The sequence below is a fragment of the Hyalangium ruber genome, from assembly GCF_034259325.1.
Lineage (GTDB): Bacteria > Myxococcota > Myxococcia > Myxococcales > Myxococcaceae > Hyalangium_A > Hyalangium_A rubrum.
The window spans coordinates 228,188-422,951 of sequence record NZ_JAXIVS010000009.1 but is presented as its reverse complement, the minus strand read 5'-3'; the positions used below and the strand labels follow the sequence as shown (position 1 = coordinate 422,951).

166 protein-coding genes, 1 tRNA gene and 1 pseudogene (1 of these 168 only partly in view) are annotated in these 194,764 nt (G+C 67.5%); 78 read left to right on the top strand and 90 right to left on the bottom strand.

Going from position 1 to position 194,764, the window contains the following annotated elements; translation table 11 throughout:
* Window positions 1-586 precede the first annotated feature (586 nt).
* The gene (gene gmk / locus SYV04_RS26610) at window positions 587-1,234 is read right to left on the bottom strand and encodes a guanylate kinase (protein WP_321548709.1); all 648 of its coding nucleotides are present in this window, start codon (window positions 1,232-1,234) and stop codon (window positions 587-589) included.
* Window positions 1,231-2,109 (bottom strand): YicC/YloC family endoribonuclease, encoded by an 879-nt coding sequence (locus tag SYV04_RS26605; protein WP_321548708.1) that lies wholly within the window; start codon window positions 2,107-2,109, stop codon window positions 1,231-1,233. The genes gmk and SYV04_RS26605 overlap by 4 nt, the downstream gene beginning before the upstream one ends.
* Window positions 2,110-2,185: 76 nt before the next feature.
* On the opposite strand from SYV04_RS26605, the gene SYV04_RS26600 reads away from it, so the two are divergent.
* Complete coding sequence (locus SYV04_RS26600) at window positions 2,186-3,298, top strand: glycosyltransferase family 9 protein (protein WP_321548707.1); 1,113 nt, start codon at window positions 2,186-2,188, stop codon at window positions 3,296-3,298.
* On the opposite strand, the gene SYV04_RS43655 is transcribed toward SYV04_RS26600, so the two are convergent.
* Genes SYV04_RS43655 through SYV04_RS26555 form a run of 10 tightly spaced genes read right to left on the bottom strand, consistent with a single transcriptional unit; the run spans window position 3,278 to window position 14,251 of the window.
* Window positions 3,278-3,433 (bottom strand): Trm112 family protein, encoded by a 156-nt coding sequence (locus SYV04_RS43655; protein WP_340371385.1) that lies wholly within the window; start codon window positions 3,431-3,433, stop codon window positions 3,278-3,280. The genes SYV04_RS26600 and SYV04_RS43655 overlap by 21 nt on opposite strands.
* Window positions 3,434-3,453: 20 nt before the next feature.
* Window positions 3,454-3,945, bottom strand: a complete 492-nt coding sequence (locus SYV04_RS26595; protein WP_321548706.1) for an adenylyltransferase/cytidyltransferase family protein — start codon at window positions 3,943-3,945, stop codon at window positions 3,454-3,456.
* Complete coding sequence (locus SYV04_RS26590; protein ID WP_321548705.1) at window positions 3,942-4,955, bottom strand: bifunctional heptose 7-phosphate kinase/heptose 1-phosphate adenyltransferase; 1,014 nt, start codon at window positions 4,953-4,955, stop codon at window positions 3,942-3,944. Before SYV04_RS26590 ends, SYV04_RS26595 begins: the two co-directional genes overlap by 4 nt.
* 57 nt (window positions 4,956-5,012) lie before the next feature.
* On the bottom strand, window positions 5,013-6,092 hold the full coding sequence (gene lpxK / locus SYV04_RS26585) for a tetraacyldisaccharide 4'-kinase (protein ID WP_321548704.1): 1,080 nt from the start codon (window positions 6,090-6,092) through the stop codon (window positions 5,013-5,015).
* Window positions 6,089-7,111 (bottom strand): glycosyltransferase, encoded by a 1,023-nt coding sequence (locus SYV04_RS26580; protein ID WP_321548703.1) that lies wholly within the window; start codon window positions 7,109-7,111, stop codon window positions 6,089-6,091. The genes lpxK and SYV04_RS26580 overlap by 4 nt, the downstream gene beginning before the upstream one ends.
* A gap of 30 nt (window positions 7,112-7,141) precedes the next feature.
* Window positions 7,142-8,143 (bottom strand): glycosyltransferase family 4 protein, encoded by a 1,002-nt coding sequence (locus SYV04_RS26575; protein WP_321548702.1) that lies wholly within the window; start codon window positions 8,141-8,143, stop codon window positions 7,142-7,144.
* Complete coding sequence (locus SYV04_RS26570) at window positions 8,140-9,408, bottom strand: 3-deoxy-D-manno-octulosonic acid transferase (RefSeq protein ID WP_321548701.1); 1,269 nt, start codon at window positions 9,406-9,408, stop codon at window positions 8,140-8,142. The genes SYV04_RS26575 and SYV04_RS26570 overlap by 4 nt, the downstream gene beginning before the upstream one ends.
* A gap of 21 nt (window positions 9,409-9,429) precedes the next feature.
* On the bottom strand, window positions 9,430-10,584 hold the full coding sequence (locus SYV04_RS26565) for a PHP domain-containing protein (RefSeq protein WP_321548700.1): 1,155 nt from the start codon (window positions 10,582-10,584) through the stop codon (window positions 9,430-9,432).
* Entirely contained in the window at window positions 10,581-12,368 is a 1,788-nt protein-coding gene (locus tag SYV04_RS26560; protein ID WP_321548699.1) for an ABC transporter ATP-binding protein, read from the bottom strand. Before SYV04_RS26560 ends, SYV04_RS26565 begins: the two co-directional genes overlap by 4 nt.
* Entirely contained in the window at window positions 12,368-14,251 is a 1,884-nt protein-coding gene (locus SYV04_RS26555; protein WP_321548698.1) for a DUF4388 domain-containing protein, read from the bottom strand. The genes SYV04_RS26560 and SYV04_RS26555 overlap by 1 nt, the downstream gene beginning before the upstream one ends.
* Before the next feature lie 57 nt (window positions 14,252-14,308).
* Between SYV04_RS26555 and lpxB the strand changes: the two genes are divergently transcribed.
* The 5 genes from lpxB to SYV04_RS26530 all read left to right on the top strand — a co-directional run bounded on the left by lpxB (window position 14,309) and on the right by SYV04_RS26530 (window position 20,580).
* On the top strand, window positions 14,309-15,463 hold the full coding sequence (gene lpxB, locus SYV04_RS26550) for a lipid-A-disaccharide synthase (RefSeq protein ID WP_321548697.1): 1,155 nt from the start codon (window positions 14,309-14,311) through the stop codon (window positions 15,461-15,463).
* A 39-nt stretch (window positions 15,464-15,502) separates the two neighbouring features.
* Entirely contained in the window at window positions 15,503-16,207 is a 705-nt protein-coding gene (locus tag SYV04_RS26545; RefSeq protein ID WP_321548696.1) for a polyprenol monophosphomannose synthase, read from the top strand.
* 5 nt (window positions 16,208-16,212) lie between these two features.
* Window positions 16,213-16,842, top strand: coding sequence for a MarC family protein (locus tag SYV04_RS26540; RefSeq protein WP_321548695.1), 630 nt, complete (start codon window positions 16,213-16,215; stop codon window positions 16,840-16,842).
* A gap of 18 nt (window positions 16,843-16,860) precedes the next feature.
* Window positions 16,861-17,346 (top strand): putative toxin-antitoxin system toxin component, PIN family, encoded by a 486-nt coding sequence (locus SYV04_RS26535; protein WP_321548694.1) that lies wholly within the window; start codon window positions 16,861-16,863, stop codon window positions 17,344-17,346.
* 84 nt (window positions 17,347-17,430) lie between these two features.
* Window positions 17,431-20,580, top strand: a complete 3,150-nt coding sequence (locus tag SYV04_RS26530) for a hybrid sensor histidine kinase/response regulator (protein ID WP_321548693.1) — start codon at window positions 17,431-17,433, stop codon at window positions 20,578-20,580.
* A gap of 28 nt (window positions 20,581-20,608) precedes the next feature.
* Here the strand turns inward: SYV04_RS26530 and SYV04_RS26525 are convergent, their stop codons facing one another.
* The 20 genes from SYV04_RS26525 to SYV04_RS26430 form a co-directional block, all read right to left on the bottom strand.
* Entirely contained in the window at window positions 20,609-21,064 is a 456-nt protein-coding gene (locus SYV04_RS26525; RefSeq protein ID WP_321548692.1) for a hypothetical protein, read from the bottom strand.
* Between the two features lie 23 nt (window positions 21,065-21,087).
* Window positions 21,088-22,038 (bottom strand): OmpA family protein, encoded by a 951-nt coding sequence (locus SYV04_RS26520; protein WP_321548691.1) that lies wholly within the window; start codon window positions 22,036-22,038, stop codon window positions 21,088-21,090.
* A 218-nt stretch (window positions 22,039-22,256) separates the two neighbouring features.
* Window positions 22,257-23,060, bottom strand: a complete 804-nt coding sequence (locus tag SYV04_RS26515) for an LpxI family protein (protein WP_321548690.1) — start codon at window positions 23,058-23,060, stop codon at window positions 22,257-22,259.
* A gap of 9 nt (window positions 23,061-23,069) precedes the next feature.
* A complete protein-coding gene (gene lpxA, locus SYV04_RS26510) occupies window positions 23,070-23,846 on the bottom strand; it encodes an acyl-ACP--UDP-N-acetylglucosamine O-acyltransferase (RefSeq protein WP_321548689.1) in 777 nt (258 codons plus the stop codon).
* A gap of 26 nt (window positions 23,847-23,872) precedes the next feature.
* Complete coding sequence (gene fabZ / locus SYV04_RS26505) at window positions 23,873-24,334, bottom strand: 3-hydroxyacyl-ACP dehydratase FabZ (protein ID WP_321548719.1); 462 nt, start codon at window positions 24,332-24,334, stop codon at window positions 23,873-23,875.
* The gene (gene lpxD / locus SYV04_RS26500) at window positions 24,334-25,398 is read right to left on the bottom strand and encodes a UDP-3-O-(3-hydroxymyristoyl)glucosamine N-acyltransferase (RefSeq protein ID WP_321548688.1); all 1,065 of its coding nucleotides are present in this window, start codon (window positions 25,396-25,398) and stop codon (window positions 24,334-24,336) included. The genes fabZ and lpxD overlap by 1 nt, the downstream gene beginning before the upstream one ends.
* A gap of 15 nt (window positions 25,399-25,413) precedes the next feature.
* Window positions 25,414-25,995: an OmpH/Skp family outer membrane protein gene (locus tag SYV04_RS26495; RefSeq protein WP_321548687.1), complete on the bottom strand. Its 582-nt coding sequence runs from the start codon at window positions 25,993-25,995 to the stop codon at window positions 25,414-25,416.
* Window positions 25,996-26,107: 112 nt separating this feature from the next.
* A complete protein-coding gene (gene bamA / locus SYV04_RS26490; protein WP_321548686.1) occupies window positions 26,108-28,534 on the bottom strand; it encodes an outer membrane protein assembly factor BamA in 2,427 nt (808 codons plus the stop codon).
* Between the two features lie 79 nt (window positions 28,535-28,613).
* The gene (locus SYV04_RS26485; protein ID WP_321548685.1) at window positions 28,614-29,288 is read right to left on the bottom strand and encodes an ABC transporter ATP-binding protein; all 675 of its coding nucleotides are present in this window, start codon (window positions 29,286-29,288) and stop codon (window positions 28,614-28,616) included.
* 3 nt (window positions 29,289-29,291) lie between these two features.
* On the bottom strand, window positions 29,292-31,718 hold the full coding sequence (locus SYV04_RS26480) for an ABC transporter permease (protein ID WP_321548684.1): 2,427 nt from the start codon (window positions 31,716-31,718) through the stop codon (window positions 29,292-29,294).
* A gap of 12 nt (window positions 31,719-31,730) precedes the next feature.
* Window positions 31,731-33,284 (bottom strand): lysine--tRNA ligase, encoded by a 1,554-nt coding sequence (gene lysS, locus SYV04_RS26475; protein ID WP_321548683.1) that lies wholly within the window; start codon window positions 33,282-33,284, stop codon window positions 31,731-31,733.
* A gap of 82 nt (window positions 33,285-33,366) precedes the next feature.
* Window positions 33,367-33,726, bottom strand: coding sequence for an anti-sigma factor family protein (locus SYV04_RS26470; protein ID WP_321548682.1), 360 nt, complete (start codon window positions 33,724-33,726; stop codon window positions 33,367-33,369).
* Between the two features lie 20 nt (window positions 33,727-33,746).
* Window positions 33,747-34,373, bottom strand: a complete 627-nt coding sequence (locus SYV04_RS26465; RefSeq protein WP_321548681.1) for an RNA polymerase sigma factor — start codon at window positions 34,371-34,373, stop codon at window positions 33,747-33,749.
* 115 nt (window positions 34,374-34,488) lie between these two features.
* Window positions 34,489-35,611, bottom strand: a protein-coding gene (prfB, locus tag SYV04_RS26460; protein WP_321548680.1) for a peptide chain release factor 2 whose coding sequence is annotated in 2 segments (ribosomal slippage) — window positions 34,489-35,541 and window positions 35,543-35,611 — 1,122 coding nt in all. Because the reading frame shifts where the segments join, the coding sequence is not laid out codon by codon here.
* Between the two features lie 113 nt (window positions 35,612-35,724).
* Window positions 35,725-37,035: an Lnb N-terminal periplasmic domain-containing protein gene (locus tag SYV04_RS26455; RefSeq protein ID WP_321548679.1), complete on the bottom strand. Its 1,311-nt coding sequence runs from the start codon at window positions 37,033-37,035 to the stop codon at window positions 35,725-35,727.
* 78 nt (window positions 37,036-37,113) lie between these two features.
* On the bottom strand, window positions 37,114-37,959 hold the full coding sequence (gene ybeY / locus SYV04_RS26450) for an rRNA maturation RNase YbeY (RefSeq protein ID WP_321548678.1): 846 nt from the start codon (window positions 37,957-37,959) through the stop codon (window positions 37,114-37,116).
* Between the two features lie 25 nt (window positions 37,960-37,984).
* Window positions 37,985-40,474, bottom strand: coding sequence for an HD family phosphohydrolase (locus SYV04_RS26445; protein WP_321548677.1), 2,490 nt, complete (start codon window positions 40,472-40,474; stop codon window positions 37,985-37,987).
* A gap of 108 nt (window positions 40,475-40,582) precedes the next feature.
* Window positions 40,583-41,665, bottom strand: coding sequence for a PhoH family protein (locus tag SYV04_RS26440; RefSeq protein ID WP_321548676.1), 1,083 nt, complete (start codon window positions 41,663-41,665; stop codon window positions 40,583-40,585).
* Between the two features lie 82 nt (window positions 41,666-41,747).
* A complete protein-coding gene (locus SYV04_RS26435; protein WP_321548675.1) occupies window positions 41,748-42,926 on the bottom strand; it encodes a DUF4388 domain-containing protein in 1,179 nt (392 codons plus the stop codon).
* Between the two features lie 11 nt (window positions 42,927-42,937).
* A complete protein-coding gene (locus SYV04_RS26430) occupies window positions 42,938-45,154 on the bottom strand; it encodes a tetratricopeptide repeat protein (RefSeq protein WP_321548674.1) in 2,217 nt (738 codons plus the stop codon).
* A gap of 148 nt (window positions 45,155-45,302) precedes the next feature.
* Between SYV04_RS26430 and mazG the strand changes: the two genes are divergently transcribed.
* Window positions 45,303-46,469 carry a nucleoside triphosphate pyrophosphohydrolase gene (gene mazG / locus SYV04_RS26425; RefSeq protein ID WP_321548673.1) on the top strand — a complete coding sequence of 389 codons (1,167 nt, stop codon included), beginning with the start codon at window positions 45,303-45,305 and terminating at the stop codon, window positions 46,467-46,469.
* A 79-nt stretch (window positions 46,470-46,548) separates the two neighbouring features.
* On the top strand, window positions 46,549-46,818 hold the full coding sequence (gene rpsT / locus SYV04_RS26420) for a 30S ribosomal protein S20 (protein ID WP_321548672.1): 270 nt from the start codon (window positions 46,549-46,551) through the stop codon (window positions 46,816-46,818).
* A 30-nt stretch (window positions 46,819-46,848) separates the two neighbouring features.
* Here the strand turns inward: rpsT and lptE are convergent, their stop codons facing one another.
* From lptE to leuS, 3 genes are read right to left on the bottom strand one after another with little or no spacing between them, the layout of a single operon-like run.
* Window positions 46,849-47,382: an LPS assembly lipoprotein LptE gene (lptE, locus tag SYV04_RS26415; protein WP_321548671.1), complete on the bottom strand. Its 534-nt coding sequence runs from the start codon at window positions 47,380-47,382 to the stop codon at window positions 46,849-46,851.
* Window positions 47,383-47,413: 31 nt separating this feature from the next.
* Window positions 47,414-47,986: a hypothetical protein gene (locus SYV04_RS26410; RefSeq protein WP_321548670.1), complete on the bottom strand. Its 573-nt coding sequence runs from the start codon at window positions 47,984-47,986 to the stop codon at window positions 47,414-47,416.
* A gap of 13 nt (window positions 47,987-47,999) precedes the next feature.
* The gene (gene leuS / locus SYV04_RS26405) at window positions 48,000-50,498 is read right to left on the bottom strand and encodes a leucine--tRNA ligase (RefSeq protein WP_321548669.1); all 2,499 of its coding nucleotides are present in this window, start codon (window positions 50,496-50,498) and stop codon (window positions 48,000-48,002) included.
* 244 nt (window positions 50,499-50,742) lie between these two features.
* Between leuS and SYV04_RS26400 the strand changes: the two genes are divergently transcribed.
* Together SYV04_RS26400 and SYV04_RS26395 are read left to right on the top strand one after the other, a co-directional pair.
* On the top strand, window positions 50,743-51,141 hold the full coding sequence (locus tag SYV04_RS26400; RefSeq protein WP_321548668.1) for a hypothetical protein: 399 nt from the start codon (window positions 50,743-50,745) through the stop codon (window positions 51,139-51,141).
* Window positions 51,142-51,179: 38 nt separating this feature from the next.
* On the top strand, window positions 51,180-51,647 hold the full coding sequence (locus SYV04_RS26395; RefSeq protein WP_321548667.1) for a hypothetical protein: 468 nt from the start codon (window positions 51,180-51,182) through the stop codon (window positions 51,645-51,647).
* 1 nt (window position 51,648) lies between these two features.
* Here the strand turns inward: SYV04_RS26395 and SYV04_RS26390 are convergent, their stop codons facing one another.
* The 27 genes from SYV04_RS26390 to SYV04_RS26260 form a co-directional block, all read right to left on the bottom strand.
* On the bottom strand, window positions 51,649-53,361 hold the full coding sequence (locus SYV04_RS26390; RefSeq protein ID WP_321548666.1) for a putative ABC exporter domain-containing protein: 1,713 nt from the start codon (window positions 53,359-53,361) through the stop codon (window positions 51,649-51,651).
* Window positions 53,358-54,167 carry an ABC transporter ATP-binding protein gene (locus SYV04_RS26385; RefSeq protein ID WP_321548665.1) on the bottom strand — a complete coding sequence of 270 codons (810 nt, stop codon included), beginning with the start codon at window positions 54,165-54,167 and terminating at the stop codon, window positions 53,358-53,360. The genes SYV04_RS26390 and SYV04_RS26385 overlap by 4 nt, the downstream gene beginning before the upstream one ends.
* A 27-nt stretch (window positions 54,168-54,194) precedes the next feature.
* Entirely contained in the window at window positions 54,195-54,572 is a 378-nt protein-coding gene (locus SYV04_RS26380) for a response regulator (protein WP_321548664.1), read from the bottom strand.
* 53 nt (window positions 54,573-54,625) lie between these two features.
* A complete protein-coding gene (locus tag SYV04_RS26375) occupies window positions 54,626-55,669 on the bottom strand; it encodes a protein-glutamate methylesterase/protein-glutamine glutaminase (protein WP_321548663.1) in 1,044 nt (347 codons plus the stop codon).
* The gene (locus SYV04_RS26370) at window positions 55,666-56,508 is read right to left on the bottom strand and encodes a CheR family methyltransferase (protein WP_321548718.1); all 843 of its coding nucleotides are present in this window, start codon (window positions 56,506-56,508) and stop codon (window positions 55,666-55,668) included. Before SYV04_RS26370 ends, SYV04_RS26375 begins: the two co-directional genes overlap by 4 nt.
* Before the next feature lie 54 nt (window positions 56,509-56,562).
* Entirely contained in the window at window positions 56,563-58,539 is a 1,977-nt protein-coding gene (locus SYV04_RS26365; protein WP_321548662.1) for a HEAT repeat domain-containing protein, read from the bottom strand.
* The gene (locus SYV04_RS26360) at window positions 58,536-59,057 is read right to left on the bottom strand and encodes a chemotaxis protein CheW (protein ID WP_422723974.1); all 522 of its coding nucleotides are present in this window, start codon (window positions 59,055-59,057) and stop codon (window positions 58,536-58,538) included. The genes SYV04_RS26365 and SYV04_RS26360 overlap by 4 nt, the downstream gene beginning before the upstream one ends.
* Window positions 59,054-59,614 (bottom strand): chemotaxis protein CheW, encoded by a 561-nt coding sequence (locus SYV04_RS26355; protein ID WP_321548660.1) that lies wholly within the window; start codon window positions 59,612-59,614, stop codon window positions 59,054-59,056. Before SYV04_RS26355 ends, SYV04_RS26360 begins: the two co-directional genes overlap by 4 nt.
* 36 nt (window positions 59,615-59,650) lie before the next feature.
* Window positions 59,651-61,906, bottom strand: coding sequence for a chemotaxis protein CheA (locus SYV04_RS26350; protein WP_321548659.1), 2,256 nt, complete (start codon window positions 61,904-61,906; stop codon window positions 59,651-59,653).
* A 19-nt stretch (window positions 61,907-61,925) separates the two neighbouring features.
* Window positions 61,926-62,300 (bottom strand): response regulator, encoded by a 375-nt coding sequence (locus SYV04_RS26345; RefSeq protein ID WP_321548658.1) that lies wholly within the window; start codon window positions 62,298-62,300, stop codon window positions 61,926-61,928.
* 70 nt (window positions 62,301-62,370) lie between these two features.
* Window positions 62,371-62,859, bottom strand: a complete 489-nt coding sequence (locus SYV04_RS26340) for a M17 family peptidase N-terminal domain-containing protein (protein ID WP_321548657.1) — start codon at window positions 62,857-62,859, stop codon at window positions 62,371-62,373.
* Window positions 62,856-63,281 carry a transcription antitermination factor NusB gene (gene nusB, locus SYV04_RS26335; RefSeq protein ID WP_321548656.1) on the bottom strand — a complete coding sequence of 142 codons (426 nt, stop codon included), beginning with the start codon at window positions 63,279-63,281 and terminating at the stop codon, window positions 62,856-62,858. The genes SYV04_RS26340 and nusB overlap by 4 nt, the downstream gene beginning before the upstream one ends.
* Before the next feature lie 2 nt (window positions 63,282-63,283).
* Window positions 63,284-63,781 (bottom strand): 6,7-dimethyl-8-ribityllumazine synthase, encoded by a 498-nt coding sequence (ribH, locus tag SYV04_RS26330; protein ID WP_321548655.1) that lies wholly within the window; start codon window positions 63,779-63,781, stop codon window positions 63,284-63,286.
* 35 nt (window positions 63,782-63,816) lie between these two features.
* Window positions 63,817-65,007 carry a 3,4-dihydroxy-2-butanone-4-phosphate synthase gene (gene ribB, locus SYV04_RS26325; protein WP_321548654.1) on the bottom strand — a complete coding sequence of 397 codons (1,191 nt, stop codon included), beginning with the start codon at window positions 65,005-65,007 and terminating at the stop codon, window positions 63,817-63,819.
* Between the two features lie 10 nt (window positions 65,008-65,017).
* A complete protein-coding gene (locus tag SYV04_RS26320; RefSeq protein WP_321548653.1) occupies window positions 65,018-65,668 on the bottom strand; it encodes a riboflavin synthase in 651 nt (216 codons plus the stop codon).
* A 20-nt stretch (window positions 65,669-65,688) separates the two neighbouring features.
* A complete protein-coding gene (gene ribD / locus SYV04_RS26315; RefSeq protein WP_321548652.1) occupies window positions 65,689-66,855 on the bottom strand; it encodes a bifunctional diaminohydroxyphosphoribosylaminopyrimidine deaminase/5-amino-6-(5-phosphoribosylamino)uracil reductase RibD in 1,167 nt (388 codons plus the stop codon).
* Entirely contained in the window at window positions 66,852-67,355 is a 504-nt protein-coding gene (gene nrdR, locus SYV04_RS26310) for a transcriptional regulator NrdR (RefSeq protein ID WP_321548651.1), read from the bottom strand. The genes ribD and nrdR overlap by 4 nt, the downstream gene beginning before the upstream one ends.
* A 23-nt stretch (window positions 67,356-67,378) precedes the next feature.
* Window positions 67,379-68,635: a serine hydroxymethyltransferase gene (locus SYV04_RS26305; protein ID WP_321548650.1), complete on the bottom strand. Its 1,257-nt coding sequence runs from the start codon at window positions 68,633-68,635 to the stop codon at window positions 67,379-67,381.
* Window positions 68,636-68,722: 87 nt separating this feature from the next.
* On the bottom strand, window positions 68,723-69,166 hold the full coding sequence (gene rpiB / locus SYV04_RS26300) for a ribose 5-phosphate isomerase B (protein WP_321548649.1): 444 nt from the start codon (window positions 69,164-69,166) through the stop codon (window positions 68,723-68,725).
* Between the two features lie 72 nt (window positions 69,167-69,238).
* Window positions 69,239-70,495 carry a beta-ketoacyl-ACP synthase II gene (gene fabF, locus SYV04_RS26295; protein WP_321548648.1) on the bottom strand — a complete coding sequence of 419 codons (1,257 nt, stop codon included), beginning with the start codon at window positions 70,493-70,495 and terminating at the stop codon, window positions 69,239-69,241.
* Window positions 70,496-70,590: 95 nt separating this feature from the next.
* A complete protein-coding gene (gene acpP / locus SYV04_RS26290; RefSeq protein ID WP_321548647.1) occupies window positions 70,591-70,833 on the bottom strand; it encodes an acyl carrier protein in 243 nt (80 codons plus the stop codon).
* A 105-nt stretch (window positions 70,834-70,938) separates the two neighbouring features.
* A complete protein-coding gene (fabG, locus tag SYV04_RS26285) occupies window positions 70,939-71,688 on the bottom strand; it encodes a 3-oxoacyl-[acyl-carrier-protein] reductase (RefSeq protein ID WP_321548646.1) in 750 nt (249 codons plus the stop codon).
* A complete protein-coding gene (gene fabD, locus SYV04_RS26280) occupies window positions 71,685-72,623 on the bottom strand; it encodes an ACP S-malonyltransferase (RefSeq protein WP_321548645.1) in 939 nt (312 codons plus the stop codon). The genes fabG and fabD overlap by 4 nt, the downstream gene beginning before the upstream one ends.
* 32 nt (window positions 72,624-72,655) lie before the next feature.
* A complete protein-coding gene (locus tag SYV04_RS26275) occupies window positions 72,656-73,639 on the bottom strand; it encodes a beta-ketoacyl-ACP synthase III (RefSeq protein ID WP_321548644.1) in 984 nt (327 codons plus the stop codon).
* A 50-nt stretch (window positions 73,640-73,689) separates the two neighbouring features.
* Entirely contained in the window at window positions 73,690-74,748 is a 1,059-nt protein-coding gene (gene plsX / locus SYV04_RS26270) for a phosphate acyltransferase PlsX (RefSeq protein ID WP_321548643.1), read from the bottom strand.
* Window positions 74,749-74,764: 16 nt separating this feature from the next.
* Window positions 74,765-74,947 (bottom strand): 50S ribosomal protein L32, encoded by a 183-nt coding sequence (gene rpmF, locus SYV04_RS26265; RefSeq protein ID WP_321548642.1) that lies wholly within the window; start codon window positions 74,945-74,947, stop codon window positions 74,765-74,767.
* Window positions 74,948-74,956: 9 nt separating this feature from the next.
* On the bottom strand, window positions 74,957-75,541 hold the full coding sequence (locus SYV04_RS26260) for a YceD family protein (protein WP_321548641.1): 585 nt from the start codon (window positions 75,539-75,541) through the stop codon (window positions 74,957-74,959).
* A gap of 177 nt (window positions 75,542-75,718) precedes the next feature.
* On the opposite strand from SYV04_RS26260, the gene SYV04_RS26255 reads away from it, so the two are divergent.
* The 16 genes from SYV04_RS26255 to SYV04_RS26180 all read left to right on the top strand — a co-directional run bounded on the left by SYV04_RS26255 (window position 75,719) and on the right by SYV04_RS26180 (window position 90,082).
* Entirely contained in the window at window positions 75,719-76,624 is a 906-nt protein-coding gene (locus tag SYV04_RS26255) for a tetratricopeptide repeat protein (protein ID WP_321548640.1), read from the top strand.
* Window positions 76,625-76,722: 98 nt separating this feature from the next.
* The gene (locus SYV04_RS26250) at window positions 76,723-77,124 is read left to right on the top strand and encodes a hypothetical protein (protein ID WP_321548639.1); all 402 of its coding nucleotides are present in this window, start codon (window positions 76,723-76,725) and stop codon (window positions 77,122-77,124) included.
* 140 nt (window positions 77,125-77,264) lie between these two features.
* On the top strand, window positions 77,265-77,945 hold the full coding sequence (locus SYV04_RS26245; protein WP_321548638.1) for a winged helix-turn-helix domain-containing protein: 681 nt from the start codon (window positions 77,265-77,267) through the stop codon (window positions 77,943-77,945).
* A gap of 13 nt (window positions 77,946-77,958) precedes the next feature.
* Window positions 77,959-79,314: a sensor histidine kinase gene (locus tag SYV04_RS26240; protein WP_321548637.1), complete on the top strand. Its 1,356-nt coding sequence runs from the start codon at window positions 77,959-77,961 to the stop codon at window positions 79,312-79,314.
* A 12-nt stretch (window positions 79,315-79,326) separates the two neighbouring features.
* Complete coding sequence (locus tag SYV04_RS26235) at window positions 79,327-80,334, top strand: metallophosphoesterase family protein (protein WP_321548636.1); 1,008 nt, start codon at window positions 79,327-79,329, stop codon at window positions 80,332-80,334.
* A gap of 129 nt (window positions 80,335-80,463) precedes the next feature.
* On the top strand, window positions 80,464-81,153 hold the full coding sequence (locus tag SYV04_RS26230; protein WP_321548635.1) for a response regulator transcription factor: 690 nt from the start codon (window positions 80,464-80,466) through the stop codon (window positions 81,151-81,153).
* Window positions 81,154-81,245: 92 nt separating this feature from the next.
* Complete coding sequence (locus tag SYV04_RS26225; protein ID WP_321548634.1) at window positions 81,246-82,538, top strand: porin; 1,293 nt, start codon at window positions 81,246-81,248, stop codon at window positions 82,536-82,538.
* Window positions 82,539-82,571: 33 nt separating this feature from the next.
* Window positions 82,572-83,393 (top strand): phosphate ABC transporter substrate-binding protein, encoded by an 822-nt coding sequence (locus SYV04_RS26220; protein ID WP_321548633.1) that lies wholly within the window; start codon window positions 82,572-82,574, stop codon window positions 83,391-83,393.
* Between the two features lie 56 nt (window positions 83,394-83,449).
* Window positions 83,450-84,445 carry a phosphate ABC transporter permease subunit PstC gene (pstC, locus tag SYV04_RS26215; protein WP_321548632.1) on the top strand — a complete coding sequence of 332 codons (996 nt, stop codon included), beginning with the start codon at window positions 83,450-83,452 and terminating at the stop codon, window positions 84,443-84,445.
* On the top strand, window positions 84,442-85,353 hold the full coding sequence (pstA, locus tag SYV04_RS26210; protein ID WP_321548631.1) for a phosphate ABC transporter permease PstA: 912 nt from the start codon (window positions 84,442-84,444) through the stop codon (window positions 85,351-85,353). The genes pstC and pstA overlap by 4 nt, the downstream gene beginning before the upstream one ends.
* A gap of 43 nt (window positions 85,354-85,396) precedes the next feature.
* Entirely contained in the window at window positions 85,397-86,140 is a 744-nt protein-coding gene (gene pstB, locus SYV04_RS26205) for a phosphate ABC transporter ATP-binding protein PstB (protein WP_321548717.1), read from the top strand.
* A gap of 15 nt (window positions 86,141-86,155) precedes the next feature.
* Window positions 86,156-86,845 (top strand): phosphate signaling complex protein PhoU, encoded by a 690-nt coding sequence (gene phoU, locus SYV04_RS26200; RefSeq protein WP_321548630.1) that lies wholly within the window; start codon window positions 86,156-86,158, stop codon window positions 86,843-86,845.
* Between the two features lie 137 nt (window positions 86,846-86,982).
* Window positions 86,983-88,194 carry a ceramide glucosyltransferase gene (locus SYV04_RS26195; protein ID WP_321548629.1) on the top strand — a complete coding sequence of 404 codons (1,212 nt, stop codon included), beginning with the start codon at window positions 86,983-86,985 and terminating at the stop codon, window positions 88,192-88,194.
* Window positions 88,195-88,305: 111 nt separating this feature from the next.
* On the top strand, window positions 88,306-88,719 hold the full coding sequence (locus tag SYV04_RS26190) for a response regulator (protein ID WP_422723973.1): 414 nt from the start codon (window positions 88,306-88,308) through the stop codon (window positions 88,717-88,719).
* An 83-nt stretch (window positions 88,720-88,802) separates the two neighbouring features.
* Window positions 88,803-88,876, top strand: a tRNA-Arg gene (locus tag SYV04_RS26185).
* A 645-nt stretch (window positions 88,877-89,521) separates the two neighbouring features.
* Complete coding sequence (locus SYV04_RS26180) at window positions 89,522-90,082, top strand: sce7726 family protein (RefSeq protein WP_321548627.1); 561 nt, start codon at window positions 89,522-89,524, stop codon at window positions 90,080-90,082.
* On the opposite strand, the gene SYV04_RS26175 is transcribed toward SYV04_RS26180, so the two are convergent.
* Complete coding sequence (locus SYV04_RS26175) at window positions 90,060-91,181, bottom strand: beta family protein (protein WP_321548626.1); 1,122 nt, start codon at window positions 91,179-91,181, stop codon at window positions 90,060-90,062. The two genes, SYV04_RS26180 and SYV04_RS26175, sit on opposite strands and share 23 nt — an antisense overlap.
* Window positions 91,182-91,356: 175 nt before the next feature.
* Here SYV04_RS26175 and SYV04_RS26170 point away from each other — a divergent pair, with 175 nt between their 5' ends.
* From SYV04_RS26170 to SYV04_RS26150, 5 genes are all read left to right on the top strand, one after another.
* Window positions 91,357-92,253: an SMODS domain-containing nucleotidyltransferase gene (locus SYV04_RS26170; protein WP_321548625.1), complete on the top strand. Its 897-nt coding sequence runs from the start codon at window positions 91,357-91,359 to the stop codon at window positions 92,251-92,253.
* 10 nt (window positions 92,254-92,263) lie between these two features.
* Complete coding sequence (locus tag SYV04_RS26165; protein ID WP_321548624.1) at window positions 92,264-93,160, top strand: S-4TM family putative pore-forming effector; 897 nt, start codon at window positions 92,264-92,266, stop codon at window positions 93,158-93,160.
* Window positions 93,161-93,347: 187 nt separating this feature from the next.
* Window positions 93,348-94,505 carry a dsDNA nuclease domain-containing protein gene (locus tag SYV04_RS26160; protein WP_321548623.1) on the top strand — a complete coding sequence of 386 codons (1,158 nt, stop codon included), beginning with the start codon at window positions 93,348-93,350 and terminating at the stop codon, window positions 94,503-94,505.
* A complete protein-coding gene (locus tag SYV04_RS26155) occupies window positions 94,505-95,074 on the top strand; it encodes a hypothetical protein (protein WP_321548622.1) in 570 nt (189 codons plus the stop codon). The genes SYV04_RS26160 and SYV04_RS26155 overlap by 1 nt, the downstream gene beginning before the upstream one ends.
* Window positions 95,071-96,984, top strand: a complete 1,914-nt coding sequence (locus SYV04_RS26150; RefSeq protein WP_321548621.1) for a hypothetical protein — start codon at window positions 95,071-95,073, stop codon at window positions 96,982-96,984. The genes SYV04_RS26155 and SYV04_RS26150 overlap by 4 nt, the downstream gene beginning before the upstream one ends.
* A gap of 136 nt (window positions 96,985-97,120) precedes the next feature.
* On the opposite strand, the gene SYV04_RS43795 is transcribed toward SYV04_RS26150, so the two are convergent.
* From SYV04_RS43795 to SYV04_RS26130, 5 genes are all read right to left on the bottom strand, one after another.
* Window positions 97,121-97,414, bottom strand: coding sequence for a DUF3892 domain-containing protein (locus SYV04_RS43795; protein ID WP_422723972.1), 294 nt, complete (start codon window positions 97,412-97,414; stop codon window positions 97,121-97,123).
* A 688-nt stretch (window positions 97,415-98,102) separates the two neighbouring features.
* Entirely contained in the window at window positions 98,103-99,482 is a 1,380-nt protein-coding gene (locus SYV04_RS26145; RefSeq protein ID WP_321548620.1) for a hypothetical protein, read from the bottom strand.
* Entirely contained in the window at window positions 99,479-105,286 is a 5,808-nt protein-coding gene (locus SYV04_RS26140) for a protein kinase domain-containing protein (RefSeq protein WP_321548619.1), read from the bottom strand. The genes SYV04_RS26145 and SYV04_RS26140 overlap by 4 nt, the downstream gene beginning before the upstream one ends.
* A 443-nt stretch (window positions 105,287-105,729) precedes the next feature.
* The gene (locus SYV04_RS26135; RefSeq protein WP_321548618.1) at window positions 105,730-106,386 is read right to left on the bottom strand and encodes a 4Fe-4S single cluster domain-containing protein; all 657 of its coding nucleotides are present in this window, start codon (window positions 106,384-106,386) and stop codon (window positions 105,730-105,732) included.
* Complete coding sequence (locus SYV04_RS26130) at window positions 106,383-108,248, bottom strand: AAA family ATPase (protein WP_321548617.1); 1,866 nt, start codon at window positions 108,246-108,248, stop codon at window positions 106,383-106,385. Before SYV04_RS26130 ends, SYV04_RS26135 begins: the two co-directional genes overlap by 4 nt.
* 858 nt (window positions 108,249-109,106) lie before the next feature.
* On the opposite strand from SYV04_RS26130, the gene SYV04_RS26125 reads away from it, so the two are divergent.
* Window positions 109,107-109,487, top strand: a complete 381-nt coding sequence (locus SYV04_RS26125; RefSeq protein WP_321548616.1) for a hypothetical protein — start codon at window positions 109,107-109,109, stop codon at window positions 109,485-109,487.
* Between the two features lie 12 nt (window positions 109,488-109,499).
* On the opposite strand, the gene SYV04_RS26120 is transcribed toward SYV04_RS26125, so the two are convergent.
* From SYV04_RS26120 to SYV04_RS26110, 3 genes are read right to left on the bottom strand one after another with little or no spacing between them, the layout of a single operon-like run.
* Window positions 109,500-111,035: an E2 ligase fold family C protein gene (locus SYV04_RS26120; RefSeq protein ID WP_321548615.1), complete on the bottom strand. Its 1,536-nt coding sequence runs from the start codon at window positions 111,033-111,035 to the stop codon at window positions 109,500-109,502.
* A 6-nt stretch (window positions 111,036-111,041) separates the two neighbouring features.
* Window positions 111,042-111,689 (bottom strand): putative metal-binding protein, encoded by a 648-nt coding sequence (locus SYV04_RS26115; RefSeq protein ID WP_321548614.1) that lies wholly within the window; start codon window positions 111,687-111,689, stop codon window positions 111,042-111,044.
* A 1-nt stretch (window position 111,690) separates the two neighbouring features.
* On the bottom strand, window positions 111,691-111,954 hold the full coding sequence (locus SYV04_RS26110; RefSeq protein WP_321548613.1) for a DUF2604 domain-containing protein: 264 nt from the start codon (window positions 111,952-111,954) through the stop codon (window positions 111,691-111,693).
* Between the two features lie 1,212 nt (window positions 111,955-113,166).
* Between SYV04_RS26110 and SYV04_RS26105 the strand changes: the two genes are divergently transcribed.
* The 7 genes from SYV04_RS26105 to SYV04_RS26075 all read left to right on the top strand — a co-directional run bounded on the left by SYV04_RS26105 (window position 113,167) and on the right by SYV04_RS26075 (window position 121,657).
* Window positions 113,167-114,234: a TolC family protein gene (locus tag SYV04_RS26105; RefSeq protein WP_479691449.1), complete on the top strand. Its 1,068-nt coding sequence runs from the start codon at window positions 113,167-113,169 to the stop codon at window positions 114,232-114,234.
* Between the two features lie 92 nt (window positions 114,235-114,326).
* Complete coding sequence (locus tag SYV04_RS26100; protein ID WP_321548611.1) at window positions 114,327-115,997, top strand: efflux RND transporter periplasmic adaptor subunit; 1,671 nt, start codon at window positions 114,327-114,329, stop codon at window positions 115,995-115,997.
* The gene (locus SYV04_RS26095; protein ID WP_321548610.1) at window positions 115,984-119,187 is read left to right on the top strand and encodes an efflux RND transporter permease subunit; all 3,204 of its coding nucleotides are present in this window, start codon (window positions 115,984-115,986) and stop codon (window positions 119,185-119,187) included. The genes SYV04_RS26100 and SYV04_RS26095 overlap by 14 nt, the downstream gene beginning before the upstream one ends.
* Window positions 119,188-119,487: 300 nt before the next feature.
* Window positions 119,488-120,024, top strand: a complete 537-nt coding sequence (locus SYV04_RS26090) for an OB-fold protein (RefSeq protein WP_321548609.1) — start codon at window positions 119,488-119,490, stop codon at window positions 120,022-120,024.
* Window positions 120,025-120,126: 102 nt separating this feature from the next.
* On the top strand, window positions 120,127-120,492 hold the full coding sequence (locus SYV04_RS26085; protein WP_321548608.1) for an ArsR/SmtB family transcription factor: 366 nt from the start codon (window positions 120,127-120,129) through the stop codon (window positions 120,490-120,492).
* A 14-nt stretch (window positions 120,493-120,506) separates the two neighbouring features.
* The gene (locus SYV04_RS26080; RefSeq protein WP_321548607.1) at window positions 120,507-121,226 is read left to right on the top strand and encodes an MIP/aquaporin family protein; all 720 of its coding nucleotides are present in this window, start codon (window positions 120,507-120,509) and stop codon (window positions 121,224-121,226) included.
* A gap of 29 nt (window positions 121,227-121,255) precedes the next feature.
* Complete coding sequence (locus SYV04_RS26075; RefSeq protein ID WP_321548606.1) at window positions 121,256-121,657, top strand: arsenate reductase ArsC; 402 nt, start codon at window positions 121,256-121,258, stop codon at window positions 121,655-121,657.
* A gap of 473 nt (window positions 121,658-122,130) precedes the next feature.
* Here the strand turns inward: SYV04_RS26075 and SYV04_RS26070 are convergent, their stop codons facing one another.
* Both SYV04_RS26070 and SYV04_RS26065 read right to left on the bottom strand, forming a co-directional pair.
* On the bottom strand, window positions 122,131-122,703 hold the full coding sequence (locus SYV04_RS26070; RefSeq protein WP_321548605.1) for an RNA polymerase sigma factor: 573 nt from the start codon (window positions 122,701-122,703) through the stop codon (window positions 122,131-122,133).
* Window positions 122,704-123,716: 1,013 nt separating this feature from the next.
* Window positions 123,717-124,409 carry a D-alanyl-D-alanine carboxypeptidase family protein gene (locus tag SYV04_RS26065; RefSeq protein ID WP_321548604.1) on the bottom strand — a complete coding sequence of 231 codons (693 nt, stop codon included), beginning with the start codon at window positions 124,407-124,409 and terminating at the stop codon, window positions 123,717-123,719.
* 130 nt (window positions 124,410-124,539) lie between these two features.
* Here SYV04_RS26065 and SYV04_RS26060 point away from each other — a divergent pair, with 130 nt between their 5' ends.
* The 8 genes from SYV04_RS26060 (at window position 124,540) to SYV04_RS26025 (ending at window position 133,804) form a co-directional block, all read left to right on the top strand.
* Window positions 124,540-125,022: a TlpA family protein disulfide reductase gene (locus SYV04_RS26060; RefSeq protein WP_321548603.1), complete on the top strand. Its 483-nt coding sequence runs from the start codon at window positions 124,540-124,542 to the stop codon at window positions 125,020-125,022.
* 34 nt (window positions 125,023-125,056) lie between these two features.
* Window positions 125,057-125,356 (top strand): hypothetical protein, encoded by a 300-nt coding sequence (locus SYV04_RS26055; protein WP_321548602.1) that lies wholly within the window; start codon window positions 125,057-125,059, stop codon window positions 125,354-125,356.
* A gap of 164 nt (window positions 125,357-125,520) precedes the next feature.
* Entirely contained in the window at window positions 125,521-125,802 is a 282-nt protein-coding gene (locus SYV04_RS26050; protein WP_321548601.1) for a hypothetical protein, read from the top strand.
* Window positions 125,802-127,361: an efflux RND transporter periplasmic adaptor subunit gene (locus SYV04_RS26045; RefSeq protein WP_321548600.1), complete on the top strand. Its 1,560-nt coding sequence runs from the start codon at window positions 125,802-125,804 to the stop codon at window positions 127,359-127,361. The genes SYV04_RS26050 and SYV04_RS26045 overlap by 1 nt, the downstream gene beginning before the upstream one ends.
* A 3-nt stretch (window positions 127,362-127,364) precedes the next feature.
* A complete protein-coding gene (locus tag SYV04_RS26040) occupies window positions 127,365-130,511 on the top strand; it encodes an efflux RND transporter permease subunit (protein WP_321548599.1) in 3,147 nt (1,048 codons plus the stop codon).
* A 45-nt stretch (window positions 130,512-130,556) separates the two neighbouring features.
* Complete coding sequence (locus tag SYV04_RS26035) at window positions 130,557-131,222, top strand: cation efflux transmembrane domain-containing protein (protein WP_321548598.1); 666 nt, start codon at window positions 130,557-130,559, stop codon at window positions 131,220-131,222.
* A 43-nt stretch (window positions 131,223-131,265) separates the two neighbouring features.
* The gene (locus tag SYV04_RS26030) at window positions 131,266-133,392 is read left to right on the top strand and encodes a heavy metal translocating P-type ATPase (protein WP_321548597.1); all 2,127 of its coding nucleotides are present in this window, start codon (window positions 131,266-131,268) and stop codon (window positions 133,390-133,392) included.
* Window positions 133,393-133,441: 49 nt separating this feature from the next.
* Window positions 133,442-133,804, top strand: coding sequence for a DUF3703 domain-containing protein (locus SYV04_RS26025; protein ID WP_321548596.1), 363 nt, complete (start codon window positions 133,442-133,444; stop codon window positions 133,802-133,804).
* Here SYV04_RS26025 and SYV04_RS26020 read toward each other — a convergent pair.
* Entirely contained in the window at window positions 133,801-134,508 is a 708-nt protein-coding gene (locus SYV04_RS26020; RefSeq protein ID WP_321548595.1) for a peptidoglycan-binding protein, read from the bottom strand. The genes SYV04_RS26025 and SYV04_RS26020 overlap by 4 nt on opposite strands.
* Window positions 134,509-134,680: 172 nt before the next feature.
* Between SYV04_RS26020 and SYV04_RS26015 the strand changes: the two genes are divergently transcribed.
* The 7 genes from SYV04_RS26015 to SYV04_RS25985 all read left to right on the top strand — a co-directional run bounded on the left by SYV04_RS26015 (window position 134,681) and on the right by SYV04_RS25985 (window position 146,412).
* Window positions 134,681-136,165 (top strand): endonuclease/exonuclease/phosphatase family protein, encoded by a 1,485-nt coding sequence (locus SYV04_RS26015; protein ID WP_321548594.1) that lies wholly within the window; start codon window positions 134,681-134,683, stop codon window positions 136,163-136,165.
* A 123-nt stretch (window positions 136,166-136,288) separates the two neighbouring features.
* A complete protein-coding gene (locus tag SYV04_RS26010) occupies window positions 136,289-137,128 on the top strand; it encodes a peptidoglycan recognition protein family protein (RefSeq protein ID WP_321548593.1) in 840 nt (279 codons plus the stop codon).
* An 807-nt stretch (window positions 137,129-137,935) separates the two neighbouring features.
* Window positions 137,936-139,177, top strand: a complete 1,242-nt coding sequence (locus tag SYV04_RS26005; protein ID WP_321548592.1) for a TolC family protein — start codon at window positions 137,936-137,938, stop codon at window positions 139,175-139,177.
* Complete coding sequence (locus tag SYV04_RS26000) at window positions 139,174-140,475, top strand: efflux RND transporter periplasmic adaptor subunit (RefSeq protein ID WP_321548591.1); 1,302 nt, start codon at window positions 139,174-139,176, stop codon at window positions 140,473-140,475. The genes SYV04_RS26005 and SYV04_RS26000 overlap by 4 nt, the downstream gene beginning before the upstream one ends.
* 11 nt (window positions 140,476-140,486) lie before the next feature.
* Window positions 140,487-143,648 (top strand): efflux RND transporter permease subunit, encoded by a 3,162-nt coding sequence (locus tag SYV04_RS25995; protein ID WP_321548590.1) that lies wholly within the window; start codon window positions 140,487-140,489, stop codon window positions 143,646-143,648.
* Entirely contained in the window at window positions 143,645-143,986 is a 342-nt protein-coding gene (locus SYV04_RS25990; RefSeq protein WP_321548589.1) for a P-II family nitrogen regulator, read from the top strand. The genes SYV04_RS25995 and SYV04_RS25990 overlap by 4 nt, the downstream gene beginning before the upstream one ends.
* Window positions 143,983-146,412, top strand: coding sequence for a heavy metal translocating P-type ATPase (locus SYV04_RS25985; RefSeq protein ID WP_321548588.1), 2,430 nt, complete (start codon window positions 143,983-143,985; stop codon window positions 146,410-146,412). The genes SYV04_RS25990 and SYV04_RS25985 overlap by 4 nt, the downstream gene beginning before the upstream one ends.
* Here SYV04_RS25985 and SYV04_RS25980 read toward each other — a convergent pair.
* Window positions 146,368-148,038 (bottom strand): metallophosphoesterase family protein, encoded by a 1,671-nt coding sequence (locus SYV04_RS25980; protein WP_321548587.1) that lies wholly within the window; start codon window positions 148,036-148,038, stop codon window positions 146,368-146,370. The genes SYV04_RS25985 and SYV04_RS25980 overlap by 45 nt on opposite strands.
* Window positions 148,039-148,140: 102 nt before the next feature.
* On the opposite strand from SYV04_RS25980, the gene SYV04_RS25975 reads away from it, so the two are divergent.
* Window positions 148,141-149,073 (top strand): phospholipase A, encoded by a 933-nt coding sequence (locus SYV04_RS25975; protein ID WP_321548586.1) that lies wholly within the window; start codon window positions 148,141-148,143, stop codon window positions 149,071-149,073.
* A 31-nt stretch (window positions 149,074-149,104) separates the two neighbouring features.
* Here SYV04_RS25975 and SYV04_RS25970 read toward each other — a convergent pair whose 3' ends face one another.
* The 5 genes from SYV04_RS25970 to SYV04_RS25950 form a co-directional block, all read right to left on the bottom strand.
* Complete coding sequence (locus SYV04_RS25970) at window positions 149,105-149,803, bottom strand: c-type cytochrome (protein ID WP_321548585.1); 699 nt, start codon at window positions 149,801-149,803, stop codon at window positions 149,105-149,107.
* A complete protein-coding gene (locus SYV04_RS25965) occupies window positions 149,800-151,044 on the bottom strand; it encodes a beta-propeller fold lactonase family protein (RefSeq protein WP_321548584.1) in 1,245 nt (414 codons plus the stop codon). The genes SYV04_RS25970 and SYV04_RS25965 overlap by 4 nt, the downstream gene beginning before the upstream one ends.
* A complete protein-coding gene (locus SYV04_RS25960) occupies window positions 151,041-151,670 on the bottom strand; it encodes a hypothetical protein (protein ID WP_321548583.1) in 630 nt (209 codons plus the stop codon). The genes SYV04_RS25965 and SYV04_RS25960 overlap by 4 nt, the downstream gene beginning before the upstream one ends.
* 2 nt (window positions 151,671-151,672) lie before the next feature.
* Entirely contained in the window at window positions 151,673-152,962 is a 1,290-nt protein-coding gene (locus SYV04_RS25955; protein WP_321548582.1) for a WD40/YVTN/BNR-like repeat-containing protein, read from the bottom strand.
* 125 nt (window positions 152,963-153,087) lie between these two features.
* Window positions 153,088-155,319, bottom strand: coding sequence for a N,N-dimethylformamidase beta subunit family domain-containing protein (locus SYV04_RS25950; protein WP_321548716.1), 2,232 nt, complete (start codon window positions 155,317-155,319; stop codon window positions 153,088-153,090).
* A gap of 638 nt (window positions 155,320-155,957) precedes the next feature.
* Here SYV04_RS25950 and SYV04_RS25945 point away from each other — a divergent pair.
* Window positions 155,958-156,290 carry a YnfA family protein gene (locus SYV04_RS25945; protein WP_321548581.1) on the top strand — a complete coding sequence of 111 codons (333 nt, stop codon included), beginning with the start codon at window positions 155,958-155,960 and terminating at the stop codon, window positions 156,288-156,290.
* A gap of 12 nt (window positions 156,291-156,302) precedes the next feature.
* Window positions 156,303-156,727: pseudogene (locus SYV04_RS25940) on the top strand (efflux RND transporter permease subunit); the annotation flags it as partial.
* Window positions 156,728-156,776: 49 nt separating this feature from the next.
* Here SYV04_RS25940 and SYV04_RS25935 read toward each other — a convergent pair.
* Window positions 156,777-158,201 (bottom strand): transposase, encoded by a 1,425-nt coding sequence (locus SYV04_RS25935; RefSeq protein ID WP_321548579.1) that lies wholly within the window; start codon window positions 158,199-158,201, stop codon window positions 156,777-156,779.
* A 912-nt stretch (window positions 158,202-159,113) separates the two neighbouring features.
* Between SYV04_RS25935 and SYV04_RS25930 the strand changes: the two genes are divergently transcribed.
* The 14 genes from SYV04_RS25930 to SYV04_RS25865 all read left to right on the top strand — a co-directional run bounded on the left by SYV04_RS25930 (window position 159,114) and on the right by SYV04_RS25865 (window position 178,548).
* Window positions 159,114-160,538, top strand: a complete 1,425-nt coding sequence (locus SYV04_RS25930; protein ID WP_321548578.1) for a sensor histidine kinase — start codon at window positions 159,114-159,116, stop codon at window positions 160,536-160,538.
* Window positions 160,539-161,936, top strand: a complete 1,398-nt coding sequence (locus tag SYV04_RS25925; protein ID WP_321548577.1) for a sigma-54-dependent transcriptional regulator — start codon at window positions 160,539-160,541, stop codon at window positions 161,934-161,936.
* Between the two features lie 167 nt (window positions 161,937-162,103).
* Window positions 162,104-163,354 carry a TolC family protein gene (locus SYV04_RS25920; protein WP_321548576.1) on the top strand — a complete coding sequence of 417 codons (1,251 nt, stop codon included), beginning with the start codon at window positions 162,104-162,106 and terminating at the stop codon, window positions 163,352-163,354.
* A 158-nt stretch (window positions 163,355-163,512) separates the two neighbouring features.
* Window positions 163,513-163,944 carry a FixH family protein gene (locus SYV04_RS25915; RefSeq protein WP_321548575.1) on the top strand — a complete coding sequence of 144 codons (432 nt, stop codon included), beginning with the start codon at window positions 163,513-163,515 and terminating at the stop codon, window positions 163,942-163,944.
* Window positions 163,937-165,109 carry an efflux RND transporter periplasmic adaptor subunit gene (locus SYV04_RS25910; protein ID WP_321548574.1) on the top strand — a complete coding sequence of 391 codons (1,173 nt, stop codon included), beginning with the start codon at window positions 163,937-163,939 and terminating at the stop codon, window positions 165,107-165,109. Before SYV04_RS25915 ends, SYV04_RS25910 begins: the two co-directional genes overlap by 8 nt.
* A gap of 4 nt (window positions 165,110-165,113) precedes the next feature.
* Window positions 165,114-168,290 carry an efflux RND transporter permease subunit gene (locus SYV04_RS25905; protein ID WP_321548573.1) on the top strand — a complete coding sequence of 1,059 codons (3,177 nt, stop codon included), beginning with the start codon at window positions 165,114-165,116 and terminating at the stop codon, window positions 168,288-168,290.
* Window positions 168,291-168,320: 30 nt separating this feature from the next.
* Window positions 168,321-169,361, top strand: coding sequence for a YncE family protein (locus SYV04_RS25900; protein WP_321548572.1), 1,041 nt, complete (start codon window positions 168,321-168,323; stop codon window positions 169,359-169,361).
* A gap of 255 nt (window positions 169,362-169,616) precedes the next feature.
* The gene (locus SYV04_RS25895; protein ID WP_321548571.1) at window positions 169,617-171,041 is read left to right on the top strand and encodes a cupredoxin domain-containing protein; all 1,425 of its coding nucleotides are present in this window, start codon (window positions 169,617-169,619) and stop codon (window positions 171,039-171,041) included.
* A 10-nt stretch (window positions 171,042-171,051) separates the two neighbouring features.
* On the top strand, window positions 171,052-172,452 hold the full coding sequence (locus SYV04_RS25890) for a cupredoxin domain-containing protein (RefSeq protein WP_321548570.1): 1,401 nt from the start codon (window positions 171,052-171,054) through the stop codon (window positions 172,450-172,452).
* Between the two features lie 261 nt (window positions 172,453-172,713).
* Window positions 172,714-173,799, top strand: a complete 1,086-nt coding sequence (locus SYV04_RS25885; RefSeq protein ID WP_321548569.1) for a hypothetical protein — start codon at window positions 172,714-172,716, stop codon at window positions 173,797-173,799.
* Between the two features lie 269 nt (window positions 173,800-174,068).
* On the top strand, window positions 174,069-174,629 hold the full coding sequence (locus tag SYV04_RS25880) for a DUF305 domain-containing protein (RefSeq protein ID WP_321548568.1): 561 nt from the start codon (window positions 174,069-174,071) through the stop codon (window positions 174,627-174,629).
* A 238-nt stretch (window positions 174,630-174,867) separates the two neighbouring features.
* Window positions 174,868-175,305: a hypothetical protein gene (locus SYV04_RS25875; RefSeq protein ID WP_321548567.1), complete on the top strand. Its 438-nt coding sequence runs from the start codon at window positions 174,868-174,870 to the stop codon at window positions 175,303-175,305.
* Between the two features lie 90 nt (window positions 175,306-175,395).
* On the top strand, window positions 175,396-175,902 hold the full coding sequence (locus SYV04_RS25870; protein ID WP_321548566.1) for a YybH family protein: 507 nt from the start codon (window positions 175,396-175,398) through the stop codon (window positions 175,900-175,902).
* A 174-nt stretch (window positions 175,903-176,076) separates the two neighbouring features.
* On the top strand, window positions 176,077-178,548 hold the full coding sequence (locus SYV04_RS25865; RefSeq protein WP_321548565.1) for a heavy metal translocating P-type ATPase: 2,472 nt from the start codon (window positions 176,077-176,079) through the stop codon (window positions 178,546-178,548).
* Window positions 178,549-178,616: 68 nt separating this feature from the next.
* Here SYV04_RS25865 and SYV04_RS25860 read toward each other — a convergent pair whose 3' ends face one another.
* Entirely contained in the window at window positions 178,617-180,281 is a 1,665-nt protein-coding gene (locus tag SYV04_RS25860; protein WP_321548564.1) for a hypothetical protein, read from the bottom strand.
* 336 nt (window positions 180,282-180,617) lie between these two features.
* Here SYV04_RS25860 and SYV04_RS25855 point away from each other — a divergent pair, with 336 nt between their 5' ends.
* On the top strand, window positions 180,618-180,797 hold the full coding sequence (locus SYV04_RS25855; RefSeq protein ID WP_321548563.1) for a hypothetical protein: 180 nt from the start codon (window positions 180,618-180,620) through the stop codon (window positions 180,795-180,797).
* Complete coding sequence (locus SYV04_RS25850) at window positions 180,794-181,321, top strand: hypothetical protein (protein WP_321548562.1); 528 nt, start codon at window positions 180,794-180,796, stop codon at window positions 181,319-181,321. Before SYV04_RS25855 ends, SYV04_RS25850 begins: the two co-directional genes overlap by 4 nt.
* Window positions 181,322-181,392: 71 nt before the next feature.
* Here SYV04_RS25850 and SYV04_RS25845 read toward each other — a convergent pair whose 3' ends face one another.
* The 6 genes from SYV04_RS25845 to SYV04_RS25820 all read right to left on the bottom strand — a co-directional run bounded on the left by SYV04_RS25845 (window position 181,393) and on the right by SYV04_RS25820 (window position 188,543).
* Window positions 181,393-182,544 (bottom strand): hypothetical protein, encoded by a 1,152-nt coding sequence (locus tag SYV04_RS25845; protein WP_321548561.1) that lies wholly within the window; start codon window positions 182,542-182,544, stop codon window positions 181,393-181,395.
* A gap of 191 nt (window positions 182,545-182,735) precedes the next feature.
* A complete protein-coding gene (locus tag SYV04_RS25840) occupies window positions 182,736-182,954 on the bottom strand; it encodes a helix-turn-helix domain-containing protein (protein ID WP_479691448.1) in 219 nt (72 codons plus the stop codon).
* 212 nt (window positions 182,955-183,166) lie between these two features.
* Window positions 183,167-183,889 carry an immunity 52 family protein gene (locus SYV04_RS25835; protein WP_321548559.1) on the bottom strand — a complete coding sequence of 241 codons (723 nt, stop codon included), beginning with the start codon at window positions 183,887-183,889 and terminating at the stop codon, window positions 183,167-183,169.
* A 14-nt stretch (window positions 183,890-183,903) separates the two neighbouring features.
* Window positions 183,904-185,340, bottom strand: a complete 1,437-nt coding sequence (gene sitA5, locus SYV04_RS25830) for a SitA5 family polymorphic toxin (protein ID WP_321548558.1) — start codon at window positions 185,338-185,340, stop codon at window positions 183,904-183,906.
* Window positions 185,341-185,434: 94 nt separating this feature from the next.
* On the bottom strand, window positions 185,435-186,370 hold the full coding sequence (locus SYV04_RS25825; protein ID WP_321548557.1) for a DUF2381 family protein: 936 nt from the start codon (window positions 186,368-186,370) through the stop codon (window positions 185,435-185,437).
* A gap of 112 nt (window positions 186,371-186,482) precedes the next feature.
* A complete protein-coding gene (locus SYV04_RS25820) occupies window positions 186,483-188,543 on the bottom strand; it encodes a serine/threonine protein kinase (RefSeq protein WP_321548556.1) in 2,061 nt (686 codons plus the stop codon).
* 303 nt (window positions 188,544-188,846) lie between these two features.
* Between SYV04_RS25820 and SYV04_RS25815 the strand changes: the two genes are divergently transcribed.
* Window positions 188,847-189,074: a helix-turn-helix transcriptional regulator gene (locus SYV04_RS25815; protein WP_321548555.1), complete on the top strand. Its 228-nt coding sequence runs from the start codon at window positions 188,847-188,849 to the stop codon at window positions 189,072-189,074.
* 84 nt (window positions 189,075-189,158) lie between these two features.
* Window positions 189,159-189,509: a helix-turn-helix domain-containing protein gene (locus SYV04_RS25810; RefSeq protein ID WP_321548554.1), complete on the top strand. Its 351-nt coding sequence runs from the start codon at window positions 189,159-189,161 to the stop codon at window positions 189,507-189,509.
* Window positions 189,510-189,574: 65 nt separating this feature from the next.
* Here SYV04_RS25810 and SYV04_RS25805 read toward each other — a convergent pair whose 3' ends face one another.
* Together SYV04_RS25805 and SYV04_RS25800 are read right to left on the bottom strand one after the other, a co-directional pair.
* Window positions 189,575-190,849, bottom strand: a complete 1,275-nt coding sequence (locus SYV04_RS25805; RefSeq protein WP_321548553.1) for a serine/threonine protein kinase — start codon at window positions 190,847-190,849, stop codon at window positions 189,575-189,577.
* Window positions 190,850-190,889: 40 nt separating this feature from the next.
* The gene (locus SYV04_RS25800) at window positions 190,890-191,549 is read right to left on the bottom strand and encodes a hypothetical protein (protein WP_321548552.1); all 660 of its coding nucleotides are present in this window, start codon (window positions 191,547-191,549) and stop codon (window positions 190,890-190,892) included.
* 549 nt (window positions 191,550-192,098) lie between these two features.
* Here SYV04_RS25800 and SYV04_RS25795 point away from each other — a divergent pair.
* The 3 genes from SYV04_RS25795 to SYV04_RS25785 all read left to right on the top strand — a co-directional run.
* Window positions 192,099-192,548: a hypothetical protein gene (locus SYV04_RS25795; protein ID WP_321548551.1), complete on the top strand. Its 450-nt coding sequence runs from the start codon at window positions 192,099-192,101 to the stop codon at window positions 192,546-192,548.
* Window positions 192,549-192,640: 92 nt separating this feature from the next.
* Window positions 192,641-193,738, top strand: a complete 1,098-nt coding sequence (locus SYV04_RS25790; RefSeq protein ID WP_321548550.1) for an IS5 family transposase — start codon at window positions 192,641-192,643, stop codon at window positions 193,736-193,738.
* Window positions 193,739-194,211: 473 nt separating this feature from the next.
* On the top strand, window positions 194,212-194,764 hold the 5' end (the start) of the coding sequence (locus SYV04_RS25785; RefSeq protein WP_321548549.1) for an AAA family ATPase. The gene runs 1,547 nt beyond the window's last position; 553 of the gene's 2,100 nt are visible here — the first part of the coding sequence; the start codon lies at window positions 194,212-194,214; its stop codon lies beyond the right edge, outside the window.

Here is a 194,764-nt window from a genome sequence, read left to right as displayed (position 1 = left end):
CCAGTGGCTTCGTTCTTCCCTTTCGAGGCGGGGCGCGGCTTCTACCTCTTCGCCTCGCTCCCTGTCAACCGGTTTCGGCTTTCCTTCCGGCTTCTGTTCAGCGGCGAACCGCTTCCCGTCTTCCTTCCGGAGGGGCGCGGCTTCTACCTCTTTGCCGCGTCCGCCGTCAACTGCTTCCCGGTGACTTATTCTTTCTGTCAGGCCCTTCGATTCATTTCCGAACCCCGTCCTGCGGATCCGTTCGAAGGGGCGCGGCTTCTACCTCTCTGCCGCGTTCGGTGTCAACAACCTCTGACCCGACTTCATTCCGTCCACCGGGCTCACTCTGGCTCTGCTTCCCACGAAGCAGAATCGCCCACCTGCACCATCAACGCCCGCCAGCTACCACTCCACAACCCTGTGTCGAGTCTTCCGGGGCCTGATCGGCGGAGCCGCTCAAAGCCGCGAAGGAGTTGGCTTATCTACCAACTTCGCGATCAACGCAAGTACACCTTCGGGCTGATCGCGTTTCCCAGGAGGCCTACAGCATCGTCCGCCCTGGTATTGGTGCAAACCGCCGGTCGGCGGACATCCATTCCCGCCGATTTTAGCGCCCCGGCTCCGAGGACCCGGGCTTCTCCAGCTTCAGCTTCGAGAGGTCCACCCTCCCCCGGCGGCAGCGCTCCGCCACTACCACCGAGCGGAGCTCCTGGAAGGCTCGCTCGAAGTCGTCGTTCATCACGATGTAGTCGTAGGAGGCGACCCCTCGCTCGATCTCCGAGCGAGCAGCCAGCATCCGGCGGCGAATCGTCTCGTCCGAGTCCGTCTTCCGGTCTCGCAGGCGCCGCTCCAACTCCTCCATGGAGGGAGGCAGCACGAAGATGAGCACCGCATCAGGGTGCTTGCGCTTGATCGCCTGCCCGCCTTGCACGTCGATGTCGAAGACCGCGACGCCTCGGCGGGCCCGGGCCTCGTCCACCACCGACTGAGGGCTTCCATAGAAGTGGCCGTGGACCTCGGCCCACTCGACGAACTCGCTGCGCTCGATCTTCTCCTGGAAGTGGGCGACGTCGACGAAGTGGTAGTCGACCCCCTCCTGCTCCTTCCCGCGAGGACGTCGCGTGGTGAAGCTCACCGAGAAGATGGTGCCTGGCACTTCCTTCAGCACGCGATGCGCCAACGTGGTCTTCCCCGCCCCGGAAGGCGCGGAGAGGACGAGCAACAGACCCGGGTGGAGCGGTATGGAATCGTTCATTCGACGTTCTGCACTTGTTCGCGGATGCGCTCGACTTCGGCCTTCATCGAGACCACGCGCGCGGAGATCTCCGCGTGCTGGCTCTTGGAGCCTGTCGTGTTCACCTCGCGGTGCATCTCCTGGACAAGGAAATCCATGCGGCGGCCAGCGGGCTCGCTGCTCGCCATGAGGGCGCGGAATTGCTCGAGGTGGCTCGTCAGGCGCGTCACCTCCTCGGCGATGTCCGTCCGCTCGGCGAACATCGCCACTTCCTGAGCCAGGCGCTGGGGGTCCACCGCGACGCCACGTGCGAGCTCGGCCACACGCTCGGACAAGCGCTGCTGGTAGTCCTCCACCGCCCGAGGCGCCAGCGCCGCGATCTCCCGGCTCCAGCCCTCGATGAGCTTCAGGCGAGCGTCCAGGTCGGAGTGGATGGCTTCGCCCTCGACCTGGCGCATCTGCTCCAGCGCCTTGAGCGCCTGCTCCAACGCCCCATGGACCGCCTGGGTGGCCGACTCCTGGTCGATGCCCTTCTCCTCGAGCTTCATCACCCCTGGCTGCGTGGCAACCTGGGCCCAGGAAATGTCCGCCGGGGTGCCGAGCGCCTCCGCCAGCTCCCGGAAGGCCCGCGCGTACTCTCGGGCCAGAGCCACGTCCACCACTGGGACCGTTCCCGAGGCGGTGGCCGTCTGCCGCTTCACGAAGAGGTCCACCGCGCCGCGGGCCAGTCGGTCCTTCACCTGCTTCACCACGACCGGCTCGAGCGTGGACAGCTCCCTCGGAAGCCGAGCCTTCACTTCGCAGAATTTGTGGTTGAGCGAGCGCAGCTCGACGGAGAACTCCTCGTCCCCTACCCGTGCGCGTCCCGCTCCAAACCCGGTCATGCTCTTGAGCATTGAGCGGTTGCTAGGGGCTTTTCGCCATCAGGTCAAGCCGCCTGCACGCTTCCGCTCTGGTAAGGTCCGCCACCCCATGCCCTGGTACAAGCGGCTCGAGTTATGGGCCAAGCTCGCGCTGGCACTCGTGGCCTCCGTCCTCCTCTGGCGTCCCGGCCGTCGGCGCCCGCCCGGCTCGACGCTCCCCCCTCCTCGAAAAATGCTCCTCGTCCGTCCCGACAATCGGGTGGGGGAGGCGCTGCTGACGACCCCACTGCTCCGAACCCTCAAGGGGATGCCCGGCCCCTCCCCCGAGGTTCACGTCCTCGTGCATTCCAAGGTGGCTCGCGCGCTGTCGGGCCACCCGGATGCGGATGCCGTCATTGCCTTCGACCGCCGGCGGCTGTGGCTCGGAGCGCTCGCCCCTGGCATCCGGGCCCTGCGCCGGGAGCGCTATGACACCGTGGTGGACTGCGCCAACTGGAATGCGCCATCCGTCACGTCGGCCCTCGTCTCCCGCCTCGTGGGGCCGCGCGCCGTGGTCATCGGTCCCCAGGTGTGGCCCGTGTCCCTGCTCCACTCCCTCTCCGTCCCCGCCCGTCCCGACACCTCTCGTGAGGCGTCCCAGCGCGCCCATCTGCTCTCTCCCCTGGTGCGTGGCCCCATCACCGAGACCCTGTCGTTCCGCGAACCGAACGTCAGCGACAGCTTCCGCGAATACCTGCGGCAGGAGGCTCAGCGCCCCTGCGCGGTCGTGAATCCGGGAGGGCGCCTCGGTTGGCGCCGCATTCCTCCGGAGGCCTTTGCCGCCGCGGCACGGGCCCTGCTCGCCGCCGGGCGCACGCCCATCGTTACCTGGGGCCCAGGCGAAGAGGCGCTCGCCCAGAGCGTGATTCAAGGTGCGCCTGGTGCTCACCTGGCGCCTCCTACCAATCTGGATGAACTCGCCGCCCTCATGCGCGCCGCCGGATTGACCGTGACCAACAACACTGGGCCTATGCACCTCTCGGTGGCTGTGGGTGCGCCAACGCTGGGGCTCTTTCTCCGCATCGACATGGCGCGCTGGGGGCACCCCTTCTTGCCGCACCGGATGGTGGACCTCACACCCGTGGTCGAAGCAGGCGCAGGCCTGGAGGAGCGTGTCTTCGAGGAGGTTCGCGTGTTCGCCGCCAGCCTCTCGGCTGTCGGCTCAGCGCCCCAGCGGACGTGAACTCCCCGGAGCCAGGTCCAGGACACCCTCTCGGATCGGCCAGACGAGGCGACACCGCAGGCACCTGGCCTCGTTCCGGTCCTCGTGGAACTCCAGCGCCCCTTTGCAGTCGGGACAGGCCAGCACCGACTTCATGTCCTCGGGCAGCGCCACTCCTAGCCTTTCCCGCCCTCGCGCCCCATGCGTCGGGCGATCTCGGTGGTGCTGTGATCCTTCGGATCTCCCGCCACCGCCGTCCGCCCACCGTACGCGCGTACCTCGTCCGCCTCGGGGATGGAGTCCGGCGTGTAGTCCGTGCCCTTCACATGCACATCCGGCTTGAGCGCTCGGATGACACTCCGCACGTTCGGCTCGTCAAAGACGATGACCCGGTCCGTACACGAAAGCGCCGCGACCAACTCCGCTCGCTCGGCCTCCGGAATGTAGGGCCGCCCGGGTCCTTTATAGGCCCGCGTGGAGGCATCCGAATTCACCGCCACCACCAGCACGTCCGCCAGCTCCCTGGCGCCCTGCAGGTAGCGCACGTGGCCAACGTGCAGCAGATCGAAGATGCCGTTGGCCAAGGCCACCGTACGCCCCTCCGCACGCCAGCGCTCACGCTCCTCGGCCACCTGGGCCAGGGTCCCTATCTTGTCCACTGTGCTCATCGCGCGCTCCGCAATTCCGTGAGCAGCTCACTCCGGGACACCGTGGCAGTGCCCTGCTTCTGCACCACCAGTGCCCCCGCTACGTTCGCCAGCCGGGCCGCCGCTCCCATCGAAGCCCCCGCGGCCAGCGCCAGCGAGAGGGTCGCGATCACCGTGTCCCCTGCTCCCGTGACGTCCACCGCTTCCTTCGCGCCATGCACCGGAATGAGGTCTACCCCGCCATCCGTATCGAAGAGCACCATCCCGTGCCGGCCTCGGGTGACCAGCAGCGCTCGGCAGCCCAACCGCTTCACCGCCGCGTGCCCCGCCTCCATCAAATCCGCCTCCGTCCGCAGGGGCCGCCCCGTCAGCTGCTCCAGCTCGGGCTCGTTGGGCTTGCACACCGTCACTCCCGAGAAGGCCGCCAGCGCGTAGCGGCTGTCCACGCACACCGGGAGCCCTTCTCCCGCCAGTCTCCGCAGCACCGTGCGAACCTCGTCGCCTACGACTCCTGCTCCGTAGTCGGACACCACCACCGCGTCCGCGTCTCTCGCGGCCTCATCGACAAGCCGTGCAAGGGCGCGTCTGAGCCGAGGCGGCAACGGGCCTCTCTGCCCCCGGTCCACCCGGAGCATCTGCTGGCGCGTGGTGTTCATCCCTCCCGCGAGGATGCGCGTCTTGGTCTCCGTCTCGATGCCCTTCGCGCTCGCCGCGCTCAGGCGGATCCCCGCTTCATCGAACAGTCGGCGCAGCGCTCGCCCCCCATCATCCGCCCCCAGCACCCCCACCGCCGTCACCTGTCCCGAGAGCGCTCGAACATTCGCCGCGACGTTCGCACCGCCCCCGAGCTTCACCTCCGAGGACTCGTAGCGGACGATGAGCACCGGCGCCTCCCGGCTCACCCGATCCGTCTGGCCGTAGATGTACCGGTCCGCGACGAGATCCCCGACCAGCAGCACCCTCCTGCGCGCGAAGCTCAAGGGAAGCTGGGTGAGGGCGGGGATTGCGCGAGCGGTCGAACCTGCGGCCATGGGGAGCGCGTTGTCCCACAGCCTCCCTCGCCCCTCAAGTCGACACGGGCAGGGAGTTCAGCTCAGCCCCAGGGCTCGGCGGAGCAGGGCCTCTCCCTCCAGGACCTCCACCCCAAGGCGAACCTTCCAGGCCGCGAAGGCCGGCGGCAGACGCACCGCGTCCTTTTCCGTCGTTACCACCCGGGCTCCCTGTCCCGCCGCGCGGGTCTCTACCTCTCGGAGTTCTTGGGGGGTGAAGCGATGGTGATCCGGGAAGAGCGCCGAGTCTCGAACGTCCGCTCCCAGTTGCCGCAACGTCCTCAGAAAGCTTCCCGGGCGGGCGAGCCCCGCCAGTGCCAGCACCGGCGCTCCCGCCAGGGCCTGCGGTGGATGCTGCGTGCCGGCGGGATCCACCCAGGCCGTCGGCTGATAGCGCGTCCGGACCTGCGGCCCCGGAAGTGGGGGAATGTGTGGCGCGGGGGTTGTCGCGGCACGGACCCAGAACAACGTGGCCCTGCGCAGCGCGGAGAGCGGCTCGCGCAACGGACCTCGCGGCAGCAGTTGGCCATTTCCGAAGCCCACTGCCTCGTCCACCACCACCACGTCCTCGTCCCTCGCCAGCCTCCGGTGCTGGAAGCCGTCATCCAGCAGCACCACGTCGAGGCCGAATTCATCCCGTGCCCGTCGTGCCAGTGCCCGCCGGTCCGAGCCCACCAGCAACCGCGCCTGGGGACACCGACGCGCGAGCAACAAGGGCTCATCCCCCGCCTCTTCGACGGAGGGTAGAGCGTCCGTCCCTATAAAGGTGAGCGGCTCCTTGCTCTGACGCCCGTAGCCTCTCGTGAGGATGCCCACCTTCTTGCCTGCGCCGATCAGCATCTCCGCCAGGTGCAGCACTGCTGGCGTCTTGCCCGTCCCGCCAACGTTCACGTTTCCCACCGAGACGATTCGCAGGCCTTCCACCCGCTCCGCGCTCAGCAGGTTCGCGTCGTAGAGCGACCCTCTGATCTGGACGCCCAGCCTGTAACCCCATGCCAACGCCGTCACAGGCGAGAGGAGCAGACGCCGATCCCAGGACTCGGGAGCCTGCGGATAGAAGAGCCTCTCGACCGCCGTGGGTGTGTCCGGCGCCTTTGCCTGGGCCAGTTCGGAGCTCACCTCGCGCTCCGCGCTCGCTCGTAGAGGGCGAGCACGTCCTCGGCGATGCGTTGGTTGGTGGGGTGCCGCATGGGGGCTCGCTCCGAGGACAACGCGGCGGCAACCACCGCTTCGGGCGTGGGGTGCTCTACCTTCACGTCCGCCAACGAAGGCAATGCGCCTTCCTCCACCGCCACGACCCGCGCTCCGCAGGCTCGGGCCTGTGCCCCAGCACGTCCGCTCCAGTCGTTTCCCAGCCCCAGGATCCACACCTCGTCGAGCGCTTGCAGCCATCTCACGAAGGCGTCTCCTTGCTGGTAACCCGCGAAGGTGACCCGCTCTTCGAGAGCAAGTTCCCGCACCTGTTGGCGAACAGGCTCCACCAGCGCCCCGTCCCCCACCAGAACCAACCGTGCTTCGGGCGATGCCTGGCGGAGTTGTGCGAAGGCCAAGACTCCCAGCGCATGCCTGCGCGAGGGCTGGAACGTCGACACCATTCCGATGAGCGGCGAACCCTTCAGCCCCAGTTCCTGGCGCAGCGCCTCCCGGTTCTCGGCAGGGCAGAAGTGGGGATCCACCAACGGCGGCAACACCTGCACCCTTCTCCCCATCAGCCGAGGGACTTCCGTGGCCGCAGGCACCGTGTATGCGTCCGCACGGGGCAGCGTGGAACGGATCGAGCGTGGGGCATGCACGGAGCGAATCAGCACTGCTCCCGAGGGCCGTGCCCACCTCGCGATGAGGTGGTCGTGACTGAAGTGCGCATGCACCACATCGAGGCTCCGCCTCCGCAGTTTGCGCATGTCCCGCCAGACGGACCAGGGCGGCGACTTCACCGAGAGCTCCAGTTCTCCCGGGTCCAGCAGGCCGAGCGCCTCGAATCTCGGCACCGCGGGCTCTTCCGCATCTACCTTCGTCCGCCGTCTGTCGACCGCTACCGTCACCTCGTGGCCGGCCTCACGCTGCGCGAGGGCCAGCAAGGCCACGTTCTCCGCAGGCCCGCTCCAGAATGGGCTCGCCAGCAGGTGCAGGATTCTCATCGGCTGGAGCCTCCCACCGTGTCTGCTCCTTCAGCGCTCGAGGAGGGAGGTGTAGAGGTCGCGCAGCGCGTGGGCCTCGTGTTCGATGCCACAGCGGCTCCGGGCGTGCTCGGCCGCGTTCTGCCCTACTTCCCGCACACGCTCCGGGTTCCGCATCAGCATGTCGAGCAGGTCCCTCAGCCCTTTCACGTCTCCTGGCTCGAAGAAGAAGCCTGTTCGGCCGTGCTCGATCAACGTGTCCAGGTACTTCAGATGGCTCGCCACCACGCAACAGCCCGACGCCATCGCTTCCACATGCACCAGCGAATACCCCTCCACGTACGAGGGGTGTACCAGGATGCTCAGCCCCTGGTACCAGGGTTGGATCACCGACTGCTCCCCCGCGAGCACCAGTTGCTCCTCGAGCCCCGCCCTCAGCGACTCCACCCACTGCTGCTCCGCCCCCTTCACCAGCCCCACCAGCACTGCCTTCCACTCCGGATTCGCGGGCAGCAGGGGCCGGAGTGCCTCGATGAAGTCCCCCTGCCCCTTCTCCTTGCGGATCCGCCCCACCACTCCGACTCCGTACCTGCCCCCGAGCCCCAGCTTGCGCCAGGCTTCCTCGCGGTCCGTCGGCGGATGGAAGCGCTTCAGGTCGATGCCGTGCCCCACGATCGTCGAGGGCATCGCCATTGCCTCCTCCACCTCACCCGTGAGCGCCACCAGCGCGTCCGCGCTTCGCGCCAGCCAGCGCGTGTACCTGCTCGGCTCCCTGGACGTGTGCCGCGTGAAGACCAGCTTCATCCGCACCCCCAGCAGCCGCAGCAGCATCCCCACCAACAGCTCGTTGTTACGGTGCGCGTGCCAGACCACGGGTTCGCGACGCAGCCGCCCGAGCAGTTCGCCCCAGCGGATCCGTGGCAGCGACGGCCCGAGATGGGAGCCGATGGTCCGCGTCTCCAGCTCTCGCGCCAGCTCCGGCACCACGCTCTCCACGTGGCGCGTGATGCCCGTGTAACGCCGGTGGAAGTGCGGGTGGATGACCAGGGTCATGGGTTCTTCTCGAAGAGCCCGGCCATGTGCTCCACGTTCCTGCGGCTCGCCCCGGAGATCTGCCCCACCGTCGCTCGTGCCTGCGCTCCCAGCGCGGTCAACCTGTCCGGCTGGGCCAGCAGCTCAGACACCCGGGCGAAGAGCTCCTCCGCGTCCTTCACCTGGATGCCTCCTCGCCCCTCCAACACCTGCACGCTGTCGCGGAAGTTGTCCATGTGTGGACCGAAAAGCACCGGCTTGCCCTGCCCCGCTGGCTCCAGGATGTTCTGTCCTCCTCGCTTCGTGAACGAGCCTCCCACGAACACCAACGTCGCCAACCGGTAGGCCCTCCCCAGCTCTCCGATCGTGTCGAGCACCACCACCTGTCCGCCCTCTCGGTTCTCCTGCGAGCGCAGCCCTACCGTCAGCCCTGCCTCCCGGGCCAGGGCCTGGATGCGACTCGCCCGGTCGATATAGCGCGGTGCGATCACCAATCTCAGCTCTGGGTGGGCCGGGAGCAGGCGCTGGTACACCGACAGCAGGTGCTCCTCCTCCCCCTCGTGCGTGCTGCCCGCCATCAGCACCCGCGCTCCCTCGGCCAGTCCCAGCGCACGCCGCAGCGCTTCGTCCTCCTTCGCCGGCCCCGCCGCGAGCGCGTCGAACTTCGTGTTGCCCGTCACCCAGACCCGCTCCGCGGGCGCTCCCAGGCTCCTCGCTCGCTCGGCTTCCTCCTCCAGCCGCATCAGGAACAGGTCCATGTCCCTCAGCGGATTGCCGATCAGCGCGAAGAACCACCGGTACTTCCCCTCGTTCTTCGGCGAGAAGCGCCCGTTCGTCAGCGCCACGCGTGCCCCGCTCCGCTTCGCCGCCCGGATGAGGTTGGGCCAGATCTCCGTGTACTCCAGCACCAGCATGTTCGGCCGGATCGCTCGCACCGCCCGGCGCGTGGCTCCCCAGAGATCGTAGGGCGCGTACACCACCCCATCGACCTGTTTCGCCAGCCGATCCTTCGCCATCAAGTAGCCCGTGTTCGTCGTCGTCGAGAGCAGGATCCGACAGCCTGGGAAGCGCTCCCGCAACGGGCCAAACATGGGCGAGAGCGCCAGCAGGTCTCCCGCGCTCGCCCCGTGCAACCAGAGCAACGGCCCAGGGCCCTCCGGGAGCGTCCCCGGCGCGTAGAAGCCCAGTCGCTGTCCCAGCCCATGGCGCGTCTTCCGGTACACCGAGAGCACCGGGAACAGGACCGCGAAGAGCACGTAGCTGGCGAGGATGTACAGGAGGCGCATGGACGGCCGCCGCGTCCTCTATCAGATGCCCGAGCCTCGCGGCAGCACGCGCACCGGGCTCGGGACGATCCAGGGCTTCCACTCCGAGCCGAAGAGCCTCCCCGGCGCGAGGACCCACACCTCGACCTGCACCGCTCCTTCCTCCACCAACTCGACCGTAATGCCATCCGGCCGGAGCCGGCCCGCGCCCCAGACCTCCACCCGGACACTCCCCGGTGGGTGCGGCGGTAGCCGGACCGTAAGGATGTCTCCTACCCGGGCTTCCCGTTGCTCCGTGAGTGGGCCTTCCAGGGCAAAGCCGGTCGGCTCCCCCAGTGCCCGGAAGACACAGAGCGCCTGCCCACCCGACAACGCCCGGTGTACCTGGGCGGCCGCGGCCCGTGGCTCCTGGGCCAGGGGTTCTGGCAGCGCATTCGGTGGCAGGTACAGCGCGAGCGAGCGGAAGACGTCCTCGTAGCGTGGGTAGCCGTGCGCATCATGGGCGCAGAACGCCAACCGTGGCCGCTCACGGGTGAGTTCCAGCAGTCGCTTCGTGCTGGCGGGCTGCGGACTCACCATCGTCATCACGCCATGCAATGGATTGCCGAAGTAGGCCCCCACCGCCGGCAACAGCCGCGAGAAGGGGCTCCGGACCGTGTCCCTCCAGAACGTGTCCGCTGAGTACAGCTCGAAGCCCTGGGCCCGCCGCGCTCCTTCTGGATCCCTCCAAGGGTTCTTCTTCTGGATCGGGTGCGCGAGCACGCTGATGCCGCCCGCAGCCTCCACCGCGCTCACGCCCTCCTGCCTCGCGCGAGGGCCGTCCAGCGGTGTCTGTATCCCGAACGCCACGAGGTGACCGTGCGGTGTGGAGATCTCCACGCCTTGCACCATCAGCACGCCCTGAACGAAGACAGGCTCGCGGGGGGCGAAGTCGTTGTGGTCCGTGAGCAGCACGAATTGAAGCCCCGCTGCCCTCGCCGCCGACGCGACCTCCTCCACCGTGCCCTGGCCGTCGGAGCGCGTGGTGTGTACGTGGAAGGCTCCACGCGGCCAAGCCGGTGCTCCCTCCTGCGGGGGCAGCACAGGGTACTCGGCAAACGTGGATGCGCAGGTGAAGAAGCCCGTGAACCCCAGCAGCAGCAACACCAGCCCCGCCAGAGCCCGGAGCAGCTTGCCCACCAGTGCCAGCGGCTTCATGCCGCGCCCCGCTCGGCTCCCGACGTCTGGAGGGTCCACAGCCCCGCGTAGCGCCCGCCCGCTCGCAGCAGCTCCTCGTGGCTGCCACTCTCGAGGATCCGTCCCGCCTCCACGACGTGGATGATGTCCGCCGCGGTCACCGTCGAGAGCCGGTGCGCGATGACCAGCGCCGTCCGTCCCGGCAGCACCGCCGCCAGCGCCGCCTGCACTTCCCGCTCACTCTCGGGATCGAGGCTGCTCGTGGCCTCGTCCAGAACCAACACCGGAGCCCGGGAGAGCACCGCTCGCGCGATGCACAGCCGCTGGCGCTGGCCGCCACTCAGGGTGACTCCCCGCTCTCCGATGAGCGTCTCGTACCCCTGCGGCAGCGCCCGGATGAACCCGTCCGCGTGGGCCACCCGTGCCGCCGCCTCTACCTCCTCAAGCGTCGCATCCGGCCGGCCGAAGCGGAGGTTGTCCAGCACGCTTCCCGAGAAGAGCAGCGGCTCCTGTGTCACCAGCGCGAACCGTGACCGGACGCTCGCCGCCTCGTAGCGATCCGCGTCCACGCCGTCGAGCAGCAGCCGGCCCGACTGAGGCTTCTCGAAGCGCAGCAGCAACGAGGTCACCGTGCTCTTGCCGCCGCCACTCGGCCCCACCAGCGCCGTCACCTTGCCCACCGGCAGCTCCAGCGTCAGGCCCTCCAGCGCCCGGCGCGGGCCATAGGAGAAATGCACGTCCTCCAGCCGCAGGCCCTGCTGGAGCGGCGGCGCGGGGACGACTCCTGGGGGATCCTCCACCGGGTGGCGCAGATCCAGCAGCGCGAAGAGGCGCTCTCCCGCGGCTCCCGCCTGCATCGCGAACTGGGTGACTCGGCCCAGGTCCTTCACCGGCTGGTAGACGAGGATGACGGCCGTCAGCAGCGACAGCAGCGCCGCCGGTTCCATCGCCCGGGTCGCCGCCGCGTAGGCCAGCGCCCCCGCGAGCGCGGCGGCCGCGAGCACCTCCATCATTCCAGGCACCGCGCCTCGCGCCCAGGCGGCGCCGACGACCGCCTTTTCATGTGCCTGCGTGTGCGCCGAGAACCGCGCCAGCTCCGCCGCCTGCCCGTTGAAGGCCTGGATCGTCCGGATGCCGCCCAGCCCCTCGTGGAGCTGCCCCGCGAGCTGGCCAAGCTGCGACTGCCCCTCCCGCGTCCCCTTCAGCGCCTTGCGCGTGAGCCGTGACGCCGGCAGCGCCGCCAGCGGGATGACCGCCAGCATCAATCCGCCCAGCAGCGGGCTCATCGCCAGCGCCACGCTCGCCAGCACCAACACCTGGAGCGTGTCTCGCAAGTACGAGCCCACCGTGTACATCGCCGCCCACTCCACCGCCGTCATGTCCGAGGAGAACCGACTGAGCAGATCCCCCACCCGCTCCTTCGAGAGCTGCGAGGGCGACAGCGCCGTGAGCCGCAGGAAGAGGTCCCGCCGCAGGTCCTTCACCACCCGCTGCGCGAACAGGCCCATGAAGTAGAACTGCCCCAGGTAGCCCACTCCCTTCACCACGCCCACCAGCACCACCACGAGCGGAAAGCCCCACAGTGCCGCCTCGCGCGGCAGCTTCGAGAGCCAGGGCACCGCGTGCTCCCCGCCGAAGCCCTCGGTGCCTCCCGACAGCAGGAAGCGCAGCGCCGGGCCCATCAGGTACGCGTAGGCCCCCGTGCCCACGCCCAGCACCGCCATGCAGGCGAACGCCGACACGAGCACCCCGACGTGCGGCCGCCCATACCGCAGCAGCCGCAACAGCGCCTCCCGTGTACCCATCAACGGCCCACCTTGCGCAACGCGGCCTTGGCGAGCTGGGAGTTGGGGTTGAGCTCGAGCACCTTCAACAGCTTCTTCCGCGCCGACGTCGCGTCCTCCAGATCATTGTCGATGATGGCCGAGATGATCTGCGCCCGCTCCAGGTAGGCGTTGAGGGAGAGAGCGCGCTTGAGCACCTTCTGGGCGGCCTTCGCCCGCTCCTTCAGCGGCCCCGGCGCCGCGTGGTAGGTGGCCCACGCCAGGTACGAGAAATACTCGGGCTCCCGGGGGTTGAGCGCCACGGCCTCCTCGAAGAGCTGGAGCGCCATCCGGTAGTCCTTGCGCTTGAGGTACGTCTCCCCGCGCCGGATGAGGATCTCCGCCTCCACGTTGATGGCGTTGGCTCGCCCTCCCACGTCCAGCTTCGAGAGCAGGTATTGGAGGTACGCCTTGCGCTTGTCCTCCACCGAGAGCACCCGGTAGGAGGCCGACAGTTTCTCCTGCACCGAGTCGAGCAAGTCCCTCAGCTCCGAGGTGTCGTACTCGGCATAGGTGTCCGGGTGAAACTTCATCGCCGTCTCGTGGTAGGCGCGCTCCACCGCCTCCATGTCCGCCGCGATGTCCAACCCCAGGCTGTGGAAGTAGCTGCTGGTGATGATCTTCACCGCCCCCTCGCGCAGGGTCGCCGCCGTCTCCGCCGGGATCGGCTTGCGCTTGCGCGGGGCGATGACGTCCTCTCCGCCGGAGAGCACCACGCCCTCCGTCGCCACCGGCGTGGCCGAGAACGTCACCCCGCCCGTGAGCTGGAGGAACCACAGCAGCGAGTACCCACGCCGCAGGTCTCCCCGCCCGTGCGCCAGCAGATCCCTCAGCACCAGCCGCCCGCTGATCTGCATGGCGATCTTCAAGTCATCCGTGTCGAGCCCCAGCGCCGGCAGATCCTTGCCGAACTCCGACGAGCGCACCGGGTAGTCGTTCAGGTGCTTGCGCAGAGGGGCCGCCAGCACCTTGAGCGGAATGGACCGCCGCGCCCCATCCAGCACCGGCGCCAGGGCGGGGATCTCCACCGTGGCCACCTCCTCCTGGAACTCGGTCCCTTCGTAGAAGGCGAAGCGCCCGTCGCGCATGCCGACCATCTGGGCCAGTCGATCCCGCGTGTAGTCGCGGAGGATTTGCAGCAGCTCCTCGCCGGCCGCCTCCACTCCCGCATCCGCCAGCGCCGCGCCAATGCGCAGCCCCGAGCCCAGCGCCTGCACCACGCGCTCCGACTGGGCCTCGGTGACGATCTTCCGCTCCAGCAGGAAGCCCGGCAGCCCGTCCTGGCGCGCCGTGGAGTCGTAGTTCACCGCCACGCCCCGCGCGAAGAAGACGCGCCGGGCCAGCTCCCGGTACGCCACCACCAGCACCCCATCCCGCCGCTGCCTATAAAGGAGATGCACCACCTCCGGCAGCGGATAGCCCTTCAGGTCCCGGGCCGTCACCGCCGGGCGGGCGAGCATCGCCTGGATGCCCGTGGCGGGCACCACCGCCTGCGCCGCGCTCACCAGCGCGTCCACCTTGGCCGCCAGCTCGCCCGGCTTGAGCGGGTCCGGGATGTAGGCGCTCACCCCCAGGTCCAGGATCGAGGCCACGCCCTTCGCCTTGCCCAGGTGCCCCTTGTCGATGGCGATGATGGGCACCCGCGCGCCCTGCCGGTGGTTGCGGATGAGCTGCCCCACGTGCGAGCCCGACAGCCGGGGCAGGTCCACAGCCACCACCACCGCGACGGGGTTGTCCGCCACGAAGTGCTCCATGGCGGCGGCGGGCTCGGACACCGCGCGTACGGTGTACCCCGCCTGGGCCAGCAGGCCGGTGAGGTGCTCGAGCGTAGGCGGATGGCTCTCGGCGAGCAGAAGCGTCTTCAAGGGGGCCCGGAGTGTACACATTTGTCCGGCCCGCTTCAGTTACGATGCGCGCCCCTGATGACCGCTGCTCCACAGATTCTCGTCGTCACCGGTGAGGCCTCCGGCGACGCCCACGCCTCCGAGCTCGTCGCCGCCCTCCAGGCGCGGCGCCCGGACCTGCGCTTCTTCGGCATGGGAGGCTCGCGCCTGGCCGCCCGGGGGGTCGAGCTGCTCTTCAGCGCCCAGGAAGTATCCGTGATGGGCATCACCGAGGTGCTGCCCAAGATTCCCCGCATCCTCCAGGTCATGCGCGGACTGGCCGACGCCGCCCAGGAGCGCCGCCCCGTGTGCGCCATCCTGGTGGACATCCCGGACTTCAACCTGCGCCTGGCCGCCAAGCTGAAAGCCCTGGGAATCCCGGTCGCCTACTACGTGTCGCCGATGATCTGGGCCTGGCGCCAGGGCCGGGTGAAGACCATTCGCCAGCGCGTGGACCGGATGCTGTGCATCCTCCCCTTCGAGGAGGCCTTCTATCGGGACTCCGGAGTGGACGCCCGGTACGTGGGCAGCCCCGTGGTGGAGCAGGTCCCCGCCCCCGCCAGCGCCGCCGCCTTCCGCCAGCAGCTCGGCCTCTCGGTGGATGCGCCCACACTCGCCCTGCTGCCGGGCAGTCGCATGAGTGAGATTCGCCGCCTGTTGCCCTCCATGGTGGGCGCGGCGAAACAGCTCGCAGCCGAGCGCCCCGGGCTGCAGATCGTCGTCCCCGTGGCCCCCACCATCCCCCGCGAGGAGGTCGTCTCCCGCTTCGAGGGCAGCGGCCTGTCGCCCCGGCTCGTGGAGGGCCGCGCCCCCGAGGTGGTGGGCGCGAGCGACGCGGCCATCGTCGCCTCGGGGACGGCGGTGCTGGAGGCCGGGCTGATGCAACGCCCGCTGGTGGTCGTCTACCGCGTCTCGCTCGTCACCTACCTCGTGGGCCGGCTCATGCTGAAGGTCGCCCACGTGGCGCTGGTGAACCTGCTCGCCGGGCGCCGGCTCGTACCCGAGCTGCTCCAGGGCGACATGACGCCCGAGCGCATCGCCTCGGAGGTCCGCCGCGTGTGGGATCCGGGCCCACCTCGGGAGGAGATGCTTCGAGGGCTGGAGGAAGTCCGAGGCCGGCTGGGAGGCCCAGGCGCCGCCGAGCGGGCTGCGGAGGCCGTGCTGGAGTTGCTGCCCGCCCCCGTCAAAGTTTGAGGGTGAGCGGGGCCGGGCTCTGCTATGTCCCGCCGCGCCATGAACCGAGCGCTGGTCTGCATCCCCACCTATAACGAGGCGGAGAACATCGAGCCCATCACCCAGGCGGTGCTCAAGGCCGAGCCCCGCGTGGACATCCTCGTCGTGGATGACAACTCGCCGGATGGGACCGGGCGGATCGCCGACGCGCTGGCCGCCAAGGAGCCGCGCATCCGGGTGTTCCACCGCGAGAAGAAGGAGGGCCTGGGCCGCGCGTACCTGGCCGCCTTCCGCTGGGCGCTGGAGCAGGGGTACACGTACATCATCGAGATGGACGCGGACTTCAGCCACGATCCGCGCCACCTGCCCACCATCCTGGACACCGCCGAGGCGGGCGCGGACCTGGTGCTGGGCTCGCGCTACGTCACCGGCGGTGGCACGGTGAACTGGGGCATCGGGCGGCAGGTCATCAGCCAGGGCGGCTCGCTCTACGCGCGCACCATCCTCGGGGTGGACGTGCGCGACCTGACCGGTGGCTTCAAGTGCTTCCACCGCCGCGTGCTGGAGTCCATCGGCCTCGATGAGGTGAAGAGCACCGGGTACGCCTTCCAGATCGAACTCACCTACCGGACGCTCAAGAAGGGCTTCACCGTGCGCGAGGTGCCCATCGTCTTCGAGGACCGGCGCGTCGGGCACTCGAAGATGAGCCGGAAGATCTTCCTCGAGGCGCTCACCATGGTCTGGAAGCTGCGCCTCACGGTGTAACGGGGATGGGCGCCTACCTCACCCACTTCCTCGTCTCGCTCTCCGCCGTCTTCTTCGTGGTGGACCCGATCGGCGTGGTGCCCATCTTCCTGGCCATCACCGCGGGCGACTCGGCGGAGAAGATGCGCCGCACGGCGCTGCGGGCCTGTCTGGTGGCCGGCGGGCTGCTGCTCTTCTTCGCCCTCTTCGGCGGCGTCATCTTCCAGATCTTCGGCGTCTCGCTGGCCGCCTTCCGCGTCGCCGGCGGCATCCTGCTGCTCATCACCGCGCTGGACATGCTCCGCGCCCGGCCCTCGGAGACGCGCACCAGCCACAGCGAGCAGCAGGAGGGCGCGCACAAGGAGGACGTGGCGCTGGTGCCTCTGGCCATGCCGCTGCTCGCGGGCCCGGGCGCCATCGCCTCCGCCATGGTGCTCATGTCCAAGGGCGAGACGTGGTCGATGGCGGTGCCGGTGCTCGCCGCCATCGTGCTCACGTTCGTGGCCAGCTACTACATCCTGCGCGCCTCCCACCTGGTGCAGCGCGTGCTCAAGCAGTCGGGCGTGGCCATCCTCGAGCGCGTGATGGGGCTCATCCTCGCCGCCATCGCCGTGCAGTTCATGGCCGATGGCGCCAAGGACCTGCTGGGACGCTGACCCACCACCGGGAGCGATATGGCCCAACCCGTTCCCACCTCTCCTTCCCAGCCCCAGAGCGTGGTCCTCGACACCAATGTGATCCTGGACCTGCTGGTGTTCGATGACCCGATCGCACGCCCCCTCGGCCATGCCCTGACGGCGGGCCAGCTCACCGCGTGGGCGGATCGACAGACGCTCCAGGAGTTGGAGTGGGTGCTCCCCATGCCCTCCTTCAAGTTGGACGAGGCCGCCAGGCAAGCCGTCCTCTCCCGCTACCGGGGGCTCGTGCAGATGGCCCCCGATGGAGACCTCTCGCCGCTCCCCACCCTGCCCCGCTGCCGCGACCGGGATGATCAGAAGTTCCTCATCCTCGCGGCCCGGATTGGCTCCGCCTGGCTGGTGAGCAAGGACAAGCGGGTGCTCTCGCTCGCGGATCGCCGCGACCTGCCGTTCGTGATCTTCACGCCCAAACAGGCGGTGCAGGCCCTCGCGCGAATCACCGGGGCCGCTCCCTCTCCGTAAGGGTGGCTTCACTCCGCGTCAGGCGGCGGGGCGCTGGCACCCGCAGCGGTAAATCCCCGATACTGCAGGCTTTCCGCCGCCTCCGTGCCCTTGCCCACCACCCCTCCCCCACCCGACCAAGTCACGGGCTCCCGGCTGAGTCTAAAGCTGCGGCTCGCGCTCTGTTTTGGTGGGGTCAGCCTCGTCCTGTCGCTGTCGCTCGCCCTCGTCGCGGGAGAGATGGCCCGCCGGCACATCGAACGGGACTCGGCCCTGGCGCTCCGCCAGACCGCCCGACAGATGGCCGAGGCCCTGGGACGTGGCATGTACGAGCGCTACCGCGATGTCCAGGTGGCCGCCAGCCTCAGTGAGATCCGTGACCCGGCCGTCCCCGTCTCCCGGAAGCGCGAGTTCCTGGAGAAGCTCCAGTCCACCTACCCCGACTATGCCTTCATCGGCCTGACCGACGCCCAGGGTGTTCTCATCGCGAGCGCCCAGGGACTCCTCGAAGGTGTGCAGGTCTCCCAGCGGCCCTGGTGGATGGGCGCACGCTCCGGCACCTACGCGGGAGACCTGCACGAGGCGGTCCTGCTCGCGAAGCTCCTGCCCAATCCGTCGGGAGAGCCCCTGCGCTTCGTCGACGTGGCAGCCCCCGTGTTTGCTCCCGATGAGCGCTTCGCGGGCGTGCTCGGAGCGCACCTCAACTGGGAGTGGGCGGAGAAGCTCGAGCGCGACATGCTCGCCACGACCGGAGGCCAGACGGGCCTGGAGCTGCTCATCGTGAGCACCGCGGGGCGGGTCCTGCTCGGCCCGGAGAGCCTGCGTGACTCGATCCTGGATCCCGCCCTGCTCCAAGCGGCCCAGAGTGACGAGGGCGCCATCCTGACCTTCCCCGATGGCCACCAGTACCTCGCCGCCTCGGCCGTGGACACCGGTCATGCGGAGTACAAGGGCCTGGGCTGGACGGTCCTCCTGCGGCGCGACGCCACGGTGGCCTTCGCCCTGGCGCGCCAGCTTCGGTGGACCATCATCGGCTCCGGCGCGCTGTTCGGCCTCGCGTTCATCGCCCTGGGCTGGTTCCTCGCCGACCGCATGACGCGCCCGCTGCTGGCCATCGCCGCCGCCGCTGACCGCATCCGCCGCCGCGAGCACCCGGCGCGCATCCCCGCCGTCACCGGCGGTGACGAGGTGGCCCGCCTCGCCCACTCCCTCACGGGACTCGTCGATTCGCTCGCCGCTCAGGAGCAGGCCCTGCTCGAGATGAACGCCTCGCTGGAGAAGCGCGTCGCCGAGCGCACGGCCGAGCTCTCCGAGGCAAAGCAATTGGCGGAGCGCGCCGCCGCGGCCAAGAGCGAGTTCCTGGCGAACATGAGCCATGAGATCCGCACGCCGATGAACGCGGTCATCGGCATGGCGGGGCTCCTGCTCGACACCCCGCTCAGCCCCGAGCAGCGCGAGTTCGCAGAGACGATCCGCAACTCCGGGGACGCGCTGCTCACCATCATCAACGAGATCCTCGACTTCTCGAAGATCGAGTCGGGCAAGCTCGACATCGAGCGCCATCCGTTCGACGTGCGCGAGTGCGTCGAGGAGGCGCTGGACCTGCTCGCGCCGACGGCCGCGCAGAAGGGGCTCGAGCTGGCGTGCGCGGTGGACGAGGGCGTACCCCAGGTGGTCACCAGCGACGTGACGCGCCTGCGGCAGGTGCTCGTCAACCTCGTGTCCAATGCCCTCAAGTTCACCCAGGCCGGGGAGGTCGTCGTCACTGTCACCTCGCGACCGCTGGACGCGGGGCGCCATGAACTCCGGTTCACGGTCCGGGACACGGGCATCGGAATCCCGGAGGAGCGGCTCGATCGGCTCTTCCGCTCGTTCAGCCAGGTCGATGCCTCGACGACCCGGCAGTACGGCGGCACCGGGCTGGGGCTCGCCATCAGCAAGCGCCTCGTCGAGATGATGAACGGAGCGATCTCGGTCGAGAGCCGCGTGGGCGAGGGTTCGCGGTTCTCGTTCACTCTTGAGGTCGGCGAGGCCACCGAGGCGGTGCTGCCGTCACGTGGGCAGGTTCCACCCCGGCTCACGGGCCGGCGTCTGCTCATCGTCGATGACAACGCGACCAACCGGGAGATCCTCTCCCGGCAGGTGGGTTCGTGGGGCGCCGAAGCCACGCGGGCCGCTTCGGGACGCGAGGCGCTTGCCCTGTTCGAAGCGAGCAGCCGGTTCGACGCCGCGATCCTCGACCTGCACATGCCCGACATGGATGGAATCGATCTGGCGCTCGCCCTGCGCAAGCTTCCCGATGGAGAGCGCCTGCCGCTCATCCTCCTGTCGTCGGGGACACGCGGGACCGCCGAGCGCCTCGCGGCGGTGGGCTTCGCCGCGGTCCTGTCGAAGCCGGCCAAGAGCCTCCACCTGCACACGGTCATCGCCCAGGCGCTCGGGGCCAAGATGGCACCGAGGCCTCCCACGGCGCCGCCCCTCCTCGACCGGCGGCTCGCCGAGAGCCACCCGCTGCGCATCCTGCTGGCGGAGGACTACGTGGTGAACCAGAAGGTCGCGCTGCGGATCCTCGAGAAGATGGGCTACCGAGCGGAGGTGGCGGCCAATGGGCTCGAGGTGCTGGAGGCTCTCCAGCGGCAGCGCTTCGACGTGGTGCTGATGGATGTGCAGATGCCGGAGATGGACGGGCTCGAGGCGACCCGGCGCATTCGCGCGGACCTGCCACCCGCGCGGCAGCCGCGCATCATCGCCATGACGGCCAGCGCGATGCAGGGCGACCGGGAGCGGTGCCTCCAGGCCGGTGTGGATGACTATGTCGCCAAGCCCGTGCGCATCGAGGAGTTACAAGCAGCGCTCCTGCGCGCCAGCGGCGAGGTGGCCGTGGCCCCCACGGAGCACGAGCAGCCCCCGCCCCTCTCGGAAGACGGGTTCGATCCCTCGAAGCTCGACTCGCTGCGGGCGCTCGGAGAGGACGCCCTCACGGAGGTCGTGGGGCTTTTCCTGGCGAACACGCCGGGGCGCCTCCAGGCCATGCGCGAGGCCCTCGCCACCGGGGACCTGGAGACGCTCGAACGGTCGGCGCACTCGCTCAAGAGCAGCAGCGCGATGCTGGGCGCCATGAGGCTGGCGAGCGTCTGCGCCCAGGTGGAGACCGCCGCCAGCAGTGGAGCCGGAGTGGGCCCGCTCCTCGAGGTGCTCGGGCGCGAGTTCGAGCACGCACGCGAGGCCCTGGGACTGGCCCTGGGCCCACGCTGAGCGCTGACCACCCTTCCCGGAGGGAGCCTCAGTCCGTCGCGGTCGCCCAGCCGCCCTGGCCGTTGCGGCGAACCACGCCCTGCGGCTCGCCGCCCATCGACAGCGCCTCCGGGCCCGCGCGCCGCGCGTCGTACGCGTAGCCTTCCGGAGTCTCCTGCAGGTACAGCACCAGCCCTTCCCGCGTCAGCTCGCGCACCACCCGGAACTGGGCGTCCCCGCACGTGGCCGCGTCGTTGTCGAAGAGCCGCTCGAGCAGCCCCTGCTCCGGGTCGCGCAAGAAGACCGCCACCGGCAAGGGCAGCTCCCGCCCCTCGGTGGCCATCTCCATGAGGCGCTGCGAGACGATCGGCTCGCGCATCAGCGTGTGGACCAGCTCACACCGCGCCGCTTCCGTCTGGAGGGGCTGTTGCGTGGGCGACGTCACGGAATGCGCGCAGCCCGCGACAGCGAGTCCGAGCACGGCGGCGAGGGAGAGGCGGTTCATCCGTCGGTTCCTCCAGGAAGGCATCACAGCTTGCGCCACTGCGGGTTGAAAGGAGCTTGGGTCAGCGCCGGATCCTCCACGGCGATGATGTACTCGGCACGGCGGTTGGAGGCCTCGGCGGTCTCGTCCGGAGTCGACACCCGAAGCGACTGCTCACCGAAGCCCTCGTAGAAGATGGGCAGCTTCACGCCGCGCTTGCGGAAGTAGGCGGCGATGCTGCGCGCGCGCTGGAGCGACAGCTCCCGGTTGGCGTCCGTGGCCCCCACGGTGTCCGTGTGGCCGAGCACGTAGAGCCGCAGCGCCGCGAAGCGCCCGTAGCGCGTCACCGCCTCCGCCACGAGCTTCTGGCTGTGGTCCAGCTTGCCCCGCTCGGCCGCGAGGATCTCCGCGCTGCCCGAGGGAAAGTTCACCTCTTCATGCGGGATGTCCACCTGCCACGGGTACAGGTCCACGCCCGTGTAGAACTCGGAGGTGTCGTAGGCCTGGAGCGAGATGCGAAGCACCCGCCCCTCCTCCGCCGGCCAGCTCACCTCCAGCGGCGTCCCCGCGGGCTGGCCCTTGAAGGGGACCTCTTCGTCCATGGCCTTCTTGCCGGTGTCCATCCACACCGTCACCTTCGCCTTGCCGGCGGGCCGGGACAGCGTGAAGCGCAGCTTGCGCGCCGCGAGGTCCAGGTCCTCCCGGGCCACCGCCAGCTTCAGCGGCCCCAGCAGCTCCGCGTCGAAGGACAGGGGCATCGTCCCCGGGTCCGCGTCCGTGAAGCGCACCGTCAACTCGCCCTCGTAGTGGAAGCGACCCTCGGGCTGCTCCAGGGGGAAGGCCTTCGTCGTGCCTGGTCGCCCGCTCCCCTTCTGCTCGAGCGTCTGGCCGTCCGAGCGCTTGAGCTTCAGCTCGAGGCCCGCGATGGGCTCCAGGATGTGGACCTTTAGCGCCGGCATCCCCTGGCCCAGCGCCGCACGTCCTTCGAGAGTCACGCGGATGGCTTCCCCTCCAAGGGCGGGTACAGCGGTCAGGGCGAGGCAGAGCAAGAGCAGGCGAGCGGTCATCGAGCGGCTACCTCGGGTGGGCCGGTTGCGGACAAACAGGGTCCCGGCGCGCGGGATTCCCTAAGGGGGAGGACGGTAGGACGCTCTGTGAATTCAGGGAACGGGGCCAGCGAGGTACGACATCCGACAGATGTCGGACACCGCGCCTAGGGCACCGCCACCACGGAGACACCGTTCGTCTCGGCGGCCTGGAAGAGCTGGGGTGCGTCCAACAGCACCGTTTTCCCTGCCTCCACCGCCAACACCGTCGCCCCCACCTCCCGCATGACCTCCAGCGTGCGAGGGCCCACCGCCGGCAGATCGAAGCGCAGGTCCTGCCCTGGCTTGCAGCGCTTCACCACCACCGCGCCCTTGCCGCCCAGCTTCCCACCCCGGCGGATGGTCTCGTCCGTCCCCTCCACCGCCTCCAGGGCCAGCACGTGCCCGTTGCGCACCACCACCGTCTGCCCCACGTCCGCCTGGCCCAGCAACGCGGCCACCTCTACTCCCAGCGCCACGTCCTTCTCTTGCGCTGGGTGCAGCCTCGGGCCCGCCAGGTGTCCCGCCGGGGAGAGCACCTGGGCCAGGTAGTCCGTGGGCGCCACGATGGTGACGCCGCTCGCCTCGAAGTAGTCCGCGATGGCGCGAAGCAGCGTGTCATCCCGGAAGCTGCGCAGGCGCGAGATGATGCGCACCGCGCCCAGGTCCGGCCAGGCCTCGGTGAGCGCCCGCACCCGGCCGATGCCACCCGCCATCGCCGCGCGCTTCACCTCCGCCTTCTGGAAGGCGCGCACGATGCGGTCCACCTGCCCGAGCCGCACCCACGTGAAGGCGGAGACCTCCGCCTCCAGCGCCGGATCCGTCTCGCCGCGGTGCGCCACCGCGATGACCTCCAGCCCCCGCGAGCGGGCCTCGCGGGCGAAGAGGAAGGGCAACTGGCCGTTGCCGGCGATGAGGCCGATCCGCTCCACCGCGCGGGCCTAGCGCGTCAGCCCGCGCTTGCTCTTGCTGACGAAGTCGATCAGGTGATCGATCTCCGGGTGGCCGCCCAGCTCCGCCTTCAGCTTCGCCAGGGCCTCGGTGACGCCCAGCTTGGAGCGGAAGAGGATCTTGTACGCCTCCTTGATGCGGGCGATCCGCTCCTCGTTGAAGCCGTGCCGCTCCAGGCCCACGGTGTTCAGCCCCACCAGCTCGGCCCGGTCTCCCTGGGCCATGCAGTATGGGGGAACGTCCATGACGACCATGGCGCCGCCAGCGATGAAGGAGTGCCTGCCCAGCCGGGTGAACTGGTGAATGGCCGTCAGCCCCGAGAGGATGACGTGGTCCTCCACCTGCACGTGCCCGCCCAGCGCGGCGCTGTTGGCCAGGATGCAGCCATTGCCCACCACGCAGTCATGGGCCACATGGCTGTTGGCCATGAAGAGGTTGCGGTTGCCGATCCGCGTCGCCCCGCCGCCGCCCTCCGTGCCGATGTGCAGCGTGGTGAACTCACGAATCTGGTTCTCGTCACCGATGATCAGCTCGGTGTCCTCGCCCCCATACTTGAGGTCCTGGGGCGCGGCGCCCAGCGAGGAGAACTGGAACACGTGGTTGCGTGCGCCCAGCGTCGTGCGGCCCTCGATGACGGCGTGAGGCCCCACGCGCGTTCCTTCGCCAATCCGCACTTTCGGACCGATCACCGCTAAGGGGCCAACCTCCACCGTCTCGTGGAGCTGGGCATCCGGGTGAACGACCGCCGTGGGGTGAACCTGAGCCATGACTTCTCTCCTTCCGTCCCGCCCGCTCAGGGCGCCGGCTCCTCGGCGGCCTTCGCGTCCTTGTCCACCACCGTGGCCAGGAACTCACCCTCGGCCACCTTCACACCGTCGACCGTGGCGGTCCCCTTCGTCTTCCAGATCACACCCTTGTGCCGCAGCACCTCGATGCCCAACTGCAGCCTGTCTCCAGGCAGCACCGGCTTGCGGAACTTCGCGTTGTCCACGCCCATCAGGTAGGTGACCTTCGACTCGGGGTCCATGTTCTCGCTCTTGTAAGCGAGGATGGCCGAGGCCTGCGCCAGCGCCTCCAGGATGAGCACGCCCGGCATCACCGGGTGTCCTGGAAAGTGGCCGTTGAAGAAGGGCTCGTTGATGGTGACGTTCTTGTACGCCGTCAGCTTCTGCCCCGGGATGATCTCCACGACCCGATCCACCAACAGGAACGGGTAGCGGTGGGGCAGCAACCGCTGGATTTCTCCGATATCCATCATCCGCCCTTCTCCTTCTCGAGCAACTCCACCCTGCGACGCAGGGTTCGTACTTCCTTGACCAGGTCCCCCAGCAGGTTCAGCGCCGCCGAGTTCCTCAGCCACTCCTTGTGCGGCACCGCTGGGCTGCCGGAGACCACCTGTCCGTCTGGCACATCGTGCGCCACGCCGGACTGGGCACCCACCTTGGCCAGGTCCCCGACCCGGATGTGGCCCACCACCCCCACCTGCCCCGCCAGCACCACGCCCGTGCCCAATTCCGCCGAGCCGGACACTCCGGCCTGCGCGCAGATCAGCGACAGCGGGCCCACCTTCACGTTGTGGGCGATCTGCACTAGGTTGTCGATCTTCGTCCCGCGACCAATCACCGTCTCGCCAATGGTGGCCCGGTCGATACAGGTGCAGGCCCCCACCTCGACGTCATCCTCGATGCGGACGATGCCCGTCTGGGGGATCTTGAAGTGCGAGGGCCCGTTCTCGCCCTCGGCGTCGAACGCGAAGCCGAAGCCATCCGCGCCCACCACGCTCGAGGCGTGGAGGATGACACGTGAGCCGACCTCGCAGCGCTCGCGCACGGTGACGTTCGGGTAGAGCAGGCAGTCCTCGCCGATGCGGGCGGCCGGTCCCACGTAGGCGCCCGGATAGAGCACGGTGCGCGCGCCCACCGAGGCACCCTGCTCCACCGTGGCTCCCGCCATCACCGTGGCCTCGGGATGGACCGTGGCCTCGGGGTGGACATGGGCCTGGGGGCTCACGCCCGCTGCGGGCCGCTGCGAGGGCTGGAAGAGCGTCAGCAGCCGGGCGAATGCCAGGTGCGGGTTGGCCACGCGAATGAGGGACAGGCCCTCTCGCACCGGCGCGTCCGAGCCCACCAGCACGGCCGAGGCCCGGGTGCTCTCATACTGCCGGCGGTACTTCGTGTTGCCATAGAAGGACACGTCCCCCGGGCCCGCCTCGGCGAGCCCGTTGAGGCCGTGAATCAGCAGGCCAGCATCCCCGAGCAGCTCGCCGCCCACATGGGTGGCGAGCTCTCCGAGCTGGCGCGGCGTGGACGCGCGTTGCACGACGGTCAGTGCCCCTTACTTCTTCGGAGCGTCCTTGGGAGCCGGGGCCGGAGCCGGGGCCTTGGTGGTCGCCGTCTTCGGCAGCGCGTTGTAGGCGCGGATCACTTCGTTGGACAGATCGTACTGCGTCTGGGCGTAGATGAGGCCTGAGTCCCGGCGCTCGAAGACGAAGGAGAGCCCGTCACGCTCGGCCAGCTTGGCGATCACCTGGTCCATCTTGGAGACGATGGGCTCCATCTCCTGACGCTCCTTGGTGGCGGCCTCGGCGCGGTAGCGGTCCCACTTCTGCGCCAGCTCGAGGATCTTCTTCTGGAGATCGGTGGCCTTCTGGATGCGCGTCTCCTCGCTCATCGCGCTGGCCTGCTTGTCCAGGAGCTCCTTCTCCTTGCGGAGCGCCTCCTGCTCCTTGTCGATCTCCTTCTGGCGGTCATCCAGCCACTTCTGGAGGCGAGCCTTGGCGGTCTTGCCATCCTCCACCTCGAGGAGGACCCGCTGGTAGTCCACGTAGCCCATCTTGAGGTTCTGCGCCGAGGAGGCGAGCGGGAGGGCGAGCGTCACGACGGCGGCAAGGGCCGCCAGGGTGCTTCGAAGCGACATGTCAAAGGCTCCTAGGGGGTGTTGCAGGCTCCGACGTCCAGACCCCGGCGGTTCTTCAACACCCCCTCAGGTAGGGGGCGCCCGGAGCGACGGGGGGACGCCTTATCAGAAATCAGAAGAAGTTGCCGATGGTGAACTCAAAGAGGATGGGCTCGTCTTCCGCACGCCGGGTGAGCGGGATGCCCCACTCGAAGCGCAGAGGGCCTATCGGCGAGAACCAGCGGAACCCGAAGCCCACGGAGTGGAAGAGGCCGAGCGGCACGTCGTCCTGCAGGTCCCTGAACAGGCTCTCGTTGCGCGCGTAGGCATTGCCCGCATCATAGAAGAGCACGCCGCGGATGCCGGCCTTCTCGAAGACGGGGAATTCCAGTTCCAGGTTGAGGACCAACTGTTTGTCACCGCCGGTGGGGAACTCGATGACGGTGGCATCGGGCGAGTCCGAGCGGGGCACCAGCAATGTGGGGCTGATGCTGCGCAGGAAGTAGCCGCGAACGGTGTTGATGCCGCCCAGGTAGTAGAGCTCGGAGATGGGCAGCGGCTTGGTGGAGTCGAGCTGCTGGATGTAGCCCACGGTGGCGTTCGTCTTGAAGACGAAGCCCAGCGGCAGCGGGAAGTAGAGGCGCGAGTAGGCCGAGTAGCGGGTGAAGAGGAAGGTGCCGCCCAGGAACGAGGGTGCGAACTCCACCGAGCCGTAGTGGATGAAGCCCTTCGAGGGGAACAGGCGGTTGTCGCGGCGATCGAAGGACAGGGACAGGCGCGCGGCGCTCGTCACTCCGCTGAGGAACTGGTTGGCCAGCAGCACCGAGCCCAGGTTCTGGCCCGCCTCCACGTCCACGTACTCCCGCGTGTAGCCCACCGTGCCCAGCAGGTCGTCGACGAACTGGTAGCCCAGCGAGACGCTGCCGCCCGTGGAGCGACGCACGAAGCCCTCGTAGTCGGCGTCCACCCGGAAGAAGTCCGCGGACAGCAGGTACTGCGTGTCCAGGAAGTATGGGTCGTAGAACGAGAGCTGGATGAGCGAGCGCAGGCCGGAGATCTGCGCCGAGGCCGACACCGTCTGGCCCCACCCCAGGAAGTTGTTCTGGGACACCTGCGCCGTGAAGATGAAGTTCTCCACGTTGGAGAAGCCCAGGCCCACCTGGAAGGTGCCCGTGGCCTTCTCCTTCACCTCGACCTGGAGCACGAGCCGGTCATCGGTGCTGCCCGGCTTCTGGGTGATGTCCACCGTCTCGAAGAAGCCCAGCGCGTTGACGCGATCCTTGCTGCGGCGCACGCCCGTGCCGTTGAACAGCTCGCCCTCGTAGACGCGCATCTCGCGGCGGATGACCTTGTCGCGCGTCTTGCTGTTTCCAATGATGTCGATGCGCTCGATGGTGACCTGCGGACCCTTCTGGATGTCGAAGGTCAGGTCCACCGTCTTCGCGTCCGCGTTCACCGCCGTGACGGGGTTGATGTTCGCGTAGGCGTAGCCCTGGTCGTAGTAGACGTCCGTGAGGTTCTGGATGTCCGTGCCCAGCTTGGAGCGGTTGAAGCGCTCGCCCCGCACCGTCGTCATCCGCGCCGCCAGCAGCTCCTTGGGGACGATGAGATCGCCGTCGTAGTCGATGCCGCCGATGTCGTACGGCTCGCCCTCCACCAGCTTGATGTTGATGAAGATGTCGCGCTTGTCCGCCGACAGGGAGATGGTGGGCTTGTCGATCCGGACGTTGATGTAGCCCCGGTCGTAGTAGGTGGCCTGGATGATGGCCAGGTCGCGCTGGAAGGCCTCCTCGCGGTAGGTGCCCTCACCGGTGAGGAAGGACAGGTAGCCGCCCTCGCGGGTGACCATCACCGCCTTGAGCTCCTCGGGCTTCACCTGCTCGGTACCGATGAAGGAGATCTCCTTCACCATCACCTTCGAGTGCTCATCGACGACGAACACCACGTCGACGCTTCCCGCGCTGCCCTCGGAGGGCTCGATGCGGTGGGTCACCTCGGCCAGGAAGTAGCCCTTCTCGACGTACTTCTCCTGGATCTTCTTCGCCGAGGAGCGCACCAGATCCATGTCCAGGATGGTGGCGGGCTTGACCTCGATCTGCTCCTTGAGGTCCTCCTGGTCCAGCTCCTCGTTGCCGGACAGGCGCACGGCGCGCACGGTGGGGCGCTCCTCCACCCGCACCACGTAGGCGATGCCCGCGGGCAGCCGCTGCACCAACAGCTGAACGTCCGTGAAGTACCCCAGCGCCCAGACGGCCCGCAGGTCCTCGGCGGTCTGGGAGGGCTCGAACGTAGCGCCCTGCTTGGTGCGCAGGGTGCGGCGGATGGCCTCGGCCTCGACGCGGCGGTTGCCCTCGATGCGGACCTCGATGACACGCTCACCCTGCTCGGGCGTGTCCTCGTCCAACGGGGCGTCCGCGACGGGCGCGGCCGGAGAGGTCTCAGCGGCGGGCGCTGGCGGCGCACCCGTCTCCGCCTGCGCCAAAGCGCGGCAGGGAAGGAGCGCCCACAGGGTCACCGCGAGCAACAGGAGGAACTTGTGCGACAGAACGGGAGACCTCAAGGGGCAGTCGGCCTGTAAGGGGCGGGGCAATCTACGGGATAGGTTCGGCGTCCCTCAATCCAAAAGCGCGGCCGGGGGTTCAAGCGTCCGTCACCTGCCCGCCTGCAAGGCGCAGGCGGCGCGGCATGGAGCGGGCGAGCGTCTCATTGTGGGTCACCACCACGGCGGTGATGCCCAGCTCCCGGTTCACGTCTCTGAGCAGCTGGTGGATGCCCTCGCCCGTGGCCGGGTCCAGGTTACCGGTCGGCTCGTCCGCCAGCAGGATGGCCGGCTGCAGCACCAGGGCGCGCGCCAGGGCCACGCGCTGGGCCTCACCGCCCGACAGCTCGCCGGGCCGGTGGTCCACCCGGGCTCCCAGCCCTACCCGCTCCAGAAGCTTCCGGGCTTCCGCGTATGTCTTGGCTCGGTCCCGCCGCTGGATGAGGGCCGGCATGGCCACGTTCTCCAGGGCGGTGAACTCGGGCAGCAGGTAGTGGCTCTGGAAGACGAAGCCGATGGTGCGGTTGCGGAACTCGGCGATCTCCGCGTCGTTCATGGCGAAGACGGAGCGCCCCTCGAAGAGCACCTCGCCGGCGGCCGGCGCGTCGAGGGTCCCCAGCACGTGCAGGAAGGTGCTCTTGCCCGCGCCGGAGGGGCCAATGAGGCTCACCAGCTCGCCGCGCTCGATGTCCAGCGACACGTCGCGCAGCACGTCGATGCGCTTGCCGTGCAGGAAGTAGCTCTTGAAGACCTTGCGGATGGAGAGGAATGACATCGCCTACTCCGCCTTGAGACCTTCCACCGGCTCCACGCTGCTGGCCTTGAGCGCGGGGTAGATGGATGCCAGATAGGTGACGAGCACCGCGATGACCACGGCCAGCAGCGTCTGCACTGGCTCGATGCGCACCGGGAGCGCGGGGATGTAATAGACCTCCGGGTCCAGCTTGATACCCACCTTCTCGATGAAGAGGCACCAGGCCAGGCCCGACATCAGCCCCAGGAGGCCGCCGGCCACGCCGATCTGCAGGCCCTCGGCGAGGAAGATCTTCACGATGCCGCCGTCGGGCACGCCCAGCGCCTTGAGGACGGAGATCTCCTTGCGCTTCTCCAGCACCAACATGATGACCGTGGCGACGATGAGGCCCGCGGCGACGATGATGATGATGGAGAGGATGATGCCCATCACCAGCTTCTCCAGGCGCAGGGCGGAGAAGAGGTTCTTGTTCATCTCGCCCCAGTCGCGCGCCCGGTACGGGTAGCCGCCGAGCTGGCGCACCACCTGGGCGGCGATGCTGCGAGCGTCGTCGATGTCGGCCACCTTCAGCTCGATGCCAGAGGCGCCCTTCACCTCGAAGAACCGCTGGGCCTCGTCCAGGAAGATGTAGACGAACTTCGAGTCGTACTCGTACATGCCCGAGTAGAAGACGCCCGCCACCCGGAAGGCGCGGTTCTTCGGCACCGGCCCGGACGGGCCCAGCTCGGTGCCCAGCGGCGAGACGATGTTCACCCGGTCGCCCACCACCACGCGCAGCGCGGCGGCCAGCTCGCGTCCGAGGATGATGCCCGGCAGCACCGTCTCCTTCGCGGGCCCCTTCGGCTTGCCGATGATGGGGTCCTCCTCCTCCTCCTCGGGTGCCGCCTCACCGCCCGCCGGCTTCTCGTCGGCGGGCTTGTCGTCCAGCATGGGCGTGCCCGCGCCGCCCGGAGAGCGCCGCGAGAGGATGCGCTCGGGGTGCTCCAGGTTCTCCAGCGAGCCACCCGGCAGCATGTACTGCGGCAGGTCCGTCACCGCGCCCACCGTGGCCGGGTCGATGCCCTTGATGACGACGCCGTCCACGTTGCCCTCGGAGGCGATCATCACCTGATTGACGATGAACGGGGACTGGCCGACGACGCCGCGCACCTTGGCGATCTGCTCCATCAACTTCGGGTACTCGGGCAGGTCTCCGGCGTACTTGGACACCACCGCGTGCGCGTGGGTGCCGAGGATCTTCTTCTGCAGGTCCAGCTCGAAGCCGCTCATCACCGACAGCACGATGATGAGCGCCATCACGCCCACGCCCACGCCGCCCACCGAGAGCGCCGTCATCATCATGGTGGGCGACTGCTGGCGCAGCTTGAGCTGGTTGAGCGCGGCGGCGGCGGCGATGGGATCCGCCAGACCGAGGGCGCGGATGCGGGTGCGCTCCACCGCGGCCTCCACCGCCCGGACGATGCCGTAGATGAGCAGCGGCGGGATGATGCCCAACATGAGCACCCCCAGGGTGCCCAGCAGCAGCGAGGGGCGGAACACCTCCACGTGGCGCCGGGCGACGAACAGCTCGAAGCCGAGCCGCAGGTCCAGCCGGCCGCTGCCCGCGGCGATGAAACCGGAGTTGATGCCCAGCACCAGCACCAGCACCAGCAGCCCGAAGACGAGCCAGTAGGCCAGCTCCGGCCGGCCGAGCAGCCCCGCCACGTACGACACCTCGCGCAGCTTGTAGCTGAGCGACTGCAGCGCGGCGGTGCGCTCCATCATCGACAACACGATGGGCACGGGCAAGCCCAGGTAGAAGACGCCGATGGTGGCCTCGGGCAGCGACAGCCGCCGCGCGCGCGCCGCGCCGATGGAGCCCGAGATGAAGGCGATGCCGCACGCCACCAGCAGTGAGATGGCGAAGGCCCACGGAGGCGCGAGCTGGAAGCCCGAGCTGCCCGCCGCCGCTCCCGTCTCGGCGAACTGCACCCCGCTGGACAGCAGCGTCTGCAGCAGGATGAGGACCAGCTCGGCCAGCAGGATGCCGCCGCCGTAGGCGCCCAGGGTGCTCCAATAGAAGTCCCGGTAGCCCGCGAGCCGGGGGTACAGCGTCGCTCCGGCCGCGGGGCTCAGGCCCTCCCCCGCGGCGACCGGGGAGCGCCGGATGCCCGCCGCAATCAGCCCCCACCCCGCCAGCCACACCAACGCGCCTACGACAAGGAACCGCGTGCCGCTGAAGGGAAAGGTCTGCTCGAGCCCCAGCTCCGCAGGGCTGAGCGATGCGGCGTTGAGCGTCTGCAGCAGGCTGCCCCACCCCAGGAGCCCCAAGCCGAACGCACTGGATACCTCGGCCCAGGCCTGGGAGCGGGAGACGGCCACTCCGAGCAGCACGGCCCCCACGGCGGCGACGGTGACGCCGCTCCAGACGAAGCCCCAGCGATAGACGGTCTGCCGTTCGGCGCTTTGCACGAGGACCCTTGGCTACTTGGAGAGCGGCTTGAGGAGCGGGAAGAGGATCACGTCTCGAATCGAGGCGGCGTCCGTGAACAACATGGCGAGCCGATCAATCCCGATGCCCTCTCCGGCCGTGGGCGGCATGCCGTGCTCGAGGGCGCGGATGTAGTCCTCGTCGTAGTCCATCGTCTCCTGCTGGCCGCGCTGCTTCGCATCCAGCTGCGCCTGGAAGCGCCCCTTCTGGTCGATCGGATCGTTCAGCTCCGAGAAGGCGTTGGCGATCTCCCGGCCCGCCACGAAGAGCTCGAACCGGTCCGTAATCTCCGGGTTCTGGTCGTTGCGACGCGCCAGCGGGCTCACCGAGGTAGGGAAATGGGTGATGAACGTGGGGTGGATGAGGGTGTGCTCGACGTGGTGCTCGAACAGGGCGCCCACCAGCTCGCCGTGGTTCATCGTCTCGATGGCGCGGCGCTCGGCCTCGGCGTGCGTCGTCTTGAGCAGCTCGTGGCGCAGCCGGTCCGGGTCGGCCATGTCCTTGTCGGTCAGCCCGCTGCCCGCGGCCTCGCGGATGGCCTCCGTCATGGGGATGCGCTTCCAGCCCTTGCCGAAGTCCAGGGTGTGCCCCTGGTAGGGCACCTTCGTGTTGCCCGTCACCGCCTGGGCCGCCTCGGAGATCATCGCCTCGGTCAGGTCCATCAGGTCCTCGTACGTGGCGTACGCCTGATAGAACTCGAGCATCGTGAACTCGGGGTTGTGCCGAGTGCTGATGCCCTCGTTGCGGAAGTTGCGGTTGATCTCGTAGACGCGCTCGAGGCCGCCCACCACCAGCCGCTTGAGGTACAGCTCGGGGGCGATGCGCATGTACAGCTCGATGTCGAGCGCGTTGTGGTGCGTCTTGAAGGGACGCGCCGCCGCGCCGGACACCAGCGGGTGCATCATCGGGGTCTCCACCTCGATGAAGTCACGCGCGTCCAGGAACTCGCGGATGAAGCGCACCAGCTTCGTGCGCTTGAGGAAGGTCTGCTTCACCTCGGTGTTGGAGACCAGGTCCAGGTAGCGCTGGCGGTAGCGGATCTCCGTGTCGGTGAGCCCGTGCCACTTCTCAGGCATGGGACGCAGGGCCTTGGTCAGCGGGGCGAACTTCGTGGCCGCCAGCGTCAGCTCGTTCGTCTTGGTGCGGAAGACGGTACCGGTGACACCCAGGAAGTCGCCCAGGTCGCACAGCTTGAAGACCTCGTAGGAGTCTCCGAGCGCGTCCTTCTTCAGGTGGATCTGAATCTCACCCGAGCGGTCCCGGAGCTTGATGAAGGCGGCCTTGCCGAAACCGCTGCGGGAGACGATGCGGCCAGCCACCGTGTACGTGGTGGGAGGGCCCTTCTCGAGGTCCTCGGCGGACTGGGCGCTGTGCTTCGCGTGGATCTCCGCGGCCTGGTGCTCGGGGCGGAAGCCGTTGCCGTACGGATTGAAGCCGGCCTCCTTCCACTTGCCCGCCTTGTCCAGGCGCTGCTGGTAGATCTCTTGTTCCTTGGACCCGTGGTCCGCTTCCGCCGTCTTGTCGGTCTTGTTCTCAGTCTCAGCCATGGCGCCTTCCGAGGGCGCGGCACCGTAGCCAAGCCCACCCCGGGACGCAACGCATCATGTCCGCCAGTACGAACCAGGGCGGTTACGAAGCCGACATCACCAGGAATGCGGCCACCGCCGCCGCCAACAGCAGCGGGATGAGGATCTCCACCGGGACGCGGTGGTGATTCTGGGCCCAGTGCAGCTTGCGCAGGCCGAAGCGCCGCTCGCGCTTGACCCGGTTGAGCACCAGCGAGGCCATCGCCGGAGGCGCCTTCTCCCGCTCCACCGTGCGCACCCGCTGAACGGTCCGCGCGTAGCGATCCCACCCAGCACGGCACTCGTCACAACCATCCAGGTGCGAACGGACCGCCTGCGCCTGCGGCGCGGGCAGCTCCTCGTCAGCGAGCGCGAAGAACAGGGACTTCGCTTCCCGGTGGCTCAGTTGTGGTTCCACGTCCATCAGTCTCCGCTGAAAGCCCCTCACTCCTCAAGCTGCCCCAACAGGTCGGCCAGCTTCTCGCGCGCCCGGTGGAGCCGACTCTTCACCGTGCCCTCCGGCAGCTCGGTGATTTCGATGATTTCCTCGTAGCTCAAGCCCTCGATGTCTCGCAGCGCCACCAACATGCGCGCGTCCGGCTCCAGCTGCGAGATGGCCCACTGCACCCGCGCCCGCTCCCGCGACGACTCCAACGCCGCATCCGGCGTGGGAGGTGCGCCTATGGCGCCTGAGAGCACATCTTCCCCTACTTCGCCATACTCATCCGAGCGACCACGCCCCCGGCGTTTCAGGTACTTGAGGCGGTTGATGCACTGGTTCTTGCTGATGCGGAAGATCCAGGTGGAGAGCTTCGCGTCCTCGCGGAACTTGCCGAGGTTCTGGTGGATGCTGACGAAGATCTCCTGGACGAGGTCGTGCGCCTCCTCGCGGTCTCCGAGCATGCGGACGCAGAAGTCGTAGACCCGGTCCTGATGCTCGCGCACGAGCACCTCGAAGGCATCCGGGTCTCCCCGGCGCAGCCGTGACAGGAGCACCCGCTCGGAGGGCGCGTCCGCGGCCGCGCCCCCTGCGCCCTCCCGTTCGATGTCGAGCACCCCGCTCGAAGACACCTGCGACCTCCCGCGGCCCGATGCTCGGGCGCCCCTACAGCCTAGCGCGTTACCGGCTCACCTGCTCCGTGGCCCCTTGGACACCGAGGCCACGAGCAGGTTCCCGGCTTTCGCGTCAGTCCGCGGCGGCGTTGCGGTTGGGGTTCTTCACCCCCAGGAGCTGTGCGGTGATGAACTGTTCCACATCCCCGTCCAACACCGCGTCCACGTTGCCCGTCTCCACGCCGGTGCGCAGGTCCTTCACCATCCGGTAGGGGGCCAGCACGTAGCTGCGGATCTGGCTGCCGAAGCTGATGTCCTTCTTCTGGGCCTCGGCCGCGTCGCGCTCGGCCTCGCGCTTCTTGACCTCCAGCTCGTAGAGGCGCGCGCGGAGGATCTTGAAGGCCATGTCCTTGTTGGCCGACTGCGAGCGCTCCGTCTGGCAGGTGATGAGGATGCCGGTGGGCAGGTGGCGCAGCTGCGCCGTGGACGAGGTCTTGTTCACCTTCTGGCCGCCCGCGCCGCCGCCCCGGATGAACTTCAGCTCGTAGTCCTTCTCGGGGATGTCGATGCGGATGGAGTCATCCACCTCGGGGTACACGTCCACCGAGGCGAAGGCGGTCTGCCGCCGCGCGTTCGCGTCGAAGGGGCTGATGCGCACCAGGCGGTGAACGCCGATCTCGGCCTTGAGGAAGCCGTAGGCGAACTCGCCCTTGATGTGCAGGGAGACGTTCTTGAAGCCCGCCTCCTCGCCCGCGACCATGTCGTTGACCTCGACCTGCCAGCCGCGCGCCTCACAGAAGCGGGTGTACATGCGCATGAGCATGGCGGCCCAGTCCATGCTGTCGGTGCCGCCCGCTCCGGCGTTGATGTCCATGAAGCAGTTGCTGCGGTCATTCTCGCCGGAGAGCATCCGCGCCAGCTCGAGCTTGGCGACCTCTGCCTCCAGGCCGGCCAGCATCCCTTCGGCTTCCTGGGCGCTGGCCTCGTCGCTCATCTCCTTGGCCAGCTCCAGCAGCGTCTGGGCGTCGTCCAGGCCCCGGAGTGTCTTGTCGAAGGAGCCGACGCTGGCCTCGAGGGTGGCCTTCTCCTTGAGGAGCGCCTGGGCCTTGGTGTTGTCGTCCCAGAAGTTGGGGACGGTGGAATCGCGTTCGATCAGGGCAATGCGTGACCGCTTGCGGTCGAGGTCAAAGATGCCCCCGGAGCGCCAGGAGGCGCTCGCGCAGGCCACTGATCTTCTCCAACGTGTCGTTCGCCATTTCGAGAATCCTCGGCGGCGCGCTGCCCGCGCGCCCAGCCATGAAGGGACAGCCTCCCACGGGGTAGCGCGAAGTGCGCGCAGCCGCAAGCACCCAGAGATAGGAGGTGTAGCTCAGGGTGCTTTCAGTGAAGACGACAGCGGCTCTCCCGGCGCGCGGCCCGAGGCGGACGCCCGTGCCAGCAGCCGGTCCAGGTAGAACGCTCCCGCGAAACCCACCGAGATGGGCAGGATGAACGCGATGAGCCGCCAGTTGTCCTGGTTGAACAGCGGGAGCACCTTCAGCACCAGTCCCAGTCCGCCGCTCACCGCCAACATCAACCAGAGCACCCGCAGGTACTCCCGCGCCTTCGCCGAGCCCCACGCGAACATGACGCCCAGCGGCACCGCCAACAGCGTCATCGGATTGGCCAGGAAGAGGTTCTCGTTGCCGAACGTCACCGTGTGATCGGTGACCGTCCACATCACCAACAGCACCGTCCCTGGAATCCCCAGCACCAGCCCCAGCACCACGTTCGCAAGTCCCAGCAACACCCGTGGCAGTCGCCCACCCTTGCGACCCCAGTACCCAAGACCCATCGCGCTCGCGCCCACCCCAAGCCCCAGGGCCAGCATCCACGGGCCATAGTTGGGAGGCTCGGCCGGCGGCGCGGGCCGGTCCGACTTGAAGTACGTCCAGCTCTTCGCCGCCAGCGGCACCTTCTGCCCGTCCGCCCCCACCACCTGGACCTCGCCCACCTGCCGCTCCAGCTCGTCCGGAAGGAACGCCTCCTCCCAGCGGGTGATGGGCCGGTCGATCTCGTCGTTCATCAGGAAGTCGAGCAGCACGCTCATCGGCGGGCTCACCGCCGTGTAGCGGCGCGTGTGCTCCCGCAGCGTCATCCGCCCGGGGGCGCTGGCGGCCTGCCGGAACTGGCCTCCTACTGCCCGGTCGACCATGTCCCGGAGCCGCGTGACGCAGTTGTCGTTGTAGTGGTGGTACAGGTACTCGCGGTTCTGCGGCAGCACGTTCTCCGCCAGCAGCCGAGCCACCTCCAGGCTTTGCGCGGGCGTCAGGTTTAGTTGCTGCACGCGCACGTCGCGGTTCAGCCGCTGGTAGGCCCGAAAGGTCAGCGCCGCGCTCGCGTCGTCCACCCAGAACTCGAGCCGGCCCATGGCGTAGCGGCCCAGCATGGTGCTGTCGAACGAGAACATCCCGTAGTTGTAGAGGCGCTGCTCACCCAGCCTCCGGTCCTCCACCACCAGCGAGCCGTGCCCCCACCAGGAGGCCACGTCGTCACCCGGGCTGAACGTCACCAGCGAGATGACCAGGTCCTCTCCTCGGCTCTGCCCCGTGCCCCACGAGGGCAACGAGTCCGCGCGGGCCGGAGCCGCGGCGAGCAACAGGCCGAGCAGGCAGAGGAGCAATGGGGCAGAGCGGGGCATGTTCCGTCCAACACACGACAGGGTGTGTCGTACCTATCACGCGCCGGGTGCGACACAACCCCGCGCCTCGGCCGATCGTCACACGAGCCGGCGGGCTCGCCCCGCGCGCACGGCGTCCGAGACCATGCCGCTGCCACCCAGCAACTTCTCCTCCAGCGCGGCCATCTTCCGGGCGTCCTGCGGGCGCTCATGGTCATGCCCCAGCAGGTGCAGCAGCCCGTGCGCGAGGTAGCGCGCCACCTCCGCCTCCAGCGTGCGGCCGTACTCCTTCGCTTGCCGCTTCGCCGTATCCAGCGAGATGACCACGTCCCCCAGCTGCCTGGGCCCCGGAGTGCCCTTGGGGAGGTCGCCCGCCGGGAAGCTCAGCACGTCCGTGGCCTTGTCCTTCTTGCGCCACGTCCGGTTGAGCCGGCGGATGGCTCGGTCTCCCACCAGCGACAGGGACAGCTCACACCCGCTCAGGCCCAGCCGCTCCAGGTACGCGCGCCCCAGCGACTCCAGGGACTTCTCCATCGCCTCGCCCTGGGCGTGCGCCACCTGCACCGTGACGTGGTTGGCCTGCGGCTCCGACTCGGCCGCCTCGACGTGCGCCAATTCGGGCCGGAACGCCGGCGCGCAGATGGACCAGTAGTCACACGCCCCCTGCCCGTCATTGCGGTACAGGACACGCCGGCCTCGCGGCACCCACCCCACCTCGCCCGGGCCGATGCGCTCGCGCTTGCCGTCGATGACGATCGTCAGCTCGCCGAGCAGCACGAGCACCACCTCGTCGAACTCGGGCTTCTGCGCCGGCTCGGACCAGCCCGGCGGCGCCAGCATCCGCGCCACTGACGCGGAGGCGCTCCCCGTGGTGGCCGCGCCGATGAACTCCTCGATGCGCTTGCCGTCCTCTCGGGGGATCAGCTTTCCCTTGCGCAGCCTCACACGTCGCCTCCTGGGGGCGAATGACTCAGGCCGTCTTCGCCTTGCTGTCCGACTTGGGCGGAGGGGCCACCACCAGCGCCGCCCCCTTCTGGCCTCCCACCAGTGCGCCCGCCGGGTACTGCGGGCGCGCGTGGTAGATGCCCTCGAGCGTGTGCAGGAAGGAGCTGGCGATGAGGTTGAGATCCTTCAGCGTCAAGTCACACTCATCCAGCTGCCCCTCGGAGAAGATGAGGTTGATCATCTTCTGCACCTGCGCCTGCAGCTTCGGCGTCGTCGGCTCGGGCATGGCCCGCGTGGAGGCCTCCACCGCGTCGGCGATCATCACCAGCGCTGCCTCGCGGAACTGGGGCTTGGGGCCGGGGTACCGATAGATGCTCTCATCGATCGGCTGAGCGCCTTCCTTGCCCTCCTGCTCCTTGACCGCCTTGTGGAAGAAGTAGCCCACCAGCCGCGTGCCGTGGTGCTGCGGAATCGCATCCGCCACCAGCTTGGGCAGCCGGTACTGCCGCGCCATCTCCAGGCCTTCCGTCACGTGGCGCTTGATGATGACCGCGCTCATCGCCGGTGCCAGCGAGTCGTGCCGGTTATCGCCCTTCTGGTTCTCCCCGAAGTAGAGCGGGTTCCGGCCCTTTCCGATGTCATGGTAGTAGGCGCACGAGCGCGCCAGCAGCGGGTTGGCGCCGATGGCCTCCGCCGCGTTCTCCACCAGCGTGCCGATGATGATCGAGTGGTGGTAGGTGCCCGGCGCCTGGACGATGAGCTCCTTGAGCGCCGGGTGGTTGAGGTTGGCCAGCTCCAGCAGCTTGATGTCCGAGGCGTAGCCGAACGTCGCCTCGATGAGCGGCGTAAGCGCCATCACCATCACCGGCACCGCCAGTGCCGCGCCCAGGCAGGCGAACACCGCCGTCAGCAGCGTGTCCCCGTTGAGCCCCTTGCCCTCTCCCAGGAAGAGGCAGAGCACGGCCACCAGGTTCACCAGGCCGGTAATCAAGCCCGCCTTGAAGATGCCCACCCGGTCCCGCGCCCGGGTGATGCGATCGGCCGCCACCAGCGCGCCTATCAGCGCGAAGATGCCGAAGGACAGCGAGTTGCCCAGCATGACGCCCGTCAGGCTCGCCAGCACGATGGCGAAGAAGAGCGACAGCTCCTCGGAGAGGATGAAGCGCACCAGCATGGCGCCCGCCGCCACCGGGAAGGCGTAGTACAGCGCCTCGATGGGCAGCGCCGTGTACCGGTCCTGCACCGCGTCCGCGATGGACACCCACAGCTGCAGCAGCCCCAGCATCGCCACCAGCAACAGCCCCAGCAGCACCCCATCCTTGCGCGTGGGCCGGAAGCGCCGGAACGCCGTGCGGCAGAAGACGAAGGAGGCGGCGACCAGCAGCGCCACCAGGCCCGTGCCGCCCACCTGCAATTGCAGCAGATCCAACCGGTCCGTCTGCGCCCGCATCCCCTGGAGGATGACCAGGTGCGTCTCGTTGACCAGCTCCCCGTCACCGATGACGCGCTGGCCCTTCTTCAAGGAGATGACCGCGTCCTTCACCGCCTCGACCGCCTTGAGCCGGCGAGAGTTCGTCTCCGCGATGTTGATGGTCAGGTCCGGCCGAACCAGCCGCTTGGCCAGCCGCAGCACCGCCCGGCGCTGCACGCCCGGCGCGTCCGGCAGCAGGTTGCCCGGGATGGAGGCGAAGCGGTCCAGCTCCGAGTGGGCCTCGCGCACATCCATCACGCCCGGCGCGGTCCCCGGCAGCGTCTGCTCCCCGCTGTGGCGGACATCGCGCACGGTGATGCCCTGCGGCCCCTCGCGCGCCAGCTCCTCACGAGAGCTGGCGATGAAGACCTTCCCTCGCTCCGAGCCATAGGCCCGCTCCAACAGCGCCAGCGTCGCCGCCTCGGCCTCCGCCGAGAACCCGTTGGACACCAGCGCCTGGAAGTCCTCCGTCTCCAGCGCCGAGTCGCGCTGGCCGAAGAGCAGCTCCTGCAGGTCCCCCTGCATCAGCTCGCGCTCCTTGCGCACGCGCTCCAGCTCCTCGGCGGTGGGCGGCACGGGCTTGCGGGGCTTGCGCACCTCCGCCTCCCCTTCCCCACCGTTGTCGCTCTCCTCGGCGGCTTTCGTGGCCAGCCGCGAGCGCATCTCGGAGAAGGCGCCCTTCACGGTGGTGCGGACCTTCTCCACCACCTCCGGGTTCAGGTCGTACACCGGGCGCACGGCGCCGCGGGCCTCCTGGCGCCGCTGCTCCGTCATCGCGTCATAGCGGATGTCGTAGTCCCGCCCGGTCTTGAAGCCCGCCGGCGAGTTGGCCCGGAAGGGCTTGCCGACGTGCTCCTGGGTGAGGGCGGGGATCTGCTGGCTGTAGAGCCCGGGGGAGATGACGAAGCCCGCCGCCACCGAGACCACCAGCAGCAGCAACAGCAACGTCACACGCCGACCCCAGACCCTACCGTCCAGCCCGAGCCGGTGGGTCAGCGTGTCCAGGGGACTGGGCCTGGGAGTGGATGATTCCGGTTCAGCCATAAGACCCCCGACCCTACGAGAGCCTGGATGGCCGCATCAAGGAGGCAGGCTGCCAGAGCGACTCCGGACGCTCGCCCGGAGTCCCTCCAGTCAGCCAAGTCCGCGAAATCACGTGGCGATGGGCTCCTCGACTTCGGGAGTCTCAGCCTCGGAAGGGTCCTGCGCCTCCTGGGCCGCCTGCTCCTTGGCCGCTTCGGCCTTGGCCGACTCGGCCTTGTCGTAGGCGCGAATGACTTCCTGCACCAGGGGGTGGCGTACCACATCCACCTCCGTGAACTCGGAGAAGTTGATGCCGTCGATGTTCTTCAGGATGGCGCGCGCGTGGTTCAGGCCGGACATCTTCCCGATGGGCAGGTCCACCTGCGTCACGTCGCCCGTCACCACCGCCTTGCTGTTGTAGCCCAGGCGGGTGAGGAACATCTTCATCTGCTCGACGGTGGTGTTCTGCGCCTCGTCGAGGATGACGAACGCATCATTGAGCGTACGGCCACGCATGAAGGCCAGCGGAGCCACTTCGATGACGCCCTGCTCCACCAGCTGCGCGGCGCGCTCGCCCGCCATCATGTCGTGCAGCGCGTCATAGAGCGGTCTCAGGTACGGGTTCACCTTCTCCGCCAGGTCTCCGGGCAGGAAGCCGAGCTTCTCACCGGCTTCCACGGCGGGGCGCGCCAGGATGATGCGCTTGACCTTGCGCTCCTGGAGGAAGGCCACCGCCATGGCCATGGCGAGGTAGGTCTTTCCCGTACCCGCGGGGCCGATACCGAAGACGATGTCGTGGGCGCGAATGGCCTCGACGTAGCGCTTCTGGGCCAGGCTCTTGGGAGCGATCTGCCGGTTCCCGGAGCTCTTGAGCACGGGGCCGAGCATGACCTCCTGCAGCGACTCGGCACCGCCCCGCCCCAGCACCTTGATGCCCTGCTCCACATCCTCGCGGTACACGGTGCGGCCGGCGCGAATCATCCCCTCGAGGTTCTCCACGAGGCGTACCGCGAAGGCCACCGCATCGGCGGGACCGGACAGATGAAGCTCGGTGCCACGCTGGCCGACTCGCACGCCCAGCCGGCGCTCCATGAGCTTCAGGTTCTCGTTCTGATTGCCGCACAGGGCCAGGGCCGTCTCGTTATCGCGGACATCGACCTTGGCAGAGGTTGGGCGAACAGCAGGCGCTTCCAACGTGGCGGGGTTTCTCAATGAGGTACGTTCCTCCATTCAACCGTCCCGGACTTAACCTAACGCCGCCCCCTGACCAGGGGAAGGAGGCGGGCGTAGCTGGCTAGTACACGGGTGGCAGCAGGACGAACTCTCGAGCAGCCAGGCGCCTGTAATGGTACGGCTCCCTCCACGGGTAGCTCAGCTCTGTTGGCTGTAACAACCCCGCTTGGACGAGGCTTTCCAAATTAGGGGGTACCTCGCCCTTCTCCAAGCGGTACACCTCCAGGGCGGCCTCAATCCGCTTGATCTGCGCCCGGGAGATGAAGCGCTGGGCCGCGGGGTCGGCGAACGAGGAGGCAGGCGAGCTGGCCAGGGACAGGCTCCCGGACAGCTGCATCACCAGGAAGAGGATGGCGCCCAGCGTGGCCATGCTGGCGCCCAGCCGCCCCAGGCTCCCGCCGATCTTCGCCAGGATGCTTTCGCGGTCGGAGGCCGCAGCCTGGCCACCCGCGGTGAGGGGGCGGATGTAGTCCAGGTTGATGAGGTTGAGCAGCGCCTTGCAGGTCTCGAACTCGCCCAGGCAGGAGACGTCGATGAGCTTGCGCACGTCCCGGCCCGGCACCCGCGCGATCTCCTCGTAGACGCGCCGCTCCGAGTCACCCACCGACTTGAACTCGCCCTTGTTCTCGTCCTTCTTCTTCTCGGCGAAGGCGTCATCGAAGGCGGCGTCGAGATCCTCCTCCTTGTGGACGGGAGGCGGCAGTTCCCGGGTGCATTCGAACAGCATGTCCAGGCGGTTGATCTTCCTCCGGATGACGGGCCACTCGTCGACCATCCGGAAGCCTTCCATCAGCACCGACTCGGCGCGCAGCGGCGTGATGGCTTCGGAGTCCGACTCGACGGGCTCGGCCTTGAACTCGTAGGTACCCGCATCCCAGCTGAAGAGCCGATAGAGCGTCTCGGTGGCCTGCAGCTGCATCATCTTCTTGAAGCGGTCGGCCGTGAGCGCCCCACTGGAGACGAGCACGTCGCCCAGGCGCTTGAGGGTGCGGCGCTGCGTCTCCAGCGACTCGTCGAGCTGGGTCTCGGTGATGACCTCGGCGCGCACCAGCATGTTGCCGATGAGGTCCTTCTTCTTCCGGGTGACGCTCTCCACGCGGACGATGTTGCCGTCCTTGAAGAAGACGTTGACCTCCTGCTCCTTGTTGGCCAGGCACAACTGCCCTGTCTTCTGCTGCTGGCCAATGAGCTGCAGGATGTCGGCGATCCCGAAGTCCTTGAGTGTTCCCTGAAGGGCCATGGTCTAGGGGCCTACTGCGCCTGACGCTTGCGCAGCCCGCGCAGCGACAGGAGATAGAGGGGAAGGAGGAGGAGCGCCACCGGCAACAGCTTGAGGTACACCGGCGCATCGCCGTACGGGGCCTTGAGCAGCCCGTCGCGCAGCACCACGACGGACACGGCCAGCAGGAAGAGGAAGGTGTAGATGGCGCCGCGGATCGGCAGCCCCGCGAAGACGTGGCCGGCCCCGGACACCAGGGCCCCCATCGCCAGCGCGGCCCGCCCCATCCACGTCTGATGGCGCTGCACCTCCGCCTGCTTGCGCGCCCGGAGCGGCTCGGGCACCACACCCTTGCGGGCGAACACGTTGGTGCATTGGCTGCACATGAAGGCGCCCGCGCCCAGGTCCGGATCGCACCGCCGGCACACCGGGCGCCCGCACTTGTCGCAGGACTTCGAGGCCCGCAGCCGGTCGCGCGCCGAGCCCCAGAGGAACAGGAGCACCACCAGCACCGCCGGGTAGAGCCGCGCCGTCATGCCCGAGGCGCCCAGCAGCACGCGATCGAGCTGCGACTCGACGCGACGCCCCGCCACGGAGCCGTCGGCCAGGAACATCATCTCGGAGCGCGGAAGCGTGGGCGACAGCAGCAGCTGGTTCACCAGCATCCGGTCATCCGGCGGCACATCGCGCCCCACCAAGGTGGAGTCCAGCCGCTGCGCCACCGTCATCGTCTCCGCGGCGCGCTCGAGCTCGGCTCCCACCTCGTTGTCGGGCACGGCCCGGGCACGGCGCCGGTAGATCTGCGCCAGGTTGTAGGAGGGCGCCGCCAGCGTGCCATCCGCCTGGGAGGCCTCCTGGTAGAGTCGGGCCGCGGCCTCGGCGTCTCCCGAGGCCAGCAGCACGTTGGCGTAGTTGGTGAGCAACATCGCGTTGCGCCGGCCGAGCACGTCCGAGGCCGCCTTGTAGGCCGTCACGGCCTCCTCAAGCTGCCCACGACGGCCCTGGTAGCGCCCCACGGCGAAGAGCTCGGCGAAGGTGGCCGCCTTCTCGGAGTGGCGCGTGAGCACCCGGGCCACCGCGTCATCCCCGGCGAACCCACCACGCTCCAGCACGTAGACGTCCTCGGCCACCGTGCCCGCGAAGGCCGTGGCGCGAGCGATGTGTCCTCCGGCCAGGGGGATCAACCCCGCCAGCGCCACCAGCACCGCCGCCACCGCGCGCTCGGCCATCGTCAGGTAGAGCACCACCGCGCCGAACAGCACCAGCAGCACCGGCAGGATGCCCAGCCGCAGCAGGAAGGGCATGGCCAGCACCGTCACCGCCACCGCGAGGGACTGCCAGCGGCCCATGCCGCGCGGGAACAGGTGGTGGAAGTCATGCACGAAGTAGCGCACCCGCCGCACGAAGAGCACGCCCACCACCGCCACCGCCGTGGCCAGCAGGGCCAGCAGCCCCATGGCGCCGAGGTCCGCCAGGGCCGGCCGCAGGTAGCGGGGATCCTTCATCAGCGCGGTGACGCCGGCCTGGATCTCCGGCGCGTACCGGTCCACCGAGGTGATCTGGCGGCGCGCGTACAGATCCGCCAGCGAGAAGCGCGCATAGGGCAGGTTCGGCGAGAGCGCCGCCGCGGACTCGGCCAGCTGCACCGCCCCGTTGAGGTCGCCCTTGTCCCGTCTGGCGCGGGCCTCGCGCAGCAGGCTCACGCTGAAGGCATCGAAGTCCGAGGCGGCCACCTCATCGCGCAGCTTCAGCAGCGCCTTGCGCCACTGCTCGGCTCCGGGGGCATCTCCCTTGTTCCGGGCTTCCTTCCAGTTGTCCCAGACGACGAGCAGATCCGCATCGGAGACGCGCGGCGCCAGCAGGGGCGGCGGCGGCGCACGGGTAGGAGCCGCGGGTGCCGCCGGAGTCGGGGCCGTAGGCGTTGCCGCCGGAGTGGTCGGCGTCGCGGTGGGAGTCGGCGTCGGCCCGGGCGGGCTCGGATTGGCCGGGGTCGTCGGAGTCGGCGGCGCCGCGACGGGCTCGTCGTCCTCGGCGTTGCGACCCTTGGGCTTCTTGTTTCCAGGGCGGCGCGGACCTGGCTCTTCGTCCTCGTAGACATCCGAGTCATCCGACTCGTCGGCCGGCTGGGTGTCGGGGTCCACTTCTTGGATGAGCGAGGGCGCTTCGATCTGAGCAGTCGCCTTCGCCGCGGTGAACAGCGCGAGACAAAGGATCAGCGGCAGCAGGCGCGAACAAAAGGAGTGAGGCATCCGGACCTTCGATGATAGGCGAGGCTCCCTCCACAGCGAAAGCAATCGAGCCGCGCCTGCCCCCCTGGCTTACCGGGTAGGCGGCCAATTCCGGGGATCGGGCCCCCCGGCGAGGCAGAGGCCCAGGGATTCGGAGGTTGGTCAACACATGAGCACCACCGGGGCGGAGCTGGAACGGCTGGTTGGGATCATGGCGCGGCTGCGCGCCGAGGGCGGCTGCCCGTGGGACCGGGAGCAGGACCTGCGCTCGCTCCGTCCCTACCTCGTCGAGGAGACGTTCGAGGTGCTCGACGAGATGGATCGGGTGGCCTACGGCGGCCCGTGGCGCGCCCTGTGCGAGGAGCTGGGGGATCTGCTCTTCCAGATCGTCTTCCACGCCCAGCTGGCCGCCGAGAAGGGCGAGTTCTCGATGGCGGAGGTGTGCCGCGCCATCAGCGACAAGATCGAGAGCCGCCACCCCCATGTCTTCGGCGAGAAGAAGCTGAAGGACTCCGAGGAGGTGCTCTACAACTGGGCCAAGCTCAAGGCCGAGGAGAAGAAGCGCAAGACGGGCCGCGAGGGCTCGGTGCTCGATGGGGTGCCCACCGCCGCGCCCGCCCTGCTCCGGGCCGAGCGCCTCACCGAGAAGGCCAGCCGCATCGGCTTCGACTGGCCGGACACCGCCGGCGTGCGCGCCAAGCTCGAGGAGGAGCTACGGGAGCTGGACGAGGCCGTCGCCTCTGGGGACCGGGACGCCATCGAGCACGAGCTGGGCGATGTCCTCTTCTCCCTGGCCAACCTCGGGCGCTTCCTGCACGCGCCCCCCGAGGACGCGCTGCGCATGGCCATCCGCCGCTTCACCACCCGCTTCCAGCACATCGAGTCCGCGCTCAAGGCCGAGGGTGTGGCCCTGGGAGAGGCTACCTTGGACCACATGGAGCGACACTGGCAGACGGCCAAGGCGGCGGAGAAGGCCCTCCCGCCCCCAGCCTCCCTGCCCCGGGCGCCGCTGGTGGCGCTGCGCTTCACGGTGCCGGACCTGGCCGCCCAGCGGGCCTTCTGGGACGCCGTGGCGCCGCTGATCGGCTGGCACTCCGAGCGCGGAGCCCCCAACGAGGCCCATTATGGCGATGGGGCCCTGCGCTTGAGCTTCGTACCGGGCCAGGCGCCTCCGCCCTCGGGCGCGGTGATCACCCTGGGGGCGCCGTCCGCCCGCTCCGTCGAGCGGCTCCGGGCGCTGTTGGAGGCCTCCCACCCGGGTGCCGTGCAGGGGATCGAGCCCCAGCGGATCCGTTTCCAGGATGCATCCGGGCTGCTCTGGGAGTACACCGCCTAACACGGGCGCCTTGACGCTCGCTGGGCGCCGAAGTAGGTACGGCCCCCTCTTTTTCCACAGTCGTCCGTTGGAGATTACCTTGGCGAACACCAAGTCTGCAGAGAAGCGCAACCGTCAGGCCCAGAAGCGCCGCGCCCGCAACACCACCGTGCGCACCACCGTGAAGGTCGCCGTGAAGAAGGCGCGCGAGGCCCTCACCACCAAGGACGCGGGCAAGACCACGGACGCCGTCAAGGAAGCCACCCGCACGCTGGCCAAGGCCGCCTCCAAGGGCGTCATCCACCCGCGCAACGCCGCGCGCCGCATCGCCCGCCTCGCCAAGGCCGCCAACGCGGGCAAGGCGAAGTAGTCACCCTGGACGAGGCGCCTCCCCGGCGCCTCACCAGTTCCGAGCCAGCCGCTCGTAGCCCTCGCGCATCAGCGTCTCCGAGAGACGCCGGAGCGCGGCCTGGCGGTTGGCCTCGGCTTGCAGGACGTCGCCGCTCCCCGGCAGATAGTCCTCTGTGCCGGAGACATTCGTCTCCGCCAGTACCCGTCCGTCCTTGAGCAGCTTCAGGTTCACCGACGCGGCCGCCCGGTAGCTGGCGAGCTGCGGGCCGACCACCACGACGCCCTGCTCGTTGAGGATGGGCTCGGTGACGATGGTCGGAGAGCTGCCCACGCCCGTCACCACGCCCTCGAGGCGCGCGTCGCACGCCTTGCCCTCCCCCAGCGTCCCGGCGCGCACCAGCTCCTGGCGCAGCGTCCCCGTGAAGAGCGTCTCCAGGCCGGGCTCGGGCGTGTCATTGCGGAAGATGGGGGCGCACACCGCGCGGACGCCTTCGGGCAGCGTCCCGTCCCGGGGCACGAAGCGGTAGCCACACCCCACCGTCGTCACGAGCACTCCCCACGCCACCGCGCTGAGCCGAGCCATGGCGCCCACACTAGCGGGACGCGCGATCCGGTCAAGCACGGGGGCCGAGCGTGCCCGGAGCCTCCTGGACGCTCACTCCCCGCGAGGCCAGGGCAGGGGCCGCCGACGCCCAGGCCGTATCGATGCGCAAGGCCCGCGCGGAGCCGAGGCGCGCCGTGCCGAGCGGCCAGCGGATGCCACCGCCATGGGCCCAGCCCAGCACCAGGAAGTAGCGGCGCCACAGCACGGCCACCAGCAGGGCGAGGCCCGAGGCCGCCGCCGCCACCGGCCGCATGGAGGGCAGCAGCAGCGCCAGGACGATGGCGAGCGGCACGACGGCCAGGGCCTCGAGGAGGAAGCGCCGGCCGAGCGTCACGGACCGGAGGTTGCCGAGCTCGACGACGAGGGGCGAGGAGGCCGTGTCCGCGCGGTACGTCAGGCGACGGTCCACGCCGACCAGGGTGCGCCCACCGCGCCACTCGAGGGAGAGGAACGGCTGCTCGGGTGCCGAGGCCGAGGGCACCGGAGCGTCCGGCAGTGCCACCCCGCACGCCACGCACGGGCCCTTGCGGGCCGGCTGCGGTCGCCCGCAGCCCGTGCACATGACGAGGACCTCGGTGGGCACCGCGGGCCTCCGCTCAGCCGACGACGAAGTTCACCAGTCGCTTCGGGACGAAGACGAACTTGCGGAGCGTCTTGCCAGCCATGGCCGCCTTCACCCGCTCGTCCGCCTCGGCCGCGGCGCGCACGTCCGCCTCGGCCGCGTCCACGGGCACCTTGATCTCGGCGCGCAGCTTGCCGTTGACCTGCACCGCGTAGGGGATCTCGTCATCCACCACGAGCGCGGGGTCGAAGGCCGGCCACTCCTGGTTCACGGTGAACGTCTTGGAGCCGTAAGCCTCGGCCACCTCGTCGGCGATGTGGGGGGTGAGCGGGGTGAGCACCACGGCCAGCACGTGCATCGCCTCGGCCATGGCGGCCTTCTCCGCGGGCGTCTCGGGGGTACCCAGCGCGTAGAGCGCGTTGATGTACTCCATGATGCCGGCGATGGCGGTGTTGAAGGACAGGCGCTCGATGGCCTCCCCCACCCGCTTCAGGCACTTGTGCGCGGCGCGGCGCGTCTCCAGCGCCTTGCCCTCGTAGGGGCCCGCGTGCGTGGCACCCGCCACGCCCTCGTGGGTGGCGGCCAGCGTCCACACGCGCTTGAGGAAGCGGAAGGCGCCCTCCACCTGGGCGTCGGACCAATCGAAGTCGCGCTCCGGCGGACCGGCGAACAGCACGTACGCGCGCGCGGTATCGGCGCCGTACTTCTTCACGATGGAGGCGGGCGCCACCGAGTTGCCCCAGCGCTTGGACATCTTCCGCCCGTCCGAGCCGTTCACGATGCCCTGGGTCACCAGACGCGTGACGGGCTCGTCCACCGGCGACAGGCCCAGTTCCTTCATCACCCGGGTCCAGAAGCGGAAGTACAGCAGGTGCATCACCGCGTGCTCGGGGCCGCCCACGTACACGTCTACCGGCAGCCAGCGCTTGGCCTCGGCGGGATCGAACGGCGCCTTGTCGTACTGCGGTGAAATGTAGCGCGCGTAGTACCAGGTGGAGTCGACGAAGGTATCCATCGTCTCCGCCTCGCGGCGCGCGGGGCCGTTGCACTTCGGGCAGGTGGTGTTCACCCACGAGGCGACCTTCGCCAGGGGCGGCTCGCCCTTGCCGGTGAGCACCGCCTGGGTGTCGATCTCCGGCATGCGCACGGGCAGCTGATCCACGGGCACGGGGATGCCCTTGCGCTCCGGGTCGCACTTCTCGCAGTAGACGATGGGGATGGGCGTGCCCCAGTAGCGCTGGCGGCTGAAGCCCCAGTCCTTCTGGCGGTACGTCACCGTGAACTTGCCCCGGCCCTCGGACTCCAGCTTCGCCGCCATCTTGCGGCGGGCCTCTTCGGAGGCGAGCCCGGTGAACTCGCCCGAGTCCGCCAGCACGCCATACTCCGTGTAGGCGGCCTCCAGCTTGTCGCCTGGGGGCAGCTTGTCGCCCGTGGCCGGCTGGATGACGACCTGGATGGGCAGGCTGTACTTGCGCGCGAACTCGAAGTCGCGCGCGTCGTGCGCCGGCACGCTCATCACCGCGCCCGTGCCGTAGTCGGACAGCACGAAGTTGGCGATCCAGATGGGCACCGGCTGGCCGGTGAACGGGTTGAGGGCGTAGGCGCCGGTGAAGACGCCCTCCTTGGTGACACCCTCGGCCGTGCGGTCGATCTTGTTGATGGCCGCCATCTTCGTGGCGAAGGCCTCCACCTCGGCGCGGCGCTCGGGCGTGGTGATCTTCGCCACCAGCTTGTGATCCGGCGCCAGCACCACGTAGGTGCAGCCGTATACGGTGTCGATGCGGGTGGTGAAGACGCGGACCTTCTCGTCACTGCCCTTCACGGCGAAGTCGGCCTCGGCGCCCTCGGAGCGGCCGATCCAGTTGCGCTGCATGCTGGTGATGCGCTCGGGCCACTCCTTGAGCTGGTCCAACCCGTCCAGCAGCGCCTGGGAGTACTTGGTGATGCGGAACGCCCACTCGGGCATGTCCTTGTCCACCACCGGCGAGTCGCAGCGCTCGCACACGCCTTCCTTCACCTGCTCGTTGGCGATGACGGTGTGGCAGCCGGTACACCAGTTCACCTTGCTGAAGCGGCGGTAGACCAGCCCACGCTCCAGCATCTGGATGAAGAACCACTGGTTCCAGCGGTAGTACTCGGGCCGGCTGGTGTTGACCTCGCGGGACCAATCGTAGCTGTAACCCAGCGAGCGGATCTCCGCCTTGAAGGAGTCGATGTTCTCCTGGGTGCGCACGGCCGGGTGGACGCCGTCCTTGATGGCGGCGTTCTCGGCGGGAAGGCCGAAGGCATCCCAGCCCATGGGGTGGAGCACGTCGTGGCCGCGCATCCGGAAGTAGCGCGCGTATACGTCCCCGATGAGGTAGTTGCGCACGTGCCCCATGTGCATCTTGCCGCTGGGGTACGGCAGCATCTCGAGGATGTATTTCTTGGGGGCTCCCGGTCGGGTGCCCGCCCGGAAAACGCCCGCCTCTTCCCAGCGGGTCTGCCACTTGCCTTCAATCGCCTGCGGCTCGTAACGCTCGTTCATCGCCATGATCGCTGCGCCTCTTATGGGAGGCTCGCTTCCTAAGCAACAAGCGAGGCATCCCGGGAGCCGCTCCAAGGGCCCGCCCTGTCGCCAGGACTGCACCTGTGCGAGCCCGGGGTCCTCGCCGGTGGACTCCGATAAACAGCCGGGACGGCGCGGGAAATCCCTGTTCTCCAGCTACCCTCCGATCGGGATGAACTCACCCCTACATCAACCGCCATGGGTCCTTGCGGTCCTGCTCGGAGCCCAGTTGCTGCTCGCCTGCGCTCACGTCGATGACGGCGGCGGCGGAGGCTTCGGGCGCAACAGTGCTGAGGCCCGGATCACCCACCTGATCTCCGAAGGTCAATTCGCGGAGGCTGAAGCGCTCGTCGCGGATTCCGCCGCTTCGGGCCTCGTCGAACAGGCGACCGCTACCGCCTTCCGACGACAGATCGCGGATCTCTCGATGAAGCTGGGCGAGATTCCCGCTCGACTCCAGCGCGTCCCCAGCTTCCCCTCCCGCCTCAAGGACTTTACCCGCCACGACCTCCAAAAGATGTACGACGCAGGGGACTTCAGCATCGCCACCAAGAAGGAGCTTCAGACCGCGCTGAAGCTCTTGAAGGATGTAGCGAAAGACAACTCTCGACTCCTCCAGAAACTGTGAGCGACCTCATGCACCCAAAACCCCATGAGCTTCAGCAGATGCTCTCTGAAGCAAGAAGCCTGGAATGGGGGAGCCCCCGCCAGTTGCAGCTCCTCGCGGAGCTGAAGGCCTGCTGCCCAGCCTTCGTCCCAGGGTTATTGGTTTCGAGCAGGGCCATGCTCTGGGGCAAAGAGGGCGTCCAGGACCCAGCGACCTTCTTCGATGAGGTCGAACAGGTTCTGCGCCACGCCCTCGAAGCCTCTGGACGAGAGACCGGGGCTCTTATCGGAATGGCTCGCTTCATGAGCGTCGTGCGGGATTCGCCCCAAGCCGCCGAGCCCCTTTATCGAGAGGCGGTCTCGAAAGCCTTGGAAGGCCTCGAAGAAGCCTGGGCAGGGCTCATCGAAACCCTGGGTGAGTTGGAGAAGACCGAGGAGGCGGCACGCACGGCGGAGTTGGCCCGCAAGGTATTTCCCCAGTCGGAGCAACTCTCGGAAGCGAGCAAGTACGCGAAGCTCTCCGAGTGAGCTACGGCTCACTCGACACGTCCATCCGGTCGAAGGCCCTGCCGAGGGCCGCCACCCCCAGCAACACCTCGGCGAACAGCCCCGCCGCCGCCGTGAGCCCCGCGAAGGGCAGCGCCCATACCCCCAGCCACCCCGCCAGGGCAAAGCCCACCAGGGACGCCACCAGCACTGCGGGCACCAGCCCTCCCACGAGCACCAGCAACGAGCCCGCCAGCGTCAACACCCGTTGGCCCAGCGCTTCAATGCCTCGCGCCCGTTCGCCATCCGCCGGTAGCCACGTGGGGAAGAGCACCACCGCGGCGTTCTGGACGAACAGCCCCCCAAAGGTCAGGGCCGTCAGCAACGGCGCCACCCCCAATGCCCCCGCCACCCACAGCGCCGAGCCCCAGGGCAAGTCCACCCCGAGCGCCATCCCCACCGCCAGGGCGAGCAGCACCCACTGCATGATCGCCAGCAACAGCCCCGGCGCGAGCAGCTCGGCCGCCACCACCTGCGACCCCGTCAACGGCATCGCCCGCAGCAGGTCCAGCTTCGGCAAGTCCATGCGCAGATCCGAGCGCAGGGAGACCGGACCGAACACCGTGAGGATGGCCGCGACGAACAGGTAGACGCTCGCCATGATCTGGCGCACCGAAGACAGGGACTCGGGGGCAAAGAAGGCCGTGCCCACGGGAAAGGCGAGCCCCAGCAACGCCAGGACGAGGAGGATCTCCGGCCCCCCTATCCGCCGCGCGGCGATCAGGTTCTTCCACAGCAGCGCCACCTCGGGCCGTCCCCGCGACACGAGCTGGAAGAACGGCCGCCGCAGGACGAAGTTGCCGACCCGCGCCATCCGAGGCCCCCGCAGTCGAGCCCGCTCCTCGACCCGCACCACCACTGCCTCCTCGAAGGGCACGATCAGCACCGAGACCCACAGGTAGTGGGCCAACAGCAGCCCCAGCGAGAGCGGCAGCGCACGGACGAACTCCCCCACCCCTGAGGCCATCGGCAGCGCCACCAGCATCCTCCCCGGCCACAGCACGGTCCGAAGCGCGGGCTCCTCCAACACCGCGTACAGCCAGTCCCGCACCACCGTCTGTCCCCGCGTATCCACAGGCAACGGGTGGGCCTCGAGCGCCGAGTGGCTGGCCAGGCCCAGGGCCACGAACAGCCCTCCCAGGACCGCCCACCGGAGCGCCGTCCCCAACCACCCGAGCCGCGCCAGCCGCACGCGCACGAACGAGGCGGCGGTCACGTGCAGGTTCACGATCGCCAGGGACACCGTGGCCCCCACGAAGAACAGCAGGGGATGCGGGCTTACCGCCCGGCCCACGAAGAGCGTGGTGAAGAAGGCGCCCGTCAACGCCCCAAACAACCCGCGCGCCAGCTTGTAGTGCAACAACCCCCGCCGGCTCACCGGCGCGGAGAAGAGCTGCTGAACCTCCGCCTCCGAGAACGTGAGCGCGGGACGGTCCTGCCCGAACGCCCACGCGGCCCCCAGCGTCGCCAGCGCCATGGCCGCCAGTGGCAGCTCGGCGAACATCCTCCCTTCCGGGGGCACCACCTCCATGGAGCCCCGGAAGTTCAGCCGCCGAATCAGCACCGCGTACAGGTAGGCGCCACCCACCAACAATCCGACGAGGTACTTCGGCTGGCGCAGGCGCTGCATCTGCCGCCGCACCCGGTTGCGCAGCGAGGCCCACCAGAGGAACGCCACCGCGCGAGGGAAGCTCACGGCCCGGCAGGCCCCGGCCGCTCATCCGCTCCGGCGCTGGTGATGCGAACGAAGAGCTCCTCCAACGAGGCGCTGCCGTCGTCCACGCCGCTCATCCGCGCGCGGATCTCCGCCAGCGTCCCCAGCGCCACCGCGCGCCCTCCCGCGATGACCAGGATGCGGTGGCACAGCTCCTCCACCAGCGGCAGCAGATGAGAGGACAGCACCAGCGCCGCCCCGTGCTCTGCTCGCTGCCGCAGGGAGGCCTTCATCCGCCGGATGCCGATGGGGTCCAACCCCGTGAGCGGCTCGTCCAGCAGGATCAGCCGCGGCTCGTGCAGGAAGCCGCACGCAATCGACAGCTTCTGCTTCATGCCCCGCGACAGCTCTCCCGGAAGCGCCCGCTCCTTGCCCACCAGCTCCATCTCCGAGAGCAGCGCCCGCGCCTTCTCCTCCCACCCCTCCACGCCATAGAGCCGGGCGACGAAGTTCAGGTGCTCCCAGACCGTAAGGTACTCGAAGAGGCGCGGCTCGTCCGGCAGGAACGCCAGGGCCCGCTTGGCCTCCACCGGCGCCACCGCCACGTCATGCCCCGTCACGACCACCCGCCCCGAGGACACCGGGAGGATGCCCGCCAGGCACCGCAGCGTGGACGTCTTCCCCGCTCCGTTGGGCCCCACCAACCCCAACACCTCCCCCGGCGCCACCTGGAAGCTCAGCCCCTGCACCGCCTTCAGGGCGCCATAAGCCTTCTCCAGGGCCACCACCTCCAGCACGGGCGCCACCGGGCCTCCCGGCTCGGGGCCCGGGTCAGCGGCAGGAGTCATGTCGGAGGGCGGCACCAGGGCTCCGAATCAGTGCAGCTTGAGCAGGTCCTTCACCGTGTCCAGCACCACCTTGGACTGCACCGGCTTGACGAGGTACGCGCTCGCCCCCAGCGCCATCGCTCGCTCCCGGTCCATCGCCGCCCCCTCCGTGGTGATGACCACGATGGGCACCTCGCGCTGCTCGGAGGCCTGCCGGATGTGGCTGATGAGCTTGAGCCCGTCCATCAGCGGCATGTTGATGTCGGTGAGCACCAGATCGAACTTGCTCTGGGTGAACTTCTTGAGGCCCTCGGCCCCGTCCGCCGCCTCGACGCAGACCACTCCGCCGAGGCGCTGAAGCGCGAACATGATGCTCCGCCGCATCGCCTGGGAGTCGTCCACCACGAGAGCCCGGATCTGCGTCATGGGCCCGAAGATATCACCGTGATTCCAGAAAGAAGCCGCTCTCTGCTTCCTGTTCAGCGCCGACGCCGGGCCGCCGTCACCAGCGCCGGGCCCATCTCCCCCAGTGGCAGCACCCGCCGTACCACCCCGGTGGCGATGGCCTCCTGGGGCATGCCGAACACCACCGCCGTCTCCTCCGACTCCGCCCAGACCTCCCCGCCCGCGTGGTGAACCTCCCGGACGCCCGCGGCCCCATCCGAGCCCATCCCCGTGAGCACCACCGCCAGGGCCTTGGAGCCCAGCGTCCTCGCCACGCTCGTGAAGAGCCGGTCCGCCGAGGGCGCGTAGCGGTCCTTCCCCCCCTGCGCCGGGATCTTCAGCTCCAGGCGCCCCTCCTTCTCGGCCAGCACCATGTGGCGGCCGCCCGGGGCGATGTACACATGGCCCGGGACGATGCGGTCCCCCTCGCAGGCCTCCGTCACGTGGAACGGGCCGATGCGATCCAGCCGCTCGGCGAAGGCCCGGGTGAACTGGGCCGGCATGTGCTGGCAGACGAGCACGCAGGGCGTGGGCTCCGCCGCGAGCGCCTCCAACAGCCGCTGCACCGCGGGCGGCCCGCCCGTGGACGCCGCCACCGCCACCACGAAGGGCAACTCCTGCGTCTCCAGCGGAGCCGGCGGCTTGCGGGCCTCGCGCCGCGGGGTGCTGCCCCGACGCACCATCCGCGCCGCCCGCACCTTCTCCATCAGCTCCAACCGCAGGCTCTCGCGCGTGTCCGCCGTGCTCTTCTGCGGCTTGGCGATGAAGTCGAACGCCCCCAGCTCCAGCGCCTTGAAGACGTCCGTCTTGTGCGAGTAGCTGGAGATGACGATGACCGGCGTGGGAGCCGTGTTCCGCAGCAGCCGAAGGAACGTGTACCCGCCCAGCCGAGGCATCTCCAGGTCCACCGTCACCACGTCCGGCCGCAGATCCACCACCTTGCGCAGGCCCTCCTCTCCATCCCCCGCCCAGTCGAGGACCTGGATGTCCGGCTCGGACTCCAGCAGCTCGATCAACATCCGGCGGTTGTGGGCCGAGTCATCGATGACGAGCACCGTGACGGGAGGGCGTACGCTCATCGCTCCACCTTCCACGACAGCTCGGGCTTCCGGTACACGAGATCGCCCCGCAGGTGGACCAGCTCGAAGGCCGCTCCCAGGTTGAGCAGGTTCTCCGAGTGCCCCAGCATCAGATAGCCCCCGGGCACCAGCTTGTCGCTGAACACCTGGAGGACCCGCTGCCGGGCGGGGACGTCGAAGTAGATCATCACGTTGCGGCAGAAGACGACGTCCGCGCGAGGCACCAGCAGGCACGACTCCGCATCCAGCAGGTTCAGGTGCCCGAAGGACACCCAGGCCCGGATGTCATCCCGCACCCGCACCTTGCTGGCGCCCAGGGAGATGAAGTAGCGCGACAGCATCTCCGGCGGCGTCGCCCGCAGCGAGGAGGGGCCATACTCCGCCTTGCGCGCCGTGGTGAGCACCCGGCGGGAGATGTCCGTGCCGTAGATCTCCACCTCCCAGCCCTCGAAGAGGCGGCTCTCCTTGAGGAGCATGGCGATGGTGTAGGCCTCCTCGCCGGTGGAGCACCCCGCGGACCAGATGCGCAGCCGCCGCGTCCCCGCGTTGCGCTGCTGGAGCAGGGGCAGCACCTCCTCGGTGAAGGCCTTGAGCTGAACGGGCTCCCGGAAGAAGTACGTCTCGTGCGTGGTGAGCGCCTCGACGGCCGAGTCCAGCTCCGCGTTGCGGCGCGTGTCGTAGCGCAGGAAGCGGTGGTAGGCGGCGAAGTTCGGCAGCCCCAGCGCCTCCAGGCGCGGCCAGAGGCGCCGCTCCATCACGAACTTCATGTCCTCGCGGATGAGGATGCCGCAGTGGGCGTAGACGTGGTCGCGCAGGAGGCGGAACTCCTCCGCGCTCATCTCCGGCCGTCCCTCCTCGTCGAAGCGTGGCGCCACTTGCCCCCCCATCCCCTCTCAGCGCCTCGACAGGCGCTCCACCGCGTCCGAGAGCGCACGCCGTGCCAACGCATCCTGCTCGGAGGCCAGCGCGGCCTGCACCGCCTCCAGACTCTCCCGTCCTCCCGCGTCCCCCAGAACGCGTGCCGCCGTGGCGCGCACGTCCCAGCCCGGATGGCCCAGCATCTCCACCGCCAGCGCCACACCCTCGGCCGACACCGCCCCGGCCTGCAGCGCGGCCTTCACCACCTCCGCGTCCGAGTGACGTGCCGCCTGCCGGAGCACCTCGGGCCGGATGGTGCCCATCCGCGCCAGCGCACGAACGGCCCGACCCGCCAGCGCCCCGTCCGGGTGGCGGACCATGGCCTCCAGGTCCGTGGCGCGCTCGGCGGCGCCAATCTCTCCCAGGGCCTCCACCGCGGCGAGCCGCACGGCGATGTCCTCGTCCTGCAGCGCCCGGCGCAGCAACGAGCCCGCGGAAGCATCTCCCACCCGCCCCACCACCCGCGCTCCGGAGGCACGCACCGGGGCGGCCTCGTCCACGAGCGCCCCGCGCGCCAACTCCAGACCCACCGCTGGATCCACATCCACCGCGGCATCCAGGGCGGCGGCGCGCAGGAGCGGATCCGCATCGCGAGCCAGCCTGCGGAGCGTCGGCAGCGCGGCCGTTCCACCGGCATGCGCGTAGGCCGCCACGGCGGCGGGCACGGGCCGCTGCTCCATCACCGCCTCCAGCGCCTTGATCACGGCCTCACGGCAGCCCCCGGACAGCACCCCGAGCGCCCGCACCGCCGCGCCCGCGAGCGCTGGCTCGTCCAGCAGCGCCACGAGCGGAGCCACCGCGTCCGGCGACTGGGTGCGCCCCAGCGCCTTCACCGCCACGGCGCGCAGGTCGTCCTCGGCCCACTCGAGCAGCGCGCTCAGCGCGGGGACATACGAGGGGTCCACCATCTCCAGCAGCGCCTGGGCCGCCGCCGCTCGCGCCGGCAGGGACAGCTCCGCCATGCGCCCGAGCAGCTCCCGACCCGCCTCGGCCCCCAGCCGCGACAGGGTGCGGATGACCTCGCGCAGCAGCCGGTCCTCCCGCGCCGCCTCCGCCACGAGCACGGCCAGGGTGGGCTCCCGCAGCGCGCCCGCGGCCACCAGCGCGCCAGCCCGCACGTAATAGTCCTCGGCCTCGAAGGCCTGGGAGACGAACTCCATCGCGTTGGGCAGCCGCTTGAGCGAGGTGCGCGCCTGGGCGTCGATCTCCGCGCGCAGTGGGGTGTCGGCCACGCTGGCCTGGGTGCCAAGCGCCCCGAGCGCGGCCTCACGCACCGAGCGCAGCTCCGAACCGAGCCCCCGGCTGATGAGCTCCGTGGCGGCCACCTGGGGGATGAGCCCCAGCACCCGGTAGGCGCTGCGCCGCAGCCGCCCCTCCGCCAGCAGTGGCACCACGACCGGCAACGGCGGCGGCCACTGGAGCTGCGTGAGCGCCTCCAGCACGGCCAACCGCAGCAGCGGCTCCTCCTCCTTCAGCAGTCGCTCCAGCGCGCGAGCCCCCACCTCGGAGCCCACGCGCCCCACCGCCTCCACCGCGGAGACGCGGACGTTGAGGTCGGGATCCGCCAGGGCCTGGATCAGCGCGTTCTCGGCCCCGCGCCGGCCCAACTGCCCGAGGATGTCCGCGGCGAACTTGCGCTGGTCCGGATCCGAATGCCCCAGCAACCGGATGAGCGGCCCCAGCGCCACGTCGCCCAGGCCCACCAGCGCCTCGGCGGCCGCGTTGCGCGCACCCGTCTCCCCGCGCTCGCCCAGGACGGAGACCAGCCGGAGCGCCACCTCGCCCGGCGCCGGCAACCGCCTGGCCGCCTCCGCCGCCGCGCGGCGCACCCGCCAGCTCTCGTCATGGAGCGCGGAGATGAGCGACTCGAGCGTCCCCGCCCCGGCTGGGTCCAACCCCAGCACGGCCCGGTAGCGCTCCTCTTCTTGAAGCGTGGGGACGTCGGTCGTCACGCCGCCCCTCCTGGCCGCTGCGTCTCGCGCTCTACCTCGGCGCGCAGCAGGGCCTTGATGTCCAGGAGCAGCCTCGGCCGCTCCTGCGTCCCACACACACCCACCACGAACGGCGTCCGCCCCGGAGACAGCAACGCGGGAGCGGGTTTGATCTCACTGCGGCGCACCCGCATCACCTCCGTCACCCGATCCACCCGCAGCGCCAACCGCCGCCGGCCCAGCAAGCACACCAGCAACCGGGAGCGCGGCGAGGGCGGCGCCTCCGTGGCGGTCAACCGCTGCCGCATGTCCACCACCGGCAGCATCGCCCCGCGCAGGTGCAGCATGCCCTCCACGAAGGAGGGCGCGCGCGGCACGGGGATGATCCGCTGAGGCGGGAGGATCTCCTCCACGCGCATGATGTCCAGCACGTACTCCTCCTTGCCCACGAGGAAGGAGCAGAGCTTCACGAGCGGATCCTGCGTCGTCGCGCGCTCGGGCAGGGACCGGCGCGGGAGCATCTTCATGGGCTCCCTCATGCGAGCGCCTGCTGCAGGTCGAGGAGGATGTAGAGCTGCGCGTTGCGTCGTCCCAGCCCCACCACACAGTCGCGCTCGCCGCCCACGCCCGGCGGGGCCTGCTCCAGCATGGAGGGCTTCAGGCGCACCACATCCCGCACCGCGTCCACCCACACGCCCGCGGGCCCCTCCTCCGTATGGGCCACGATGATGCGCGCCGCGCGCGGGGGCGCCGCCGCATCCGGGCCCGCCACCTGAGGAGCCTTGTCCGCCAGCCTCAGCCGCATCTTGATGTCATAAACGGGGATGACATCGCCGCGCAGGTTCATCACGCCCAGCAGGTGCGGCTCGGCGCGCGGAATCTCCGTCAGCGGCGGTACCTTGCCTATCTCCCGGACGGAGCGGATGGGCACGGCGTAGCACTCCCCTTCCAGCACGAAGGCCAGGTACTCCTCGGGCGTCTCCTCCGGGGTGACGGGCAGCATCTCGTCGCTGCCGGCGGCAAACTCCAGCAGGCCACCGACGTCCTCGTCCGGTCGGTAGAAGAAGTCATCGAGCAGTTCGGAGAAGCGGGACACGCTCGATGGAAGATAGCAGCCCGGGCCCACCTCGCGTCAGGCCCAACGACGCTCCGGCCCCATTCCCTCTTCCAGCAAAGCCGCGACATCCAGAACCAACACGGTTCTCCGGTTTCCCAGGTCCGTAGCCCCGGAAATGCCTCGAACCGAGTGAAGCCGGCCACCCAGGGGCTTGGTGACGATGTCCTGCTGGCCGAACAGCTCGTCCACGGCGATGCCCATGCGCTCCTGGGCCAGGCCCACCACCACCACGAAGTGTCGACCGGTGTTCTTCTCGGGCAGGCCGAACATGCGTGCCAGCCGGGTGAAGGGCAGCGTCTGCCCGCGCAGGTCCAGCACCTCGCGGCGCTCCACGGTGCGGATGTCCTGGGGCACCACGGAGAGGATCTCCAGCACGCTGTTGAGGGGCACCGCGTAGGTGCGCCCACTGACTCCCACCACCAGCGCGCGGATGATGGCCAGCGTCAGGGGCAGCGTGAGCTGGAAGGCGGTGCCTTTGCCGCGCTCGCTCCACACGTCGATGATGCCCGAGAGGTTGCTGATGTTGTTCTTCACCACGTCCAGGCCCACGCCCCGGCCGGACAGCTCGGAGACGGTCCGGGCGGTGGAGAAGCCCGGCAGGAAGATGAGGTTGAGCAGCTCGCGCCGGTTCATCTCCTGGGCCTGCGCCTGGGTGATGAGGCCCCGCTGCAGCGCCACCTCGCGGACGCGGTGCTCGTCGATGCCGGCCCCGTCGTCGCTCACCTCGATGAGGACGTGGTTGCCCTTCTGCTCGGCCCGCAGCGACACCGTGGCGCGCCGGGGCTTGCCCACCAACAGCCGGGCCTCGGGCGTCTCCACGCCGTGGTCGATGGCGTTGCGGATGATGTGCATCAGCGGATCGCTCAGCTCCTCGACGATGAGCTTGTCCAGCTCCACCTCGCCGCCGCTGATGAGGAACTCCAGCTCCTTGCCGGCCTCTCGGGCGATGCGGCGCACCAGCCGCGCCAGCTTGTCGAACACCTGGCCCACCGGGACCATGCGCGCCTCGAGCAGCCCGTTCTGCAGCGCATCCAGCTTGCGCTCCAGCTGTCGGGTCTCCCGCGCCAGCTCCTGGTTCCACAGCTTGGAGACCACCAGCGCGCCCTCCTGCCGGGAAGCCTCGGAGATGCGCTGGAGGTTGGCCTTGATGAGCAGCAGCTCGCCCACCGTGTTCATCAGCCCGTCGAGCTTGCGGATGTCCACGCGCACCGTCTGCGTGAGCGAGCGCAGCGACGTGTCGAAGTCCACCCGAGGGCCCTTCGAGCCCGTCTCGGCCTCCGCCTCGGCCTCCACCTCGCCCCCCTTCCGGGTGCTCACCGGGGGCGGAGAAGGGGCAGGCGGCGCGATCTCGACCTCCGGCTCGGGAGGAGGCGGCGCGGCCTTGGGGGCCTTGCTCTTCTTGGTCCCCGAGCGGCGCGCGGGAGCAGCACGGGGCGCGGGCTCGGCCGGGGGCGCCGCCGCGGTGGTCATGCGCACGGAGGCGGCCGCGGGAGGCGCAGCGGGCGCCGGAGCCCGGGCGGGGGCACGCACCGGGAGCTGGGAGAGCTGCGCGGGCGTCCCCTCCAGCGCGGCGCTCAGCTCCTGGCTCGTCACCTTGGCGCCGAAGATGAGATCGAACGCGATGCCGCTGGCGCTGCTGGGCTGCGCCGAGGGCAGCGTGCTGATGATCTCTCCCAGGGGCTTGAGGCGGTTGTTCAGCTCGGCCAGCCCCTTGTCGAAGTCGGACAGGTCGAAGTCGGCGCGCACCCGCCACAGCGCCACGTCCTTGCGGACGTTCTCCCGCAGCCGGTGCTCCTCGTACTCGGTGAAGACGGCGCGGACCTGAGCATCCAGCTCCAGCCGTTCGAGGGGATCCTCTTCCCCCTGGGCTTTGGGAGCCCCCATCTGCGTCAGCCGCTCGGTGAGCGCCTCCGCCCGGGCGCCCTGCGCCGACGAGGACTCCCCGCGCGAGGTCTCCACCAGCAGGGCCTGGAAGACATCCAGCGACTCGATGAGCGAGTCCAGCACGGTGTCGTCCAGCATCAGCTTGCCCAGCCGGAGCCGGTCCAGCAGGTCCTCCGTGCCGTGCGCCAGCCGAGCAATCCGGTCCTGGCCGAACAGCCCCGACAACCCCTTGAGCGAGTGCGCCGCCCGGAAGATGCCGTTGATGAGGTCGGGGTCGGCCTCCTGGCCCCGGCGCTCGTCCAGCGTGAGCAGGTCCTTGCCCAGCGTGTCGAGGATCTCCGTCGCCTCCGCGACGAACTCCGCCAGCGCTTTGCCTCCCTGGTTCACGGTGGCGGCGGCCCTCGGCTCACGCCAGCTTCAGGTAGCGCCTCAGCAGCCCTTCCAGGCTCTGGGGCTCGAAGGGCTTGACCAGGTACTCCGCCGCCCCGAGCTTCATGCCGCGATCCCGATCCTGGTCACGGCCCTCGGTGGTGATGATGAACAGCGGCGTGTCGCGGTAGTTGGGGTTCTTCTTGACGAAGCTGATCAACTCCAGCCCGTTGATGTCGGGCATGTTGATGTCGGTGATGATGAGATCGAACCGGTGGCGCGGCAGCAGTCGCAGCGCCTCGAAGCCGCTGGCGCTGGTGATGGCCTCGAGGCCGGGGACAGCCTCCACCGTCGCGGCGATGAACTCGCGCGACGCCTTGGAATCCTCCACGATCAGGACCTTGAATCCCATGCGCTCGCCTCGGGAGCAGGCATGCTAGCAGAACGCCCACCCGCCCCGCGAATCCCCGGCGCGCGGCGGCTCACGATTTGCGTCCGGGCAACAGCCTGGCCAGGCCCTTGTCCGCGAGGAGCGAGACGCGCTTGCCCTTGAACCCCGGCAGGAAGTGCTGCTGGAGGGCCGCCGCCTGGGCCGCCTCGTCCACCTCGCCCCCGCCTGGAATCTCCAGGGCCACCGACTCCACCTTGGCCTTGGCCAGCACCCGGGCGGCGCTGGCGAGCGCCTTGCCCAGTGCCTCCGGGGTCAGCGACTTCCGGGGGCCCATCCCCACCGCGAAGATGCGAGGGAAGGGCAGCCGCCCGTCCGTGGGCAGCAAGAGCCAGTCATCCTTCACGCCAGTGAAGAACTCCGCCTTGAGCACGCGGGAGAGGTCCCCACACAGCCGCCAGTCCACATAGCCGGCGGTGCCGGGCAGGGGCCGGTCATCCTCGGCCACGAAGAGGCACAGGGCGTCCACCCCGGCGAGGGTATCCAGCCCCTCGAAACCAATCTCGTGGGCGGTGACGTTCACGGCTTTCCGAGGGCCCCCGCGACGCGGTCGAGCAAGCCGTTGACGAAGGCGCTGGACTCCTCCGTGCCGAAGTTCTTGCCCAGCTCCACGGCCTCGTTGATGGAAACCTTCTTGGGGATGTCCGGGCGGTACTTCAGCTCGAAGACGCCCAGGCGCAGCACGTTCCGGTCGATGCGCGACATGCGGTCCAGCCGCCAGTTGTGGCTGTGCTTCTCGATGAGCTGGTCGATCTCCGCCTGGTGGGCGTGGACACCCTCGACGAGCTCCTGGGCGAACTTGACGGCGTCCGGGTCGGGCTTGCCCTCCTCGGCGGAGGCCGCCCACGCGGAGGTGAGCGCCTCATAGGGCGTCGTGCCCGCGGTCATCTCCAACTGGTAGAGCGCCTGCAGCGCGCGCTCCCGCCCGGTTCTCCGCGCTCCCATCGCTATCCCCTCTTCCCTTCCACCATCTTCGCGTAGAGGTTGACCATCTCCAGACAGGCCATGGCCGCGTCCGCGCCCTTGTTGCCGGCCTTCACCCCGGCCCGGTCGATGGCCTGCTCCACCGTATCGCAGGTGAGCACACCGAACGTGACGGACACCGGCTTGGCCAGGGCCGCGGCGCTGAAGGCCACCGAGCCGATGCCCTTGGAGCACTCGCCCGCCACGTAGTCGAAGTGGGGGGTGCCGCCGCGGATGACGGCGCCCAGGGTGACGACGCCCACGTAGCCCTGGGACTCGGTCACCCGGCGGGTGAGGCCCGGCAGCTCATAGGTGCCCGGGCAGCGGTAGACGTCGATGTCCGAGTCGGCCACCCCGTGGCGCACCAGCGAGTCCACCGCGCCCTTGACGAGCTCCTCGGTGATGAACGCGTTGAAGCGGGCCACGCAGATGGCAAAGCGGCCCTTCGGGGGCAGGAAATCACCTTCGATGTAGCGAGGCATGGGTGCTTCCTACACCAGGGGCCTACCCCGCGTCTTCACGACTTGTCACGCCGGCGACGGGGCGTGCGCGCCACCAAGCGCCGGGGGGCCTTCCCCTCGGTGAGGGGAATCTGCTCCACCACCTCCAGGGAGTAGCTCTCCAGGCCCACGATCTTCTTCGGGTTGTTGGTGAGCAGCCGCAACCGGGACAACCCGAGATCCTTGAGGATCTGCGCCCCCACGCCGAACTCGCGCAGGCGCGTCTGGTCCGGCTTGCCCCGCACCACCTGCTCGTTGGAGGTGTGGGTACACTGCAGCCGGGCCTTCGCCGGCGCGTCCTTCTGCAGGTAGATGATGACGCCCCGCCCGGCGGCCTGGATGCGCTGGAAGGCCTGCTCGAGCTGGCTGCCGCAGTCGCACCCGCTGCTGCCCAGCAGGTCTCCCATCATGCAGCCCCGGTGGACGCGGGTGAGCACGGGCTCCTTGCCCCGAATGTCCCCCTTCACCAGCGCCACGTGGACGGCGGAGTCCACGTCGCTGCCGTAGGTGTAGGCCTGGAAGGTGCCCGCGCCCCGGCGCTCGACGGTGGCCGAGGCGATGCGGCGGATGAGCCGCTCGCGCTCCAGCCGGTAGCGGATGAGGTCCGCCACCGAGAGCAGCACCAGCTTGTGCTTGCGGGCGAACTTCACCAGGTCCGGCCGGCGGGCCATGGTGCCGTCGGCGTTCATCACCTCACAGATGACGCCCGCGGGCGCGAGCCCGGCGAGGCGCGCCAGGTCCACGCTGCCCTCGGTCTGCCCGGTGCGCACCAGCACGCCGCCCTCGCGGGCGCGCAGGGGGAAGATGTGGCCGGGGCGCACGAGGTCTCCCGGCTTGGCGTTGGGCGCCACCGCCGCCAGCACGGTGCGGGCGCGGTCCGCCGCGGAGATACCGGTGGTGACGCCGCGCGCCGCCTCGATGGAGACGGTGAAGGCCGTCTGGAAGGGCGAGGTGTTGTCCTGCACCATGAGCGGCAGGTTCAGCCGGCGGATGCGCTCCTCGGTGAGGGCCAGGCAGATGAGCCCACGGGCGTGGGTGGCCATGAAGTTGATGGCCTTGGGCGTCACCTTCTCGGCCGCCATCACGAGGTCGCCCTCGTTCTCGCGGTCCTCGTCATCCGTGAGGATGACCATGCCACCCTTGCGGATCTCCGCGAGCGCCCGCTCCACCAGCTCGATGACATCCGTGCCCTGCTTGCCGCGCGCCATGCCGTGCTCCTTAACCTTTCACCCCGAACCCGGCCGCCCGCAGCGCCGCTTCGGTCAGCCCGCTCTCCGGGCCCTGGCGCAGCGAGAACAGCCGCGCCACGTACTTACCGATCATGTCCGCTTCCAGGTTCACCCGCGAGCCCACACCCTTGGCGCGCAGCGTCGTGCGCGCCTGCGTCTCGGGGATGAGCTGGACGGTGAAGCGGTCCGGGAGCACGGAGTTAACGGTGAGGCTGATGCCATCCACCGCCACCGAGCCCTTCTCGATGAAGTAGGGCGCCAGCTCGGAGGGCAGCCGGAAGGCCATCACCCAGGAGCCACCCTCGGGGCGCGTCTCCAGCACCTCGCTCACCGCGTCCACGTGGCCAGCGACCAGGTGACCGCCCAGGCGGTCTCCCAGCGCCAGCGCCCGCTCCAGGTTCACCCGGGAGCCGGGGCGCAGCTCGCCCATCGTCGTGCGCCGCAGCGTCTCCGGGGCCGCCTGGACCTTGAAGGTGTCCCCGCCCCGCTCCACCACCGTGAGGCACGCGCCGTCCACGGCGATGGACTCCCCGAGGGCGAAGCTGCCCGCGCCCAGGGTCGTGCGAATCCAGAGGTCCGTCATCCCACCGGGGACGACACGCTCCACTGCGCCCATATCCTGAATGAGTCCGGTGAACATCGGCGGGGCTTATAACGGATTCATCCGAGCTGTGCCTGGAGGAGCAGGTCCTCCCCCAGCTGCTCGAAGGTGGCATTCTTGAGGGTGAGCGCTTCGGCCATCACCTTCACCCCCAGGTCACCCGCCCAGGAGAGCCCCTGGCTGCCGATGAGCTTGGGAGCCAGGAAGAGCGCCAGCTCGTCCGCCAGCCTGTCACGCAGGAAGGAGCCGTACATCTCCGCCCCGCCCTCCACCAGCACGTGGTTGAGGCCTTCCTGGGCGAGGCGGGTCAGCAGGGCCTTCAAGTCCACCCGCCCGCGCTTCTCGCGCACCTGCCACACCTCCACGCCCAGCGCGGTGAAGCGGCGGGCCTTGCGGCCCGAGGGGTCCTCCAGCGTGGCCAGCACGGTGCGCGCCGCCGAACGCTGGGTGAACACGGTGTGGGTGGCCTTGAGGCTCAGGCGCGAGTCCACCACCACGCGCACCGGGTCCTTGCCTCCGCCGCCGGGCAGGCGCGTGGTGAGCTTCGGGTTGTCCTTGCGCACGGTGTTGGAGCCCACCAGGAGCACATCCACCCGGTCGCGCAGCCGGTGTACCCACGCGCGCGCCACCTCGCCCGTCACCCAGCGAGAGTCTCCGGTGGCCGTCGCCAGCTTGCCGTCCAGCGTCACCGCCGCCTTGAGCGTCACGTACGGCAGGCGCGTGCGGATGACCTTGAAGAAGGGCCGGTTGAGCCTGTCGGCCTCCGCCTGGAGGACACCGGTGAGCACCTCCACCCCCGCCCGCCGCAGCCGGGTGATGCCCTTGCCGTTCACCTTGGGGTTGGGATCCGCGGATGCGGATATGACCCGACGCACCCCCGCCTCGATGATGGCCTGGCTGCACGGGGGCGTACGCCCGTAGTGGTCACACGGCTCCAGCGTCGTGTAGAGGTCCGCGCCGCGCGCCCGAGGGCCCGCGGCCTCCAGCGCCACCACCTCCGCGTGCGCCGTGCCCGCCTTCTGATGATAGCCGCGCGCGATGATGCGCCCGCCCTTCACCAACACCGCGCCTACCGCCGGGTTGGGGCTGGTGCGCCCCAGGCCCTTGGAGGCCTCCTCCAGGGCGATGCGCATGAAGAACTCGGCCACCGCCCGGTCGAAGTCCGCCGCCCGCTTCGCCCGAGGCGCTCCGCGCGCCTTCAGCCGCGCTCGCGTCAACAGCCTCATGACGGCTGGCCGCCCTTGCCGGGCAGCGGCTTGGGACGGCCCTCCTTGGACTGGTCCGCCAGTTCCTTCAGCTCGTTCATGAACTCGGCGATGTCGCGGAAGCTCCGGTACACCGAGGCGAAGCGCACGTAGGCCACTTCGTCCAGCGCCTGCAGCCGCCGCATCACCTCTTCGCCGATGACGTTGGAGGGCACTTCCTTCTCGCCCATGCCCTGCAGCAGCCGCTCGATGGCGCCCACCGTCTGCTCGAGCTGATCGGCCGACACCGGCCGCTTCTCACAGGCCTTCTTCAGGCCGTTGACGATCTTCTCCCGATCGAAGGCCTCGCGCCGCCCGTCCTTCTTCACGATGAGCGGGTAGAGCTCCTCCACTCGCTCGTACGTGGTGAAGCGACGCTTGCACTGCAGACACTCGCGGCGCCGGCGGATGACCGAGCCCTCATGCGACTCACGCGAGTCGATGACCTTGTTCTCGGTGTCCTGGCAGAAGGGGCAGCGCATCCGGAGGGCGAAGCGGGAAAGGTTTACTTCAGTCGCGAGGCGTACAGCGGGAAGGACTTCGTCAGCTCCTTCACCTTGCCATGAATGCGCGCCAGCTGCGCGTCATCCGAAGCATGGTCCAGGGCCTCGCCGAGGAGCTGGCCGACGATGGCCATCTCCGCCTCCTTCATGCCGCGCGAGGTAATCGCGGGGGTGCCCACCCGGACGCCGGAGGTGACCATCGGCTTCTCCGGGTCGAACGGGATCATGTTCTTGTTCACCGTGAAGCCCGCCTTGCCCAGCACCTCCTCGGCCACCTTGCCGGTGAGCTTCTTGGGCCGCAGGTCCACCAGCATCAGGTGGTTGTCGGTGCCGCCCGAGCACAGCCGCAGGCCGGCCCGCTGCAGCGCCTCGGCCAGCGCCTTGGCGTTGGCGACGATCTGCCGCTGGTACGTCTTGAACTCGGGGCTGAGCGCTTCCTTGAAGGCCACCGCCTTGGCCGCGATGACGTGCATCAGCGGACCGCCCTGGATGCCGGGAAAGATCTGGCTGTTGAGCGTCTTGAAAAACGGCTCCTTGCACAGCACCAGGCCACCGCGCGGCCCGCGCAGCGTCTTGTGGGTGGTGGAGGTGACGAACTCCGCCAGCGGCACCGGCGAGGGGTGTACCCCCGCGGCCACCAGGCCGGCGATGTGCGCCATGTCCACCATCATCGCCGCACCCACGCTGTCGGCGATCTCGCGGAACTTCGCGAAGTCGAGCGTGCGCGGGTAGGCGCTTGCGCCCACGACGATGACCTTGGGCTTGTGCTCCTTGGCCAGGGCGGACACCTGGGCGAAGTCGATCGTCTCCGTGTCGCGGGTGAGCCCGTAGTGGACCACCTTGTAGAGCTTGCCGGAGAAGTTGAAGGCGGCGCCGTGGGTGAGGTGGCCGCCCGAGTTGAGGTCCAGCGACAGCAGCGTGTCACCGGGCTTCATCAGCGCCATGTAGGCGGCCATGTTGGCCTGGCTGCCGGAGTGGGCCTGCACGTTGGCGGCCTCGGCGCCGAACAGCTCCTTCACGCGGTTGATGGCCAGCGTCTCGGCCACGTCCACCACCTCGCAGCCGCCGTAGTAGCGCTTGCCGGGGTAGCCCTCCGCGTACTTGTTCGTCAGCGTGGAGCCCATGGCCTCCATCACCGCCGGGCTGACGAAGTTCTCCGAGGCGATGAGCTCGATGCCCTCCTCCTGGCGCTGCGTCTCCTGGCGGACGACCTGGGCGATCTCGGGATCGACCTCGGCGAGCGTGCGGATGTTCTCCATGAGTCCCTCGGAAGCTGGCTGCGGGCCCCCACCGGGAGGCTCTGACTGGAAGACTGGAACGCCGGCCGGCGCCGGCACAAGCGCGCCTCAGCCCTCTAATTCGGCCTCGCGGATCTTCTGCACGCGTTTCTCGTGTCGGCCGCCCTCGAACGGCGTGGCCAGGAAGGCCTCGAGGATGCTCCGGCCCACCCCGGCCCCCACCACCCGCTGGCCGACACACAGCACATTGGCGTCGTTGTGCGCACGCGCCATCCGGGCCTCGAACTCGGTGGTGCAGAGCGCCGCACGCACGCCCCGGTGCTTGTTGGCCACGATGCTCATGCCGATGCCCGTGCCGCACACGAGCACCCCCAGGGTGTACTCGCCCTTGGCCACGGCGCGGGCCACCTTCGTCGCGAAGTCCGGGTAGTCCACGGAGTCGCGCGAGGTGGGCCCCACGTCATCAAAGTCCACGCCGCGCTCGCGCAGCGCGGAGACGAGCTCCTGGCGCAGCTCGAGGCCCGCATGGTCGGACGCGAGGATGATCTTCACGCGGGCTCCCTCCGTGGGACGAGACACCCTCACCCCGCCCTCTCCCGAGCGGAGAGGGACCGGGGGTACGGGCTACTTGAAGCGACGGAACAGCAGCACCGCGTTGGTGCCGCCGAAGCCGAACGAGTTGCTCATCGCCGCGTCGATGCGAACCTCACGCGCCTGGTTGGGCACGTAGTCCAGATCGCACTCCGGATCGGGCGTGGTGTAGTTGATGGTCGGCGGCAGCACGCCGCGCAGCAGCGCCAGCACGCTGACGACCGCCTCGGCGCCACCGGCCGCGCCGAGCATGTGCCCGGTCATCGACTTGGTGGAGGAGATGGACACCTTGCGGGCGTGCGCGCCGAAGACCGTCTTGATGGCCTTCGTCTCGTTGGCGTCGTTGTACGGCGTGGAGGTGCCGTGCGCGTTGATGTAGCCCACCTCCTCGGGGTTCATCCCCGCGGAGGCGAGCGCCAGACGCATGCACCGGGCGGCACCCTCGCCCTCGGGGGCCGGCGCCGTCACGTGGTTGGCGTCCGAGTTGGCCCCATAGCCCACCAGCTCGGCCAGGATGTTGGCGCCGCGCTTCTTGGCGTGCTCCAGCTCCTCGAGGATGACGATGCCCGCGCCCTCGCCCATGACGAAGCCATCCCGCTCCTTGTCGAACGGGCGGCTGGCGCCGGAGGGGTTGTCATTGCGGCTGGACAGCGCCTTCATCACCGAGAAGCCACCCATGCCCAACGGGGTGATGGGAGCCTCGGCGCCACCGGCGATGACCGCGTCCGTCTCACCCAGGCGGATGGACTTCCAGGCCTCGCCAATGGCGTGGGCGCTGGTGGCGCAGGCCGACACCGGAGACCAGTTCGGTCCCTTGGCGCCGTAGCGGATGGAGACCAGGCCGGCCGCCATGTTGATGATCATCTGGATGATGAAGAAGGGCGAGAGGCGATCGAAGCCCTTCTCCAGCCCCTTCTTGTGCTGCTCCTCGAGCGAGGCGATGCCACCGATGCCCGAGCCGACGATGACCCCCACGCGCTCATTCGCGTAGCCGTGCGGCTTGTCGGCGCCGATGGGCAACCCGCTCTCGCGCATGGCCATCTCCGCGGCGGCCACCGCGTACTGCGAGAACAGGTCCATCCGGCGCACTTCGCGCTTGTCGACGAACTGCTCGGCCTCGAAGTCCTTCACCTCGCCCGCGAAGCGCGTGTCGAGCTTCGCGACCTCGAAGCGCGTGATGGGCGCGATTCCCGACTTGCCGGCGAGCATCGCCTGCCAGTTCTTCTCGGTCCCGGTGCCCAGGGCCGTAATCAACCCGGTACCCGTGATGACGACTCGACGGTTCGACACGATCTTCTCCAACGCGGTGCGCGGCTACGACGAAAAGCGCGGCCATGGAACGCTGGAAGCCAGCGTCCCTCCGACCCAGCGGCCGCGCCTGCTGCCTACTTCTTGTGGGTGTTGATGTAGTTGATGGCGTCGCCGACGGTCTTGATGTTCTCGGCCTCCTCGTCGGGGATCTCGACCTCGAACTCCTCCTCCATCGCCATCACGAGCTCCACGATATCGAGGCTGTCGGCGCCAAGGTCCTCGATGAAGGAGGCCTCGGGCCGGATCTCCTCATCGCTCACGCCAAGCTGGTCGGCGATGATGGACTTGACCTTGGATTCGATGGCTTGCGTCGACATAGGTTTCAAACCCTCCAGGAACCATGTAGGGGCTCGGCATACTTCCCGAGCACAGTAAAAAGCGGGCGCGGTATATCCCACGCCCGCCAGCAATCCAACCGTGGGCTACATGTACATGCCGCCATTCACCTTCAGAACTTCTCCGGTGATGTAGGTAGCCGCATCGCTGGCCAGGAAAACCACGGCGTTGGCGACTTCTTCCGGATTGCCGAGCCGCGCCAGGGGAATGCTCTCGACCATCTTCTTGCGCATGTCCTCGGGGATCTGCGCCGTCATGTCCGTGCCGATGAAACCGGGGGACACGGCGTTGACGCGGATGTTGCGGCTGGCCAGCTCCTTGGCCACCGACTTGGTCAAGCCGATGAGGCCCGCCTTGGAGGCGGAGTAGGCCGCCTGGCCCCCGTTGCCCGACTCCCCGACGATCGAGGTGAGGTTGATGATGGCCCCGCCCCGCTGCTTCATCATCGGGCGGCTGGCGGCGCGGATGAGGGCAAAGGCGCCCTTCAGGTTGGTGTCCATCTGCTTGTCCCAGTCCTCGTCCTTCACGCGCATGACGAGGCCGTCCACCGCCACGCCCGCGTTGTTGACGAGCACGTCCAGCCGGCCGTGCGTCTTGACGACATGCTCCACGGTGCTGGCGCACGCGGCGGTGTCCGACACGTCGAACTTGAGCGACTCGCCCTTGGCGCCGGCCGCCTGGATGAGCCCCAGCGTCTCCTGAGCCGCCGCCTCGTTGCCCGCGTAGCTGATGACCACCGTGGCCGCGCCCGCCTTGGCGAACGCCACCGCGCACGCCCGGCCGATGCCGCGCGAACCACCCGTGACCAGCACCACCTTGTCCTTGAACCCGTTCATGCTGCCCCCAGCGCCGCAAGCGTCTTCTCGAGGCTCGCGGAATCCTCGACGTTGAACGTCTCGATGTCCTTGCTGATGCGCTTGACGAGGCCCGCCAGCACCTTGCCCGGCCCCAGCTCCACCACGCGGGTGACGCCCTCGGCCTTGAGCGCCTCCACGCACTCGATCCAGCGCACCGGCGCGCTCACCTGCTCCAGCAGCAGCGGCACCACGCGCGACGCGTCGCTGTTGGGCTTCGCCTCCACGTTGGTGACCACCGGGACGCGGGGCGCGGACACCTGCACCTTGCCGAGCACCTCGGCCAGCCGCGGCTTCACCGGATCCATCAGCGAGCAGTGGAACGGAGCGGACACCGGCAGGGGCATGACGCGCTTGGCGCCCGCCTCCTTGAGCTTCGCCTCGGCGCGAGCCACCGCGGCGGCGTGCCCGGCGATGACCGTCTGCTCGGGCGAGTTGTAGTTGGCAGGCGAGAGCACCTCGCCCTGGGCCGCCGCGTCACAGGCGGCCTTCACCTTCTCGGGCTCCAGGCCCAGCACCGCCGCCATGGCGCCCACCCCGGCGGGCACCGCCTCCTGCATGAAGGTGCCGCGCGCGCGCACTGCCCGGACCGCGTCCTCCAGCGACAGCGAGCCAGCGGCCACCAGCGCCGAGTACTCGCCCAGCGAGTGCCCCGCGACGAAGGCCGGAGCCGGCCCGCGGTTGGCGAACACGGCGTACACCGCCAGGGAGACGGTGAGGATGGCCGGCTGGGTGTTGGCGGTGAGCTTGAGCTGGTCCTCGGGGCCCTCGAAGCAGAGGGTGGACAGCTTGTCTCCCAGGGCCGCATCCGCCGACTCGAACACGGCGCGGGCCTCGGGGAACTTCTCCAGCAGATCCTTCCCCATGCCGACCTTCTGGCTGCCCTGCCCGGGGAAGACGAACGCGATCTTCGACATGTGTGACGACTCCCTCCCTGACGACCCCACGACTACCACCGTACCACTGCGCTCCCCCACGTCATGCCGGCCCCGATGGCCAGCATCGCGACGAGGTCTCCACGCTTGATGCGCCCGGCGCGGCAGGCCTCATCCAGCGACATGGGCAGCGACGCGGCCGACGTGTTGCCGTATTTGTCGAGGTTGATCCAGCACTTCTCGACGGGCACCTCCAGCCGCTGCATCACCGCCTCCAGGATTCGCATGTTCGCCTGGTGTGCGATGACGTGGTCCACCTGGGCTGGCACCAGGCCACAGGAGGCCAGGGCCTCCTGCGTGGTGTCGGACAGCGCGCGCACCGCGCACTTGAAGACCTCGCGCCCGTTCATGGTCAGCTTGTGGCGCTGGGTGCGCAGCGTCTCCTCGGTCACCGGCTCCTTCGAGCCGCCGGCCGGCACGGCGAGGATCTCCGCCAGCGCGCCGTCGGTGCGCAGGTGGGTGGAGAGGATGCCCCGCTGAGGATCCTCGGAGGGCGCCAGCACCATCGCGCCCGCTCCGTCTCCGAAGAGCACGCACGTGTTGCGGTCCTTCCAGTTGACGATGCGGGTGAACAGGTCCGCGCCGATGACGAGCGCCCGCTTCACCCGCCCGGTGCGGATGAACTGCTCGGCCACGGACATGGCATAGAGCGCGCCCGCGCAGGCGGCCGCCACATCGAAGGCGAAGGCGTTCTTCGCGCCCAGTTTCGCCTGCACGAAGGCAGCGCAGGAGGGCATGGGCATGTCCGCCGTGATGGTGCCCACGACGATCAGATCTACCTCTTCGGGGCGCGTGCCGGACAGGGCCAGGGCCTCGCGGGCGGCGGCGACCGCCATGTCACTCGTCGCCTCACCCGGCGCGGCCTGCCGCCGCTCCTTGATGCCGGTCCGCTCGGTAATCCACTCGTCGGAGGTGTCGACGACCTTCTCGAGGTCCTTGTTGGTGATGACCTGAGAGGGAGCGTAGGAACCGGTTCCAATGATCTGAGCAAGGGTCACAAAGAACTCCCAAAGTGTCCGTCTGAACCCCAACGCTCCGGGCGCGCTCTCTAATCGGACAAAGTGCCCTGTGTCGCTCTTTTTCCTCTCTGCCGTGCAGGCAGCCAGGCGCGCGCCCGCTCAATGCAGCGCGTCAACTCGGTCTGCAGTCCTGCTTGAGCCATCTGCAGCGCGGCCCCCAAAGCGGACTGGATGGCGCGCGGACTGCTGCGCCCATGGGCGACGATGCCCACGCCTTGAATGCCGAGCAGGGGCGCGCCGCCATACTCGGCATAGTCCACCACGCGCTTCAGTCCCGCGAGCGTGGGCTGGAGCAGCAACGCTCCGAGCTTCTCGGGCAGCCCCCCGCGCTTCTCGATGGCCGATCGCAGCAGACCCGCCACACCCATGGCCGCGCCCTCGGAGGCCTTCAGGACGATGTTGCCGGTGAAGCCGTCGGTGACGACGACATCCACCTCGCCGGAGAAGATGTCCTTGCCCTCGACGTAGCCCGAGAAGGCCAGGTCTGACCGGCGCAGCAGCGCGGAAGCCTCGCGGGTGAGCACGGTACCCTTGGAGGGCTCCTCTCCATTGGACAGCACGGCGATGCGGGGGCGGGAGATTCCCAGGCGGGCGCGCACGTAGGCCTCGCCGAGCACGGCGAACTGCGCCAGATGCACGGGCTTGCAGTCCACGTTGGCGCCGGCATCCAGGAGCAGGCAGCGCCCGCCCCCTCGAAGGGCCGGAAAGAGCGTGGCGATGGCGGGACGGTCGACGCCCGGCAGGCGGCCGAGCACGAGCAGGGCTCCCGCCATGACGGCGCCAGAGTTTCCCGCCGACACGAGGGCAGACGCCTCCCCAGCCCGGACGAGCTCGAAGCCCACCTGGAGGGAAGAGTCCTTCTTGCGCCGGAAGGCGGAAGGGCTGTCGTCCATCTCCACCACCTGGGAGGCGTGGTGGAGGTGGAGGTTACCGGGCGCGCCAGTGCGCGGCAGGTGCGTGCGCACGCGCAACGAGTCGCCCACGAGCACGACTTCGTGCTCTGGGTGCTCGCGCGCGAAGAGCACGCCTCCCTCGACAGCGGCGGCGGGGGCGTGATCGCCACCCATCGCATCGAGGACGAGCCGCACCGGTCGGGCGCCTCAGCTATTCGGTAGCGACAACCTCACGCCCACCATACGTACCGCAGGCGGCGCAGGCGCGGTGCGGCAGCACCGGCTCCTTGCACTTGGGGCACTTGATGACCTGCACGGCCGACCGCAGGTTGTTGTTGGCCGCGCGACGGCGGTCACGGCGCATCTTCGACGTCCGCTTCTTGGGAACTCCCACGACTCACCTCTAGTTCAGCTTGATGTTCATCAGCGGCGCGAGCCGAGGGTCGATGACCTTCTGCTCGCAGCCACACTGCTTCTCGTTGAGGTTCTGGCCGCACTGCGCACAGAGCCCCTTGCAGTCCTCACGACAGACCGCGCTCATCGGCAGGGCGAGCAATACCTGCTCACGCACGATCGGATCCAGATCGATCGTCTTGCCGTCGAAAATCACCTCGTCCGCATCCTCCAACCCGAAGGAGCCAGCGCTCTCGCCCTGGTTGCGGTCGTCTCCTGCTTCGTCCGCGCCATCCACATCCTCGCCCCGGGCCAGCGACTCGGGCACCAGGTTGAGGGTGAAGGCCACCGGCAGGTCCTGCTGCACGTCCTGCAGGCAGCGCTTGCAGGGGGCGGCCACATGGGCGGTGAACTGCCCGTTCAGCAGCACCCCACCGCTTACCTTCTTGAAGGAAGCGCGGAGCGTCGAAGGCCGGGTCGGACGGAAACCGGTATCCTGGCCGGCGCCGCCCATGACCTCCTGGAGCACCTCCAGGCCGATGGGCTCGTCGAGCTGCAGCCCCTTGTCCTGAATTTGTTCAATCTTTACGAGCATCTACAAAGCGTCCCGGCAAAAGGGCGCGCAACATAGAGGGGGGATCCCCAAAAGTCAACGCGCCGTCGTTCATGAAACCACGGCAGATGTCACCTGGCCGTGACCGGCCCGGAGGCTCCAAGCCGTGGATCCTTTCAATAACGCTCTGGTACCGTCCGCGTAATGCACGGTTGGTGGTTGCGAGGGGTAGTCAGCATCCTGGCGGGCGGGCTCCTGGCGGCCAGCCCGGCCTGGGCTCGACCCGTCTTCCCAGAGCCCCTGCGCTTCCAGCTCGGGCCCACCCACGCGGAGATCTCCCGCGCCCAGGAGCAGATTGAACAGGGTGACTTCGAGGAGGCGGTGAAGACCCTCCAGGCCGGCTTGAACGCGCCGGACGTCACGGACGATCAGCTGGTGGAGCTCTACCGCCTGCTGGGGCTGGCCTCCCTGTACCTGGGGGACGAGGCGCAGGCCCGCGAGGCCTACGAGCGGCTGCTCCAGGCGCGGCCCGACTTCGAGCTGCCCCGGAACGCGCCCCCGAAGCTGCGCTCCTTATATGCGCGCATCAAGGAGGACATCAAAAGCCGGCGCGTGCGCCCGGTGACGCTCCAGGTGGACCCCATCCCGGATCCCGAGGGCGGCGAGCCCGTGGTGGTGGAGGCGCGCATCGAGGACATGGCCCTGGGCGCCAAGGCGAAGCTCTTCTACCGGCGAGCCGGTGACGAGGCCTTCAGCTCGGTGGACTTCGCTCGCCAGCGCGGCAGCAAGGAGAACTACCAGGCCACCCTGCCCGCCTATGAGCTCCCCGCCGAGGCCACTCCTTATGAGGTGGAGTACTACTTCGAGGTGGCAGACGCGGCGCAGCGGCGCCTCGCGGGTCGGGGAGACTCCTTCCACCCGCTCGTCTTCCAGGTGGCCTCCCACAAGGCGGCGGGCCAGTCCGCGACGGCGGGCAACGGCCGGGCCTGGTACAAGAGCCCCTGGCTCTGGGTGGCCGTGGGGGCGGTGGTCGTCGGAGGCACCGCCACCGCTGTGGCTCTGAGCTCCTCCGAGGAGCGAGGACGCGTGCCCATCACCATCCGTGTCAACCCGTCCACCCCATGAGCCCGCGCCCGCTCCCCCTTGCCTTGCTGGCCCTCCTGGTCTCCGCCGGATGCGGCGAGCCTCCCTCCAACGCAGGCAACTTCGGCGTGGAGCTGCTCATGGACCAGGCCGTGGCCGGGCAGATCTCCGTCTTCCAGCTCGTGGTGCTCCCAGACGGCAAGCAGCGCGACTGCACGGCGCTCCAGAGGACGTGCCTGCGGCAGCAGGTGAAGCAGGCGGAGGCCCTGGTGCTCAAGTCCGACAAGGACGAGGGGCGCGCGCTGCGCTTCCCCGTCAACCTGACCGGCAGCGGCGTCAGCACCCAGGACGTCTCCATCGAGGTGCCGGTGGGCCGGGACTATGCGCTCATCATCGAGGCGATCTCAGGCGATACCCCGCCGCGCTTCCTCGGCAGCGTCTGCCACTACCTGCCCGAGGTGAACGCGAGCCGCAACGAGACGGTCCTTCCCGCGCCCATGACGCTGAACTCCGTGGACTGCGATCCCACCTTCGATTCCTGAGGCTCCGGCCAGGGCCCGGCCCCCGAGCCTCCGAGCGAGCCCGGGTGGGGTGTGGGTTTCACCTCGCTGTCACAATTGAATCTGCTACTGGTGCTCCGCCAGAGGAGGCCGTCACCCGGCTTCAAGAGGCGGAGGACGCAATGGCGCGCATCCTGATCATCGAGGACGAGCAGGACCTCGCCGGGCTCGTCGAGTACAACCTTCGCGCCGCGGGGTTCGAGACGGAGACGGCGAACACCGGCGCGGGAGGGCTGGCCAAGGCCCGTGCCCGGCCTCCGGACCTCGTGCTGCTGGACCTGATGTTGCCGGACGTGGCCGGCAGCGAGGTGCTGCGGATGCTGAAGAACGACACCGAGCTGCGCAAGGCGCCGGTGGTCATCGTCAGCGCCAAGGGCCAGGAGTCCGATCGCATCCAGGGCCTGGAGATGGGCGCGGATGACTATGTGGTGAAGCCCTTCTCGGTCCGCGAGCTGATGCTGCGCGTCAAGGCGGTGCTGCGGCGCTCGGACGCGGACGAGGGAACCGCCACCCAGCTCGCCGCCGGGGACATCCAACTCGACACCTCGCGCCACCAGGTGCGCGTCAAGGGCGAGGAGGTGCTTCTCACCGCGCTGGAGTTCCGCCTGCTGCACACGCTGATGGAGCGTGGCGGCCGGGTGCAGACGCGCGAGGTCCTCCTGTCGGATGTGTGGGGCATCCAGGCGGAGATCCACACGCGCACGGTGGACACGCACATCAAACGCCTGAGGGAGAAGCTGGGTCCGGCGGGCGACATCATCGAGACGGTGCGCGGCGTGGGCTACAAGCTCAACTCCCCGTAAGGCCTCTGGCGCCATGCCCCTGCGCATCCTCCTCCTGCCGCTCCTGCTGCCCGCGGCCGTGGTCCTGGTGCTCCTGGCCATGCTGGGAGAGCTGGGCAACGCGCTCGCGGCAGCGGCCGTCACCCTGGCCGGCTCGGCGATCGCGCTCGCGGTCAGCCGGGAGAGCGTCCAGCGCCAGCTCCACTCCCTGGCGCTGAAGACGCGAGGCCGAGCCAACGGCCTGGCCGCGCCTTCCGCCGAGCCCGACGCGCTGGACGAGGTGATCACCCTGGAAGGAGCCATCGACTCGCTCCACGCCCGGCTCTCCGCGCAGAACGCCCAGCTCACCCAGGAGGCGCGCACCCTCACCGCCGTGCTGGACGGAATGATCGAGGGCATCTGGGTCACCGACGCCGAGGGGACGGTGGTGCGCCACAATGATGCCTTGCGCGAGATGCTGCGGCCCGGCAGCGGTGGAATCGCCGGCCAGCGCCCGCTCGCCCTCATCCGCAATGAGTCCCTCCATGAAGCGGTGATGCGCGCCTGCCGCGAGGGGGCCTCGTCCCGCCTGGAGCTGACCCTGGAGGGACTCTTCCCCCGCACGCTCGCGATCCGGGTGACGCCGCTGGGAAGGGACCTGCCGGGCAGCGCCGCCGTCTTCCACGACGTCACCGAGCTGCGGCGGCTGGAGAAGGTGCGAAAGGACTTCGTGGCCAACGTCTCCCACGAGCTGCGCACGCCCATCACCGCCATCCGCGGCTATGCGGAGACGCTCCAGAGCGGCGCCCTGCAGGAGCCGCAGGTGGCCCCCAAGATGGTGGAGATCATCCACCGTCAGTCCGAGCGCCTCTCCGAGCTCGTCGAGGACCTGCTGGAGCTGTCCCGGCTGGAGTCGCGCGAGGTGCAGCTCAAGTTCGCCCCCGTGCCGCTGGCGGTGGCGGCCTCGCGGGCGGCCGAGACGGTCAAGCCCAAGGCGGGGGGCAAGGACATCCACCTGGAGCTCCACGTCCCCACTGGGCTCACGGCGCGCGGAGATGAGCGGGCGATCGAGCAGGTGCTCCTCAACCTGCTGGACAACGCGGTGAAGTACACCCCGGCTGGAGGGCGAGTGGACGTGTTTGGCGTGCTGGAGGACGGGCGCTGCGTGGTACGGGTCAAGGACACCGGCGTGGGCATCGAACCCAAGCACTTGTCCCGTATTTTCGAGCGTTTCTACCGGGTGGACAAAGGTCGCAGCCGGGACATGGGGGGTACGGGGCTGGGGCTGTCCATCGTCAAGCACCTCTTGGGGGCCATGGGGGGCGAGGTGAAGGTGGAGAGCCAGCCCAATGTAGGCAGCGTGTTCGCGATTTTTCTACCAGTGGCTCCCCCGGAAGCCTCATCCAGGTAGGATGGAAGGACCATGCGGGTCGCTATCCTCGCGGACATCCACGGCAATCTTCCTGCCTGCGAGGCGGTCCTCGAGGACATCGAGAGGATGGCGCCCGATTACATCGTCGCCGCCGGGGACCTGGCGCTGCGCGGAGCCCATCCGCGCGAAACGGTGGAGCTGCTGGCCGATCGCTGTGACGCGCTGTTGATGGGCAACACGGACTGTTACCTCGCGGGTAACTACCTGGGTGGGGCGTACCGTGAGCGCGACCACTGGAAGACGGAGCTGCTGCGCTGGACGCGGGATCAGCTCGGCGAGGCCCACCTCAAGACGCTGGGCGCCCTGCCCTTCTCGGTGCGCTACTCGCCGCGCAAGGGGCAGGACCTGTTCGTCTGCCACGCGAACCCGAAGAACCTCGAGGAGTCGCTGGACCCGACGCTGGACGAGATGTCGGTGCGCCGCTTCTTCATGCACCTGGACGCGGCGGCCTGCGCCTTCGGGCACCTGCACTTCCCCTACCGCCGCCGCGTGGGCCGCATGCTGATCGCCGACGTGGCCAGCGCCGGCATTCCCCGCGACGGGGACCTGCGCCCGGCCTACGGCATCTTCACCTACACCCCCAAGGGCTGGCGCGTGCAGATCCGCCGGGTGCGCTACCCGGTGCGCAAGGCCACCCAGGCGCTCACCGCGCGCAAGGTGCCCGGGGGTCCCATCCTCATCCACAAGCTGGTGGAGGCGCGCTACCGCCACCACCACGCGCTGCTGGAGGCCGCGCGCCGCCACTCGGGCCTGCCGCCTCCGGGCCCGGTGCTGCGCCCGCCCCCGGGAGCGCCTCCGCGTCCCGCTCCCGTGTCGGACGAGCTGCCCGTGGTGGACGCCGAGCCACCCGTTCCGCGCGCCGATGAGGCGGAGGCAGCCGCTCTGCGCCAGGAAGCGGTGGAGGCCGGCGAGCTCCGTCACGTTCCGGAGCCGGAGCTGCCCGACGAGCCCGCCATGGCCTCGGCGCCGCTCGGTGCCGTGAGCGATCTGGACGGCTGACGCCCGCGCGCGTCACGGGCGTGCAACACGCGCGCCCAACCTCGCGAAATCCGAGCGCAACGAACGTCACGCAGTTGTTTCCGCTGCGTCACGCCGCTGCAAACGGACGCGAGGAGATTACGCGCCGCCATGTCCCACGTCCTCATCGTTGATGACGAGCGCGATCTCGCCGAACTCATCGACTTCAATCTCCAGGCAGCCGGCTTCTCCACCCGCGTGGCCGTCACGGGCGTGGCAGCACTCACGGCCGCGCGCGAGCAGCGCCCCGAGCTCGTGCTGCTCGATCTGATGTTGCCCGACATGCCCGGCACGGAGGTGTGCAAGCAGCTGCGCTCGAGCGCGCTCACCCGGGATGTTCTCATCGTCATGCTCACCGCCAAGGGTGAGGAGGCAGACCGGGTGCGCGGCTTCGAGGTGGGCGCGGATGACTACGTCACCAAGCCCTTCAGCGTCCGCGAGCTGGTGCTGCGCCTCAAGGCCATCCTGCGCCGCAGCGGCCCGTCTCGGGAAGACTCCGCGGCGCACGTGCTCGGTCCCCTCAAGCTCGACGTGGGCGCGCACCGCTTCTACGTGGACAACAAGGAGGTGACCCTCACCGCGCTCGAGTTCCGCTTGTTGGAGTACCTGATGACGCGGGTGGGGCGAGTGTCGACCCGCGAGCAGCTCCTGGAGGAGGTGTGGGGACTGTCCAGCAGCTTGGAGACGCGCACCATCGACACGCACGTGATGCGGCTGCGCGACAAGCTCGGGCTGGCGCGCGCCTACCTCGAGACGGTTCGTGGCGTTGGCTATCGCATTGTCGATCCCAACGCGTCTTGAAGCCCGTCACCTACTTGTTACAGCCGGGTAATGAAGCGGCCACAGAGGCCCCGTAGATCGCCACGCCAGTTCCACACTGGAGCTTCAAAAACGTGACCAAGAATCTTCTCGTTGCCCTGCTGACTCTGGCCTCCGGCGCCGCACGGGCCCAGGCAGCGGAGCCGCAACCCGCCGCGACTCCTCCGGCGGAGACTTCCCCAGCCCAGCCCTCTGAGGCCCCCCCGGCGCCGACCGAGGCCGCTCCGACCGAGACCGCCGCCACGCCTTCCATCGAAGAGCGGCTCACCACGGACGAGGGAAAGGTCGCCGCGCTCGAGGAGCAGAACATCGAGACGAAGAGCGACCTGTCTTTGCTCAAGAAGCTGAAGATCTCCGGCTACGTCCAGAGCCGCTACCAGTACCAGCAGCCGGACGAGGACGAGGCCAACCCGGGCGTGCATCTCAACGACGGCTTCAGCCGCTTCACCGTCCGCCGCGGCCGCATCAAGACCACCTACAACGGCGACATGGGCCTGCTGATGCTGCAGGTGGACATCATCCCCACGGCCGTGGCGCTCCGCGACGCCGAGGCGACGCTCTACATCCCCGGTACCAAGCAGAACCTTTCGGTCACCCTCGGCCAGATGAAGCTGCCGTTCGGCTACGAGGCGCCGCAGTCCTCCAGCGATCGTGAGTTCCCCGAGCGCACCCGCGTCGTGGGGGCCTACCTGCCCGGCGAGCGGGATCGGGGCCTGAGGTTCAACGGCAAGTTCGGGGTGATGCGGGTAGCCGCGGGCTTCTTCGACGGCAACGGCATCAGTAACTCGAATTTCTTCGGCGTGGACAACGACAAGGAGAAGGACTTCGTCGGCCGCCTGGGCTTCGACTTGAAGTGGATCTCCGGCGGCGTCTCTGGCTGGAAGGGCACGACGCTCGGCAAACGCACCACCGGCCCCAACCCAGATGCCTTCCGCACCGCCTACGATCGCGACCGCGTCGGCGCGGATCTTCAGGTCTACCTGGACCTGCTGCCGCTGGGTGGCACCGCCCTCAAGGGCGAGTTCATCGGTGGCACGGCCTATCAGCGCAACAACGTCGAGCAGCTAGGCATCGCGGGGCACGGCTATTACGCGCTCCTCGTCCAGAACATCGGCATCCATGACATCCTGGCCCTGCGCTACGAGTACTTCGATGGCCAGAACGGCCTCGACGCCATCGAGAGCGGCAGCCGGCTGGGCACCAACAACGCCATCGGCACGCTCGGCATCGCGGCCATCCACAACTTCGGCGAGACCATCGAGCTCACTGCCGCCTACGAGCTGTCGATGACCGAGACCGTCAACGGCGGCACCGCCAAGGACCCGTCCGACAACCTGTTCACCCTGCAGTTGCAGGCCCGCTACTAGCCCTTACCGCATCTCTCAGGAGAGCCATCCACCATGAACAAGCTTCTCGCGTCGTTCCTCGCCGTCTTCCTGCTGGCGCTCCCGCTGGCGGCCCAGGCGGGCAACGTCACCATCAAGGGTTCGGACACCATGGTCATCCTCGGCCAGCGCTGGGCCGAGGAGTACATGAAGAAGAACGCCAGCACGAAGATCCAGGTCACGGGCGGCGGCTCGGGCACGGGCCTGGCCGCGCTCATCAACGGCACCACGGACATCGCCATGTCCAGCCGCCCCATCAAGGATGCGGAGACCGAGAAGCTGCGCGGCCGCTTCAACACCACGGGCGCGGAGATCTCCGTCGCGAAGGACGGCGTCACCTTCTACGTCCACGAGAAGAACCCGCTCTCGTCTCTGACCCTGGAGCAGCTCAAGGGCATCTACCTGGGCGACATCACCAACTGGAAGGAAGTGGGCGGGCCGGATGCCCCCATCGTCGTCTACTCGCGTGAGAACTCCTCGGGCACCTATGTGTTCGTGAAGGACAACCTGCTCGGCGGTGAGGACTACACCCCCAACGCCCAGACGCTGCCGGGCACGGCGGCGGTGGTGAACGCGGTGTCCAAGGAGAAGAACGGCATCGGCTACGGCGGCGCTGCCTACGCCAAGGGCATCAAGGAGCTGAAGATCAAGGCGGGCTCGGAGGAGGTGACCCCCAGCGCCGAGAACATCAAGAGCGGCAAGTACCCGCTCTCGCGCGACCTGTATTTCTACCTGCGCGGCAAGCCCACCGGAGAGGTCAAGGCGTTCATCGACTTCGCGCTGTCGCCCGAGGGACAGCAGATCGTGAACAAGGTTGGCTACTTCCCGGTGAAGTAGCGCCGTCACACGAATGTCACGCGAGGCGCTGGGACAAGATGGATAGAGAGGCCGTCATGGAGCAGGGTCTCGCGCAAACGGTGGTCGTGGCGCCGCAGCTGTCCGCCGCGGCCCGACGTCGGCAACTGCGGGAGAAGGTCATCGCGGGCATCGTCACCCTGATGGCCTTCACCGGCATCGCCGCGCTGGTGTTGATCATCGTCTTCATCGCGAAGGAGGCGCTGGAGCTCTTCCTGGACGCCCACGCCCGCGAGGAGGCGAGCCTCGCGAAGATGTTCACAACCCAGCCCACGCGAGCGGGCAAGCCACCGGCCTTCATCTGGCAGCCGGTGTCCAATGTGCCGAAGGTGAGCATGATCCCGCTCTTCATCGGCACGTTGAAGACGACGGTGGTCTCCATGCTGGTGGCGGTGCCGGTGGGCGTGGCGGGCGCGCTGTTCGCGGCGGAGTTCGCTCCGCGCAGGCTCCGGGAGCTGCTCAAGCCCGTCATCGAGCTGCTGGCGGGCATCCCGTCGGTGGTGCTCGGCTTCTTCGCGCTGATGGTGCTGGCCACCTTCCTTCAAGACACGTTCGGTCTGACCTACCGGCTCAACGCGGTGGTGGCGGGCCTGGGGCTGGCGCTGGCGATCGTCCCGGTCATCTTCACCGTGTCCGAGGACGCGCTCACCGCGGTGCCTCGTAGCTATCGAGAGGCCTCGCTGGCACTGGGCGCCACCCCGTGGGAGACGGCCTGGAAGGTGGTGCTGCCGGCGGCGGCCCCGGGCATCCTCGCCGCGTGCGTGCTGGGCTTCGGCCGAGCCATCGGCGAGACGATGATCGTCCTGATGGCCTCGGGTAACGCGGCCATCGTCTCCGCCAGCCTGGGCGACTCGGTGCGCTCGCTGTCGGCGACCATCGCGGCGGAGATGGGCGAGGTGGTGGTGGGCAGCCCGCACTACTCGCTGCTGTTCTTCATCGGCGTGGAGCTGTTCGTCTTCACCTTCATCCTGAACATGGTGGCGTCCGTCTGGACGAAGAAGGTGCTCAAGCGGCTGACCGGAGGTGCCTCGTGAAGCACGCCACGCGCCGCACGCTGGGCGCCGCGCTCACCTCTCTCACGGGACTGGCCGCGCTGCTCATCGTGGCGATGCTCGCCGTCATCCTGCTGGATGTGGTGCGCGGCGGCATCGGCCATGTGAGCTGGGAGTTCCTCTCTCAGCCGCCCTCCGACGGCATGATGGCCGGCGGCATCTTCCCCGCCCTCTACGGTACGGCGGCGCTGACGCTGCTGATGACCCTCGCGGTGATGCCGGTGGGCGTGCTCACGGCCGTCTACCTGCACGAGTACGCCCCGCCTCACTCGCGACTGGCGAGCTGGGTGCGCGTGGCGGTCGTCAACCTGGCGGGCGTGCCTTCCATCGTCTTTGGCCTCTTTGGCCTGGGCTTCTTCATCCACTTCGTCGGCGGCGGCCTGGACCGGGCACTCGGCTACGAGGAGCTGCACTGGGCTCAGCCCGGCATCCTCTGGGCCTCGCTCACGCTGGCGGTGCTGACGCTGCCGGTGGTCATCGTCTCCACCGAGGAGGCGCTGCGCGCGGTCCCCATGGATCACCGCACGGCCAGCCTGGCGCTGGGCGCCACCCAGTCGCAGACGCTGATGCGGGTGGTGCTCCCGGGCGCCCTGCCCGGCATCCTGACGGGCGCCGTGCTGGCCATCTCCCGCGGCGCGGGCGAGGTGGCACCCATCCTCTTCACGGGCGCGGCCTACTTCCTGCCGGATCTGCCCTCGTCGTTGAACTCGCAGTTCATGCACCTCGGCTACCACACCTACGTTCTGGCCACGCAGTCGCCCGACGTGGAGGCCACGCGCCCGCTGCTGTACGCCACGGTGCTGGTGCTGCTGCTGCTCACCTTCGCCCTCAACCTCGTCGCGGTCGTCATCCGGACCCGTACCCGCCGGCGCGCCGCGAGCGCCCACTGAGACGCCGTCCATGACCTTTCAGCCGCCCAGCCCGCGCATCAAGATGGAGTCGCGGGAACTCACCCTCCGCTACGGCACCAAGGTGGCGATCAACAAGGTGAGCCTGGCCATTCCCGAGCGTCAGGTGACCGCGCTGATCGGTCCCTCGGGGTGTGGCAAGTCCACCTTCCTGCGCTCGCTCAACCGGATGAACGATCTCATCCCCAGTTCCAACCACACCGGCACCATCCTGCTGGATGGGACGAGCATCCACGACCGGAACGTGGACGTGGTGGACCTGCGCCGACGGGTGGGCATGGTGTTCCAGAAGTCCAACCCCTTCCCGAAGACGATCTTCGAGAACGTGGCCTATGGCCTGCGCGTGGGAGGGCTGAAGGACAAAGCGGAGATGGCCGCCCGGGTGGAGAAGTCCCTGAAGGGCGCCGCGCTCTGGGACGAGGTGCAGGATCGGTTGAACGACAGTGCCCTGGGGCTATCGGGAGGACAGCAGCAGCGCCTGTGCATCGCGCGAGCGATGGCGGTGGAGCCCGAGGTGCTGCTGATGGACGAACCCGCGAGCGCCCTGGACCCGATCGCCACGGCGAAGATCGAGGAGCTCATCCACGAGCTGAAGGCGACGTACACGATCGCCATCGTCACGCACAACATGCAGCAGGCGGCGCGGGTGAGCGACCGCACGGCTTTCTTCTACATGGGTGAGCTGGTGGAATGCGGGCCCACGGAGCAGATCTTCACGAACCCGCACGAGAAGCGCACCGAGGACTACGTCACCGGGAAGTTCGGGTAGGAGCGAGGGATACGGATGCCGGCGACCCACACAGACAAGGCGTTCGAGCAGGACCTGCGCGACTTGCGCGAGAAGCTGCTGGCGATGGGGGCGAAGGTGGAGGCCCTCATCGCGGGCAGTACGCGCGCGCTCACGGAGCGGGACTCCTCGCTCGCGGAGAGCGTCATCAAGTCCGACAAGGACGTGAACCGCTTGGAGGTGGAGGTCGATGATCTCTGCCGACGCATCCTGGCGCTGCGGCAGCCCGCCGCCAGCGACCTGAGGCTCATCACCACGGCGCTGAAGATCGTCACCGACCTGGAGCGCATCGGCGATCTGGCGGTGAACATCGCCGAGCGGGCGATCGACCTGAACCAGGTGACGCCACTCGCACCCTACGTGGACACACCCAAGCTGGCGGAGCTGGCTCAGCAGCAGGTGAAGAAGGCCTTGGACTCGTTCGTGTCCAACGACGTGGCCAAGGCCGAGGAAGTGCTCAAGGGGGACGATCTCCTGGATGCCCTCTTCCTGAAGATCTTCAACGAGCTCCTCGCGTACATGATGGAGGACTCGAAGAACATCCGGCGCGCCACGGCGCTGATGTTCATCGCCAAGCACCTGGAGCGCATTGGTGACCATGCGATGAACGTGGCGGAGATGGTGGTCTACATGGTGCGGGGTAAGGACATCCGCCACCCGCTCAGCCGGAATCTTCCTCAAGAGTAGGAACGGCTGCGGCGGTTCACGCCGCTGTCACCCCGTTTTCCCGCGGCTGCCTCCGGGCGGTCGCGGGGCTGACGCCGGGCCTCTCTAGCGTGCTGGACACGTCGCGCGATGCACGCGCGCCGCTCCGGAGCCCACGCATGAGTGTTGCCTCCTTCGCCCTGCTCGCCGCCGCCTGTGTCGGACTCGTCGCCCTGGCCGTGCAGCTCGTCCAGGTGCTGCGCCACCGCCGGGAGCAGCCCCTCCCCCACCCCGCGATGGGGGTACGGCCGGGCATCTCCATCCTCAAGCCGCTGTGTGGCGTGGATGACGACTTGGAGGCCAACCTGGAGCAGTTCGCCTCGTTGGGCTACCCGAACTACGAGGTGCTTCTGGGCGTGAAGGAGATGACGGATCCGGCCTACGCGGTGGCGCGAGCGGCGGTGACGCGCTGGCCCCAGGTGATGCGGCTGGTACTGCAGGAGGGCGAGCCGGGCCTCAACCCCAAGGTGAACCAGCTCATCACCTTGGCGGACGCTGCGCGCCATGACGTGTGGGTCATCAGCGACTCGAACGTGCGCGTGGCGCCGGGCTACCTGGACGAGATCGCCGAGGGCTTCGCGGACCCGACGGTGGGCTGCGTGACGCACCCGATCGGGGGCATCGGCGAGCGAACGCTGGGCTCGCTGCTGGACAACCTCCACCTGGCCTCGAGCGCGGCAGCGGGGGTGATCGCCGCCAAGCGTCTGGCGGGCCAGGACATCGTCGTGGGCAAGTCCATGGCGCTGCGGAGAGAGGACGTGGAGGCGCTGGGAGGCTTCTTCTCCGTGAAGGACGTGCTCGCCGAGGACTTCGTGATCGGCCAGTGGATGACGCGCAAGCTGGGCAAGCGCGTGGTGGTGGCCCGGACACCGGTGTTCAACGTGTCGCTGAGGAAGCGCGTGGGAGACTTCTTCAAGCGCTACGTGCGCTGGGGCGTCATCCACCACACCTCGGTGGGCACGCCCACGTACCTGGCGCAGGGGCTGCTCAACCCGGCGCCGCTGGCCCTGCTGGGCGCGTTGCTGGACCCCACGGCACCGGCCTTCGCCGCGGTGGCGGGAGTGACAGCGGCGAAGGCCTTGATGGACGTAGCGGTGTTCCGCGTGCTGCGCCTGGAGCCTGTCTCCTGGCAGGCGGTGCCCGCGGTGCTCCTCAAGGACGCCCTGCTCTTCGCCGCATGGTGCAACGGCCTGTTCAGCCGGACGGTGGACTGGCGAGGGAACCGGCTGAAGGTGCTCCCTGGCACGCGCTTGGCGCCGGTGGAGACACCCGCTCCCGCCGAACTCACGCCCAGCAAGACTGGCCCGCGCGAAGAGCTGCTCGCGGGATAGCCCGCCTCCCAGCAGCCAAGAGGCCTGCCCCTTGCCTCGCCTGCCAACCGTGGGGTGCCAGCCCTCTCGCTCTCCAGGCCAGCGGACGCCACTTCCGGGAAGGATGGTGGGATGAGCCCTCGGAGTTGTCACGAAGTCAGGGGAGGATCTTTGAGTCGACCGATAACGGATGGTGTACGCAAAGTCCTGGTCGTAGATGACGATGCGGACTGGCGAGAGTTCCTGAGGCTCTGCCTGGAAGATCTCGGCTACGAAGCCATTGAGGCGGCCGATGGCCAGGAGGCCCTGGACTGGCTCGAGCGGGGTCGGTACGGCGTGATGCTTCTGGATCTGAACATGCCGGGAATGAGCGGGCTGGAGGTCGCCGAGCGGATGCCGCGCAACGGCTCGCCGCGCATCGTGTTCCTCACCTCAGCGGCGGCCCAGGATGTGGGCAGCGCATTGATGTCGGGGCCTCACTACTACCTGCCCAAGGGAGCGAGCCGCGACCAACTGTCGCTCCTCTTGCAGTCCCTGGAGGCCTGAAGTCGCCTGGTCGTGGGTCGTGGGATTGCGTGCTTGCGTCGGCAGGGGAAGTCGGCTACTTGTCCCCCCGCTGTAGGCATGATGCGCGATTAGCTCAGCTGGATAGAGCGTTGGCCTCCGGAGCCAAAGGCCACAGGTTCGAATCCTGTATCGCGCGCACGTGCAAAGGCCCGGAATCGCTGGGGAAACCCCCTTCGGTTCCGGGCCTTTCTTTTGGGCCCTCGCTCCCCCGTCTAGAGCCGCTGGGCAGCCCGAGGGGCCGCCGGGTGTTGGTCATGCACGAGCCGGGGATCGAACCCGGTGAGGGGTGATGGAAAACCCTTTGGCAGGACGCGCAGTTACCCGCCATCCCCCTCAAATCACTCTGGCTCGTCATCCCGCCCCGTCCCGTGCTGTCCCCTCTGGTTCCGCCTCAATCCGCGCTGGAGGGGCACATACGGGTCACATGGAAGCCGCCAGTTCTTGGAGCTTTCGGTCGACCGGTCTCGCCACGAGGAGGTCGCCAGCGTCCAGCCCCCCTTCCTGCGTGCGCCGGTACTGACGTCGGTCTTGAGGGGACTTCCAGTGTGATGAAGGGACTACCCTACGTGGCTCGGGCTGAGAGCGTCACGAGCTGGCGGCCCCTGATTCGAGGTCGACATCAGCCAAGCAGCCGGTGCTGCACCTGCTGAAGAAGTGGTTGGGCACGTACCCGGCCGGAAAGCGGGCATGCTCCGTTCTGTCCAGATTGGGCCCATGCGTGTAGCATCCAGTGCCGCAATGTACGAAAGGACTCCCGGCGAGACGACCCAGGATGTTGGCCATGCGTGACCGCGACGTGCGCCAAGCCCTGACTGAGAGCCTCCAGGCTGTTCACGATGGCGATCCGGACACGCACATCCGTCAAGAGATGGGACTGGAGCACGGCCAGGTTTTCGTCGACGTGGTGGTCATCAACGGCGAACTGCACGGGTACGAGCTCAAGAGCGAGAGTGACACCCTCGACCGACTTCCCCACCAGGTTCAGGCGTACAGCTCTGTCCTCGACAAGGCCACTCTCGTCGTCGGCGCAAGCCACCTTCAAGATGCACTCACCATCATCCCCCCATGGTGGGGCGTCGAGAAGGCCGTAGCCCAGCCAGATGGTTCCGTCCTGCTCAAGCGGCACCGGAAGGCGCGTGCCAATCCACAGCAGCAGCCTCTCGCGGTGGCCAAGCTCCTCTGGCGCGACGAGGTCCTGGAGGTGCTGGAGGCACTCGGAGTCGCAACGGGGCTACGCAGCAAACCGCGCAAGGTGCTGTACGAGCGGCTCGTCGGGGTACTTCCACCCGATTCTCTTCGGGCGGAGGTGCGCCGCCGGCTCAAGTCCCGCGTCGGGTGGTGAGCTGCCGCAGGACGTGGGCGACATGGTGGCTCGTAGCAACCTTGCGCCACGTGGATTGGCTGCCAGGCGTCTCGGCGCCCCCGGCACAGTTGAAGATGTACTCGTCCCCCCAGCAGAACCCCCGCCCGGCGTAGCACTCCTGACTCCTGATGTGATTGGCGAGCTCGTGGTACTGCTCGTACCCGTGCTGCTTGAGGCCGAGCCCTCTGAGCACCAGCCAGTGATCATCCGCGGTGTAACGGATGTTGGCACTGCCCATGTGAATGGTCGCCTCAGGGGTGGCCGGCTCTGTGTACTGAACCGAGTAGTCCCCGTAGACGGGCAGCCGCACCAACGCCTCCGCCTTGCTGACGATGGATTTCCACAGGAGCCAGTCCGCGCGTGGCACCTTCTCCATGCCGTCAATGTGGCTGATCTTCTGTGGGAAGGCGCCTGAAGCGAGAGTGATCGTGCGCCACTTCTTCACGTGAGGAAGCGTAGCCAGGACACCGATGATGCTCTTGGAGAGCATGTTGACGTCATCGGCCTGAACCTGGCCAACATCCAAGACGAGGTCTGCTGTTTCAGGCACTGCTCCGACACCCTCGAGCACTCGCTGTAGCTTCCCCTTCAAGTCATTATCGAAAAGTTCCGCCCTGCGAAGCCGGATGCACACCCCGAGTTTGTCGGCAGCCACCGCAGCCTTCACTGCCACCTGATACCCTTCTGCCCGCTCGGGGCTTGTGACGGGAACGAGTTGCGCCTCTGCCCTTCGTGCCTCCTCCATGACGTATGCGAGCGGGTGCTCGCCCGACGCCATCTTCATTGCCGGCGGAAGGTACAACCCGTCGATGAAAGCTCGTCCCTGGGCGAGGGCCTTGGCCAGATTCGGTCCGACCTTGTTCAGCACCTCCTCCAGAGTCTGCGGCCGTGTCGTCTTCTCCTTGTCCTCGACGACCCTCTTCCACCGAGGTGGGTGAATCTCCAAGAGCGGCGTCACGCGCTTCCGGTGCTCTGGAGCGAGTTCCTGTAGGGCCCCGCGCTCTCCCTGGAGGAGCTTCAGCACGGGCACATAGTGGCGGCGTTCAGACACGAGTTCCCCCCGGACGACAGCCCACATGGGCTCTGCCGCAGTCTACTCGATGAACAGCCTCCTTCTCACCAGGCCCCATCGTCTTCGCGGTGGGCTGCACCCACCAAAGCCCAGCTGGACTGGAGCACCTGGAGCATGCCCCCCTACTTCGGCGGCGGTTCCTGGTATAGGTCGCCGGCATACTGCCCAGGAGGGGGACTGGATGCCCAGGACGGTTTCTGAAGGTTTTGCCGAGTTGCTTGCCCGGATCGAGCCGAATCCAGGGGAAGTGATCGCCCGCAGATCGCACGGGCGCAGCATCAAGCAGGCACTCGTCGTCGCCTTCAAGAAGCTCAACAGGCTCGAAGTCATCGGCAGCCACACCCGGGAAACCGCCATCCGCTACCACTCGGACGTGGACTACCTCGCGGTGATCAGCAAGGACGACGTGACGTATGGTGGGTCTGTGGTGCGCTCAAGCACCGTGCTCACGAACGTTCGGAAGGCGCTCGCTGCCCGGTTCAAGACCACCGAGATTCGCAGCGACGGTCCCTCCGTCGTGGTCAAATTTCAGGGAGGCGAGGGTGCAGTGGATGTGGTGCCTGGCTTCTGGCACGGCACGACTGGACAAGATGGCTATCCCGTGTTCGCCATCCCTGATGGAGCGGAGGGGTGGCTTGACACCTCGCCGCAGCGACACAGCAAGTACCTTGTGCTGAAGGGCTTGGCCTCCCGCAACAAGCTCAAAGGGACCATTCGCCTCCTGAAGGCTTGGAAGTACGCGCGCAGCCCCAATATCCCCTTCCTCTCCTTTCACCTCGAGCTGCTCCTAGCATCCACAGGCACCTGCGAAGGCATCAAGGGCTATGGAGCCTGCCTGCGCGATGCCTTCAGGCTCCTGCGGGACCGCGAAGGGCGTGCGCTGAATGACCCGTTGGGCATCTCCGGTCGAATCCCCATCGTCTACACGGCTGCGCAAGCGCGCAGCCTGGTGAACCACGCCTCGCATGCGGCCGAGCACGCGGATGCCGCGCTCTGGGCCGAGGACAACGGTCGAATCGACGAGGCTTTCCGGCAGTGGCGCATCGTCTTCAACGACGGGTTCCCTGCCCGCCGGTAGGAGGAGTACGGTGAGCGTCCCCAACGACATCAGCCTGCGACAAGACCTCGAGGAGAACCTTGAGCGACTTGCTGCCCAACGAGCCCTCTACTCGCGCGCCAAGGCGGTGCGCGGAGCGAGTGTGCTCGTTGTCACCCTCTTGGCAATCGGCTCACTCCCCGTGGCGATCTACTGGCCGAAAGCATCGGCAGCATTGGGGCTCTTCGCCCTGCTCTGGACGCTCGTCGAGTTGGTGTTGCTCGATGGACTGGAGGAACAGAACCGGCAGAAGGCAGCGCTCATCCAGGAGGACTTCGATACGCGCGTCTTCGGACTGCCCTGGAACCCGGCTCTTGGTGTACGGCCGATACCGGAAGCAATAGTGGATGCTGGAAAACCCGCGAAAGGGGACCCAATCCTCAAGGGCTGGTACGCCGACGCGGGCCCTCTTCCGAGAGCCCTCGCAGTTCTAGCCAGCCAGAGAAGCTGCGTGGCCTGGGACCACCGTGCCCGGCATCTCTACCAGTTCCTCCTTGCCTCCATCGCCCTGGTCCTGGTGGTCGCGGCAGTGGCGCTGGCTCTAGCGACGAATCAGAGCCTCTCCAGCTTCCTCGTTGGCTTCGCCGTCCCTCTGATGCCTGCTCTCCAGCACACCATCAAGACCTTCAAGGCCCATCGCCGCGCAGGAGCAGAACAAGAACGCTTCATCGAAGAGCTCTCCTCAACCTGGGAGGAGGGAGTCACCAACGGTGGAGCCATACCCGACGCGAAGCTCCGACTTGTGCAGGACCGTCTCCTCTTGCTCCGGCGAGAGCAGACACCAGTCCCCGATTACCTCTACCGGTGGCTCAGGTCCCGGTACGAGGCGGCGATGCGCGAGGCCACCCAGCGACTGGTCTCTGAGGCCGTGGCCCGCCTCGCCCGCTGACGGACTCCTCTGGAGGATCAGCTCCTTGATGTCCCAGGGAGCTCCCCGGCCAGTTCCTGCTCCTAGCCCGCGCTATCCTCCTGAAGCAGCCTGTAGTTCTGGCACCCACACTGGTTTCTTGATTTGGTACCTGAAAACCAAGAGATTCCAGAGCCTGCTGCCGAAGTTGTCCTGCTGAGAGGACGCCTTGCCTCCTGCGCCCAAGCCGCCCTCCATCCACGAGCTCACGCCGCTCGAGTCCGGCGGAACGACAGCGCGGAGTGGCTTCGCCTACCAGGACCACGTCGCCGTCAGCTTCTGCATCGAGATGCTGGCCGACCGGCTCATCGAGTCTGTCTGGTGCGAGGTGCATGACGACCTGACCATCATCTGGAACGAGAAGGGCGTCCAAGAGGTCGAGTTCGTTCAGGTTAAGGCCGAGCGCCGCGATGCCTTGTGGTCCACTGCGGTCCTCTGTCGCCGCAGCAAGAAGGACAAGGCGGAGGTGCCCGGGTCGAGCATCCTCGAGCGCTCGATGGCGCAGGCTCGGTGTCAGGAGCCCCACCGCTTCCGGCTCATCACCGCGGCGGACATCCATACACAGCTCCGGGTGCTGACACACGCTCGGGGTGCTCCGCAGCGGCATCGCGACCATCCAGAGGTACGAGAGATCCTCAAGAGGATCACCGAAGTTCTTCAAGATCTTCATGTCGACGGTCCTGGCGGCCTGCTCTTCTGGCTCGAGTCGGTGCTGTGGGAGGTCCGTGGCCCCGAAGACGCCGTCCGTAACTCCGCGACGGTGCGCCTGACGGGCTACCTGCATGACTTCTTCGACATGTCGGCGCCCGATCACGTGCGCGAGGTGTACGACTTCCTCCTGCGTGCGGTGGACCGTGCGGCGTCCGCTCGCGTGCCGCCGCCCTTCGACGCGAAGAAGCTGCGCTCGCAGCATCTCCTGTCAGAGCTCAAGGCGAAGATCGCCGCTCTCAAGCAGCCATATACCGCAGCTGGCGGCAATCCCCTCCGGCGGGCGCTCACTCAGATGGGGATGGCGGAAGTGGAGATCGAGCACGTCCTTCAAGAGCACGCAGACCATCAGGCTGCCATCCGCCGCCAGGAGTACCTATCGATCCAGGGCGCTCAGGACGCCTTCAACGAGATCGAGGCTCTCCTTCACCGGCTTCGGCTGGAATACGAGCCTGGCCCTAACGAATCTCCCAAGGCCAGGTACCTCCGCTGCCTCAAGGCACTGGAGGAGCTCCATGCCTCCCTGCCAGCAGGCACACGCCCACCACTCACCTACTTTCGAGGGACGATGTACGAGTTGGTGAAGCGTGGTCTACACACCTTCGAGTGGGAGGCGTGATGAGATCCATCCGCAACCTGCGCGACTACCCGGCCGGGCTCCCTCTGGTGCCCGACGAGCTCGTCGAGTTCCATGCGGCGCGCCTGCTCCTCCTGCTCAAGGTGTGCGGTGGTACCAAGGGCAAGGCCAAGGGAGGCATCGATGGCCTGACGAAGCTGGCCAAGCTGGACTTCTTCGTGCGCTACCCTGCTTTCTTCGCTCGGGCCTGCGCCGAACGCGGGGCCCCAGTACCGACGGTCCTGCCCGCAGTCGAATCGAACATGGTACGCCACCACTACGGACCGTGGGACCACCGCTACTACCACGTGCTTGCCTATCTGGAAGGCAAAGGGCTGGTACGTGTCACCCGGGACGGAACCAAGCCCTTTCGTTTTCAGCTCACCGAAAAGGGGGCTGGAGCAGCAGAGCAATTGGGAGCCCAGGGACCGTTCCAGGAGCTCATGGAGCAGATGAAGCGCGTGCGCACAGTGCTTGGTGGCGAGAGTGGGACAGCACTCAAGGAACTCATCTACCGGCTGTTCGACCAGGAAGTGGCCGCTCGCAAGCTGGGAGAGGTCATCGAGGAATGACGGCGAAGATTCTCAACGTGCAGCGACTTCAGCGCTTCAGCGGTGATGTCTGCGAGGAGCTGGAGTTCGCCTCCGGCGTGAACGTCATCGTCGGCGAGCCCAATGCCGGCAAGACCAAATGGCTGCAAACGCTCGACTACCTCTTGGGGGATACAGGCACGGTGGAAGACGCTCTCGGGGAGGAGGTCGTCGCTCACTATGACCGAGCTCGCGTCGAGCTGCTCATCGACGGAGAACCGCTCATCCTTGAGCGCCGCTGGACGGAAAAAGGTGGCCGCACCAAGCTCCTCATCAACGATGAGTCGGTGCCCGCTTCCGAGTTCTCGGCCTTTTTCCTGCAGCACCTGGGCCTCCCGTTAGTACGGATCCCCAAGGGGGATCCGTACTCGGAGAACACGTGGCCAGACCTGAGCTGGCGCATGCTGCTTCGACACCTCTACCGGCGAGAAGACTCGTGGCATGAGTTCATCGTCAAGCAGATAGAGGCAGAACAGCACGCAGCCGTCGTACTGTTCTTGGGCGCTGCCCCTGCTGTGTTCTCCTCGGACTACGCACGGCTCGTCGAGGCCCAGAAGCAACAAACAAGGCTCGAGGCTCAGAAGGCCACCTTCGAGCAGACCGTTCAAGAAATCGCCCGCGAGATGGTCACCGTGGAGGAGGCCAGCGCCGGCTTCACCCGCGACTCGCTGGCGGCTGCCATCCGACAGCTAGAGGAACAGGTGGCAGCCGGACAAGCACAACGAACCGCGGCCCTGGAGAGTCTACGCCGTGACGCGGAAGCTGGCGCCGCGGAAGCGAGTTCATCCCAGGCAGAGACTTTCGCCAAGTACGGGACGGCACTTGAAGCCGCGCGAGCGCGCCGCACACGGTTGAAGGAGCAGGTCGAGCGCGGAACAGAGCGAATCGCGTCCCTCACCCTTCGGCTCAACAGCGCACGCAGCGAGTTGGCGAAGCTGGATCGAGCGCGGTCAGCAGGAGATATCTTGGGCCCGCTCCGCGTCACTCACTGCCCTGTGTGCGACCGAGCGGTCTCGCAGCAAGCTGCTCCTCCTCACGAGTGTTACCTCTGCCACCAGCCTCTCACTCAACCCACCGAGCCTGGCAAGTCCACAACCGCCCGGCTCGACTTCGAGCGACAGCAGTTGAAGGAGGAGGCATCGGAGTTGGAAGGACTCCTCGAGCGGCTCAAAGCCGAGGATGCCGAGGCACGCCTGCTAGGCCAGGATGTGGCGGAGGAAATCACGCGCCTCGAAGGGCTCCTGCGACCGGTGCGCACCGCGGCCGCGTGGATCTTGCCGCCGGAGCTAGCTGTGGCAGACCAAGAAACAGGGCGCCTCCAGGAGCGCATCCGCCAACTCCAGCGCATCGGTACGACGCTTGATAGGCGCGAGGAACTCGCACGGCGCGTGGACGCGCTCCGGCAGGACATCGCCAGGCTCAAGTCCGCGGTTCAAGAGAAGAAGGCTGAACCCGAGTTTACCGAGCTGGGCGACCGCCTGGCCGCGGCGATGACGGACTACCTCAACGCGCTGAATGGCCCGGACCGCGCACGCTGGGGGCCTCGCCAGGTGTCAGTCACGGTGACTGAGGAGCGCCTGCGCCTGCTCGTGGATCGTCAGCCTTGGCAACGCATGCTCGGCGCCCACCTGCGGGCCTACTTCTTCCTGGCGTACCAGTACGCGCTCCTCAAGTTGTGCAGGACAGAGCCCTTCGCCTACCCGGGGCTCCTGCTCATCGACTTCCCCGCCAACCTGAGCGAGATCGGCATCTCGGCACAGGAGAACTACCTGCTACGGCCCTTCGTGGATCTCCTTGAGCGCGACGAGTTCAAGGGGATGCAGCTCATTGCCGCAGGGCGCGCCTTCGCAGGGCTGCGCGGAGCACGGCAAATCGATCTCCCACGGCGCTAGGCAGTTTGACGTCGTGCCGCACTTATAGAGGAGCCCTCTCGGCATCGAGCGCATATCTTCGCGAGCCCTTAACAAGCCTCCACCGTCCGTTCCTCTTTGTCCGGAGGCTATCTTGAGGCCAGGCTTCTGCTCGCCACTAGAACTGAGGCAGGTTCGTCAAGTTGTCCTTCCTCGACTTATCCTGGTGCGTTCGGAGAGTGAGGTGCACGAAGGCGCCCGGTGCATACTCTCCTTCTTCGTTTGGATCCCGGACAGTGGTGATGAACGTATGGCCATTTAGGATTTCTCGCGCCACATCCTCGAAGGTCCAAATGCTTCCGCGAGGCATGTGCGCCCTGCCGTCGTCGACATGGACCTTCAGAGCCTTAATGTGAGTACCGCTTGAATCATAACGAACCGCAGAGATGATGAAATCAGCCCACTTGGCCATGGTCCCTCACTAGATAGACGGCAAATGCTACTGTTAGCCTTCGCTCAACAGAGCCCTGAAAGAAGTCCTCGGGAAGCGTCCCGGCGGGGCGCTGGGAAGCCCCCCAGAGCCCTGGAAAATTGACCTGAACCTCAGAGGAGCCCCGAGGGCTCGAGCCAAGCCCAGCGAGACAACGGGAGGTCCTGGAAGGCATCGCCAAACTCACTCCGCTTCTAGATCCCTCCACTCTCCGAAAGTGCCCAGCCCGCGCGAGGTGTCCGCCTCACGATAGCGGCCATTCCGGACATCGACTTGGTAGGCGCGATGGGCAGCAACATCCACATATAGGTCGACCTTCACAGCTGTTCCATCGCTGTTGCAGAGATCCGGGAGGGCGACGTGCTGCGGATACCAAGCGACTCCATTTTTCTTGAGGGACGATAGGCGCATGGCGCAAGCCTAGCAGCGTAATCGCTTGAGCCACAGAACATCCTCGACACCTCTGGAATCGATGTGCGACTGACTTCAGAATCGGAGATGGGGCTCGCTCACGAGTGGTTGTGCTTGGCGAGATGAGGCTCAGACTTGGTCCGGCAAGAGGACGGGTGACGCGGTATTCCAGCCGTTCCTCCAGCCTATCCGCTTGCACGGAAGCACCCATGCGTTCATCGAGATGATCTCCTCAATGTCGCCAAGAGGATGGTCACGCTCACCGTGCGGGCCTACGCACCGACGCCCCTGTGGGGGCAACGTCCTCTGACTGCAGCGACGACTCTAGAGAGACGGTCTTCACCGGCTGAGCGCCAGCCTCAAGCGCCCGCTCGACGGCAACTTCTGTGCCGTTTACAGCAACCAACTTGCGGAGCTGCTGAAACTCGGCGCACCACATCGTCTCCATATCGCGGTCCCGTCCAGCGCCTCGGGGTGTCATTGGACGGTCGGAGCCCACGAGGCGCATCTGCACTCGCGCCGCGTCGGCAGGTGCTCCAAGTTCGACCCCATAGTCGGTCGCCCCGGGCTTGCGCACGATTATCCGCCCCTCCTTCGGCCAAGCCACCACCATCGCCTCGCGTACCTCATAGCCCAGCGCGGCCAGTCCTCCGAGGACCGCCCGGCGCCGGGCTGCTGCGGCCATCTCCCGCCGCTCGACCTCCAGTGTCACGCGTGCCTCCTGGAGAAGTCCCTCGGTGTCCTTGATCTGACCTCCTTCCAGCGCTACGGATATACGCGCCTCAAGCGCGAGCGTCGTAGGGGTACCGAGGGCTGCCAGGCTACACCGCACTTCTCGTAGGCTCGCGACTGCGACCTCGCGTGCCTGCCGTGCACGTCGGTATGCGCCGACGTCAAGCATGAGGGCGTCGGTCAAGAGTGCTCGACGGCCCTCTTGCACCTCCCGCGAAATGGCGGCGGCCCGCTCAAGGAAGGGACGCGCCACCTCAGGCTCCTCTAGGGCCTCGACCTCGGCAAGCAGCGCATTAAGTCGGACGCTGGGATCGCTGGGCGCCGCGCGAGGTCGGGCCTCCAGCCACTCGGCAAATCGCTGACCGGTCTCCCCTGCACCGAGACGCGCAGCAAGCTCCCGCTGAACTGCCGAAGTCCCGGCGCGCGGGGCTGGGGCAAGTTGCCGAAATGCATCAGTCAGGACACCCTGCATCTCCCCAAGTGCCGCCTCGTCGGCACTCTGAACTCCGTCTGCTATCTCCCTAAGGCGCTTTGGCGGCTCTCGCCCGGCGGCCTCGAACGCCGCCAAGAGAGTGCGGGCAGCCCCCTCCGTGCGCTGGCGCTTCGAGCGCTCAGCCTCAACGGACGCCACGGCCTGTGCCCGGATGCGGTCGCGCTCTGACACCAAGAACGCGATTTCGAGGGGCACCTGTCCTTGGAGCGCAGCCCACTTGGCCTCATCGAACAGCCGCACCATGCGCACTCGTCGCTGCTCAAGCCCCGCTTCGAACGCCTCGTCGAGTGCTCCATGGCGTCTCGCGCAGCGCCTCAACTCCTCGAGCGCATCCACTAGGAGCTGCAGCTGTTGTCTCGCCACAGCCTCCAGTTCCTCGCGCGTGACGACCCGGACAACCTTTGGCCCGCTCATGAATGTCCCTCCCCACGTAGTGCCGCGTGGATGGCCTCCCGAAGCCGCCGCCGCTCCTCCCCCGCTTGGTGGTACCACGCGCGGGAAGACACCCGATGCACCTTAGGGATGGACCGGGAGAGAACCCCCGGTCGCCAGATTTCTCGCGCCCGGGCCCGACTCAGCAGCTCGTGGCGCGGCGCATCACATTCGATGGCAACCCCGAAGAGCCGCGTTCGGGGGTCTACGATAGCGAAGTCGAGCCCGAAGGCATCCCCATCGTCTTTCGGGACTGCTTCATAGCCAAGTTCCCGGATGTAGCCAGCCACCGCGGCAGTGAACCCATCGGGGTCGACTTCCCTATCCCGTCGTGCGCCCGCGTTGGCTGAGAGCCGTGCCGTTGCGCCACGCGCCAGCTTGAGTTCGCCCGCGCTGATCCTATGGGCATAATCGAGATAAGCCTGTAGGTAGTCGCGCGGCTTGTCCGGCGCGCGTCCGCTCGCCAGCATGTCAGAGACTTCGCTGACCGGAATGGAGGTGACGAGGATTACCTTCTGACGGGCACGCGTCACCGCAACGTTGAGGCGCCGCTCCCCACCCGCTTGGCCGAGCACACCGAAAGAGCGCCGGAACGCCTTGTTCCTGTCGCGCCCGAACGTAGTGCTGAACACGATGACATCGCGTTCATCACCCTGCACGTTCTCCACGTTCTTGACGAAGAAACCCATGTCCTCGCCATCCTGGACGCGATCACGCTCCAGCTGGTAGGCGCGCTGGAATCCGGGGTCTTTCTCTGCGCGTTGTTCAAGAACCTCTTCAACAAGGTCCGCCTGCTTGCGGTTGAAGGTGACGACGCCAATGCTAGGGCGACTCTCGGGCGCTGCCGACCACACCTCGGCGAGTAGATCGACGACGCGCTGGGCCTCCGCCGCATTCGTCTGGTCCGCGTAGACGCCTTCGACCCGCAGCACTTCGATGGGGCGCACGCGTCGGACTTCCGCCTCCGGGTGACGAGCAGGCACGCTGAGGCGGTTGCCATAGAAGGCGGCGTTCGAATAACCGATGAGTTCCCGGTACCTCGACCTGTAGTGAATCTGGAGCGTGGTGGTCGGCAGGACGCCTCGGCCAAGTTGCAGCAGGTCCGGGCAGTCCCTCACCTCGCGCCGGTTCCAAGTCTCCTCGTAAGCGGACCTCTCAGCTTCGGTAGCCGCCTCGTCGAGTTCCTCCCCGTCGAACTCCTCATCCTCATCGCCGTCGATGCGGCTGGCGAAGAAGCTCGTCGGCGGCATCTGTTTCTCGTCGCCACTTATGACGACCCGGCCTGCGCGAAACAACGTCGGCACGGCGTATTCCACGGGCATCTGTGAAGCCTCGTCATAGATGACGAGATCGAAGAGCCGGGCCTTCAGCGGTAGCAATCGGCTGGCCACATCCGGGTTCATGAGCCAGATGGGGCGCAGATGCATGAGCCCAAGATCTGCCCCCTGCTCGAGAATCTCACGCAGTCGCTTCATCCGCGGACCGCGCAGCCGAGTGATGCTATCCCAGGCCACCGGAGTGCTCAGGCGCGTGCGATCAAGATCGACTGCAAGCAACTGCCGGTTGAGCTCGCGCATCGCCCGGTCGCTGTCAGCGAGGCTCTGCACCCTGCGCTCGAGTTCCTGCCGTTCGAGCAGCAGTTCGGGCCTTGTTTGCTCCATTCGTGCCTTCCAGCCAAGAAGCGCCTCTCGCCGGATGACCCGGCGCACGTGCTCCTCCAGCATGGCCGAGGGCAGCGCCCTCAGCGCATCCTCACGGTCGCGCAGAGCCGCGAACACCGCCAGCGCCTCTGGGTCAAGCCCCTTCGCCCGGACACGGAAACGTTGAAACGGCTCCAGCGTTCCCAGTGCCTTGACGATTTTCAAGAGCATCTCGGTCGTGGCCCTCCCCTGTGTGATGCTCCGCGCGCAGCCTGCGATCCAACTCTCCTGGAACCACTTGGCAAGCGGCGCGAGAACGGTGCGGCTCCGCGTGCGGGCAGCATGCCGCTCGAAGGCACTGTCGAAGGCCCCTCGGAGGCGGCGGTAGCCCTCAGGCGTCCCCGAGCGAGCCATGTCCTCGGCCTCTACTGGGCGAGGGCACACCCGAACCGCAGCGACAGCGTCCTTCACCGGGCGCAGCCTGGCCAAGAGATCGTCGACCTCGCGGCGGAGCATCCGAAGTGACGCAGGAGCTTCATGGACATCGAGCTGCAGTGCCTCCCTGACCTCGGCAACTTCACGGCGGACCGTCCGCAGTTGCACTTCGAGGCCGAGCGCCTGCCGCAGCGCGACCATTCGAGTTTCTGTCGGCTCCTCCCCATGACCAGCGAGGAAGGTGCGCAAGCGCCGACGCTGCTGCCAGCGCCCTGGATTGAGCCGACCCCAGAAAGATACTTCGGCCGTCGCGCGTGTTGCGGTATCGAGCCACGCCCTGAGTTCCCCAGGCGGGAGAGCTGCCAAGATGCTGAACAGCGCACTGTCATGGGCGCGCTCGTCGAGCCGGCTCAGGGTTTCCCCGGCCCTCTCCAGCGTCTCGAGGATCTGCGTCCCCAAGACTGCGCCGTCGCGTCCCGCTATAAAGAGATCGAGCCAGGCCGCAAGCTGGGCTCGCGTCTCGGGGGACATCACCTCGAACAGCCGCCCATGCTCATCAAGCCAGGCGCGGAGGGGCGCAGGATCGTCAACGTCGAATGTGCTCGGCCGCGCTAGGAGATCGCGACGCTCTGTCTCTGCCTTAACGAAGAGCGTAAATCCCCGAAGAAACGCCTCATTCACTCCCTTGTCGACGGGAAAATTGCTGAGGACGCTGAGGGGACTGCCCTCAAAGCGGGATTCGAGCCAAGGCGATGCGAGGGGGCCGCATACCTCCTCGAGCCGGGAGACTCTTTCGTGATCGAGATCGGCAAGGCGCAGTCTCAGCCCAGGAACATCGACTGGGACGCCGCCCGTCTCTAGGCCGACAAGTTCTCCCAGGAGAGCCCGGTAGCTCAGGCCAGTTACACCATCTACCGTGTGTAAAGCTTGGTGGTGCCGATCAATCTCCGCCTCCAGGGCTTCAATACGCCCAGCCAACCCTGCGCGCTTCTGCCGCAGAGTCGCAGCCCGCGAAGGATCGGCATTCCGGACTGCCTCCACCTGCTCGCGTAGGGCACGAACGATGGACTCCCTGTCCCGGTTGACATCGACGACCACGAAGAGGCGGTCCCCGAGCCTCTCCGCGGCAAGTCGCTTCTCGACAACCCGTAGTGCCGCCTGCTTCTGGCAAACGACAAGGACCGACTCGCCCCGGCCAATAGCATCCGCCACGATGTTGACGATGGTCTGGCTCTTGCCCGTACCAGGAGGCCCCTCGACAAGGAGGCCCGGAGCCATGCGGGACCGGAGCACGGCCGCCTCCTGCGACGGGTCGCTCTCGACTGTGAGGAACCGGTCGCGCTCCGGCACCATGCCGAGCGGCGCGCCAGACGGCGGCTCCGCCGAGACACGCAGGGCCGCCTCCAATCCCGTTCCTGCAGGAGGCATACGACGCATCTGACGAAGGTCTTCGCTAAGCGATTGGCCGGTGAACTCGGCGTTGAAGATCGCGGCGGCACAGGCGAGTTCCCGTGTTCCAGCAGGCAGCTTGACGTCCTTGCTAGGTAGCCGGGCGAGCCTTCTGGCACGTGGGGTTGCGAGCGTACCGAAGAGGTCCATCACATCACCCAGGCGAATGGAAGGGCGCGCAAGGAGCTCATCCCGCGCTGCCTTCCACTTCGCGAACTCCGCAGCCTCAAGGAGCCCCTCAAGTGCTGGGTTTAGGCGGACCTCCTCTCGCTCGCGGTCGAAGACAAGGGTCCCGAGGCGACTGCCGCTCTGGAGCTCAAGCGCGACGGGCCACAGCAGAACGGGGGCGATGCGGGGCGCCGCGCTCGCTGAACTCTGACGACCGTGGCGCAAGACGAGGAAGGGGAAACCGAGGTAGCGCCCATCAATGCCTGTATCGCGGCGGAACGTCAGCGCGTGGTTGACCAACTTCCGCATGCGGCTCTCAACAGGGCCGTCAGTAAGAACTGCTGGGTCAAGAGCTACGGGCGCCTCGGTGCGCCCAAGCACGTGATCGAGAAGCGCTTCAGCTGGACGATGCGCCGTCCCAAGCTCAGTCAGGTCGACGCGCGGGGTGGTCTTGCCGATAAGGAACCGGACGAGTGGTCCTCGTTGGACCGAGCCGGCAACGCGCTTCTCGAAGAGTTCGAGCAGGTTCGCGACGTACTGCTGCTTTGGCGGCTCCTTCCACCTCTCTCGCGGCACGGCGAGCAGGACAACAGCACGCTCAAGGAGCATGCGCCGCTCGACCCGGAAAGCGTCAGCCCACTCGTCCACCCGCACGATGCCGCAGCGCGCGAAATTAGCGACCCTCGCATCAGCCTCCGCGAATACCTCGCGCCGGGAGCGCACGAACCACGTCTCTGCCTGCGCTCGGTCGAGTGTGACTCCGGTGCGCAGCGCGAGTTCCGCAGCCCGGTCGAGGAGCTGAGCGAGGGGGGTGAACTGGTGGAAGGTCGCGCTGACCAGGAGGATAAGATCCTCGTCAGTGAGCCGCGTCCGCTCGACGATGGACGACAGCCCGGCGTGGTCGGTATCGGGGTAGATGCGCCGGAGGGCTGTGCGCTCAGCCTCCAAGTTCGCCCTGGAGGAGGCCAGAAGAGCAACGCGTAGGCGCTCCTCATCTAGTTCGATCTGAAGTAGCCCGGCGCGCTCGCGCACTGCCTCCGCGCGCGTTCGCATCCGGACGAGCCATGGCTCACGCCCCATCTGCTCCAGGTGGCGTGTGACCCCTCCGGTGACGATGGCGTACCCTTCCTCCGGATGAGCAAGGAGCCATGCGGGGGTAACGATGTCCCCAGCCCACGTAAGGGGCAGGGCGGGATTCATCGCCATGAGGACAAGTGCGTGGCGGAAGTCCTCTGGGAGGGACTCATCAGAGGCAAGCCGGCGGACCTGCGCCCGCACTTTCGGGTCAACCCCTCGCTCTTCCAGCCATGTGCTAACGGCGCCGCGCAGGGTGAGGCTCCGGGCCTCCTCCCAGTTCTGCGCCTCTGCGGCCGCCAGAGCAAAGAGCTCTGGCCGGCTGAAGGCCCGCCTCTTAAGCGTGAAAGTTGGCCCCGTTGTCTCCGCAGGTGAGGCAACCCCGTCCTCGGACGCCTCGACCGGTTCGCCCGCAAGCCACGCCTGCACCTGGGGCCAGGACCAGCGCTTCAGCGGGTCGCGTGCAAGAAGCCCGCGCAAAAGAACCCGGAGGGACGGATCCAGTTCCGCAGGGACGTCAACGCCCCGAGTCACAACATGAATTTGGAATGCCCGGTCATCGACGCCCGTGAAACACGCGCCACCGGTCGCATGCTCGAGCAGAATCATCCCTAGACTCCACCAGTCGCTGGCGGCACTCACGGCGCCCACAATGACTTCGGGGGCTGAGTAACGGGTCAGCCCCAAGGGCGCGACCGATTCCAGGTCGAAGTCCGACAGCCGAGCGGAACCGAAGTCCGTCACTACGAGATCGAGCGGCTCGCGTGTGCGCAGAAGAATCGTCGTGGGACGAACGTCGCGGTGGCGCAGCCCCACCTCGGCAAAGCCTGCTAGCGCCCGACCGAGTTCGTCGACCATCCGCCGCAGGTCCGCTGGATTGCCCGCCGCGAAGAACCCCGCGTCAGCAAGCGTTCCCCCGTCGATGTGCTCGAACACTTCGTAGGCGTGTCCCTCGTGCCGACCGATGGCCAGGAGTTCAGGAATGTGGTCCCGCGGCATTCTCCGCAGCACCTCACGCACCGCCGGGTCTGGCTCCGCCCCTGCTGCGTAGAGGGTAAGCAGCGCGCGATGACCTCTTGAAGCATCCTCTACAAGGAACCGTTCCCATGGGCCATCAGCGGAGGGGGCTCTCTCAAGCAGTTGCCACCCACCCACAAGCTTCGGCGCGGGCGGTGTAGGCGGGATCGTGGGGGATGCCGTGTCCGCGATGCTTGCGCCACATTGAAGGCATAGCTGGTCGCCGGCATCGATAGCATGCCCGTTGGTGCACTGGAGCCATGGCCTCGTCCCGACGGGAGTCTCCGGCGCGCGTGTGACCACCTGTCCTTGGACGCGCAGTTCCTCCTCGGAGAGTGGCCATTGGCAACGCCCATGAGCCAGGAGGTTCTCACAATGCGTTTCCATGGCTGGACGCTCGGTCCCACACTGTGGGCACACGCGGATGAGTTGCTCAGGAAGCTGCGTCATGAATGCTGCCTCTTGCTGAGGGGCCTGGCTTCCGTTGTCGAAGCCGTGTGCCCGCCAACCGAGAGGAGTGTGGAAAGCCGCTGCATGTCACCTCGGTGCGGGATGCCAGCCATCCAGACCGTGCCGTCCTCGTCGAATAGAACGTCGAGCTGCCGGTCGGCGGCCTCGAGTGGACGCTCGTAGGCGCGGAACCTCGCCTCGCCCAGCGGCGTGAGGCAGTGCAGCCGCTGGTTGTCGCTGCCGCGCAGCGCCAGGGTCTGCGGTGCGCGAGCTTCAAAGGGGTCGGAGATGAGGGCGTCTATGAGTCCCGCGCATGCATCGAGATGCCCGGCAAGCGCCTCCCAAGGGTAACCCGAATACACGAGGATATCGCCGGGGGTGGAAGCCCGGAGGCGCACGAGGAGAGTACGCAGCGCCTCTGGCTGATCAAAGGGCTCCCCACCACTGATGGTGACGCCATCGGCTTGGGCAAGCCAGGGCGCGACCGTTGCCATCACTATCTCCACAGTCGTCCACCCCCGCTCCTTCGCCCAGGTGTCGGCGGAAATACATCCCGGGCATTGAATCGAGCAGCCCTGCAGCCAGATGCCAATACGAGCACCAGGCCCAAGTGCGTGAACAGGATAGTGCAACCGAGAGAGGGCGAGCTTCATGCCACCGCTCCAGGGATACCGACATCAGCAAGGTGGAGCGTGGTTGTACTGCCGGTCTCCACGCCTCGTATTTCGAAACATCGACCCGGCGTAGCATCCGCATCGAAGAGGGCGCGGGCGAGCGGGTTGAGCAGGTGCGTCTCAACCTTGTTGCGGATGCCACGGCCCCCGTTTGACAGGTCGGCAAGACAGAGAGCGCGCAGTCGGTCGCGTGAGGTGGCGTCGAGTGTGACGGCAATGCCCTGCGCGGACTCGACATCTGAGAGCGCCGCCTCCACCATCCCCGCGAAAATCTGATCCGCCACCGCGGGACGCACGAAGTCGAAGACGAGCACGTTGTCACCGATGCGGTTGAGGATCTCGGGCCGATTGAGCACGACCTTGAAGTGACGTTCGATCTCTGAGCGAACCCGAGCCTGAACCTCTGAGAAGCCATCCTCAGGTGTGACATTGGGCACCCGACTTCCATCAGCTTCGAGCCGGTAAATGCCGAGGTTCGAGGTGAAGACGATGAAGGCTTCCGAGAAGTAGACTCGGTCTCCGCGACCTGAGGTCAGGACGCCGTCATCGAGGACTTGGAGGAACTTGTCGAGGATGCGTGGGTGCGCCTTCTCGATTTCATCGAAGAGCACCACGCTGAACGGCCGCTCCCGGATGGCATTGGTGAGTTCCCCCCCGACGTCGTACCCGACATAGCCCGGCGGCGCACCAATGAGGCGTTGGTCGGAGTGCTCCGCGCTGAACTCGGACATGTCGAAACGAATGTACGCACCCTCGTCTCCGAAGAGCAGGCTGGTGATGGTTTTCGCGAGCTCGGTTTTACCAACCCCTGTGGGCCCCGCGAGGAAGGCAACGCCACGCGGTCGGCTCCCCCGGCGGGGAGAACCGACGCCCGTGACGGCCCGCTTGACGATATCGAGCATGTGGACAACCGCGTGGTCCTGCCCCTTCACACGGCTGCGAACAAAGTCCGTTGCTCCCCGCACTTTCGCGCGGTCAATTTTCCGCCAGGGATCCTCGGTGACGCCAACCTTGTAGCGCCTGACAGCGTCCGCAATCTCGGCGAAGCCCAGCCCTTCCGTCCGGCCAAGCTCAACGATGGAGGTGAGGTCCACCAGCAGCAGACCTTCGGTCTGGTCGACAAAGTCATCCAGCGCCCTTCCCGCCGCGTGAGGATCCGCCTCGCGATAACCCTCAAGACTTCGCAGCAGGGAAGCGGCAAGAGGCCGCCGGGCTCGATGATCGGGCTTGGCGATGGGCACGTGTCGAATCCGCGGGTTGTCGACAAGCAGCCAGTCAGGCAGGTCTCCCTCTTTGTCGACGACCCAGAGCACCGTGTTGAAAAAGGGGCGCGGAGGCGTGCCATGCGGACGTGACCGTGCCTGGTGGGATAGTACCAGTGCCCGCGTGAACGCCTGATGCTCCGGTCCAGAAAGAGCCGCGGTGCGCACAACCATGCGTGAGGCAAAGTCGGCCACTACCGCAATTGGGTCTCCCGAGCGACCAACGGCCCGCTGAAGGGTCTCCGCGAAGAGCTCAAGGCCAGCGGGAGCCGTCCCGTTCGCCGCCTCCAGGCCGAGTTGCTTCAACAGGTCCGCCCCCAGTGAGGGGGCTTCGCCGGGGAGCCCTATCACCCTGAATCCCGCAACCGGGTCATAGGAGACCACGTGTGCGTATCCCGCGACGCGCAGCTCCGCTGCCAGCACCTGGAGCATGGGCCGTGGGGTCACCACGCCGGGCCCAGCTTCGAAGAGCTGTAGGTCACGCACATTGCCCGAGAGCACGAACTGGCTCTTGAGCGGCAGAAAACGCAGCAGATCGCGCAACCATCGTGGTTTCTCGAAGGAGTTCTCAGCCACCATGTGCTTCCCCACGTCTCTCCTTGCCTTGCCTGGTTGTGGCTGGCGACGACCTACCGACACTCCACGGCATGGCTCGCAGCTCGGTCCACCTGCCGAAGTGGAACGGTAACGCCTTCCTGAGAAAACAGCATCAGCTCTGGACCGATCTGCTTGTGGCTCGCGCGCGGACTGCCCGCGATCAGCAGGACGGCTGCGCATCTCCAACCCTCAAGCACACCGTTCCGGTCCAAGCCGTTGTGACGCGGCTCTCCCCCCCCGCGAACAGCTCCGCGTCTGTTGCCGTCTGCAGGTACCCATAAGGGTACCCGACCATCCCGCCTTGGAGGCGGACGCACTGGCTAATGATCGGCTGGGAGCAGAGGCAGCTAAGCTGATCGAGGACGCACACACCTCGGAGACGGCGCCGTCCACAGCGGCCAACTGGACATGGTTCCTGGCAACGATGGAGAAGGGCGGCTACGACGCAGTGGTGCTGACCCAGGCGGAGCTACAACACCTGGCGACGGTCAAAGGGGTGGGCACTGAGCCCGCCACATTCCTGCTAAGGCCGATGTCGCTCACAACCTGATCCCTGACGTGCCATCTGCATCATGAGCAGTAGCCCTTAGCGTCAGCGGCTTTCCGAGCTTCATGGCCTCTAGGACCTTCTTGCCCATTCCCTCCTCGTTGGATGCGTTGAGACCCACGCTCCCCAGCCGACCAGGCTGGGTACAGCACTCAGCGTGGTACGATCCAGGAATGCAGACCGCCAAAAGATCCCCCCTTGACGGTGTGGAAGTCGTCCATCTTCCTCACAGGGCGTTGGCAGAGACCGTTCGTGTCCTCCAGGACTTCGGACGCGAAGGGAATGAGGGGCTGGTGCTCTGGGTGGGCCAGATCGAGGGCACGGTGGCCACCATCCAGAGTTGCCTCGTTCCCCCCCAGGAGTCCATCCGCTCCGAAGATGGCATCGGCTACTTCCTCAGCTCGGAGACGCTGTTCAACCTCAACCGGTTCCTGAGCGATAAGCGCCTGCGACTCATTGCCCAAATCCACAGCCACCCTACTGAGGCGTACCACTCAGCAATGGACGACAAGTACGCCATCGTCGCTATCGAGGGCGGGTTCTCACTCGTCGTCCCCTACTTCGCGCGAACCGAGCACACTCCGACCGGCTGGGCGGTCTACCGACTGCGCAACGCGCGCTGGCAGGAGGTCTCCCCAGCTGTGACGCGCCAGATCTTCCAGTTGGTGGGCTGAAGGAGCTGCCCCTCACCGGGGCGCCATGTCCCCTGGAGTTGCCACCGTGCGCCACTTCCTCTGGTAGACCTCCTGGTACACCTTGTCGCCGCAGATGCAGCCAGGCTCACGCGACCGGTCGCGCAACCACCGGCCCGCTGGGGGTGGCCGACGCAGCACGTCCTCCCACACCGTCAGCACCTGATGCTGACTTCGGGCCCCCAGTGAGGGCGTTGACCGCTTCACCAGTTCAGCCGCCATGAGGGCGCCTGCGAGCACGGACTGATGCGCGAGCGGAACAACTTCGACGCGTCCAAGTCCCTGCACATCCAGCCGTACCGAGCCACAGATGACTCCGGTGTAGATGTCACCCAGCGGCTTTCCACGCCACCCACTGAGGTCCCCAGGCTTGAGGCCCAGGTGCTTTTCCATCTGCACCAGTTCCTCTGGCTCTGGAGCCTCCGCATTGATCCACAGCTTTCCTGCTCGCTCCGGGTCAAGTCCGAGAGCCTCGGCCACCATGTCCGTCTGGCTCGGCCTGGGGCCGTTGGGATGATAGAGGCAGGACAGGCACGCAGCCTCCCGGTCGAACTCGTGCCAGGAGGCTCCCAGGCTCATGTCGCCTGTCCACCCATTGAGCACCAGCCGCGGCAGCAGCGCCTGCACCGCACGTCGGCTGGGCACGTTGTCCACGGACACGCACACCGTAGGTAAGGTGAAGCCCTCGCGGAAGCGCTCGGCGAAGCTCTCCAGCGTCTCCCTGCATAGGTATCGCCGCAGACCTGTGTGGCGGAGCGCGGCGTCCGCTAGGTCCACCTTCGCGGCACGCTCGTCCGAGTCTGCAGCCAGCACGTACCGCTGGAGATTGGAGAGCTCGACGGTCTCGTGGTCCACGAGCCACACCTCACCGGTGAGCGACGCATGGCGCCCCATCGCCCACAGCGCGCCGTTGCCCACAGCTCCGAGGCCAGCCATCACCACCTGCCCGACGTCTGCTGGCCCCAATGGCTCTTCGGCCCCCGCCTCCTCGCTGAAATCCAGCAGAGAGAGGCTGACTTCCCGGGGCTCCTGCTGCGTCGGCAGGCGGTCGCGAAAGACGCGACGGAAGACTTCCGCAGCTGCGAGCGCGGCCGCAGCCGCTGCCGCATACGGGTTGGCCGGCCCCAGCGGGCTCCTCGAAGGCTGGAACAGAACGCGCGCCACCCACCCATCCGCGCGGGCATAGATCGTGTTCGGGTGGGAGGACTCCTCGCTGCCCACCACCACCGTGACGGTGGCGCCGGTCGCGTCCTCGACATCTACCGCCGGGTTGATGGACTTGGCGATGCCGATCAGATGCTCGCGGACGTCCGGCAGCTCCGACGCGATGGCCAGGCGGGGGTAGAGCCTGACGAGGAGATTGACGAGGAGCTCGGCGATCCATCGAGCGTTCCCCTCCGCAGCACATGCCGCGCCACACTGGACGGCCACTACCTGGCTGCCCAGGGCTGTCTCCAGCGTCTCGCGCGAGACGACGAGCGCCCGGCCAGCAGCCCTAAAAACGCGCTCGAAGAAACGCGCCAGTGCCATGAGTTCCTACCTCATCCGCCTGGAAGCCACCGGCTCCCATTGAACCTGCACCTGGGCCGGTGGATTCAGCAGCAGGTGGGGACGTGCGTTCTCCACGCACGTCCTCCAAACGGTTGAAAGCAAGGAGAAGAGCCCGAAGCCGCCGCGCAACAGCACCCAGTCGTCTCCTGAATGCTGAGGGTGCTCGTGGTACTCGCGCGTCCCTCTCAGACACAGAAAGGGCTGCTTCGTCACCGGATGGGCTTCCACCAGGACAGGGCGCGTGTTGCCCTTCTCATCCACCAGGATTGCCCGGAGCATCTCGTCGAACGAGAGCAACTCCCACGTCCACGGATCGCGGAAGGTGACAGAAGGAGCACGCTGATCGTAGTCGTCCATCAGCACTCGAACGCCAAAGGCCCGGGCCGCCAAGACCGAGAGCTCAGCCTCCCGTGCGTGTGCGACCGCGTGCTTCGCCTGGCCGATCAGCCCTCCAGACACCGGAACGGAGAACGAGATCCGTAAGGGCGTGCGCGGCACGAAGACGACGTCCACTTCCGGGTAGCGCGCGCGCTGCACCCAACAGCCCCACCTCCGCAGCGGAGCCACCTGCTCGTCGAGGTGTCGGATCTCCGCGTCGAACTTCGCGCGGCTAACCGCTGGCTCCACTCGCATGTCACCCTCCTCCACCCACTCCCAACGAGAGAAACAGCCGCGTACCTGACTGGAGCCCCAGGCTTTCCAGCTTCGCGCTCGCCTCGAGCAGCACGCCTGCCTCAGTGCGGACCTCCCACTCGTGAGGAGGACGCCCCGTGTTCCCACTCTCGGCCAAGGCTTTGTTGCGCGCTGCGTGGAGGGGCTCCTTGATGTTGAACTTGACCGGCGTGTCCTCACCGTTCACGACGAAGATGAGCTCGATGAACTTGCCTTCCTTGGACATTGGGTTCTCCCGGAAATTGGCACGAGCGCAGTAAGCGCCCCCGCCCATGCAGCTCGCATAGGCGGGAGACCGCCGCTCCAGATCGGAGCGCACCAGCCATCACGACCGCGCCGTGTGAACCAAATGTGAAAGCCCCTTCACTGCACGGCAACGGATCGCAGCGTCATGTCACTGCCCTTGCGCGCCTGCCCGCTGGGCGACCGTCCACAAGGGCAGGTTGACTCTTCGAGATCCGACTGCGGGATCAGGGCGGACGGACTGCCCAGGCCCTAGGGTGAGTCCGTCCGTCCGCGGTCACTCAGCGCTTGCCTACATGGTGTAGGAGGAACTGGCTCTCCTCATCGGTGTTGCGCGACGTGTAACTGCCGGGCTATCTCGTTCGTTGATGCTCGTGATGGCGCTGCGCGCACTGACACTGGTGGTCGTTCTGGGACTGCCCCCAGCGGTAGGGGCTGTCGAGGGACTGTTCCACCTGTGCCATGGCAGTGTGCAGTTCGACCTGACGTGCTGCTGCGATCACTCACAGGCCGTACAACGGCTGCCGGACGCCTGTGTCTCGAGCGAGCATGGGACGTGCTGTGGCGAGTTGAAAGCCCAGCTCGCCCCCGAGCCGACCGCCACTGCAACCTCCGGAAGCGCGTGGGCGCCCCTCCCGGTGGTGGTAGCGCAGCAAGTAGCACCCACGGTTCCTCCAGCACCGGAATTGCTGCCTACACCGTGGGTGCGCACTCGGGGCGTTCACCGCGCCACCGCACCGCCTCTGTACCTCCAGAACTGCTCCTACCTGATCTGAGCCCTGCACACGTGCGCTAAGGCACGACCGACGGGAGTGTGCCCGCCGGTCGGGTTCTGCCCGTTGCTGGGGACTTCGTGCTCCGGCGGCTGGCTCGTCCACCCAGGAGCGGAGTCATGTCACCCCACAGACGAAGTGGGCGGCCCACCATGGGGGCTGCCCTTGTCACTTGCGCGACCGTCATCCTCTGGAGCGATTCGGCCGTTGCTGATGAGCGTCGTCTTCAGACGCAGTCAGCGGCCCTCACCCAGCAGGCACCACGTCCTTCTGAAGCCAATCCGTTCTCGCAGGCCCTCGCCCTGGACCGCGCAGAGCTCGTCCGGCAGGTGCTCGCGCGCAGTCCTTCTCTGGAAGCAGCACGCCAGGCATGGCGAGCCGCCCTCGCTCGGTACCCCCAGGAGACTGCTCTCGAAGATCCGATGCTCTCCTACAGCGTCGCGCCACTGAGCATCAGCGGAGGGGAGCGCTTCGGACAAACCGTGGAGCTCAGCCAACAGCTCCCCTTCCCCGGAAAGAGGGGGCTGCGAGGCGAGGTTGTGCTCGCCGAGGCGGAGATCATGCGCGAGGACATGGAGGAGTTGCGGCTTCGCCTGGCGCTCATGGCCTCCACGTTCTTCGACGATCTGTTCGTTGTGGAGCGCTCCCTCGGCATCACCGACGAGCACCTGCGGCTGCTCGAGCAGCTCAAGAAGAGCGCCGAGGCCCAGTACGTCGTAGGCCGCGCCTCACAGCAGGACCCGCTGCAGGCAGAGGTAGCACTGAGTGACGTGCTGCGCGAGAAGGTGTCGCTCGAGTCGGAGCGCGATCTCCTACGTGCTCAGCTCAACGGCTTGCTGCACCGACCTCCAGCGGCGGCGCTGCCACCTCCCCCGGAGAACCTACCCGTACCGGCGGAAGGTCCCAGGCCGAGTGAGCTGCTCCAGGAGGAGGCGTTGCGCCATCGGCCAGAGCTGGCGGGTCTGCGAGCCCGACTCGGTGGGGGTGAAGCGACCGTCCGCCTGGCCCGGCGCGACTACTACCCGGACCTCCGGGTGATGGGCTCGTACAACTCCATGTGGATGGACACACCCCACCAGTTCATGGCCGGCGTCTCCATCAACATCCCGCTCGACCTCGGCAAGCGGAAGGCGGCGGTACAAGAAGCCGAGGCGCACCTCCAGCGCCTGCGCATGGAGGAGGAGGGGCTCATCGACAACATCCGCGTTGAGGTGGAACAGGCACGCACCCGCCTCGTGGCGGCGCGGCGCGTGGTCGAGCTGTACCGCGAGCGCCTCGTCCCAGCCGCGCGCGATCAGGTGGCCGCCGCGCGCGCTGGCTTCGAGAGCGGCAAGAACGCCTTCCAGGCCCTCATCGAGGCGGAACGCAACCTGCGCACCCTGGAGCTGCGCTCCCAGATGGCCCTGGCGGACGTGACGCGCCGCCAGGCGGAACTCGACCGGGCCACAGGCCAGATCCCCGGGCTTCCCCGGGAAGGAGCGCCACAATGAGCCCCCAACTCCCTACGCGCCGCCGGCATCTCCTCCAGGCACTCGGCCTGCTGGCTTTGGCCGTGCTTGCAATCCTCCTCTGGAGGCCCCTCGTGAGCTGGTTCACCGGGAAGCCGATGGGGGCCGGTAGCGCCGAGTTCCCCTCGCCCCATGCCGCGCCGCTTCCCACAGCCCCTGTGCTGCCAGGACCAGCGCTCGAGTACGCCCGGGCGGCCATCCAGTCCTACGAGGCGATACGGGCACAGCTCGCCCAGGACAGTGTGGAGGGCCTCGCTCCCAGAGCCGAGGAGATGGCCACTGCGCTCCGCCAGGCAGCGGAGGCCGCCGAGAACCACTCTGCGGACATGGCGGGCTGGCTCCGGAAAGGAGCGGAGGCGGCCTCGCGCCTCGGTGAGGAGAAGGACCTCCAGGAGGCGCGCCAGCGCTTCGCCGAGGTAAGCCATTCCCTCATCTCGCTGGTGGCCGGGGACGCTCGCCTCCAGGAGGGCTGGCACGTCTTCGAGTGCCCGATGGTGAAGGGCTTCAACAAGTGGCTCCAGCGAGGCGCCCGGCTCGAGAACCCGTACATGGGCCAACGCATGTTGGCCTGCGGCTCGCCCAGCCAGTGGGGCCCTCCAGTTCCCGCCATATCCGCCGAGGGGCACACCCATGGAGGCAACGAGGTGGCCCACTACACCTGCCCGATGCACCCCTCGGTGAAGCAGAAGGGCCCAGGCCAATGCCCCATCTGCGGCATGGACCTCACGCCCGTCACCCGCGCGGAGGTGGAGAGCGGCGTCATCCTGGTGGACGACACGCGCCGCCAGCGCATCGGGGTGAAGACCGCAGTGGTGGAGAAGGCGCCGATGGACCTGTCTTTCCGGGCACTCGGCCGCGTCACCTACGATGAGAAGACGCTGGTGGATGTCACCCTCAAGCTGGATGGCTACATCCATGAGCTGCGGGTGAACGCCACGGGCGAGCCGGTGAAGCGGGGCAGCGTCCTCTTTACCCTCTACAGCCCCGAGCTCTATGCCGCCCAACAGGAGTACCTGCTGGCGCGTAACAGCCAGAGCGCTGCGAACGCATCCCTTGTGGGCGCGGCGCGCAAGCGCCTGGAGCTCTGGGGACTGACGCCGGCACAGATCGAGCGCATCGCCCAGAGCGGCGAGCCCATCGAGAACATGCCCTTCCTCTCCCCAGCGAGCGGCTATGTGATCGAGAAGAACGTCGTGGAAGGTGCGGCCGTGAAGGCGGGCGAGCGCCTCTTCCGCATTGCTCCGCTGGAGAAGGTGTGGGTGGAGGCGGATGTCTACGAGCAGGATCTGCCGCAGGTGAAGACAGGGCTGCCCGTGGAGGTCACCCTCCCCTACCTACCTGGGAAGAAGTACGCGGGCCGCGTCGGCTACATCTACCCTGCGCTGGAAGGAACGACGCGCACCGGGCGTATCCGTATCGAGCTGCCCAACCCGGGGCTCGAACTCAGGCCAGACATGTACGCGGACGTCCGCTTCGTGGTGAAGGGCGGCCAGCGCCTCCAGGTCCCCGAGTCCGCCGTCCTCTACACAGGCCCGCGCCGGATCGTCTTCGTCGACCTGGGTGAGGGGCGCCTCAAGCCCCAGGAGGTGAAGCTCGGCCTCAAGGGCGAGGACACCTACGAGGTCGTGGAGGGCCTGAAGCCTGGGGACAGGGTTGTGACGAGCGGCAATTTCCTCATCGCCGCGGAGAGCCGCATCCGCTCAGCAACGGACTCCTGGACGGGAGGCGATCATGCAGGCCACTGAGCTCACGCAGTCGGGCCTGGTAGGCCGAGTCATCGCCCGCAGTGCTCGCAGCCCGCTCCTCACAGTCCTGTTGGTCGGGACCCTGGCGGCATGGGCCGTCTTCGCCCTGCGCAACACAAAGCTGGATGCGATTCCGGACTTGTCCGACACCCAGGTCATCGTCTTCACCGAGTGGATGGGACGCAGTCCGGATCTGGTCGAGGACCAGATCACCTACCCCATCTCCTCTTCCCTGCTGGCGGCGCCGAAGGTGAAGGCGGTTCGGGGCCAGTCCATGTTCGGCATGTCCTTCGTCTACGTCATCTTCGAGGACGGCACGGACGTGTACTGGGCCCGCAGCCGCGTCCTCGAGTACATGGAGACTGCCCGGGGCAAACTGCCAGAGGGAGTGACTCCGACGCTGGGGCCGGACGCCACCGGCGTGGGCTGGGTCTTCGAGTATGCCCTGGTAGACGAGAGCGGCAAGCACTCCCTGGCGGAGCTGCGCAGCCTCCAGGACTGGCACGTGCGCTACGCACTCTCCAGCGTGCCCGGGGTGGCCGAAGTGGCCAGCGTGGGCGGCATGGTGAAGCAGTACCAGGTGCAGGTGGACCCGAATCAGCTCCGCGCCTACGGAGTCACCTTGGGCGAGGTGGCTCGTGCCATCCGTGAATCCAACGAGGATGTGGGCGGCCGGGTGCTCGAGATCGCCGGCCATGAGCATGTCATCCGCGGCCGCGGGTACATCCGCTCGACGAAGGACATTGAGAACATCCCCTTGAGGGTGAACGAGGCCGGCACCCCGGTGCTCGTGAAGAACGTCGCCGTGGTGGGCCTTGGGCCAGACATCCGCCGCGGCGTGGCGGAGTTGGACGGAAGGGGCGAGGTGGCAGGCGGCATCGTGGTGATGCGCTACGGGGAGAATGCCCTCTCGGTCATCGATGCAGTGAAAGAGCGGCTGGAAGAGGTACGTGCCAGCCTGCCAGAGGGCGTCACGCTCGTCGTCACCTATGACCGCTCGGGGCTCATTGAGGAGGCCATCGACACGCTCACCCGCGCGCTGGTGGAGGAGATGCTGGTGGTCAGCCTCATCATCTTCCTCTTCCTCTTGCACGTGCGCAGCGCGCTGGTGCCCATCCTCACCCTGCCCATCGCGGTGCTGCTGGCCTTCATCCCCATGTACTACCAGGGGCTCACCGCCAACATCATGAGCCTGGGGGGCATCATCGTCGCCGTGGGCGCCATGGTGGATGGCTCCATCATCATCATCGAGAACATCCACAAGAAGCTGGAGGCGTGGGAGGAGCAAGGGCGGCCCGGCGAGCGGCGCGAGGTCATCATCTCCGCGATGCAGGAGGTGGGCCCTTCCATCTTCGGCTCGCTGCTGGTGCTTACCGTGGCGTTCCTCCCCGTCTTCACGCTGGAGGCCACGGAGGGGCGGCTCTTCAAGCCGCTGGCCTACACCAAGACGTACTCCATGGGCTTCGCTGCGGTGCTGGCGGTGACGCTCACTCCCGCCCTAGCGGTGCTGTTCATTCGCGGCCGCATCCGCAAGGAGGAGGACAACCCGCTCAACCGGTGGATCGTGGCTCTCTACACCCCAGTGGTGCGCTTCGTCGTGCGGCACCCCAAGGCCGTGGTCGCACTGTCTGTACTGGCTATGACCTTCACCGTACCGGCCTTCCTGCGCCTGGGAAACGAGTTCATGCCGCCCCTCAACGAGGGCGTCGTCCTCTACATGCCCACCGCACCGCCTGGCATGTCCATCACCGAGGCCACGCGCACCCTCCAGTCCATGGACGGAGAGCTGAAGAAGATCCCTGAGGTGGTGAGCGTCTTCGGCAAGGCTGGCCGCGCCGAGAGCCCCACGGACCCGGCGCCCCTGTCCATGTTCGAGACGACAGTGGTGCTCAAGCCGAAGGGCGAGTGGCGAGCCGGGCTTACCTGGGAGGCCCTCATCAAGGAGATGGACGAGAAGCTCCAGTACCCCGGCATGCCCAACATCTTCTGGATGCCCATCCAGACGCGCACGGAGATGCTCTCTACCGGTATCCGCAGCCCGCTGGGCATCCAGGTGTTCGGAGATAACCTCGACACCATCGAGAAGGCGGCGGTGGCCATCGAGAAGGCTGTCTCGCAAGTGCCTGGCACCCGCAGCGCCTTCGCGGACCGCGCCACCGGCGGCTTCTATCTCGACTTCGAGGTAAGGCGGGAGGCGGCCGCGCGCCTGGGGCTCTCGGTGAAGGACATCAACGAGGTGGTGATGGGCGCCATCGGCGGGACGAACATCTCCCAGACGGTGGAGGGCCGCGAGCGCTACCCCATCAACGTGCGCTACGCCCGCGAGTACCGCGACAGCCCCGAGTTGTTACAGCAGGTGCTGGTGGCCACCCCGGGCGGCGCGCAGGTGCCCCTCTCGCAGGTGGCGGACATCCGCTTCGTCCAGGGGCCGCCGATGATCCGCAGCGAGGGGGGCAAGCTCCTCACCTACGTCTTCGTGGATACCGACCGGCCCATTGCCGACTACGTGGCAGAGGCCCGGCAGGTGGTGGCCCGCGAGGTGAAGCTGCCTGCTGGGGTGCGCGTGGAGTGGAGCGGCCAGTTCAAGTACTTCGAGCGCGCCAAGGACAAGCTGACGGTGGTGGTGCCCGTCACCCTACTGCTGGTGTGCCTCCTGCTGTATTTCAGCACGCGCTCGGTGGCGGAGACGGCCATCGTGCTGCTGGCGGTGCCCTTCAGCCTCATTGGCGCAGTGTGGCTGCTGTACTTGCTGGACTACAACATGAGCGTCGCGGTGTGGGTGGGCCTCATCGCGCTCGCGGGCCTCGACGCGGAGACAGGCGTGGTGATGCTGCTCTATCTCACCCTCGCCCACCGCAAGGCAGAGGAGGATGGGCGGCTGCGCTCCATGGCCGACCTCCGGGAGGCCATCGTCGAGGGGGCGGCCAGGCGCATCCGCCCCAAGCTGATGACCGTGCTGACCGACATGATCGGTCTGCTGCCTGTGTTGTGGAGCACGGGTACGGGCTCGGACGTGATGAAGCGCATCGCCGCGCCGCTGGTGGGTGGCCTCGTCACGTCCTTCCTGTTGGAGCTCACCGTCTACCCGGCCATCTTCGCTCTCTGGAAGGGACGGGGATTGGTAGACCCCTCCCTTTCGCCTGCTTCCGGCGAGCCCAAGCCACCGTCGGAGACCCCGGTGTCCGTCTGAAGCTCGAGTCCCGTAGCCGGTCGCAAGAACTTCTTCTGGGCACTGGGCGCTTCCGCCACGGTTGATTCCGCTATGGCTGGAATCGCGTAACTGTGCGCGGCTGGGCGGACGGACTGCCCTACTCCTGGGTCCAGTCCGTCCGTCCGCCCTCCCACGCTCGGCCCGAGCGGGCCAGCGCCTCCTCTGGCCCCACGGCATCTTGCGGCGGCTTCTAGAACCGCCTACAACGCGCTCTCACGTCTCTAGAGACGTGTCTCAAGAGACGTAGGCCCGGCCCCGTGGCCTTGAAGGAGAGCGCGTATGGCTCTGGTGAAGTGCACGGAGTGTGGCAACGAGGTGGCAACCACCGCGGCGGCGTGCCCGAAATGTGGGGCACCCGTCCCCAAGGGCCGCCCCAAGTCCAAAGCGCTCCTCTTCGTATTGGGCGGACTGGGCCTGCTCCTCGGTACCTGCCTCATCGGGGTGGTGGCGGCAGCCGTGAAGCCCAGCGGCGTCTCCGGGACCAGTCCCCGTCCTGCGGAGTCCTCCCGGTGGGTGGACATTCGCAAGCTCCTGGCCGAGTACGGGGACAACGAGGTGCGTGCGGACTCCGCCTTCAAGGGCCGCTACGTCCTCATCGACGGCATCGTCAGTGACGTGAAGCGGGACCTCCTCAACAGCATCTACATCACCATCGGCACCGGCCAGCTGATCGAGGTCCCCCAGGTTCAGTGCTTCTTCAGCGAGGCCCACGCCGCACAGGCCGCCAAGTTCTCCAAGGGCTCCAAAATCACCGTCCGCGGTCGCGTGGACGGGCTGATGGGGAACGTCATCATCCGAGACTGCGAGTTCCCCTGACCGGCCCCCTCCACGCCCGCCTGGGCGGCGAATGAGCTGTCACACAAAGGTTGCAGAGGATCGTGGCATGGCAGCACGACATTTGAATATCCTCATGTCGTCATGTCAGCTGCCCTTGAATCACTGGGCGTCCGCCCTGCCAGCCGCCTCTTCAAAGCGCTCGGTGACGAGACTCGCCTGCGCATCATCGCTCTCCTCAGCCATGGGGAGCTGTGCGTCTGCCACTTCGAATCAGCCCTTGGCCTGACGCAGTCCACCACCTCCCGGCAGCTCTCCGTCCTGCGGGCGGCCGGTGTCGTGGAAGCTCGCAGGGAGGGAAGCTGGGTCTACTACCGGCTGGCACCGCAGATGGATGAGTTTTGCCAGGAGCAACTCAAGACGCTCACGAGCTCCTTCGCCCGAAGCCAAGTGCTGCGAGACGACGTCGAGCGGCTTCTCAAGACGCGAGGGCCCGCCTCATGCCGGTAACGGCAGTCCCCTCATTGTCCCGTCGCTTCGCCGCCGAATGCGTGGGCACCGCTTTCCTGCTCTCAGCCGTGGTGGGCAGCGGCATCATGGGTGAGCGGCTGTCCGGGGGCAGCGTGGACCTGGCGCTGCTCGCCAATACCCTGGCCACGGGTGCCGCCCTTGTGGCGCTCATCCTCACCTTCGGCCCGGTGTCCGGGGCCCACTTCAACCCAGCCGTCACCTTGGCGGATGCTTCTCAGGGCGGGCTCCCCTGGAGGGAGGTCCCGCTCTACGTGCTGGGGCAGGTGGTAGGGGCCTTCACCGGGGTCGCTGTCGCACACCTCATGTTCGGAGAGTCCCTCTTCACTGCCTCCACCCACGTGCGCGAGGGGGTGGCCCAGGCATTCAGCGAGGGGGTAGCCACCTTCGGCCTTCTGGCCACCATTTGGGGCGTGTCGCGCTCGAGGGCTACGGTGGTGCCTTTCGCGGTGGCTGCCTACATCGTCGGGGCCTACTGGTTCACCGCCTCCACCTCGTTCGCCAATCCGGCGGTAACGCTGGCGCGTGCGGCCACCGACACCTTTTCCGGCATCCGCCCGGGGGATGTGCCGGCGTTCATCGCAGCGCAGCTCGCCGGGGCGATAGTCGCCACGGCCCTCTTTCGGTGGCTGGTGCCCTCATTGCCCCAGGCAGCATCCCAGGTCGTCATCCCGCGAGAGAACATGGAGCGCACACCCACTTCACCGAGGCCATAGGGGCCAGCCGCGTCTTGCCGCGAGACCTCATGAAAACGATCATCTTCGCATGCGTGCACAACGCCGGTCGCTCGCAGATGGCAGCAGCCTTCTTCAACGCGCTGGCGGATCCAAGCAAGGCGCGTGCTGTATCCGCGGGTACCCAGCCCGGTGAGCGCGTGCACCCAGAGGTGCAGGAGGCCATGGCAGAGGTAGGCATCGACCTGACGGGCGCCAGGCCCCAACGGCTCACAGACGAGCTGGCGCAGGGGGCACAGTGGCTCATCACCATGGGCTGCGGTGACGCGTGTCCCTTCGTACCGGGGCTGGCACGCGACGACTGGCCCTTGGAGGATCCCAAGGCGAAGCCGCTGGAGCGAGTGCGCGAGATCCGCGACGAAGTCCGTGCGCGGGTAGTGGCGCTGCTGATGCGGGAGGGCTGGGCTCGTTAGGTAGCAGCCACACCACTCGCGCGATCTGAAATAGGGGGGACCCGGGTTACGAACTGGCTCGCCCAGCGAGCCTCCTTCCTGAGAAATCCCCAGAGACTTCGCCTTCAGGCTGGAGTCGCAAGAGGTTGATCTTCCTCAGCTTCGAGTCCTCCTCCAGCACTCCAAGACGTTCCTGGGAGCCGGCTCTCTCCCTTCTCTGGCACCCATTTTCGGTGGCACCAGAATTCCGTGATGTGCTCTCCCATGTCCTCGTCTGGAGGGTGGTCCACCCAGTGACAGAACCTGGTGACACAACCCGCTGCCCCCCCTCTTGAATCAGGGGTCCCCAAGGATGAAGAACCCAATCCCCGTCACGGGATGCTGACGTCTCCGCGCTCGAGGCGTGGAGAGGCCGGCTCTTCCTGGAGCGCGGGCCTGCTCCTGTACACAGGCCCGCCATGACAACGGAGTGGGCGTTCCGGAGCGGCAGGAGACTACTGCTTGCACCCACCGCCCGGTTGGCCGCAGGTGCAGTCGAGGCAGCCGTGCGACGCACACGTGCCGCACGACACCTCCAACTGCTTCTTCAGCGCCTGACGCGCTCGGAAGAGCCGCACCGACGCGTTGTTGGCGGTGATGCCCGCCTCCTCGGCGAAAGACGTGACGCTCAGCCCATCCACCTCCACACGCCGGAGAGCCTCGGCGTACTCGGGCTTCAGCGTGCTGGCCAGCCGGCCCACGCACTTGCAGACCGCGTCCTGCAGTTCAGCATCCGGGGGCTGCGCCTTTTCAACCTCCGCCGCCACAGCCGTCAACGCCCGCTCCGCTGCGCCGGCGCGGCGAGCGTGGTCGATGAGAGCGTTGCGCAGCGTCTGGTAGAACCAGGCCACCGCGGACTCCTCGCTGCGCAGTGTCTCGGCCTTTCCAATTCCCCGGATGAACGCTTCCTGGAGGATGTCCTCCGCCACCGCCCGGCTCCCTACCCTGCGCTCGAGGAAGCGAAGGAACTCGCGGTGGTTCTCCACCAACACGGAGACGATGTCGCCCCGACATGGGTCGCGCCACATCGTCTGCCCCCTCCAGCGTGGGATTCATCTCAGACATGGCTCCTGGCTAACGCATCAGCCCGGGAATCGCACGTTCGGATCGATCCCCTCCTCCGCCATCCGGGTCGGCTCTGCCGGCTCCGCTACCGTGCCCCGGCTGTTGGCCGACACCGGCATGCCCATCTCCTCCATGCCCCACGCCGTCCTGGCCCATGAGCATGTAGCCGGGGATCATCGCCTTCACGCGAGAATCGATGCCGTCCAGGGACTCCACGGGCAGGACCGCGGGCCTGCGAGAACTGAGAACCACTCGAACCACCACTCCCTCCTGCGGTCAGGTGTGGTGGCGCAACCCACATCAAATAGGGCACAGGCTGCGACGAGAAGGATGAGTCGCATACATGCTGCCCTGGTGCCTGGAGTGCGAGTGGCTGCCCTGCCCCTTGGATTCGGGAGAGCCCTGGCCAGTGTGCTGCCCATCGCCCATCACAACGCGGAGTGACCGATAGCATCACACCCAGCCACAGTTCACCCCTGCGCCGCAGGGGAGTGCTCTGCTGAGTCTTGCGGCAGAGCAGACGGGGCACCAAGCGGGGCTGCCGTGGTGTCTCCGCTCCTCCGCCTCAGCCCCAGGCGCGGAGGCTCACATACGGCGGCCGGGACGATGACCAGGGTGAGCACCGTCAGGGAAACGAGCCCGCCTACCATGGGCGCGGCAATGCGCCGCATCACGTCGCCGAAGCAGCCGTGGCGTCGTCGCGCCCTGAGCCTACGGCGAAGTCGAACCTCGAGGCGGGGAAGTAGGAACCTTGCTCCCATTATCGGGCGTAGGTTTTCCAAGTTGCGCCAAGATTCCTGAGCTCTGAGAAAGACTCAGGTTCTCAAGCGCGAGCCTACAGGCAGACGTGCTTTTACGGCCAGGGCACTGCCGCACGGCGGCCATGGAGTAGTTCCCGCCTTGAAGCGCAGAAGGCCGCCCCCTCCAGGACTCCTGGGAAGGGCGGCCTTGGTTTGAAGCTAAGGCTCGCGTGGGACTAGGCCACGCCGCCGCCCTTGTACGTCCAGTGCCAGAACTCGCCGCGCACGTCGTTCTGGAAGCCGTACTTGGAGGCGTTGTTCTTCAGCCAGTTATACGCCTTGGTGTTGTAGCCACCGACGTTCCCGATATCCATGGAGATGCCGTTCTGGTGGTTCGAGTAGCCCGGCTTGGCGGCCAGGTTGCCCGTGCCGTTGAGGTACTTCTGGTACAGCACCTTCTGCTCTTCCATCGAGCGGAAGCCGCTGTTGGCCGTCAGGTTGACGCCCGCGCGGCTGGCGGCCGCCTGCATCGCCTTGAAGTTCTTCGCCGCGTCGGCGCGCAGGTACTTGCCATTACCCACCGGCACCACGGTGATGGTGGAAGGCCGGCCCTGGACATACGCCGTCACCTGCTTGCCGCCCGCCGGCGTGCCCGGGTTGGACACCGCGCCGCCCTTGAGCGCCGCCCACGTCTTCGGCCCGACGATGCCGTCGGCGACCAGACCCTTGGATGACTGGAACTTCTTCACCGCCGCCTCGGTCTTGGGGCCAAAGTCCCCGTCCGCCGCGATGTTGTAGCCCTTGTTACGAAGCAGGTTCTGCAGTTGCGTCACGGCGGCGCCCTTAGCGCCCTCGCGGAGCGTGGGCTCGCCGCTGCGAGCGGCAAGGGCGGTGGGCTGAGCGGCGCGGGTCGCGCTAACGGTGGTCATGAAGTCCTCGGAAATTGAAAATCAAGAAACGATGTCCCTATTGTCGGTGCGAGTCCGCCAAAGTTGTGTGGTGGCCACCGCTACGATGCCACCTGCCTCCCGTGCCCAGTTCCGCCTTGAGCCCCGGGGGATGCTCGCGATCTTCCTGCTCGCATTGCTGAGTTGCAGGACCGAGGCTCCCCCGAGCTACATCCGAATCACCGGGGCTGCTCCAGCCCTGAGCGATGTGCCTACCTCGCAGGCCCTGCTCGTCGTGTTCTGGGCCTCCTGGTGCCCTCCCTGCCGCGAGGAGACGCCCCAACTGCTCGCGCTGGCTGAGGATCCCCCCTCCGGACTGAAGGTCGCCGTCTTCAGCCACGATCAGGACATGGCCGCCATCGAGAGCTTTCTTCGAGGGCCGCCCTCCCCTGCCCTGCACCTGCGTCTGGATGAGGGGGAGGCAGCCGCCCGGGCTTTCGGCGTGGACAAGCTCCCCTCAAGCTTCCTGGTGGTGAACGGACGCCTGGTCGCTCGCTTCACCGGTCCACGGACCTGGAAATCTGCGGGCATGCGGCGGCTGCTGGAGAAGTTGATGAGTGAGCCTGCCGGCACGCCCTCCACCCCCGCCAATTGACTCCCTCCCCTGTCCTGATTAAGACCCCTGGCTGATGCAGTTCTTCTTGCGCCTCATCACCTTGCTCCTGCTGCTGACGACCGGGGGCGTCTTCCAGACGCTCGCCTTCGCCAGCGCTGGAGAGGTGGAGTGCGCGGGGGAAGAGGCGGACGAGTGCGGCGATTGCACCTGGAGCTGCGCGCTGTGCATGTGCTGCCCTCTTCGCGCGGCGCCCGCCAGCCGGACCGTGCAGGCGCCACGGAGCGAGCCCGAGCTGCCACCGGTCCCGTCCGGTATCGATGAGCCCGTGCTGTGCCGGGTCGGCTCGGACATCTTCCAGCCCCCGAGAGCCTGACACCTCCCGCTCACGGGAGACGTGTGCCCAGCGCCCTTCCCAAGGGCTGTTGACGCGCACACGGGCCTCCTCACGTCCCTGACCCGAGCCTTCCCCGTGCATCCCGCACGGGGATTTCACCGCCGTCGCAGCCTCTTCGGAGGTGCGCGGCTGGAGTCCCATCCATGCATTCGCTGCGTACCCTGTCCGTGGTGCTGTCCCTGATCTGCGTTCCCGTCCTCCCTGCGCTCGCCGGGGAGGCGAAGCCCGCCGAGGCGCCCAAGGCGGCTGAGGCCGAGAAGCCCAAGTGCGAGCACGGCGTGCAGAAGACCCTGTGCACGCGCTGCAACCCGAAGCTCGCCTCCGTCTACAAGGCGAAGGGCGACTGGTGCGCGGAGCACGAGCGGCCCGAGAGCCAGTGTGCCTTCTGCCACCCGGATCTGAAGAAGAAGGGAGTGAAGGAGTAATGGGCGCCCGCATCGGACCGGTGGCGCTCGCGCTCCTGCTTCTGGCGGGGGGCGCGGGCTGCTCGAAGGAGAAGGCAGAAGCCAAGGCTGCGGCGCCACCGGCCGGTGCGGGCAAGACCGCGGAGGCCGCTGGGCCGCAGGCGCTCAAGCTGTGCGAGCACGGCGTGCCCGCGGACCTGTGCACCCGGTGCACCCCGGAGCTCATCGACGTCTTCAAGGCCGAGGGAGACTGGTGCGAGGAGCACGCTCTGCCCCTCTCGCACTGCAAGGTGCACAACCCCCACCTCACCTTCACCGCTCAGCCCCCCCTCCCGGCCGACTGGTGCAAGGAGCACAACCTTCCCGAGTCCAAGTGCACCAAGTGCCACCCGAACCTCATCGCCAAGTTCGTCGAGGCGGGCGACTACTGCCGCGAGCACGGCTTCCCCGAGTCCGCCTGCCCCTTCTGCCACCCGGAGCTTGTCCGCGCGGTGGGCCTGGTGCCTCCAGCCGAGCAGCCCTTCACCACCAAGGTGCGCCTGGCCTCGGCCGAGACGGTGAAGGAGGCCGGCATCCAGACGCAGCCGGTACGGGCGCAGCGCTTTGGCCGCACGCTGGACGTCGTCGGACGGCTGGACTTCAACCAGAACCGCCTGGCGCACCTGTCCTCGCGTGGGGACGCCCTGGTGCTCGAAGTGAAGGTGGACGTGGGCGATGCGGTGAAGGCGGGCCAACCCCTGCTGGTGTTCGCGTCCGGCAGCGTGGGCGCGGACCAGGCGCAGCTGTCGGCCGCGCGGGCCCGGGTGGCCACGGCGCGCGCCACACTCGAGCGTGAGCAGAGCCTCACGCAGAAGGGCATCAGCGCCCAGAAGGACGTGGATGAGGCCAGGGCCCAGCTCGCCCAGGCCGAGGCCGAGTACGAGGCCGCCCGCTCCAGCCTGGGAGCCGCGGGCGCCGCGGCCGACGGGACAGGGGGGCGCTACACCCTCACCGCGCCATTCGCTGGCACCGTCGTCGCGCGCGATGCGGTCGCCGGTCTCAACGTCGGCGCGGGCCACGTCGTCCTCCAGGTGGCGGACCTCTCCACCCTCTGGGCTCAGCTGGATGTTCCCGAAGCCGACGCGGGCCAGGTCCTCGCGGGGCAGAAGGTGACGCTGAGCCTCGAAGGTGTCGGAGGACAGAAGCTGGAGGCTACCCTCACCCGGGTGGGCGCCGCCGTGGACCCGGCCACGCGCACGGTGCCAGCGCGCGTGGAGCTTCCCAACCCGGGCGGCCGTCTCAAGGCGGGCACCTTCGTCCGCGCTCAGATCCAGGTGGCCGCCGAGCACGAGGCGCTCCTCGTCCCGAGAGATTCCATCCAGCGCGCGGAGGGCCGCACGCTCGTCTTCGTGAGGAAGGAAGAGGGCCAGTACCACCCCACCGTCGTGGAGCTGGGCGCGGCCCAGGACGATCAGGTGGAGGTGGTGAAGGGCCTGTCCCCCGGGGACGAGCTCGTCACCACCGGAGCCTTCCTCCTCAAGACGGAGATCCTCAAGGACTCCATCGGGGCGGGGTGCTGCGAGGAAGGCGGGGGCGAGTAGCCCATGCTGACCCAAACCATCGACTGGTCGCTGAAGCACCGCTGGGTGGTGCTCGCCGGCACGCTGGCCCTCGTCGTCTCGGGCCTGCTGGCGTTCCGGGAGCTGCCGCTGGACGCCTTCCCGGACACCACCCCCACCCAGGTGCAGGTCAACGCGTTTGCCCCAGCCCTGACGCCCACCGAGGTGGAGCGCCAGCTGACGGTGCCCCTGGAGCAGGCGCTCGCGGGGCTGCCGCACCTGGAGGATCTGCGCTCCATCTCCAAGTTCGGCCTGTCCCAGGTGACGCTGCAGTTCAGCGACGGCACGGACCTGTGGTTTGCCCGGCAGCAGGTGGCCGAGCGGCTCGGCCGGGTCGAGGTGCCCGCGGGGCTGGAGCGCCCCACGCTGGGGCCGGTGGCCACGGGCCTGGGCGAGGTCTTCCACTACCTGGTCAAGTCCAAGGCGATGAGCCTCGAGGAGCTGCGCTCGCTGCATGACTGGACCATCGCGCCGCAGCTGCGCAGCGTGCCCGGCGTTGCCGAGGTGAACACCTGGGGCGGCGGCGAGAAGCAGTGGCACGTGGTGGTGGACCCCCGGCGCCTGCAGAAGTTCGACCTGTCGCTGGGCGATCTCTACGAGGCGCTGGAGAAGAACAACGCCAACGTGGGTGGCGGCGTGGTGGAGCGCGGCGGGGGCGCGAGCCTGGTGCTCGGGGTGGGGATTCTCGAAGGTGGCAAGGACATCGAGGAGGTGGTGATCGCCGCGCGCAAGGGCGTGCCCGTGCGGGTGCGGGACGTGGCGCACGTGGAGGTGGGCCGGGAGATCCGCCGGGGCGCCACCACGGCGGATGGCGAGGGCGAGGCGGTGCTGGGCCTTGGCTTCATGCTGATGGGGGAGAACTCCGACACGGTGACACGGGCCCTGGCCGCGCGGCTCGCGGAGGTGAAGAGGAACCTGCCCAGAGATGTCCAGGTGGACATCGTCTACGAGCGCACGGAGCTGGTGGACCACGTGCTGCGCACGGTGGAGAAGAACCTCTTCGAGGGGGCACTGCTGGTCATCGCCGTGCTCTTCGTCTTCCTGGGCAACTGGCGCGCCGGCCTCATCGTGGCGGCCGCCATCCCCCTCTCGCTGCTCTTCGCCTTCAACGCGATGCTGAGCTTTGGCATCGCCGGCACGCTGATGAGCCTGGGGGCCATCGACTTCGGGCTCGTCGTGGACTCGTCCGTCATCCTCGTGGAGAACGCCGAGCGGCGGCTGGCCGAGGCCCGGGGCGAGCGCAGCATCCTGGAGGTGGTGCGTGATGCAGCGGTGGAGGTGCGCAAGCCCACCCTCTTCGGCGAGCTCATCATCATGGTGGTGTACCTGCCCATCCTCACCCTCACCGGCGTCGAGGGAAAGCTCTTCCGCCCCATGGCGCTCACCGTCATCTTCGCGCTGCTGGGCAGCGCCCTCGTGTCCATGACGCTGATGCCAGTGCTCGCCTCCTTCGCCCTGCGCAAAGGCGTGAAGGGACACCACGAGCCGCGCCTCGTCGGGTTTCTCAAGCGCCTCTACCGCCCAGTGCTCGCCTGGAGCCTCACCCACACCAAGGCGGTGCTCGTCGCAGCGGCCCTCCTGGTGCTCGGGGCGGGCGCCGCCGCGACGCAGCTGGGCAGCGAGTTCGTCCCCCGCCTCTCGGAGGGCACCGTCGTCATCAACACCGTGCGCCTGGCCGAGGTGTCACTCACTGAGTCAGTGCGCTACGGCAGCCAGCTCGAGCGGGTGCTGAAGCAGAAGTTCCCGGACGAGGTGCGGCGCGTGTGGACGCGCACTGGCACGGCGGAGGTGGCAACGGACCCGATGGGCATCGAGCTGTCGGACGTCTTCATCACCCTCCAGCCGCGCGAGCAGTGGAAGCGCGCCAGCACCCAGGAGGAGCTGGTCAACGAGATGAAGGCGGAGCTGGCGGACATGCCCGGCATGCGCATGGCCTTCCTCCAGCCCATCGAGATGCGCGTGAACGAGATGATCGCCGGCGTGCGCAGCGACGTGGGCATCAAGCTCTTCGGCGACGACCTGGACCTGCTCAAGGCGAAGGCGCGCGAGCTCGAGGGGCACGTGCGCGCCATCCCGGGGGCCGCGGACGTAACGGTGGAGCAGGTGACGGGCCAGCCCGTGCTGGAGGTGACGGTGGACCGGGCGGCCATCGCCCGCTACGGCATCCCGGCGCACGAGGTGCTGGACGTGGTGGAGGCGGTGGGCAACCGCAAGACGGGCGAGGTGCGCGAGGGGGAGCGCCGCTTTGATCTCGCCGTGCGCCTGTCGGACGAGTTCCGGGATGACCCGGCCCGGCTCGCCACGGTGCTGGTGACCGCCCCCGGTGGCGAGCGCGTGCCCCTGGGACGCCTGGCCACCATCCGCGAGGTGAGCGGCCCCACCACCATCCAACGCGAGTGGGGCAAGCGCCGCATCGTCGTGCAAGCGAACGTGCGGGGCCGCGACCTGGGCGGCTTCGTGGGCGAGGTGCGCCGCACGCTGGAGGACAAGGTGGAGCTGCCCCCGGGCTACTTCCTGCGCTTCGGCGGACAGTTCGAGAACCTGGAGCGGGCGCAGGCGCGGCTGCTCATCGTGGTGCCCATCGCCCTGGCCCTCATCTTCGGCCTGCTCTACGTCACCTACCGGCGAGTGCTGGACTCGTTGCGCATCTTCGCGGGCGTTCCCTTCGCGATGGTGGGCGGCGTGCTGGCGCTGCTGGTGCGCGGGCTGCCCTTCTCGATCTCGGCGGCCGTGGGTTTCATCGCCCTCTCGGGCGTCTCGGTGCTGGGAGACATGGTGCTGGTGAGCCGCGTGCGGCAGCTGCTCAACCGCGGCATGGAGCTGCATGACGCCATCCGCGAGGCGGCCCTCTCGCGCCTGCGGCCGGTGCTGATGACGTCCGCGGTGGCGGCCATCGGTTTCTTGCCCATGGCCCTCAACACCGGCGTCGGTGCAGAGGTGCAGCGGCCGCTGGCCACCGTCGTCATCGGCGGCATCCTCTCCTCTACCCTTCTGACGCTTGTCGTCCTGCCCGTCCTCTACATCGTCTTCGGGGCAGGCAAGGACGCTCAGCGGCCCGAGGGACTTCACCCGGTGTCAGCAGATGAGGACATTGGTATGGATGACAAGGAGGCGAGCCATGCAGCGGGTTAACCAAGCGTTGAGCGCCCGTGCTCCCTGGGCTTTCGGGTGCTCGCCATGAGTGCCCACTGCTGTGAGGACAAGAGCGAGGAGCTCGCCCAGCTGAGGCGCACGCAAGGCCGCGTGGTGAAGGTGGTGCTCGCGATCAACGCCGCCATGTTCCTCATCGAGTTCACCGCTGGCGTCCTGGGGCGTTCCACCGCCCTGCTCGCCGACTCGCTCGACATGCTGGGCGATACCGCGGTGTACGCCTTCAGCCTCTTCGTCCTGGAGCGCAGCGCCCGGTGGAAGGCCGGAGCCGCCGTCACCAAGGGCGTCATCATGGCGGCCTTTGGCCTCGGGGTGACGGCGCAGGTGCTGGTGAAGACTCTCTCGGGCACGGTGCCTGCCGCCGAGACGATGGGAGCCATCGGCGCCCTCGCATTGGGCGCCAACCTCACCTGCCTGGTGCTGCTGCTTCGCTACCGCAACGCGGACCTCAACATGCGCTCCACTTGGCTGTGCTCGCGCAACGATGTCATCGCCAACGTGGGCGTGCTGGTGGCCGCGGCGGCCGTGGCGCTCACTGGCTCGAAGTGGCCGGACATCGTCGTGGGCGGCATCATCGCGGCCCTCTTCCTCTCTTCCGCATGGGGGGTGCTGAGGGAAGCGCTCACGGCGCTGAGGAACACCCGGGGCTCAGACCGCCCCGGCGAGACGGCCCACCAGGGCAGTCACGTTTGAACAGGGCGGCCCGGACGGCTACGTGTGCACATGAGGTGCTCTGATGAGTGGCAAGCAGGTGGAACTGTACGTCGAGAACCTCGACTGTGAGAACGATGCGGCCAAGTTGAAGCGCGGCCTGACGGGTACTCCTGGCGTCCTGGACGTCACCGTCTACCCCAAAGCCGCCAAGGTGATCCTCACCCTGGACGAGGGCAGGACCTCGCCGGACGCCGTTCAGGAACGGTTGGAGGGGCTGGGCTTTCCGGTACGGCGCCAACGCGGCAAGGCAGGCACGGTAAGCCCGTGGAAGAACCCCAAGGTGCTCACGTCGCTCGCCTCGGGTGCCCTGCTGCTGGCCGGCTGGCTGGTGGCACGCGCGGGGTTCCCCCCTGCCGTGACCTGGGGTCTCTACCTCGCCTCGCTTGCCTCAGGCGCCTACTACTTCGGCCGGGAGGCGCTGGAGGAGCTCATGCTCGAGCGCGAGGTGGGGATCGAGCTGCTCATGCTGGTGGCTGCCGTGGTGGCCACCCTCATGGGCGAGCCCATGGAGGGGGCCATGCTTGCCTTCCTCTACTCCATCTCCGAGGCCATGGAGGGCTACACCGAGCAGAAGACGCGCGGCGCCATCGCGGCACTCATGGAACTCGCTCCCAAGGTGGCGCTGGTGCGCCGGGACGGCAGGGACGTGGAGGTGCCGGTGGAGGAGGTGCGTGTGGGGGACACCTTCCTCGTGCGGCCTGGGGAGGCAGTGCCCACGGACGGGGTGGTGCTGTCGGGCACCTCCAGCGTCAATCAGGCCCCCGTCACGGGAGAGAGCGTCCCGGTAGACAAGGGTGAAGGCACCACCGTGTTCGCTGGCAGCATCAACGGCGAGGGCTCGTTGGAGGTGAAGGCCACCACCACCTACGCCAACAACACCCTGGCTCGCATCATTCACCTGGTGGAGGAGGCGCAGGAGAAGAAGGGCGAGAGCCAGCGCTTCATCGAGCGCTTCGGCCGGCGCTATAGCCCGCTGGTCCTGCTGGCCGGCCTCCTCCTGGCCGTCATTCCTCCCCTGCTCTTTCATGGCGACTGGGGAACCTGGCTTGCCCGCGCTGTCGTCTTCGTGGTGGCAGCGGCCCCCTGTGCCCTCGTCATCTCGGTGCCCATCACCCTGGTGGCGACGCTGGGCACAGCGGCCCGGCGTGGCGTGCTCATCAAAGGGGGCACCTACGTCGAACAGCTCGCCACCGTGAAGGTGGTGGCGCTGGACAAGACAGGGACGCTCACGCGCGGGCGCCCCGATGTAACAGACGTGCGCCTGTTTTCCGCCTGGGCAGCCGGGCCCGGAAACACGGAGGCGAAGCTGTTGTCGGCCGCAGCGGGGCTGGAGCGCTACAGCCAGCATCCGCTGGCGCTGGCCATCGTCCGCCATGCGCAACAGGCGGGCGTGCAGGTAGCGGAGGTGCAGGGCTTCCAGTCCCTCACGGGCGCCGGCGCCACCGGGCGCTACGAGGGCACGCCCCTGTACGTTGGCAGCCCCGCCCTCTTCCAGGAAAAGCTGGGCGTCCGCCTCGACGCGCTCGAGCAGGAGTTGGCGCGCCTCCAGGCCGAGGGCAAGACGGTGGTGGTGCTGGGCGACGAGAAGTCCCCCTGGGGGCTGGTAGCCATCCGCGACACCCTCCGGCCCAATGCACGTGCCGCCATTGCAGCCCTTCACGCGGCGGGAGTGCGCAAGGTGGTGATGCTGACCGGCGACAACGAGCGCACCGCCCAGGCCCTGGCGCGTGAGGTGGGCATTGATGAGGTGCACTCGGACCTCAAGCCCGAGGACAAGGCGGCCCAGGTGCGCGAGCTCACCCGCACCCACGGGAACGTGGCCATGGTAGGCGACGGCGTCAACGACGCGCCGGCCCTGGCAGAGGCCACCATCGGTGTGGCCATGGGCGCGGCGGGCACGGACGTCGCGCTGGAGACGGCGGACGTGGCCCTCATGGGCGACAACCTGGAGCGGCTCGCCTATGCGCTGAAGCTCGCTCAGCGTAACCACGCCGTGGTGCGCCAGAATCTGGCCCTCTCCGCCCTCGTCATCATCGTGATGGTGGCTGGGGCGCTCAGCGGTGCCTTCACCCTCCCCGTCGTGGTCGTAGCTCACGAGCTCAGCGAGTTCGTCGTCATCGGCAGCGGCCTGCGCATGCTGCGCGCCTGAAGGCCAGGACTTGAGACAGGCTTCTCGCCGCCAAGGAGCACACGGCCACATGAACCCCAGATTGCGCGCGCACTTTGAGCGGGAACTTCCCCAGTCCTTGGAGGGAGAAGCGCGCGGCGAACAGGACGCTGCGTGGCGGTTCCTCGAGCGGGCACACATCCTCAGCCAGGCCCACGCGTGGCCACACGTGCGGGTGCACTGTGCCATGTTCACCTTCGCGTGGCGCAGGCGGGACTGGCGCGAATGGCTGGGGCAGTTTCCCCGGCTCCTCCTGGCGGGGCCAGGCTCTCTTCTTGGACGCGCCCCTCAGGGAAACACTGGCGGCACGAGCGTGGGCATCTTCACGCTCATGCCGATTCCTGAGGACCTTCAGACCCTGTTACGCGAGGGAGAGGGACCTTCGAGGGCTTAGCCCTTGAACGTCCAGTGCCAGTACTCGCCGGCCACGTCGTTCTTGAAGCCGTAGTTGGCGGCGTTGTTCTTCAGCCAGTTGTACGCCTTGGTGTTGTAGCCACCCACGCCGCCGACATCCATGGAGATGCCGTTCTGGTGATTGGAGTAGCCCGGCTTGGCGGCCAGGTTGCCCGTGCCGTTGAGGTACTTCTGGTAGAGCGCCCGCTGCTGATCCATGGTGCGGAAGCCGCTGGTGGCCGACAGATTGACGCCCGCGCGGCTGGCCGCCGCCTGCATCGCCTTGAAATTACGCGCCGCGTCAGCCTGGAGGTACTGGCCATTGCCCACCGACTGCACGGTGATGTTGCGCGGCTGGCCCGCCACGTAAGCCTGCACCTGCTTGCCGCCGCCCGAGGCGGGGGGCTGGGAGACCCCGCCCGCGCCACCCGTACCGCCCGTGCCACCCGTACCGCGCAGCGCCCCCCACGTCTGCGGGCCCACGATTCCGTCCACCGCCAGGCCCTTGGCCTGCTGGAACTTCTTGACGGCTGCCTCCGTCTTGGGCCCGAAGACTCCGTCCGCCGCGATGTTGTAACCCTTGTTGCGCAGCAGGTTCTGGAGCTGAGTCACGGAGGCGCCCCTGGCCCCCTCGCGCAGAGTGGGAAGGCTGGCCTGGGCACCGCGGGTGGCGGCGGTGGCGCGGGCGGCGTTGACGGTGGTCATGGGGTTCCTCGATTCTCGAAAATTGTGAACGTTATTCCTGATTATCGGCGGCAGGGGCGTGAGGTTGCGTCCTGCGCCCCCTTGCCGGCATGAGTTCTTGTACGATTGATCCCTCTGCCGTCCGCGAGCCGGCTCTGGCCGCCTCCTCTCCTCTGGCAGCAAGGATCGTTTGATGATGAAGAGACTCTTTGGCCTCCTGGGAGCGTGGCTGGCGCTCATTGGGATCGTGCAAGCCTGCGGGCCCGACATGCAGCCGCTGCCCCCGCCACGCGCGGACGGTGGCACCTGGGTGGTCTGCGGAGAGCAGGACGCGGGTGCCTGTGCTCCTGGGGAGCACTGCTTGTACGTAGAGCGCTACGAGCGCTCCGTGTGCGCACGCCCCTGTGACGCCACGCTGGGGTGCGGAGAGACGGAGGTGGAGTGCTGTGGGGGTGGCGAGGACGGCGGGGTGGGTGGGTACTGCCTGCCGCGCGATGTGTGCGAGCAAGGGGATGCCGGGGTTGCGGATGCGGGCTCCGACGTCGGGCCGGGCCCAGACGGTGGAACCGAGCCCAATGGTTCCCCTGATGCGGGGAGCGACGCGGGCCCGGAGGGAACGGACGCGGGCACCGCCAGGGATGGAGGCCCCCAGACGGATGCCGGCACGGGGAGCGATGCGGGGACTTCGGTGGACGCCGGCACACGAATGGATGCGGGCACGCCGATGGACGCAGGGCTCCCGGCGGATGCAGGGTTCCCAGTAGACGCCGGTACGGATGCAGGCACGGGCCCGGATGCGGGCACTGACGGTGGCCTCCCGAGTGATGCGGGTACCGACGGAGGCTTCCCAGGAGATGGCGGACCGGATGCCGGCATGCCAGATGCGGGCCTGGTGCGCATCCGCATCATGGCGTCCAACCTGTCCAGCGGAAACAATCAGTCATATGACCCGGGCCATGGCACCCGGCTGATGCAGGGCGTGCGACCTGATGTCGTGCTCATCCAAGAGTTCAACTACGGCGACAATACGCCCACGACAATCAGCAACTACGTGACGAGCTCCTTCGGCGTGCCCTTCCGGTACTACCGGGAGGCAGGCGCCCAGATCCCGAACGGAATCATCAGCCGCTGGCCCATCATCGCCTCGGGCGAGTGGGACGATCCTCAAGTCAGCAACCGGGACTTCGCCTGGGCGCGCATCGATATCCCCGGGCCGAAGGATCTGTGGGCGGTGAGCGTGCACCTGCTCACGGCCAACGCCACCGTGCGCAACTCCGAGGCCAGCAGCCTGGTGCAGTTCATCAACAACAACGTGCCCCCGGGGGACTACCTCGTCATCGGCGGCGACTTCAACACCGACAACCGCGGCGAGCCCTGCCTCTCCACCCTCTCCCAGGTGGTGTCGCCCGGCGCTCCGTACCCGGCGGACCGCAACGGCAACAGCAACACCAACTTCAATCGCAACAAGCCCTACGACGACGTGCTGGTGGATGGCGACCTGCGCAGCCTGCAGCGGCCCACGCTCATCGGCTCGAGCGCCTTCCCCAACGGGTTGGTGCTCGACAGCCGCGTCTACACGCCGCTGTCGGAGATTGCCCCGGCCCAGGCGGGCGACAGCGCCGCCACCAACATGCAGCACATGGGCGTCATCAAGGACTTCCTCGTCCCCACCAACTAGGGGGTGGGAGGACTGACGGGGCGGCCCTCGGAAAAAGCGCGAGCCCGGCAACCACGGGCCCGCCCCGCCGATAATGAAGTCACATGGGCCCGCTCGGCCCCATAACATTCCAGGAAAAATGTCATGGCCATCAATCGTGTTTCCTCTCCCGCAGCACCGCGCGCTACAGCCACGGCTTCCACAGTGTCAGCTCCGCCGGCGGGCCTGAAGAAGGGCGCCGAGGGCCCCCAGGTCAAGCAGTTGCAGGACGCGCTGGTGCAGATCGGCTACATGACCCGGGCCCAGGTGAACACGGGCTACGGCACCTTCGGTCCCAAGACGGAGGCGGCGGTGAAGAAGTTCCAGGCCGACAAGGGCCTGCCCACCACCGGTTACTACGGGACCATGACCAACGCGGCCCTGAAGAAGGCGCTGGGCCAGGGTACCTCCAAGCCCCCAGTCGAGGGCCCGTCGACCCCGCCCTCCAAGCCGGGCACCTTCACCAAGCCGCCGGTCATCAGCGCGCCCTCGCCCAACTACAATGAGCGCGGCGGCAAGGACATCGACAGCATCGTGCTGCACCACACCGCCTCCAACAACGGCGCGGGCGACCTGTCCTGGATGCGCAACCCCAAGAGCCAGGTGTCGGCGCACTACATGGTGGACCGCGACGGGAAGATCTACCAGTTGGTCAATGACCAGAAGCGCGCCTGGCACGCGGGCCAGGGTGAGCTCAATGGCGTGCCCACCGACGTGAACGGCCGCTCCATCGGCATCGAGATCGTCAACGACGGCAGCGGCAAGACGCCCTTCACCGAGGCGCAGATGAAGTCGCTCACCCAGCTGACCGGCTACCTCAAGCAGCAGTACAATGTGCCGATGAAGAACATCGTCGGGCACGCGGACGTGGCCGTGCCCCGCGGGCGCAAGAATGACCCGGCGCCCAACTTCGACTGGAACCGGCTGCGCAAGGGCATCTCCTGAGCCACGCCTGACATCCCCCGGCCCCTGAACGCCCTGTCAGCCAGGCGGCGTTCGGGGGCCTTTTGTTGTTTGAAGCAGGCCAATACCGGTCCCCTTGAGCCACCTCACCCGATACAAATTGCGGTGTGGCGTCGCGTGAGTTATGTCCTCCCCGTGCCGCGTCTGCTGCTCCTCATCGTGCTCATCAACGGTCTCGCCCCCTCCTTGGGAGAGGCGGTGGAGTTGGTGGTGCACTACGCGGCGTCCGGCCATCTGGCGCACTTCGAGCCAGGCGAGGCCGACCTCGGTGGCGCTGAGCCCGAGCATGGCTGTGGCCCAACGGCACACCACTGCGGCTGCTGCTTAAGCCAGCCCCTTCTGCTTCCAGTGGCTGCCCGGTCGGCCATCAGTCATCGGGAGTTCTCCGAGCCCCCTCCAGACATCGCGGCCAGAGTGGCGGCTGGAGTGCACGAGAACCTGTTCCGGCCCCCGATACGCGGGTAGGGCTGGCGTCTCGTAGCCTCGGCTCCACCCACGCCGCAGGCCCTGCCTGTCCGTAGGGCCCGTGTGCGAGCGAGGCCACCTGGCCGGGCATCCTGAGCCATGCGGTTCCACGTGAGCGGCTGACCGCATCTCCGCGGCGCCCCGCTTACGCTGGCGTGGTTCAAGGTCTGCGCGAAGCGCCAGCACATCCAAGGCCCCGAGCCGGAGTCATCTCCCATGGCCCGTCCGCGTCACGCGTCACGGGTCCAGAGAGTCCCCTTGTCCTGTCCCCACTGTTCCGGGCGGAGCCTTCATTCCGAAGGCCCGCTCCTGGTCTCTTCGACTATGCAAACATTCCACCGTCTCCCAACCCGCCTTCGTCCCTGGTGGCTGCTGCTGTTCCTCTCAGCCCCGGCACTGGCCGAGAAGCCGCTCACCCTCGAGCGAGCCGTCTCCCTCGCCCTGGAGCGCAGCCCAACCCTCGTCACCTCGGAGACAGAGGCGGCGCTCGCCCGAGCCCAGGCCCAGGGGGCCTCGCTCCTCTTCCAGTCCAACCCGGAGCTCGAGGTGGCGGCCGGGCCCCGTGTGCGTGAGGGGGGCAACAGTCTGGATCTGGGGCTGGGCGTCAGCCAGCAGTTCGAGATTTTCGGCCAGCGAGGCGCCCGCCGCGCGGTAGCCGAGGCCCTCGTGGTGGGCAGCGAGGCGCGGCTGCAGGCCCGCCGGATCGAGCTTGCCGCCGAGGTGCGCGAGGCGTTCGGCCGAGCGCTGGCGACCGAGCAGGACGTGCAGATCACCGAAGAGGCCAGGAGGCTCGCCGAGGAGGCGCTCAGGGCGGCCGAGCAGCGGCTGGAAGCGGGTGCCACCAGCCGCATCGAAGTGAATGCCGCGCGGGTGGAGTTGGGGCGAGCCCGGCGCGAGTACGCGGCGGTCACCCAACGGCGTGCCGTGGCGCTGGGCGCGCTGCGCCTGCTCATCGGGCTGGAGGCAGCGGAGGAGCTGACGCTGGAGGGCAGCCTGAGCGCGGACGCGAGCCCCCCCGTCGAGGTTGAAGCGCTGGCGGAGCAAGCCCTGGCTGGGCGCGCGGATGTGCGCGCCGCACGGGCCGAGCTGGAGGCGGCGCAGGCGGAGCGGGCGCTCGCCGCTCGCGAGGCGCTGCCCAGCCCGCGCCTGGGGGTGGCCTACAGCCGTGAGGAGGGTGCCCAGATCATCCAAGGCACCCTGGGCATTGCCCTGCCACTGTTCCAACGCAACCAGGCCGCCCGGGGCATCAGCGCCGTGAGAGTGGCGCAGGCGGAGCGCTCACTCCAGGCGCTGGAGCGTGCGGTCCGCCTGGAGGTGAGGCTCTCCGCCGAGCGGCTGCGCGGGGCCCAGGTGGCTGTCGCGGCCGGCTCCGGAGACGTGCTGGCGGCGCAGGAGGAGAACCTCGCGCTGATCAACGAAGCCTACCGCGCGGGGAAGGTGGACTTCTTCGAGCTGCTCATCATCCGGCGGGAGTCCCTCGATGCGCGCCGCGCCTCCATCGAGGCGCTCGAGGAACTCAACGCCGCGCAGGCACAACTCAAGCGTGTGGTCGGGAGCATTCAATGAAGATTCGAGCGCTGCTGTTGTCGGGAGTCGCAGTGAGCCTGCTGCTCGGGTGTCCTAAGAAAGAGGAGCACGCCGAGGGTGATGGCCACGAGCACGCCCAGGAAAAGAAGCCCCAGGCCGGCACCGGAACCGAGGGCAAGAAGGAGGGGGAGGAGCACGAGGGTGAACACGGTGAGGAGGGCCATGGTGAGGAGGGTGGCCATGAAGAGGTGATTCAGCTCACGCCCGAGGCGCTGCGCTCCGCGGAGCTGAAGACGGAGGAGGCCCGGCGCAAGCCGCTGGTGATGGGGCTGTCCGTCCCGGCGCGCGTCGCCTTCACCCAGGATGGGGTGGCACAGGTCGCGGCGCGGGTGCCGGGCCGGCTCGCCAGCATCGAGGTGCAGCTGGGCCAGCGCGTCAAGAAGGACCAAGTGCTCGGCTACCTGGAGAGCCCGGAGCTGGGGCAGGCCCGCGCGGACTACCTCTCCGCTGCCACCAAGGCGGGCGTGGCCGAGGAGAACTTCCGCCGTGAGAAGGAGCTGCTCGCCAAGGGCATCTCCAGTGAGCGGGAGATGCGCGAGGCCGAGAGTGCCTTCGTCACGGCTCAGGCCGAGCGCAATGCCGCCGACGGCCGGCTCCACGCGCTGGGCCTCGCCGACGCGGAGATCACCGCGCTGCGCAACAACGAGCACTACAGCAGCCGCTTCCCCGCGCGCAGCCCGCTGGAGGGCACCGTGGTCGAGGTGCTCGGCACCGTGGGGCAGGCCGTGGAGGGCACCACGCACCTGTTCACCGTGGGCGACCTGTCCCGGCTGTGGGTGCTGCTGGACGTCTCCGAGACCCAGCTGGCGGCAGTCAAGCAGGGGCAGCCGGTGAGCATCACCGTCCCGGCGCTGCCTGAGCGGCGCTTCGAGGGAAAGGTGGAGTATGTGGGGGCCGTCGTCTCCGAGAGGACGCGCACCATCCCGGTGCGCGTCGCGGTGCCCAACCAGGACGGGACCCTCAAGCCAGGCATGTTCGCCACCGCGGAGGTGGCCACCACCACCGCCACCACGGCAAGCGACGCCGGTGAGGTCCCCTCGGGGCGCGTGGTCGTGCCGCGCGAGGCGGTCCAGAAGGTGGGCGCGGAGAGCGTCGTCTTCGTCCCGGCGGGCGAAGGCCGCTTCAAGCCGGTGGAGGTGAAGCTGGGCGAGAGCTCGGCCCGGGAGGTGGAGCTGCTCTCCGGCATCGAACCAGGCACCCAGATCGTCACGCAAGGGGCCTTCATCCTCAAGTCCGAGCTCTCCAAGGAGAGCATGGGCGAAGGCCACTCTCACTAAGGCGCGGCCCCATGTTCGACAAGCTCATCCAATTCTCCATCAAGAATCGCTTCTTCGTCTTCATCCTCACGGCGGTCCTCATCGGCTTCGGCCTCAACGCGCTGCGCAACCTGCCCATCGACGCGGTGCCGGATGTCACCAACGTGCAGGTGCAGATCCTCACTTCCTCGCCGGGCCTGGGGCCGGTGGAGGTAGAGAAGTTCATCACCGTGCCCGTCGAGACGGCGATGAGCGGCATGCCGGACACCGAGGAGATCCGCTCCATCTCCAAGTTCGGCCTGTCCGTCGTCACGGTCGTATTCCACGACAACGTAGACATCTACTTCGCCCGCCAGCTTGTCGGCGAGCGGCTGGCCTCCGCCAAGGAGAGCATCCCGGAGGGCTACGGCAGCCCCGAGATGGGCCCTGTCTCGTCGGGTCTGGGCGAGATCTACCAGTTCGAGGTGATGGGCCAGGGCAAGAGCGCCATGGAGCTGCGCAGCATCCTCGAGTGGCAGATCACCCCGCGCCTGCGCTCCGTGCCAGGCGTGGTGGAGATCAACGCCTTCGGTGGCGAGCTGAAGACCTACGAGGTGCAGCTCGATCCAGCCCGCCTCACCGCCTACGGCCTCTCGCTCGAAGAGGTGTTCCACGCCCTCGAGGAGAACAACGCGAACGCTGGTGGCGCCTACATCGCACGGGGTGCCGAGCAGGTGCTCATCCGCGGCGAGGGCCTGGTGGAGACGCTGGAGGACATCGGCAACATCGTCCTCTCCGCCTCGCCCCAGGGCGTGCCGGTGCTCATCCGCGACGTCGCCGAGATGAAGTTCGCGCCGATGGTGCGCCAGGGCGCCGTCACCCGCGACGGGCGCGGAGAGGCCGTCACCGGCATCGTGATGATGCGCATCGGAGAGAACTCGCGCGAGGTGGTCAACCGCGTCAAGGCCGCGGTGGAGGAGATCCGCCCGACCCTGCCTCCCGGCGTCACCATCGACACCTTCTATGACCGCACGGCCCTGGTCCGGCAGACGATCCAGACGGTGGCCAAGAACCTCGTCGAGGGAGGGCTGCTCGTCATCGTGGTGCTCTTCCTCATGCTGCGCAACCTGCGCGCGGGCCTAATCGTGGCCACCGCCATCCCGCTGTGCATGCTGTGCGCCTTCATCGGCATGCGTGAGCTGGGCATCTCCGGCAACCTGATGTCGCTGGGGGCCATTGACTTCGGCCTCATCGTGGACGGGGCGCTGATCATCGTGGAGAACGCGGTGCGGCACATGGCCGAGCGCACGCACGAACTGCGGCGCCCCCTCACTGCCGAGGAGCGCGACGAGGTGGTGTACCGCTCGGCGGTCGAGATCCGCGGTGCAGCCTCCTTCGGCCTGCTGATCATCGGCGCCGTGTACCTGCCCATCCTCACCCTCACCGGCATCGAGGGGAAGATGTTCAAGCCGATGGCGATCACCGTCATCTGCGCCCTGGCCGGGGCCTTCGTCCTCTCGCTCACCCTCATCCCGGCGCTCGCTTCGCTCTTCCTCTCGCGAAAGGGGACAGAGAAGGAGAGCTTCATCATCCAGGGGGCGCGGCGCGTCTATGAGCCCGCGCTCGCCTGGTGCCTGCGCCGGCGAAAGACGGTGGTGGGCATCGCCCTCACGGTGCTCGTCCTCAGCCTGGCCACTGTGCCGTTGCTGGGCGCGGAGTTCGTGCCGAAGCTCGACGAGGGCGCCATCGCGCTCCAAGCCTGGCGCGTGCCCTCCGTCTCGCTGGAGGAGTCCGTGCGGCAGACGGGCCTCATCGAGCGGGTGCTCAAGCGCTTCCCCGAGGTCACCACCGTCATCTCCCGCACGGGGCGCGCGGAGATCGCCACCGATCCGATGGGCGTGGAGATCAGCGACATCTTCGTGATGCTCAAGCCCCACGAAGAGTGGACAACGGCGGACAGCCGCGAGGGGCTCGTCGCCCGCTTCGACGAGGCCCTGGGCAAGGAGGTACCCGGCACCCTCTTCAGCTACTCGCAGCCTATCGAGCTGCGCGTGAGCGAGCTGATCGCCGGGGTGCGCTCGGACGTGGCGCTCAAGCTTTACGGTGACGACCTGGAGGTCTTGAAGCAGACGGGCGACAAACTGGCCGCTGCGCTGTCAAAGGTGCCGGGGGCCGCCGACGTCAAGGCCGAGCAGGTGGCGGGGCTGCCCGTGGCACGCATCCAGATTGATCGGCGGGCTATCGCCCGCTACGGCATCAACGCCCGCCAGGTGTTGGACACCATCGAGACCCTGGGCGGCAAGGAGGTAGGCACGGTGTTGGAGGGCCAGCGGCGCTTTACCCTCCAGGTGCGCTTTGCGCCGAGCGCGCGGGCCAACGTGGAGCAGTTGGAGAACCTCAAGGTGGCCAGCGCTTCCGGGCAGCTCATCCCCCTCTCGCAGCTGGCCCGGGTGGTGGTGGAGGAGGGCCCCGCGCAGGTGAGCCGGGAGAACATCCAGCGGCGGCTCACCATCGAAGCCAACGTGCGCGGCAGGGATCTGCAGGGCTTCGTCACCGAGGCGCAGGAGATCATCGCGCGCGAGGTGAAGCTGCCGCCGGGCTACTGGACGGACTGGGGGGGGCAGTTCGAGAACCTCCAGTCCGCCACGCGCAGGCTCGCCATCGTGGTGCCGCTCACCCTCTTCATCATCTTCGTGCTGCTCTACACCACGTTCAACGCGGTGCGGCCGGCCCTGCTGATGTACCTCAACATCCCCTTCGCGGTGACGGGGGGCCTACTGGCGCTACTGGTGCGCGGCATGCCGCTGTCCATCTCCGCGGCGGTGGGCTTCATCGCTCTGTTCGGCGTGGCGGTGCTCAATGGGCTGGTGCTGGTGTCCTATATCCGCAAGCTGCGCCAGGACGGCCTGCCTCCTGCCCAGGCGGCCCATGACGCCGCCCATGTACGCTTGCGCCCCGTGCTCACCACCGCGCTGGTCGCCTCGCTGGGCTTTATCCCGATGGCGTTCTCCACTGGGGCGGGGGCCGAGGTGCAGAAGCCCCTGGCCACCGTCGTCATCGGCGGGCTGATCACCTCGACGCTGCTCACCCTGCTGGTGCTGCCCACCGTCTACACCTGGTTCGACCGGGGGAGCCCGGCGCCAGCACCGGCCCCCCCAGAAGAATCCCCAACCCCGGCGGGCCCACGCCCCGCCCACGAAGGAGGTGCGTCATGAAAGAGATCAAGGCCATCATCCAGCCCTTCAAGGTCAGCGCCGTGACCGATGCACTGGAGGCCATCCCAGGCGTGGGAGGTATCACCGTCATGGACGTGCGCGGCTTCGGCCATCAGCGCGGCCGCAACGGGATGGAGGTCCACGCGCATGGGTCGGTCAATTACCTGCCCAAGGTGATGTTGCTGCTCGTCGTTCCAGACGCGGTGGTGGCGCCGGTCCTCGCGGCCATCCAGCAGCACAGTCACACCGGTAACGTGGGCGATGGCAAGGTGTTCGTCTCCCCGGTTGAACAGGCCGTCCGGCTGCGCACCGGCGAGAGCGGCGAGAAGGCACTGTGAGCCAGCGCGCACGCGTCGAGCTGTCCCTGCTCCTGCCTGAAGCTCCCGACGCCCGGGATGCGTGTGTAAGCCGCCTGGAGGCGCTGCTGCTCCGGGAGAAGGGCATCACCCGCACCCACCTTCCCGAGGAGGCAGCCACTCGGGCCCTCTGTATCCACTATGATCCGGGGCTCGTCACCCTGGCGCAGGTCGAGCGGCTGGCCATCACGGCCGGCGCGACTGTCAGCCGCCAGTTCGGCCACATCCTCCTCGCCTTACGAGCGGTGGACAGTGAGGATGCCGCGCCCCGTATTGAGAGGGCGCTGTCCAGTCTGGCGGGAGTGCTCGCGGTCGAGGTGAACCTCGCCGCGCAGTTCGCTCGGATCGAGTTCAACCGGAACCAGACGAGCAGAGAATCGCTCGAAGCAGCGCTGCGCGAGCTGGGCTATGCCTCAGCGCCCGCTCCCGCCGCTGCAGGAGCCCCCGAGGAGGCGCGCGGCGGCTGGTATGCCCGTAACACGGAGCTTGCCTGGAGCCTTATGGGCGGGCTGTTGCTCGCCGTGGCCTGGGCTGGCCAGCGCTGGCTGGAGCTGCCCCGCGGGGTGGCCCTGCCTCTCTATGCCGCCTCCTATGCGTTGGGCGGATGGGATCTGGTCCGGCATTGGGTGGGGGCCGTGCGCAAGGGCCGCCTCTCGTTCGACATCGATCTGCTGATGCTGCTGGCCGCCATTGGCGCGGCGGCGCTGGGCGACTGGGCCGAGGGAGCCTTCCTGCTCTTCCTGTTCTCACTGGCGCACGCGCTCGAGCACTACGCCCTGGGGCGGGCCCGCAACGCCATCCGAGCGCTCTCCTCGCTGACCCCGGCAACGGCCCGGGTGCTGCGGGGAAGCACCTCCTCAGAGGTGCCCGTGGAGGCGGTGGCGGCCGGCGAGGTGGTGCTGGTCCGCCCAGCCGAGCGCATCCCCGTGGACGGGCTGGTGCAATCGGGCCGCTCCACCGTGAACCAAGCGCCCATCACCGGCGAGTCCGTGCCCGTGGAGAAGGTCGTGGGCAGCGAGGTGTTCGCGGGGACGGTCAACGGCGAGGGGGCGCTGGAGGTGAAGACGACCCGCGCCGTGGGAGATCGCACGCTGGACCGGGTGGTGAAGCTCGTCGAGGAGGCGCAGACGCAGAAGGCCCCCACTCAGCGCTTCACGGATCGCTTCGAGCGCATCTTCGTCCCGGCGGTTCTCGTGGCGGACGTGGCGCTCATCCTCGTGCCACCGCTGATCGGCGCCTGGAATTGGAGTACGAGCTTCTACCGGGGCATGGCCTTGCTGGTGGCGGCCTCCCCGTGCGCACTCGCCCTGGGCACTCCCGCCGCGGTCCTCGCGGGCATCGCTCAGGCGGCGCGCCGGGGGGTGCTCATCAAGGGCGGAGCACACCTGGAGAACCTGGGCCGCCTGCGCGCGCTCGCCTTCGACAAGACGGGGACGCTGACGGAGGGCCGCCCAGAGGTGACGGACCTGGCTGCCGCTGAGGGTGTGACCGAAGCCGGGCTGCTGCGCGTGGCCGCCGCCGTGGAGCGCCTCTCTCAGCACCCGCTCGCCACCGCCGTGGTGCGCAGCGCCGAGGCCCGGAACATGGAGCTGCCCGCTGCGGGTGAGCTCATGAGCCTCACCGCGCGAGGCGTGCGCTCCTCGGTCGAGGGACGAATGGTGGAGATTGGCAACCTGCGCTTGTGGGAGGAGGCCGGCGTCCCGGTGCCCGCCGCCATTCGAGGGCAGGTGGAGCGCCTTCAGGCGCTGAGCCGCAGCGTGATGGTGGTACGCCACGGCGAGGTGTGGCTGGGCAGCATCGGGATGGCGGATCGCCTGCGCCCAGGAGCGCCAGAGGTGCTGAAGCGGCTTAGAGCCGTGGGGCTTCAGCGGCTGGTGATGCTCACAGGCGACAACCGGGGCGTGGCCGAGCAGGTGGGCGCGGAGGCAGGGGTGGACGAAGTGCGCGCGGAGCTGCTGCCCGAGGACAAGGTGACGGTGATGAAGCAGCTGCTCGCCGCCCATGGCCAGGTGGCGATGGTGGGTGACGGGGTGAACGATGCGCCCGCGCTCGCCCATGCCACCGTCGGCATCGCCATGGGCGCGGCGGGTACCGCCGTGGCGCTCGAGACGGCGGATGTCGCGCTGATGGCGGACGACCTCGGCACCCTCCCCTTCGCGGTGGGGCTCTCGCGCCAGGCCAGCGCCATCATCCGCCAGAACCTCTTGCTCTCTCTGGCCGTGATCGTCCTGCTGGTGCTCGCGTCCACGACCGGCTTCTTCGGCATCGGGGCCGCCGTGCTGGTGCACGAGGGCAGCTCGCTGGTAGTCATCGCCAACGCGCTGCGGCTGCTGACCTATGAGGAAGGCACGGCGGGGCGCGCCTCACCTCCGGCGGCGCGAGCAGAAGCCGAGAAGCGCAGCGAGTAGACCAGAGAGGGCACCGAGCATCACCGAGGAGCCTGTCGTGTTGCACCCGCCCGTCCCGCCACCTGAAAGTGGCTCCTCCGGGAGCGCGGGAGCCGGGTGTTCGGCACCCGGCACGGAAGCCTCAGGCGAGGGGGGTGGAGTTCCAGGCTTCCCCTCCGCCGGGTTACTGGGGCCTTCGCCCACCTCTCCAGCGGCGTCCACAACCACCGCAAGACGCCGGGTCACCACCTGGCTGCCCCGTCGTGCCTCCACTTCCACTTCATGGGTCCCCGGCTGCTCGAAGCGCTCGCGAACCTGCGCCCCGGAGAGGACCCTGCCGTCGCTCAGCCTCCACGACACCTGCGCATCGGAAGGATTCGCCGCGGCCCCCAGGAGCACCTCCAGCGGAGCCACTCCGCGCGAAGGCTCCGCCGCCACAGTCAGCTCCAGGGGCACCTCGGGCGGCACTGGCTTTGAGAGGGCGAAGCTATCCACCACCTTGCCCGAGGGCGTCACCATTCGGGCACTCAGCCGCTCTGCCTGGACGCTCACCTCCAGGAAGCCGTTGTTCTCGGCGTCCCGAGTGACGCTCCAGGAAGGCTGCGCCCGGGTGAAGGGGCGCAGGTTCGCTCCGCCACTCCCCACCACGACGTAGGTGATGCCCGCCGCGCTTTCCAATGGAGCTTCGGCATCTCCCAGCATGGGCCGAGTGCGCTCGTAATCGTGCTCGTGTCCAGCGAAGACGAGATCGACCCCGCCGGACTCGAGGACAGGAGCGAGTTGCTGACGCAGCGGCATGTAGGATCCGTACTCTCCCGTCGACCAGAGCGGGTGGTGGAGGTAGACGACCTTCCATTGCGCGCGGCTGGCGGCCAGATCCTGCTTGAGCCACGCGAGCTGCTCACTGGCGATGCACCGGTCCGCCGAGGCGCTACCGCGCAGGCAGTTGGAGTCCAGGGCCACGAAGTGCACGTTCCCCCAATCAAAGGAGTAGTAGCGCTCGGTGCCCCGGGGGTTGTTCGCTGGAAGGTAGAGGTTGTTCAGGTAGGGCTGGCCCTGGTTCGTTACGTACTCGTGGTTGCCCATGCTGGGGAAGATGGGAACCTCGGCCAGCAGCGCCGCCATGGGCCGCAGGAAGTTCGACTCGAACTCGGCGTCAGTGCCGGACTCGTAGATGTTGTCCCCAACGGTGACGATGAGCTCGGGGCGCGCTGTCTGAAGCGTCCTCACCACGGCTCTCTGAGCCGAGCCGCCCGTGCCGAAGTCCCCAAGGACGGCGAAGCGGACCTCGCGCGCCTGAGGCTCCGTGGCAGTGCGGAACCGCCGAAGCGGACCCACAGAGGCGCCACATCCCTCAATGGCATAGCTGTATTCCGTCCCTGGCTGAAGGCCGGCGAGCTGTACGGCGTGCTGGCGGCCAGTCAAGCCCGCGGTCACGGTGAGCGACAGGTCGCCGCCTGCTCCATAGCGCACCTGCGCCGAGCATGCGGTGTCGAGACGGAAGGCGACGAGGGCGCTTGTTGACGTGACGGACTGGAGATACGGGCCACGACTGAGAGTCGCCGCGCTGGCACTTCCCGCAGCCAGTGCCAGCCACGCTCCGAAGAATGCGGCGCTCCGGTAGGCAAGGTCACGTCGTTCATTCATGCTCGGGTCCCCCGGAAGTCAGACCAGAAACCTGCTTTCGGAACTTCCGATTCCAACCCGAGGCAACCCGCCTCCCTGCCAGCCTGCCCTGCGATGCCCCCTATGAACTCCGCTCGCCTCGCGTCCGTGGTACTCGCGCTCGTGACGGCTCTTCCCGTCCACGCCGGGCTCCTGAGCCTCTGTGAACCCGCTCAGGAACAAGCCTTCGAGAATGCGCTCCGCACCGCCATCTTCACCGAATACAGGGACAACTACTTCATCACGGGCTTGCCCCAGGCGGGCGACCACCCGCGCAACTTCGTCCGGTTCCAGCTCAGCGTGAAGTACAACCTCGTCCCCACCACGTCCCGCTGCACCCTCTACTTCGCTTACACCCAGAAGTCCCTCTGGAACCTCTGGAACTTCAGCGGCTCCTCCCCCTTCGAGGACTCCAACTACAACCCGGCGTTCTTCTTCGCGTGGACGAACCAGGACTTTGGGACCTACCACTCGGTGCCGTCCGCCGGTTTCAACCTGCTGTACATCCACACCGGCTACGAACACGAATCCAATGGCCGGGACAAGGAGGCCTCCCGAGGCTGGGAGCGCCTGTCCTCCACCGCGCGCTTCGGGTGGTACCTGAAGGGTGAGTGGCACCTGCTGGTTCAACCCAGGCTCTGGGTGCCCTGGGTATCAGGCAGGGAGACAGAGGGCGGTGGCAACCCCGACCTCATCGACTACTACGGCTATGGCAGCCTCTCCCTCGAGCTCGGCAAGGATCAGCACCCGGACGGCTACGCCCACGCGGTGGGGACTCCGGCCTGGCGGGACTTCATGGTGGGAGTGATGGGGCGAGCCGGGCGGAGGTTTGATCGGGGCTACGCGGAGCTCTGGGCGCGCTACCGCCTGCCCTTCGAGACGGTAAGCTGGTCGCTGTACGCGCAGTTCGTCACGGGCTACGGAGAGACGCTCCTCAGGTACAACCAGAAGGTGACGGCCTTTCGCGTGGGCATCGCGCTCGACGACCGGTTCTCCTGGAACGCCGCCATCCGCTGAGCGCGGCGCCCGCACGTGAAGGGGGCGCCCGTCACAACCCCAGGAACGCCAGCAGCGCCCCCAGGTCCTCGTCCGACAGGGCCTCGCGGCTGTAGAGCGGCATGTTGCCGCCCACGTGGAAGAACTGCCCGTGCCGCACCTTCTCGATGACGACGAGCGGCTTCGGGATGCCGGGGAAGAGCTGATCGTAGTCGTTCACCACCTCGGGCAGCACGGAGGCTGCCTCGGTGAGGCGGCCCTTGCCGGTGTGCGGCTCGCCATGGCACGTCTGACAGGCCAAGCGGTACACCTCGGCGCCGCGTCCGGCATCCGCGCGCGGCACCTCGACGATGTCCTTCACCACGGTGAACGGTAGCGCCGGGGCCTCGGGGCCCGGGCTGATGCTCACCAGGTACTCGTAGAGCGCGCGGGACTTCGGCTCCTCGGGCTCCAGCGGCGACACCCCGCGCATGAAGCTGACGTAGCAGAAGTTCACCGCGTCGAGCAGGCGCGTCTCGTTGCCTCCCCACCAGCCGAGGCGGGAGGCCACGTTGTGCAGCGAGTAGCCCGCGTTGATGCGCCCACCCTCGGGCACCGGGGTGCTCGCGTGGCAGGTGGAGCACGAGAAGCGGTTGAACTGGCTCTCTGACAGCCGCGCCTCCTGGAACAGCTCCTCGCCGAAGTCCACCGCGGAGGCAGAGCCCCCGCAGCCCGCAAGCACCAGCCCCGCCGCCAGCAGGCCCCACCTCATGGGCTCCCCCGCATGAGCGTCACCGAGTCCGGGAAGATGCCCACTTGCACCGTCTTCAGCACCGTTCCCTCTGTCAGATCCACCACATGCAACGTGCCAGGGCCCACGTGGTCGCCCTCGCAGACGACAAGCCCATGGCGCTCATCCCGCGTCAGCTCCACCTCGTGGATGTTGAGGCACCCGGCGGAGGCCAGCGCAATCTCCCGCTGCACGGTGGAGGTGGCCGCGTCGATGACGGCGAGCGCCTCCGCGCTCTGGTACGGCATGTAGAGGGTGCGGCCATCCGCGGTGAAGGTGCCGAACATCGGCGAGCCTTCGAGGAACACGGTGCGGCTGGGATTCATCGTGAGCGTCACCGGGTCCAGGTACTGCACCGCGCGGCTCTTGAGCGAGCTGACCCACACCGCGCCCGTGGTGGGCGACAGGGTGAGCGCGTAGGGCTCGTGCCGGGGAGAGAGGGCCGTGCCAGCGACGGCGGCCACCTTCACCCGCCTCACCGAGGGGGGCTCGGCCTGCAGGTCCACCACGGCCACCTCGTCGGACCAGCAGGCGGTGTACGCACGGCGCCCGTCCGGCGACAGGCGCACCGCATGAGGCGCGGGGCACACCGGCACCATGGCCTTGGGAGTCATCGTCTCCGCGTCGATGATGGCCATACGCGAGTCCATCTCGCGCTCGGTGCCGCCGCGCCGGGCGACGTCGACGATCTTCAGCAGATCGAAGTGCGTCTGGTACAGCGTGCGCCCATCCGGGCTGAGGATGAGATCGCCCGGGTTGCGGTCCACGCGCGCCGAGCCGACGCGCTGGTGGGTGCGCGCGTCCATCTTGAGGCTGTAGCCGTTGACCGTGCCCGTGCCGTGCGCGCCGTGGGGCCCTGAGCCACCGCCCGGCACATAGTTGGAGATGCCCACGTAATAGAAGGCGCTGTCGGGCGAGACCGCCATGTGGTGCGGGCCCTCCAGCTCCACCGGGCTGAGCCCCACGGGGATTCGCGCCCGCTCGCCCCAGTTCGCCTCGCCCATCGAGTCCAGGTCCAACACGCTGAGGGTGTCATCCAGGCTGTTGGTGATGAAGACGCGCCCAGCGGGACCGGGCGGCGGCAGTCGTTCCGGCGTCTGCCACGGCTGCTGGGTACCGTACTCCAGCTCCGGCACCTCCAGCGGCCCGCTGGAACCATCCTCCTGGCAGGCCCCGAGCGCGAGCGGCGCGAGTGCGGCCAGCAACAATGAGGCGCGCGTCATGGCTTGGCCCCCTCCCGGCGAAACGTGCGCGTCGCGACCATCCGGTAGGGCCCCTCCTTGAGGCGGTTGTCCTGCATGTAGGCGCTCGTCACCCGGAGCGAGAGATCCTGGCCGCCCCCTTCGCCCATCAGCCTCCAGGAGGCTTCGTCCACCTGCCACGACAGCTCCGTGGTGAGCACCTGGAGGGGGCACTGACGGTTGGCCACCCCTACCTCCACCAGGTAGATGTCCCCGGTGTAGGGCGGCAGGTGCGCCTCGGCGGTGGGCACCAGCAGCTCGCCGAGCCACGCCAGCACACCACGCGAGACACGGGGGCGTGCCTGAGCGTACCGGCTCTGCGTGTCTCGCTCCAGTGAGGCGCGCAGCGGCGAGGTCCACGAGAACAGGGGGGGCGGCGCATCGGCGGCGAACGCCTCCCACTCGGCCGGTGACGTCACCGTCACGGCTTTAGAGGAGTCCATCTCCTTCTTCAGAGCGTCCGTCATCGTCATCCACGTCTCGTCCGAGGCGGAGCCGCCATAGAGGGGCTCGCCGCACTGGGACTCTTCGTCTTTGCCGCAGGCGGTGGCCAGCAGCAGCACCGAGGAAGCACAGACACTCCAGAGGATGCGTTGTCTCGTCATCATGGTCACGGTCTCCGGGCCTGGAGCCGCCGCGAGTGGCGGGTCAACCCAAGGGCGAGGATAAGCAGGGCGGAGGGTGCCAGGCCAGCGGCGGCGCTGCAGCCATCCTTCACGGCAAGCGGGGGCTCGGAGGGGTCTTCATCCGCCGGGGGGGGCTGGCCCTCGACAGGGGGGGTGTCCGCCCCGAGCGTCGCCGCGAGCTGCGGCCAGAGCGAGGGGCAGGACTGCTGAACGGGGGTGGCCGCCGGGCAGCTATGGGCGCCCTGAATACCTTTGAAACTGAGGAGCGGCTCCCAGGTGGTGCCCTCGTCCCGGCTCCGCGCCAAGCCCCACTGGTGAACCCAGGGTGAACCGCAGCCATAGAGCAGGTCTCCCGCGCGCCGCGCGCAGGCGTTGCCTTCGGGCAGGGGCAGCGCGCTGAAGGCTTCTCCCTCCCGGCCCCGGAAGAGGTTGGCGGGGGTGGAGGCCCAGACGGTCCGGCCGTCCGCGGAAGCCTCGGCGCCGATGAATATCTCTAACGGCACCTCGAGCACCGGCGCCAGGGTCGCTCCACCATCGGTGCTCTTGAGCAGGTAGCTTCCCCCAGAGGCGGAGACGGTGACCCAGAGGATGTCTGGCGAAGCCTCGCTCACCACCCTCAAGACGAAGTCATAGGGGCTCACGGCCTGGGGCAGCACCAGCGGCAGCTGGGTCCAGGTCTGGCCGCCGTCGTCACTCCGGGACAGAAACAGCCCCCTCGAGTCCTGGCCGGACACGTAGAGCCGGCGCGGGTCGGACGGGGCGATGCGGATGGCCGTGTAGCGGGTGTCTGGGATCGGCGCCAGCGAAGTCAGCCACGTCTCTCCCCCGTCCTCCGAGCGGTAGATGCCGTTGGCCGAGGAGTACTTCCCGGTGGCCACGTGGATGAGGCGCTCGTTGGCCGGGTCCACGGCGAGGCTGGTGGCCCAGGTATCCTTGAAGAAAGGGTGGGTGGTCCACGAGCAGCCGCCGTCGCGCGAGCGGACCACCGCGCTGCCCGTGGCGGCGATGATCTCTCCCCCGCTCAGCCAGTGGTAGCGCTCCGGTCGCCAGGCACCCACGCCCATGCCCTCGGGGCAGATCCACCGCCAGCTCTGCCCCTTGTCCCGCGAGATGAGCGCTCCGAAGGTCGCGCCCACCAGCAGATCGTTCTCATTGCCCCGGCGCACGGTGACATTCTGTGTCTCGGGCAGGCCGTTGTGGGCCAGCGCCGGGAGAGCTTGAAGTGCCAGCAGTGCCAGCAGCAACCTTCCACCCGAGGCAGAGGGGGTTCTCATCGTCGTGGGCTCCAGGGGCAGGGGAGCCCGCATAGTACAGCCCGAAGAGGGCTTCTCATACTGTCACGCTGGCGAGGGGCTGGGCCAACGCCCCTACAAGCCCTCACTGGAGAGCCGCTCCTGGCTCACGGCGTGACGGCGCGCAGCAGCGCGTTGCCCGCGTCGGCCACGTAGAGTGTGCCATCGGGGCCTACCGCGAGGCCGGTGGGGAGGACGAAGTCCGCGTCCTCTCCCCTCCCATCGGCGGCGCCATAGCGGCCAGTGCCCGCCAGCGTGCTCACCTGGCGAGCTCTGCCAGCGGAGTCGAAGGTGACGCGCCGGATGCGGTAGTTGCCAGGGTCCGCCACCGCCAGCGAGCCATCCTTCAACACCGCGAGGCCCAGGTACGGCAGCAGCTGGGCGGACTCGGGCGCGCCGTCCGCGAAGCCGGGGGTGGCGCCAGCCACGACGGAGACGGTGCCTTGGCGCAGCGAGACGACGCGAGCCATGCCCGTCTCCACCACATACAGGGCGCCGTCCGCCGCCGCCGCCACCGCCGAGGGCCGATAGAGCCCCTTGTGCGCCGGGAGCGTTGTCACCGGGTGGCCAGGGGTGGAGAGCTCGATGCGGCGGATGAGGCCGTTGCCCATGTCCGCCACCAGCAGTGCGCCATCCAGTGCCAGGGCCAGCCCGGCGGGCTGGTTGAAGCGTGCCTGAGCGGCGGGGCCGTCGACCGCGCCCGGCTTGTACACAGCGCCAGCAAACACCGAGGCAGTACCGTCTGGCGTGATGCGGCGGATACAGGCGTGCTCCGTATCCGCCACGTACACATTGCCAGCCGCATCCGCGGCGATGCCCATCGGCCCGTTGAGGCCAGAGGCGAGCGTCTCCATGGCGCCGTCCGGGTGCACGCGCCGCACCTTATTGGCGAGCGCATCCGCCACCGCCCACCCTCCCTGGGGCAGGACCGCCACGGCGAGCGGGGCGGAGAGCTGTGCCCACCCGGCCGGCCCATCCCTGTCACCTCGCTGGCCCGGCACGCCCGCTACGGTCAGCACGGCCTTCGCGAACGGGCCACGCGGCGCGGGCGAGGCCAGGGCGGAGAACCCCACCAGGCTCTCAGGCACCGGGCGGCCCAGGGCCCGGTACAGCACGTTGGCCACCAGGCGCGCGGCCCGCGCATCCGCCAGCTGCTCGTTCGCCAGCACGCGCACGAAGTCCACTCCCCCCGAAGAAAAAACCCAGGCGCCGCTCGGCTTCTGGTGAAGCACCATGTGCGCCAGACCGAAGCCGCCCTGGAGCGACAGCCCGGGCGACTCGGCCAGCACCTCGAGCCCCTCGGGTGAGTGGCCGTTGTCCACCACCTGGTCCATCTCGTAGCCGTTGGCCTGCCACAAGGTGTCGCCTGCCTTCAGGCCCGTGCCGGCGAAGGCCCAGTGCTCGGTGCGGGTGATGACCAGGGGAAAGGCGAACTGGTGCCAGCGGCTGGAGAACTGCACACCGAAGAGCGCGTTCTCCGGGCGGGGCGTGGGCAGATCACGGAACTTCACCGTCAGCTCCGGGCTCAGCGGGCCCACCGGATCGCGCTTGGGGGCATCGCCCTTGTAACAGGTGATGACGCGGCGCTCGCGCCCGTCCTCCGAGGGCTCGTAGCGCACCTGCCAGTAGGCGTTGTTGGCGCCCAGGTTGATGAGCGACACACCCGAGGCCACCGCGCGCTCGGCACGATCCCTCAGGGTGCGCGTCCAGTACTCGTCATGCCCAGAGATGATGAGCACCTTCGCCCCGCCCAGGGACTCCCCCGAGCGGTCCAGTTCCTCGTCGGTGACGTAGGCCACATCCAGCCCTTGCGCCTCCAGCCAGGTGACGAGGCTCAAGTCATCAGTGAGCAGGTGCCCCGCGCCCTGTCCGCGGGCGTAGGGCCTGTCGTAGGACACCTGGAAGGCGCGGCGCACCCCAACCCGGCGCATGACGCCGTGATTGTCGTCGTACAGGCTCATGCCGCCCCAGGTGTTATATGCCTGCCAGTTGGCCGTGGGGATGATGGCCACCACCTCGGAGCGCGGCCGCGCTTCCCGGACGAAGAAGGGCACGTAGCGCTGGTAGCCATCCTCGCGCGTCAGCTTCACCACGTAGACGCCGCGCACCCAGTCCGCGCCCGTCTGGACCTCGAGGGTGGGCCTCCACTCGCAGGCGACAAGCCCCGTGGGCAGCCTCGGAGGGCACGACGCCTGGCGGAGGCCCTGCACAGGTCCCCCTCGTGCCACCTCTCGCCCCGCCGCCCCCGCGTAGTAGCCGAGCCGGTACACCACCCAGGAGAACTTGCGCGCCTCGGACACGGAGACCGCTACGGGGACGCGCTCGCCCTGCGTCACCATGTCCACCAGGGCATATCCTTCGATCTGGCCCGCGTTGGCCGGCCGGGTGAGTCGCCATGCCTCCGTGCCCAGCCGCGCGTTCTCCTGGTGTATGGCGTTCGCTTCATGCGGCGGAGTAGCAGGGCCGGGGGCCTCTAAAGCTGGCGAGCCCGCATCTGCTGGCGGCCGGTCCTCACCACTGCTCATACTCGGCACTTCCTGGAGCGGCGGGCTGGGTGTCACGCGCTCGCCGGACTCATGGACGGGAGGCGTACCCCCCGCTCCTTCCTGGCACCCATCCACCAGCCCAAGCCCCAGGAGGCACGCAAGCATTCCGGCCAACACGACGAGCCGCCGTTGATTCATTCCCGCCTCCGCCATGTCGCGTCAGCGCGGACAGTAAGCACGCTCCACTGAAGCGGAACCGGAAGGCCCTGTCAGAGCCCACTACTCGACACCCAACCCTGCGGCCAACGGCCCCAAGGCGTTGTCTCACGCACGAGATTCGAGGAGGTGAAGTGATCGATCAGGGCGTTGCGCAGCGTCTGGTACAACCAGGCCACCGCTGACTCCTGGCTGCGCAGCGTCCCGGCCTTTCCGACATTGCCGGGGGGTGGTGCATGTTGCGGAGGCGGCCCACCCGTGAGACGCAGTGGCTCATGTTCGTCCTACTGCGGGCCGTGGGCCTCTTCGTTCTGACGGCAGTGGCGGACGTGATGGGCAGCTACCTGCCTTACCTCTGGCTACGCCAGGGCAAGTCGCCGCTACTCCTCGTGCCAGCAGCCGCGAGCCTTGCCGCCTTTGCATGGCTGCTGACGCTCCACCCCACGGGGGCCTCGCGCACCTATGCAGCCTACGGAGGCGTTTACATCACGGTAGCGCTGGTATGGCTGTGGGCTGTGGAGGGTGAGCGGCCCAGCGCTTGGGACATTGCAGGGGCCTTAGTGGCTCTGGCCGGTATGGCAATCATCGTGCTGGCGCCTCGCAGGTAATCAACTCAGCGCCTGTGGCTGCTCTACCTGCTGGACTACAACATGAGCGTCGCGGTGTGGGTGGGGCTCATCGCGCTGGCGGGCATCGACGCGGAGACGGGGTGGTGATGGTGCTCTACCTCACCCTGGCCCATGGCAAGGCGAAGGAGGCGGGACAGCTTCGCTCGATGGAGGAGCTGACCGAGGCCATCGTCGAGGGCGCGGCCAAGCGCATCCGGCCCAAGCTGATGACCGTCATGACAGACATGATTGGCCTGCTGCCCGTGCTGTGGGCCACGGGCACGGGCTCGGACGTGATGAAGCGCATCGCCGCGCCGTTGGTGGGCGGCCTTGTCACATCCTTCCTGCTGGAGCTCACCGCTTACCCAGCCATCTTCGCGCTCTGGAAGGGGCGGGACCTGCCTCACGTCGAGCCAGCCCAGAACGTCCCTGATTGACGCCCGGTTGCTGGCGGGGGTCGGGTACATGTCCGAACGTGAGGGTTGATCAGAATTCAGAAGAAGGCTGGTCGGTGCTCGTGGAGAGGGGCAGCAGGAAGTAGACGCACAAAAGCCTGCGCCGGGTGAGCAGGCGGCTGACGTTGTAGGCCAGCAGCTTCAGGAGAATCTCGGCGGACACCGTCTGAGGCTTGCGCGAGGAGACACGGCGGAAGCCCATGCCATCTTCCAGGGAGGAGAAGACCGGCTCCACAGTGGCCATGCGCTGGTGGTAGCGCGCTGGAGCGTCCTGCTGGCTCATGCGCTGACGCATCTGAGCGCCCAGCTTCTCGTAGTCCCAGTTGACCACCAGGCTGCGGCGCTTGGAGGGCGTGCACGCGCTGTGCTTGGGACAGGTGGCGCAGCCATCGCCTCGGTACAGCAAGGCGCCTTGCTGGTGGCGCTTGGGCCCGAGCATGCGCTTGCCCACCGGACACAGCACCTGCTCGGGGGAGAGCAGTTGGAAGGCGTCTCGGCCGAAGTAGTTCTTGCCCCGAAGGGGACCGCTCTCGGCCTTCTGCTTGATGAGCAAATCCACCCACCCGGTGTTGGCTGCGGCAAAGGCCAGGTCTGCTTGGCTCCAGTAGCCCGCATCGGCTGCCGCCTGGAGGCGGACCACCGAAGGCAGCCCGGCCTGGCGCAGCACCTGACGCGCTTGCAGCACAGCCTCCTCCAAGAGGCTCGTGTCGTTGGGCGCCGCGTTGATGAGCACGCCCACCACCAGGCGACTCTGCGCGCCGCTGGCTGTCACGGTGAGACGGTGGCCGGGCAGGTACACCTCACCCGGAAACTGCATGAGGGCTGCGGCTTTGCTGGTAAGCACTACGGAGGCCGCCTGCGCCTGGGTGCACAACTCCACCGCCTGGGTGTGCTTGTCCACCTTCTGCTGGTGCTTGGCTCGCTCCTGCTCGGAGAGCACAGAGGTGTCCACTTCGGCTAACTGCTCCAACCTGCGCGTGGAGCGGTTGAGCACACGCACTTGCTGCATTGAGGCGTGCGCCCTCAGGCGCGCCGAGTCCACGGCTAACCCTTGGGCATCCACCAGTCCCTCTTCCAACGCCCACTGCACCGTTGCTTCCAACGCCGAGCGAAACAACGCTGCATGACTCATCCGGAAGCGGTTGAGCACCGGCCGACTGATGACATGCCCACCTGCTAGCAACCTCAAGGCCGCATCGGTCACCAGCGCGTGCGCAAGCTTCGTCGCATGGTGCAGTCCAATCAGGCTGGCGTACACCCACAGACTCAGCAATCGCCGCGGCGGATAGCCTCTTTGCCCCAGAGCCGAGTACTGAGCTTCCACCTGCGACACCTCCACCCGCTCCATCAGCTTGAGCACCTGCCGGGCCAGATGCTCTTCGGGTACCAACACCTCGGCCGCAGCCAGCCCCTGCGCGTCATTCGCTTTGAAGCGCGCGGTGGGGTCTCGCGGCACGCGTCGCCGCTTCCTCGGCTGCTCGGCAGGGCTGGGACAGGTTGACTCGGGCATGGTTGGATGCCCTACTACTTACCCACTGGGTTACATATTCCGACCAACCCTCACGTTCGGACATTGCCGGGGCATGCAGGGGTGTACCCGTACCAACCACTGCGCGGTGAAACACCGAAGAGCTCTCGTGCGGCTTGCTCAGGGTTGGCCGAGGGCCTCACCGGCCGGGCCTGCGCTACCAGAGCCTGAATGGACTCTTCCCTCCCCAGTTCCACCGGATCTGCTCCTTCCGTTCGAGGAAGGTGGACGAGGGTCTCGCCCTGGCCGGTTTCGAGGCGGACCATCCGCGTGGTTCCGCACGCAGTGGCCAGTGCCGAGAGCAAGAGTGCAACGGTCAGCCGTGCGGCCATGGGACGCCCTCCAGCGCGGGAGAGCATAGGCTACGAGTGGTCACCGCGCTCCAGGCGCCCTCCTTGAGACGCGCGAAGCGCAACCGGTGCCCCTGGGGCTTCCCCTCCAGAGGCTCCTGTGGCTCGAGCCACGTCAGCAGCAGTTCATCCGGCCCGGAGAGCCCGAGGTTCGGAGCCATGGCGCCGGGCCCTGCGGGCGGGTCGACTCGTTTCACTGCCTGCTGTACCGGCTCTGGCGTGGCCTGGCTCCCCAAGACCATCAGAAGAGCCCATGCACTGATTGATGCGAACATGGCCCAGGAACATAGCAACCGGCGTGCGGGGCACGCGCTGGTTGCGGGGTTGCGCCTCAGCGTCACAGTGTAACCCCATCGATCACGCCCTGTGGCTGAAGACCTCCGGTCCTCGTCTTCCAACCCTCCTCTTTTCAGGCACTTCCGCGCCTGCGGCAGTTGGCAAGCTCCTTGATAGGCGCAACTTGGCCTCTTGCAGGAGATGCCTTGGGGACGTGTCCGGAACTGGCAGAAAGCTCCTCGTTGCATTCGCGCTCCTGGTCCTGGCGTTTGGGGCCGCGTCCTACGCAGCCCTGCGGGGGCTCACGGAGATCCACCAGGCCCTGCACCAAGTGAAGCGGCAGGAGACAGGGGTACGCACCGCCCTCGCGCTCTCCAGCGCGGTGCGTGATCTGTACGCTCACCAGGCGCACAGCATCATCCTGGGCAACGAGAGCCATCTGCCGCTCTACGAGGAAGCACACCGGCGAGTGCTCGCACTGCTGGGGGAAGTACAAGAGCAGACTGCTGGCGAGAAGGCGCGCACTCATCTGGATGTGATGCGCCGAGCCTCGGGAGAGTTGGACCTGCTCTTCCGCGAAGCCATCCTACCTGCCCTCCTGGGCGGTGACCGTGCCACGGTGCTCCGCGAGCACGGCCGCGCGCTTGAGCTGGTAAACCTCATCCAGCACCACGCTGACGCCCTCGCCGAGGAGTACGAACGCACCATCGGCGGGTTCGAAGAGCACGCAGGCGCTGTCCAGCACGCCAGCATCCTCTGGACCCTTGTCCTGTTCATCGCAGCGGCCCTGTTCGCCCTCGCCTTCGGTGTCTACATCGGCCGCTCCGTGGCGTTACCGGTGGCACGGCTCGAAGCTGGCGCGTCAAGGCTTGCCGCTGGGGACCTCTCCACCCGCATCGAGGTGGACCGGGAGGACGAGTTCGGGCGGCTGGCCCGCCAGTTCAATCGGATGACCGAGGCGCTTCAAGAGCACCAGCAGCGTCTGGTCCAGAGCGAGCGGCTGGCGAGTATTGGCCGACTGGCGGCGGGCGTGGCACACGAAATCAACAACCCCCTGGGCGTCATCCTCGGCTACGTGCGGCTGCTCCAGCGCAAGGCGGAGGGAGCGCTGGCCGAGGATCTGCGCATCATCGAAGAGGAGACGCTGCGCTCCCGGGACATCGTGGAGGGGCTGCTTGACCTCTCCAGACCGCAGCAGGTCTCAGGAGAATCCGTGGACCTGCGCCAGATGGCCGAGGAGATCTTCTCCCGCCTGCGCGAGTCCGCCCAGGCTTCCGGACCAGCGCTCCTACTGGAGGGACAGGGGCACGTCGCCGGGAATCCGCGCCGGCTGCATCAGGTGCTGACCAACCTGGTGAAGAACGCGGTGGAGGCCGCGGGCGCCAGGGGCCGGGTGATTGTCGCCATCCACGCGCTCGACCAAGCGCTGGCGCTGACGGTTCGTGACAGCGGGCCTGGCCTTCCCCCCGAGGCACGCGAGCGGCTCTTCGAGCCCTTCTTCACCACCAAGCCACATGGCACGGGGCTGGGGCTGGCTGTCTCCCAAGCCATCGCTCAGGCCCACGGCGGCAGCATCCAGGCGCGCACCCACCCCGAGGGCGGCGCCGAGTTCACCCTCCTTCTTCCTCGGAGCACGTAGATGGATAAGCCGAGCATTCTCGTCGCTGACGACAAGGAGAACATGCTCAAGCTGATCGCCCGCATTCTCGGCGACGCTTACCGCGTGACGACCGCCGAGGATGGCAGCCGTGCGCTCTCCCTCATCCAGGCCCAGCGCTTCGATGTGGTGTTGACGGACATTCGCATGCCGGGGGCGGACGGCTTCGAGGTCCTCAAGGCCGTCAAGCAGCACGCGCCCAACACCGAGGTCATCCTCATGACTGCCCACGCCTCCATCCCCAAGGCAGTGGAGGCTATCAAGGAGGGAGCCTACGACTACCTCTCCAAGCCCTTCGATCCGGACGAGGTGGGGCTCGTGGTGGCCCGGGCGCTCGAGCGTAAGCGGCTCAAGGAGCAGGCGGACTCGCTGCGGCGCGAGCTGGATAGCATCTTCAGCTTCCAGAACATCATCGGCAAAAGTCCCCCCATGCGTGCGCTCTACGGCCTGCTCGGGCGGGCAGCGGAGCTGGACATCACCGTGCTTGTCACCGGGGAGACGGGGACGGGCAAGGAGTTGGTGGCGCGGGCCATCCACTACCAGGGCCCTCGGAAGGAGGGGTCCTTCATCCCGGTGAACTGCGGGGCGCTGCCCGCCGAGCTCATCGAGAGCGAGCTCTTCGGCCATGTGCGAGGAGCCTTCACCGGCGCGGTGGAGACGAAGGCAGGGCTCTTCGAGGAGGCCGATGGCGGCACGCTCTTCCTCGACGAGATCGGCGAGCTGCCCCTCGCGGTCCAGGTGAAGCTCAACCGCGCGCTTCAAGAGAAGGAAGTGCGCCGGGTGGGGGATACGGCCTCTCGCCGCATCGATGTGCGCCTCGTGGCCGCGACCCATCGGGACCTCAAAGCCGAGGCGGGCGCGGGCCGATTCAGGGAGGACCTCTTCTACCGCCTCAACATCTTCCCGGTGCACCTGCCTCCCCTGCGGGAGCGGCGCGAGGACATCCCCCTGCTCGCCATGCACTTCTTGGAGAAGGCGGCGAAGACCTACCGGCAGCAGGTGGAGGGCTTCGAGCCCGATGCGCTGCGAGCGCTCACCGGCTACTCCTGGCCGGGCAATGTCCGCGAGTTGGAGAACGCCATCGAGCGCGCGGCGGCGATCTGTAGCGGTACGAAGATCAGCCTCGCGGATCTGCCCTCGGAGGTCTCGGGTGGGCAGCAGGGAACGCTGCCCGCCGATGTGATGGTGAAGATGCCGTTCCGCGAGGCGGTGGATCTCGCACGGGATCGCGCCTCCCGCGACTACCTGGTGGCGCTGCTGCGGGAGTTCGGGGGCAACGTGACGCGAGCCGCGGAGCGCGCCGGCATGGAGCGCGAGAGCCTCCACCGCCTGCTCAAGCGCTACGGCCTGAAGTCCGATGACTTCAAGGAGCCCACCTGACGCCTCGGACACATCACGGTGTGACCTTGGGGATCACACTTCCTGGCCTGCTCCAGCCTGAAACAAGCCCCAATTTCAACAGGTTGAAAATGGCACACCTGATGCAATTCCTGGCTGACATGCAGCGCCGATCCACATCTCGGGTGTCTCTCTCCCTGGTTGCCACGATGCTCATGCTGTCGGGCGCCACTGCGGCGCAGGCACCGGTGCCGCTCACCCGGGCCGAGGTCATCGCGCAGGCTCGGGAGCGTAACCTGGAGCTGAGGGCCGCCCGCGAGCGCCTGGGACTCCAAGAAGCCGAGCTGGCGCAGGCCCGCCAGCTGCTGCCAAGCAATCCAGAGATCGAGGCCGAAGTGGGCAGCGACCGGCCCTTCAACAACGAGGGCGAGCGGCGCCTCGGTATCGGCCTCGCTCAGGAGTTCGAGATTGCCGGGCAGCGAGGGCTGCGCAAGGCGCAGGCGTCCGCTCAACTCAGGGAGGCCCAGGCCCGCTGGGCCGCTCTGGAGGCGCAGGTGGCGCGGGATGCCTCCGGCGCCTTCCTCCGGCTGTGGCGGGCCGAGCGTCTCCGGGCCTTGGCGCGCGAGTCGCTGGAGCTCAACCTCACGCTGGAGAAGGCCGCCGAGTCCCGCTTCCAGGCAGGCGACATCTCCGAGTTGGAGCGCAATGTGGTGGCGGTAGATGTCGCCCGCTCCCGGCGAGAGCTGTCCTCCGCCGAGACGGAGCTCGTCCAGGCGCAGTTGGACCTCGCACGGCTGTTAGGCCGACCTGACGGTATGCGCCTGACGGTAGCGGACCTGTCCCTGCCCACTCCCACGCTGGCGCCGCTGGAGAACCTCCAGTCTCTCGCCAGAGAGCGGCGGGCAGACCTGGCCGCTGCCCGCTACTCGCAGGAGGCGGCCGAGGCGCGGCTCCACCTGCACTACCGCGAGCGGATCCCCAACCCCACGCTCCGCCTGGGCTATGAGCGCGAGCGCTTCGACCCTCTGGATGCTTCGCCTGGTGGAGGCGGAGAGGTCTCCTCACTGCTCATGGGCAGCATCTCGATTCCGCTGCCGCTGTGGAACCGCCAGCAGGGCCCTATCCGGGCAGCTCAGGCAGAAAAGGCAGCGGCAACCATCGAGCGTGAGGCGACCGAGCGCCTGGTGGATACCGAGGTAGCGGCGGCGTTCGCGGCGGTGGAGCGCAGCCGGGAGGCGCTCGAAGCGGTCACCGCGGCCCTGCCCAAGGTGGAGCGAAACCTGGAACTCATCCGCAAGAGCTTCGAGGCCGGCCAAGTAGACCTTCTCGAACTGCTCAACACCCGGGATCGCTCCCAGCAGGCGCGGCAGGAGTACGTGGAAGCGCGCGTGGAGTACGTGCGCGCGCTGGATGAGCTGATGCGGGCAACCGGACAGCTCCCAATGGAGGCACGTCAGTGATGCGATGGATGGCTGCGGTTCTCACTCTTGGACTGGTCCTGCCAGGGCTCGCCTGGGCTCACGGCGGAGAAGATCACGGCGATGCGCCTCCCCCACCCGCCGCGACCACTGGACAGGGCCAGTCGGTGGGAGCCACCGGAGAGGCTTTCGAGGTCCTCATGAAGGGAGCCATGGCGGCGCCTGGCGCTGAGGCGCCCTTCCGGGTGTTCGTGGCTGATCCACGCACCAATGCTCCCATCGAGGGAGCAGCGGTCGAGCTCAGCTTCCTGGGCGCTAGTGAGGTGAAGTCGAACGCGACTCCGACCGAGCACGCCGGCATCTACACGGCCACCGTGACCTTCCCCGGAGAGGGCGACTGGGAGGTAATGGCCTCCGTGAACCGCGGGCAGGAGGCAGAGGTCCTCGCGCTCGGCGCACTCAAGGTCGGCGTGGCCGCAACGGATCAGGCCGAGCCGCACTCTCATGGCTTTCCCTGGCGCACAGTCCTGCTCGCGGCACTGGGGCTAGCCGTGCTCGCGGTGGCCGCACTGTGGGGGGGCCGTCGCCTCACCCGCTCGCGCCGCCGCTCCACCGAGGTGTCCGATGCGTAAGCTCCTTCTCTCTGCGCTCATCCTGCTGGCGCCGGTGGCTGCCTTCGCTCATGGCGGAGAGGACCATGGTGAGGGGCCCAAGCAGGCCGCGTCCGCTGCCCCCGCCGGTGTCATCCTGCTCCCCAAGGAGTCCCAGTTTCTGCTCGGGGTACGCACCGAGCCGGTGAGCCGCCGCAAGCTCGAAATGCGCACGACCGTTCCCGGGAAGGTCATCCCCCGGACCGACCGGCACGCGCAGATCTTCGCCCCCGTCGCGGGCCGGGTGCTCTCGCAGGGCAGCCAGATCCCCCTCGTTGGGACGCGCGTGAAGAAGGGACAGGTGCTCGCCGTGCTCCAGCAGAGCCTCTCGGCCTCCGAGGCCAGCGGGCTTGCCACGGGGCGCATCCAGGCCGAGGCGGCGGTGGGACAGGCCCAGGCCGCGCTCGAGCAGGCCCGGCGCGACCTCGACCGGGTGAAGTCCCTCGCCGGCGTGGTGGCCCAGAAGGAAGTTCAGCAGGCGGAGTTCGCGGTGCAGGTGGCCGAGCAGGAGCACACCCGCGCTGTCCGCGAGCGGGAGCTGTACGCGGGCGCGGGCCAGGGTGGCACCGGCGGCAAGCTCTCCCAATTCCCCCTGGTATCCCCTCTCGACGGGGTGCTGGTCGAGGCGAACGCGACCCTGGGCGAGCAGGTGGAGCCGTCCAAGGTGCTCTTCACCGTGCTCGACCCGCAGGTCGTCTGGGTGGAGGCCAACGTCTTCCCCGATGACATTCCACGGATCGAAGAGGCCCGGGAGGCGCTGGTGAAGGTGGAGGGCTACGCGGACCGCTGGTTCCCCGCGAAGCTCTTCAACCTCGGCCAGGTGGTGGAGGAGTCCACCCGGACGGTGAAGGTCATCTTCGAGGTCCAGAACGACGACGGACGCCTGAGGCCGGGCACGTTCGCCGAGGTGGCCATCGGCTCCGGGGGCGAGCAGGAGAGCCTCGCCGTCCCCGACGCGGCTGTCGTGGAGGTGGAGGGGCGCAAGCGGGTCTATGTCCATGTGGGCCCCGAGGAGTTCGTTGCCCGGGACGTGGCGCTGGGCGCACGGGATGGCGAGTACCACGTGGTCCGCCAGGGGTTGAAAGAGGGCGAGCGCGTCGTCACACGCGGCACGTACCAGCTGCGGTCCGCCGCTGGAGGGCAGTAGGCCCATGTTCGATTGGATCATCCAGTTCAGCCTGCGCAACCGCATCTTCGTCCTCGCGTCGGCGGCGGCGCTCCTCGTCTGGGGGACCTGGGTCGTCCTCCAGATGCCGGTGGACGTCTTCCCGGACCTCAACCGCCCGACCGTCACGGTGATGACGGAGGCGGGAGGGCTGTCTCCCGAGGAGGTGGAGACGCTCGTCACGCTGCCCATCGAGACGGCGATGAACGGCGCCCCGGGCGTCAAGCGCGTGCGCTCGACGTCGGGCGTGGGCCTCTCGGTGGTGTACGTCGAGTTCGACTGGGGCACTGACATCTACCTGGACCGGCAGCTCGTCGCCGAGCGCCTCCAGGTGGCCGAGGAGCGGCTGCCACGCGACGTGTCGCCCACGCTCACCCCCATCTCCTCCATCATGGGCGAGATCCTCCTGCTCGGCATCCAGAGCGAAGGGGGAAAGACCTCCCCGCTCGAGGTCCGCTCCCTGGCCGACTGGGTCATCCGCCAGCGTCTGCTCACCCTGCCAGGCATCGCTCAGGTCACGGTCATGGGTGGCGGGGTGAAGCAGTACCAGGTGCTCGTCGATCCACGGAAGCTCCTGGCCTACAACCTCACCCTGCAAGAGGTGGAGGAGGCCGCGGGCCTCGCCCAGAGCAACACCACGGGCGGCTTCCTCGAGCGCAAGAGCCAGGAGTACCTCGTGCGCAACCTGGCCCGCACTTCCTCGGTGGAGGAGCTGGCCGACACGGTGGTGGCCTTCCGCGAGGGCGTGCCCATCCGCCTGCGGCAGGTGGCCGAGGTGAAGCTCGGAGCCCAGGTGAAGCGAGGAGACGGCGGAATGAACGGTGCGCCCGCTGTCATCATGGCCATCCAGAAGCAGCCGGGGGCCAGCACCATTGAGCTGACGAAGCAGGTGGAGTCCTCACTCGAAGAGCTGCGCCGCACCCTGCCCGCGGACGTGAAGGTCCAGACGCTCTTCAAGCAGGCTGTCTTCATCGAGAAGGCCATCGACAACGTGGTGGAGGCGCTGCGTGACGGCGCCATCCTGGTCGTCATCGTCCTGTTCCTCTTCCTGCTCAACTTCCGCACCACGGCCATCACCCTTACCGCCATCCCGCTGTCCTTCATCATCACGGGCCTGGTGCTCAAAGCGTTCGACATCTCGGTGAACACGATGACGCTGGGCGGCCTCGCGGTGGCCATCGGCGAGTTGGTGGACGATGCCATCGTCGATGTGGAGAACGTCTTCCGGCGCCTCAAGGAGAACCGGCACAAGCCAGACCCGGAGCCGGTCCTCACGGTCATCTACAAGGCGTCCAGCGAGGTGCGCAACTCCATCGTCTTCGCCACCATCCTCGTGGTGCTCGTCTTCATCCCCCTGTTCGCCATGGGCGGCATCGAGGGGCGGCTCTTCATTCCGCTCGGCCTGGCGTACATCATCTCCATCATCGCCTCGCTCTTCGTGTCCCTCACGGTGACACCCGCGCTCTGCTCATACCTGCTGCCGAAGATGAAGCACATGGAAGACGAGAAAGACGGCTTCTTGGTGCGCTTCCTCAAGCAGCAGGACAGGCGGCTGCTCCACGTCACACTCGCCCACCCGTACAAGGTGATGATCATCGCGGGGGTGTTGGTGGTAGCAGCGCTGGCGGCCGTGCCCTTCTTCGGCCGCGAGTTCATGCCGCCCTTCAACGAGGGCACGGCGACGATCAACCTCCTGGCCAAGCCCGGCACCTCGCTAGAGGAGTCCAATCGCATCGGGACGCTGGCCGAGCAACTCATCAAGGCCGTGCCCGAAGTGGCCTCGGTGGGCCGGCGCACCGGCCGGGCCGAGCAGGATGAGCACGCGGAGGGCGTGCACTACACGGAGATCGATGTTGACTTCAAAGCCGGTGGCCGTGAGCGCGAGGTGGTGCTGGAAGACCTCCGCCACCGGCTCGACCAGCTGCCAGGGGTCGCCACCAATATCGGCCAGCCCATCTCACACCGGCTGGATCACCTGCTGTCCGGTATCCGCGCGCAGATCGCCGTGAAGCTCTTCGGCAGCGACATGGACACCCTGCGCCAGAAGGCGGAGGAGGTCCGCCAAGTGATGGCCGGGGTGCCGGGCGTCGTTGACCTCCAGGTGGAGCAGCAGACCCTCATTCCCCAACTGAAGATCCGCCTCAAGCGCGAGGAGGCCGCACGCTACGGCGTCAGGCCGGGGGCTATGGCGGAGCTGTTGGAGACAGCCTTCAACGGCAAGGTGGTGTCCCAGGTGGTGGAGGGCCAGCGCACCTTCGACGTGCTCGTGCGCTACGACGAGAGGACGCGCGCGGACGTGGACGCATTCCGGCGCACGCTGGTGGACACGCCCTCCGGGGCGAAGGTGCCGCTGTCGGCCATCGCTGAAGTCGAGGAGGGAAGAGGCCCCAACGTCATCAACCACGACAACATCCAGCGCCGCATCGTGGTGATGGCTAACACGTCCGGGCGTGATCTCGGCGGCGTGGTGGGTGATATCCGGCAGCGTGTCGCGGACCAGGTGCAGTTGCCCACGGGCTACTTCGTCTCCTACGAGGGACAGTTCGAGAGCCAGCAGGCAGCCACGCGGCTGATCGGCCTGCTCTCTCTGTTCTCCCTGGCGGGGATGTTCCTCGTCCTCTACGCGCACTTCCGCTCGGTGACACTGGTGCTCCAGGTGATGCTCAACATCCCGCTGGCTCTGGTCGGCAGCGTGGCGGCGGTGCTTCTCACCACCCAAACGCTCTCGGTGGCGACGCTGGTGGGCTTCATCACCCTGTGCGGCATCGCCAGCCGCAACACCATCATGATGATCTCCCACTACATGCACCTGGTGCAGGTAGAGGGGGAACACTTCGACGAGAAGATGATCGTGCGCGGCTCCCTGGAGCGGCTGGTGCCGGTGCTCATGACGGCGCTCACCGCGGGGCTGGCGCTCATCCCCCTCGTGCTCGCGGCTGGGGATCCGGGCAAGGAGATCCTGCACCCGGTGGCCACAGTCATCCTCGGTGGCCTCATCAGCTCCACGCTGCTCGACATGGCGGTGACGCCGGCCGTGTTCTTCAAGTTCGGTCGGCCGGCGCTGGAGAAGTTCCTCGCCGCCCGCGCCGAGCGGCAGAAGAAGCTGGCCAGCGAATCCCCCGAGGGCACCTCATTCGACACAGGAACCGCTGCCCAGCACTAACCCTCACTTCCCAAGGAAGGGACGACCCTCATGGAGACCCTCAAGCGAATCCTGGCAGCAGTGCTTCCCTTAGCGGTCGTGGCCCTATGGGGGTGTGGTGGAGACTCTTCGAGCGTCCCCATCAAGGCAGTGGATCGGGATGCCGTCTTCGTCGTCAACGGCGCCAGCAGCATGATCAGCGTCCTCGACGCCGCCAGCCTGGAGAGCCTGGGGACCATCCGCCTGGAGGACTCCCCTTTTCCGCACCACATCAGCCTGAGCCCTGACCGGGACTCCCTCGTGGTGGCCATCCCCGGCGCGGACCTGAGCGAAGGCCATGGAGGCGGCCATGCAGGGCATGGCGTAAAGGGAAAACTCCTGCTGCTGGATGCACGAACCGGGGCCACGCGAGCAGCCCGGCAGTTCGATGCGATGAACCACAATGGCGCCTTCTCGCCAGACGGCACCGAGGTGTGGACGGCCCAGATGACCATGCCCGGCTCGGTTGTCGTGGTGGACGCGAAGACGCTCGCGCCCCGGCAGACCATTGACGTCGGGGACATGCCCGCTGAGGTGACGTTCTCGCCAGATGGCAAGTACGCCTTCGTCGCCAACGGTGCCTCCGACAACGTGACCGTCATCGATGCGGCCACGAAAACGGTGGTGAAGACGGTACCGGTGGGGGCGAACCCCGTGGGTGCCTGGCCCGGCAACGACGGGCTGATGTACGTCGACAACGAGGACGGCAAGAGCCTCACCGTCATCGACGCCAGCACCCACGCTGTCGTCCATACCTATGCCCTGGGCTTCACCCCGGCCATGGCCGCGACAGCTCCCACTGGGGAACTCTGGGTCACGGACACGGAGAACGGCCGCCTCATCTTCTTCGCGGCGGGGACCACGACAAGCCTGCAAGAGCTCACCACCGGCGAAGGAGCTCACGCGATCACCTTCTCGCCGGATGGCGTGACGGCCTTCGTCACCAACCAAGCCGCGGGCACGGTCAGCGTGGTGGATGTCGCCTCACGCTCTGTACGCAAGACCCTCACCGTCGGAGACAAGCCCAACGGCCTCGTCTTCCGCAAGAACTGACTCCATTCGCTCTACTCAAGGAAACGCACCATGAAGAACCTGTTGAATGTCCTGCTCGCGCTTGGCGTGGTCTCCCTGGGAGCCGCACGGGCCGCACACGCGCATGAAGGCTCTCACGCCACTCCAGGCACCAAGCCAACACCCCAGGCAACTCCCTCCCCTGCCCCAAGCGGCGCCCACGGCTCGCACAGCGGGGGGCAAGCTCAAGGAGCTGGAAACAAGGACCATCCTCATGACGCGCCGCATGGAGGCGCCGTGCAGAGCACCAGCAAGGGGCATCTGGAACTCGTCGCTAGACGGGATGGCACCTTCAAGCTGTACGTGCTCGACGAGAAGCTGGCGACGCTGTCCGTGGCGGGTGCGAGCGCGACGCTGAAGCTCACCGTCCCTGGCTACGCGGATGTGAAGCTCTCCCCTGTGGTAGACCACCTCGAGGGCAAAGGGGCTGCCTTCCAGGCCGAGCACCCGACCGCCGTGGTGAGCGTCACGACCGGGGGCACTACGCAGACGGCTCGATTCGCGCTGCACCTCGAGGGAAGTGGGCAAGGAGCAGACCACGGCGGCATGGCGCACTCCCACGGCGGGGCGGAGACCGGGACCCGGCCCAGCTTCCGCGCTGAGCTCAAGACCACTCCCTCCAGCGTCAAGGCTGGCCAGCCAGTGACTCTCACCTTCTCCGTCAAGGATGCGAAGGGCACCCTCGTCCGCGAGCTACCGCAGGTGCATGAGAAGCCGATGCACCTGCTCGCCATCTCCCGCGACCTGGCCGAGTTCGCCCACCTGCACCCGCAGCCCCAGCCGGACGGCACTTACCAGGTGCGGCACACCTTCCCCAGCGGCGGCGCCTACAAGCTCTACGCGGACTACACCCCGAGCGGCTCGCCGCAGGTGGTGGACCAGATCGATCTCACCGTGGAAGGCCCCCCCCGCCCAGCGGCCCGGCTCAAGGAGGATGCTACCCCCGTCAAGACGGTGGAGGGGGTGCGCGTGACGATGAGCACCGCTCAACCGCTGCGCGCGGGCTCGGAGGCCCTGCTGCGCTTCGCCGTGGCGGATGCGAAGACGGGTAAGCCTGTGACGGACTTGCAGCCCTACCTCGGAGCGCTCGCGCACTTCGTCATCCTCAGCGAGGACACTAAGGACTTCCTCCACGCCCACCCACTCGAGGCACAGGAGCCCAGCGGCGGCACCATGGCCGGCCACGCGCACAAGCAGGGAGCGCCCGGCGGGAAGAGTCCCTCGGAGGTGAGCGCGCACACGTCGTTCCCACGCGCCGGCCTCTACAAGGTGTGGACCCAGCTGCAGCGCGGCGGGCGGGTCATCACCGTCCCGTTTGTCGTGCGCGTGGCTGAAGCGGCAGGCCCAGCGCCCAAGCACACTGGACACGGTGCGCAGGGCGCGATGACTCCCGCTCCCGCGAACGCCATCCTGGTGAAGGTGAGCGCCGCCGGCTTCGAGCCCTCTCGCGTCCCGGCCCGCCCGGGCCAACCCGTCACCCTCGCCTTCCAGCGCACGGACGCCAAGAACTGCGGGGACAAGGTGGTCTTCCCCGCTTTGGGTATCGAGCGAGAGCTGCCCGTGGGGCAGACGGTTACGGTCACGCTGGATCCGCCGAAGACCGGAGAACTCACTTTCACCTGCGGCATGGCCATGTACCGCGGCGCAATCGTCGTCCAGTGAGGAACTGTCCATGACACGCACGTGGGTTGCGATGCTGTCGATGGCCGCGCTGTCGCTGGCGGCCTGCGAGAAGTCCAAGACGCCAGAGACTCCAGGGTCGAGCGGCACCAGCGCGGAGAAAGGCGGCCGCACCCCGGCCGCCCAAGGCCACGCGGCGCAGGATCACGCCCATGAGGCTCCGCATGGAGGGCTCGTGCAGAGCACCAGCCAGGGGCACCTTGAGCTCGTCGCGAGCAAGGACGGCACCTTCAAGCTGTACGTGCTCGATGAACAGCTCGCGGTACGCTCTATCACCGGCGCCAGTGGCACGCTCAAGTTGACTGTGCCTGGCTACGCGGACGTGAAGCTCGCCCCCGTTGGAGACCACCTGGAGGGCAAGGGCGCGGCATTCCAAGCCGAGCACGCCACCGCCGTGGTGAGCGTCACCACCGGCGGAGCCACCCAGACGGCGCGCTTCGCCCTGCACCTCGAAGCGGGAGGACACGGCGACGGACACCCTCATGCCCCGGGCACACCAGCGCATTCGCATGGGGCTCCGGGCTCGGTGCTAGGCACCCTGTCGACGAAGCCCTGCCCTGCTGGTGGTGGCCCACTCGCCGCCGCCTGTGTGAACGGGCAGGTGTTCCTCTTCACGACGGAGGGCGAGGCGGTTCCCCGCGCCCTCATCCCGGCCAATGGCGTTTCGCTGGCGAAGCTAGTGCCCCACGTGGGTCGCAAGGTGTCGCTGTCGGGCAAGCCCCTGGAGGGCGAGCCGGCCCGCATGGAAGTGACGGCGGTGACCCCCGAGCACGACCACACCCCGCTCCAGGGCGGCATGGTGGTGATGATCGGAGACCTCCACCTGGAGGTGCTGGCACGCAAGGAAGGGGAAGTGCGCGTGTACCTCACCGACGCCTTCCGCCGCCCAGTGCCACTGACGGGCAGGAAGGGCCAGGTGGAGATTGTGTCAGGGGCCTCCCCCGCGAAGACGGCGCAGTTGGTGCCCTCTGCTGGCGGGGACTTCCTCTCGGCCAGGTTCGACCCCTTCGGCACCTCCCAGCTCGAAGCCACCGTCCGGCTTCCGGTACCCGAGGATCCCGACTACTTCATCACGCTCCTCCTCGATCCGGGGGGCACCCCGCCCTCCACGACCGTTGAGACGGGTGGCGTGCAGTCGGTGAAGGTGGAGGTCCAGGGCGGCTACTCCCCTGACCGCATCGTCCTCAAGAAGGGGGTCCCCGCCCGGCTCACCTTCCTGCGCAAGGACACCAGCGAGTGCTCGCGCGAGCTGCGCATCCCCGAGTTCGGCATCGAGCAGGAGCTGACCCCGCTGAAGGAGACAGTGGTGCTGCTCACCCCCACGAAGACCGGCACCTTCGCCTTCAGCTGCGGCATGGACATGATGCGCGGGACCCTCGTCGTACAGGACTGAGCCTCTTCCCAGCATCCGAGTCACACAAACAACCCCTGCTACCGCGGCCCCGTGGGCTACACCACCTCCATCTGTGCCCTGCCCAGGGGCTGCGGCAACCCCACATGCAGTTCTGATCGATGAGGGAGCGTACCGGGTCCCAAGCGGGAGTGGGTGTGTTGTTCGGCAGCACCTCGTGTCTACTGCACACTCTCATTGCAGCCTGAGCGTGCTATCCGGAAGGTGCAGCCCGCTCCCTGACCACGCCAGAGGTTCACGCAGGTGAAGCGCATTCCCAGAGATCCACTCCGCTTCGATACCTTCGCCCTGTTCGCGCACCATTTGCAGCAGGCCAAGCTTCCACTGAACCACCGGGCGGCGCTCCGTCGCTTCATCGACAACATTAAGGCGTCTACCAAAGCCTCCCTGGCGAGCCCGACCTTCCTCCACGGCCAGCGCACCGAGGCACTCTTCGAGATGGTGGTTGCCACACTCGGTCAGGTGAAGCTGCTCAAGCGCGAGGATGAGGGGGACGTCTTTCACAAGCTCCCTCATGCCATACGTCCCCCTGATTTCCGGCTGCTCCTTGCCGACGACACCCAGGCGCTAGCGGAGGTCAAGAACTACCATCAGAAGGGGGGCTTCGAGCCGCAGACATTCAAGTCGGATTATGTGATGGAACTCACGGCATATGCTCACGCAATGAGGTGCGAGCTGTTCTTCGCCACCTACTGGGCGCGCTGGAGCACCTGGACTCTGGTGCGCGAGCACCATCTCGCGCACACCGGTGGACAGCGCAGCCTTACGTTCAAAAAGGCAATAGCCGTCAACGAAATGGCTCTCGTTGGTGACCTGAGCGTAGCATCCAGAGCCCCACTACGCTTTCGGGTGGAGACCAAGCCCATCTCTGGAGCCCAGCTCACTCGCAAGGGTCGACCTGCACGCCGCCAGAAACAACTCCTGGAGATTCAGTCGGTCGGGATCTATTCGGATCATGGACGGATTACCGACCCCACTGAATTGCGCATCGCGGCCTTCCTCATGTTTTACGGGAGATGGCAAGAAGGGGAGCAACGCGTGGAGACGGATGAACACGGGGGAATTGTCGCCGTGGAGATCCCCGTTGAACCTGATCCTGAGAGCTCGCAGCAGGAGAAACAAGGCTTCGACGTCGTCGGAACGTTGAGCGGAATGCTCTCTCGGCTTTACCACCACAAGACGATGAGGAAGGGACGGATTGCCGGCGTGCGCACGGATTTCGAGCCTGGCGAGTACACAAACCTCATCCCACCAGATTTCGACTACTCGCGCAGCGTGCTTCCTCTATGGGTCTTCCAGATGCAGCCCAACGCGAACTTCACGGAGTGATCCTCCTTCGAATACTGGCTCTCGAGAGGCCGCAGTAGGCGCGAGGACCAGAGCGGGCTTGCGATGGGCTCTTGGACATTGCCCTGCGCTCCGGCGAGTACGGGACAGAGCCCCTGCCCTTGAATACGTGACGCTCTACGTCACAGATGGCACCCCCGCAGGCAGTGAACACCCTCGTAGCTCAGCGGTATGCCCTGCGCCTCGAAGGGGAGGAGCAGCCGACCATGCCGCTACATGGGAGGCTTATGACACCGTCAAAGCTGGGTAGGGTGCTCGCGCTCGCCGTTGTCACGCTCGCCGTGGCCTGCGGAGACGACAAGGGGTTGAACATGGGCGACGAGATGGCGCCCGAGCGGCTAGTCATGGACGGGAGCTATTCGGATGAGCGCTTCATCGACATGATGGCGGCGCACCATCAGATGGCCACCGAGATGGCGGAGGTTGAACAGCAGAAAGGCACCCGCTCGGAGCTCAAAACGCTCGCCGCGAAGATGATCGAGGACCAGCGCAAGGAGATCGACGAACTCAAGGCCCTCAAGCAGTCCCACTTCGGTACCTCCGAAGTGCCAACGATGATGAATCACGCCGACATGGAGAACGCCGGCATGCTGATGCCCGCCGAGATGGCCCAGCAGCCGGACGTCGACAAAGCCTTCATCGACTCGATGCTCCCCCATCATGCAGGGGCGATTCAGATGGCCACGGTTGCTCTCCAGCGCAGCGATATCGAGCAGATCCGCTCCATGTCCCGAGCCATCATCGACGCGCAGTCGGAAGAAATCGGCAGGATGATCGAGTGGCGCAAAAGCTGGTACGGCAGCCAGCCGTAGCTGGCCAGGATTCACTTGAGGCTGAAGGGGCGCGCCTCCTCTGCAGTCTTGCTCCACGTCATCACGGTGTAACCCAAACCATCACTAGCCGGGCCTACCGAATGAGCGGAATCGAGGGAGCTGACCTTGCTCTTTCAAGCGCTTCCAAGCAGGCCATGCCTTGGCAAGCGCTTTGCTTCTTCGAGAGTTCAGTCCACCGAAGGTGCGCCTTGCAGCACCACGCTCCGGAGTGCCATCCATGAAGAAGACCTTGATTCGTCTCTTCACGCTCACCGTCCTGGCTTGCGTAGGCAGCGCTGGGGCCCAGGAGGACCATGCCCACGGCTCCCCTCACGGCGGCCAGGTGAAGACCGCCGGCAAGGGCCACGTCGAGGCGCTCCTCGAGGCCGACAAGCTCGTTGTCTACGTCCTCGACGAGAAGGAGCGGACCGTGGCTCCTCCCAAGGAGGCCAAGGCCGTGCTGCTGGTCGGTAAGGGGAAGCAGGAGCTCCAACTGTCTGCGCGCGGCAATGCGCTGGAAGCCTCTCTGCCGGACGACGTCCGCAAGCAGCTCACCGCGGCCCAGGGCAAGGCCACCGCCATCGTTACTGTCTCGGTCGGCGGCACCACCCAGAGCGCCCGCTTCACCTTCACGGGAGCGCAGGCCCCCGCTAAGCACGACGAGCACCACGGCTAGGGAAACCACGGCTCCGGGCATCAGCATTGACGCCAGCAGCCCCGCCCCCCACCCATCTGAGCCAGGACGGACTTACCACCGGAGGACTCCATGCATCGTATTGCTGTACGTGTCGCCGCACTCGGCGTTGCCATCCTGGCGCTCGTTGCATCACCCGCTCAGGCCCAGGATGCGCAAGAGGAAGCGAAGATCAAGAAATGGCTTGAGGGCTACGTCGCCGCGCTCAACGCGAAGGATCTCAAGGCGCTCGGAAGCTTCTACGATGAGCAGGCCACCATTTACGAGGGCGGCAGCATCGACAACGGCTGGGCCTCATACCGCGATCATCACCTCGGTCCCGAGCTGAAGGAATTTCAGAACCTGCAGTTCGCTCTGGTCGACGTGACGCCCCATGTGCCCGAAAAGGGTGCCAAGGTGGCATGGGTCACGGCGACCTACACACTGAAGGCGAAGATGAAGGACCGCGACATCGACAGCGCGGGCTTGGAGACGATGGTGCTCGTCAAGGACAAGGACGGGAGCTGGAAGATCCGCCACTCCCACACCTCGTCGCGTCGCCGCCCGGCGCCGCAAGCCCCGACCCAGGCCAAACCGTAGCCATAGAAGACAGCAGCTGTTCGGGAACAGGCCCCATGACGTTCTTCAGCCGCACGGACCGACAGGGCAGGCGGGTAGGCAGGCGCAGGCTGCGGACATCACCGCAGCCACTGATTCTCTGGGGGCTGTAAGACCCAATGAGGTGCTGCGTCACCCTGGATGAAAGGAATCGCCATGACGACTCACCACCATCCCGAGTCCCACACCGGACACCACCCGCCCCATCTATCGGAAGGCAAGGTGAAGGATCCTGTCTGCGGGATGCTGGTCGATCCGCATACGGCGAAGGGCGGCAGCCACGTCCACGAGGGGCACACCTACTTCTTCTGCAACCCCAAGTGCCGCGAGAAGTTCCAAGCGGAGCCGCAGAAGTACCTCTCACCTGCCCCGGCGGCAGCGCCAGCAACTCGAGCCCCTACGGGGGCGATGTACATCTGCCCGATGGACCCAGAGGTGCGCCAGGACCACCCAGGCGCCTGCCCTAAGTGCGGCATGGCCCTGGAGCCGGAGCAGCCGGTCGTCCAGACGCGCACCGAGTATGTCTGCCCGATGCACCCGGAGATCGTGCGGTCTGAGCCAGGCTCCTGCCCCATCTGCGGCATGGCCCTGGAGCCGCGGACCGTCACCCTCGAAGATGCTCCTGACCCGGAGTATGTCGACATGCGGCGACGTTTCTGGGTGAGCCTTGCTCTGTCGCTGCCCCTGCTGGTGGTGGCGATGTCGGAGATGGTGCCGGGCCAGCCCCTTCAGGGCCTGGTACCAGGAGCGGCCCTGCTCTGGGTGCAGTTCGCTCTGGCGACGCCCGTAGTGCTGTGGGGAGGCTTTCCTTTCTTCCACCGGGGCTGGGTGTCGGTGCGCAATCGGCACCTCAACATGTTCACGCTGATCGCACTCGGAACGGGCGCGGCCTACGGCTTCAGCGTCTTCGCCACCCTCTTCCCGGGCCTCCTGCCCCATGCCTTCACAGGCCATGGCGGCCAGGTCCCCGTGTACTTCGAGGCCGCTGCGGTCATCACCACGCTGGTCCTGCTTGGGCAGGTGCTGGAGCTCCGAGCCCGTCACGCCACCTCGGGCGCACTCAAGGCGCTGCTGGGGCTTGCCCCGAAGACCGCCCGGCTTCTGCACAAGGACGGGCGTGAGGAGGATGTAGCGCTCGACCGTGTGCAGGTGGGCGACCGCCTCCGGGTCCGCCCGGGCGAGAAAGTGCCGGTGGATGGCCTCGTCTTGGAGGGCGAGAGCGCCGTGGATGAGTCCATGGTGACGGGCGAGCCGATCCCCGCCGAGAAGGCGGCTGGCAGCCGGGTGACGGGCGGGACCGTCAACGGCACGGGCGGCTTCGTGATGCAGGCGGAGCGCGTGGGCCGCGACACCCTGCTGTCCCAGATCGTCCAGCGCGTCGCCGAGGCTCAGCGCAGCCGGGCTCCCATCCAGCGCCTGGCGGACACCGTCTCCGCCTGGTTTGTGCCCCTCGTCATTGGAATCGCCGCCCTGACAGCCCTCCTCTGGGGAGTGTGGGGGCCCGAGCCCAAGCTCGCTCATGCACTCGTCAACGCAGTAGCGGTCCTCATCATCGCGTGTCCGTGTGCCCTGGGGCTGGCAACGCCCATCTCCATCGTGGTGGGCATGGGCCGCGGTGCACAGGCTGGCGTCCTCATCCGGGACGCGGCGGCGCTAGAGGAGCTGGCGAAGGTGGACACCCTCGTCGTCGACAAGACAGGGACTCTCACCGAAGGCAAGCCAAGCCTGGTGACCGTGATGCCTGCTCCAGGCTTCGATGAGGCCCAACTGCTGCACGTGGCCGGAAGCATCGAGCGTGGGAGCGAGCACCCACTCGCCTCCGCCATCGTCAAGGGCGCGCAGCAGAGGGGTGCCGTCCTCACCGAGTCCAGTGGCTTCAAGTCCGTCACGGGCCAGGGGGTCACCGGGCTTGTCGGCGGAGTGCAGGTGGCGCTCGGCAACACGAAGCTGCTCGAAGGGCTCGGAATCGACACAGCAGCACTCGTGGAGAAGGCAGAGCCCCTGCGGCGTGAGGGGCAGACGGTCATGTTCGTCGCGGTGGACGGGAAAGCGGCGGGGCTCCTGGGCGTCGCGGACCCGGTCAAGGCGTCCACCCCTCAGGCCATCCAGGAGCTTCGCGCCGAGGGGCTTCGGATCGTGATGCTCACCGGGGATAGCCGCACCACGGCCGACGCGGTGGCGCGCAAGCTTGGCATCGACGAGGTGCACGCGGAAGTACGCCCCGAGGAGAAGAACGACTGGGTGAAGCGGCTCCAGGCCGAAGGCCGCGTGGTGGCCATGGCTGGGGACGGTATCAACGACGCGCCAGCACTTGCCCAAGCGCAGGTGGGCATCGCCATGGGCACGGGCACGGACATCGCCATGGAGAGCGCGGCGGTGACACTGGTAAAGGGGGACCTGCGCGGCATCGTCCGTGCCCAGCGGCTCAGCCGCGGCACCGTGCGCAACATCCGCCAGAACCTCTTCTTCGCGTTCATCTACAACGTGCTCGGTGTGCCTATCGCCGCGGGGCTCCTCTACCCCTTCTTCGGTCTGCTCCTGAGCCCCATGATCGCGAGCGCGGCAATGAGCGTCTCGTCCGTCTCGGTCATCGCCAACGCCCTGCGGCTGCGACGCGTCATGCTCTAACAGAGCGCCATCCCACTTCCCGGCCTCCTGGGGAAGTGGCAGCCAAAGACCTGCCCCTCGGCCGATTCCTATCCCGTCGATTCATCCTGGGTCGTCGCGCGCTCTCGGGCAGAGGCAGCCGCCAGCGGTTCAACTCTGAGTGCACTGATCATGAGGTACAGGTGAAGGACGCACGCCACCTTGCTCGCATCGAAGTAGTCCGCCTCGGCGAGACCGTGCGCGATGAAATGTCGCATCGACCAGCCCCCCTTCTCCACGAGCGCAATGCTCAGCTCCAGCCAAAGTGAAGGTTCGAGCTGCGGCTTCAGGTGCTCAAGCACCGCGTTTATGGAGATCTGCTCTGCCCCATCCTCCTTCACGGCGATTGTCGGCACACCCACCTTGCGGCACATGCGACGCAGCACTCGCTCCAAGGCCGGCACCAACAGGTGCAGGGCCGACAGGTTGTCGCCCGCGAGCCAGTGCCGAACACCGCGCGCCAGGAGTGGCCGGTCCGCACCCTCGAAGATGTTACTGACGAAGCAGTGCTCCAATAGATGCTGCTCGTTGAGCCCACGCCGGCGAAGGCGTCGAAGGATCTCCACGAGAAACAGCTGGGAATTCAACGACAGCCAGCGCAGCGCAGCCTGCTGGAAGCGCAGGACCGACTGCCCTTCGTCTGTCCTGGGTGCGAAGAACGTCTCCTCGGGCCCCAGTAACTTCCACGGAACGAGTGCTTGGAAAGGGGCGCTCTTCGCGAGCTTTGCATTGGCGTCAGCGATGCGGTCCGGATCCATGCGGAGCCCGGGATGAATCGCCAACAGCTTCAAGGCATCCGGGATGCTCCTCCGCTCGAACGGCCGGATGAAGTCCTCCACGACCTTCGTGCTGATTTTGAAGTCACTGGAAACCTCACCGAGCTCAGATCGAGCTCGCTCGGAGGAGCGCTCAAGGAGCGAGGACACCCTCTGTGCCTCATCCGGCTTCTGCGCCATGCGGTAGGCATGTACGGCCTCGCTGTACGCCGATTCCGCGAGCATCGCGCTGCCTGCTGCGGCAGCTTCTCTTTCATGGGAGGCGGCAAGCCGTGCCCAGTCCTCCGCGTCCAAGCCTGGCAGCCCTACCGCACGGCGCAGACGCGAACCAGCCTCCAAGAGCGCCCGCTCCAGCCAGAAATTCCCTGTGGTCTGAGCGACCTCGGCCTCGGCCTGGGAAATCTCAATGAGCGCAGCAACCTCGCACTGCTTCAGTAGCCTCTTCGGCAGTTTCACCAGGCTCTCGGCGCAGCTTGCGACCCATCCTCCCATGCCAACGGCCGCCATCCTGTTAGCGAACCGGATGGCGGTCCGGGCAAGCTCCAGTTGGACGGCGTGCTGGCCCGACTCTTTCGAGAAGCCGACCCCTGCACTGAGGACATCGACAGCCTGCGAGGCCCAGTCCGCTGTGCGGTGCTTCACCGCACGTTCCGCAGCGGCGCTGAACCACTCCAGATAGGCTTCCGAAGCCAACTTCCCGCTGTGCTTCACCTCCGCCCGTGCGGCAAGCCAAAGGAAGCGCGCGGCCAGTACACGCACGATGGCAGAGGGCGAAGCGAGCCGGCTTCGTAAGTAGGCGAGGCCCTCAGCAGTCGCGAGCTGTGGGGCGCTCTCAGGCGTAGTGACCCCGGCGGCTGATCCAAACGATGCGAAGAGCTGGCATTCGAAGGCGAGCTCCTTGGCGGCCGCTTCTCCCCCGCGCGCGAGCGCCTTCTCCATCAAGGCACGTATCGCACGGGGGCGCTCATAGAGATGGACACAGGTTGCATCGGCACGGTCGAGTTCGTCTCTCTGTGCGAGCACTGCTTCCCTCACGTCAGAACTCACCACCGGCGCTACTGCCTCTCCACCTTCACTCAAGGGGCTCTCCATGCTGTAGTCTGCCACCGAGCAACGATGCTACCAGCAGCACCAGTTCAGTCGGGTACGATGTGGCAGAGGCTCACGATCTTATTGTACGCCTTGCGCACGGCTCCCTTGTCGGCGGCAATTCCGCAGGCGAGAACCCTGATTGTGAAACGTCGACCACCACGCGCGGCTTCGGAGGACACGCACATGGCTAACTTGCCCCCCAACCCCGACTCCAACGGGGACACCGGCGTGGGGCCCGGCCGCGAATCGCCCCCCAGCACACCACGCTGGGTGTACGTGTTTGGGACCATCTTCATCGTCCTGGTCCTGCTGTTTGTCATCCTACACCTCGCCGGCGGTGGCTTCAGGAGCCACACACCGTGAGGACCATGACACCCGGCCTCCGCAAGTTCGCGCTCACCACACATGTCACTTCCTCGGTCGGCTGGCTCGGTGCGGTCGCTAGCTTCCTAGCGCTCTCCGTGGTTGGCCTGAACAGCCAGGATGCTCGGATGGTGCGTGCCGCCTATCTCACGATGGAGCTGACCGCGTGGTTCGTCATCGTCCCGTTGAGCCTCGCTTCACTGCTCACCGGGCTTGTCCAGTCATTGGGCACCACGTGGGGCTTGTTCCGGCACTACTGGGTCGTGGTGAAACTCCTGATAACCGTCCTTGCCACCCTCATCTTGCTGCTGCACATGCGTCCGATTAGCCACATGGCAGGCGTCGCAGCAGAGACGACACTGTCCAGTGCCGATCTCCGCGGGCTGAGAATCCAGCTCGTGGCCGATGCCGGTGCCGCCCTGCTGGTGTTGCTCGTGGCCACGACGCTGTCGGTTTACAAGCCGCGGGGCCTGACCCGGTACGGCTGGCGCAAGCAGCGAGAGCAGCGCCCAGTGTCTCCCTAGCGCAGCATGGGTTCCGTTCCGTCCATCGGTGAATGGTGTGAAGCTGGCCACTCTGAGTTGGTGCCTGGCGACTACCGAACGACCAGTTTGAGCACGCCCTCCGTTGGACCGCGGAGGTTCTCGGCGTCCACACGCCACTTGACCTCGTACTCCCCTGGCCTGTCTGGAGGCACGATTGTGATCGCATCCTCATCGCTGAGGGTCAGCACACGACGCGGTGCGATTCTATCGACGCTAAAGCTTACCTCGCTTCCGCTGACTCTCAGGCGAGCCCAATCTGGCACAAGCCGGACGTGGATTGGGCCAGCCATCGGAAACGCAATCGCTGGGAACTTACGACCACGCAACGGGTCCATCAAAGCGAGCTTCTCCGCAATCCTGCGAGCAGCGCCGATGTTCGGTCGCGCGGGGAACTTGACGCCTTCGTGGCGTTGCGGCTGTTCGCCTGCCGCCCAGATCTCAAATTCCTGAGGAAACATCATCGTTCCAACCACGTCCTCTGCCAGTGCCCGGTCGTTCTCGAGCCTGACGCCCACCTTGACGCCGAACCGCTCGTAACGCTCCTGTGCCTTGTGCTTTCGCCAGCGCTCCTTGTTCGCTTCCTCTTGGAGCATGTTCTCCACCGCCGCGTTGTATAGGTTCGCGCGCTCAACCTCATCCGGGCTCAGGTCCCCTTTGGCGAGTTCTGCCTCAGAGAACGGCACAGCGGCCGCTCGCAGATCGAGGAGCCTTCGGGGCACTGCGTCCAACAGAACCGCGTTGGTCGCAGAGCCGTTGAAGTCCCAGAGGAGAGAGAGGGAGGGCTGCTCGTCTTGGCCATCAAGCCTTGACCATGCCGGAAAGTGCTTCGCGAGCAACCGTGGGTGCCCAGCCAGTTCCAGCGACAGATCCTCCCAGCACAGGAGGTGCACGCGGAACTGTCCTGCCTGGGCGCGCTTCTGATCCAGGAGTCGCACTTCTCGCTGTACGTTTGCATCTCGAGGGGCCGTCGTACAGACAAGTAGTTCTGCGATCTTCGGTTCGAACGCTTCGGCGTCGCTGACGCATTCTTCGACCACTGCAAAGCTCAGCGTATCGGTGTTCTTGCACTGGGCGCCGGCAAGGCCGCCATGTGGTAAGTGAGCCGCAGAGCCGTAGATATCCACGCCATACTGCTTCTGGCCGTTGCGACCGTTCCTTGTGACGTTCGGCGTTCTCCATCTCTCACGAAGCACGTCGGCCACGAGGTTCTCGAACTCATCCCAGGAGGCCGGGCGCGGAAGGTCTGTCGTAGGCGGTGAAGGCATTATGTCTGGACTCGCTCCCTTTCTCCTCCGAGAGAGGGGGCTCGACGCTACGTGGCGGCGAGGTAATCAACATCTATGTCCGGGGGCTTAGCTGCACCCAGTCCCTTTACCACGAGGCGCCGACGCCCCTACTGCGCTGTAGGCTTCTGGCTCCTGCGCTTCTCCCCTCCGAGCGCCTTGAGGAGATGCACTACGTCCACCTCGAAGCCTTCGCACAGCCTGGCGAGCGTCGTGAAAGTAAGGTTCACCTCCTCGCCCTCTACACGCTGGAAGAGGCGCGTCGTCATGCCGCAGCGGTGCGCGGCCTCCTCCTGCGTCCAGCCCTTCTCTCCACGCAGGTGCCGCACGGCCACCGCCAACCGCCTCTGCAGATCGCGGTAAGCGGCGCTCTCGTACTGCTCCGCCCGTTCGGGACGGCGTCTTCTTTCGACCCGGGGCCGCGGCATCTTGCGGCGGACCGTAGAAACGCCTACACCGAGCGCACCACGTCTCTAGCGACGTGACTTGTAAACGACGGGCGCAGTCCACGCGGGTTGGAGCGAAGCCAACAGCGATGCGGTCAACCTGTCGGCCAGGGCTGCAGCCTCCGCAGCAACCCAGCCCGGTCCAGCAGTTCGTGGACGCGAGCGGCCAGCGCGACGTGCTCCGGGTTGGCGACGGTGAATCTCTCGGGGGTGAGGATGACCAGCGTGCCCTTATCCTCCACGCGTTCGATACGCACAGGGGCCGGCAGTGGGGGCACAGGGCCACGCAGCCGAGAGAAGTACATCACCCAGCCCACCGAAGTGCCCGCAGGTATGACCTTCTCTGAAACGAGCTCGTCGTATTGATGCGAGGTGACCACTCCCCACTCCGGCTCCCAGGCGAGGGCCATGGCACGCAACACCGCAATCATGACGGAGGCGGTCAGCACCCGCTCCCCGATAGGACCCTCATCGTAGGGTTCGAGCACGCAGGAGGCCGGCAGGTGACGGGAGGAATAACCGCAGCTGCCGTCGACGCCGGACGTCTCTTCCAGGTTGTTGCCCGTCCATAAATGAAACGAGAAGCCATCTCCGATCTCATGCTCCTTTTGGGCGAACAGCTTCTGGAAGTTTGCAGCGTCTGTCGTGAACTGCCGTCTCCGTGCTTCCTCGAATGAACCTGCCTTCTCATACCAGCTGGTCCACGCCGGGTCGCAGTGGCCCAAGAGGTGGAAGAAACGTTCCGCGCGCTGTGCGCAAGCCTCCGCAGATTCGGACCGGGCGAGCCAGTAGGAACCAGCGTAGTAGGTCTCTATCATCGAGCAGCTGCTCCTCACGGAGTTGGGGAAACATGGATGACCTCGATCTCAAGGCGCGCTGCTCTAAACATCTTCCTCAGCGCGCCCGCTAGCTTCTCCTCGGCGACGATCCACCGGATGGGCATTCCATTGGCAACTTCGAACTGGCGCTTCGCTTGACCAAGCATCTTGTCCCGTCCCTCGAAGATCCTGAAAAAGTTCAGCTGCTTATCGACCCACTTCGCATAGCCGGTGCCCTTGACCTCGAGGAGCACGCCCTGGTCGAAGCCATCGAAGTCCACCTCCTTGTCACCCCATCTGACGCGGTAGGCGGAGCCCTTGGGGGCTCCCGTGACCTGGGCTTGATAGCTGCGGGAACTCTCCGACATGTACTCGTCCGCTTGGACCCATTCACCTGGACCACCAGAACTGGGCGGCCCGGCCTTCGCGACTTCCTTGCCGCCTGAGTTGCCCCGCGCCGCCATGGCCACGGCGTTGGGGGCCAGCGCGACGATGACTCCCTCTGCGTTGATAGCGACTGACTCCACCTCGGCAAGTGCAGGTGCCGTATAGCGGATGTTCAACTGCGCTTCGGCCACCACCGCAGCCTGCCTGGCGCCTGGTAGCGTGGGCATCTTCGATGCCATGCCGGCCGCTGTGTTCCCCACAGCCAGCATCGCCAACATCACGAACGCTTTCGTCCCCTTGTCCCCCATCACCTTCGCGAACTTCTCTCCCGCGGCCCTGATCTCCTCGAACGTCGTGGCTCGGTCCACCGCCGCCACCATCTCACGCCACCCGTCGATGAGCTTCCACACCAGGTCCCAGCCCAGGTAGCTCACCAGGCCCACGGTCATCAGCCCCGCGACGCCCTTCGATACGGGCTCGGGCAACAGCCACAGCATGAGGTACATCGTCATCGCGCCCGTGATGGTTGCCGCTACGGCCTCGGGGTTCACCATCTGCCCGAAGGCTTCCTTCATCTCCCCCAACACCGCCCCCCGGGAGATGGCCATCGCCAAGGCGTACTTCCCTTCGCCGTCCAGCACGGGGCTGTTCACCAGCAGGCGCAGGCAATCCCTGGAAGATGGTCCCCAGGCCCGCCCACACCACAGCAGGTACTGGCGGTTCAACTCCGCGTCGGCAGCGGAAATCTCCACCTTCAGCTCGCTCTCAGCCCCCAGAGGGAAGAGCCGTCGGCTCTTCCGCTCGTAGCGGTACCAGCCGCTACGCTCAGGCACTCCGAACAGTTGGCGGGCGAACTCCAGAGGCCGCTCAGGGATTGGCACCGTGTGCACGTGTTTTGCCACGGCCTCATTGAATTCGTCGTCGTTCACCTCCACCGGATCCACGTCTCCGCGCGCAACGTGGACGATGGGCTCGCCCTGACCTGTGTCCAGGCGGACGACCTTCGTTGTGGTACTGCACCCAACGAGAACCGCGAACAGCAGCACAACCGCCCAGCCTGGCATGTGGAGCCTCCCGGCCCTGCCCCCGCGCCGGGAGCTCGACTCGAGATTACAAGGGCGCCACTACCTGCCCGTCAATCTCGGGGCTCGCGGATGCCTAAAGCGGTGGGAACGTCACCCCTTCGAGGATTGCGGTGCGCGTGCCTCCCGCATCCCAGAGCTTGAGAGTAAAGGTTCCCTTGGCCTCATCCGGCTTGGCATCTGCCTCCACCATGACGTAATGCTCCCCCTTCTCTCCAGGGGTAATGGGCGCCTGCTGCCACACCTCCAGCACAGGCAGCTCACGTCCGCCAATGCCAACGAGCGCAGCCCCAACTGCCTCCCAGTCCTTGCCACCCACCGGTATCGTCAACGCCAGTTGCACTTCCACAGCCACCCGTTCGTTTGCCCGATAGCTCGTGGCTCGCAACGGCTTCAGCGCGCTGCCAGGGCGCTCGATGACGCCGCTGGTAATGGAGCGAACGGCGACGCCCTTCTCGTCCATTAGCCCCGCACTGCGCAGGCCCTTGAGCCCGACCGGGCTCCCCTGTACGGCCCGGAGCCGCTCGTTTTCCTCGTGGCACTGCTTAGCTTCCTCTTCCTTTGCCTTGAGAACTTGCTGGTAGGACTCCACCGTGCGCTTGTGGCGAAACACCTCCACCTGACGCAGGGCGCGCGCAGGATGAACCACGAGCATGAAGGTGGTGCCCCCAGGGGCGGCGTCGTCATCAAAGCGCACTGTCATGTTCAAGCGCCGCCCCGGCAGCAGGTGCTCCGAAGGCAGGAGAGTGACGACACGCCCGGCCTGCACCAGCAGCACATCCCGTTCCTCCACCTCCAGGCGCACCGCCCCGGGGGGAAGCGGAGCATCAAAGATCCAAGTCGTAACAATCCCCGGGCTGATGCACAGCGTATGCACCCTCCTCTCCGGCTCTGTTGGCAGCTCGATGCGCTCTTGGACTGCTTGGCAGTCGGGGAGTGGCAGCAGCGAGGCCGCGTCAGGCACTCCAGCAAGCAGGGCAAACGTGAGGGCAACAGGCGCTGAAGCAAGCACGGGCACGCATCTCCTGGTTGGCCGGCAGGCGAAGTGTCCTGTGCGGCCGCCTCTACCACGCTTCAGGGGATTCCGGAGCCCACGGCCCGCATCGCCGCGCGCTGCACAACCCTCACTCGAAGTGGCTCACTACCCGCAGCGTCATAGTGGAGAAGACCTTAGCAGTATTGGGACCGTCGTTGGGCTCCCGCTTGAGTCCACGCCCCCCTTCTTCGTCCCACAGTTCGATGCACACAGGGAAGGACTCATCCTTCGTCCGGGCCTGGGTCAGCCGACCGTAAACACGCTCCCCGAAGATCAGCTCCCCGGAGAAGATGGTTCCGCCCTTCATGGTTCCCCAGGGACCTATAAGTCTTACGTTTGTCCGGCCCTCACTTACGGTCGTGACCTGCGGCCCCTTTTCGAGGACGAGAAAGAAGGTCCCTCCATGTACGTAACCCGGAGAGATGCCACGCTCCTTCATGGCCTCGACAGCGCCGGGTGGGCACGGCTTGGGCTCTGGGGAGCGGAGCACCTCAGCACCAGGGCAGGCCAGGGCCGTACACGCGGACCCCATGACAAGAGCCTTCTTCACGGCACGGAGTTCTTTCTTCAGCTGCTGCGGAGTCCTCACGGAAGCTTCATCCTCTTCGAGCGTCGCGGCAGGTGCGACGGGCACAGGACCAGCCTCTTTGAAACCGAAGAGGCTACCGCGCTTAGCTTCGAGCGGTTTGAGAGGAGACGCCACTTTCCAACCTCCCTCCCAGGTAGGCAGAGGCGCATCAAACCGTGTGCTCTCTGGATTCAACGTGCGAGCCGCAGGCGCCGGCAGTGCTTGGGGCGTGGCCGGAGGAGGTAGCAGCACGCTGTAGCGAGAGGCGAGCGCGCTCAAGGCCACGGCGAGAGCCAGCCCCGCCGCGCGTCCCCAGCGCCCCATGGATGGAACGCGCAGCCGCAACTCCACCATGCTCGCAGGCGCGGCCCCGGGGAGCGCGGGTACGAGAACAGGCGGAGAGGGCATGGGCATGGAATCGTCAGGAGCCTCCTGGACGGGCTTGGGCGGCGGAACCAGCGCCGCAGGAAGAGCCTGATGCTGGATGGAGGCATGGGGCCCGATTTCGGCTTCGGGCAGCAGTTCCTGGTCCGCGGGAATCTGTTGCGCAGGCGGCACAGTGGCGGCAGTAGGCGCCGACTTGGGAGCATCAAGGGTGCTCACCGCTACCAAACGCGGCGGGCGCTTCCCTCGACGAGGTCTTGCCTCGGCTTCCCGCACCTCGTTCAACCAGAGGGCCTCCTCGTCCACACCTTCCTCTGGGTTGGTCGTAACGTTGTGCTCGCTGAAGAACTCGCATAGCGGCTCGTCCCAAACCGCCTCTTCCAGCGTGAGCAATTCCTCGACCGCCTTGCACGCGGCCTCCGCATCTAGCCGGACCTCGGGTTGATTCTCCAGCAACCGCAGGCACAGTTCGCTGAGTTCTCGAGGGACTCGGGAGTTGCGCACATGCGGCGCCGTGGGTGGGCGCGTGAGCAGGGCCTCCACGCCCTCAATGTCACTCTCAGCGAAGGGCAGCACGTCCGTCAGCATCCAGTAGAGGACGATGCCCAGCGCGAACATGTCGTCAGCAGGCGTGGGCCGATACCGCGCCCCCGGATCACCCTTGTTCTCGCGCCGAAATTTCCATGCCTCGGGGCTGCGGTACCCCGGCGTCCCCGGCGGCATCATCCCTCCCGTCACCCGGGACGCCTCCTCGCACCCGCTCACACCGAAGTCCACCAGCACCGCTTCACCGTCCGACTCACGAACGATGATGTTGGCTTCCTTCACATCGCGGTGGACCACCTTCGCCCGGTGGACAGCCATGAGCGCCCTTGTCACGCCCAGCAGCAGCCGTAGCACCTGGCGCGCTGACGGGTTCTCGGTGCGCGTCCACACATCCAGCCGCCGTCCCGGTACGTACTCCATCACCACGACGAGGTACCTCGGCTCATGGTCCGGCCACTGCCAGAAGCCGCGGAGCCGCGCCACGTTGGGGTGCTTCACACGCGCAAGGACAACTACCTCTCGCTCAGCCCACTCCCCCACCTCCTGAAGGGAGAGGGCCTTCAGTGCGTAGAGTTCGCCGCCACGCTCGGCACGGAACACGGTGCCGAAACCACCCGCTCCAAGCCGAGCGTCGACACGATAGGAGCCCACGTCCGTTCCGGGCGCTACCTCCGGCGCCAGGGGCTTGCGGCGCGAGCTCACGGCGCTCCTCTCTCTGCCCTGATCGTCGTGGCCCCATCGGTCATGGACTTGCCCTCCATGGTTCCGAGGACGCTACCAGAGTCAGCACCTCAGAGTTCTCCTAGCATCAGAACACCCGCCTGCACCAGCTGGCTACCTGCTGAGAGGGAGCCACGGAGCTAACTTGGCAGGTATACCTGGCTCTTAACCTGCTAGTATAACCCACTGCACCGCCGCCGCGGTATTCACGCTCACAATCGAGAGGTCGTTCCCATGTCCCTGAGAATGGCAGAAACCATCGGAAGCGCCGTTCGCGAAGCGCGCAGGCGCGCTGGGCTCACCCAGGAGCAGGTTGCGGAGGCCATTGAGCTCAATCCGCTCGCCTTCAGCCGCCTCGAGCGGGGGAAGTTGCTGCCCAGTGTCCCCACGCTCGCCCTCCTCTCGCAGGTCCTCAAAACCCCGACCGATGTACTCCTGGGCGCTTCGGGCGTAGGAGCGTAGTGTCACTCGGGCCCCCTTGAGGGCGGCATCGCGGGTACTCTGCTGCCACGGGCCGGGACCATTGTTCTCCCGGCCTGTCTACCCATGAGAGAGAAGCTGGCAGTCACCATCGCAGATGCCGCGCGCGCCGCACGCGAGCGCCTGGGACTCACGCAAGTGGAGGTCGCTGGGCTGATGGAGCTTTCGGCCATCGTCTACAACCGCCTGGAGCGTGCAAGGATGCTCCCCAGCGTCCCGACGCTCGTGCGGCTCTGTGAGACGCTCCAGGTGTCCCCAGCGGAGCTGCTCGGGTTCACCCGCCCCGCCAAGAGAGGCAAGATCAAGCCTTCCAATGTGGACCCTCCTTCGCTCCACCAGCTCATGAACCTTGCGCGAAAGCTGGATGAGACCCAGCGGCAGGCACTCATCACCATGGCCAAGACCCTGCTGCGGTAAAGAAGAAGGCCGGGGACTCGCTCTCGAGCACCCCGGCCACGTTCATCCCCAGCGCCGTTGAGGAGCTAGGCGCCGCCGTCCTCCCCGGTCATCATCTCGTGCTCGTCCAAGTAGTCGGGGTAGATGCCGGCCTCAGTAGGCTCTGCGACATCGCGCATGGCACTGGCGTCGGAGATCAGGCGCTCCACATCCTCGGCCGCTTCCTTCCGTCCGTATCCGGGAGCGAGTACCAAGAGCTGGGCGCGCAGGTCCTGGAGCATTTCAGCGACCGTCGCGTATCGCTCTGCAGGGACCCGCCTCAGTGCACGGTGCAGGATGGCCTTGAGCCCTTCCGGGAGATCCGCCACCACGCGCTCCACGTCCTCTCGGCTGTAGCGGTCCACCAGCACCATCATCTGCGCGAGAGCCACCGCAGGCTCTTCATCCGGAACCACGTCAACCGGTCGGGGCTCGACTTCCAGCAAGTCTCCCACGTCGAACAGGTGCTTGCTCGTCAACGCCTCCAAGAGCACGAGGCCCAGCGAGAAAATGTCCGAGCGGGCATCCATGGGTTCGCAGTGCAGATACTCCGGTGAGGAGTAGAGAACATCCCCCTTCACCAGCCGCCCCGGAGTCTCCTCCCGGCCAATGCGCTTCGAGAAGGCGGCACCGAAGTCCGTCAGCTTCACCGCGCCAGTCTTACGGCCCACACGGACATTCCGGGGACTCACGTCCCGGTGAATGATCCCGAGAGGCTGTCCCCCCTCCTCCTTCTCCGTCAGAGTGTGGGCATAGTGAAGCCCCTCCGCCACCTCCGCCGCCACGTAAAGGGCGAAGGAAACCGGGAGCGGCTTGCCCCGCATTGCTGCGGTGCTCAGCAGCGACTCGAGCATCGGGCCGTCCACGTACTCCATCACGACGTGCGGCATTCTCTCGATGACCTTGAAGTGATGCACCTGGGCGATGGCCGGGTGATGCAGGCGAAAGGCCAGATGCACCTCCTCCCGCATGCGCTGGCGCCGCTCGAAGCTCGCGGGGTTCCGCAGGCGCTTGACCACGACGTAGCCAGCGAGCCCATGTTGGAGGTAGCGTTCGAACAAGAGCGACTGCAACCCGCTTTTTCGCTCTTCCAGCACCCGAACGAACCTGAAGGAGACTGGCCCCGAGGTGAAGGAGTCCCGCGCGCTGATCATCCGGCCCAGCTTCTCCAGCCCCTTCATGACGGCGCTGAAGGCTCGGCCCTGCGCGGGAGTCAGTCCTTCGCTTTCGCCTTCCTCGTCATTCATGTCTACCGTGGGCTTCTCGTCTTCGGGTACTTCCTGGGGAGGCTTCCCGCCCTTGTGGCTCTTCTCGTTTCTCATTCCAGATCTCCGGCTATGACGGGGGGCGTAGAAGTGCGGTTCACTTCGTCTCCACTGTGACGACGACGCCGTTGAAGTACGCACTATTGGGCAGCAGAGGCAGGCTCGTATCCTCGCGAAAGCCACCATCCGTGGACGTGTAGAAGGCTCCCAACTTGAAGTCGCCGGCGCTGAGGTTGCCCTCCTGGACTTGGAGAGGCCCGATGCACTGAAGCTGGCTGCCGGTCAGCGTCATGACGAGATACCCATCGGGCCGGAGCACCGCGAGCTGCTCAAAGCGCCGCAGCCGTTCGTTCAGGACGAACCGCGGGACCGCCTCCCCATCGGTGATGACTTCGGAGAGCAGGTAGTTCGCCGCAACACGTGGGCCATATCGCTGCATGCCACCGTCCGCGAGCTCGAGGCCGAGCACCATGCGCAGGCGCTTCGCCTCGTCCACCGCGAGTTCCCCGTCCACGAGCAGGGCCTCGGCACGAATCCCTGCGTTCAGCAGGAGCATGCCGAAATCATCCGTTACAGCCAGGGTCGACCGCTGCTGTCCGTAGACGCCGCTCGCTCCAGGTGCGCACGCGGGCGCAGCCATGATCAAGAGAAGGGCCAAGGACCAGCGGTGGAAAGTGGTGATCGTCAGCGTCCAGTCCGTGCGCGCCAGCCGCGAACTGCGTAGGAAAACTCCCGCTCGCTTCATCTCTTCTGCCATCGTTATTAACCTCCCAGGTTAGCTAACTTGCTGAGTTAGCACGAGAGCCCAGCGATGGGGAAGTCGGTCGGCTGCGGCGAGCCAGGTGGAGGAGCAGGCTGATGGCTTCTCGAGGCCCTGCCCTGGGGCTCTGGACACCACTGCTTTGCGGCAGTGGTGGGAGACGCACTGAGCAAGTCGCACGCGAGGCACCGTCCATCACTGAACGCCCCTCCTGAATACGTGCGCACCGCGCAGTCTGGGTGCATAAGAAAAGGGCCGGGCTAGGGTAGCTCCCGAAAAGCCGTCTTCCTCGGCGGTCTGCCCGGCTTTCCTTCCGAGGAACCGCCGCGCCTGCCCTCAGGCGCACGAGGAAGGCGGAGCAGCATGGGAACAGGTCGCGCCGGAGGACGGCCTCGAGGCCGTTGGGAGCCCATTGTCAGCCGTGAAGCAGCCGAGCAGTACCTCGCTCGGAAGTTCCGCGACGAGAAAACACGGGCCGCGCTGATTGCACTGGCGCGCCGCGCGGCTCTCTACTTGAGGGCACCGCCGCGGGCGGAGCACTACAGGGTGTCCCGCAAGGTGCGGCGTCTTCGGCAGCTCCTGCAGTCGGCTTCTGTGGCCGCTCAGGAACTCAGATTTCTCGCCGTCACTACGGCACCAAGTTGGGAAGCATGGGAGAACATTCAGTTCCTCCCCCGTCTGGAGGACACCGCCAGCGCCTTAAAGGACTGGGGCCACCAGTATGGCCAGTCGAGCCCTTGGCAGACAGAACTGTCCGCCTTGGAGAACTTCGAGGACCGACGCGCCTTCTGCGTGAGGCTCTTGTCCTGGGCCAAGCGTCTGAGTCTCCCGCGGCCCAAAGCCAAGGACATGATGGCCTTGTCGGTGCTTGTGGAGCTTGAGAAGCCCACCAAGAACCAAGACGCGCGGCTCGATTCCTGGCGCCACCGGTACAACAAAGCGCTGCGCGACGTGAAAGCCTACGAGCACACGACACTGGGCAAGCCCCATCTCTAGCAGGGTGCTGAAAAAGTGGGCGGAAGGGGCTGGCGGAGCCGCCCTGGCCTGAGGTACCTCCCGCGCTGGAGCCAACGTGGGAGGTAGTCTCGATGCGAGGAGACGTGAAGAAGCAGGCGACAATGCTGTCGCTGGTGGGGCCCGAGCAGCGGGTGCCTCGAGACCATCCCATCCGACGCATCAAGCACTTGGCGGATACAGAGTTGGAGAAGCTGTCGCCGGTCTTCACGGCCATGTACGCGCCCATGGGACGGCCCTCCATCCCGCCGGAGACGCTGCTCAAGGCGTGCCTACTGATTGCGCTCTACAGCATCCGAAGCGAGCGGCAGTTCTGCGAGCGGTTGGACTACGACTTGCTGTTCCGCTTCTTCTTGGACATGGGGCTGGAGGAGAGCAGCTTTGACGCCTCCACCTTCGCCAAGAATAAGGAGCGACTGCTGGAAGCGGATGTGGCACGGCTGTTCTTCGAGGCCGTGGTGGGACGAGCTCGCCAGGAGAAGCTGATGTCCGCCGAGCACTTCACGGTGGATGGCACCCTGATTGAGGCGTGGGCCAGCCTCAAGTCCTTCAAGAAGAAGGACGGGGCGGGCGATGACGAACCGCCGGACGACCCGAGCAATCCCACCATCAACTTTCATGGAGAGAAGCGCAGTAACGCCACCCACGAGTCAAAGACGGATCCGGAGGCACGGCTGGCCAGGAAGGGTAAAGGCAAGGAGGCCAAGCTGTCCTTCGCCGGCCACGTGCTGATGGAGAACCGCCACGGACTCATCGCCGATGTAAGCCTGTCACAGGCCGATGGTTACGCCGAGCGAGAGCAGGCCCTTCGAATGGTGCGGCGGCAGAAGGCAGCGGGCCTTGCCCTTTGCACGCTGGGTGGAGACAAGGGCTACGACACGGCCGACTTCGTCCAAAGCCTTCGTGCAGAAGGAGTGACACCGCACGTAGCTCAGAACATCACCGCCCATCGTGGTAGCAACATCGATGGGCGGACCGTGCGCCATCCCGGCTACGCAGTGAGCCAGCGCATCCGCAAACGAGTGGAGGAGATATTCGGCTGGGCCAAGACGGTGGCGGGCCTGCGAAAGACTCGCTACCGAGGCCAGCGCCGTGTCGGCTTGCAGATTCATTTTGCCGCTGCAGCCTACAACCTGCTGCGCATGGCGAAGCTGATGCCGATGGCTGCATGAGCCGATGGCCGTGAAGCTGCTGCCGAGCAGCTCGGCGACAACCACAGTAGCTCCCCGCCCCGCGGAGGGGACCGGAGCAACCAGGGGAAATGAGCATCGAACGCGTTCCAGCGCCTCAACTCTTACTTTTTCAGCGGCCTGCTAGGCCGGTATCCTCCCCTGAGGTACCCCGATACCCGCCCGTTCCACCGATTTGCTCCCTACAAGGTACGTCGACGTCGTTTGACACTTGAAACGCGCATGATTACAGCTTCTTAGCAGAGGCATCGAGGCACAGACCGATCCGGTAAAAACCCTCCCTGGCGCAGCAGTGCCACGCCGCATGCTCGCCGGAGCGTTCCTCTAGTTCTCGCTGTCCGCCTGAGTACCTTGGGCCTTGGTGCGGCAGATAGGGCCGCCAGCAGGACGAGAAGCCCCCGCGCATCCGCGACCTTTCCACGGGCGAGCGGAAGAGCAGGGGACCCGATACAGCCATGCCCAGAGTACACCAATCGGCTGCGACAGGCAGTCCCCTCCTCTCACGCCTTATCGAGGCCATCCAGTCCGCCTGGACTCCTGAGCGGTACCTCAAAGTCCCGCCTGGGCGTCATCTACGTCAGGACAAGGCCGGGAACATCCTCACTCTCTGCCCCTTCCATCCGGACGAGTCTCCGAGTTTCTCGTTCAACGTGAAGAAGGGGACATTCAACTGCTTCGGCTGCGGAGAACAGGGGGGGCTGATCAAGTTCGCCCAGCTCATCACGCGCAAACCGGATCGAGTCGACGCTCTGCTCGCTCTCGCGGACGCTTGGAGCGTGCCCCTGCCCGCCGCATTACACGAGCGGGCGAAGCGTTCCCAAGTTGGAGAGCGCTCATCGAAGGCGCCCCTTCAACGCCCCTCACCCAAAGCTGCCGGTCCCATGCCAGGCGCGGGCGAACAGGCTCTCCCCGAGAAGGAAGCGGGGCGTCCATCCGCACGTGAGCGATGGGCACAATGCGCGCCACTTTCAGAAGATGCCGCCGTCCTCGCCTACGTGCGGACGCGCG

Coding starts and splice junctions, on each gene's coding strand:
- gmk (WP_321548709.1), bottom strand. CDS start 1,234: ATGAACGATTCCATACCGCTCCACCCGGGTCTGTTGCTCGTCCTCTCC.
- SYV04_RS26605 (WP_321548708.1), bottom strand. CDS start 2,109: ATGCTCAAGAGCATGACCGGGTTTGGAGCGGGACGCGCACGGGTAGGG.
- SYV04_RS26600 (WP_321548707.1), top strand. CDS start 2,186: ATGCCCTGGTACAAGCGGCTCGAGTTATGGGCCAAGCTCGCGCTGGCA.
- SYV04_RS43655 (WP_340371385.1), bottom strand. CDS start 3,433: ATGAAGTCGGTGCTGGCCTGTCCCGACTGCAAAGGGGCGCTGGAGTTC.
- SYV04_RS26595 (WP_321548706.1), bottom strand. CDS start 3,945: ATGAGCACAGTGGACAAGATAGGGACCCTGGCCCAGGTGGCCGAGGAG.
- SYV04_RS26590 (WP_321548705.1), bottom strand. CDS start 4,955: ATGGCCGCAGGTTCGACCGCTCGCGCAATCCCCGCCCTCACCCAGCTT.
- SYV04_RS26580 (WP_321548703.1), bottom strand. CDS start 7,111: ATGAGAATCCTGCACCTGCTGGCGAGCCCATTCTGGAGCGGGCCTGCG.
- SYV04_RS26575 (WP_321548702.1), bottom strand. CDS start 8,143: ATGACCCTGGTCATCCACCCGCACTTCCACCGGCGTTACACGGGCATC.
- SYV04_RS26570 (WP_321548701.1), bottom strand. CDS start 9,408: ATGCGCCTCCTGTACATCCTCGCCAGCTACGTGCTCTTCGCGGTCCTG.
- SYV04_RS26565 (WP_321548700.1), bottom strand. CDS start 10,584: ATGAAGCCGCTGGCACTGGTGGGCAAGCTGCTCCGGGCTCTGGCGGGG.
- SYV04_RS26560 (WP_321548699.1), bottom strand. CDS start 12,368: ATGGGTACACGGGAGGCGCTGTTGCGGCTGCTGCGGTATGGGCGGCCG.
- lpxB (WP_321548697.1), top strand. CDS start 14,309: ATGACCGCTGCTCCACAGATTCTCGTCGTCACCGGTGAGGCCTCCGGC.
- SYV04_RS26545 (WP_321548696.1), top strand. CDS start 15,503: ATGAACCGAGCGCTGGTCTGCATCCCCACCTATAACGAGGCGGAGAAC.
- SYV04_RS26540 (WP_321548695.1), top strand. CDS start 16,213: ATGGGCGCCTACCTCACCCACTTCCTCGTCTCGCTCTCCGCCGTCTTC.
- SYV04_RS26535 (WP_321548694.1), top strand. CDS start 16,861: ATGGCCCAACCCGTTCCCACCTCTCCTTCCCAGCCCCAGAGCGTGGTC.
- SYV04_RS26525 (WP_321548692.1), bottom strand. CDS start 21,064: ATGAACCGCCTCTCCCTCGCCGCCGTGCTCGGACTCGCTGTCGCGGGC.
- lpxA (WP_321548689.1), bottom strand. CDS start 23,846: ATGGCTCAGGTTCACCCCACGGCGGTCGTTCACCCGGATGCCCAGCTC.
- fabZ (WP_321548719.1), bottom strand. CDS start 24,334: ATGGATATCGGAGAAATCCAGCGGTTGCTGCCCCACCGCTACCCGTTC.
- SYV04_RS26495 (WP_321548687.1), bottom strand. CDS start 25,995: ATGTCGCTTCGAAGCACCCTGGCGGCCCTTGCCGCCGTCGTGACGCTC.
- SYV04_RS26485 (WP_321548685.1), bottom strand. CDS start 29,288: ATGTCATTCCTCTCCATCCGCAAGGTCTTCAAGAGCTACTTCCTGCAC.
- lysS (WP_321548683.1), bottom strand. CDS start 33,284: ATGGCTGAGACTGAGAACAAGACCGACAAGACGGCGGAAGCGGACCAC.
- SYV04_RS26470 (WP_321548682.1), bottom strand. CDS start 33,726: ATGGACGTGGAACCACAACTGAGCCACCGGGAAGCGAAGTCCCTGTTC.
- SYV04_RS26455 (WP_321548679.1), bottom strand. CDS start 37,035: ATGCCCCGCTCTGCCCCATTGCTCCTCTGCCTGCTCGGCCTGTTGCTC.
- SYV04_RS26445 (WP_321548677.1), bottom strand. CDS start 40,474: ATGGCTGAACCGGAATCATCCACTCCCAGGCCCAGTCCCCTGGACACG.
- SYV04_RS26435 (WP_321548675.1), bottom strand. CDS start 42,926: ATGGCCCTTCAGGGAACACTCAAGGACTTCGGGATCGCCGACATCCTG.
- SYV04_RS26430 (WP_321548674.1), bottom strand. CDS start 45,154: ATGCCTCACTCCTTTTGTTCGCGCCTGCTGCCGCTGATCCTTTGTCTC.
- mazG (WP_321548673.1), top strand. CDS start 45,303: ATGAGCACCACCGGGGCGGAGCTGGAACGGCTGGTTGGGATCATGGCG.
- lptE (WP_321548671.1), bottom strand. CDS start 47,382: ATGGCTCGGCTCAGCGCGGTGGCGTGGGGAGTGCTCGTGACGACGGTG.
- leuS (WP_321548669.1), bottom strand. CDS start 50,498: ATGGCGATGAACGAGCGTTACGAGCCGCAGGCGATTGAAGGCAAGTGG.
- SYV04_RS26395 (WP_321548667.1), top strand. CDS start 51,180: ATGCTCTCTGAAGCAAGAAGCCTGGAATGGGGGAGCCCCCGCCAGTTG.
- SYV04_RS26385 (WP_321548665.1), bottom strand. CDS start 54,167: ATGACTCCTGCCGCTGACCCGGGCCCCGAGCCGGGAGGCCCGGTGGCG.
- SYV04_RS26380 (WP_321548664.1), bottom strand. CDS start 54,572: ATGACGCAGATCCGGGCTCTCGTGGTGGACGACTCCCAGGCGATGCGG.
- SYV04_RS26375 (WP_321548663.1), bottom strand. CDS start 55,669: ATGAGCGTACGCCCTCCCGTCACGGTGCTCGTCATCGATGACTCGGCC.
- SYV04_RS26370 (WP_321548718.1), bottom strand. CDS start 56,508: ATGAGCGCGGAGGAGTTCCGCCTCCTGCGCGACCACGTCTACGCCCAC.
- SYV04_RS26360 (WP_422723974.1), bottom strand. CDS start 59,057: ATGAGGGAGCCCATGAAGATGCTCCCGCGCCGGTCCCTGCCCGAGCGC.
- SYV04_RS26345 (WP_321548658.1), bottom strand. CDS start 62,300: ATGGGATTCAAGGTCCTGATCGTGGAGGATTCCAAGGCGTCGCGCGAG.
- nusB (WP_321548656.1), bottom strand. CDS start 63,281: ATGGGAGCGCGGAGAACCGGGCGGGAGCGCGCGCTGCAGGCGCTCTAC.
- ribH (WP_321548655.1), bottom strand. CDS start 63,781: ATGCCTCGCTACATCGAAGGTGATTTCCTGCCCCCGAAGGGCCGCTTT.
- ribB (WP_321548654.1), bottom strand. CDS start 65,007: ATGGCGCGCGGCAAGCAGGGCACGGATGTCATCGAGCTGGTGGAGCGG.
- SYV04_RS26320 (WP_321548653.1), bottom strand. CDS start 65,668: ATGTTCACCGGACTCATTCAGGATATGGGCGCAGTGGAGCGTGTCGTC.
- ribD (WP_321548652.1), bottom strand. CDS start 66,855: ATGAGGCTGTTGACGCGAGCGCGGCTGAAGGCGCGCGGAGCGCCTCGG.
- nrdR (WP_321548651.1), bottom strand. CDS start 67,355: ATGCGCTGCCCCTTCTGCCAGGACACCGAGAACAAGGTCATCGACTCG.
- SYV04_RS26305 (WP_321548650.1), bottom strand. CDS start 68,635: ATGGAGAACATCCGCACGCTCGCCGAGGTCGATCCCGAGATCGCCCAG.
- acpP (WP_321548647.1), bottom strand. CDS start 70,833: ATGTCGACGCAAGCCATCGAATCCAAGGTCAAGTCCATCATCGCCGAC.
- fabG (WP_321548646.1), bottom strand. CDS start 71,688: ATGAACGGGTTCAAGGACAAGGTGGTGCTGGTCACGGGTGGTTCGCGC.
- fabD (WP_321548645.1), bottom strand. CDS start 72,623: ATGTCGAAGATCGCGTTCGTCTTCCCCGGGCAGGGCAGCCAGAAGGTC.
- SYV04_RS26260 (WP_321548641.1), bottom strand. CDS start 75,541: ATGCTCGTAAAGATTGAACAAATTCAGGACAAGGGGCTGCAGCTCGAC.
- SYV04_RS26250 (WP_321548639.1), top strand. CDS start 76,723: ATGGACCAGGCCGTGGCCGGGCAGATCTCCGTCTTCCAGCTCGTGGTG.
- SYV04_RS26245 (WP_321548638.1), top strand. CDS start 77,265: ATGGCGCGCATCCTGATCATCGAGGACGAGCAGGACCTCGCCGGGCTC.
- SYV04_RS26240 (WP_321548637.1), top strand. CDS start 77,959: ATGCCCCTGCGCATCCTCCTCCTGCCGCTCCTGCTGCCCGCGGCCGTG.
- SYV04_RS26235 (WP_321548636.1), top strand. CDS start 79,327: ATGCGGGTCGCTATCCTCGCGGACATCCACGGCAATCTTCCTGCCTGC.
- SYV04_RS26230 (WP_321548635.1), top strand. CDS start 80,464: ATGTCCCACGTCCTCATCGTTGATGACGAGCGCGATCTCGCCGAACTC.
- SYV04_RS26220 (WP_321548633.1), top strand. CDS start 82,572: ATGAACAAGCTTCTCGCGTCGTTCCTCGCCGTCTTCCTGCTGGCGCTC.
- pstC (WP_321548632.1), top strand. CDS start 83,450: ATGGAGCAGGGTCTCGCGCAAACGGTGGTCGTGGCGCCGCAGCTGTCC.
- pstB (WP_321548717.1), top strand. CDS start 85,397: ATGGAGTCGCGGGAACTCACCCTCCGCTACGGCACCAAGGTGGCGATC.
- phoU (WP_321548630.1), top strand. CDS start 86,156: ATGCCGGCGACCCACACAGACAAGGCGTTCGAGCAGGACCTGCGCGAC.
- SYV04_RS26195 (WP_321548629.1), top strand. CDS start 86,983: ATGAGTGTTGCCTCCTTCGCCCTGCTCGCCGCCGCCTGTGTCGGACTC.
- SYV04_RS26190 (WP_422723973.1), top strand. CDS start 88,306: ATGAGCCCTCGGAGTTGTCACGAAGTCAGGGGAGGATCTTTGAGTCGA.
- SYV04_RS26180 (WP_321548627.1), top strand. CDS start 89,522: ATGCGTGACCGCGACGTGCGCCAAGCCCTGACTGAGAGCCTCCAGGCT.
- SYV04_RS26175 (WP_321548626.1), bottom strand. CDS start 91,181: ATGTGGGCTGTCGTCCGGGGGGAACTCGTGTCTGAACGCCGCCACTAT.
- SYV04_RS26170 (WP_321548625.1), top strand. CDS start 91,357: ATGCCCAGGACGGTTTCTGAAGGTTTTGCCGAGTTGCTTGCCCGGATC.
- SYV04_RS26155 (WP_321548622.1), top strand. CDS start 94,505: ATGAGATCCATCCGCAACCTGCGCGACTACCCGGCCGGGCTCCCTCTG.
- SYV04_RS26150 (WP_321548621.1), top strand. CDS start 95,071: ATGACGGCGAAGATTCTCAACGTGCAGCGACTTCAGCGCTTCAGCGGT.
- SYV04_RS43795 (WP_422723972.1), bottom strand. CDS start 97,414: ATGGCCAAGTGGGCTGATTTCATCATCTCTGCGGTTCGTTATGATTCA.
- SYV04_RS26145 (WP_321548620.1), bottom strand. CDS start 99,482: ATGAGCGGGCCAAAGGTTGTCCGGGTCGTCACGCGCGAGGAACTGGAG.
- SYV04_RS26135 (WP_321548618.1), bottom strand. CDS start 106,386: ATGAAGCTCGCCCTCTCTCGGTTGCACTATCCTGTTCACGCACTTGGG.
- SYV04_RS26130 (WP_321548617.1), bottom strand. CDS start 108,248: ATGGTGGCTGAGAACTCCTTCGAGAAACCACGATGGTTGCGCGATCTG.
- SYV04_RS26120 (WP_321548615.1), bottom strand. CDS start 111,035: ATGGCACTGGCGCGTTTCTTCGAGCGCGTTTTTAGGGCTGCTGGCCGG.
- SYV04_RS26115 (WP_321548614.1), bottom strand. CDS start 111,689: ATGCGAGTGGAGCCAGCGGTTAGCCGCGCGAAGTTCGACGCGGAGATC.
- SYV04_RS26110 (WP_321548613.1), bottom strand. CDS start 111,954: ATGTCCAAGGAAGGCAAGTTCATCGAGCTCATCTTCGTCGTGAACGGT.
- SYV04_RS26105 (WP_479691449.1), top strand. CDS start 113,167: ATGCTCTCCTACAGCGTCGCGCCACTGAGCATCAGCGGAGGGGAGCGC.
- SYV04_RS26095 (WP_321548610.1), top strand. CDS start 115,984: ATGCAGGCCACTGAGCTCACGCAGTCGGGCCTGGTAGGCCGAGTCATC.
- SYV04_RS26090 (WP_321548609.1), top strand. CDS start 119,488: ATGGCTCTGGTGAAGTGCACGGAGTGTGGCAACGAGGTGGCAACCACC.
- SYV04_RS26085 (WP_321548608.1), top strand. CDS start 120,127: ATGTCAGCTGCCCTTGAATCACTGGGCGTCCGCCCTGCCAGCCGCCTC.
- SYV04_RS26075 (WP_321548606.1), top strand. CDS start 121,256: ATGAAAACGATCATCTTCGCATGCGTGCACAACGCCGGTCGCTCGCAG.
- SYV04_RS26070 (WP_321548605.1), bottom strand. CDS start 122,703: ATGTGGCGCGACCCATGTCGGGGCGACATCGTCTCCGTGTTGGTGGAG.
- SYV04_RS26065 (WP_321548604.1), bottom strand. CDS start 124,409: ATGACCACCGTTAGCGCGACCCGCGCCGCTCAGCCCACCGCCCTTGCC.
- SYV04_RS26060 (WP_321548603.1), top strand. CDS start 124,540: ATGCTCGCGATCTTCCTGCTCGCATTGCTGAGTTGCAGGACCGAGGCT.
- SYV04_RS26055 (WP_321548602.1), top strand. CDS start 125,057: ATGCAGTTCTTCTTGCGCCTCATCACCTTGCTCCTGCTGCTGACGACC.
- SYV04_RS26050 (WP_321548601.1), top strand. CDS start 125,521: ATGCATTCGCTGCGTACCCTGTCCGTGGTGCTGTCCCTGATCTGCGTT.
- SYV04_RS26045 (WP_321548600.1), top strand. CDS start 125,802: ATGGGCGCCCGCATCGGACCGGTGGCGCTCGCGCTCCTGCTTCTGGCG.
- SYV04_RS26040 (WP_321548599.1), top strand. CDS start 127,365: ATGCTGACCCAAACCATCGACTGGTCGCTGAAGCACCGCTGGGTGGTG.
- SYV04_RS26035 (WP_321548598.1), top strand. CDS start 130,557: ATGAGTGCCCACTGCTGTGAGGACAAGAGCGAGGAGCTCGCCCAGCTG.
- SYV04_RS26030 (WP_321548597.1), top strand. CDS start 131,266: ATGAGTGGCAAGCAGGTGGAACTGTACGTCGAGAACCTCGACTGTGAG.
- SYV04_RS26025 (WP_321548596.1), top strand. CDS start 133,442: ATGAACCCCAGATTGCGCGCGCACTTTGAGCGGGAACTTCCCCAGTCC.
- SYV04_RS26020 (WP_321548595.1), bottom strand. CDS start 134,508: ATGACCACCGTCAACGCCGCCCGCGCCACCGCCGCCACCCGCGGTGCC.
- SYV04_RS26015 (WP_321548594.1), top strand. CDS start 134,681: ATGATGAAGAGACTCTTTGGCCTCCTGGGAGCGTGGCTGGCGCTCATT.
- SYV04_RS26010 (WP_321548593.1), top strand. CDS start 136,289: ATGGCCATCAATCGTGTTTCCTCTCCCGCAGCACCGCGCGCTACAGCC.
- SYV04_RS26005 (WP_321548592.1), top strand. CDS start 137,936: ATGCAAACATTCCACCGTCTCCCAACCCGCCTTCGTCCCTGGTGGCTG.
- SYV04_RS26000 (WP_321548591.1), top strand. CDS start 139,174: ATGAAGATTCGAGCGCTGCTGTTGTCGGGAGTCGCAGTGAGCCTGCTG.
- SYV04_RS25995 (WP_321548590.1), top strand. CDS start 140,487: ATGTTCGACAAGCTCATCCAATTCTCCATCAAGAATCGCTTCTTCGTC.
- SYV04_RS25990 (WP_321548589.1), top strand. CDS start 143,645: ATGAAAGAGATCAAGGCCATCATCCAGCCCTTCAAGGTCAGCGCCGTG.
- SYV04_RS25980 (WP_321548587.1), bottom strand. CDS start 148,038: ATGAATGAACGACGTGACCTTGCCTACCGGAGCGCCGCATTCTTCGGA.
- SYV04_RS25975 (WP_321548586.1), top strand. CDS start 148,141: ATGAACTCCGCTCGCCTCGCGTCCGTGGTACTCGCGCTCGTGACGGCT.
- SYV04_RS25970 (WP_321548585.1), bottom strand. CDS start 149,803: ATGAGGTGGGGCCTGCTGGCGGCGGGGCTGGTGCTTGCGGGCTGCGGG.
- SYV04_RS25965 (WP_321548584.1), bottom strand. CDS start 151,044: ATGACGCGCGCCTCATTGTTGCTGGCCGCACTCGCGCCGCTCGCGCTC.
- SYV04_RS25960 (WP_321548583.1), bottom strand. CDS start 151,670: ATGATGACGAGACAACGCATCCTCTGGAGTGTCTGTGCTTCCTCGGTG.
- SYV04_RS25955 (WP_321548582.1), bottom strand. CDS start 152,962: ATGAGAACCCCCTCTGCCTCGGGTGGAAGGTTGCTGCTGGCACTGCTG.
- SYV04_RS25950 (WP_321548716.1), bottom strand. CDS start 155,319: ATGGTGACGCAGGGCGAGCGCGTCCCCGTAGCGGTCTCCGTGTCCGAG.
- SYV04_RS25945 (WP_321548581.1), top strand. CDS start 155,958: ATGTTCGTCCTACTGCGGGCCGTGGGCCTCTTCGTTCTGACGGCAGTG.
- SYV04_RS25925 (WP_321548577.1), top strand. CDS start 160,539: ATGGATAAGCCGAGCATTCTCGTCGCTGACGACAAGGAGAACATGCTC.
- SYV04_RS25920 (WP_321548576.1), top strand. CDS start 162,104: ATGCTCATGCTGTCGGGCGCCACTGCGGCGCAGGCACCGGTGCCGCTC.
- SYV04_RS25915 (WP_321548575.1), top strand. CDS start 163,513: ATGAAGGGAGCCATGGCGGCGCCTGGCGCTGAGGCGCCCTTCCGGGTG.
- SYV04_RS25910 (WP_321548574.1), top strand. CDS start 163,937: ATGCGTAAGCTCCTTCTCTCTGCGCTCATCCTGCTGGCGCCGGTGGCT.
- SYV04_RS25905 (WP_321548573.1), top strand. CDS start 165,114: ATGTTCGATTGGATCATCCAGTTCAGCCTGCGCAACCGCATCTTCGTC.
- SYV04_RS25900 (WP_321548572.1), top strand. CDS start 168,321: ATGGAGACCCTCAAGCGAATCCTGGCAGCAGTGCTTCCCTTAGCGGTC.
- SYV04_RS25890 (WP_321548570.1), top strand. CDS start 171,052: ATGACACGCACGTGGGTTGCGATGCTGTCGATGGCCGCGCTGTCGCTG.
- SYV04_RS25875 (WP_321548567.1), top strand. CDS start 174,868: ATGAAGAAGACCTTGATTCGTCTCTTCACGCTCACCGTCCTGGCTTGC.
- SYV04_RS25870 (WP_321548566.1), top strand. CDS start 175,396: ATGCATCGTATTGCTGTACGTGTCGCCGCACTCGGCGTTGCCATCCTG.
- SYV04_RS25865 (WP_321548565.1), top strand. CDS start 176,077: ATGACGACTCACCACCATCCCGAGTCCCACACCGGACACCACCCGCCC.
- SYV04_RS25860 (WP_321548564.1), bottom strand. CDS start 180,281: ATGGAGAAGGCGCTCGCGCGCGGGGGAGAAGCGGCCGCCAAGGAGCTC.
- SYV04_RS25855 (WP_321548563.1), top strand. CDS start 180,618: ATGGCTAACTTGCCCCCCAACCCCGACTCCAACGGGGACACCGGCGTG.
- SYV04_RS25835 (WP_321548559.1), bottom strand. CDS start 183,889: ATGATAGAGACCTACTACGCTGGTTCCTACTGGCTCGCCCGGTCCGAA.
- sitA5 (WP_321548558.1), bottom strand. CDS start 185,340: ATGCCAGGCTGGGCGGTTGTGCTGCTGTTCGCGGTTCTCGTTGGGTGC.
- SYV04_RS25815 (WP_321548555.1), top strand. CDS start 188,847: ATGTCCCTGAGAATGGCAGAAACCATCGGAAGCGCCGTTCGCGAAGCG.
- SYV04_RS25810 (WP_321548554.1), top strand. CDS start 189,159: ATGAGAGAGAAGCTGGCAGTCACCATCGCAGATGCCGCGCGCGCCGCA.
- SYV04_RS25805 (WP_321548553.1), bottom strand. CDS start 190,849: ATGAGAAACGAGAAGAGCCACAAGGGCGGGAAGCCTCCCCAGGAAGTA.
- SYV04_RS25800 (WP_321548552.1), bottom strand. CDS start 191,549: ATGGCAGAAGAGATGAAGCGAGCGGGAGTTTTCCTACGCAGTTCGCGG.
- SYV04_RS25790 (WP_321548550.1), top strand. CDS start 192,641: ATGCGAGGAGACGTGAAGAAGCAGGCGACAATGCTGTCGCTGGTGGGG.